This window comes from Streptomyces monashensis (genome assembly GCF_001866665.1).
Classification (GTDB): Bacteria; Actinomycetota; Actinomycetes; order Streptomycetales; family Streptomycetaceae; genus Streptomyces; species Streptomyces monashensis.
Window position 1 is genome coordinate 56,117 of the sequence record NZ_MLYO01000036.1, and the last position, 219,984, is coordinate 276,100.

The following is a 219,984-nucleotide window of genomic DNA, read 5'->3' on the forward strand; positions in this document are numbered from 1 at the left end:
GACCACGGCCGCGAGACCGGGGGTGCCCGGCGCCACGACCTCGCGTGCGATGCGGTCTGCGTCGATCAGCACGGCGCCGTGCTCCACGAGCAGCCGGGACACCTCGCTCTTGCCGGCGCCGATGCCACCGGTCAGGCCCACTTTCAGCATGTGCCGAAGCTTAGGCCCTGCCGCTCACAACGGAACCGGCAGAGGTCAGTTGTCGCCCTCCCGCTCGGCCAGGAAACGCTCGAACTCCCGGCCGATCTCGTCGGCGGACGGAATGTCCGCCGGTTCCGCGAGCATGTTGCCCCGGGTCTCGGCGCCGGCCGCGGCGTCGTACTGGTGCTCCAGGCCCTGGACGAGCGCGGTCAGTTCCTCGTCGCCCTCCCGGATCTGGCGGTCGATCTCGGTCTGCGTGCGGTGCGCCTCCGTGCGCAGCGCGTGCGCCACGCCGGGCAGGACCAGGCCGGTGGCGGCCGTGATGGCCTCCAGCACGGTGAGGGCGGCGTCCGGGTAGGGGGAGCGGGCGATGTAGTGCGGGACGTGCGCGGCGACGCCCAGGACGTCGTGCCCGGCCTCGCCGAGGCGGTACTCCACCAGCGACTCGGCGCTGCCGGGCACCTGGGCCTCCTCGAAGGGGCTGCGGTGGCCGGGGACGAGGTCGGTGCGGTTCCCGTGCGGGGTCAGGCCGACCGGACGGCTGTGCGGGACGCCCATGGGGATGCCGTGGAAGTTCACGGAAAGGCGCACGCCGAGCCGCTCCACGATCTGCCGTACGGCCGCGGCGAAGCGCTCCCACTCCACGTCCGGCTCGGGCCCGGACAGCAGCAGGAAGGGGGCGCCCGTGGCGTCCTGGACGAGGCGGACCTCCAGGGTCGGGTCCTCGTACTCGGTCCAGTGGTCCCGCTTGAAGGTCAGCAGGGGCCGGCGGGCCCGGTAGTCCACGAGCCGGTCGTGGTCGAAACGGGCCACGAGCTGGTGGGGCAGTGAGTCGAGCAGCCGGTCGACGATCTGGTCGCCGGTCTCACCCGCGTCGATGTATCCGTCGAAGTGGTAGAGCATGACAAGGCCGGCCGACTCCTGGGCGAGCGCCATGTCGACAACGGCGAGGCCCTTCGGCTCCCATGCGTACAAACCCTGCGGATCAAGCACTGTGACCGCTCCTCCTCGTGTTCCTCAGGATGAACGTCCGCTGGACCGGGGGCATTCCCGCCCGGCGCCTTCCCGATCAAGGAAGCGGCGATTCCCCAGCGGCGCGGGGGACTGCGCGATCAACCACGCCGGCACCGCGGCGAACGACGAGCGATCGGTCCCCGGACACACCTGAGGGGCCGCACCTCGGCAGGTACGGCCCCTCAGGACCAGCTATCGGCTAAGCCTCAGCGGTGAGCGATCAGCTCTGGCCGCCCGCCAGCTTCTCGCGCAGCGCGGCCAGCGCCTCGTCCGAGGCCAGCGCACCGGAGGTGTCGGCGCCCTCGGAGGAGTACGAGCCACCGGTCGCGGCCGGAGCCGCAGCCTCGCCGCCCTCGGCCGCGGCAGCGGCGTCGGCCTCGCGGGACTTGATGACCTGCTGCTGGTGCTGCTCGAAGCGGGCCTGCGCCTCGGCGTACTGGCGCTCCCACTCCTCGCGCTGCTTCTCGTAGCCCTCGAGCCAGTCGTTGGTCTCGGGGTCGAAGCCCTCGGGGTAGATGTAGTTGCCCTGGTCGTCGTAGGACGCGGCCATGCCGTACAGGGTCGGGTCGAACTCGACCGAGGCCGGGTCGGCACCGAAGGACTCGTTGGCCTGCTTCAGCGAGAGGCTGATGCGACGACGCTCGAGGTCGATGTCGATGACCTTGACGAAGATCTCGTCGTTGACCTGGACGACCTGCTCCGGGATCTCCACGTGGCGCTCGGCCAGCTCGGAGATGTGGACCAGACCCTCGATGCCCTCGTCCACGCGGACGAACGCACCGAACGGAACCAGCTTGGTGACCTTACCCGGGACGACCTGGCCGATCTGGTGGGTCCGGGCGAACTGCTGCCACGGGTCTTCCTGGGTCGCCTTCAGCGACAGGGAGACGCGCTCGCGGTCCATGTCGACGTCGAGGACCTCGACGGTGACTTCCTGGCCGACCTCGACAACCTCGGACGGGTGGTCGATGTGCTTCCAGGACAGCTCGGAGACGTGGACCAGACCGTCGACGCCACCCAGGTCCACGAAGGCACCGAAGTTGACGATCGAGGAGACCACGCCGGAGCGGACCTGACCCTTCTGGAGGGTCGTGAGGAACGTCTGGCGGACCTCGGACTGGGTCTGCTCCAGCCAGGCACGGCGGGACAGGACCACGTTGTTGCGGTTCTTGTCCAGCTCGATGATCTTCGCCTCGAGCTCCTTGCCCACGTAGGGCTGGAGGTCGCGGACACGGCGCATCTCGACCAGGGAGGCCGGGAGGAAGCCGCGGAGGCCGATGTCGAGGATGAGACCACCCTTGACGACCTCGATGACGGTACCGGTGACGATGCCGTCCTCTTCCTTGATCTTCTCGATGGTGCCCCAGGCACGCTCGTACTGGGCGCGCTTCTTCGAGAGGATCAGGCGGCCTTCCTTGTCCTCCTTCTGGAGGACGAGGGCCTCGATCTCGTCACCGACGGCGACGACCTCGTTGGGGTCGACGTCGTGCTTGATCGAGAGCTCGCGGCTCGGGATGACACCTTCGGTCTTGTAACCGATGTCGAGCAGGACCTCGTCCCGGTCGACCTTCACGATGACGCCGTCGACGATGTCGCCGTCGTTGAAGTACTTGATCGTCTCGTCGATCGCGGCGAGGAAGGCTTCCTCGTTACCGATGTCGTTGACCGCAACCTGCGGGGTGGTGGCGGTGGTCTCGGTGCTGCTCGTCATGTGGGAAAGGGCTCCGGTACGGACATTGAAGTCGTAGGTACTGCTACGCCGGGAGCCCGTATCGCTCTGATGAAGCCGGACAGCCAAGGAAGCGCCCCACAAAACCGCTGGTGGCGCCTCGAGAACCGAGAGGACATACAACAGATGCGAGCGCAGCCTGCTACGTCTGAGGTGCGCAGGCCCGCAGCGCAACTTGTAGCATACGGGGGCAGCCGGACAGGGTCAATGCGCGAAGGCGCACACGGGGGGCGGATCGCCGCATACCCGGCAGAAGATTCGTCCCGGGTGGCCACACGCAGGCCTCCGGGACCCTTCCGTGACAGACCCCGGCGGGTTGGACGGAAGAGTACGACGAGGGAGCCGATCATCCAAGAGCCGGAAAGCTATGACCCGGGCAACACCGTGGATTCCACCTCGGAGGCCACACGGCGTGACGCCGGTGTCACGGAGAGCGCGCGCGCCAATCGGGGCTGGTGGGACCGTAACGCGGACGAGTACCAGGTCGAACACGGCACGTTTCTCGGTGACGACCGCTTCGTGTGGGGTCCGGAGGGCCTGGACGAGGTGGAGGCCGAGCTGCTCGGTCCGCCGGAGGCGCTGAAGGACAAGGAGGTCCTGGAGATCGGTGCGGGCGCGGGCCAGTGCGCGCGCTGGCTGGCCGCCCAGGGGGCCCGGCCGGTGGCGCTGGACCTCTCGCACCGCCAGCTCCAGCACGCTTTGCGGATCGGCGGATCGTTTCCCCTCGTCTGCGCGGACGCCTCCGCGCTGCCGTTCGCGGACGGCTCCTTCGATCTGGCGTGCTCCGCGTACGGGGCGCTGCCGTTCGTCGCGGACCCGCGGCTGGTGCTGCGCGAGGTGCGCCGGGTGCTGCGGCCGGGCGGGCGGTTCGTCTTCTCGGTGACGCACCCGATCCGCTGGGCGTTCCCGGACGAGCCGGGCCCCGAGGGCCTGTCGGTGTCCTCCTCGTACTTCGACCGCACGCCGTACGTGGAGCAGGACGAGCAGGGCCGGGCGGTGTACGTCGAGCACCACCGGACGCTCGGCGACCGCGTCCGGGACGTCGTGGCCTCCGGTTTCCGGCTGGTGGACCTCGTGGAGCCGGAGTGGCCGGCCTGGAACACCTCGGAGTGGGGCGGCTGGTCCCCGTTGCGCGGGAGTCTGCTCCCCGGCACGGCCGTCTTCGTGTGCGAGCGCGACTGACCCCTCACCCGCGTTCCCCGTGCGCCCCCCTCGCCTGCGAGGGGAGGCGCACGCGCGCGTGGGGTGCGTTTCCCGTCGTACGACACTGGGGGGCGTGATCCGTTACGACGCCCTGGACGCGCTGCCCGTGCGCTCCGCCCTGCCCGATCTGACCGCCGCCCTGGAGGCGGGCGGCACCGCCGTCCTCGTGGCGCCGCCCGGCACCGGCAAGACGACGCTGGTGCCGCTGGTGCTGGCGGGGCTGGCCGGGGGCGGCCCGGCGCGGCGGGTCGTGGTGGCCGAGCCTCGGCGGATCGCGGCGCGGGCGGCGGCGCGGCGGATGGCGTGGCTGCTGGGCGAGAAGCCCGGCGAGAGCGTGGGCTTCACGGTGCGCGGCGAACGGGCCGTGGGCCGGCACACGCGCGTGGAGGTCGTGACGACGGGTGTGCTGCTCCAGCGGCTGCAACGGGACCCGGAGCTGCCGGGCGTCGACGTCGTCGTGCTCGACGAATGTCATGAACGCCATCTGGACGCCGACACGGCGGCCGCCTTCCTCTGGGACGTGCGGCAGACGCTGCGGCCGGAGCTGCGGCTCGTGGCCGCGTCGGCGACGACGGACGCGGCGGGCTGGGCCCGGCTGCTCGGCGGGGCGCCGGTGGTCGAGGCGGCGGGTGTCGCGCATCCGGTGGAGGTGGTGTGGGCGCCTCCGGCGCGGCCGGTACGGCCGCCGCACGGGATGCGGGTCGATCGGACGCTGCTGGCGCACGTGGCGTCGTTGGTGCGGCGGGCGCTGGCCGAGCGGGCCGGCGACGTGCTGTGTTTCCTGCCCGGTGTCGGCGAGATCGCGCGCGTGGCCGGGCAGCTCGGGGACCTGGGGGACGTCGAGGTGCTCCAGGTGCACGGGCGGGCTCCGGCCGCTGTGCAGGACACGGTGCTGGCGGGCGGGGAGCGGCGCCGGGTCGTGCTGGCCACGTCCGTCGCCGAGTCGTCGCTGACCGTGCCCGGGGTGCGGGTGGTGGTCGACGCGGGGCTGGCGCGGGAGCCGCGGGTGGACCACGCGCGCGGGCTGAGCGGACTGACGACCGTACGGGCGTCGCGGGCGGCCGGGCGGCAGCGGGCCGGGCGCGCGGGGCGTGAGGCGCCGGGGGCGGTGTACCGGTGCTGGACGGAGGCCGAGGACGGCCGTCTGCCGGCCTTTCCGGCGCCGGAGATCAAGCTGGCCGACCTGACCGCGTTCGCCCTTCAGGCGGCCTGCTGGGGCGATCCGGACGCCTCCGGGCTGGCACTGCTGGATCCGCCGCCGAGTGGGGCGATGGCGGCCGGGCGCTCCGCGTTGACGGCCGTGGGGGCGGTGGACTCCGCCGGGCGGGCCACGGAGCTCGGTGTGCGGTTGGCCCGGCTCGGGGTGCACCCCAGGCTGGGGCGGGCGTTGCTGGACACCTCGGGTGAGGGTGCGGAGGTGGTCGCACTGTTGTCCGAAGAGGTACCGCGGGACTACGGGGACGATCTCGCCGGTGCGCTGCGACGCGCGCGGCGTGGGGGTGACGCCTACGCGGTGCGGTGGGCCGCGGAGGTGCGGCGGCTGCGGGCCGTCTCCTCCGGTCCCGCCCGCCCGGCGGCCCATGACGCCCGGTCGGAACGTGCCGTTCCCGTGGGGCCGGGTCCCCAGGACGACGAGCTCGCCGGGCGCGTCGCCGCGCTCGCTTTTCCCGAGCGGGTGGCCAGGCTCGACGGCGGGTCGTACCTCATGGCGTCCGGGACCCGGGCCGAGACGGCCGACGGGTCGGCGTTGCGAGGGGCGCCGTGGATCGTCGTGGCCGTTGCCGACCGGCCCGGCGGCACGGGGCACGCGCGTGTGCGGCTCGCTGCTGCCGTGCGGGAGGACGTGGCGCGGGCCGCCGCCGGGTCCCTGCTGAGCGAGCGGGACGAGGTGCGCTGGGCCGCAGGGGACGTCGTGGCCCGGCGGGTCGAGCGGCTGGGGGCGATCGAGCTGGCCGTGCGACCGCTGCGGGACGCCGAACCGGCTCTCGTGCGCGCCGCCCTCCTCGACGGCCTCCGGCAGGACGGTCTCGGGCTGTTGCGCTGGTCGCCGGAGGCGCAGACGCTGCGCCGGCGGCTGGCCTTCCTGCGGAGGCACCTCGGGGAGCCGTGGCCGGACGTGTCCGACGACGCGCTCCACGCGCGCGTGGACGAGTGGCTGGAGCCGGAGCTGAGCCGGGCCCGTCGGCGGGCCGATCTCGCCCGGATCGACGCCGGACAGGCGCTCACGCGGCTGCTGCCGTGGGCGAGCGGGGAGGCGGGCCGGCTCGACGAGCTGGCGCCGGAGCGGATCGCCGTACCCAGCGGGTCCAGGATCCGGATCGACTACGACGACCCCGAACGGCCGGTGCTCGCCGTCAAGTTGCAGGAGATGTTCGGGCTGGACGAGACGCCGTCCGTGGCGGGGGTGCCGCTCCTGGTGCATCTGCTCTCCCCCGCCGGGCGGCCCGCCGCCGTCACGGCCGACCTGGCCTCCTTCTGGAAGGACGGCTACAACGGCGTCCGCGCGGAGCTGCGCGGGCGGTATCCGAAGCATCCGTGGCCCGAGGACCCGGCGGCCGCCGAGCCCACCCGGCACACCAACACGCGGCTCAGGCGCTGAGCGGCTCCGGCTCCGCCGACCGCGTCGGGGCGGGGTCCCGGGGGCGGCGGGAGCGGGCCTCGAGGAAGAGGGAGAGCGCCAGGAGCAGGATCCCCAGGAAGAGCGAGCCCCAGGGGACATAGGAGGTGAGCGCCAGGACGAGGGTGCGGTTGTGCTCGACCAGGGCGACCGTGTGCTCGATGTAGTCCTCGCGCATCTTCACGTCACCGGCGAACGCCGTGACGCTCGCCCGGCCGCCGAGCAGGGTGCCGCCGCGCAGCTCCTCCTTGTGGTCCTCCTCGCCGTAGACGGGCGCGCCGGTGACGGGCTCGACCCAGAACCTGCGGACGGTGCTGTACCAGCGGGTCGTGCCCGTCCTGGCCACCGTCTCCGGCGTGATGCCCTGCACGGGCATCGTCTTCGGCATGGGGACCTTGGTCCAGGGGATGGTCTGCTCGAAGTAGTAGACCTTCAGGCCGCGGAAGGTCCGGGTGCCCTTGTAGTGGATGGGGCTGGTGGTGCGGGTCTGGGCGTCGAAGTACTCGTAGTCGCGCTTCTGGGTCAGGAAGGGCCACTTGAACTCGATGCCCTGGCGGGTGACCGGGTCGCCGTCGACCATCTCTCCGGTGGCGTGCACGGGGTCCTGGGTGTGGGCGTCGAAAATGTAGCGCTCGGGGACCTTGGAGACCATCTTGCCGTCGGGGCCCTGGACGTAGGACAGGCTGTCCCAGACGACGACCGGCCGTCCCGCCGTCTTCTCGATCTTCTTCGCGGCCGCCACGTCGCCCTTGAGGGTCTGCACGATGGTGACCTCGGGGACCTTCTTGGCCTGCATGGTGCCGTAGTCGAGGAGGGTGGCGTCCTTGGCCTCCAGGACCATGTCCTGGTACTGGTTCGCGGGGATCCTGGCCAGGCGCGGGAAGGCGTACCAGCGCATCAGCGGGGACAGCGTCGCGCAGAAGACGGCGCAGGCGAGCAGGACCAGGCTTGCCTTGCGGCGCATGCGAGGCCTCCCTCCCGGACGGGGTGCGGCTACGGGTGCGGTGCGGCTACGGATGCGAAGGCACCGTTGTCAGCAGCGGTCGGGGGGATGTCCGGCCCGTCGGCGAACCCATCGCGCTGATCGTGAGGACCAGGGCGAACGCGAGGGCGAGACCGGTCGCGGCGGCGATCAGGGCGCGCATACGGGCCTCCCGGCGGACGGAACGGTTCCTGAGGGTCGTCACCCCGACTGCTTCTGACAGTGCGTCAGGTTCGGCACCGTAGCAACGGGACGGTGAGATGAGAACAGTGGTGCACGCACGAACGGGGGCGCCCTCCCCGTGGGAACGGAGAGGGCGCCCTGTGCGTTCTTCGGGTGGGATCAGGAGGAGGCGGACGGGCTCGGGGAGGTGCTGGGGGTCGGGCTCGCCGAGGTGCCTGCGGCGACCTTCAGCTCGACCGTGAGGACCGCGCCGCCGGTGGTGGTGATCCGGAGCAGGAAGGTGCCGGTGGCGTCGTCGGCGTACAGCTTCGGCAGGGTGAGCAGGCCCTTGGCGTCGGTCTGGAGACCGGTGAGGGTGCGGACCGTCTTGCCCTTCGCGTCCTTGAAGTAGGGGCCCTGGTCGTTCTCGCTCGGGTCGAGGGGCGACTTGATCAGGGTGGCGGTGGCCGCGACCTTGTCCGCGACGGCGCCCTTGTACGTCGCCTTCACCTGGACCTGGTCGGCGAACTCACCGCCCGGGGTGCAGGTCAGCGGGGTGTCGCTGGTGCGGGCCAGGGTGTCGGCGGCGCGCGGGGTGACGGTGGCCGTGTAGTCGACGCCCTGGGGCGAGCGGCCCACGACGGTCGCGGTGACCTTGAAGTCGCCGGTCTTCTCGCCCGCCTGGAGCGCGGGGGCGAGGGCGACGCCCTTGGCGTCCGTGACGACCGTGGCCACGCTCTCGCCGCCGGCGAACGTGGCATCGGTGCCGCCGCTGATCATGAACCGGATCCGCACCTTGGCGACGGCGTTGCCCAGCTTGGTCACGGCGCGGGCGGAGATCCGCTCGGTGAAGGTGTCGTCGGCCCTCGCGGTGAGCTGGGTGCTGCCCGCGTTCTCCAGGTGGTCCACCGTGTCGGTGGGAGTCGGCGTCGGCGTGGGCGGCTTGGACGGGGTCGGGGCGGGGCTGCCGCTTCCGCCGCGCGTGCCCGGTGTGCTGGGCTTCGGGTGCGGCTTCGAGCCGGGCTTGGCCTTCGGCGGGCCGGAGGGCGTCGGCGACGGCGACTGGGCGTGCGCGGTGCCGTCGTCGCTGCGGTGGCTGGGCAGGCCGCCGGTGCCGTCGGGCACGGAGTGGCTGCCGTGGCGGTAGTACTCCAGCCAGCTCAGGACCGTGTTCAGGTAGTCCTGCGAGTTGTTGTAGCTGAGGATCGCGCTGTTCAGGTCGGCCTCGCGCGAGAGGTCCCAGCCGTTGCGGCACAGGTAGTGACCGGCGGCGAGGGCGGCGTCGTAGACGTTGTTGGGGTCCTTCTTGCCGTCGTTGTTGCCGTCGCGGCCGGCCCAGGCCCAGGTCGACGGGATGAACTGCATCGGGCCGACCGCCCGGTCGTACGCGGCGCTGCCGTCGTACTCCCCGTGGTCGGTGTCCTTGATGAGCGCGAAGCCGTTGCCGTCGAGCACCGGGCCGAGGATCGGGGTCAGCGTGGTGCCGTCGGCGCTGACGCGGCCGCCGTCGGCCTGGCCCGACTCGACCTGGCCGATGGCGGCGAGCAGTTGCCAAGGCAGGTTGCACTCCGGCTTGGAGGAGCGCAGTTCGGCCTCGGCCTTCTTGTAGGCGTCGAGGACCGTCGCGGGTATGCCGGCCTCCCCGTCGCCCTGGGGGACCGGGGTGCCGGCGCTCGGCGTGGAGCTGGGGCTCGGGCTGGGGTTGGGGCTGTTCAGCGGCGGAAGGTCCGTGTAGTACGGCGAGTTGCCGGTGGCGCTGTTGCCCTCGGCGCCCGGTACGGGAGTGGAGGCGTCGGCCGCCGTCTGTCTGCCGTGGTCCCCGCCGGTCGCTCCCGGAGCCTGGGACGCGGACAGAGCCGCAACCGCTGCCGCGGCCACGGCGGTGGTCGCCGCCCCCTTGCGCAGCCGCCTGCCGAAATGCGCCGCCATAAAGTGACCCCTCCTGTGGACGCCCCTGCGTCCGTCTCCGTCCGTCTCGCTCTGGTCTGACGGTTGACCCGGCGTTCTGGTTGCGTCTGTTGCGCCGTGCCCGCTGTGCGGTGTGTGGGACCCGCGCTCCGGAGCGGCGCCGCTCGCGACCCTACGGCAACTTGTCTGCCGCGGGCACCTGTTCACGTCCGGTTCTCACCGGTTGGCCGACTCTCGTTCCCGCCCGTGGGCGCCCGGGGAGGTCCCGCATACCGGACAGGCCTGATCACCGCCTCCGGTGGCACGGCCAAGGACCGTTCGCGGGGGCCCTGTTGCCGTTCGCACTCGGCCACGCGGCGGCCGTCCTGCCCGCGGTCCGCCGTGACGGGACGGGGCGCGGCCCGCTGGTGCCGGCGGCACTCAGGGCAGGCTCCTTCGAGCCCGACATGACCTTCTACGCGGCGAATGTCCTGCCGGCGGCATGGAGTTCGGTGCGCTTACGCACGCGTTCGCCGGAGTCGTCACGGTCGATGTGCTCATCGCCTGGGCGCCGGTGAGGCTGTGGCTGCCGGTCCGCGAGCCGTTGCTCGCGCTGGTGCGCTGCGGGTGTGCCACGCGCGCGTGCGCGGGTCGCCGGGGTGGGGTGGCGGTACGTCTCCGCGGCGCTGGGCGCGCTGACCCATGGGGTGCGGGGCGCGTTCACCCATGACGGCCGCTGGGGGACCCGGTTGATTCCGGCCGTCGAACGGGACCGGCTGCTCGGCGTGCCGCTGTTCGCGTGGCTCCCGTACGGCTCGTCCGTGGCGGGTGCGTCCGCTCTCGCCGTGTTCGCCGTACGGGCGCTGCGGCGGCTGCGCAGCGGGAGCCGGGGGTGCCGACGCTGCCCGTGCGGGACGGCTGGTGGGCCGGGGTGGTCGTCGGCGGCTGCGCGGCGGCCGGGGCGGTGCAGCGGGTGGCGCAGGCGTGGTCGGGCGGGGCGCTCCGGCCCGGCCGGGGAACCTGGTGCCGGCCCTGTGCTTCGGGGTGGGCGCGGGGCTGGTGTTGTACGCCGCCGGGGTCAGGGTGCGGCGTCCGGTCCCGGCGCCGGACGGTCCCGGCGATCGCGGCGCGGCGGCCGTTGCGGGCCGGAGCCGGCCCGCCGGTCGGTGAGGGACGCGACGAAGACCGTGAGGGTGGGCCGGGGGCGCGCTCTCGGGACGAGGGTGAGGGCGAGGGCGAGGTAGCCGCGGGCCAGGTCGGCCCATTGGCGCCAGTCCGGAACGCGGGCCGCGCAGGCAGCCGGACCGGCACACCTGCGGCGCAGGTCGGCGGTGGCCGTACGGACGGTCCTCGCGAGGTCGACGGGGACACGGGCGGTGCTGGCGCCGGCCGCGAGAGCCGGGACCGGCGAGACAGGCAGCAGGGCCTGCGTCGAGGAGATGCCTTGCCAGGCGGCCCGGATGTGCGCCTCGGGCGTCCGGCGGTGCAGCATGCGTATACCCATGCCCGCAGTGTTGCGGCTGCGGAGGGTGGGGGGCGTTTTGGCGGGGGCCACGTGAGTGACGGGCCCCTGCGCGGGTTCGCCGGCGCTCCGGTACCGGACCCGGCCCCTGGTGCCGGTGAGACGGGTAGGCACGGGGATACCGGCGGATGCGCCACCACCCGGACGCACCGTCCCGTCCCGGCGGGGCGCCGCTGCCGCTGGAGGAATCCCCGGTGGAGAAGAAACCTCCGTCGGCGGGGTGAGAGGGCGCTGCCCGGAATTCACCGGCAACGCACCCCTCACCCGGGGCGCCGCGCGTCAGTGCGCCGCGGACTCCCAGTCCGGGCCCGCGCCCACCGAGACGTCCAGGGGGGCCTTGAGGTGGACGGCGTTCGCCATCTCGCGGCGGACGATCTCCTCTGCGGCCCGGTGCTCGCCGGGGGCGATCTCCAGGACGATTTCGTCGTGGACCTGGAGGAGCATCCGGGACTTCAGGTCCGCCGCCCGCAGCGCGCCGTCCACCTTGAGCATGGCGATCTTGACGATGTCCGCCGCCGTCCCCTGGATGGGTGCGTTGAGGGCCATGCGCTCGGCCGCCTCGCGGCGCTGGCGGTTGTCGCTGTTGAGGTCGGGGAGGTACCGGCGGCGGCCGAACAGGGTCGCCGTGTAACCGGTCGCGCGGGCCTCGTCGACCGCGCGGCGGAGGTAGTCCCGGACCCCGCCGAAGCGCTCGAAGTACGTGTCCATCAGGGCGCGTGCCTCGCCCGCGTCGATGTTCAGCTGCTGGGAGAGGCCGAACGCGGACAGGCCGTAGGCGAGGCCGTACGACATCGCCTTGATCTTGCGGCGCATCTCCGCGTCGACCGCGTCCCGCTCGACCGCGAACACCTGGGAGGCGACCGTGGTGTGCAGGTCCTCGCCGGAGGTGAACGCCTCGATCAGGCCCTCGTCCTCGGAGAGGTGGGCCATCACGCGCAGCTCGATCTGGCTGTAGTCGGCGGTCATCAGGGACTCGAAGCCGTCGCCGACCACGAAGCCGCGGCGGATCGCCCGGCCCTCGTCGGTGCGCACCGGGATGTTCTGGAGGTTCGGGTCCGTGGAGGACAGCCGGCCGGTCGCGGCCACCGTCTGGTTGAAGGTCGTGTGGATACGGCCGTCGGCCGCGATGGTCTTGATCAGACCCTCGACCGTGACACGCAGCTTGGCCTGCTCGCGGTGGCGGAGCATGATCACCGGTAGTTCGTTGTCGGTCTGGGTGGCGAGCCAGGCCAACGCGTCGGCGTCCGTGGTGTAGCCGGTCTTGGTCTTCTTGGTCTTCGGCAGGGCCAGCTCGCCGAAGAGGACCTCCTGGAGCTGCTTGGGCGAGCCCAGGTTGAACTCGTGGCCGGCGGCGGCGTGTGCCTCCTTCACGGCCTGCTGGACCGCGCCCGCGAAGGTCTGCTCCATCGTCTCCAGGTGCGCGCGGTCGGCGGCGATGCCGTGGCGCTCCATGCGGGCGAGCAGGGCGGAGGTGGGCAGCTCCATGTCGCGCAGCAGGTCCGCCGCGCCGACCTCCGCCAGGCGGGTCTCGAAGGCCTCGCCCAGGTCGAGGACCGCGCGGGCCTGGATCATCAGGGCCTCGGCCTCGGCGCCGTCGTCCGCGCCGAAGGCGAGCTGGCCGTCGGCCGCGGCGGCCGGGGCCAGCTCGCGGTGCAGGTACTCCAGGGACAGCGCGTCCAGGTCGAAGGAGCGGCGGCCCGGCTTGACCAGGTACGCGGCGAGCGCGGTGTCCATGGCGACGCCCTCGACGCTCCAGCCGTGCTCGGCGAAGACGCGCATGGCGCCCTTGGCGTTGTGGAACACCTTGGGGCGGGCGGCGTCGGCCAGCCAGGCCGCGAACGCGTTCTCGTCGGCCTCGTCCAGCTCGGCCGGGTCGAACCAGACGGCGGCTCCCCCGGCCGCGGCGAGGGCCACTTCGGCGACCGAGCCGGTGCCCAGCGCCCAGGTGTCGACCGTGGCGACGCCCAGGGTCCCGGCGCCGTGCTCGGTGAGCCAGGGGACCAGCTCGCCGGTGCCCAGGACCGCGCCGTCGATCTCCACGCCCTCGGCGGCGACGGGGGTGGTCTCGGCCTCCTCCGCGCCGGGGTCGACGGCGTAGAGCCGCTCGCGCAGCGACGGGTTGCGGATCTCCAGGGTGTCCAGGACCATCGCGACCGTCTTGCGGTCGTACGGCGCGCGCTCCAGGTCGGCGACCGTCCTCGGCAGCTCGACCGCGCGCTCCAGCTCGGTCAGGACGCGGTTGAGCTTGACCGACTCCAGGTGGTCGCGGAGGTTCTGCCCGGCCTTGCCCTTGACCTCCTCGACGCGCTCGACCAGCTCGGCGAAGGAGCCGAACTGGTTGATCCACTTCGCGGCGGTCTTCTCGCCCACGCCGGGGATGCCGGGGAGGTTGTCGGACGGGTCGCCGCGCAGGGCCGCGAAGTCGGGGTACTGGGCGGGCGTCAAGCCGTACTTCTCGAAAACCTTCTCCGGGGTGAACCGGGTCAGCTCCGAGACGCCCTTCGTCGGGTAGAGCACCGTGATGTTCTCGGTGACCAGCTGGAAGGAGTCGCGGTCGCCGGTGACGATGAGCACCTCGAAGCCGGCGGCCTCGGCCTGCGTGGCGAGGGTGGCGATGATGTCGTCCGCCTCGAAGCCCTCGACGGCGAAGCGGGGCGCGTGCATCGCGTCGAGCAGCTCGCCGATCAGCTCGACCTGGCCCTTGAACTCGTCCGGGGTCTTGGATCGGTTCGCCTTGTACTCGGTGAAGCGCTCGGAGCGCCACGTCTTGCGCGAGACGTCGAAGGCGACCGCGAAGTGCGTGGGCGCCTCGTCACGCAGGGTGTTGGCCAGCATCGACGCGAAGCCGTAGATCGCGTTCGTCGGCTGGCCGGTCGCGGTCGTGAAGTTCTCCGCGGGCAGCGCGAAGAACGCGCGATAGGCCAGCGAGTGCCCGTCCATGAGCATCAGCCGGGGACGCGTGCCGCCGGGGGTCTTGTCGGTCTTCTTCGATGCTGTCTCTGCCACGTCCCCGATCCTGCCACGCCGCACTGACACTCCATCGCGGGGCGGCCGAGGGTCACGCTCCGGTCACTCACTGTGCGGGCGGTGTCGCGGGAGCGGGGAGGAGCAGGGCCGGGAGCAGGCGGGCGCGGAGAGGGGGGAGACCGGGGCGGCACCGTTGTCGGTGGTCCGTGGGAGGATCGGCGACGCATACGCATACGCACACGCAGTCGGAGGGGAGCGGGCGATGGCGACGAAGCCGCCCAAGGGTGATCCGGTCCAGGACGCGCCGCAGGTAGAGGAGCCGAAGAGCGCGGCCGCGGGACTGCCGGCCATCGGTCACACCCTGCGGATCGCCCAGCGGCAGATGGGCGTGCGGCGCACGGCGCTGACGCTCCTGCGGGTGAACCAGAAGGACGGGTTCGACTGCCCGGGCTGCGCCTGGCCGGAGCCGGACCACCGGCACGCGGCGGAGTTCTGCGAGAACGGCGCGAAGGCGGTCGCCGAGGAGGCCACCCTGCGCCGGGTCACGCCGGAGTTCTTCGCCGCGCACCCGGTGTCGGACCTGGCCGGCCGCAGCGGCTACTGGCTGGGCCAGCAGGGGCGCCTCACGCACCCCATGTATCTCCCCGAGGGCGGCACCCACTACGAGCCGGTCACCTGGGAGCGCGCCTTCGACATCGTCGCCGAGGACATCGCGGCCCTCGCCTCCCCCGACGAGGCCGTCTTCTACACCTCGGGCCGCACCAGCAACGAGGCCGCGTTCCTGTACCAGCTCTTCGCGCGCGAGCTGGGCACCAACAACCTGCCCGACTGCTCCAACATGTGCCACGAGTCGTCGGGTTCGGCGCTCTCGGAGACCATCGGCATCGGCAAGGGCAGCGTCCTGCTGGAGGACCTCCACCAGGCCGACCTGATCATCGTCGCGGGCCAGAACCCGGGCACGAACCACCCCCGGATGCTCTCCGCGCTGGAGAAGGCCAAGGCGAACGGCGCGCGGATCATCAGCGTCAACCCGCTGCCCGAGGCCGGTCTGTCGCGGTTCAAGAACCCGCAGACCCCGCAGGGCCTGCTGAAGGGCGCCTCCCTCACCGACCTGTTCCTGCAGATCCGCATCGGCGGCGACCAGGCGCTCTTCCGGCTCCTGAACAAGCTGATCCTGGAGACGGAGGGCGCGGTCGACGAGGAGTTCGTCCGCGAACACACCCACGGCTTCGCGGAGTTCGCCGACGCCGCGCGGGCCGCCGACTGGGACGAGACACTGGCGGCGACGGGCCTCACGCGCGCGGAGATCGAGCGGGCCCTGTCCATGGCCCTCGCCTCGAAGCGCACCATCGTCTGCTGGGCCATGGGCCTCACCCAGCACAAGCACGCGGTGCCGACCATCCGCGAGGTGGTCAACTTCCTGCTGCTGCGCGGCAACATCGGCCGGCCGGGCGCGGGCGTGTGCCCGGTGCGCGGCCACTCCAACGTGCAGGGCGACCGCACGATGGGCATCTTCGAGCGGCCGGCCCCGGCGTTCCTGGACGCGCTGGAGAAGGAGTTCGGGTTCGCCCCGCCGCGCGCGCACGGCTTCGACGTCGTACGGGCCATCCGCGCGCTGCGCGACGGGGAGGCGAAGGTGTTCTTCGCCATGGGCGGCAACTTCGTCTCCGCCTCCCCGGACACCGAGGTGACCGAGGCCGCGATGCGGCGGGCACGGCTGACGGTGCACGTGTCGACCAAGCTCAACCGCTCGCACGTGGTCACCGGTGCGCGGGCGCTGATCCTGCCCACGCTGGGCCGTACCGAGCGGGATCTCCAGGCCGCCGGCGAGCAGTTCGTGACCGTCGAGGACTCGATGGGCATGGTGCACGCCTCGCGCGGGCGGCTCGCGCCCGCGAGCCCCCGGCTGCGCTCGGAGCCCGCGATCATCTGCGGCCTCGCCCGCCGGGTGCTCGGCGGGAGCAGCGTGGTGCCGTGGGAGGAGTTCGAGAAGGACTACGCGACGATCCGTGACCGCATCGCGCGCGTGGTCCCCGGTTTCCAGGACTTCAACACGCGCGTGGCCCGGCCCGGCGGTTTCACGCTGCCGCACGCCCCGCGTGACGAGCGCCGCTTCCCGACCGCCACGGGCAGGGCGAACTTCACGGCGGCGCCGGTGGAGTACCCCGAACTGCCCGAGGGCCGGCTGCTGTTGCAGACCCTGCGCTCGCACGACCAGTACAACACCACGATCTACGGCCTCGACGACCGCTACCGGGGCATCAGGGGCGGCCGCCGGGTGGTGCTGGTGCACCCCGAGGACGCCGGGGCGCTCGGCTTCGCCGAGGGAGCGTACGTCGACCTGGTCAGCGAGTGGAAGGACGGCGTGGAGCGGCGGGCGCCCGGCTTCCGCGTCGTGCACTACCCGACGACGCGGGGCTGTGCGGCGGCCTACTACCCGGAGACGAACGTCCTGGTCCCGCTCGACGCCACGGCCGACACCAGCAACACTCCGGCCAGCAAGTCCGTCGTCGTACGTCTCGAAGATCACACCGGTGGGACGGCGGGTCGTCTGGAACAATCGGCGACCGACTGAGCGTTTGCTCAGCGAGCAGACAGATGTGATCAGACAGCTGTGAGCGGACAGCTGGACGAGGAACGGAGCCGGGACCATGGGTGAGCAGCAGCGAGTGAAGTTCCCGCAGGAGGTCGTCGACGAGTACGCGGCACTCGGTGTCGACCTGCCCGCCCTGTTCTCGGCCGGACACCTGGGCACGCGGATGGGCGTGCAGATCCTGGAGGCCTCGGCGGACAAGGTCGTCGGGACCATGCCGGTGGAGGGCAACACCCAGCCGTACGGGCTGCTGCACGGCGGCGCCTCCGCCGTGCTGGCGGAGACCCTGGGCTCGGTCGGCTCCATGCTGCACGGCGGCAGCTCGAAGATCGCGGTCGGCGTGGACCTGAACTGCACGCATCACCGCGGGGTGCGCTCGGGCCTGGTGACCGGTGTGGCCACGCCGGTGCACCGGGGCCGGTCGACGGCGACGTACGAGATCGTGATCAGCGACGAGGAGGGCCGCCGGGTGTGCAGCGCCCGGCTGACCTGCCTGCTGCGGGACGCGCGGCCGGGCGACGCGGCGCAGGTGCCGCCCACCGCGGGCTGAGCGCCTCTCGCCGGGCCGTTGCCCCGCGCCGTCCCGCCCCGTAGCTTCAGGACATGGGACGGCGAGGGGACCCCCGGCCGGGGGTGAGGTGCCCGCTGCTCGGGCCGGCACTGCCCGCGCTGCTGCTGACGCTGCTCACCACGGCCTGCGACGGAACCGGCGGCACCAGCGGCCCCGGGCCCCACGGCACCCCCGCGCCGCACGCCTCCTCGCGACGCGCCTCCCCGCAGCCCACAGGCGCCACATCCGCCTCCCCCGGCCCCACTTCGCCCGCCGACCTGTGCACCCGTCTGGTCTCCCACTGGTCGCGCGCGGTGCTCGACGGCACCACCTACGGCGACTACCAGTCGATGGGGCTGTCCCATGGGCAGTACGCGATCCTGCGCGAAGTCGTGGTCGCCGCACGGGTGGTGAAACGGCGCCAAGGGGCCGCCGCAGCCGATACGTTGATCGACCGTCAGGCACGACGGGCCTGCGCCGACCGCTACCGGTACGGCATCCCGAGTGAAAGCCCCTGGCAGTGAACGCCATCGGCCCCCTGGAGCCCGGCGAGGGCACGCGCGCGTGGGACGCCGGAGATCCGGCCGGCCCGGCTCCCGGCCCCGCGAGCCGGATCCGCAGGGCCGCGGCGGCCCGGTACGGCCACCACCGGCGCGCCGTCCTCGCCCTCGCCGCGGCCGCCGTACTCCTCGGCGGTGGCGGCTACCTCTACGCCACCCGGCCCCGGCAGGAGGCCTCTCCCCCGCCGCCCCCTGCGCCGTTTCCCGCCCAGATGGTGGACGTGTTCTACGCGGGCGGCCGGCCCACCCCGGCCGGGGCGCCGTCCCGCAGTTTCAGCTTCGCAGTGCTACTGAGAGTGGAGTCCGGGCCACCGGTCACCGTGGCCCGGGTGACCCAGCCGTACGCGGGTCTGTCGCTGGTGACGACCCCGCGAACCCCCTTTGACACCAAGGAAGGCACCGACCGCGAGATCACCATAACGATGCACGTGACGGAATGCGGAAAAGTGCCCAAGGATGCCGGACTCCCTTTCCTGGACGTAACCCTGCGTAATGTGCGCGCAATGCAGATTCAGAGCTTCATCCTCGGTTCGCCGTATGCGCACCACCTCTCCCAGGCGGTGAAAGCCGCCTGCGACAACGAGATCACGTCATCACCAAAACCCTCGAGACGCCTGAATTGATCATGGCAATTCCTGCGGGTTCTCATCATCCGGACGGGGCGAACCGGACGGAATTCCGACCTTCCGCCCAGGGAGTACCGCTCTGCATTACGTCGTGTCATAACAAGAGCGTCACAGCCTCGGACAGAGTCTCCTCCACGTTCCCTGCACACGCCTAGAGTCACCGCCAGTCACCGCGCCCGTCGGATCACCGCTTCGACTCGCCTTCCGGGCCTGTCATGTCGTTCAGGCGCGCGGCTCGGCCGTCTCCATGGGGAGGCGGTCGTCCTGGGGAAAGGACTGATCGTGCGTCAACGTTCGCTCATCGCCATCACCGCCGCGCTGGCAGCGGGAACACTCACCCTCACCGCCTGCGGCTCGCGCGACAGCGGCGGCGACAAGGGTTCCAACTCCGGAAGCGGCGGCACCACCGTCACCATCGGCATCGACGCCCCGCTGACCGGCGACCTGTCCGCGCTCGGCCTGGGCATCAAGAACTCCGTGGACCTCGCGGTCAAGACGGCCAACAAGCAGAACATCGTCAAGGGCGTCACCTTCAAGATCTCCGCCAAGGACGACCAGGCACAGCCCTCCTCCGGCCAGCAGAACGCCACCGCGTTCGTCGGCGACACCTCCGTCCTCGGTGTCGTCGGCCCGCTCAACTCCTCGGTCGCGCAGTCGATGCAGAAGGTCTTCGACGACAACAAGCTGGTGGAGGTCTCGCCGGCCAACACCAGCCCGGACCTGACCCAGGGCACCGACTGGCAGAAGACCAAGGCGCGTCCGTACAAGTCGTACTTCCGCACGGCGACCACGGACGCCGTCCAGGGCCCGTTCGCCGCCCAGTACATCTTCAACAAGGCCAAGAAGACCAAGGTCTTCGTCATCGACGACAAGAAGACCTACGGCGCCGGTCTCGCCAAGACCTTCACCGAGGAGTTCACCAAGCTCGGCGGCAAGGTGGTCGGCACCGAGCACATCAACCCCGACACCAAGGACTTCTCCGCGGTCGCCACCAAGGTCAAGAGCTCCGGCGCCGAGGTGGTCTACTACGGCGGCGAGTACCCGCAGGCCGGTCCGCTCAGCAAGCAGATCAAGTCCGCGGGCGCCGACATCCCGCTGATCGGCGGCGACGGCATCTACGACCCGACCTTCATCAAGCTGGCCGGCTCCGCCGCCACCGGCGACTTCGCCACCTCGGTCGGCGCACCGGTCGAGACGCTGGCCTCCGCCAAGGAGTTCGTCGCCAACTACAAGGCGGCGGGCTACAAGGAGGACTACGCGGCCTACGGCGGCTACTCCTACGACTCGGCCTGGTCGATCATCGAGGCCGTGAAGAAGGTCGTCGACGACAACGGCGGCAAGCTGCCGTCCGACGCCCGCGCGAAAGTGACCGCCGCGGTGCAGAACGTGTCCTTCGACGGCGTGACCGGCAAGGTCTCCTTCGACCAGTACGGTGACGCGACCAACAAGCAGCTCACCGTCTACTCCGTGACGGGCGGCGCCTGGAAGGCCGTGGAGTCCGGCACCTACAACGGCGGCTGACCCCACCCACCCGCACCGACCGAGCCGCGCGGGGCGCTGTTCCACTGGCGCCCCGCGCGGTCTCGCATCCGGCCCCATCCGTCGAACGTCCGAACATCTCGGAGGACATGCGGTGAACGAACTGCCGCAGCAGCTGGTCAACGGCCTGCTACTTGGATCCATGTACGGGCTGGTCGCCATCGGCTACACCATGGTCTACGGCATCGTCCAGCTCATCAACTTCGCCCACGGCGAGATCTTCATGACCGGTGCGTTCGGCGCGCTCACGGTCTACGTCTACATCCTTCCCGACGGCACCTCGATGTGGGTGGCCCTGCCGCTGATGCTGATCGGCGCGGTCCTGGTCTCCGTCGCCGTCGCCGTCGGGGCGGAACGGTTCGCCTACCGCCCGCTGCGCACCGCGCCGCGCCTCGCGCCCCTCATCACCGCCATCGGTCTGTCCCTGGCGCTCCAGCAGGCGGTGTGGGCCTGGTACCCGCAGGCGAAGTCCGCCCGCACGTTCCCGACCATCCCGGGCGGCCCCTTCAACCTGGGCAACGTCACGATCCAGACCGGTGACATCTTCCTGGTGGTCGCGGCCCCGCTCAGCATGGCGTTCCTCGCCTACTTCGTGATGCGCACCCGTACCGGCCGCGGCATGCAGGCCACCGCCCAGGATCCGGACACCGCGCGGCTGATGGGCGTCAACACCGACCGCATCATCGTGATCGCGTTCGCCCTCGGCGCCGCCTTCGCGGCCGTCGGAGGCGTGGCCTACGGCCTCAAGTACGGCCAGATCGACTTCAAGATGGGCTTCCTCCTCGGTCTGAAGGCCTTCACCGCGGCCGTCCTCGGCGGCATCGGCAACATCTACGGCGCCATGCTCGGCGGCCTCGTCCTCGGTGTGGCCGAGGCCCTGTCCACCGCCTACATCGCGGACATCCCCGGTATGGACAAGTTCGGCAGCCAGTCCTGGGCAGACGTCTGGGCGTTCGTACTCCTCATCCTCGTGCTGCTGTTCAGGCCACAGGGCCTGCTCGGCGAGCGCGTCGCGGACAGGGCGTGACAGCGATGACCACACAGACCACACCGTCCGAGTCCCCCAAGTCCCCCGGGACCCCCGAGACTTCGGACACCCCCGCTGCCGCCCGCGCCGGCCTCGTCGGCCTTCCGGCGTCGCTCGGCCGGGCCCTCGCCACCGGCGGCGGCGTCCTCACGATCGTGTCCACCTTCCTGTCCTGGACCTGGACCACCGACTTCCCCGGCGACCTCACCGTCTACGGCTACCCGGGCGGCCTCCAGGTCCTCGTCCTGATCGGCGGCGTCCTCACCACCCTGTTCGGCCTCGCCTCCTACGGCGTACGGGGCGTTCGCGCGCTGGCGCCCGGCAGCGCCGACGCCGCGGTGAAGATGGCCGCGCTCGGCACCTTCGGCGCCGCCTGGTACACCGTCATCGCCATCAGCGTGGAACTCGGCGGCCTGGTCAACCTGGACCCGGGCGGCGTCGTCGTCGCGATCGCCACGCTCGTCGCCCTGATCGGCGCGCTGGCCCTGCCGTTCACGCGGCCGGAGCCGGACCCGGTCGACCCGGACGACACCGGCTGGGAGCTGCTTCGGCACAACACCCGCCAGCGCTGGAACACGTTCCGCGCGGCCTTCGCCGCCGACACCCCGGCCCCGGCCCGCCCCCTGCCCTCCTGGGCCGAGATCCTCGTCATCGTCGCCGTCATGGCCGTGGGGCTGACCGTCTTCAGCTACGGCGTCGGCACGGCGTACGACGAGCTGTTCATCGGCTTCCTGATCACCGCCGGCTTCGGTTTCGCCGCGGTCTCCAAGGCCGGGCTCGTGGCCCGTGTCTCGGCGATCACCGCGAAGCACCGGAACATCACCATGATCGGCGCCTTCGTCGCCGCCGCGGCCTTCCCGTTCACCCAGACCAGCGACCAGTACGCGACGATCGGCGTCTACATCCTGATCTTCGCGACCGTCGCGCTGGGCCTGAACATCGTCGTCGGCCTCGCCGGCCTCCTCGACCTCGGTTACGTCGCCTTCCTCGGTGTCGGTGCCTACACCGCGGCTTTGGTCTCCGGTTCGCCGTCCTCGCCGCTGCACGTGCACTGGCCGTTCTGGGCCTCCGCGTTGCTCGGCGCGGTCGTGGCCATGGTCTTCGGCGTCATCATCGGCGCCCCGACCCTGCGGCTGCGCGGCGACTACCTCGCCATCGTGACGCTCGGCTTCGGTGAGATCTTCCGGATCACCGTCCTCAACATGGACGGCACCTCGGGCCCGGACGTCACCAACGGCTCCAACGGCATCTCCTCGATCCCGAACCTGAACATCCTCGGCTTCGACTTCGGCGCGCAGCACCAGATCCTCGGCACCACCATCGGCCGGTTCGCCAACTACCTGCTGCTGATGCTGATCATCACGCTCGTGGTGGTCGTGGTGTTCCGGCGCAGCAGCGACTCGCGCATCGGCCGCGCCTGGGTCGCCATCCGCGAGGACGAGACCGCCGCGCTCGCCATGGGCATCAACGGCTTCCGGGTCAAGCTCATCGCCTTCGCGCTCGGCGCCTGCCTGGCCGGGCTCTCCGGCTCCGTCCAGGGCCACGTCACCTACACGGTGACCCCGGAGCAGTACCAGTTCGCCTACGCCGTGCCGCCCAACTCGGCCTTCCTGCTGGCCGCCGTGGTCCTCGGCGGCATGGGCACCATCTCCGGTCCGCTGGTCGGCGCGTCCCTGCTGTACCTGATCCCGGCCAAGCTCCAGTTCCTGGGCGACTACCAGCTCTTCGCGTTCGGTGTCACCCTCATCCTGCTGATGCGCTTCCGCCCGGAGGGGCTCATCCCGAACCGGCGCCGCCAGCTGGAGTTCCACGAAGAGTCCGAGACGCCCGCCGTCCTCAGCAAGGCAGGGGCCTGACCACGATGACCACCGACACCACCACGAAGGACACCGCCCCCGGCGCACCCGCCCCCGGCCAGGTCGTCCTCGACGCCCGCGGCGTGACCATGCGCTTCGGCGGTCTGACCGCCGTACGCAATGTGGACCTGACCGTCAACAGCGGCGAGATCGTCGGCCTGATCGGCCCCAACGGCGCCGGCAAGACGACCTTCTTCAACTGCCTGACCGGTCTGTACGTGCCCACCGAGGGCGAGGTCCGCTACCGGGACCAGGTGCTGCCGCCGAAGTCCTTCAAGGTCACCGCGGCCGGCATCGCCCGTACCTTCCAGAACATCCGGCTGTTCGCCAACATGACCGTGCTGGAGAACGTCCTCGTCGGCCGGCACACCCGCACCAAGGAGGGCCTGTGGTCCGCGCTGCTGCGCGGACCGGGCTTCCACCGCGCCGAGGCCGCCTCGCGCGAACGGGCCATGGAACTGCTCCGGTTCGTGGGCCTGGACCGCAAGGCCGAACACCTCGCCCGCAACCTCCCCTACGGCGAGCAGCGCAAGCTGGAGATCGCCCGCGCCCTGGCCAGCGAGCCCGGTCTGCTGCTGCTCGACGAGCCGACGGCCGGTATGAACCCGCAGGAGACCCGGGCCACCGAGGAACTCGTCTTCGCCATCCGGGACCAGGGCATCGCCGTCCTCGTCATCGAGCACGACATGCGCTTCATCTTCAACCTCTGCGACCGGGTGGCCGTCCTGGTGCAGGGCGAGAAGCTGGTCGAGGGCGACAGCGCGGCCGTCCAGGGCGACGAGCGCGTGATCGCGGCCTACCTCGGCGAACCCTTCGAGGACGCGCCCGGCGCCGCGGAGGTGGCCGAGGTCGAGGCCGCGGAGGCGGCGGCCGGGACCGAGTCGGCCGAGGCGACCGAGCCCGCCGAAGCGGCCGCGGCGGACGCCGAGAACCCGACCGACGCCGCGCCCGGCAAGGAGAACGACCGATGACCGCACTGCTCGAAGTCGAGGACCTGAGGGTCGCCTACGGCAAGATCGAGGCCGTCAAGGGCGTCTCGTTCACGGTCGAGGCCGGTCAGGTGGTCACCCTCATCGGCACCAACGGCGCCGGCAAGACCACCACGCTGCGCACGCTCTCCGGACTGCTGAGGCCGGTCGGCGGCCAGATCCGGTTCAACGGCAAGTCGTTGAAGAAGGTCCCGGCCCATCAGATCGTCGCGCTGGGCCTCGCCCACTCCCCCGAGGGACGGCACATCTTCCCGCGCATGACGATCGAGGACAATCTGCGCCTCGGCGCGTTCCTGCGCAGCGACAAGCCGGGCATCGAGAGGGACATCCAGCGCGCCTACGACCTCTTCCCCATCCTCGGGGAGCGCAGGAAGCAGGCCGCGGGCACCCTCTCCGGCGGCGAGCAGCAGATGCTGGCGATGGGCAGGGCGCTGATGTCCCAGCCGAAGCTGCTGATGCTGGACGAGCCGTCGATGGGGCTGTCGCCGATCATGATGCAGAAGATCATGGCGACGATCGCCGAGCTGAAGTCCCGGGGCACGACGATCCTGCTGGTCGAACAGAACGCGCAGGCCGCGCTCTCGCTGGCCGACCAGGGCCATGTGATGGAGGTCGGCACGATCGTGCTGTCCGGATCCGGGCAGGACCTGCTGCACGACGAGTCGGTGCGCAAGGCCTATCTGGGCGAGGACTGATTTCGCCGTTCGGATCTGCGGGGCCGTCGTGGCTGGTCGCGCGGTTCCCCGCGCCCCTTACGGGGTACGGGGCACCGCGCACCGAGAGCTCAGGCCTTCCGGCCCGCCTTCTTCTCCTCGCTGTCCGCGATCACCGCCTCCGCGACCTGCTGCATCGACATGCGGCGGTCCATGGAGGTCTTCTGGATCCAGCGGAAGGCGGCCGGCTCGGTCAGGCCGTACTCGGTCTGGAGGACGGACTTCGCGCGGTCGACGAGCTTGCGGGTCTCCAGGCGCTGGGTGAGGTCGGCGACCTCCTGCTCCAGTTGCTTCAGCTCGGTGAAGCGGGAGACGGCCATCTCGATCGCCGGCACGACGTCGCTCTTGCTGAACGGCTTGACCAGGTACGCCATGGCACCGGCGTCCCGGGCGCGCTCCACGAGGTCGCGCTGGGAGAAGGCGGTGAGCATGAGGACCGGCGCGATGGACTCCTCGGCGATCTTCTCGGCCGCGGAGATGCCGTCCAGCTTGGGCATCTTCACGTCCAGGATGACCAGGTCCGGCCTGTGCTCGCGGGCCAGCTCGACGGCCTGCTCGCCGTCTCCGGCCTCGCCGACGACCGTGTACCCCTCTTCTTCGAGCATCTCTTTCAGGTCGAGCCGGATCAGGGCCTCGTCCTCGGCGATGACGACTCGGGTCGTCAGCGGAGGCACGTGCGACTTGTCGTCGTCGGGCGCGTCTACGGGCTGGGGCGACTCGGCGGTCACGGGGGCTCCTCGTTCAGGGCACGGGTACTGCTGACAAGAGCCTACCTAGCTACGGTATGGTGGACGCGCGGAGGGTCGGGGGAAACCTTGGATTCTGCGAGCCCCGGTAGCCCAATTGGCAGCAGGCAACGGATTCAAAACCCGTACAGTGTCGGTTCGAGTCCGACCCGGGGCACTTTTCCTTGGATCCCAAGGTCAGTGCAGAAAGAGATGAAGGCCCCTCGACCGAGGGGCCCTTTTCGTGTCACCTGTTCCGTGTCACCCGTGACTGCTTCGGGCTGTCGTCCTCACCGATGTGGTGGACCCGGACCATGTTGGTCGAGCCGGAGACCCCTGGCGGGGAACCGGCCGTGATCACCACGACGTCGCCCGTGCGGCAGCGGCCGTACTTCAGGAGCAGCTCGTCCACCTGGTCGACCATGGCGTCGGTGGAGTCGACGTGCGGGCCGAGGAACGTCTCCGCGCCCCAGGTGAAGCTGAGCTGGGAGCGGGTGGCCGGCTCCGGCGTGAACGCGAGCAGCGGAATCGGCGAGCGGTAGCGGGACAGCCGACGGGCGGTGTCTCCCGACTGCGTGAACGCGACGAGGAACTTCGCGCCGAGGAAGTCGCCCATCTCGGCGGCGGCCCGGGCGACCGCGCCGCCCTGGGTACGCGGCTTGTTGCTCTCGGTCAGCGGAGGCAGGCCCGCCGCGAGCATGTCCTCCTCGGCCGCCTCCACGATCTTCGCCATGGTGCGCACGGTCTCGACCGGGTACCTGCCGACGCTGGTCTCGCCGGAGAGCATCACCGCGTCCGTGCCGTCGAGGACGGCGTTGGCCACGTCGGAGGCCTCGGCGCGGGTCGGGCGGGAGTTCTCGATCATCGAGTCGAGCATCTGGGTGGCGACGATGACCGGCTTGGCGTTGCGCCGGGCGAGCTTGACCGCGCGCTTCTGCACGATCGGGACCTGCTCCAGCGGCATCTCCACGCCCAGGTCGCCGCGCGCGACCATGATCCCGTCGAAGGCGGCGACGATCTCGTCGAGGTTCTCGACGGCCTGCGGCTTCTCGACCTTGGCGATCACCGGGAGGCGGCGGCCCTCCTCGGCCATGATGCGGTGCACGTCCTCGGCGTCCCCGCCGCTGCGCACGAAGGACAGGGCGATGACGTCGACGCCGGTGCGCAGCGCCCAGCGCAGGTCGTCCTCGTCCTTCGCGGAGAGGGCGGGGACGGAGACGGCGACACCGGGGAGGTTCAGCCCCTTGTGGTCGGAGACCATGCCGCCCTCGACGACCCGGGTGTGCACGCACGGGCCGTCGACGGCCGTGACCTCCAGGCAGACCTTGCCGTCGTCGACGAGGACGCGCTCACCGGGAGTGACGTCGGCGGCGAGGCCGGCGTAGGTGGTGCCGCACCGGTGGCGGTCGCCCGCGACGCCCTCCTCCACGGTGATGGTGAACTCGTCGCCGCGTTCAAGGAGTACGGGTCCTTCGCCGAAGTGACCGAGCCGGATCTTCGGACCTTGAAGGTCGGCGAGAATTCCGACGCTGCGGCCGGTCTCGTCGGCCGCCTTCCGTACGCGCTGATAGCGCTCCTCGTGATCGGCGTGCGTACCGTGGCTGAGGTTGAGGCGGGCGACGTCCATTCCGGCCTCGACCAGTGCCTTGATCTGGTCGTACGAGTCGGTGGCGGGCCCCAGAGTACAGACGATCTTTGCTCGGCGCATACGTCGAGCCTAGGCCTTACCCGTCGGTAGGGAATCGGCCCCGCATGACCACTCAACAACCTTTGAGTGAAGGGCCGTTGACAAGTGTTGAATTTTGCGGTCACTCGCTCCGATGAGCGAATTTCTCTACGGAAGGCCGATGAGGTTACCGGATTCGCTAGAGCCTCAGCAGGGACAGCTCGGCGGCCTCGGCGATCGCCTTCGCGCCGACGTCGTTGACGTGCAGACCGTCACCGCTGTCGAACTCCTCGCGGATCCGGTCGGGTTCGGCCGGGTCCGCGACGGCGGCGGCGACGTCCAGGATGCCGTCGAAGGGGTGCTCCTCCCCCAGCAGCCAGGCGTTGACCGCGCGGCGGACGGCCTGCCCGGCCTCGCTGTCGTAGCCGTCGTAGACCGTGCCGCGGTACGGGCCGATGGTGGAGCCGACGACGGTCAGCCCGGCGGCGTGCAGCCGGTCGGCGAGCGCGGTGAGACCGGCGATGAGTGCGTCGGCCGTGGGGAGCTCGCCGGGCTCGGGGAAGGCGATGTGGCCCGGCAGACCGAGGTCGTTGAGGCCGATGTGGATCAGGACGTGGCTCACGCCCGGCACCGCGAGGACGTCCCGGTCGACGCGGGCGAGGAGGTGCTCGCCGATCTCGTCGGTCAGCAGGCGGTTGCCGGAGACGCCCTGGTTGACGATCCAGCCGCGGGGCAGCCTGCGGCCCAGCTGGGAGGGGAAGCTGTTGTCGAGACCGGGTGTGGTGGCCGCGCCCTCGATCCAGGAGTCCCCGAAGGCGACCGCGATCCGGGTGCCCTCGGGCGCGCGGACGTCGGCGCCGATCCCGAAGTGCCCGGTGGGCACCTCCTCGGCGTCCCGCAGGGTCCGCGCGGTCAGCTGGTCGCCGGGGGCGGCCCAGCCGCTGTCGTACGGCACCGCGGAGAAGGTCGTCAGGCCGGTGTCACCGGGCAGATAGAGGCCGACCGTGAGCACCTGGCCCGCGGCGACGGGCTCCTCGACCGGGTCGGAGACGAGGTCCCCGCCCGCCGGGATCGTGACGGTCCCGGTCCCGTCGAAGGTGAGCGGGGCGTCGATCCCGTCGCCCCGGACGTGCGCGCCGCCGATCTCCAGTGGCTTCTTGCCGTAACGGTTGCTGAGCGTGATCCGTACCGCCTCACCTCCCCCGGCCAGCCGCAGGGTCTGTCGTACGGTCTGGTCGGTGAAACCCCGGCTCTGGAAGAGCGCGAAGTCCTCGTCGGGGTCGATGACGGCGGTGCGGTGGGCGGCGATCCATGTCGTGGTCATGGAAGCCGCCAACACCGCCGTCGCCGGAGTTCTTCCGGCCCTTGCGGGCTTCTTACCTTCCGTCGGCGAGGGGCGTCAGCTGCCGGCCGGCCTGCCGGGCGAGCGGCACCCGCGGCAGACCCTCCTGAAGTCCGAAGGTGGTGAAGGCGGTTCGCTCGGCCAGCGGGTAAGGGTTCTTGCCGGTGAGCGAGTTGAGGATGGTGGCGCTGCGCCAGGCGGCGAGGCCGAGGTCGGGCGCGCCGACGCCGTGGGTGTGCAGCTCGGCGTTCTGGACGTAGACCGAGCCGGTCACGGACGGGTCCAGGACGAGCCGGAACTCCTCGTCGATGCGCGGGCGTTCGCTGCTGTCGCGGCGGATGTAGGGGTCGAGGCCGGCGAGGATGCGGTCGAGCGGGCGCTCCCGGTAGCCGGTGGCGAGGACGACGGCGCCGGTGGTGAGCCGGGTGCGGGTGCCCTGCTGGAGGTGCTCCAGATGGAGTTCGACCTGGGTGGTCGCGATCCGGCCGGCCGTGCGCACCCGGACGCCGGGGGTGAGCACGGCATCCGGCCAGCCGCCGTGCAGGGTGCGCCGGTACAGCTCGTCGTGGATGGCGGCGAGGGTGCCCGCGTCGATGCCCTTGTGCAGCTGCCACTGGGCGGCGATCAGCCGGTCGCGGACGGGCTCGGCGAGGGCGTGGAAGTAGCGCGTGTAGTCGGGGGTGAAGTGCTCCAGGCCCAGCTTGGAGTACTCCATCGGCGCGAACGCCTCGCTGCGGCCGATCCAGTGCAGTTGCTCACGGCCCGCCGGGCGGTGCCGCAGCAGGTCGAGGAAGACCTCGGCGCCGGACTGTCCGGAGCCGACGACGGTGACGTGGTCGGCGGCCAGGACGGCGGCGCGGTGGTCCAGGTAGTCGGCGGCGTGGACGACCGGCACCCCCGGGGCGTCCACCAGCGGCTTGAGCGCGTCCGGCACATGGGGTGCGGTGCCGACGCCGAGGACGATGTTGCGCGTGTACGTACGGCCCAGGGCCTCGGCCTCGCCCTCGGCGTCGAGCTGGGCGAAGTCGACCTCGAACACGTCCCGTTCGGGGTTCCAGCGCACCGAGTCGACCTGGTGGCGAAAGCGCAGCCCCGGCAGGCTCTGCGCGACCCAGCGGCAGTAGGCGTCGTACTCGGCGCGCTGGATGTGGAAGCGCTCGGCGAAGTAGAAGGGGAAGAGCCGCTCGCGGGACCGCAGGAAGCTCAGAAAGCTCCAGGGGCTGGTGGGGTCGGCGAGGGTCACCAGGTCGGCGAGGAACGGAACCTGGATGGTGGCGCCCTCGATGAGCAGGCCGGGGTGCCAGTCGAAGCCCGGGCGCTGTTCGTAGAACACGGCGTCGAGTTCGGCGAGCGGGTCGGCGAGCGCGGCCAGGGAGAGGTTGCAGGGGCCGATGCCGATGCCGACGAGGTCGCGGGGGGAGTCGGGCTCGTGGCGTGGGGGGTTGCTCATGCGGGGGTGCCTTCTTCTGCGGGTTCCGTCCGACCGGCTTCTGCGGGGTTCGCCAGGCGGGCTTGTGTGAGTTCCAGCAGCCGGGTCAGGTCGTCCGGCCGGGTGCGGGGGTTGAGGAAGGTGGCCTTGAGCCAGAGCCGGCCGTCGAGCCGGGCCCGCCCGAGGACGGCCCGGCCCTCGTGCAGCAGCCGGCGGCGTACGGCGGCCACGGCGTCGTCGCCGGCTGCCGCCGGCCGGAACAGCACCGTGCTGATCACCGGCCGGTCGTACAGCTCGAAGCCGGGGTGTGCGTCGACCAGGGCGGCGAACGCGCGCGCGTGGGCGCAGACCTGGTCGACCAGGGCGCCGAGTCCGGCGCGGCCGACGGTCTTCAGGGTGACGGCGATCTTGAGGATGTCGGGGCGGCGGGTGGTGCGCAGGGAGCGGCCGAGCAGGTCGGGGAGGCCGGCCTCGATGTCGTCGTCGGCGTTCAGGTAGTCGGCGCGCTGGCGCAGTGCGGCGAGTTCGGCGGGGCGGGCGAGGGCGAGGAGGCCTGCGGCGACGGGCTGCCAGCCGAGCTTGTGCAGGTCGAGGGTTACGGTGTGGGCGGCTTCGAGTCCGGCGAGTCGGTCCCGGTGCCGGTCGCTGAACAGCAGGCCTCCGCCGTAGGCGGCGTCGATGTGCAGCCGGGTGCCGTGGGCGGCGCACAGGCCGGCGATCTCGGGGAGCGGGTCGATGAGACCGGCGTCGGTGGTGCCGGCGGTGGCGGCGACCAGCAGCGGACCGGGAAGCGTGGTGAGGGCCGCGTCCAGGGCGGCCGGGTCGAGGACGCCGCTCGGGGCGGGGACGACGACCGGATCGGGCAGGCCGAGGAGCCAGGCGGCACGAGCGAGCGAGTGGTGGGCGTTCGTCCCGCAGACCAGCCGGACGCCGGCGCCGTGCGCCTCGCGGGCGAGCAGCAGGGCGAGTTGGTTGGACTCGGTGCCGCCGGTGGTGACGAGGGCGTCGGCGAGCCCGGCCGCGTGGGCGAGCGCGCGGGTGACCGCGGCTTCCAGGACGGATGCGGCCGGGGCCTGGTCCCAGGAGTCCAGGGACGGGTTGAGCACGCTCGCCGCGAGGTCGGCGGCGGTGGCCACGGCGAGCGGCGGGCAGTGCAGGTGGGCCGCGCACAGTGGGTCGGCCGGGTCGGCGGCGCCCTCGGCGAGGACCTGCACGAGGGTGCGCAGGGCGTCGGGGTCACCGCGCTCCGGCAGCGCGTCCCCGAGCACGTCGGCGACGTGCGCCGCGACCGCCTCGGGTCCCCCGGCGGGCAACGGCCCGCCCCGCACCCGGGCACCGGCCTCGAGCGCGTCGAGGACGGTGCCGAGCAGGGGGCGCAGGGCTGCCGGGCCGTCGGGTCTCCGGGGGCCCGAGGCGAGCGCCGGGGCGGGCAGAGGGTGGTCACCGGGCATCGGCTGTCCTCCGCTTTCGGGCGCTCTCGGGCCGGCCTTCGGTTTCCAGCTTGTACGGGAAGTCGCCCGTGTGTCCCGAAATACCGACGATCAGAACCCGAAAGTGGGTACTGCCGTGCGGGGAAAATGCGTTGGGATTATGCCCGTGGGGTCATGCCCGCAGGGTCACACCCGTCCGCCGCAGTCCGCGGCGTGCTCGCGGGCCCAGCGGGTGAAAGGGGCTGGCCGTGGTGCCGGTGAGCTTCCCGACCGTGTCGGTGATCTCCGGCGTCGCGCCGACGGCATCCGCGATGGTCCGCAGCAGCCGTTCGAGCATCTGCGGCGGCACGTGCGGGAACAGCTCCCCGACCGCCTCGACCGGGCCCCTGCCCACCGGCGGCCGCGCCGATCGCCGCGCCCTGCGCGGCATCGGTGATCGGCTGCGGTCCGGTCGGCCGGTGCACGGCACCCCGTGCCCGCCGTCGAGCAGGGTCCGCTCGGCGGCGGCCGCGATGTCGTCCTCACGGACGGGCGCGGTCCGGACACCCGCGCAGACGGGGTGGGTCTCGTCGGCGCCCTCGGCGATGACGGCGCTGGAGAGCAGGACGCCGTGCCGTACGCCCTGTTCGCGGGCCGCCCGGAGCAGCTCGGGCGTGCCCGCCTGCGCGTGGGGGCAGAGGGCGCTCGCCCCGGCGAACCGGGCGGCCGCCCGGGGGGCCGCTCCTCGTCGGCCCCCCGCGGGCAGGGCGCCCTTGGACTTGCGTCCTACGCCCCCTGGGTCTCCCCCGTCCCGCGGGGCTCCTCCTGCGTCTCCTGCCCGCCGCGCACGCGCAGGGCGCGGGAGAGGTCGTCGAGGCGGTCGGCGAGGGTGCGGCGCAGGGCCGGGGTGGGATCGGCGTCGCGCAGACAGGCCTCGCCGAGGTCCACGTTCTCGGCGTCGACGGCGTGGGCCGGGAAGGCCCAGCGGGCGGCGGCCTGCGCGATGGCGGGGCCGCGGCGGGCGCTGACGGCGACCGCGTCCGGGTAGAAGCGCGGCACGTACTCCCGCACCAGATCGGCCTGTTCGGGCTGCCAGAAGCCCTGCGCGGTGGCCGTGAAGAGGTAGTTGGACAGGTCGTCGCCCGTGAACATGGCCTCCCAGGCCGCGCGCTTGGCCTCCGGGTCCGGCAGGGCCGCGCGGCAGCGGGCGGCGCCCTCCTGGCCGGTGGCGCTCGGGTCGCGCTCCAGCTCGGCGGCGATCGTGGCCTCGTCGGTGGCGCCGAGGACGGCGAGCCGGGCGAGTATCCGCCAGCGCAGCTCGGGGTCGGTCTCCGGCCCGCCGGGCACCGTGCCGTCGGCGAGCCAGGCGGCGATGGTGTCGGGGTGGGCGGCGACGCCGATCAGATGCCGTACGGCGATCAGGCGCAGGCCGGGGTGGTCGCCGTCCTCGGTGCGGCGCAGCAGGTCGCGGCAGAGGGAGGTGAGGGTGGACAGGGCCGCCGGGCGCTCCCGCGCGCTCAGGTACTGGTCCGCGATCTGCCCGGAGGCGAAGGCGAGGACGCCCTGGACGAGTGCCAGATCGGTCTCGCGCGGCAGGTGGGTGCGGGCCGTCTCCAGGTAGGCGGCGGGCGGCAGTTCACCGTCGCGCACGGCGTCCCGCAGGGCGTTCCAGACGACCGCGCGGGTGAGCGGGTCGGGCAGGCCGGACAGTCCGGCGCGCAGCGACTCGAAGGAGTCGGCGTCGAAGCGGACCTTGGCGTAGGTGAGGTCGCCGTCGTTGAGCAGGAGCAGCGCGGGGCGCTTGCCGAGGGGCTCCGGGTCGCTCTGCGGGACGTCGAGGTCGCGGCGCTCGCGCAGCACGAGGCGGCCCTCGTCGGCGACGTCGCGGTCGTACAGGCCGACGGTGAGGCGGTGCGGGCGGCTGCCCGCGCGGTCGACGGTCAGGGTGAAGGTGCTGTCGGCGGAGGTGATCCGGGGAGTGAGGGTGTCGACGCCCGTGGTGCGCAGCCAGCTGTCGGCCCAGGCGGGCACGTCGCGGTCGGTGGCGGAGGCGAGGGAGTCGATGAAGTCGGCGAGGGTGGCGTTGCCGAACTTGTGCCGCGCGAAGTGGGTGTTGATGCCGGCGAGGAAGTCCTTCTCGCCGAGCCAGGCGGCCAGTTGGCGCAGCGCGGAGGCGCCCTTGGCATAGGAGATGCCGTCGAAGTTGAGCAGCGCGGAGGCCGTGTCGTCGACGTTCTCGGGGGCGACCGGGTGGGTGGTGGGGCGCTGGTCGGCGTCGTAGCCCCAGGCCTTGCGGGTGACGCCGAACTCGGTCCACGGGTCGGTGAACCGGGTGGCCTCGGCGGTGGTCTGGTAGCCCATGTACTCGGCGAAGGACTCGTTCAGCCAGATGTCGTCCCACCACTTGAGGGTGACGAGGTCGCCGAACCACATGTGGGCCATCTCGTGCGCGATGACCATGGCGCGGGTCTGCCGCTCGGTGTCGGTGACGGCGGAGCGGTAGACGAACTCGTCGCGGAAGGTGACCAGGCCCGGGTTCTCCATCGCGCCCGCGTTGAACTCGGGGACGAACGCCTGGTCGTAGGAGTCGAAGGGGTACGGCTCCTCGAACTTCTCGTGGTACCGGTCGAAGCACGCACGCGTGACCTCGAAGATCTCGTCGGCGTCGGTGTCGAGGTGGGGCGCGAGGGAGCGGCGGCAGTGGATGCCGAAGGGCAGTCCGCGGTGCTCGGTGCGCACCGAGTGCCAGGGGCCGGCGGCGACGGCGACGAGGTAGGTCGAGATCAGCGGGGTGGGCGCGGCCTGCCAGACCCCGTCGGCGCGCTGGTCGACGATGCCGTTGGCGAGGACGGTCCACCCCTCGGGCGCCCTGACGGAGACCTCGAAGACGGCCTTCAGGTCGGGCTGGTCGAAGGCGGCGAAGACACGCTGGACGTCGTCCATGAACATCTGCGTGTAGACGTACGCCTCGCCGTCGCTGGGGTCGGTGAAGCGGTGCATGCCCTCGCCGGTGCGGGAGTAGCGCATGGCCGCGTCGACGCGCAGTTCGTGCTCGCCCGCGGCGAGGTTCTTCAGCGGCAGCCGGCCGTCGGCGAGCGACTCCGGGTCGAGGGGCTGTCCGTCGAGCGTGACCGTGCGCAGCTCCGCGGGCTTCAGCTCCACGAACGTGTCCCCGGCGGACCGCGCGGTGAAGCGGATCGCGGTGCGGGAGTCGAAGGTCTCGTCCCCGGTCGTCAGGTCCAGTTCGACCGTGTACCGGTGGACGTCGAGGAGCTGTGCTCGGAGCTGCGCTTCGTCGCGCGTGAGTACGGACATGCAGGCCATGCTGCCCGATAGCACTGACAGCGGACAGGGGGTGGACCGGTTCGCGATATATGTCCGGATCGCCGATCGGGTCGCCCCGACTTCGTCCTGCCGGACACCGGGGCCGGCGCTCCGGTGTCCGGCGGTCAGCCGTCCACGGACTGGGCGTTGGCGGTGTCCTCGGCGATCCGCTCGTGGTGGCGGATGACCTCGGCGATGATGAAGTTCAGGAACTTCTCGGCGAAGGCCGGGTCGAGCTTGGCGTTCTCGGCGAGGCGGCGCAGCCGCTCGATCTGGCGGGACTCGCGGCCCGGGTCGGCGGGCGGCAGCTGGTGCACGGCCTTGAGCCGGCCGACCTGCTGGGTGGCCTTGAACCGCTCGGCGAGCAGGTGGACGACGGCCGCGTCGATGTTGTCGATGCTGTCGCGCAGCCGCTCCAGTTCCTGGCGGACCTCGGGCTGCATGTCACCGGTGCCGGTGTTGCTGGTGGTCATGGCTGCCAACCCTATGCGGTCGCCGGCTTACGTCTACGGGGTGTCCGGAGAGTGGATCATCGCAGGATCGGCGGGGTCCGGCACCCGGTCGCTCCAGCCGCCGGGGACGACACGGCCCTGCTGGGCGCGGAAGCGGACGGGGGCGAGGCCCACACGGCGCGCGAAGAGCCGGGAGAAGTAGGCGGGGTCGTCGTAGCCCACGCGGCGTGCGACGGCCGCGACGGGCAGCTCGGTGGCGGCGAGGAGTTCCTTGGCGCGGGCGAGGCGGATGCCGAGCAGGTAGTCCTTGGGGCTGCACCCGGCGGCCCGGCGGACGGCGCCGCGCAGCTCGGCGGGGGTCATGCCGTGCACGCGCGCGTGGTCGGCGACGCTCATCGGGGTGCAGGCGTCCCGGGCGAGGGCCTCCAGCACCTGGTCGCCGTCCGGGGCGAGGTCGGCGCGGGCCCGGCGCAGGGCGACGAGGAGTTCGTGCACGGCGGCGCCGGTCTCCACCTCCAGCAGGGGGTTGCCCCGGCGGGCGGCGCGGACGATGCGGGCGACCACCGCGCGGGGCCCGGAGGCGTCGGAGAGCGGCACGACGGGCCGCTCCGGCTCGATGTAGCCGAGCTCGGTGTACGTCGCGGCGGCGGGCCCGGCGAAGTCGACGAAGCCCTCGTCCCAGCCGGTGCCCGGGTCGGGCGCGTAGTGGTGGGGCACGCCGGGCGTGAGCCAGAGCAGCGCGGGCGCGGTGACGGCCGTACGGCGGCCGTCCGCGGCCCGGTACCAGCCGCCGCCCGAACTGATCACGACGGCGACGTGGTGGTCGAGGGTGCGCGGGCCGACCACGGGCAGCGCGCCGTGCTGGAGGCCGACGCCGAGACAGACCAGGCCGAGGCGGTGGTGCGCGGGAGCGGGGCTGAAGAACCGCATCCAGGTCTGGTACATCGGCGCTCCTCCCGGCGTCGGCCACCACGGATTCCCGCCGCGCGGCGTTTTGTCCAAGCACCGCCGATCTTCGTCCATGGCATGGCGCTCCGCCAGGGGCGAGACTGGGCGGCATGAGCGAGTTCACGGTGGGGGAAAGCGATTTCCTGCTGGACGGGCGACCGGTGCGGCTGCTGTCCGGGGCCCTGCACTACTTCCGGGTGCACGAGGCGCAGTGGCGGCACCGGCTGGCGATGCTGCGGGCGATGGGCCTGAACTGCGTGGAGACGTACGTCCCGTGGAATCTGCACCAGCCGCGCCCCGGCACGTTCCGGGACGTGCAGGCGCTCGGCCGGTTCCTCGACGCGGTCCGGGAGGAGGGCCTGTGGGCGATCGTGCGGCCCGGCCCCTACATCTGCGCCGAGTGGGAGAACGGCGGCCTGCCGGCGTGGCTGACCCACGAGGTGGGCACACGCGCGCGTACCCGGGACGAACAGTACCTGTCGCATGTACGCGCGTGGTTCCGCCGTCTGCTGCCCGAGATCGTGCCCCGGCAGCTGGACCGCGGCGGTGCGGTGCTCATGGTGCAGGTCGAGAACGAGTACGGCAGCTACGGCAGCGACACCGGCCATCTGGGCGAGCTGGCCGGGCTGCTGCGCGCGGAAGGGGTCACGGTCCCGCTGTTCACCTCGGACGGCCCCGAGGACCACATGCTGACCGGGGGGTCGCTGCCCGGGGTGCTCGCCACGGTGAACTTCGGCTCGCACGCGCGCGTGGGCTTCGAGACACTGCGCCGTCACCGCCCCGAGGGCCCGCTGATGTGCATGGAGTTCTGGTGCGGCTGGTTCGACCACTGGTCCGGCGATCACGTCGTACGCGACCCCGACGAGGCCGCGGAGGCGCTGCGGGAGATCCTCGACGCGGGGGCCTCGGTGAACCTGTACATGGCGCACGGCGGCACGAGCTTCGGGGGCTGGGCCGGCGCCAACCGGGGCGGCGGCGAGCTGCACGAGGGCCCGCTGGAGCCGGACGTGACGTCGTACGACTACGACGCCCCGGTCGACGAACAGGGCCTGCCCACCGAGAAGTTCTGGCGCTTCCGCGAGATCCTCGCCGCGTACGGCTCGGGCCCGCTGCCGGAACTTCCGCCGCGGCCATCCGTGTTGGAGGCACCGGCCGAGGCGTCACTCACCGGCTGGGCAGGGCGGGACACCGTACTGGAGACGCTGGGCGGCGAGGAGCGCGCGACGCCCGTGCCGCCGTCCTTCGAGGAGCTGGGCATCACCCGGGGCCTGGTGCGGTACGCGGTGGAGGTGCCGGGGCCACGGCAGCCGTACCCGCTGAGCGTGCGCGGGCTGCGGGACCTGGCGGTGGTGTACGTCGACGGGGCGCGGGCCGGGGTGCTCACCGAGGAGGAGCCGGCTCTGAAGGAGCCCGTCGCGGGCCCCGCGCGCGTGGAGCTGTGGGTGGAGTCCCTGGGCCGGGTGAACTACGGTCCCCGGCTCGGCGAGGCGAAGGGCGTCACCGGCGGCATCCTGCACGAGCGGCAGTTCCTGCACGGGGTACGCGCGCGTGGGCTGGATCTGGACGCCTTCGACGCCGGCGTGGACGCGGTGCCGTTCGGCCCGCTGCCGCAGGAGGGCGCCCCGGGGCTGTACCGGGGCACGCTCGCCGTGCGCGGGGCCGGGGACGCCCGGCTGGAGCTGCCCGGCTGGACGCGCGGCTTCGTCTGGATCAACGGCTTCGGTCTCGGCCGCTACTGGTCGGCGGGCCCCCAGCGGTCCCTGTACGTCCCCGGCCCGGTGCTGCGGGAGGGCGACAACGAGCTGTGGGTGCTGGAGCTGGAGGAGAGCGCCCCGGACCGGCGGGCGCCCCGGCTGTTCCCCGTGTGACCGACGGCCCGCCGCGCCTAGAGTGGAGAGGAGTTCCGGCGTCATTGGGGGTGCGGACGTGGCGAACGGCGGACCCGTCGAGCACGGCTACCCGCACCTGGAGACGGTGCGGGCCGCGGTCAACGCGCTCTACAAGCGGCTGTCCTACGACACCGTCCAGACGTTCTCGACCAGTCTGGCCCCCGCCGACGTGGCCTTCTGCGACACCGACGACCTGCACCTGGGCGCGCAGCGCGTGGCCCGCGAGATCGTGCGGCACTTCCGGCTGCCGGACGCGCGGCTGATCGTCGGCTTCCGGGAGATGACCCACGCTGCGAACGTCGAACTGGCCGCGGGCCCCGAGTACTTCGTCGAACTGAACGACCGTTTCCGCACGCACCGCCGGGACATCGGCGCCGCCCTCGCGCACGAGGTGGCGCACGTCTATCTGCACCGCCTGGACCTCTCCTTCCCGACCACGGCGGAGAACGAGATCCTCACGGACACGGTGACGACCTACCTGGGCGCGGGCTGGCTGCTGCTGGACGCCTTCCGGGAGGACGCGGTCTCCTCGCAGAAGCTCGGCTATCTCACCCCCGAGGAGTTCGGCTACGTCCTGGCCAAACGGGCGCTGCTGTTCCGGGAGGACCCGTCGGTGTGGTTCACCAGCCCGCAGGCCTACACCGCCTACACCAAGGGCATGACCCAGGCCCGCCGGGACGAGCAGCAGCCACCGCTGACCGGCGCGGGCTGGGCGGGCCGGCGCCGCTACGCCCACGACCGCCGGCACGCGCCCTCCGCCGCGCCGGGCGCCTCCTACGCCTTCACCCCCGACCCCGCCGGCCACCTCCGCGTCAGCTTCCCCTGCCCCACCTGCCACCAGCGGATCCGGGTGCCGGTGAAAGGGCGCGTCCGCGCGCGGTGCGGGGTGTGCAGGACGGTGCTGGAGTGCGACACCTAGCCCGTTCACCGGCCTGCCCACCCGACCGCGCCCTGCACCCGCTCTCCCTCCGGCGGGCCGGAGGTCCGAGGGGTTCAGGCGCCGTACACCGGCCCCGGCTCCCGCGCCGCCGTCAGGAGTTCGCGCGCCGTCTCGCCCGCCTCGACCGGGGTCCGGCGTGCTCCCTTGTCGGCGCTGGGGCCCGGCCGCCAGCCCTCCATGACCGTGATCCGGCCGCCCTCCGCCTCGAACACCCGGCCCGTCACGCCCTCGCTCGCGGCCGAGCCCAGCCAGACCACGAGCGGGGAGACGTTCCCGGGCGCCATGACGTCGAAACCGGTCGCCGGAGCCGCCATCGTCTCCGCGAAGGTGCGCTCTGTCATGCGGGTGCGGGCGGCGGGCGCGACGGCGTTGACCTGGACGCCGTAGCGGGCCAGCTCGGCCGCCGCGACCAGGGTCAGGCCGACGATCCCGGCCTTGGCGGCGCTGTAGTTGCCCTGCCCGACCGAGCCCAGCAGCCCGGCGCCGCTGCTGGTGTGGACGACCCGGGCCACCGGCGTGCGCCCGGCCTTGGCCTCGGCCCGCCAGTGCGCGGCCGCGTGCTTCAGCGGCAGGAAGTGCCCCTTCAGGTGGACGCGGATCACGGCGTCCCAGTCGTCCTCGTCGAGATTGACCAGCATCCGGTCGCGCAGGAATCCGGCGTTGCTGACGAGCGTGTCGAGCCGGCCGTACGTCTGCAGGGCCGTCCGGACCAGGGACGCGGCGCCCTCGGCCGTGGCGACGTCGCCGCCGTGCGCCACCGCCTCGCCGCCGGCGGCCCGGATCTCCGCGACGACGGTCTCGGCCGGGCTCTTCGCGTCGCGGGCTCCGTCCAGCCCGACGCCCAGATCGTTGACGACCACCCGAGCCCCCTCGGCCGCGAAGGCGAGGGCGTGGGCGCGGCCAAGACCGCGGCCGGCGCCGGTGACGACGACGACCCGGCCGTCGCAGAGTGCGCTCATCTCACATCTCCCGGTTGACGGTTGGCTGTTGAGGCGTTCAGGAAGGCGGGCCGCTCCCCGCCGCCGTGCACGTGCAGGCACGCCCCGCTGATGTAGGCGGCCGCGTCGGAGGCGAGGAAGACCGCCGCGCCGCCGACGTCGGCGGGGGCGGCGAGCCGGCCGAGCGGGACGGTGCGGGAGACGGCGGCGACGCCGTCCGGGCCGCCGTAGTGCAGGTGTGCCAGTTCGGTGCGGACCATGCCGACCACGAGCGTGTTGACGCGGACCTCCGGCGCCCACTCCACGGCCATGGACGCGGCCAGGTTCGCCAGGCCCGCCTTGGCGGCGCCGTACGCGGCCGAGCCGGGCGAGGGCCGGGTGCCGCTGACGCTGCCGACCATGACGACCGAGCCCCGGCTGCGCCGCAGGTGCTCGTACGCGGCGAGGGACGCGGTCAGCGGGGCGATCAGATTCAGCTCGACGACCCTGGCGTGCCGATCGGCGTCGGCGTCGGCCAGCAGCCGGTACGGCGTGCCTCCGGCGTTGTTGACGAGCACGTCCAGCCGGGGCAGACCGGCGAAGAAGTCCCGTACGGCAGGCGGATCACGCAGGTCGAGCGGGGCGAACTCCACGCCGTCGACGGCGAGTTCGGGAGGACGGCGGGCGCAGGCCAGGACACGGGCTCCGGCCTCGGCAAAGGCCCGCGCTATCCCGGCACCGACGCCCCGGGTGCCGCCGGTGACCACCACGGTGGTGGCGCGCGACGCCTCGTCCACAGGGTGCGCCGTCGAGTTATCCACAGGGCCTCCCGCTTGTCCGCGCAGGCTGCTAGCTTCGGAGCCATCGCACCTAACAAATGTTTGGTGGAAAGGTAGCTGATGCGGCCATGGGTGTCTCCCGTTCGTCCCCGGAAAAAGGGATTTCCGTCGTCACGGTCGACTTCCCGCCGGTGAACGCGCTGCCGGTGCGCGGCTGGTCCGAGCTGGCCGCGGCCGTGCGCGCATCCGGCCGCGCCGCGGACGTCCGCTGTGTCGTGCTGGCCGCCGAGGGCCGCGGGTTCAACGCGGGCGTGGACATCAAGGAGATACAGGCGGCCGGTCAAGAGGCCCTGATCGGCGCCAACCACGGCTGCGCCGAGGCCTTCGCGGCGGTGTACGAGTGCGCGGTCCCGGTGGTCGCGGCGGTGCAGGGCTTCTGTCTGGGCGGCGGCATAGGCCTGGTGGGCAACGCGGACGCGATCGTGGCGAGCGAGGACGCCGTCTTCGGGCTGCCCGAGCTGGACCGGGGCGCGCTGGGCGCCGCGACCCATCTGGCCCGGCTGGTCCCGCAGCACCTGATGCGCGCCCTGTACTACACGGGGCGCACGGCGAGCGCCGACGAACTGCACCGGCACGGCTCGGTGTGGCGGGTGGTGCCACGGCCTGAACTGCGGGACGCGGCTCTGGGGCTGGCACGCGAGATCGCCGCGAAGGACGGCCAACTGCTGCGCATGGCGAAGACCGCGATCAACGGCATCGACCCGGTCGACGTCCGCCGCAGCTACCGCTTCGAGCAGGGCTTCACCTTCGAGGCCAACCTCAGCGGACTGGCCGACCGGGTCCGCGACACGTTCGGGACGGGCGAGAGGGGCGGCGGGGGCGGCAGGGGCAGGGCGGCCGGCAGGAGCGACACAGCCGGGATCGGTGACACGGCCGACGAGGGCGGCGCCGTCGGTGGGAGCGGCGGCGCGGCCGAAGACCGCGCCGCGGCCGGAAACGGTGCCACATCAGCGAAGAGCGACACATCGGGGAAGGAGGGCGCATAGGTGGGCGACAAGACGATGAGCGCCGACGAGGTGGTCTCCCGGCTGCAGAGCGGGATGACCCTCGGCATCGGCGGCTGGGGATCGAGGCGCAAGCCGATGACGCTGGTCAGAGCCCTGCTGCGGACGGACATCACGGACCTGACGGTCGTGTCGTACGGCGGCCCGGACGTCGGGATGCTGGCCGCGGCCGGCCGGATCCGCAAACTGGTCACGGCCTTCGTCACCCTCGACTCGATCCCGCTCGAGCCGCACTACCGGGCGGCGCGCGAGCGGGCGGGGTTCGAGCTGACGGAGGTCGACGAGGGCATGTTCCTGTCGGGCCTGCGCGCGGCGGCGCACCGGCTGCCCTTCCTGCCGGTGCGGGCGGGCCTCGGCTCGGACGTCATGCGGATCAACCCGCACCTGAAGACGATCACGTCGCCGTACGAGGACGGGGAGACGCTGGTGGCGATGCCCGCCCTGTGGATGGACGCGGCCCTCATCCACATGAGCCGCGCCGACCGGCTGGGCAACGGGCAGTACCTGGGCCCGGATCCCTACTTCGACGACCTGTTCTGCGCGGCGGCGGACGCGGCCTACGTCTCCTGCGAACGGATCGTGGACACAGCCGAGCTGACCAAGGCGGCGCCGCCACAGTCGCTGCTGCTCAAACGCCTCGCCGTGACCGGCGTGGTGGAGGCGCCGAACGGCGCGCACTTCACGTCCTGCTCGCCGGACTACGACAGGGACGAGGAGTTCCAGCGGCTCTACGCCACCACGCCCTGGCCGGAGTTCGCCGAGCGGTTCCTCGGCCCGGCCGAGGAGGCCTATCGGGCGGCGGTTCGGAAGTGGCGGAAGGAGCAGGCGGGATGAGCACACCGGAGACTGCGGACACGCGGGCACCCCTTTCCCCGCCCACCCGCGCCGAGTACTGCGTGATCGCCTGCGCCGAGGCCTGGCGCGGGGCCGGGGAGATCCTGGCGAGCCCGATGGGTCTGGTCCCCTCGCTGGGGGCGCGGCTGGCCCGGCTCACCTTCGCGCCGGACCTCCTGCTGACCGACGGCGAGGCTCTGCTGGTCGGCCCCGACGGCACGCCCGAGGGCTGGTTGCCGTACCGGCAGCATCTGGAGCTGGTGGCGGGCGGGCGCCGGCACGTGATGATGGGCGCGAGCCAGATCGACCGGTACGGCAACCAGAACATCTCCTGCATCGGCGACTGGTCGCACCCTCGCCGCCAGCTGCTCGGGATGCGCGGAGCGCCACTCAACACGCTGAACAATCCGACGAGTTACTGGATCCCGAGACACTCCCGACGGGTGTTCGTGGAGCGGGTGGACGTGGTGTGCGGGGTGGGGTACGACCGGGCGGCCGGGCTGGGCGACGCGGCCCGCTTCCACGGCCTCGGACGGGTGGTGTCCGACCTCGGCGCCTTCGACTTCGCCACCCCCGACCACTCCATGCGGCTGGCCTCGCTGCATCCCGGGGTGAGCGTGGAGCAGGTGCGGGAGGCGACGGGTTTCGCGCTCACCGTGCCGGACGAGGTGCCCCGCACCCGGGAGCCGGAGGAGGCGGAACTGCGGCTGATCCGCGAGGTGCTGGACCCCGCCGGCGCGCGGACGCGCGAGGTGCCCGAGGCGGCGAGGGGGTGAGGGGCGGATGGACACCCCGCTGACCCGCCTGGTCGGCATACGCCATCCGATCGTGCAGACCGGGATGGGCTGGGTGGCCGGCCCCCGGCTGGTCTCGGCGGCGGCGAACGCCGGCGCGCTCGGCATCCTGGCCTCGGCGACGATGACGCCCGGTCGACTACGGGACGCGATAAGGGAGGTGAGGTCGCGCACCGACGCGCCGTTCGGGGTGAACCTGCGGGCCGACACCGGCGACGCGGCCGACCGGGTGGAGATCATGCTGGCGGAGGGCGTCCGGGTGGCCTCCTTCGCCCTGGCACCCTCCGCCGGGCTCATCGCCCGGCTGAAGGACGCGGGTGTGGTCGTCATCCCGTCCGTCGGGGCGCGGCGGCATGCGGAGAAGGTCGCCGCATGGGGTGCGGACGCGGTGATCGTGCAGGGCGGCGAGGGCGGCGGGCACACCGGCGAGGTGGCGACGAGTGTGCTGCTGCCGCAGGTCGTGGACGCGGTGGACATACCGGTGGTGGCGGCGGGCGGCTTCTTCGACGGGCGGGGCCTGGTGGCGGCGCTGGCGTACGGGGCGGCCGGGGTGGCGATGGGCACGCGGTTCCTGCTCACCTCCGACTCGACGGTGCCGGACGCGGTGAAGGCCCGCTATCTCGCTGCGACGGTCCGGGACGTCACGGTCACCCGGGCAGTGGACGGCCTGCCGCACCGGATGCTGCGCACGGACCTGGTGACCGCGCTGGAGGAGTCGGGCCGGATCCGGGCCCTGGCCCACGCGCTGCGGAAGGCGGCCGGCTTCCGGCGGCTGTCGGGGCTCAGCTGGCGGGCGATGGTGCGGGACGGCCTGGCCATGAAGCACGGAAAGGAGCTGAGCTGGAGTCAGGTGCTGCTGGCGGCGAACACGCCGATGCTGCTGAGATCCGCGATGGTGGACGGCCGTACGGATCTCGGAGTGATGGCGTCCGGGCAGGTCGCCGGGGTGATCGACGACCTGCCGTCGTGCGCTGAGCTGGTGGAGAGGATCGCGAAGGAGGCGGAGGAGGTGCTGGCACAGCTGGCGGGGCTCAGAGGCGTTCGATGATCGTCACGTTGGCCTGGCCGCCGCCCTCGCACATGGTCTGGAGGCCGTAGCGGCCGCCGGTGCGTTCCAGTTCGTGGAGCAGGGTCGTCATCAGGCGGACGCCGGTCGCGCCGAGGGGGTGGCCGAGGGCGATCGCGCCGCCGTTGACGTTGACCTTGGCAGGGTCGGCGCCGGTCTCCTTCAGCCAGGCCAGGACAACCGGTGCGAAGGCCTCGTTGATCTCCACGAGGTCGATGGCGTCCAGCGTCAGGCCGGTCTTCTTCAGGGCGTGGGCGGTGGCCGGGATCGGCGCGGAGAGCATGCGGATCGGGTCCTCGCCGCGCACGGAGAGGTGGTGGACGCGGGCGCGGGGGCGCAGCCCGTGCTCGCGGACGGCGTGCTCCGAGGCGAGCAGCATGGCCGCGGCGCCGTCGGAGACCTGGGAGGAGCAGGCCGCGGTGATGGTGCCGCCGTCGAGGACGGGTTTCAGCGCGGCCATCTTCTCCAGGGAGGTGTCGCGGCGGGGGCCCTCGTCCCCGGTGACCTCGCCGTGGGGGACGGTCTCGCGCTCGAAGCGGCCGGTGTCGAGGGCGTGGAGGGCCCGCCGGTGCGAGCGCAGGGCGAACTCCTCCTGGTCCTCGCGGCTGATGCCCCACTTGGCGGCGATCATCTCGGCGCCGGCGAACTGGTTGACGGGCTGGTCGCCGTAGCGGGCGCGCCAGCCGGGGCTGCCGAGGAAGGGGCCGTCGGTGAGGCCGAGGGGGGCCGCGGCCTGCCGGGAGGCGAAGGCGATGGGGATCTGGGACATGTTCTGCACCCCGCCGGCGATCACCAGGTCCTGGGTGCCGGAGAGCACGGCCTGCGCGGCGAAGTGCACGGCCTGCTGGGAGGACCCGCACTGCCGGTCGACGGTCACGCCCGGCACCTCCTCCGGCAGGCCCGCGGCCAGCCAGCAGGTGCGGGCGATGTCCCCGGCCTGCGGCCCCACCGCGTCCAGACAGCCGAAGACCACGTCCTCCACGGCGGCCGGGTCGACCCCGGCCCGCTGTACCAGCGCGGTGAGCACGTGTGCGCCCAGGTCGGCCGGGTGGACCGCGCTGAGCCCTCCCCCGCGCCGCCCGACGGGCGTGCGGACCGCTTCGACGATGTAGGCCTCGGCCATGACAACTCCCTCACAGGAAAGGGGCGTGACGCAGACGGTGTCACTCGCGTACGGCGATCCCGTCCAGCACCATCGACAGGTACTGGCGGGCGATCTCCTCCGGGCTGTGCTGTCCGCCGGGCCGGTACCAGGAGGCGGCGACCCAGACGGTGTCGCGGACGAACCGGTAGGTGAGGCGGACGTCCAGGTCGGCGCGGAAGACGTGCTCGGCCACGCCGCGCTCCAGCGTGGACAGCCAGGCCTTCTCGAACCGGCGCTGGGACTCGGCGAGAAACGCGAACCGGTCCTGGGCGACGAGCTGCCGGCTCTCCTTCTGGTAGATGGCGACGGCCGCGCGGTGCCGGTCGATCTCCCGGAAGGACTCGGTGACCAGGGCCTCCAGTGTCTCGCGGGGCCCGAGCGCGGAGTCGAGGACGGTGTCGTAGCCGTCCCACAGCTCGTCGAGGAAGGTCCGCAGGATCTCCTCGAGCATCGACTCCTTGGAGTCGAAGTGGTAGTACAGGCTGCCCGCGAGCATCCCGGCGTGGTCGGCGATCTTGCGGACGGTGGTGGCGTTGTAGCCGTGCTCGGCGAAGACCTCGGCGGCGGTGGTGAGAAGTTCGCCGCGGCGGGCCGCTGCCGGGGTCACCTGGGGCTTCTTGTTGGTCGGCACGGACCCATTCTGGTACCGGGCCCCTTCCCGGTACCGGGCCCGGTGGGCCTAGGCATGCTGGCTGCTGACGGAGACGACCTCGCCGGTCAGGTACGAGGAGTAGCCGGACGCCAGGAACACGATCACGTTGGCCACCTCCCAGGGCTGCGCCCAGCGTCCGAAGGCCTCCCGCCCGGTGAGCTCTTCCAGCAGGTCGGCGGAGGTGACCTTCACCAGGTGCGGGTGCATGGCGAGGCTGGGGGCGACCGCGTTGACCCGGACGCCGTAGGCGGCGGCCTCGATCGCCGCGCAGCGGGTCAGCGCCATCACCCCGGCCTTGGCGGCGGCATAGTGCGCCTGTCCGGCCTGGGCGCGCCAGCCGACGACGGAGGCGTTGTTGACGATCACCCCGCCGCCGGTCTCGCGCATGGACCGCAGGGCGGCGCGCGTGCAGCGGAAGGTGCCGTTCAGGGTCACGTCCAGCACCCGGGACCACTGCTCGTCGGTCATGTCGACGAGGTCCGAAGTGCCGCCCAGGCCCGCGTTGTTGACGACGATGTCGAGGCCGCCGTGCGCCTGCGCGGCCGTCTCGAACAGGGTCCGCACCTGCGCCTCGTCGGTGACGTCGCACGGCACCGCCGCCACCCGGCCCGGGAACTTGCGGCTCAGCTCGCTCTCGTGCTCCTTCAGCCGGCGCGTGTGCGCGTCGCTGATCAGCACGCGTGCGCCCTCTTCCAGGAAGCGGTGCGCGGTCGCCCCGCCGATGCCGGCGCCGGCCGCCGCGGTGATGACGGCGGTGCGGCCCCGGAGCAGTCCGTGCCCGACGACGTAGGCCGGGCTCTCGACGCCTGTCATAGGGTCACGCTAACCTACCAAACACTTGTTAGGGAAGCCACTGGAGAAAGGGGCAGCCGCCGTGGACCTGACCCATTCCGAAGCCGACGAGGAGTTCCGCGCCGAGGCCCGCGCCTGGCTCCGGGCGCATGTGCCGCGCACGCCGCTGCCGTCCCTGGAGACGGCGGAGGGCTTCGCGGCACACCGCGCCTGGGAGGCCGAACTGGCCGCGGACCGCTGGTCGGTGGTGTCCTGGCCGCAGCGGTACGGCGGCCGGGACGCCGGTCTGCTGCGCTGGCTGGTCTTCGAGGAGGAGTACTGGGCGGCGGGCGCGCCGGGCCGGGTCGGGCAGAACGGCGTCAGCCTGCTCGCGCCCACGCTCTTCGACCACGGCACGCAGGAGCAACGCGCGCGCGTGCTGCCCCCGATGGCCACCGGCGAGGTCGTCTGGGCACAGGCCTGGTCCGAACCGGAGGCGGGGTCCGACCTGGCCTCGCTCACCTCCCGGGCGGTGCGGACGGACGGCGGCTGGCTGCTCAACGGGCAGAAGACCTGGTCCTCGCGGGCGGCCTTCGCGGACCGGGCCTTCGGGCTGTTCCGCAGTCACCCCGACGCCCCGAAACCCCACCAGGGGCTCACGTACCTGATGTTCGACCTGCGCGCGCCCGGTGTCACCGTCCGCCCCATCGGCCGCCTGGACGGCAGACCGGCCTTCGCGGAGCTGTTCCTGGACGACGTGTTCGTCCCGGACGAGGACGTGATCGGCGAGCCGGGCCGGGGCTGGCGGATCGCGATGTCCACGGCGGGCAACGAACGCGGACTCACCCTGCGCTCCCCCGGCCGCTTCCTCGCCGCGGCCGCCCGGCTGGCCGAGCTGTGGCGGGAGCGCGGCTGCCCCGAGCACGCACGCACGCGCGTGGCCGACGCCCTGATCGGCGCCCGCGCCTACCAGTTGTTCACCTACGCGGCCGCCTCCCGCTTCCTGGAGGGCGAGCGGCTCGGCCCCGAGTCCAGCATGAACAAGGTGTTCTGGTCCGAGCTGGACCTCGCGCTGCACGAGACGGCGCTCGATCTGCTGGACGGCGAGGGCGAGACGGCCGGCTCCGACTGGTCCGAGGGGTATGTGTTCGCGCTCGCCGGGCCCATCTACGCCGGCACCAACGAGATCCAGCGGGACATCGTCGCCGAGCGGCTGCTCGGCCTGCCGAAGGGACGCCGCTGATGCGCTTCCTGCCCGATGCCGAGCAGCGCGCCTTCACCGACTCGCTGCACGCGATGCTGACGGCCGCGGACACCCCGGCGGTGATCCGCGAGTGGAGCCGCGGCGACCATGCGAGCGGGCGCGCGCTGTGGCGCCGTGTCGCCCGGGCGGGGGTGTTCGGCCTGGCGGTGCCGGAGGAACACGGCGGGCTGGGTCGGCATCCGGTGGAACTGGCCCTCGCCTTCGTGGAGCTGGGGCGGCATGCGGTACCCGGCCCGCTGGTGGAGACGGTCGCGGCGGCCGTGCTCCTTGCCGACCCCCCGCTCGCGAAGCGGTTCCTGCCCGGCCTTCTGGCGGGTACGGACCTCGCGACGACGGCAGTGGTGCCGAACGGACATGCCCTCGACGGCGACGCGGCCGCGGTCCGCCTCGCCCGCATCCCCGGCGGGCTGCGCCTGGCCTCCGCCGGCCCGGTGCGCCGTTCCCTCGACCCGGCCCGCCGCCTGACCCCGCTCGCGCCGGACGGCGAACTCCTCGATCCCGGCCCGCCGTTCGGCCTCGCGCTCACCTGGGCCCGGCTGGCCGTCGCCGCCCAGGCCCTCGGGGTGGGGTTCGCGCTGCTCGACCGCACGGTCGCGTACGTGTGCCGGCGCAGCCAGTTCGGCGCCCCCGTCGGCTCGTTCCAGGCGGTCAAGCACCGCCTCGCCGACGCCGCGACGGCGCTGGAGTTCGCGCGCCCGCTGCTGTTCGGCGCGGCGGTGTCGCTGCGCCCGGCGGACGTGGCCGCCGCCAAGCTCACGGCCTGCGAGGCGGCGTACACGACGGCCCGTACGGCGCTGCAACTGCACGGCGCGATCGGCTACACCGCGGAGTACGACCTGTCCCTGTGGCTGACCAAGGCCCGCGCGCTGCGCACCGCGTGGGGCACGCCCGAGGAGTGCCGGGAGGTGTTTCTGGAGGACGCGCTCAGGACGTCGGCGCCCTCGGACTCGCCCTGATCGGCGGCCGGTTCAGGCGGCGGGCGGCCGGACGATCCCGGCGGCTCGGGCGGCGGCCAGCCACTGCGGGAACTCGCCGACGAGCCGGTCGTACAGCTCGGCGTCGGACAGCCGCCGCGGGTCCTCCCCGGCATGGAAGAAGCCGGCGTTGTCCACGATCCGCTTGCCGGGGACGGCCAGCTCGTCCAGTTTCCGCAGGAAGTCGAACTGCCGGCTGCCCGGATCGCCGAAGCCGACGAACTGCCAGAACAGCGGGAGCCTCGCCGCTTTGCACAGATACCGCTCGGCGGCGGGCCGGCTGGTCGGGCCGCCGTCGGTCTGGAAGACGACCAGGGCGGGGTCGGTGGCGCCACTGTCCAGGTAGTGGTCGATGACGGCGTCCATCGCCAGGTGGTAGCTGGTCTTCCCCATGTGCCCGAGCCCGGCCACGATCCGCTGGACGGCGCCCTCGTGGCGGTCGAGGACGATGTCGGTGACCGCGTCGGCGTCCGTGGAGAAGAACACCACCGGCACCCGCCCGTCGTCGTCCAGGTGCGCGGACAGCCCCAGCACCCGGTCGGCGAGCGCCTGCACGCTGCCGTCCCGGTAGTACGGCCGCATGGAGCCGGAGTGGTCCAGCACGAGGTAGACGGCGGCCCGCTGCCCGTCCAGGCCGTGCGCGCGCAGGGACACGCCGGCGGTCTTGTACAGGCTGACCAGCGCCGGAGCCGTCTCCTCCACCGTGCGCAGGCTGATCGCGGTCATGCTTTCCCCTCGGCCGTGCGGACATGCGACGACGCCTGCCCAGCGTCCGGTCGGGGACAGTCGGGCAGGCGTCGTCAGTGTTCCGTACGCCGTTGTACGGGACGTCTGCAGGGGACCCGTGGGGTCCGGGGTCAGACCGCCAGGGCGCGGTCCGTCGGGCGGATCGGGGCCGGCAGGTCGCTGGCACCGGTCAGGTGGCGGTCGACACCGCGGGCGGCCGAGCGGCCCTCCGCGATCGCCCACACGATGAGGGACTGCCCGCGGCCGGCGTCACCGGCGACGAACACACCCGGCACGTTGGTCTGGAAGTCGGCGTCGCGGGCGATGTTACCCCGCTCATCGAGGTCCAGACCAAACTGCTCGACCAGGCCGTTCTCCCGGTCGGTGCCGGTGAAGCCCATGGCGAGGGTGACCAGCTGGGCCGGGATCCTGCGCTCGGTGCCCGGCTTCTGGGTCAGCTTGCCGTCGACGAACTCGACCTCGGCGAGGTGCAGCCACTGCACGTTGCCGTCCTCGTCGCCCTCGAAGTGGGTGGTGGAGGCGGAGTAGATCCGCTCGCCGCCCTCCTCGTGGGCCGAGGTGACCTTGTAGAGGATCGGGAAGGTCGGCCAGGGCTGACCGGTCGGGTGCCGCTCGTCGTTCGGGCGGGGCATGATCTCCAGCTGGGTGACGGAGGCCGCGCCCTGGCGGTGGGCGGTGCCCACGCAGTCCGCGCCGGTGTCACCGCCGCCGATCACGACGACGTGCTTGCCCTCGGCCGAGATCGGGGGCGACACGTAGTCGCCCTCCTGGACCTTGTTGGCCAGCGGCAGGTACTCCATGGCCTGGTGGATGCCGTTGAGTTCGCGGCCGGGGACCGGGAGGTCGCGGGCCATGGTGGCACCGGCGGCGATCACGATCGCGTCGTACCGCTTCTTCAGGTCGCGCGCGTTGATGTCGCGGCCGATCTCGACGCCGGTACGGAAGCGGGTGCCCTCCGCGCGCATCTGCTCGATACGGCGGTTGATGTGCCGCTTCTCCATCTTGAACTCGGGGATGCCGTACCGCAGGAGGCCGCCGACGCGGTCCGCGCGCTCGTAGACGGCGACCGTGTGGCCGGCCCGGGTCAGCTGCTGGGCGGCGGCGAGACCCGAGGGGCCGGAGCCGATGACCGCGACGGTCTTGCCGGACAGGCGCTCGGGGATCTGCGGGGCGACGTCCCCGGTCTCCCACGCCTTGTCGATGATCGAGACCTCGACGTTCTTGATGGTGACCGGCTGCTGGTTGATGCCGAGCACACACGCCGACTCGCAGGGGGCCGGGCAGAGGCGACCGGTGAACTCCGGGAAGTTGTTCGTCGCGTGCAGGCGCTCGGAGGCGGCGCCCCAGTCCTCGCGGTAGGCGTAGTCGTTCCACTCGGGGATCAGGTTCCCCAGCGGACAGCCGTTGTGGCAGAACGGGATGCCGCAGTCCATGCAGCGGCTGGCCTGCTTGCTGATGATCGGCAGCAGGGAGCCGGGGACGTAGACCTCGTTCCAGTCCTTGACGCGCTCACCGACGGGACGGGTCCGGGCGACCTCGCGGCCGTGGTTCAGGAAGCCCTTCGGGTCAGCCATTGATCGCCGCCTCCATCATCTTCTCGGTGATCTCGGTCTCGGTGAGACCCGCTCGCTCGGCGGCGTCCTTGGCGGCGAGCACTGCCTTGTACGTGCTGGGGATGATCTTGCTGAACCGGGCCGCGGCCGCGTCCCAGTCGGCGAGCAGCTTGTCCGCGACCGTCGAGCCGGTCTCCTCGGCGTGGCGGCGCACGACGTCGTGCAGCCACCGCTTGTCGGTGTCGTCCAGCGCCTCGACGGCCTCGACGTTGCCGACGTTGACGTTGTCGCGGTCGAGGTCGATGACGTACGCGATGCCACCGGACATGCCCGCCGCGAAGTTGCGGCCGGTCGGGCCGAGGACGACCGCGTGGCCGCCGGTCATGTACTCGCAGCCGTGGTCGCCGACGCCCTCGGAGACGACCAGCGCGCCGGAGTTGCGGACGCAGAACCGCTCGCCGGTACGGCCGCGCAGGTACAGCTCGCCGGCGGTGGCGCCGTAGCCGATGGTGTTGCCCGCGATGGTCGAGTACTCCGCGAGGTGGTCGGCCGCGCGGTCCGGGCGGACGACGATCCGGCCGCCGGACAGGCCCTTGCCCACGTAGTCGTTGGCGTCGCCCTCCAGGCGCAGCGTGACACCGCGCGGCAGGAACGCGCCGAAGGACTGGCCGGCCGAGCCGGTGAAGGTGATGTCGATGGTGTCCTCGGGCAGGCCCGCACCGCCGAACTTCTTCGTCACCTCGTGGCCGAGCATGGTGCCGACCGTGCGGTTGATGTTGCGGATGGCGACCTGGGCGCGCACCGGCTGGGCGTCCTCGGCCGAGCCCGCGCTCAGCGCGTCGGCGGCGAGCTTGATCAGCTCGTTGTCGAGCGCCTTCTCCAGGCCGTGGTCCTGGGCGATCAGCTGGTGGCGGACGGCGCCCTCGGGCAGCGACGGCACGTGGAACAGCGGCTCCAGGTCCAGGCCCTGCGCCTTCCAGTGGTCGACGGCGCGCTGGACGTCGAGGACCTCGGCGTGGCCGACGGCCTCCTCGATGGAGCGGAAGCCCAGCTCGGCCAGCAGCTCGCGGACCTCCTCGGCGATGAACTGGAAGAAGTTCACCACGTACTCGGCCTTGCCGGCGAAGCGGTCGCGCAGCACCGGGTTCTGGGTGGCGATGCCGACCGGGCAGGTGTCCAGGTGGCAGACGCGCATCATGACGCAGCCGGAGACGACGAGCGGCGCGGTCGCGAAACCGAACTCCTCGGCGCCGAGCAGCGCGGCGATGACCACGTCGCGGCCGGTCTTCAGCTGGCCGTCCGTCTGGACCACGATCCGGTCGCGCAGGCCGTTGAGCAGCAGGGTCTGCTGGGTCTCGGCGAGGCCGAGCTCCCAGGGGCCGCCCGCGTGCTTCAGCGAGGTGAGCGGCGATGCGCCCGTGCCGCCGTCGTGGCCGGAGATGAGGACGACGTCCGCGTGCGCCTTGGAGACACCGGCCGCGACCGTGCCGACGCCGACCTCGGAGACCAGCTTCACGTGAATCCGCGCCTGCGGGTTCGCGTTCTTCAGGTCGTGGATCAGCTGGGCCAGGTCCTCGATGGAGTAGATGTCGTGGTGCGGCGGCGGGGAGATCAGGCCGACGCCCGGCGTCGAGTGCCGCGTCTTCGCGACCCACGGGTAGACCTTGTGGCCGGGCAGCTGGCCGCCCTCGCCGGGCTTGGCGCCCTGGGCCATCTTGATCTGGATGTCGTCCGCGTTGACCAGGTACTCGGAGGTGACGCCGAAGCGGCCGGAGGCGACCTGCTTGATCGCCGAGCGGCGCGCCGGGTCGTACAGGCGCTCCGGGTCCTCGCCGCCCTCACCGGTGTTGGACTTGCCGCCCAGCTGGTTCATGGCGATGGCGAGGGTCTCGTGCGCCTCCTTGGAGATGGAGCCGTACGACATGGCGCCCGTGGAGAACCGCTTGACGATCTCGCTGACCGGCTCGACCTCGTCGATGGAGATCGGGGCGCGGTCGGACGTGAAGCCGAACAGGCCGCGCAGCGTCATCAGGCGCTCGGACTGCTCGTTCACGCGGTCCGTGTACTTCTTGAAGATGTCGAAGCGGCCGGTGCGCGTGGCGTGCTGGAGGCGGAAGACCGTCTCCGGGTCGAACAGGTGCGGCTCGCCCTCGCGGCGCCACTGGTACTCGCCGCCGATCTCCAGCGCGCGGTGCGCGGGAGCGATGCCGGAGGCGGGGTAGGCCTTGGCGTGGCGGGAGGCGACCTCCTGGGCGATGACGTCGATGCCGACGCCGCCGATCTTGGTGGCGGTGCCGTTGAAGTACTTCTCGACGAAGGCGGCGTCCAGGCCGACGGCCTCGAAGACCTGGGCGCCGCGGTAGGAGGCGACGGTGGAGATGCCCATCTTCGACATGACCTTCAGGACGCCCTTGCCGAGGGCGTAGATCAGGTTCCTGATGGCCTTCTCCGGCTCGACGCCGTTGAGGAAGGTGCCGGCGCGCAGCAGGTCCTCGACCGACTCCATCGCCAGGTACGGGTTGACGGCGGCGGCGCCGAAGCCGATCAGCAGGGCGACGTGGTGGACCTCGCGGACGTCACCGGCCTCGACCAGCAGGCCCACGTGGGTGCGCTGCTTGGTGCGGATGAGGTGGTGGTGGACGGCCGCGGTGAGCAGCAGCGACGGGATCGGTGCGTGCTCGGCGTCGGAGTGCCGGTCGGACAGGACGATCAGGCGGGCGCCGTTGTCGATGGCGGCGTCGGCCTCGGCGCAGATCTCGGCGATGCGCGCGGCGAGGGAGTCACCGCCGCCGGAGACCCGGTACAGGCCGGAGAGGGTCGCGGCCTTGAAGCCGGGCATGTCGCCGTCGGCGTTGATGTGGATGAGCTTGGCCAGCTCGTCGTTGTCGATCACCGGGAAGGGCAGCGTGACGGACCGGCAGGAGGCGGCGGTCGGGTCGAGCAGGTTGCCCTGCGGGCCCAGCGAGGAGCGCAGCGAGGTGACCAGCTCCTCGCGGATGGCGTCCAGCGGCGGGTTGGTGACCTGCGCGAACAGCTGGGTGAAGTAGTCGAAGAGCAGCCGCGGGCGCTCGGAGAGAGCGGCGATCGGGCTGTCCGTGCCCATCGAGCCGATCGGCTCGGCGCCGGTGCGGGCCATCGGGGCGAGGATGACGCGCAGCTCCTCCTCGGTGTAACCGAAGGTCTGCTGGCGGCGGGTGACCGAGGCGTGGGTGTGGACGATGTGCTCGCGCTCGGGCAGGTCGCCCAGCTCGATCTCGCCGGCCTCGACCCACTCGGCGTACGGCTGCTCGGCGGCGAGGGTCGCCTTGATCTCGTCGTCCTCGATGATGCGGTGCTCGGCGGTGTCGACGAGGAACATGCGGCCCGGCTGGAGGCGGCCCTTGCGGACGACCTTGGCGGGGTCGATGTCGAGGACGCCGACCTCGGAGCCGAGGACGACGAGGCCGTCGTCGGTGACCCAGTAGCGGCCGGGGCGCAGACCGTTGCGGTCGAGCACGGCGCCGACCTGGGTGCCGTCCGTGAAGGTGACGCAGGCGGGGCCGTCCCAGGGCTCCATCATCGTGGCGTGGAAGCCGTAGAAGGCGCGCCGGGCCGGGTCCATGGAGACGTGGTTCTCCCACGCCTCCGGGATCATCATCAGCACGGAGTGCGGGAGGGAGCGGCCGCCGAGGTGCAGCAGCTCCAGGACCTCGTCGAAGGAGGCGGAGTCGGAGGCGTCGGGCGTACAGACCGGGAAGATGCGGTCCAGGTCGCCGCTGCCGAACAGGTCGGAGACCAGCTGGGACTCGCGGGCGCGCATCCAGTTGCGGTTGCCCTTGACGGTGTTGATCTCACCGTTGTGCGCGACGAAGCGGTACGGGTGCGCGAGCGGCCACGACGGGAAGGTGTTCGTGGAGAAGCGGGAGTGGACGAGCGCGACCGCGGAGCCGAAGCGGCGGTCGGACAGGTCCGGGAAGAAGGGCTCCAGCTGGCCGGTGGTCAGCATGCCCTTGTAGACGATCGTGCGCGCGGAGAGCGACGGGAAGTAGACACCGGCCTCGCGCTCGGCGCGCTTGCGCAGCACGAAGGCCTTGCGGTCCAGCGCGATGCCCTCGCTGGCGCCGTCGGTGACGAAGATCTGCCGGAAGACCGGCATGGTGGAGCGGGCGGTGGCGCCGAGCAGTTCGGGCGCGACCGGGACCGCGCGCCAGCCGAGGACGGTGAGGCCCTCCTCGTCGGCGATCGTCTCGATCTGTGAGACGGCGTCCTCGGTCCCCTCCTCGGGGAGGAAGGCGATGCCTACCGCGTACGAGCCGGCCGAGGGGAGGTCGAATCCGGCCACCTCACGAAAGAAGGCGTCGGGCACCTGGGAGAGGATGCCGGCGCCGTCCCCCGAGTCGGGCTCGGAGCCGGTGGCACCACGGTGCTCCAGGTTGCGCAGGACGGTGAGGGCCTGTTCGACCAGCGTGTGGGACGCCTCGCCGGTGAGGGTGGCGACGAAACCGACGCCGCACGCGTCGTGTTCGTTGCGGGGGTCGTACATACCCTGTGCAGCAGGGCGAGCATCCATGAACGACCAGTTCTGGCCATTCGCGGAGTGCTGGGACGGCTGGCGCGGCGTACGCATCGGCTCTCCCGTCGTCGTCATGTGGCATGTGGCAGGTGCCGAGGGACGACGTTGGCCCTCTGCGAAGGATCTCTATGCGAGATCAAAATTTCGTGCAGGTTACATGATGGAGCGATTCTCGGGAACCGGATACCGCGTTCCAACATGCGGACGCCACGGGGTACATGGCAGCGGTGCCGCACGAGACGGCGAGGGTGCCGCGGGGTGACGGCGGTACCGCGCAGGGCGGCGACATGGCGAGGGGACCGTCGCGGACAAAGATCGATCGGATCGGCGTCCGGCGGCCCACGGGGGGCGGGGAGAGCGTCTTCACTCGCCCCATGGGGGTGCGACAGGCGTCGTTGCCCGCGGCGCTTACGGCTCATGCCCGGTGGTTAAGCATTCGAAACCAGCGAGTAACGGCTACTTATGCGGCCCATCGCATAAGTACCGACGCCACTATCCTACGGCCGTTCCGAACAGGCTGCCCAGGGCGTATGTCACACCGGCCGCCGCACCGCCGAGCGCGAGCTGCCGAAGGCCGCTGTACCACCAGCTGCGCGCGGTCACCCTGGCTACGACGGCACCACAGCCGAACAGCCCGACGAGGGCCAGCAGCAGGGCGGGCCACAGCGCGGTCGCGCCGAGCAGGAACGGGAGCACGGGCAGCAGGGCGCCGAGCGCGAAGGACCCGAACGACGAGACGGCCGCGACCAGCGGCGACGGCAGGTCGCCGGGGTCGATCCCCAGCTCCTCGCGGGCGTGGATCTCCAGCGCCTGCTCGGGGTCCCTGGACAGCTGCCGGGCGACCTCACGGGCCAGCTGGGGCTCGACGCCCCGGGAGACGTAGAGTGCGGCGAGCTCGTCCTCCTCGTCCTGCGGGTGCTTGCGCAGCTCGCGGCGCTCGACATCGAGCTCGGCCTCGACCAGCTCACGCTGGGAGGCGACGGAGGTGTACTCGCCGGCGGCCATCGAGAAGGCGCCGGCGGCGAGCCCCGCCAGCCCGGTGATGACGATCGTCTGGTGGCCGACGGAGCCGCCGGCCACGCCCGTCAGCAGGGCGAGGTTGGAGACCAGGCCGTCCATGGCACCGAAGACGGCGGGGCGCAGCCAGCCGCCGTTGACGTCGCGGTGCGTGTGGTTGTCGCGGTGCGCCTCATGCAGCGCGGCCTCGGTTTCGATGATGGCCATGGGACCCCCGGGATAGCTTAGCCAAAGCTAACTTTGGACGAGTTCTATTCTTCGACAACACTGAAGGTACGCCGATCATTTCATCCTCGCCAGCAAGGGAAGGCTGGGCTAACCTGCAGCTTTACCCGACTTTGCTCATCGGTGCGAGATCTTGCTCAGATGCCGAGCGGGTGACGGGAGCCACGCGGAGGCTCATCCGACGGCGACCGGTGGGACACATCCGCAAAGCGTGTTCGTGCTCTCGCCGAAGGAGCCCGCTATGGCATCGATCGCCTGCACTCCCCCGGTCCCGGCTGCCGGGGACGGGGACACCGCCGGGCCGCGCGAACGGGCGCGGGGCGCGCTGCTCGGCCTCGCCGTGGGCGACGCGCTGGGCACGCCCGCGGAGAACCTCAGACCGTCCGAGATCCGCGCCCGCTGGGGCCGCATCACGGACTACGTCACCGAGCAGCCCTGTGGGACGGACGACACGGAGTACGCGATCTTCTCGGGACTGCTGCTCGCCCGGCACGGCTCGGCACTCACCCCGGCCCATGTGGAGGCGGCCTGGCACGAGTGGATCGCCGACCGGGCCGAGGGCCCCTTCCGCGGCGCCGGCTTCAGCGAGCGCGGCACGCTGGAGAACCTGCGCCGGGGCCTCGCGGCTCCCATCTCCGCCCAGCACCGCCACGCCTGGAGCGACGGCCTGGCGATGCGGGCTGCGCCGTTCGGCGTCTTCGCGGCGGGCCGCCCCGCCGGGGCCGCCCGTCTCGTGGCGATCGACGGTTCGGTGAGCCACGAGGGCGAGGGCATCTACGGCGGCCAGGCGGTGGCGGCGGGCGTGGCGGCGGCGATGACCGGCGCCCCGCTCCCGGTGGTGATCGCCGCGGCCCTGGCGGTGATCCCCGAGGACTCCTGGACGGCCCGCTCGCTGCGGCGTGTGGTGGCGGTGGCCCACCGCGGCGAACGGGCGGTCCGCCGCGCGGTGGTCATCGGCGGCCACCCCTGGACCGACCTGGCGCCCGAGGCGGTCGCCCTCGCCTTCGGCGCGTACGCGGCGGCCGACGGCGACTTCACCGGCTCGATCCGCCGTGCGGTGTCCGGGGGCTGGGACACCGACTCCAACGGCGCCACGGCCGGCAGCGTCGCCGGTCTCCTCGCCGGCGACCCGGCGGCGCTTCCCGAGCACTGGCGGACTCCGCTGAAGAACCGGCTCGCCAGCACCGTCGCCGACTTCGACGGCACCGGCTTCGACACCCTCGCCCACCTCACCCTTCTGGAGACGACCCGCTCATGACCCACATCGTCGTCCTCGGCAGTACGAACATGGACCTCGTCACCTACGTCGCGAAGGCCCCGCAGCGCGGCGAGACCGTGACCGGACGGGAGTTCCGCACGATCCCCGGCGGCAAGGGCGCCAACCAGGCGATCGCCGCGGCCCGCGCCGGCGCCACCGTCTCGATGGTCGGCGCGGTCGGCAACGACGCCTTCGGGCTGCGGATGCGCGACACCCTCGAACACTCCGGCGTGGACACCGACTTCCTGCGCACGGTGGAGGGCCCGTCCGGCACCGCGCACATCGTGGTGGACGACGAGGGCGGCAACTCGATCGTCGTCATCCCCGGCGCGAACGGCACCGTCGACCACCTCTCCCCCGGCGACGAGGGGCTGATCGCCTCCGCCGACGCGCTGCTGCTCCAGTTGGAGATCCCGCTGGCCGCGGTGGTCGCGGGCGTGCAGGCCGCCCACCGGCACGGGGTCCGTACGGTGCTCACCCCGTCCCCCGCCCAGCCGCTGCCGCCCGAACTCCTCGCCGCGACCGACCTGTTGGTGCCCAACGAGTACGAGGCGGTCACCCTCACCGGCCGCACCGACCCGCGCGAGGCCGCCGCCGCGCTGCTGGAGCTGGTGCCGGAGGTCGTCGTCACCCTGGGCGCGACCGGCTGTCTGTACCGGTCCCGGGGCACCGAACCGCTCGTCGTCGCCGCGCCGCAGGTGACCGCCGTCGACTCCACGGGCGCCGGGGACACCTTCGTCGGCGCGCTCGCGGTGGCCCTCGCCGAGGAGAAACCGGTGCGGGAGGCCCTGTCCTGGGCGGCCGCCGCGGCGGCGATCTCCGTCCAGCGGGCCGGTGCGTCCGCGTCGATGCCGTACCGTCCGGAGATCGAGGACCAGTACCACGCGTGAGGACGACGACGCCCCCGACGACGCCCCCGACGACATCCCCGACGGCACCGGCGTCGGCACCGCCCCTCGCCGGTCTGCGGGTGCTGGATCTCGCGCCCCTCTTCGCCGGTCCGCCCGCCGCCACCCTGCTCGGCGACGTCGGCGCCGAGGTGGTGGAAGGTGCTCGGCCGCAACAAGCGCGCCATCGCCCTCGGCCTGTCCACGCCCGGCGGCCGCGCCGCCCTGCTCCGGCTCGCCACCCGCGCCGACGTGGTGGTCGGGAACTTCCGCCCGGGGACCCTGGAGAAGTGGGGTCTGGGCTGGGCGGAGCTGATCGCCGCCAACCCCCGGCTGGTCCTCGCCCGAGTCACCGCCTCCGGCCGGTTCGGCCCCTGCGCGCACCGGCCCGGCTTCGGCACCCTCGCCGAGGCGCTGAGCGGCTTCGCCGCGCTCACCGGCGAGCCGGACGCGCCGCCGACCGTGCCGCCCTTCGGGCCTCGCGACCGCGGGCGCCGACGTGGTGGTGATCGGCCTGGAGGACGCGGTCGCCCCGGACCGCAGGGAGTACGCCCGCGCCGCCATCGCCGACCTGCTCACCGACCCCCGCCGGTCCCGGCGCACGTCCGCGTCAACGCCCTGGACAGCCCATGGGCGGACAAGGACCTGGCGGCCCTGGCAGTCCTGTCGGCCCCGGCGCCCGGCGCGGCCGCTCCCGGCGGCCGGTCGGACGCCGTGGGCCCGCTGCCCGGTCCGAGCGGGCTGCGGCTGCCGAAGGTGACCGGCCCGGACGGGATCCGGCGGGTCGTCGCGGTCGCCCCGGTGCCGCCGTACGCCCTCCCGGAGACGACCCTCGGCATCGCTCCCGGGTGATCGTCGCCGCCCGCGCGGCACGTCTCGCCCCGCCGCCCCGGTCGGCCCACCCCGACACCCGTGACCTGGCCGGCCTCGCCGCCTCCTGCGCCCACGGCCGCGCCCTCGGCTGGCTGGTCCGCGCCGCGATCCACCCCCGTCGGCTGCCGGTGACCGAACGGGCCTGGCTGCCCATACCGGAGGAGATCGAGGCGGCGGCGACGGAAGCGGGCGCCCAGGTCCTGCCGGACGGGCGCTTCGTCGGCACGGCGATGGTGGCCGTGGCCCGGCGCACGCCGGCGCCGGCCCGCCGGAACTGACCGCACACGCAAAGGGCGCCCCGGTCAGGGCGCCCTCGTGCGGTGCAGCCGGCCGTCAGGTCTTCGACGTCGGCGTCCCCGACTCGGCTCCGGACTCGTCCTTCGCCGCTACGGCAGTCTCCACGGGATCGGGCTCGGCCTTCTCGGTGTCCTCGGTCTCGGCACCGGTGGCAACAGCCTCTTGCGTACCGTCGGCCACGGCGTCCGAGGCGCCCGGTTCCACCACGGCCTCCCGGCCCGGCCGCAGCTTCGCGGACACCACCATGTACACCACCGCCAGCAGGAACACGATCATCGCGGTCCAGTCGTTGAGGCGGAGGCCCAGGATGTGGTGGGCGTCGTCCACACGCATGTACTCGATCCAGCCGCGGCCCACGCAGTACGCGGCGACGTACAGGGCGAAGGCCCGGCCGTGACCCAGCGTGAAGCGGCGGTCGGCCCAGATCACCAGGAAGCCCACGCCGATGCACCACAGGGACTCGTAGAGGAAGGTCGGGTGGTAGTAGCCCGGCACCCGGCCGCCCTCGGACGAGGTGATGTGCAGCGCCCAGGGAACATGCGTCTCACGGCCGTACAGTTCCTGGTTGAACCAGTTGCCCCAGCGGCCGATGGCCTGTGCGAAGGCGATGCCGGGCGCGACGGCGTCGGCGTACGCGGGCATCGGGATGCCCCGGCGCCGCGCACCGATCCACGCACCGAGCGCGCCGAGCGCGATCGCACCCCAGATGCCCAGACCGCCCTGCCACACCTTGAAGGCGTCCACCCAGTCACGGCCCGGGCTGAAGTACAGCTCGTAGTCCGTGATCACGTGGTACAGCCGTCCGCCGACCAGGCCGAACGGGACGGCCCAGACAGCGATGTCGGCGACCGTCCCGGTCCGTCCGCCGCGGGCGACCCAGCGTTTGTTGCCGAGCCAGACGGCGACGAAGACGCCGATGATGATGCAGAAGGCGTAGCCGCGCAGCGGGATGGGGCCGAGGTACAGCACCCCGCGCGACGGGCTGGGAATGTAGGCAAGTTCCATGGCAGGTCCGACGCTACCGTGCCGGGCCGTGGGGACGGCAAGCCGCCCGGCTACGGGTCCATAACGGGGGCGTACGGAAAACGCCTGTCAGTGGCCGGCCGCCTCGACCATCTGCTTCAGCTTGGCGGGGGTCATGCTCTGGTTCTCGTAGATGTTCTTCCCGCCGAGCAGGACCGTGGGCGTGCCGCTGAAGCCGCCGGACTGGAAGGCCTTCTGGGACTTGTCCACCCAGCTGTCATGGGTGCCGTCGTTCACGCACGTGCGGAAGGCCGGGGTGACGAGACCGTGGACCTTGCCGGCCAGCTCGATCAGCTTGTCGTTGCTGCTGAACGCGTCGTCGGTCTCCTTCGGCTGGTTCGTGTACAGCACGTCGTGGTAGTCGCGGAACTCTCCGGCGTCCTGGGCGCAGGCCACGGCGTTGGCGCCGCGCAGGGAGCCGGTGCCGCCGAGGTTGCCGTCGATCAGCCGGACCAGGTGGTACTCGATTCTGAGCTTGCCGGAGTCGACCAGTTCGTGGAGCGTCGGGCGGTACGCCGTCTCGAAGGCCTGGCAGGCCGGGCAGCGCATGTCCTCCCACACGGTGAGCGTCGACCTGGCGCCGTCCTTGCCGACCGGGATCGCGAGGCTGTCCTTGCCCTGCGCGCCCGAGGGCGCCACGACCGGGCCCGCCTTCGCACTGCTCTTGCTCTTGCCCGCGTTCGCGGCGATCACGCCGATCACCGCCGCGAGGCCGAGGACACAGACCACGCTCGCGCCCACGATCAGCGTGCGCCGCCGCCTGTCAGCGGACTTCTGCTTCTCGCGCTCGACCGCCAGCCGCTCCCGGGCGGTGCGCTTTCCGTCACGGTTCTTCTCGCTCACACCCCCAGAACGAACCGGGGAGGCGCAGCGCGCCTCCCCGGCCCCAGGTCCACCCGTTCGAGTGACCGAATGTTCCGTTGTAGGTGAGTAAGGATGATTACTTACGGTTACGCCTGTCCGCGCACGCCCTTCGCGAGCTCTCCGGCCAGCTCGCGGACCCCCTCGATGCCCGCCGCGTGGTCGGGGGCGTCGAGCATCCGCTTCACGAACGCCGAGCCGACGATGACACCGTCGGCGAAGCCGGCGACCTCGGCGGCCTGGCCCCGGTTGGAGACGCCGAGCCCGACGCAGACGGGCAGGCCGGTGCCGGTGGCCCGGGTGCGCTGGACCAGGTTCTGGGCCTGCGCGCCGACCGACTCACGGGTGCCGGTGACGCCCATGAGCGAGGCGGCGTAGACGAAGCCGCTGCCCGCGGCGGTGATCTGCGCGAGCCGCTCGTCCTTGCTGCTGGGGGCGACGACGAACACGGTGGCGAGGCCGTGCTTGTCGGCGTGCTCGCGCCACAGCGCCGACTCCTGGACGGGCAGGTCGGGCAGGATGCAGCCCGCGCCGCCCGCCTCGGCCAGCTCGGCGGTGAAGCGCTCGACGCCGTAGCGGTCGATGGGGTTCCAGTACGTCATGACGAGGACGGGCTTGCCGGTGGCCCCGTGTGCCTCCTTCACCGTCCGCATGACGTCCGCGATCTTGACGCCGCCGCGCAGGGCGATGTCGTCGGCGGTCTGGATGACGGGGCCGTCGAGGACGGGGTCGCTGTGCGGCAGGCCGACCTCCACGACGTCCGCTCCGCCGTCGAAGACGGCCTTGATCGCCTCGATGCCGCCGTCCACGGTCGGGAACCCGGCCGGGAGGTAGGCGATGAGCGCGGAGCGGCCCTCGGCCTTGGCGCCGGCGAGGGTGTCGGACAGCAGCTGGATGTTCCCGCTCACTTGGCGTCCCCCTCGATCTCGGCGGTGTCGGTCGCATTGGCGGCGACGGCGGCGTCGGTGTCGTACAGGCCGAAGTAGCGCGCGGCGGTGTCCATGTCCTTGTCGCCGCGGCCGGAGAGGTTGACGACGATCAGGCCGTCCTTGCCCAGCTCCCTGCCGACCTCCAGGGCGCCGGCGAGGGCGTGCGCGCTCTCGATGGCCGGGATGATGCCCTCGGTGCGCGACAGCAGGCGCAGGGCCTGCATGGCCGCGTCGTCGGTGACCGCGCGGTACTCGCCGCGGCCGGAGTCCTTCAGGTAGGAGTGCTCGGGGCCGATGCCCGGGTAGTCCAGACCGGCCGAGATCGAGTACGGCTCGGTGATCTGGCCCTCCTCGTCCTGGAGCACGTAGGACCGGGAGCCGTGCAGGATGCCGGGCTCGCCGGCGGTGAGGGTGGCCGCGTGCTCGCCGGTCTCGATGCCGTGCCCCGCCGGCTCGCAGCCGATGAGGCGGACGTCCGTGTCGGGGATGAAGGCGTGGAAGAGGCCGATGGCGTTGGAGCCGCCGCCGACGCAGGCGATCGCCGCGTCCGGCAGGCGACCGGCGCGCTCCAGGATCTGGCGGCGGGCCTCGACCCCGATGACCCGGTGGAAGTCGCGGACCATGGCCGGGAAGGGGTGCGGGCCGGCGACGGTGCCGAAGAGGTAGTGGGTGCGGTCGACGTTGGCGACCCAGTCGCGGAACGCCTCGTTGATGGCGTCCTTCAGGGTGCGGCTGCCGGACTTCACCGCGACGACCTCGGCGCCGAGCATGCGCATGCGGGCCACGTTCAGAGCCTGGCGCCTGGTGTCGATCTCGCCCATGTAGATGGTGCAGTCGAGGCCGAACAGGGCGCAGGCGGTGGCGGTCGCGACGCCGTGCTGGCCCGCGCCGGTCTCGGCGATGACCCGGGTCTTGCCCATGCGCTTGGTGAGCAGGGCCTGGCCGAGCACGTTGTTGATCTTGTGCGAGCCGGTGTGGTTGAGATCCTCGCGCTTGAGGAACACCCGGGCGCCGCCGGCGTGTCCGGCGAACCTCGGCACCTCGGTCAGGGAGCTGGGGCGGCCGGTGTAGTTGACCATCAGGTCGTCGAGCTCGCGGGCGAACTCGGGGTCGTGCTTGGCCTTGTCGTACTCGACGGCGACCTCGTCGACGGCGGCGACGAGGGCCTCCGGGATGAACTTGCCGCCGAACACGCCGAAGTAGCCTTCGGCGGTGGGGACTTGACCCTCCGGGTCAGGGAAGAAGAAGTTGCTGGGCATGCCGAACCTCACGGTGAGTGCGTGAAAAGACACTGTGCGCCGTGGGGGCGGAGCTGTCGTACGACCTCAGGCCGTGTGTGGCTGGTCGCGCCCACGCGACGGAGTCGCATAGTCGGGCACAGCCCCGCGCCCCTTTGGGGCGCGCTGCCATCGACGTCCGTTTACCTGCCCAGGCTCATCCCCGATGACATACCGCACGCGGCGGCCATGGACCCGCCTCGCCGGGGCTCGGCAGCCCCGGGGGCGGCAGCCGCGCGCGAGGCGGGCGTACCGGTCCACGGTCGTCATGGTGGGAGTCATCGGTGTCAGCCTAGCGGGTGATCAGCTCCGGCCGTGCCGCAGCGCGGGGTGCTCGCCCGCGGCGACCAGGTCGGCGACGGCGGTCTTCGGGTCGCGGCCGGTGACGAGGGACTCGCCGACCAGGACCGCGTCGGCGCCGGCGTTGGCGTAGGCGATCAGGTCGTGCGGACCGCGGACACCGGACTCGGCGACCTTGACGATGTGGTTCGGGATCTCCGGGGCGACCCGCTCGAACGTGCCGCGGTCGACCTCCAGCGTCTTCAGGTTGCGCGCGTTGACGCCGATCACCTTGGCGCCCGCGTCCACCGCGCGCTCGACCTCGTCCTCGTCGTGCACCTCGACGAGCGGGGTCAGGCCGATGGAGACCGCGCGCTCGATCAGGGACTCCAGGGCGGGCTGCTCCAGCGCGGCCACGATCAGCAGCGCGAGGTCGGCGCCGTAGGCACGGGCCTCCCACAGCTGGTACGAGGTGACGATGAAGTCCTTGCGCAGGACGGGGATGTCCACGCGCGCGCGGACGGCCTCCAGGTCGGCGAGCGAGCCGCCGAAGCGGCGCTGTTCGGTGAGGACGGAGATGACGGCGGCACCGCCCGCCTCGTAGTCCGCAGCCAGCCCGGCCGGGTCGGCGATCGCGGCCAGCGCGCCCTTGGAGGGGCTGGAGCGCTTGACCTCGCAGATCACCTTGACGCCGTCGCCCTTGAGCGCGGCCACCCCGTCCTTGGCGGCGGGTGCCTTGGCCGCGCGCTCCTTGAGCTCGTCGAGGCTGACGCGCGCCTGCCGCTCCGCGAGGTCGGCACGGACTCCGTCGATGATCTCGTCGAGCACACTCACGCGAGCGGCCCCCTTCCAGACGGTGGTTCCTTCAGGTTCTTCAGGTCCCCGGTTCTTCGCGTTCTTCAAGGCTCTGAAAAACCGTGGTCAATGCGATGGTATCCGCAGCGGGCCGGTGCCTTCGCATCCAGTGGACGCGGATCCCTCCGCCACCCTGGACCCTCCCCCGGTGATCAAGGATGCAACCAGTCGCCCGACGGCAGGTTCCGGACAGCCGTGAACACCAGCAGCAACGCGCCGACGCCCCACAGGTGGGCCCGGCCGAGGTCCGGCCGCAGCGGCCGGCCGAGGTCCGGCCGCAGCGGCCGGCCGCGCGCCGTACGGACCGTCCAGACGCTCCACAGCACCGCGAAGCCCAGGTAGCAGGCCACGCCCAGCGCGTTGTCCCGCAGTGCGGTGAGCAGGTCGCCGTGGACGAGGGCGTGCGCGCTGCGCAGTCCGCCGCAGCCTGGGCAGTACAGGCCGGTGAGCCGGTAGAGCGGGCAGACCGGGTAGTGGCCGGGCTCGTTCGGGTCGACGGCGCCGACGTACGCGAAGGCCGCGGCGACGACCGCGAACAGCGCGCCCGGAACGGCGAGCCGCCGTCCGAGCGGTGCGGTCGCGGCTGTCGCGGGCGGGGCCACGCAGCTGTCGGCGTTCACGTTCGCATTGTGCCGCGGGCCGGTGCCGCCCGCGCGCCGTGGCGGGCGTACGAGGGAAGACGCGAGGGGCGGTCCCGCACCTGTGCGGTGCCGGACCGCCCCTCGGAGTCTGGGAGCGGGAGGGCTCAGCCCTCCACAGCCACCGGCTCGGGGGTCGCGACGGGGGCACCGACCATCTTCAGGGGCTTCGGGTCGGAGCCGAGGCCCATGGCGCGCATGATGCCGCCGACCACCGCGCCGCCGAGGATAAGCACCATGCCGGCCCAGAAGCCGACGGTGTTGGCCATCACCATGAAGGCGCCCGCGACCAGGAAACCGATGAAGGAAATGATGACGCCGGTCCAGGCGGCCGGGGTGTGACCGTGGCCGTGGCTGCTGCCCGCCATGTCTGTGCTCCTCGTTGCTGTGTACGTGTCCGGGAGAGCGGCGTACGTGTCGTACGGCTCCGAGCCCGCCCGTCAGTGTCCGAGCCGGACGCTCGCCCCCCATTGTCCCGTACGGGTGCGCGTCGCGGACGCGGGGGTGGCGTCTGGTTCGCCACACCCTCGGGTGACCGGCGGCTCAGGCTCCGGTCGGGTCCTCGCCGCGGTCCAGGGCCTTCCACATCTCCTCGGGCCGCTCGGGGTCGACCGGGCGGGCCTTGCGGCGCGGGCGGTCGGTGCCGCGCTCGTAGCGGCCGGACATGGCGGGCCACAGGCTGCCGTAGCGCAGCGCGAGCAGGCCTGCCAGCAGGATCAGCGCCCCGCCGACGGCCGCGACGTAGGGCCAGCCCGTGTGGCTGAGCGCCGCGACCGTGGCGGAGGTGTCGCCGCTGGCCTGGGCGGCCTTGTCGTCCAGCGCGGAGTCGTCGGAGGCGGACACCAGGGCGGCGGCCGCGATACCGGCGCCGGAGAGCGCGAGCAGCCCGGCGACGACGAGGCGGCCGGCCCGGCGGACGGCGAAGACGGCGACGAGCGCGGCGAGGCCCACTATGGCGAGGGCCGCCGGGACGCCGGTGACGTCGCTGCCCTTCGCGGTGAGCGGGAACGCTCCGCCGGCCACCGTCGCGGTGCCCTCCGCCCAGCGCTGCCGGGTCGCGAGCAGCGCCACGGCCGCGCCGAGCGCACCGCACAGGAGGGCCAGGGCGAGGCTCCGGCGGCCGGACCGGACGGGCTCGGCGGCTTCGGAACGGGGGTGAGGAACGGCAGTCACGTACTCCACTATCGCCTGAACCCCGGGCGAACCGTCACCCGGGGGTTCGGATGAGACGTGCCTTACGGGCGAAAGGCGCCTACACGCCCAGCCGGTTGGCGGTGTGGACCGCGCGCAGCACCGCCGCCGCCTTGTTGCGGCACTCCTGGTCCTCCGCCACCGGGTCGGAGTCGGCGACGATGCCGGCGCCGGCCTGGACGTAGGCCGTGCCGTCGCGCAGCAGGGCCGTGCGGATGGCGATGGCGGTGTCGGAGTCGCCCGCGAAGTCGAGATAGCCGACGCAGCCGCCGTACAGACCGCGGCGGGACGGTTCCAGTTCGTCGATGATCTGCATCGCGCGGGGCTTGGGGGCGCCGGAGAGGGTGCCCGCGGGGAAGCAGGCGGTGAGCACGTCGAAGGCCGTGCGGCCCGCGGAGACCCGGCCGGTGACGGTCGAGACGATGTGCATCACGTGGGAGTACCGCTCGACGGACATGAAGTCGACCACCTCGACCGAGCCGGGCTCGCAGACCCGGCCGAGGTCGTTGCGCCCGAGGTCGACCAGCATCAGGTGCTCGGCGCGCTCCTTGGGGTCGGCCATCAGCTCGTCGGCGAGGGCCTGGTCCTCCTGCGGCGTGGCCCCGCGCGGGCGGGTGCCGGCGATGGGGTGGACCATGGCCCGCCCGTCCTCGACCTTCACCAGGGCCTCGGGGGACGAGCCGACGACGTCGAACCCGTCGAAGCGGAACAGGTACATGTACGGCGACGGGTTGGTGGTCCGCAGCACCCGGTAGACGTCCAGGGCGCTCGCCGTGCACGGGGTCTCGAAGCGCTGGGAGGGCACGACCTGGAAGGCCTCGCCCGCGCGGATGCGCTCCTTGACGTCCTCGACGGCGGCCTGGAAGTCGGGGCCGCCCCACAGCGCGGTGTACTCGGGCAGCTCCGAGGGCGGCAGGACGGCCGGGGGCTGGGCCACCGCGCGCGTGAGGTCGGCCTCCATCGCGTCGAGGCGGGCCACGGCGTCGGCGTAGGCCTCGTCCACGCCGGTGGCGAGGTCGTTGTGGTTGATCGCGTTGGCGATCAGCAGGACCGAGCCCTCCCAGTGGTCCATCACGGCGAGGTCGCTGGTCAGGAGCATGGTCAGCTCGGGCAGCCGGAGGTCGTCGCGCTCGCCGGGGCCGATCTTCTCCAGGCGGCGGACGATGTCGTAGCCCAGGTAGCCGACCATGCCGCCGGTGAAGGGCGGCAGACCCTCCTGGTTCGGGGTGTGCAGGGTCTGGAGCGTGGCGCGCAGCACCTGGAGGGGGTCGCCGTCGACGGGCACGCCGACGGGCGGGGTGCCCAGCCAGTGGGCCCGGCCGTCGCGCGTGGTGAGCGTGGCGTGGCTGCGGACGCCCACGAAGGAGTACCGGGACCAGGAGCGGCCGTTCTCCGCGGACTCCAGGAGGAAGGTGCCGGGGCGCTCGGCGGCGAGCTTGCGGTAGAGCGCGACCGGGGTGTCGCCGTCGGCGAGGAGCTTGCGCGTGACCGGGATGACGCGCCGGTCGGCGGCGAGCTTGCGGAAGGTCTCGAGGTCCATGGCCGCTGACCTTACTGATCGGAGCCGGTCGGGCCGGAATCGGTGCCGCCGTCCTTGAGCAGCACGTCCTCGTCGAAACAGGTCCGCGCGCCGGTGTGGCAGGCGGCACCGACCTGGTCGACCCTGACCAGCAGGGTGTCGGCGTCGCAGTCGAGCGCGACCGCCTTCACCCACTGGACGTGGCCCGAGGTGTCGCCCTTGACCCAGTACTCCCGGCGGCTGCGGGACCAGTAGGTGCAGCGGCCGGTGGTCAGCGTGCGATGCAGCGCCTCGTCGTCCATCCAGCCGAGCATGAGCACCTCACCGGTGTCGTACTGCTGGGCGATGGCGGGGACGAGTCCGTCGGGGCTGCGCTTGAGGCGCGCGGCGATCTCCGGGTCGAGGCTGCTGGGCCGGGGCGTTCCGGTCGTGCTGGTCATGGATGCCATTGTGCCGCGCGGCACCGACAACGCGGGGAGTACGTCCGCTGGGCGGACTTTCTGACCGGTCGTAGGCTGAGTCGCATGTCGACCTTCGCCAAGCGTGAACGGCTGCTGCTCGCGGACCTGCTGGAGACCGTCGGACCGGACGCCGAGACCCTCTGCGAGGGCTGGCGCACCCGGGACCTCGCCGCGCACGTGATCGTGCGCGAACGCCGCCCGGACGCGGCCGGGGGCACGCTGATCAAGCAGCTCCAGCCGCGTCTGGAGAAGGTGATGGCCGAGTACACCGCGAAGCCGTACGACGAGCTGATCCAGCTGATCCGCACGGGCCCGCCGCGCTTCTCGCCGTTCCAGCTGAAGCAGGTCGACGAGGCGGCCAACATCGTCGAGTTCTACGTCCACACCGAGGACGTGCGCCGGGCGCAGCCGGACTGGAGCGCGCGCGAGCTGGACCCGGTGTTCCAGGACACCCTGTGGTCCCGGCTGGAGCGCACCGCGCGGCTGCTGGGCCGGGGGGTGCCGACGGGTCTGGTGCTGCGCCGCCCGGACGGTCAGACGGCCGTGGCGCACCGGGGTGCGCCGGTGGTGACGGTGACCGGCGAGCCCTCGGAGCTGCTCCTGTTCGCCTTCGGCCGGCAGAGCGCGGCCCGGGTGGACCTGGAGGGCGACGCGGACGCCATCGAGAAGGTGCAGGGCACCAAGCAGCTCGGGTTCTGATCCCCGTGATCAAGGTCGCGATGACGGGTGTGTACGTGGACGACGTCGCGGCGGCCCACGCCTTCTACACGGACGTCCTGGGCTTCGAGACACGGCTCCACCGGGACCTGGGCGGCGGCGCCCTGTTCGTCGCGGTCGGCGCGCCCGCCGGGGCCCAGCCGGACCTCCAGCTCCTGCTGGAGCCCGGACAGGGCCCGATCGCGCAGGCGTACCGCGGCGCGCTGTACGACGCGGGCATCCCGTGCATCGTCTTCTCCGTGGACGACCTCCGGGCGGAGTACGCGCGGCTGCGCGCCCTGGGCGTCCGGTTCACCCACCCGCCGCAGCGGCAGGGGCCGGTCCTCGCGGCGGTGTTCGACGACACGTGCGGCAACCTGGTGCAGCTGATCCAGTCGCGGGAGTGACGTTCAGCGGGGCAGCTCGGCGGTGCGCAGGGCCGGTACGGCGAGGGCGACGACCCCGCCGAGTCCGCAGACGGCGGCGCTGACGACGTAGACCGGGCGCAGCCCCCAGGCGCCGATCGCGGCGGCCGCGAACGGCATGCTGAGCGGGGTGAGGCCGAGGCTGACCAGGCTGGAGACGGCGGTGACGCGGCCCAGGTAGTCGGGGTCGGACCGGGTCTGGAGCAGCGCGCCGCACATCACCCCGCTCAGCCCGGTGAGCAGGCCGACGAGCAGGGCCGTGCCGACGGCGGTCAGGAGGGTGGGGGCGTAGGCGAGGGCGCCGACGGCCACCGAGCCGGCGATGATCGTGCACCCGGCGACGAGTCCGGCCCGGGGGAGCCGCCCCCGGACGGCCAGCAGCAGCGAGGCGGCACCCGCGCCGGTGCCGAACCCGGCGAGTATCCAGCCCATGCCGGAGGCACCCCAGCCGCGACGGTCGGCGAGCAGGGTCAGTCCGACGTTCAGGGGGCCCACGAACCCCAGGTCGCCGAGGGCGATGGCGAGCATCAGCGGGGCGAGGACGCGGTGGCCGCGGATGTGGCGCAGTCCGTCCTTGAGGTCCGCCCAGGCCGTGCCCTTCGGTGCGGCGTCCCGCGTCGGCAGGTCCCGTACGCGCACGCGGACCAGCAACGGCACGGACACGGCGATGAGCAGCCCGGCGAGGGCGAACGCGGCCGGGGCGCCACCCGTGGCCACCCCGAGCCCGCCGAGCGGGGCGCCCACGACGGCGGCGAACCGGATGGCGAGGCTGCGCATGCCCTGGACCCGGCCGAGCTGGTCCTGCGCGGTGAGCCGGGCCGGCAGGGCGCCCACGGCGGGCACGAAGACGGCGTCGACGGCACCGAAGACCAGCGCCAGCAGGGCGAGCGGCCACAGGCCGGGGCGGGTGAGGAACAGCAGGGCGGCCACGGCGAGAACGGCCGCACAGCGCACGGCATCACTGCCGATGACCACCCGACGCGGCCCGAACCGGTCGGCGATCACTCCCCCGCCCAGCATCAGTACGGCCCGGGGCAGCGCGCCGACCGCCATCACGAGCCCGACCTGCGCCGGGGTCCCGATCCGGACGGCGGCCCAGGACAGGGCGATGTAGTAGATGGTGTCGCCCAGCATCGAGGAGGTGTAGGCGGCGAGCCAGCGCCGGACGTTGCCGTCGCGGTGGGCGGGCGTGGTGGTCGACGGGGCGGCGAGCGTGGCGGTCACGGGAGGGGCCCTCTCAGACGCGGAACGGGAAGCCGTACACGTGCAGCGCGACGTGCTCGCGCCCTTCGGTGTCGCCGGCGGCCTCGTGGGCTCGCCCCTGCTCGTCGTAGCGCTTGAGCAGGTCGTGCAGGTCCTTCTTCAGCTCCGCCAGTTCCGCGGCGGTCAGCCTGAGCAGCGACTCGGAGTCATGGGCGGCCTCGCTCCACTCCGGGCCCCAGTGGGCGCGCTCGTCCAGGTACCTCCGGTACATCTCGGCGCGCTGCTCCAGGAACATCCGGGAGGCCGCGAGGTGCGCCGCCACCTTCTCGGGGGCGTCCTGGAAGTCCTCGTCGCGGATGGAGACGCCGTCGGAGGACGGCTGCCACCAGCGCTCGCGGCCGTCCGCGCTGCGCGGCTCGGCCTCCTCGACCAGGCCGTGCTCGGCGAGCTTGCGCAGGTGGTAACTGACCAGCGAGACGGCCTCGTCGACCTGCTCGGCGAGATGGGAGGCGGTGGCCGCCTCGGCGACGAACAGCAGTCGGTAGAGCTTCAGGCGCAGCGGATGCGCGAGCGCCTTGAGCGTGCCGACGTCGGTGATCCGCCGGTTCTCCTTGCTTGCCATGGGCACGACCGTAGATACGAAAGAGAAGTTGCGCAACAGATTTTGCGCAACTTCTCTTTCGTATCTCGTATCGGCTGAACAGCCCAACCTCAGCGCACGGGGTGCCCCGCTTCCCGCAGGGTCTGCTTCACCTGGCCGATCCGCAGGTCGCCGAAGTGGAAGACGGAGGCCGCGAGCACCGCGTCGGCGCCCGCCGCGACCGCCGGCGGGAAGTCGGCCAGCTTGCCGGCGCCGCCCGAGGCGATGACCGGGACGGTGACGTGCTTGCGGACCGCCGCGATCATCTCCAGGTCGTAGCCGTCCTTGGTGCCGTCGGCGTCCATGGAGTTGAGCAGGATCTCGCCGGCGCCCAGCTCGGCGGCCCGGTGCGCCCACTCGACGGCGTCGATGCCGGTGCCCTTGCGGCCGCCGTGGGTGGTGACCTCGAAGGAACCCGACTCGGTGCGGCGGGCGTCCACCGACAGGACCAGGACCTGGCGGCCGAAACGTTCCGCGATCTCGCGGATCAGGTCGGGGCGCGCGATGGCCGCTGTGTTCACGCCCACCTTGTCGGCGCCCGCCCGCAGCAGCCTGTCCACGTCCTCGGCCGTACGGACGCCGCCGCCGACCGTCAGCGGGATGAAGACCTGCTCGGCGGTGCGGCGCACCACGTCGTACGTCGTCTCCCGGTTGCCCGAGGACGCGGTGATGTCCAGGAACGTCAGCTCGTCGGCGCCCTCGGCGTCGTACACCTTGGCCATCTCGACGGGGTCGCCCGCGTCGCGCAGGTTCTGGAAGTTGACGCCCTTGACGACCCGGCCGTTGTCCACGTCCAGGCAGGGGATGACTCGGACCGCCAGGGTCATGACTGCTCAGGCTCCTCTGAATGCTTCAAGCTCTACTTCGACCAGGATGCGCGGATCGACGAAGCCCTCGACCACGAGAAGGGTCGTCGCCGGGCGCACGGAGTCGAACAGCTCCTTGTGGGCCCGGCCCGCCTCGTCGACGTCGCGCACATGGCTCAGGTACATGCGGGTACGGATCACGGACTCGATGCCGAGCCCGAACTCCTTCAGCGCTTCGAGGGCGTTGCCGAAGGCGACCCTGGTCTGCTCGTACGGGTCGCCCTCGCCGTACAGCACCGTGCCCTTGAAGGACGTGGTGCCGCCCACCGACACCCGGTCCCCCGCCGCGACGGCGCGTGCGAAGCCGAAACTCTCTTCCCAGGGACTTCCGCTCTGCACCCGCCGCACGGCATCGGACGTCATGACGACACAGCCTCCAGGGCCTCTTCCAGGGTGAACGCCTTCGCGTACAGGGCCTTCCCGACGATGGAGCCCTCGACACCGAGGGGTACCAGCTCGGCGATGGCCCGGAGGTCGTCCAGCGACGACACGCCGCCGGAGGCCACGACCGGCCGGTCGGTGGCGGCACAGACATTGCGCAGCAGTTCCAGGTTCGGGCCCTGGAGCGTGCCGTCCTTGGCGATGTCGGTGACGACGTAGCGGGCGCAGCCCTCCTTGTTCAGTCGGTCCAGCGTCTCGTAGAGGTCGCCGCCGTCGCGGGTCCAGCCGCGGCCGCGCAGGGTCGTGCCGCGCACGTCCAGGCCGACCGCGATCTTGTCGCCGTGCTCGGCGATGACCTTGGCGACCCACTCGGGGGTCTCCAGGGCGGCCGTGCCGAGGTTCACCCGGGTGCAGCCGGTGGCCAGGGCGGCGGCCAGCGAGGCGTCGTCGCGGATGCCGCCGGACAGCTCCACCTTGATGTCCATCGCCCGCGCGACCTCGGCGATCAGCTCGCGGTTGTCACCCGTGCCGAACGCGGCGTCGAGGTCGACCAGGTGCAGCCACTCGGCGCCGGAGCGCTGCCAGGCGAGGGCGGCCTCCAGCGGGGAGCCGTACGAGGTCTCCGTGCCGGACTCGCCGTGCACGAGGCGGACGGCCTGGCCGTCACGGACGTCGACGGCGGGGAGGAGTTCGAGCTTGGCCATGTCTCTACAGGGTTCCGATCCAGTTGGTGAGGAGCTGGGCGCCGGCGTCGCCGGACTTCTCGGGGTGAAACTGGGTGGCCCACAGGGCGCCGTTCTCCACCGCGGCCACGAACGGCCTGCCGTGCGTCGACCAGGTGACCTTGGGGGCGGCGATCAGCGGGTTGTGCGACTCCAGCTGCCAATCGTGGACGGCGTAGGAGTGCACGAAGTAGTAGCGGGCGTCGGCGTCGAGGCCCGCGAACAGCTGGGAGCCGGCTGGGGCGTCGACGGTGTTCCAGCCCATGTGGGGCACGACCTCGGCCTCCAGCGGCGCGACCGTGCCGGGCCACTCGTCCAGGCCCTCGGCCTCCACACCGTGCTCGATGCCGCGCGCGAAGAGGATCTGCATGCCGACGCAGATGCCCATCACCGGGCGCCCGCCGGACAGCCGGCGGTCGACCACCCAGTCACCGCGCGCGGCGCGCAGACCCTGCATGCAGGCGGCGAACGCGCCCACGCCCGGCACCAGCAGGCCGTCGGCGTTCATCGCCTTGTCGAAGTCACGCGTGATCTCGACGTCGGCGCCCACGCGCGCGAGGGCACGCTCGGCGGAACGGACGTTGCCGAAGCCGTAGTCGAAGACGACAACCCTCTTCGGGGCGGTCAATTCCACACCCCCAGCCGCATGACGCCCGCGACGAGGCACATGCCCGCGCCGATGGAGAGCAGCACGATGAGGCTCGTGGGCATCTTCTGCTTGACGAAGGAGATGATGCCGCCGACCAGGAAGAGACCGACGACGATCAGGACGGTGGAGAGGCTGGTCATGGGGTTACAGCGCGCCCTTCGTGGAGGGGAGGATGCCGGCCGCGCGCGGGTCGCGTTCGCAGGCATAGCGCAGCGCCCGGGCGAGGGCCTTGAACTGGCACTCCACGATGTGGTGCGCGTTGCGCCCGTACGGCACGTGCACGTGCAGCGCGATCTGCGCCTGGGCGACGAAGGACTCCAGGATGTGCCGGGTCATCGTCGTGTCGTACTCGCCGATCATCGGCGCCATGTTCTCGGGCTCGGTGTGCACGAGGTACGGGCGGCCGGACAGGTCGACGGTCACCTGGGCGAGGGACTCGTCCAGCGGGACCGTGCAGTTGCCGAAGCGGTAGATCCCCACCTTGTCGCCGAGCGCCTGCTTGAAGGCGGCGCCCAGCGCGAGGGCGGTGTCCTCGATGGTGTGGTGGGAGTCGATGTGCAGGTCGCCGTCGGTCTTCACGGTCAGGTCGAACAGACCGTGCCGGCCGAGTTGGTCGAGCATGTGGTCGTAGAAGCCGACGCCGGTGGCGATGTCGGTCCTGCCGGTGCCGTCGAGGTCGATCTCGACCAGGACGGACGTCTCCTTCGTCGTACGCTCTGTTCTTCCTACGCGACCTTCGCGAGTCATCCCTCAAGCTCCTTCTTGACTTCACGGACCGCGTCGAGGAACGCGTCGTTCTCCTCCGGGGTGCCGGCGGAGACCCGCAGCCACCCCGGTACGCCGTTGTCCCGGACCAGGACGCCCCGGTCGAGGATCTTCTGCCAGGCCTCGTGGGAGTCCGTGAACCGGCCGAACTGCACGAAGTTGGCGTCGGACTCGATGACGTCGTAGCCGGTCGCGCGCAGCTCGGCGACCAGCCGGTCGCGCTCCGCCTTCAGCTGCTCGACGTACTTCAGCAGGGTGTCGGTGTGCTCCAGGGCGGCCAGGGCGGTCGCCTGGGTGACGGCCGACAGGTGGTACGGCAGCCGGACGAGCTGTACGGCGTCCACGACCGCCGGGTCGGCGGCCAGGTAGCCGAGGCGCAGGCCCGCGGCGCCGAACGCCTTCGACATCGTGCGGGAGACGACGAGGTGCGGGCGGCCTTCGAGGAGGGGCAGCAGCGAGTCGCCGTGGCTGAACTCGACGTACGCCTCGTCCACGACCACCATCGACGGCTTGGCCGCCTGGGCCGCCTCGTACAGCGCGAGGACGGTGTCGGGCGCGACCGCGTTGCCCGTGGGGTTGTTGGGGGTGGTGATGAAGACGACGTCGGGCTTGTGCTCGGCGATCGCCCGCTCGGCGGCGGCGAGGTCGATCGTGAAGTCCTCGTTACGGGGACCCGGGATCCAGCCGGTGCCGGTGCCGCGCGCGATGAGCGCGTGCATCGAGTACGACGGCTCGAAGCCGATCGCCGTACGGCCCGGTCCGCCGAAGGTCTGCAGCAGCTGCTGGATGACCTCGTTGGAGCCGTTGGCCGCCCAGACGTGCTCGACGCCGATCGGGTACTTGCCCGTGTTCGTCAGGTACTTGGCCAGCTCGGTGCGCAGCTGGACCGCGTCCCGGTCGGGGTAGCGGTTCAGGTCGCGGGCGGCCTCGCGCACCCGCTCCGCGATCCGCTCGACGAGCGGTTCGGGCAGCGGGTAGGGGTTCTCGTTGGTGTTCAGCCGTACGGGGACGTCCAACTGGGGCGCGCCGTAAGGGGACTTGCCGCGCAGCTCGTCCCGGACGGGGAGATCGTCGATCCTGGTCACTTGCTCGTCGGTACCTTCCAGCCGAACCTCGCCTTGACCGCCGCGCCGTGCGCCGGCAGGTCCTCCGCCTCCGCCAGCGTCACCACGTGATGGGCGACCTCGGCGAGCGCGTCCTTCGTGTAGTCCACGATGTGGATGCCGCGCAGGAAGGACTGGACGGACAGGCCCGAGGAGTGACAGGCGCAGCCGCCGGTGGGCAGGACGTGGTTGGACCCGGCCGCGTAGTCGCCGAGGGAGACGGGGGCCCAGGGGCCGATGAAGATCGCGCCCGCGTTCTTCACCCGGTCGGCCACCGCGGCGGCGTCGGCGGTCTGGATCTCCAGGTGCTCGGCGCCGTACGCGTCGACCACGCGCAGGCCCTCGTCCAGGCCGTCCACGAGGACGATCGCGGACTGCCGGCCCCTGAGGGCGGGCACGATCCGGTCCTCGATGTGCTTGGTGGCCTCGACCTGCGGCCCCAGCTCCTTCTCCACCGCGTCCGCCAGCTCGACGGAGTCGGTGACGAGCACCGCGGCGGCCAGCGGGTCGTGCTCGGCCTGGCTGATCAGGTCCGCGGCGACGTGCACCGGGTCGGCGCTGTCGTCGGCGAGGACCGCGATCTCGGTCGGGCCGGCCTCGGCGTCGATGCCGATCCTGCCGGTGAAGAAGCGCTTGGCGGCGGCGACCCAGATGTTGCCGGGGCCGGTGACCATGTTGGCGGCGGCGCAGGACTCGGTGCCGTACGCGAACATCGCGACGGCGGTGGCGCCGCCCGCGGCGTAGACCTCGTCCACGCCGAGCAGGGCGCAGGCCGCGAGGATCGTCGGGTGCGGCAGGCCCCCGAACTCGGCCTGCGGCGGAGAGGCGAGCGCGATGGACCCGACGCCGGCCTCCTGGGCCGGTACGGCGTTCATGATCACGGAGGAGGGGTAGACGGACCGGCCGCCCGGCGCGTACAGCCCCACGCGCTCGACCGGCACCCACTTCTCGGTCACCGAGCCGCCCGGCACCACCTGGGTGGTGTGCGTGCCGCGGCGCTGCGCGCGGTGGACCAGGCGGGCGCGGCGGATGGACTCCTCCAGCGCGGCGCGCACGGCCGGGTCGAGGGCCTCGAGGGCATCGGTGAGGGCCTCGGCCGGCACCCGGACGGATTCCAGCCGTACTCCGTCGAACTTCTCGGCGAAGTCGATCAGCGCCGCGTCGCCACGATGATGCACGGCCTCGCAGATCGGACGCACCTTCTCCAGGGCGGCCGAAACGTCGAAGTCGGCTCGGGGCAGCAGGTCGCGCAGGGCGGGGCCCTCGGGAAGGGCGTCGCCGCGCAGATCGATTCGGGAGATCACGGACTCAATTCTCTCAGACCGGGGTCGAGCACCGTGCGCGCGTATCAATGGCTGATACAGAACGTGGCCAGATTCGGAAGATCCCCTTCACCTCCAGTGTTCCAGCAGTCACTCAGCGGGCATGAACGGCTGTACGAAATGTCGTGCGCGAGGAAGAGAGAAGGAACGGCGGTGACCGAGGGGGCCGGCTTCGTCGCCGGGGACGTGCCGGACGAGCTGACGGCGGCCGAGGCGGGCATGTGGCAGGCCTTCCGCAACGGCAGCGTGTACGACCTGAACAGCGGCGACGCCGTCGTGGACGATCCGCACGGCGGGCATCCCTGGGGACCCGAGCGGACCGTGCGGGCCCGGATCGTGTGCTGGCTGCTGCTGGACGGACCGCCCGCGCTCGCGGGCCGGGTGTCCGCGCTGAAGCTGGCCGGCGTGCGGATCACCGGCACGATGGAGCTGGCGGGCGGCCAGGTCACCCCGTACGTCGAGCTGCGCGGCTGCCGCTTCGACGACGAGGTACGGCTGCCGGAGGCCCGGTTCACGACCCTGCGCCTGGTCGACTGCGCGGTGCCGCGCCTGGAGGCGGCCCGGGTGCACACCGAGGGCGATCTGCATCTGCCGCGCTGCCGCTTCCGGAACGGGATCCGGCTGACCGACGCGCACATCGGCACCGACCTGCTGCTCAACGAGGCGATCGTGTACCGCGACCGCAGCGGCCGGTCGATCGCGGCGGACGGCATGACCGTGGGCCAGGACCTCCAGGCGGAGCTGCTGGAGTCGCACGGCGAACTGAGCCTGCGCAGCGCCAAGGTCGGCGTGTCGCTCAGCCTGCGGGGCGCGAAACTCGCCAATCCCTACGCCCGGCTCGCCCTGAACGCACCGCAGCTGACCGTCGAGCGCACCCTGTACCTGACCCCGGCCGGCGTCGGCGGCGCGCAGCTGAGCGGTACGACTCCCGCGCGCGGGACGCGGATCCAGCGCTTCGAGTGCCGGGGCGGGCTGCGGCTGGACGACGGGCGGTTCGGGGACGCCGTCGACCTGGAGCGGGCCCGGTTCACCCTCACCGACGACCAGGAGCTGTCCCTGCGCCGGGTGCACACGCCCGAGCTGCGCTTCCTCGGCGACCGGCCGCAGCGCGGCAAGGTCCTGCTGTCCGGGGCGCGGATCGTCAACCTGGTGGACCGCGCGGGCGCCTGGCCGGAGGCCGGGAACCTGCACATGGGCGGCTTCACGTACGAGAACCTCGTGCCGCAGGGCCCCTTCCCGCTGACCCGGCGCCTGGACTGGATAGCGGCGGCCACGGCGGAGTACGCCCCGGAGCCGTACGAGCGGCTGGCGGCGGTGCTGCGCGCGGCCGGCGAGGACGAGGACGCGCGCGAGGTGCTGCTCGCCAAGCAGCGCCGGCGCCGCGAGACGCTGCCGCTGGCCGCGAAGTTCCTGGGGTACGTCCAGGACTGGACGGTCGCCTACGGCTACCGGCCGGGCCGGGCCGCGGTGTGGATGGCGGTGCTGTGGGCGGCGGGCACGCTGGCCTTCGCCCACGCGGACCATCCCCCGGCGAACCACGAGGAACACCCCTACTGGAGCCCGGCGCTGTTCACGCTGGACCTGCTGCTGCCGGTGATCGACCTGGGCCAGGTCGGCGAGTGGCAGCTGCACGGCGGCTGGGAGTGGCTGGAGTCCGCGATGATCCTGCTCGGCTGGATACTCGCGACGACGGTGGCGGCGGGGGCGACGCGGCTGCTGCGGCGGGGCTGAGGGGGCCCGGGAGGGCTCGGGCCACAGCAGATACCCAGACGAAGTCGCACCTTTACCGCTCTTTGACCTCGCGCCGTACAACTTTCCTGGACTTGCCGAACTCTCTGGCGCGCCCCCGACCTGCGGACTTTCAATGGTCGACACCATGGCTCCGCTGCCCTCGTTCATCCGCTGCGCCCTGATGAACAAACGCTCCGCGCGCCCGGCCCGCCGGCCCGAGACCGGGGACGAGGCCGTACTCGACGCGCCCGACGACCGGCTCTCCCCCGCGCTGGTCGCGGCCGGCCGGGGCGAGTACGCCGTGGCGGCCGCCCTGCTGACCGCCACCCGTTCCGCGGCCGCCTGGGAGAACCACGACCGGTACGTCCGGCACCTGGCCGCCTTCGCCCGCTCGCGCCCCGAGTGGTTCGACGCCTGGCACACGGCCGTCCCGCAGGACCCCGGCGTACTGCTGGTCGGGACGCAGCTCGCGGTGGACCGCGTCTGGTCCTCACCGGCCCGCGCCGAGCTGCTGCGCGAGGTGAGCCCGCTGATCACCGCCGCCGCCCGGGCCGACGACCGCGATCCGGTGCCCTGGCGGATCGCGCTGGACCACGCACGCGGCTCCGGGGCCGGGCACCGCTACGTCGAGGAGCTGTGGGAGGCGGCCGTGCGGCGGGCCCCGCACCACCACGGCTGCCATGTGGCCGCCCTGCGCTATCTGGGCACGTCCTGGCACGGCGCGCACCGCGAGTGCCTCGACTTCGCCGACCGGGCCGCGCAGGACGCGCCCGCCGACTCGCTGGTCCAGGCCCTGCCGGCCCGCGCGGCCCTCGGCTACCTGACCGACGGCTGCGGCCCCGAGGTGCCGCGCGCCCGGCTGGACGCGGCGGCCGACCGGGCCCTCGCCCTGTCGGAGCGCCTCCCCGCGGCCGACCCCTGGCCGGCCGGGATCCGCAACGAGCTCCTGTACGTCCTGCTGCGCCTGGAGCGCTGGGCGGACGCCCGCACCCAGCTGGCCCTCGTCGGCCCCTACGCCACGTCGTTCCCCTGGGACCGGTTCTCCGACGACCCGCTGGGCCACTTCCTGCGGCTGCGCGAGCACCTGCTGACACCCGGTCCGCGGCCCCTGCCCGCGGGGCCGGCGCCCTGGTCCCCGGTCCCGCTCGGCGGGCACGGCGGACACGTTCGCGCCGGTGACCACTAGGCTGGGGCGCCGTGACCACCGTCCGTCTCCCGCTCTTCCCGCTGAACACCGTGCTGTTCCCGGGACTCGTGCTGCCGCTCAACGTCTTCGAGGAGCGCTATCGCGCGATGATGCGCGAGTTGCTCAAGACGCCCGAGGACGAGCCGCGCCGGTTCGCCGTCGTGGCGATCCGCGACGGCTACGAGGTGGCGCCGAGCGCCCCCGGCATGCCGGACCCCACCGCACAGCCGGAGCGCGGGCCGTCCGCGGGCTTCGGCCCGGACCCGCTCAAGGCCCTCCACACGATGGCCTGTGTGGCGGACGCGGCGACGATCCGGGAGCGGGCCGACGGCACGTTCGAGGTCCTCGCGACGGGCACGACGCGCGTGCGTCTGCTCTCGATCGACGCGTCGGGCCCGTTCCTGACGGCGGAGTGCGAGGAACTGCCGGAGGAGCCGGGCGACGAGGCCGGCGCGCTGGCCGAGGGCGTCCTGCGCTCCTTCCGCCAGTACCAGAAGCGGCTGGCCGGCGCCCGTGAGCGCTCGCTGTCCTCGGGCACGGAGCTGCCGGACGACCCGGGCGTGGTGTCGTACCTGGTGGCGGCCGCGATGGTCCACGACACCCCGACGAAGCAACGGCTGCTGCAGGCCCCGGACACCGCCTCGCGCCTGCGCGACGAGCTGAAACTGCTGCGCGCCGAGACGGCGATCATCCGTAACCTGCCCTCGCTGCCCGCGTTCGAGCTGACCCGGGCGCCGACGAGCCTGAACTGAGGAAGCCGGATGGCGAAGAAGCAGAGGAAGCAGCAGTCCGCGGGAACGCCCGCGACGGTCGCGCTGACATCGGCCGGCGTGGACTTCACGGTCCACGCCTACGACCACGACCCGGCCCACCCCTCCTACGGCGAGGAGGCGGCCGAGGCTATGGGCGTCTCACCCGACCGCGTCTTCAAGACCCTGGTCGCGGACGTCGACGGCGCCCTGACGGTGGCCGTGGTCCCGGTCTCCGGCTCCCTGGACCTCAAGGCCCTGGCGGCGGCGGTCGGCGGCAAGCGTGCGGCCATGGCCGACCCGGCCCTGGCGGAACGCACGACGGGCTACGTCCGCGGCGGCATCTCCCCACTGGGCCAGCGCAAACGGCTCAGGACGGTCCTGGACGACTCGGCCGAGGCGCACACCACCATCTGCGTCTCGGCGGGCCGCAGGGGCCTGGAGGTGGAGCTGGCACCGGCGGATCTGGCGAAGCTGACGGACGCGGTCCTGGCACCGGTCGGACGGGGCTGACGAGCAGCGCTGCCGGCCGAGCGGGGAGGAAGGGGCCGACTACGCCGCCGGCGGCGCCCCGTACGCGTCCTCGGTCCTCGGTCCCGGCGGGTACGGGAGCTCCGGATCCCGGGGGCCGAAGGCCGCCGTCAGAGCGAGGTGTACGACCAGTGCGGCCAGCGGCCAGGCCAGCAGCGCGCCCTTCGCGCCCAGCTTCAGCGGCGCCGGGAAGGTGACTCCCTTCCCCACCTGCTGCGCGTGCGCGATCACGTCGGACGTGGGCCCGAGCCACACCCCGAGCCGCCACGCCAGCAGTGACGCGAGCAGCGCGCCGACGCCCAGTCCCACCACGGCCGGTACGCCCCCGCGCCGCCGCCACAGGAACGCGGCGAGCCCGCTGACCAGCCCGAAGCCCAGCGCCAGCAGGGTGAACGTGCCGTCCACCCCGATCGCCTGCTCGCCCTCGCTGTCCTTGAGGTAGACCACCCAGCTCTTGTCCACCTCGTCGCCGACCAGCGGCACGTGCGGCGCCAGCCACCACCACAGCAGCCCCAGCAGCACCCCGCCCAGCGCCACGGCCACCGTGACAACGGCGGCCTCCCGCAACTCGGTCTTCATTCCGGGCCCGTCCTCTTCGTACCTGCCCGCACCCGGCGCCCCGGCAGGCGGAACCTGCCAGGCATGGTGCGCGGAGTCGTCGTGCGGCGGCGGTGGCGGAGTCAGCGGTGCGGTCACCCTGACATCGTGCCAGGTCGCGCTGTGCGCCGCGTCACCGGACGGCGGCCCGGCGGTACGCCCAGGTCGCCACGGCCAGGGAGACCACCCCGACACCGGCGCACACCCCCAGGTCGGCGAGGACGACGGCCCAGTCCGGACGCCCGTCGAAGGTGCGGGCGTACGCCTCGACGCCGTACGTCGACGGCAGCAGATCGCGTGCCAGCCGGATGATCTCCGGCATCCGGTCGGCCGGCAGCACGCCGAGCAGCAGCGCCGCGGACATGCCCAGCTGACCGAGCAGTGTGGCCAGTTCGGGCCGCGGCGCGAGCAGCCCGCAGGCGGCGCCGAGCCCGGACAGCGCGGCCCCGGCGAGCGGGATCACGAGGAGCAGGATCCACAGGTTGGACAGCGGCAGCCCGAACAACGCGCACCCGAAGACGGCGGTCACCAGGGTCCCCGGCACCGTGAAGGAGGCGTAGGCGGCGGCCGCGCCGAGCACCACCGCGGCCGGCGGCACCGGCAGCGTGGCGTAGTGGTCGAGGCCGCCGCTGGCCCGCAGCTGCCCGAAGTACTGGGAGAGCAGGTTCAGCGCGACGTACGCGACGACCAGCACCGCCGACCCGGCCACCACGGACTGGGCCTCGGTCCCGCTGTCGACGACACCGCGCATCATCACCGCGATGCCGACGGACTGGAAGGTCGCCACGAACAGCAGCGGGATCCGCGCCACCCGGGCCCGGGACAGCTGCGCCCGGTAGACGGCCGCCAGCGACGGCCACAGCCGCGCGGGCGGGCCGAGTCCGTCCGTGTCCCGTGCCGTCTCGGGCACGGCCGGGACACCGCCCGGCAGAACCTGGGCGGGTACGACACTCACGTCGAGCTGCTCCTCTTCCCTGCGGCCGTCCCGTACACCCCGCACGACTCGTCCCCCGCGTACGACGCGTACGCCTCTACGACCGATACGCGATCCGCGGCCCGTGCGCTCATGCCTTCACCAGCCCCTGCCGGGCCGCACCGCCGAGCGCCAGGTAGACGTCCTCCAGGCTGGGCGTGGCGAGGGTGAAGTCGTCCAGCGCGGCGAAGGCGGCCCCGCCGGTCACGGTGGCGACGGCGGCCCGGGCCTCCTCGGGCGCGAGCCGCAGCGTCCAGCGCCGGCCGGACTCCGCCGCGCGCTCGTGCAGGGCGGCGACCTCGGGCACCTCCAGCGGCGCCCGTTCCCGCCACACCAGCTCGACCCGCACCTCGCCGGAGACCTGTTCCTTCAGCCCGGCCGGACTGTCGCAGGCGATGACCCGGCCCCGGTCGATGACGGCGACCCGGTCCAGGACGGTCTCGGCCTCGATGACGTTGTGGGTGACGAGCAGCACGGTCGTGCCGCGCTCGGCACGCCGCCGGTCCACGGCCGCCCACACCGCGCGCCGGGCCACCGGGTCCATGCCGGTGGTCGGCTCGTCCAGCACGAGCAGCGGGCGCTCGCCGACGAGGGCGGCGGCGAAGCAGGCGAGCCGGCGCTGCCCGCCGGACAGCTTCTTCAGCGCCCGCCCGGCGATCGGCGCGAGCCCCAGCTCCTCCAGCACGGCGTCCCGCTCGGCCCGCGCCCGCCGTACGTCGAGGCCGCGCAGGACTCCGGTGGTCTCGGCGGCGAGGGAGACGGTCAGCTCGTCCAGTGCGGAGGACTCCTGGCCGAGGTAGGCGAGCAGGCGCGCGGCGCGCTCGGGGTGTCGCACGATGTCGTGGCCGAGGATCTCGACGCTGCCGGCGTCCGGCCGCATGAGTCCGGTGAGCTGCCGTACGAGGGTGGACTTGCCGGCGCCGTTCGGCCCGAGCAGCCCGAAGACCTCACCGCGCCGGACGCCCAGCTCGACCCCGTCGGTGGCCCGCACCTCCGGGGTGCCGGGGGTGCCGCGCCGCCCCTTGACGGCCGGGTAGGTCTTGGTGAGCCCGCGCACGCGTACGACCTCGTCCTCCCGAGGGGCCTGTACGGCGCGCATGTTCACAAGGGACGAGGGTACGGGGTCCGGGGCCTTTACTCGCCTTTGGGGCCAGCCACGGGGGTTCCGCCCGGGTTCAGTCCCCCGGTGGGAGCCGGTTCCGTTCCCGCGGGCACGTCGATCTCCCGCCAGAAGCCCGCCCGAATGGCGTAACGGTCGTGCTCGTCGATCTGGTCGTCCTTGTGGGCGAGCAGCCCGAACCGGGCGGCGTAGCGCAGCAGCTCCCCGTCGATGCGGTGCGGGACGCGCGGGTACATCTGCGACAGCTTCTGCAGGTGGCCCTGGTCGCCGAGGCGGGAGATCCAGCGCCGGGCGAAGACCTGGCCCACCTCGTACGGGTCGCCGCCGACCGTCGTGATGTCCTCCTCGCGGTCGGCCCAGCGCTGCTCGGCGGTGGTGAGCTGGGCGAGCGTCGGCATGGCGGCGGCCTCGGGCGGCTCGGAGACCACGCCCGGGCGGTCCACCCAGCCCTTGTCGGAGGACCAGCGCAGGGTCGCGGTCGCCGGCTGCTGGGCGGGCTGGGTGCCGGGGGCGCGCAGGGCGGCGAGGTCCTTGGGGGTGGGCACGCCCTTGGGGGCGACGGCCCGCTCCTGGGGGCCGGCCCCCGTCACGGCGGCGGCCGGCGCAGCGCCCTGCTCGGCCGGGCGCTCGGCGGCGGCGGCGAGCGCGGACTCGGGCAGCGGCGCGGAGAGGATCGCGGCGATCTCGGGGCGGGGCACGGGCGGCGGGGCGCAGACGCCGGTCAGCTCCTTGGCGCGGACGGCCTGGGTGATCCAGGCCCGGTCCAGCACGCGCCGTTCGTCGGCCTCGGCGACCAGGTCCTCGGACTGGTTGTAGTCGCCGTCGGCGGCCTGGACGGCCCACAGGTGGACGGCGACGCCGTGCTCCTTGGCGGCCATCATGCCGGGCAGCAGATCGCCGTCGCCGGTGACGAGGACGACGTCGGAGCAGGCGCGGTTGCGGGCCAGCTCGGTCAGCTCGGCGTGCATGGCGGCGTCCACGCCCTTCTGCGCCCAGCGTCCGTCGCTGCGGGTGAGGGCGCCGAGCCGGACGGTGACCCGGGGCATGACGCGCAGCCGGCGGTGCTCGGGCTGGGGAACGCGGTCGGGGGCGCCGTCGAACCAGTAGATGCGCAGCAGCGGGCGTTCGGTCTCGGCCTCCGCGCGCTCGCGCAGCGCCTGGATCAGCGCGGGGTGGTCGACGGTGATCCTGGATCGCGAGGGCTCTCCGGCGAGGAGGCTGGCGGCAGCGCCCAGCAGATACCCGGCGTCCACCAGGACGATGCAGCGGTCCACGCGACTCACCCTCTTCCCGGAGGCTTTGGTTGTGGGACTTCCTTCGAGTCTGCCCGACCACGCGGAGGTTAACGGACGGAACTGGATCTTCGGCGTGGCGTTTCGGGTGCACGCACGCCCACCCGCCCTGTCACACACGGTAATTATCCGACATGCGCGCAATGTCGGCGTATGTGAATCTGAATCCGGCCCTGGCCCCTAGATCCCCCACAGGAGGCAGATCACCATGGCCAAGAACAAGAAGCAGGACCGAGGTCAGCAGCGCGCCTCGCAGGCCGAGCGCGGGCAGGAGCAGGCCCAGAAGTCCTCGATGGAGGCGCAGGCCGAGCAGCACCTCTCCCACATCACGCCCGGGGACCTGGCGCGCAAGGGCAAGCAGAAGCGGTTCGGCCACAACTGACATCTGCATAAAGGGCACTTGAGCCCAGGCACACGACGAGGGGCGCACCCGCCACGGGTGCGCCCCTCGTATGCCTCTGCGTATGCCTCTGCCGCTAGCCCGCCAGGCAGGACGGGCCGAGCAGCACCTTCAGGTCGCCGAAGAGCGCCGGATCGGGCTTGACCCGGTGCCGGTCCAGGCGCAGCACGGTGGTCTTGCGCGGGCCCTGGAGCTTGATCCGGACCTCGCTGTCGCCCTTGTGGTGGCTGAGGATCTCACCGAGGCGGCTGACCATGGGCGGAGTGACCCTGGTGGCCGGGATGGTGAGGATCACCGGCGCGTTGGCGCCCGCGTTGGACAGGTCGGGGACCATCAGCTCCATGGCGACGAGCCGGGGCACGTCCTCGCGCTTGTCGAGGCGGCCCTTGACGAACACCACGGCGTCCTCGACGAGTTGGGTCGACACCAGCTGGTACGTCGCCGGGAAGAACATGCACTCGATGGAGCCGGCGAGGTCCTCGACGGTGGCGATCGCCCAGGCGTTGCCCTGCTTGGTCATCTTGCGCTGGAGGCCCGAGATGATGCCGCCGATCGTCACCACCGCGCCGTCGGCGTGCTCGCCGCCGGTCAGTTGGGCGATGCCGGCGTCGGCCTTGTCGGAGAGCACGTGCTCCAGACCGAAGAGGGGGTGGTCGGAGACGTAGAGACCGAGCATCTCCCGCTCCTGGGCGAGCAGATAGGTCTTGTCCCACTCCTCGTCGGTGAACTGCACGTCGAGTCCGAAGCCGGGCTCGTCGCTCTCCTCCTCGCCCATTCCGCCGAAGAGGTCGAACTGGCCCTCGGCCTCCTTGCGTTTGACCGCGACCACGTTGTCGATCATCGAGTCGAAGTGCGCGGTCAGGCCCTTGCGGGTGTGCCCCAGGGAGTCGAACGCGCCCGCCTTGATCAGCGATTCCGTGGTGCGCTTGTTGCACGCGACCGCCTCGACCTTGTCGAGGTAGTCGGGGAAGGAGCCGTACTTGCCCTTGGCCTTGCGGCTCCTGATGATCGATTCCACCACGTTGGTGCCGACGTTGCGCACGGCTTCGAGGCCGAAGAGGATCACGTCGTCGCCCTGGGCGGCGAAGTTGTGCACCGACTCGTTGACGTTCGGCGGGAGCACCTTGATGCCCATGCGGCGGCACTCGTTGAGGTAGACGGCCGACTTGTCCTTGTCGTCCTTGACCGACGTGAGCAGCCCGGCCATGTACTCGGCGGGGTGGTTCGCCTTCAGGTAGGCGGTCCAGTACGAGACCAGGCCGTACGCAGCGGAGTGCGCCTTGTTGAACGCGTATCCGGCGAAGGGGACCAGCACGTCCCACAGGGCCTGGATGGCCTCGTCGCTGTAGCCGTTCTTGCGGGCGCCCGCCTGGAAGATGGTGAAGTTCTTCGCCAGCTCCTCGGGCTTCTTCTTGCCCATCACGCGGCGCAGGATGTCGGCCTCGCCGAGCGAGTACCCGGCGATGATCTGGGCGGCCTTCTGCACCTGCTCCTGGTAGACGATCAGGCCGTAGGTGACCGCGAGGACCTCTTCGAGGGGCTCCTCCAGCTCCTTGTGGATCGGGGTGATCTCCTGGAGCTTGTTCTTGCGGAGCGCGTAGTTCGTGTGCGAGTCCATGCCCATCGGGCCCGGACGGTAGAGCGCCGACACGGCGGAGATGTCTTCGAAGTTGTCGGGCTTCATCAGCCGCAGCAGCGAGCGCATGGGGCCGCCGTCGAACTGGAAGACGCCCAGGGTGTCGCCGCGCTGGAGGAGTTCGAAGGTCTTCGGGTCGTCGAGCGGCAGGGCCAGCAGGTCGAGGTCGATGCCCTTGTTGGACTTCACCATCTTGACGGCGTCGTCCATGATCGTCAGGTTGCGCAGGCCGAGGAAGTCCATCTTCAGCAGGCCGAGCGACTCGCACTGCGGGTAGTCCCACTGCGTGATGGTCACGCCGTCCGTGTGCCGCACCCAGATCGGGGCGTGGTCGACGATGGGCTCGCTGGACATGATCACGCCGGCCGCGTGCACACCCATCTGCCGCACCAGGCCCTCGACGCCCTTCGCGGTGTCGATGACCTTCTTGACGTCCGGCTCGTTCTCGTACATCCCCCGGATCTCGCCCGCCTCGTTGTAGCGCGGGTGCGAGGGGTTGGTGATGCCGTCGAGGTCGATGCCCTTGCCGAGGACGTCGGCGGGCATCGCCTTGGTGAGGCGGTCGCCCATCGCGTACGGGTAGCCCAGCACGCGCGCGGAGTCCTTGATGGCGTTCTTCGCCTTGATCTTGCCGTAGGTGCCGATCATGGCCACCTTGTCGGCGCCGTACTTCTCCGTCACGTACCGGATCACCTCGACGCGCCTGCGCTCGTCGAAGTCGATGTCGACGTCGGGCATGGAGACGCGCTCGGGGTTGAGGAACCGCTCGAAGATCAGGCCGTGCGGGATCGGGTCGAGGTCGGTGATGCCCATGGCGTACGCGACGATCGAGCCGGCCGCCGAGCCTCGGCCGGGGCCGACCGCGATGCCGTTCTTCTTGGCCCACATGATGAAGTCGGCGACGACGAGGAAGTAGCCCGGGAACCCCATCTGGATGATGACGTCCATCTCGTACTCGGCCTGCTTCTGCCGGTCCTCCGGGACGCCGCCGGGGAAGCGGCGCTCCATGCCCCGGCGGACCTCCTCCTGGAACCAGGTGACCTCGGTGTAGCCGTCGGGGATGTCGAACTTCGGCATGAGGTCGCGCTTCTCGAACATGCCGGTGGTGTCGACCATCTCGGCGACGAGGAGCGTGTTGGCGCATCCCTGCTGCCAGGCGTCCGAGGAGTCGATGGCGTACATCTCGTCCGTGGACTTCAGGTAGTAGCCGGTGCCGTCGAACTTGAAACGGTCCGGGTCGGAGAGGTTCTTGCCGGTCTGGATGCACAGCAGGGCGTCGTGGGCGGTCGCCTCGTGCGCGTACGTGTAGTGCGAGTCGTTGGTGACCAGCGGGGGGATGCCGAGCTTCTTGCCGATCTCCAGGAGGCCGTCGCGGACCCGGTGCTCGATCTCGATGCCGTGGTCCATCAGCTCCAGGAAGTAGCGGTCCTTGCCGAAGATGTCCTGGTAGTCGGCGGCGGCCTTCAGCGCCTCGTCGTACTGCCCGAGACGCAGCCGGGTCTGGAGCTCACCGGAGGGGCAGCCGGTGGAGGCGACGATGCCCTCGGACCACTGGGAGATCGTCTCCTTGTCCATCCGGGGCCACTTCTGGAGCCAGCCCTCGGCGTACGCGTCCGAGGAGAGCCGGAAGAGGTTGTGCAGGCCCGTGTTGTTCACGGCCCACATCGTCTTGTGGGTGTAACCGCCGGAACCCGAGACGTCGTCCCGCTTCTGGTGGGGCTGGCCCCACTGGATCTTGCGCTTGTTGCGCCGGGACTCGGGGGCGACATACGCCTCGATCCCGATGATCGGGGTGACTCCGGCCTTCTTCGCGGAGTGGAAGAAGTCGTACGCCCCGTGGAGGTTGCCGTGGTCGGACATGGCGATGTGCGTCATGCCCATCTCGTTGCAGGCGTTGAACATGTCCTTGAGCCGCGCGGCACCGTCCAGCAGCGAGTACTGGGTGTGGACGTGCAGGTGCGTGAAGGGCGGCTTTGACACGGTATGGCCTCCAACGGAAACGCTCGGCATGGGGCGGACGGAGAGTTCTGGGGTCAGCGGGAAGTCTATGCCTCGCCACTGACACCTGAAGTACTTCTGCGGCGCGCAGCGCCTCGATGAGGGGCGGTGGTCGCGAGACGGATGGGCCGTTCCGTGCGTACCTTCGGACGGAACCGGGCACTCCCCCGTGGCGTCGCCCGTTGGAGACGACAGAGACGCTGTCGTACAGGCACTTGCACCAGGAGGCACCCCGCGATGTCGGTCCACCGGCTCAACGACGAGCAGCGCGGCGAGGAGATCCTCGCCGTCTTCGACACCGCCTTCGGCCGGCTCCTGGCCGCCGACCCGGCCGCGTTCCGGGTGAAGTTCCGGAAGATGGCGGCCTCGGCGTTCGCGTTCTACCGGGGCACGGCGTGCCTCTTCTACCACGACCTGGACGCGGACAAGCGCGGTGGTCCGTTCCTGGACGACCGCACCTCGCGCGTGTGGATCCACGGCGACCTGCACGCGGAGAACTTCGGCACGTACATGGACGCGGGCGGCCGCCTGGTCTTCAACGTCAACGACTTCGACGAGGCCTACGTCGGCCCCTTCACCTGGGACCTGAAGCGCTTCTCGGCCTCGATCGCCCTGATCGGGTACGCGAAGGCACTCGGTGACGAGCAGATCACCGAGCTGGTGCGGATCTACGCGGGCGCGTACCGCGAGCGCATCCACGCCCTGGCCACAGGCGCCAAGAGCGACGAGGTGCCGCCGTTCACACTGGACACGGCGGAGGGGCCGCTCCTCGACGCGCTGCGTGAGGCCCGCTCGCTGACCCGCTTCGGGCTGCTGGAGTCGATGACCGAGATCCGCGACTTCGAGCGCCGCTTCGCGCCGGACGGCGGCTCGATCGAGCTGGACGCCGCGACCCGCTACAAGGTCCTGGCCGCCTTCGACGGCTATCTGGAGACCCTGCCGGACGCCTCGCTGGCCCGGCCCGACTCCTACCGGGTCAAGGACGTCGTGGGCCGCCGGGGCATCGGCATAGGGTCGGCCGGCCTGCCGTCGTACAACATCCTGCTGGAGGGCCACAGCGACGCCCTGGAGAACGACGTCGTGATCTACGTCAAGCAGGCCCAGACCCCGGCCGTCTCCCGGCACATCACGGATCCGGCCGTCGCGGGCTACTTCCAGCACGAGGGCCACCGCACGGTGATCTCCCAGCGCGCGCTCCAGGCGCACGCCGACCCGTGGCTGGGCTGGACCGAGCTGGACGGCGCGGGCCAGCTGGTCGCCGAGGTCTCGCCGTACGCCGTCGACCTGGACTGGAGCGACATCGACGACCCGGAGGAGATCGCCCAGGTGGTCGCCGACCTGGGCCGGGCCACGGCGGCGATGCACGCGGCGGCGGACGACCAGTCCGGCGAGTCCCTGGTGCCGTTCTCCACCGAGCGGGCCATCGACGCGGCGCTCGCGGCCGACGAGGAGGGCTTCGCGCCCCTGCTGGTGGACTTCGCGCACAGCTACGGCGCACGCGCGCGCGGCGACCACCAGATCTTCGTCGACCTGTTCCGCAACGGCCGCATTCCGGGGCTGTAACCTTCGCGCACTCACAGGCACTCTTTAGGGGTCCCTTACTCACGTACGTGACAGACTCTTCAATCGCTATGGACATATCCGGGACCCAGCTCAGAGCCGTGCGCGCGGCGCTGTTCACGGCCTTCGTCGTGACGCTCAGCACCGCGTCGCACGTGCTGCTGTCCCAGGCCCCGCTGCCGGCGGGGACGGTGCTGGCGGTCTGCGCCGGCGTCTTCGCCGCCGCGTACGCGCTCGCGGGCCGCGAGCGCGGCTTCGGCCGCATCGCGGTCCTGCTGATCCCGCTGGAGCTGACCGCCGACACGGTGTTCACCACGGGCCAGCACGCCTGCTACGGCCGGGCCGGCGGCCCGGTCGCGGGCCCGCTGCGCGCCTTCGGCTTCGACGTGCTGTGCCAGGGCGGTGCCGTCGGCACCCCGCTGGCCCGGATGACCGGCGCCCACGGCCGCCCCGACGCGCTGTTCGCGCACGCCAGCCCCGCGGCCGCGTGGCTGCTGCTCGCCGCGCACGTCGGCGTGGGGCTGCTCGCCGCCGCCTGGCTGCGCCGGGGCGAGCGGGCGCTGGTGCAGCTGCTGCGCGCGGTCACCGCCACCACCTTCCGGCCGCTGCTGCTGGCGGTGGCCTCCGCCACCGTACGGCCGGCCCCGGCCCGCCGGCTGCCACGGCCGGCTCCCCGTCCGGTCGCGGCCCGCGACCGGCTTCTCGTGCACTCCCTGGGACGGCGTGGACCGCCGTGCCCGCCCGCCTTCGCCATCGCCTGACCGGCCGGTGCGCGGCGGCGTCCGAGCACACCCAGTCCCCCACACGTATTCCGCGTACGGCATGTGCGCGTCCCACAGGGAGATCACCACTATGAGCAAGCGGAACAGCCAGGCGGCGAAGACGGCGGCACGCGAGCGGCTGCGCCAGGAGCGCGAGCGGCAGGCCAAGCGCGACAAGGCCAAGCGGCAGGTCATCGTGGCCGCCTCGGTCGTGGCCGTGCTGGCCGCGGCCGGCGGCATCGGCTACGCCGTCGTCCAGGCCAACAAGCCCACCGGGTGGGACGCGGCGAAGTCCCAGCCGCTCGTGAAGCCGGCCAACACCTCGGGCTCGGACGGCACGACCGTCGTCATCGGCAAGAGCACCGCGAAGAAGACCCTCACCGTCTACGAGGACCCGCGCTGCCCGATCTGCGCGCAGTTCGAGGAGACCGTCGGCTCGACGGTGAAGAAGGACATCGACGACGGCAAGATCAAGCTCCACTACGTCGGCGCCACCTTCCTCGACAAGAACCTGCCCGGCGTGGGCTCCAAGAACGCGCTCAGCGCCCTGGGTGCCGCGCTCAACGTCAGCCCCGAGGCGTTCCTCGAGTACAGGTCCGCGATGTACTCGACGAAGTGGCACCCCAACGAGGAGGACGACAAGTTCAAGGACGACTCCTACCTGATCCAGATCGCCGACACGGTCCCGGCCCTGAAGGGCAACGCGGCGTTCCAGAAGGCGGTGAAGGACGGCACCTACGACAGGTGGGCGCTGGAGGAGTCCAAGATCTTCGACCGGGACGGCATCTCGGGCACCCCGACCCTGAAGATGGACGGCAAGACGCTGACCGGCCCCGACGGCAAGAACCCGCCCATGAACGTGGCCGACTTCAACAAGGCGCTCGACGCGGCCATGAAGGGCTGACGTCCCGGCGGAATCCGGCTTCCACGTGAAGAGCGGGCGAACAGGGGGAGTTGGCCCGCTCCCACATGTGTACCAGCCAGTAACATGACCGCCCGTGACCAGTCGACAGAGATCATTTTCGGCCTCCGAGCGCCACACCTCCCTCTCGCCCCGCCGCCGTACGGTCGTCAAGGCCGCGGCGGCGACCGCTGTGCTGGCCGCGCCGCTCGCCGCCACGCTTCCGGCGCGCGCCGCCGGCCAGGCTCCCGCCTTCCTGCACGGTGTCGCCTCCGGCGACCCGCTGCCCGACGGTGTGCTGCTGTGGACCCGGGTGACCCCGACCCCGCAGGCGGTGCCCGGCTCCGGGATCGGCCCGGACACCGAGGTGAGCTGGGTCGTCGCCAAGGACAAGGCGTTCACCAGCGTCGTCGCCAAGGGCACCGTGAAGGCGACCGCCGCCTCCGACCACACCGTGAAGGCCGACGTCCGCGGTCTGCAGCCGGCGACCGACTACTGGTTCCGCTTCTCGGCCGGCGCCGTCGACTCCCCCGTGGCCCGCACCCGCACCGCCCCGGCGGCGGACGCGGCCGTGTCCGGGCTGCGCTTCGGCGTGGTCACCTGCGCCAACTGGGAGGGCGGCTACTTCGCCCCCTACCGCCACCTCGCCGCCCGGGGTGACCTCGACGCCTGGCTGCACCTCGGCGACTACATCTACGAGTACAAGTCCGGCGAGTACGCGGCCCGCGGCACGGTCGTCCGCCCGCACGCGCCGGCGGGCGAGATCATCACGCTCGCCGACTACCGCACCCGGCACGGCAGGTACAAGACCGACCCCGACCTGCAGGCCCTGCATCTGAAGGCGCCGGTCGTCGCGATCTGGGACGACCACGAGTTCGCCGACAACGCCTGGTCGGGCGGCGCGGTCAACCATACCGAGGGCGCCGAGGGCACCTGGACCGCGCGCAAGGCCGCCGCCAAGCAGGCCTACTTCGAGTGGATGCCGGTCCGCCCCGCGATCGAGGGCACCACCTACCGGCGGCTGCGCTTCGGCAAGCTCGCCGACCTGTCCCTGCTGGACCTGCGCTCCTTCCGCTCCCAGCAGGCGTCGGCGGGCAGCGGCTCGGTGGACGACCCGAACCGGACGATCACCGGGCGCGCCCAACTCGACTGGCTGAAGGCCAGCTTGAAGGCTTCCGACACCACGTGGCGGCTGGTCGGCAACTCGGTGATGATCGCGCCCTTCGTCATCGGTTCTCTCACCGCCGACCTGCTGAAGCCGCTCGCCAAGCTGCTCGACCTGCCGCAGGACGGCATCGGGATCAACACGGACCAGTGGGACGGCTACACCCACGACCGGCGTGAACTCCTCGACCACCTGCGCACGAACGCCATCGCCAACACCGTCTTCCTGACCGGTGACATCCACATGTCCTGGGCCAACGACGTGCCGGTGGACGCGGGCACCTACCCGCTGTCGCCGTCGGCGGCCACCGAGTTCGTGATCACCTCGGTGACCTCCGACAACCTCGACGACATCGTCAAGGTTCCCGAGGGCACGGTCTCCGCCGTCGCCGCGCCGCTCATCGAGGCCGCCAACCGGCACGTCCACTGGGTCGACACCGACCGGCACGGCTACGGCGTGCTGGACATCACCGCCGACCGGGCGCAGATGGACTACTACGTGGTGTCCGACCGCACCGACCTCAACGCGACCTCCAGGTGGGAGCGTTCGTACCGCACCCGCAGCGGCACGCAGAAGGTCGAGCGGGCCTACGACCCCGTGTAGGGCGTACCGCTCACGCGCCCTTGAGGCTGTCGAGGAAGCCGAGCGCCACCCGCCAGGTGGCCTCGGCGGCCTCGGCGTCGTAGTCCGGCAGCCCCGGGTCGGTGTACAGGTGCCCGGCGCCCGCGTACCGGTAGACCTCCACGTCCGCACCGGTCCGGCCCATCTGGAGATACCAGGCGCTCAGCCAGTCGTCCGTCTCGAACGGGTCCGGCTCGGCCACGTGCAGCTGCACCGGCAGATCCTCCGCCCGCGCGTTCGGCGCGATGTCCGACGTGCCGTGCAGGAGCAGCAGCCCGCGCGCCTTGTCGTCGCCGAGGGCGAGGGTCTGGGCCACGGAGGCGCCGAGCGAGAAGCCCGCGTACACGAGCCCGCGCTCGGAGTACGGCGCCGCCGCCAGTACGGCCCGCTTCAGCAGCTCGTCCTTGCCGATCTCCTCCTTGTGCGCCATGCCCTCCTCGACGGTGTCGAACGTGCGCCCCTCGAAGAGGTCCGGCGTCCACACCTCGTGGCCCGCCGCGCGCAACCGGTCCGCGGCCTCCCGCACCGCGGGCCTGAGGCCGTAGGTCGAATGAAAGAGCATGATGTTCATGAGGCCAATGGTGCCAGCAGGCGCGGCACCGCCGGCGCCTCCGTGGCCGCACAGGCGCCGCCTGCCGTCAGTGACCGCGCTCCGCGCCGCCGTTGACCTGCACGATCTGTGAGGTGACGTGTCCGGCGGCGGGCGAGGCCAGCCAGTGCAGGGTCGACGCCACGTCTCCCGGTGTCCCGGCGCGGCCGGTCACCGTGTCCCCGATGAGCCGCGCCCGCCGAGCCTCGTCCATCGTGTCCCCGAAGAACTCGGTGTCCTCGACGTACCCCGGCGCGACCACGTTCACGGTGATGCCGTGCGGGCCGAGCTGCCGGGCCAGGTCGTGCGCGTAGGGGTGCAGGCCGGCCTTGGCCGCCGCGTAGGCGCCGCTGCCCGAACCGCGGTAGGCGGCGATGGAGCTGACGAAGAGCACCCGTCCGCCGGGCTCGGCGAGGCGGTTCTTCAGCGCTTCGGTGAGCAGCGCGGCCGTCAGCACGTTCTGTCTGAAGTTGACGGTCCAGTCGTGGGCCACCCGGTCCAGGGGGTCGTCGCTGCCGGACGGCCGCTCCCGTTGCCCCGCGCCGCCCGCGCTGTGCACCAGGACGTCGACGGTGCCGAGCTCCTCGGCGACGAACCGGGCCACCCCTCGGACCTGATCGGGCTCGGCGAGGTCCGCGGCGTAGGTGAGCGCCCCGGGCACACCGGCCTTCTCCAGCACCTCGGCCCGCCGCCCGAGGAGCAGCACCTGGTCCCCGTCCGCCGCGAACGCCTGGGCGGTGGCCAGCCCGATGCCCGTACCCCCGCCACTGATCACAATGTTCCGCGTCATGATCAGAGCGTAGGCACGGACCGCCGGGCGGCGCGGAAGTTTTCCACAGGCACCACACATTCGTACGACTGTCAAGCCACCCCTGTGCGTCGGCGTGCGCAGGCGTTCAGCGCAGGCTCCGCACGTCGAGATGGCGCAGGACACGGTCCACGATCTCCGGGTCCGCCCCGGGCTCGCTCCGTGCCGCGAGGACCTCGTGCCGGGCCGCGCTCATCATCTCGTTCTGGATGCGCCTGATCCGCCGGAGCCGCTTGGCCCGCTGGAGCTGTGCCTCGCGCCGCTCCTCCTCGCCCATGTCGGGGCTGATCCGGATGCCGATGTCGAAGGCGCGGCGCAGCATCTGCTCCGCCAGGTCCTCGGGCAGGTCCTCGACCTGCTCGATCTCCCGCAGCCTGCCCTTCGCCGCCTTCGCCGCGCGCACCGCCAGCTCCTTCTCGAACTCCTTCTCCCGCTCGGAGTCGGCCCGCACCCCGAGCCGCTTCACCAGCCAGGGCAGGGTGAGTCCCTGAAGCACCAGGGTGACGACGATGACCCCGAAGGCGATGAAGACGATCTCGTCCCGGTCCGGGAAGGGGGCCCCGTCGTCGAGCGTCAGCGGGACGGCCAGCGCCAGCGCCACCGAGGCCACCCCGCGCATCCCGGACCACCACATGACGACGGTCTCCCGCCAGCTGACCGGGATCTCCTCGTCGTAGTCCCGCCGCGCGTGCAGCCGCTTGGTCAGCCAGGTCGCGGGCAGCAGCCACACCAGGCGTACGACGATCACCACGCCCGTGACGGCGGCGGCCCAGCCGATCAGCTCGCCCCAGCGGCCCTCGGCCGTACGGATGGCGTTGTGCAGCTCCAGGCCGATGAGCCCGAAGGCCACGCCCGTGACGAGGGTGTCGATGATGTCCCAGAAGGTGTACCCGGCCAGCCGCGTCATCACGTCGTCGGCGTCGGTGGCGTACTCGGCCAGGAAGAGCGCCGTGGTGAGCACGGCGAGCACCCCGGAGCCGTGCAGCTTCTCCGCGAGCACGTAGGAGGCGTAGGGCACCAGCAGGGTCATGCCGATCTGGAGGGTCGGATCGCCCAGCAGGTCCATCAGCTTGTTCGCGCCCCAGCCGAGCGCCACCCCGACGACCACGGCGACCACGGCGGACAGCACCAGGTCCAGGCCGGCCTGCCAGGCCGAGAAGGTGCCGCTCACGACGGCGGCGATCGCCACGTGGTAGAGCACGATGGCCGTGACGTCGTTGAAGAGTCCCTCGCCCTCCAGGATCGACACCAGCCGGCGCGGCAGCCCGAGCTGTCCGGCGACGCTGGTCGCGGCGACCGGGTCGGGCGGGGCGATCAGCGCGCCGAGGGCGACGGCGGCACCGATCGACAGCCCGGGCACGATCGCGTTGGCGACGTACGCCACGCACACCGTCGTCACGAACACCAGGGCGACGGCGAGCAGGAAGATCGGCCGGATGTTGGCCGTGAACTGCCGCCAGGAGGTGCGGCGCACGGCGGCGTAGAGCAGCGGCGGCAGCAGCCCGGGCAGGATCAGCTCCGGCGGGATGTTCACGTCGGGCACGAAGTCGGCCACCGCGAGGAGCCCGCCGAAGACCGTCATCAGCACCGGCGCCGGCAACCCGAACCGGTCCCCCACCGGCACGCTCACCAGGGCCCCGAGCAACAGGACGAACAACAGGGCCAACTGATCCACGGCCGGCGCTCCGGAGGGTCGACGGTCACACAGCTGGCCTCAAGCCTGCCATCCGGCCACCGGGAGCGCGCGTCGCTACAGGGCGCGGCGCATCGCCCGGTGCGGCATGCCGGCGTCCGGGAACTCCGGGCCGTACGCCGCGTAGCCGAGGCGCTCGTAGAAGCCCAGGGCGTGGGTCTGGGCGTGCAGGTCCACGGCGGTGAGGCCACGCGCGCGTGCCGCGTCCTCGACGGCCCGCACCAGAGCCGCGCCGACGCCGGCTCCGCGGGCGGCCCGGGAGACGGCGAGCCGTCCCAGGCAGCCCACCGAGGTGTCCGCGCCGGTCTTCGCGACGGCCGCCGCGCCGTGCAGCAGCCGTCCGGTGCCGAGCGGCACACCGTCCTCGCGGATCGCCAGCACGTGCACGGCGTCCGCGTCGTAGGCGTCGTACTCCAGGTCCTCGGGGACGCCCTGCTCGCCCACGAAGACGTCCTTGCGGACCGCGAAGCAGGCCTCGCGGTCAGCGAGGTCCGCGGCGATCCGGACGGTGTAGGCCACGCTCATGCGTACGTCTCTTCGCGGACCTGGTCGAGGGCCTGCTGGAGATCCTCGGGGTAGTCGCTCGCGAACTCCACCCACTGCCCGTCCGCGGGGTGCTCGAAGCCGAGCCGGACCGCGTGCAGCCACTGGCGGGTCAGGCGCAGCCGCTTGGCGAGGGTCGGATCGGCGCCATAGGTCAGGTCGCCGACGCAGGGGTGTCGGTGGGCGGCCATGTGGACGCGGATCTGGTGGGTGCGGCCGGTCTCCAGCTTCACGTCCAGCAGGGAGGCGGCGCGAAAGGCCTCGATGAGGTCGTAGTGCGTCACGGAGGGCTTGCCGTCGGCCGTGACCGCCCACTTGTAGTCGTGCTGGGGGTGCCGGCCGATGGGCGCGTCGATCGTGCCGCTCGTCGGGTCGGGGTGGCCCTGGACCAGCGTGTGGTAGCGCTTGTCGACCGTGCGCTCCTTGAACTGGCGCTTGAGCGAGGTGTACGCCCGCTCCGACTTGGCGACCACCATCAGGCCGGAGGTGCCGACGTCCAGGCGGTGCACGATGCCCTGGCGCTCGGCGGCGCCGGAGGTGGAGATCCGGTATCCCGCCGCGGCGAGGCCGCCGATGACGGTCGGGCCGCTCCAGCCCGGCGAGGGGTGCGCGGCCACGCCGACCGGCTTGACGATCACGACCACGTCATCGTCGTCGTACACGATCTCCATGCCCTCGACCGGCTCGGCCACCACCTGCACCGGCGCGGGCGCCTGCGGCATCTCGACCTCGAGCCAGGCGCCGCCGCGCACCCGCTCGGACTTGCCGACCACCGCGCCGTCGACCTGGACCTTGCCGGCCGCGGCCAGCTCGGCCGCCTTCGTGCGGGAGAAGCCGAACATGCGCGAGATGGCGGCGTCGACGCGCTCGCCCTCCAGGCCGTCGGGCACGGGCAGGGTACGGATCTCGGGAATCGTGCTCACCCGTCGAGTATGCCGGACGGCCCGGACACCCCCGAACGTGCCTGTGGACAACTCCGGGCGGCCCCGTCAGTCCTTGTGGATCGTGCCGTCCGGGTCCAGGCCGCGGAAGGACAGCAGCACGATCAGGATGCCGCCGCACACGATCGCCGAGTCGGCCAGGTTGAACACCGCGAAGCCCTTCGGCGCGATGAAGTCCACGACCTGGCCCTCGAAGATCCCGGGCGAGCGGAAGATCCGGTCGGTCAGGTTGCCGAGCGCGCCGCCGAGCAGCAGGCCGAGGGCGACCGCCCAGGGGAAGCTGTACAGCTTGCGGGCCAGCCTGATGATGACCGCGATCACCGCCGCGGCGATCACCGTGAAGATCACCGTGAACGCGCCGCCGAAGCCGAAGGCGGCGCCCGGGTTGCGGATGGCGTGCAGCTCCAGCAGGTCCCCGACCAGCTTGATCGGCTCGTGGCCCTCCAGCTTGGCGACCACGAGCGTCTTGCTGATCAGGTCGAGGGCGTACGCGAACGCGGCCACCGCGAACAGCACGGCGATCCGGCGCCCGCGACCACTGCGCGCGTGCGCCTCCTGCCCACCGGTGCCGGCCGCGGCGGACACGCCGGAGCCGGTCGGCGCGCCGGGCGTGCTGTGCTCGCCGCTGTCGTCCGGGGTGTCCGGCGTACCGATGATGCGCTCCGCCTCTGCCACGTGAGTCCCTCAACCTAGGTGCCTGACTGAGGACGAGACTACGGCACGCCCGCCCGGCCCCTCACGCTCAGGAGCGACGTTCCTGCTTCTGCTTGCACTCCACGCACAGGGTGGCCCTCGGGAAGGCCTGCATCCGGGCCTTGCCGATGGGATTGCCGCAGTTCTCGCACAGTCCGTAGGTGCCCGCGTCCAGCCGCTCCAGGGCGTGCTCGTTCTGGATCAGCATCTCGCGCGCGTTGGCGGCCAGCGCCATCTCGTGCTCGCGCGTGATGTTCTTGGTCCCGGTGTCGGCCTGGTCGTCGCCCGCGCCGTCCCCGGAGTCCCGCATCAGGCCCACGAGGGACGCCTCGGAGGAGCTGATCTCGGCGCGCAGCCGCTCCACCTCGGACAGCAGCTCGGCGCGGGCCTCCGCGACCTCTTCCGGGGTCCAGGGGTCCTCTCCGGGACGCACCGCCAGCTCGCCGGGCTCCGCCGCGGCGAGCCGTGCCTTGGGTACGGCGGTCTGTTCGGCCGTGGCCGTGCCAGGAGTCTTCTTCGCAACCACTGTCGTGGCTCCCGTCTGCTTCGCGGCCCGCGCCGCGCCCGCTTTCTTGGCCGTGCTCTTCCCGGCCGCCTCCGTGGAGGCGGCCGCCGCAACCGTCCTGCCGGCGCCGGTCTTCTTCGCCGCCGGCACCTCGACGGCCGCCTTGTCCACCGCCACCCCCTTCGCCGCCGCCTTCTTCCGGGCGTCCTTCCCGGCCGCCTTCTTGGCCGCCGTCTTCCCCGCCGCCGGCTTCTTCCCGGCCTTCGGCGCCACGTCGGCCTCCGCGGTCTTCCGGGCGGCCTTCTTCACGCCCGCCGTCTCGGCCGGCGCCTTCCCGACGGCCTTGACCGCTTTGACGGCCTTGGCGTCCTTCACATCTCTGGCATCCTTCGCGGCCGTCTTTTCCGCGGCCGCGTGCCTGGCCCGGCCGGTCGCCGGCTGCTCTACGGCGGTCTTCTTCGCCACCATGGCCGCGGCCCCTTCACATATTGTGATCTTGCTCGCGAATCGTGCTGGGACGATAAATCGACTTGAGTCCCGCGGCAACGGGGCACACCGCCCGATTCGCCCGCCCGGCACCCCCCGAGCAGCGGGCCTGCATCGGTTGTGCCCAGCTCCCCGCCGGGTAATCCGCTCCGGCGGCGACGGCTGGACACGCACGCGCGTGCCCTCGCCATTCGGGTCATGCCGGCCGGTCGCCGCGCGGACGGCCCCGACCCGCGGAACGCGGGCCCGGGGAAAACCGGTCAGCCGCTGTCCGTGCGGCGCCGTACACTGGGCGGAGCGAGAAGCGTGGATGGGGACGAGTAGCGGCGTACGCGGCCGAGAGCGACCCGGGGACGGTGTGAGCCCGGGGGCGAGCGCGACGTGAAGATCACCCCGGAGCCGCCGGAAGAAAGCCACAGCCGTGAGGCCGGGGCGAGTAGAGCCGGCTTCGCGACCCCAATGAGGGGGCTCACCGGAGCACAGGGCGCACCGGCGGGCCAAGGAGGGTGGTACCGCGGGAGCGCGCCGCACACGGCGTAGACAGGATCGAATGCTCTCGTCCCTCCGACGGAAGGCAGCAAGTCCGTTGGAGGATGCTCGCAGATGACAGCGCCGACGTACCGCCAGGTGCCCGCACAGGTCGACCTGCCCGCGCTTGAGCACGCCGTGCTCGACTTCTGGCGCGAGCAGAAGATCTTCGCCAAGAGCCTGGAGCAGTCCGAGGGCCGCCCGGAGTGGGTGTTCTACGAGGGCCCGCCCACCGCGAACGGCATGCCCGGCGCCCACCACATCGAGGCCCGCGTCTTCAAGGACGTCTTCCCCCGCTTCCGCACCATGCGGGGCTACCACGTGGCCCGCAAGGCCGGCTGGGACTGTCACGGCCTGCCCGTGGAGCTGGCGGTCGAGAAGGAGCTGGGCTTCTCCGGCAAGCAGGACATCGAGGCGTACGGCATCGCCGAGTTCAACGCCAAGTGCCGCGAGTCCGTGACCCGGCACACCGACGCCTTCGCCGAGCTGACAACCCGCATGGGCTACTGGGTCGACATGGACGACGCCTACCGGACCATGGACCCCGAGTACGTGGAGTCGGTCTGGTGGTCCCTGAAGGAGATCTTCGGCAAGGGCCTGCTGGTCCAGGACCACCGCGTCGCCCCCTGGTGCCCGCGCTGCGGCACCGGCCTGTCCGACCACGAGCTGGCGCAGGGCTACGAGACGGTCGTCGACCCGTCCGTGTACGTCCGTTTCCCGCTCACCTCCGGTCCGCTGGCCGGCGAGGCCGCGCTCCTGGTGTGGACGACGACCCCCTGGACCCTGGTGTCCAACACGGCGGTCGCCGCGCACCCGGAGGTCACCTACGTCGTCGCCACCAACGGCGAGGAGAAGCTCGTCGTCGCCGAGCCGCTGCTCGCCAAGGCGCTCGGCGAGGGCTGGGAGACCACGGGCCGGACCTTCACCGGTGCCGAGATGGAGCGCTGGACCTACCAACGTCCGTTCGAGCTCGTGGAGTTCCCGGCTCCGGCCCACTTCGTGGTCAACGCCGACTACGTCACCACCGAGGACGGCACGGGTCTGGTCCACCAGTCCCCCGCCTTCGGTGAGGACGACCTCAAGGTCTGCCGCGCCTACGGCCTGCCGGTCGTGAACCCGGTCCGCCCGGACGGCACCTTCGAGGAGGACGTCCCCCTGGTCGGCGGCGTCTTCTTCAAGAAGGCGGACGAACGGCTCACGGAGGACCTCCAGCAGCGCGGCCTCCTCTTCAAGCACGTCGCGTACGAGCACAGCTACCCGCACTGCTGGCGCTGCCACACCGCGCTGCTGTACTACGCGCAGCCGTCCTGGTACATCCGCACGACGGCGATCAAGGACCGCCTGATCCAGGAGAACGAGAAGACCAACTGGTTCCCGGACACGGTCAAGCACGGCCGGTACGGCGACTGGCTGAACAACAACATCGACTGGGCGCTGTCCCGCAACCGCTACTGGGGCACCCCGCTGCCGATCTGGCGCTGCGAGGACGACCACCTCACCTGCGTCGGCTCGCGCGCGGAGCTGACCGAGCTGTCCGGCACCGACCAGTCGGCCCTCGACCCGCACCGGCCGTACATCGACGAGGTCACCTTCGCCTGCACGCACGAGGGCTGCGGCAAGACGGCCACGCGCGTGCCGGAGGTCATCGACGCCTGGTACGACTCGGGCTCGATGCCGTTCGCGCAGTGGGGCTACCCGTACAAGAACAAGGAGCTGTTCGAGAGCCGCTACCCGGCGCAGTTCATCTCCGAGGCGATCGACCAGACTCGCGGCTGGTTCTACACGCTGATGGCCGTCGGCACGCTGGTCTTCGACAAGTCGTCGTACGAAAACGTCGTCTGCCTGGGTCACATCCTGGCCGAGGACGGCCGCAAGATGTCCAAGCACCTGGGCAACATCCTCCAGCCGATCCCGCTCATGGACGCCAACGGCGCGGACGCGGTGCGCTGGTTCATGGCGGCGGGCGGCTCCCCGTGGGCGGCGCGCCGCGTCGGCCACGCCACCATCCAGGAGGTCGTCCGCAAGACCCTGCTGACGTACTGGAACACGGTCGCCTTCCAGGCGCTGTACGCCCGTACGTCCCAGTGGGCGCCGAGCGCGGCGGACCCGGCCCCGGCCGAGCGCCCGCTGATCGACCGCTGGCTGCTGTCCGAGCTGCACGCCCTCACCGACCAGGTGACGCAGGCGATGGAGGCGTTCGACACCCAGCGCGCCGGCAAGCTGCTGTCCGCGTTCGTCGACGACCTGTCCAACTGGTACGTCCGCCGCTCGCGCCGCCGGTTCTGGCAGGGCGACAAGGCGGCGCTGCGCACACTGCACGAGGTGCTGGAGACGGTCACCAAGCTGATGGCGCCGATCACCCCGTTCATCACCGAGCGGGTGTGGCAGGACCTGGTCGTGCCGGTGACGCCGGGCGCCGTGGAGTCCGTGCACCTGGCCGCCTGGCCGGAGGCGGACCTGTCGGCGATCGACCCCGAGCTGTCGAAGCAGATGGTCCTGGTCCGCCGGCTGGTGGAGCTGGGCCGTGCCACGCGCGCGGAGTCGGGCGTCAAGACCCGCCAGCCGCTGTCCCGCGCGCTGATCGCGGCGACCGGCTTCGAGGCACTGGACCCGGAGCTGCACACGCAGATCACCGAGGAGCTGAACGTCTCCGCGCTGGCGTCGCTGTCCGATGCCTCCGCTGGTCCAGCGGGAGGCGGATCCCTGGTGGACACCACCGCCAAGGCCAACTTCCGTGCGCTGGGCAAGCGGTTCGGCAAGCGGGTGCAGGACGTGGCGAAGGCGATCGCGAACGCCGACGCGGCCGCGCTGTCCCTGGGCCTGCGTGAGGGCACGGCCTCGGTGGAGGTCGACGGCGAGACCGTCACCCTCGCCCCGGACGAGGTGATCATCACCGAGACCCCGCGCGAGGGCTGGTCGGTGGCGTCCGACTCCGGTGCCACGGTGGCGCTGGATCTGGAGATCACCGAGGAGCTGCGACAGGCGGGCCTGGCCCGTGACGCGATCCGGCTGATCCAGGAGGCCCGCAAGAACAGCGGCCTGGACGTGGCCGACCGGATCGCTCTGCGGTGGGTGTCGACCGATCCGGCGGTGGTCGCCGCGCTGAGCGAGCACGGTGAGCTGATCGCGGACGAGGTTCTGGCGACCGACTTCGCGCAGGGTGAGGCCGACGACAGCTACGGCGAGCCGTTCACCGACGAGGGCCTGTTGCTCACGTTCCGGCTGCGGAAGGCGTAGGCGCCGAGCCGTTCGAGAAGGGCCCGGTCTCCGGTTCGGAGGCCGGGCCCTCTTCATGCGCCCGCACGCGCAACGCGCGTAAAAGGGGCGGGGCCCCGGACCGAAGTCCGGGGCCCCGCCCTGTTGAACGCTGCCGACGCCTCAGGCGTACTACTCACCGTGCCCGGTGCTCAGTTGTCGTCCTCGTCGATCAGGAACCCGCGCATCGGCGAGGGAGCCTGGCCCATCGGGGACGGACCCTGCGGGCGGACCGGGGCCATCGGCTGGGTCATGGCCGGGGTCATCTGCTGCTGGCCGCCGTAGGACGGGCCGGACGGAGCGGGGTTGCCGCCCATCGTCTGGTTGCCGCCGTAGGACGGGGCGCTCGCGCCGGCCGGAGCCATGGAGGGCGCCGGGGACGGCGGCAGCGACGCGGTGGCCGGAGTGCGCGGCGGCGCCAGGGAGTCGTCGGCCTGGGTCTCCAGCTGACGCAGCTGGGACTCGAGGTACGACTTCAGGCGCGTGCGGTACTCGCGTTCGAAGCCGCGCAGGTCCTCGACCTTGCGCTCCAGCGTGGCGCGGGCGGACTCCAGCGAGCCCATCGCGACGCGGTGCTTCTCCTGCGCGTCCCGCTCCAGGGCGTCGGCCTTGGCACGGGCGTCACGCTCCAGACCCTCGGCGCGGCTGCGGGCCTCGCCGACGATCTTGTTGGCCTCGGAGCGGGCCTCGGCGATCGCCTGGTCGGCGGTCTGCTGGGCCAGCGAGAGGACACGGGCGGCGCTGTCGCCACCGGGGCCCTGACCGGGGCCGCCCATCGGACCGCCCATGGGGCCGCCCATCGGACCACCCATCTGCTGCTGCATGGGAGGCTGACCGCCCATCGGGCCCTGGCCCATGGGGCCCTGACCCATCGGACCCTGGCCCATCGGACCGGGACCCTGGGGACCACCCTGACCGCCGCCGGGACCGGCGGGCAGCTGCGGGGCACCGCTCGGCAGCTGGGGCGGGCCACCCATGGGGCCACCCATCTGCTGCTGCGGCGGGCCCGATATGCCGGCGGGCACCGGCGCGCCGGGACCTCGCATGCCCTGCTGCTGCGGATGCGGCTGCTGGTCCTGCTCCGGCGGGCCCTTGCGCATGTTCTGCTGGTTCTGCGCGGCCGCACGGGTCGCCGCGGCCAGCTTGGCGCGCAGGTCCTCGTTCTCGCGGAGCAGACGGGTCAGTTCGGCTTCGACCTCGTCGAGGAAGGCATCGACCTCGTCCTCGTCATAGCCTTCTCGGAGGCGGACGGTCGTGAACTGCTTGTTCCGCACGTCCTCGGGGGTCAACGGCATCTCTTCACCTCAACGTAGTCATCGGCAGTCGGCAAGACCGTATCGTCCATCCTCATCCCCCAAAGTTCCCCGTGATGGACAGGAGGATGTAGACGATGATCATCAGTACGAAGAAGGACAGGTCGAGCGCCACGCCCCCGAGACGCAGCGGCGGAATGAACCGCCGCAGAAGCTTCAGCGGTGGATCGGTGACAGTGTAGGTGGCCTCCAGAACGACCACCATGGCCTTGCCGGGTTGCCACGAGCGGGCGAACTGGAACACGTAGTCCATGACGAGCCGGAAAATGAGCACGGCGAGGAACACCAGTAGCGCGGTGTGGACCACCGTGACGAACACGCTCATGGCCTGCGCTTCCCTCTCCCCTGTTTCCCGTGCTCTTCCGAATGTCGATCGGTCGTGCGTCTCAGCTCTGGTTGAAGAACCCGCCCTCTGCGATGCGGGCCTTGTCCTCCGCCGTGACATCGACGTTAGCAGGAGACAACAGGAACACCTTCTGCGTCACCCGCTCGATGCTGCCGTGAAGACCAAACACCAATCCAGCCGCAAAGTCGACAAGTCGCTTCGCATCTGTGTCGTCCATCTCAGTCAGATTCATGATCACCGGGGTGCCTTCACGGAAGTGTTCCCCGATGGTACGGGCCTCGTTGTAGGTCCGCGGGTGAAGTGTGGTGATCCGGTACGGCTCTCGTTCCGACACGACCTTGGGCATGATCACCGGCGCGTTCTTCTCCAGGGACTGACGTTCTTGTGTGATGGATGCCACGGGCGCGATGCGCGCCGGACGTCCCGATTCCGCGGCGAGCGAAGTCGAACGGGCCACCGGCTCGCGGGGCGCGGGCGGTTGGACGATTCGCACCTCTTCGTCCCTTTGGGACTGATGTGCGCTGTGCGACTGGTGTGACGGTTCGTGCCGTCGGTGGTCCCGCTCCGGCTCCGGGTCCAACTCGGGCTCGAAGTCGTCGTCGGGGTCGAATCCGCGGCCGTCGTACCCATCGTCCTCCACGAGGCCGAGGTAGACCGCCATCTTGCGCATCGCGCCGGCCATGCTCTGAGTCCTCCGCTCTGTGGTGGATCGACCGACTACTGCCAAGTGCCCGCGATCCACGAGGTCGTTGTGCCCGTCTTCACAGGCATTGACCATATTTTCTGCTGTGGTCCGACTTCCTGGCGACGTTACCCGAGCCTGGGGCGGACTCCGAGTACCGCAGTGCCGACGCGCACATGTGTCGCCCCGGCCGCCACGGCCTGTTCGAGGTCCGCACTCATCCCTGCCGACACCATGGTTGCAGCCGGATGCGTCCGGCGCAGGTCGGTCGACAAATCCATGAGCCGCTCGAACGCCGCCTGTTCGCGTCCCGCGTACTCCCCGGCGAGCGGAGCGACGGTCATCAGACCGTCGAGCCGCAGTCCGGGCGCGTCCGCGACGAGGTCGGCCAACTCTTCGATTCCGTCCGGGCCGACACCACCCCGCTCGCCCCGTCCGCCGGCCCCCGCGTCGAGCGCCACCTGGATCAGGCACCCCACCTCGCGCCCCACCCGCACCGCCTCCTTCGACAGGGTCGTGACGAGCCGGGAACGATCCACGGACTGCACGACATCGGCGTAACCGACCACGGAACGCACCTTGTTGGTCTGTAGTTGACCGACAAAATGCCACTTAAGAGGCAGATCCGCACATGCGGCCGCCTTCGGTGCCGCGTCCTGGTCGCGGTTCTCGGCGACGTGACGCACACCGAGTTCCGACAGGATCCGCACATCGCTCGCCGGGTAGGTCTTGGTGACCACGATGAGGGTCACCTCCTCCCGCTCGCGCCCCGACGCCGCACACGCGGCGGTGATGCGCTCCTCCACCTTCGCCAGGTTTGCGGCGAGTTCGGTCTTACGGTCCGTCATGCCCCATCAGTCCAGCCAGACATAGCCAGCGAGCCGCCCGGTGGTGCGGTCACGGCGGTACGAGAAGTGGTCCTTCGACTCCAGCGTGCACGCCGGTGACTGCGCCCGGTCGCGCACCCCGAGCCGGTCGAGCTGCGCGTGCACCCCGGCGCTCACGTCGACCGCCGGCGTGCCCCAGCTCGTCTCGGCGTGCGCCGCCGGCTCGACGGCGGCCACCTCGGCGCGCATCGCCTCCGGCACCTCGTAGCACCGGCCGCACACGGCGGGTCCGGTGCGGGCGGCGATCCGGCCCGGCTCGGCGCCGAGTTCGACCATGGCCCGTACGACGGCGTGCACGACGCCCCCGACCATGCCCGGCCGGCCCGCGTGGGCCGCGGCGGCGATCCCGGCGACGGGGTCGGCCAGCAGCACCGGCACGCAGTCGGCGGTGAGCACGGCGAGGGCGAGCCCGCGGCGGGCGGTGACGACCGCGTCGGCCTCGGGCGCCGGGCGCTCGCCCCAGGGCTCGTCCACGACCGCCACGTCCGCGCCGTGCACCTGGTGCATCCACACGACCTGATCGGCGGCGAGGCCCAGCGACTTCGCGGCCAGTTCCCGGTTGGCCAGGACCGCCTCGGGCGTGTCGCCGACGGCGCCGCCCAGGTTCAGCTCCTCATACGGAGCGGCGCTCACCCCGCCCCACCGGTCGGTGAAGGCGAAGTGCGCGCCGCTCACGCTCTCGCGCTGTCCTATCACTTCAGGAAGTCCGGGACGTCCAGCTCCTCGGCGGCGCTGTCCGAGTAGGTCCGCGACGGCGGCACCGGCGGGGCGACCGGGATGTCGGGCACCGGCTCGGGGGCCGGCTCCGGCTCCTCCTTCGGCGTCACGCTGCCCAGCGAGCCGAAGGTCGGACGGCTGGGCTCGGACTGCCGTACCGGAGCGGGATCCTCGCGGCGGGCCGGCACCGTGGCCGAGGCCGAGCCGATGACGTTGTCCCGGCGGGCCGGCGGCTGGCCGCCGTCGAAGCCGGCCGCGATCACGGTGACCCGGACCTCGTCGCCGAGGGCGTCGTCGATGACCGCGCCGAAGATGATGTTGGCCTCGGGGTGGGCGGCCTCGCTGACCAGCTGGGCGGCCTCGTTGATCTCGAACAGGCCGAGGTCGGAGCCGCCGGAGATGGAGAGCAGGACGCCGCGGGCGCCGTCGATGGACGCCTCGAGCAGCGGCGAGGAGATCGCCATCTCGGCGGCGGCCACCGCGCGGTCGTCGCCGCGGGCCGAGCCGATGCCCATGAGGGCCGAACCGGCCTCGGACATGACCGACTTGACGTCGGCGAAGTCGAGGTTGATCAGACCGGGGGTGGTGATGAGGTCGGTGATGCCCTGGACGCCGGAGAGCAGGACCTGGTCGGCGGACTTGAACGCGTCCAGGACCGAGACCTGGCGGTCCGAGATGGACAGCAGCCGGTCGTTGGGGATCACGATGAGGGTGTCGACCTCTTCGCGCAGTTCGGCGATGCCGTCCTCGGCCTGGTTCGCGCGGCGCCGTCCCTCGAAGGTGAACGGGCGCGTGACCACGCCGATGGTGAGGGCGCCGAGCGAGCGCGCGATGTTGGCCACGACGGGCGCGCCGCCGGTGCCGGTGCCGCCGCCTTCACCGGCCGTCACGAAGACCATGTCGGCCCCCTTGAGGACCTCCTCGATCTCCTCGCGGTGGTCCTCGGCGGCCTTGCGGCCGACTGCCGGGTTGGCGCCGGCGCCGAGTCCGCGGGTGAGTTCGCGGCCGACGTCGAGCTTGACGTCGGCGTCGCTCATCAACAGCGCCTGTGCGTCGGTGTTGATGGCGATGAACTCGACGCCCTTGAGACCGACCTCGATCATCCGGTTGATGGCATTGACACCACCGCCGCCGACACCGATGACCTTGATGACTGCGAGGTAGTTCTGCGGTGCTGCCACGTCGAAGGCCTCTCGCCTCGAATTACGTCGCCGTCTCCGTGCGGTGCCCCGCGCCGGGACGGCAGATGCCGAATGGGACGGTCCGTAGCGCCGACCCGAACCCTAACCCTGAAGTTTAGGGTTACCAGTGTGTCTGTTCCTTGAAGTCTTCTGAACAGGACACTAAGTCGACAAGTGGCGCCCGTTCAACGAACACGCCGAACCTCCCGTTTTTCTTTTCACCCTATGTGATCAGCCATAGCAGTGCCCAACCAGGGTGCTGGCCTGCGCTGATGTGCGTCAACTCCCCGATGACGCAGGGGCGGTGGGAACGCTGACATCGAAGTGCCTGGCGCGGGGAGCTGCTTTCATGAGAGCCGTGAGGGTCCGCGCCTTGGCGCTGCCGTTCTCGCTGCTCCCCCATGCCACCGTGCGGCCGTCGCCGAGCGCCAGCGAGATGTCGTCATAGGAACGGACTTGGAGCGCCCGGGCACCCTTGGCCACGGAGGGCGGCAGGTCTCCGGCGACCCTGACCGCCTCGCGCACCAGCCGGTCGATGCCGAAGCGCCGCAGGCTCGCGGCGGCGGAACCCGTGCGGGAGACGTTGAGTTCCAGGGCCGGAACGTTCCTCGGGGCCTGGGAAACCGTGGCGAACCGGACACCTTTGCCGTCGACTTCGACGAAGTTCTTACCGTCGCGCAGGAGCAGGACGGGAGCGCGCTCGGTCACTTTCAGACCGATTCCGTGGGGCCAGGCACGGACCGCGTCGATGGTGTCAATTCGGGGCAATTTCCGGCGAAGTCGGGCTTCGATGCCGTTGGTGTCGATGGAAATCATCGGCGCCCCGACCGGCACGGCCGCCGCGTCGCGCACCTCGGCGGGGGTCAGCACCCGGGTGCCGGACACCGAGACGTGGGTGACGCGCAGCCACGCGGAGCCGTACAACACCCAGGTGCCACCACCGCCGAGAAGAAGGGCGGCCACCGCCAGGATGACGATCGTACGAAGTCGCCGTCGTCTGAGGCGCCGGGCGGACGGCGGGCCGGACGACTCCTGTTGGCGTTTTCCGCGCTCGGCGGTAGTCGGTCCGGCCACCCTCACTGCCCTTTCGTCATACGGTCCTAACGGCGCGAGGCGATCGCCTCGTACACCATGCCGACGAGCAGCTCGTCGGCGTCCCGGCGGCCGAACTCGCTCGCCGCGCGGGACATCTCGTACAGCCGGTGCGGATCGGCGAGTACGGGCAGGACGTTCTGCTGCACCCACTCGGGAGTGAGTTCCGCGTCGTCGACGAGGAGTCCGCCGCCGGCCTTCACCACCGGCTGGGCGTTGAGCCGCTGTTCGCCGTTGCCGATGGGCAGCGGGACGTAGGCGGCCGGGAGTCCGACGGCGGAGAGTTCGGCGACGGTCATCGCGCCCGCACGGCAGAGCATCATGTCGGCCGCGGCGTACGCGAGGTCCATCCGGTCCAGGTAACTTACCGGGATGTAGGGGGGCATCCCCGGCATCTGGTGCACCTGCGGCAGTTCGTTCTTCGGTCCGACCGCGTGCAGGATCTGGATTCCGGCCTGCTGGAGCCAGGGCGCGACCTGCTGGACGACCTCGTTGAGGCGGCGGGCGCCCTGCGAGCCGCCGGTGACGAGCAGCGTCGGCAGGTTCGGGTCCAGGCCGAACATGTGGCGGGCCTCGGGGCGGGCCGCGGCGCGGTCCAGGGTGGCGATGGAGCGGCGCAGCGGGATGCCGATGTACCGCGCGTCACGCAGCTTGCTGTCCGGGGTGGAGACGGCGACCCGGGCCGCGTACCGCGAGCCGATCTTGTTGGCCAGGCCCGGGCGGGCGTTGGCCTCGTGGATCACGATGGGCACACCGAGGCGCTTGGCCGCGAGGTAGCCGGGCAGCGCGACATAACCGCCGAAGCCGACCACGCAGTCGGCCTTGGTGCGCTCCAGGATCTGCTCGGCGGCCTTGATCGTGCCGCGCAGCCGGCCCGGGACGGTGATCAGCTCGGGCGTGGGCTTGCGGGGCAGCGGCACCGCCGGGATCAGCGCCAGCTCGTAGCCGCGCTCCGGGACCAGCCGGGTCTCCAGGCCGCGCTCCGTGCCCAGGGCCGTGATCCCCACGGTCGGGTCCTGCCTGCGCAGGGCGTCCGCGAGGGCGAGCGCGGGCTCGATGTGGCCGGCGGTCCCCCCACCGGCGAGTACGACATGCACCGAAATTCACCGCTCTCCGGACGGACGCGCCCGTGGGGCACGCCGTCGCATCGTGTTCCATCTCCGGGGACTCCGACCGGACCCGGAGCCCCCGGCTCCCCGCTTTCTACCAAAGCGAGGTTGCCGCATCGCAAGCGCCGCCCGCGCAGCGGGCTCGTCGCGCGCGAAGGCGATCAGCAGCCCGATGGCGAACATGGTCGGCAGCAGGGCGGACCCTCCGTAGGAGAACAGCGGGAGAGGCACGCCGGCGATCGGCAGCAGGCCGAGCACCGCACCCATGTTGATCACCGCCTGGGCGGTGATCCACGTGGTCACGCCTCCCGCGGCGTACCTCACGAAGGGGTCCTCCGTGCGTCCGGCCACGCGGATACCCGCATAGCCTAGAGCCGCGAACAGGGCGAGTACCGACAGTGTCCCCGCGAGGCCCAGTTCCTCACCGGTGACCGCGAAGATGAAGTCGGTGTGCGCTTCCGGCAGTTGGCCCCATTTTTCCACACTCGCGCCGAGGCCGGATCCGAAGAGTCCGCCGGAGGCGAGGGCGTAGATGCCGTGCGCGCCCTGCCAGCACATGTCGTTCGGACCGGGGTCGGTGGCGGCGATGCACTTGAGGCGGGCGAGGCGGTGCGGGCTGGTCTGGATGGCGATGATGGCGAGGACGGCGGCGACGCCGAGCACGCCGGAGAACAGCCGGGTCGGCGCCCCCGCGAGCCACAGCAGCCCGAACAGGATCGCCGTCAGGATGATCGTCGTCCCCATGTCGCCGCCGAGCATGATCAGCCCCAGCAGCAGGAACGTGACCGGCACCAGCGGTACCAGCATGTGTTTCCACTGGGTCAGCAGCTTCTTGTCCTGTTTGCGCGCGATCAGGTCCGCGCCCCACAGCACCAGGGCGAGCTTGCCGAACTCGCTGGGCTGGATCTGGAAGGAGCCGCCCAGGGAGATCCAGTTCTGGTTGCCGTTGACCGCCATCCCTATCCCCGGCACCTGCACCAGGACCATCAGGAAGACGGCACCGGCGAGGATCGGGTACGCCAGCGCCCGGTGCAGCTTCACCGGCATCCGGGAGGCCACGAACATCAGGACGCCGCCGATGATCGCGGCGAGGAACTGCTTGCGGAAGAAGTACGACCCCGGCAGCGACAGCTGGAGCGCGGTGATCTGGGAGGCCGAGTAGACCATGACCAGGCCGAGCACGATGATCAGCATACTGCCGCCGAAGATCAGGTAATAGGCGGTCAGCGGGCGGTCCCAGGCCTTGCGCGCGCGCGTGTAGAACCGTTGGAACGGGTTCTCGCGCGCCGGCCGGGAGACGGCGGGACGGCGGGGTGCCCGCTGTACGGGCGGCCGGCCGGTACTGCTACCGGGCATCGGCGCCTCCCCTGAACCGCGGCCGTCCCACAGGCCCCTGTAGCGTCAGCCGTCCCACGCGTCCCTCCCAAGTTCCGCCCGGCGGGCGGCGCCGGGGTCAGGCTCCGAGTTCGCGGACCGCTGCCGCGAACGCGTCACCGCGCTGGTTGTAGTTGGTGAACATGTCCATGGAGGCGCAGGCCGGGGCAAGGAGCACCGTGTCGCCGGGCCGGGCAAGCCGCTTCGCTTCCGTCACCGCCTGGAGCATCGCCCCAGTGTCGGTCCGGTCGAGGTCGACCACGGGTACTTCCGGGGCGTGTCGCGCGAGGGCGTCACGGATCAGCGCACGGTCGGCGCCGATGAGGACCGCTGCGCGAAGTCGCTTCGCCGACCTGGCGACCAGCTCGTCGAAGGTCGCGCCCTTCGCCAGACCGCCCGCAATCCATACGATCGGTTCATATGCCGCCAACGAGGCTTCGGCGGCATGCGTGTTGGTCGCCTTGGAGTCGTCCACGTACGCGACCCCGTCGAGGTCGGCGACGTGCTCGATGCGGTGGGCGTCGGGGCGGAAGGCGCGCAGACCGTCGCGGACGGCGGAGGCGGGCACCCCGAAGGCGCGCGCGAGGGCCGCCGCGGCAAGGGCGTTGGCGATGTTGTGCGGGGCCGGCGGGTTGACGTCGGCGACCTCGGCCAGCTCCTGCGCGTTCTTCTGCCGGTTCTCGACGAAGGCGCGGTCGACCAGGAGGCCCTCCACGACGCCGAGTTGGGAGGGGGCGGGGGCGCCGAGGGTGAACCCGACGGCCCGGCAGCCCTCCTCGACCTCGGCCTCGCGGACCAGGTCCTCGGTGGCCTTGTCCTCGACGTTGTAGACGCAGGCGACCCGATTGCCCTCGTAGATACGGCCCTTGTCGCGCGCGTACGCCTCCATGGAGCCGTGCCAGTCGAGGTGGTCGGGCGCGAGGTTCAGCACGGCGGCGGAGTCGGCGCGCAGGGAGGGCGACCAGTGGAGCTGGTAGCTGGAGAGTTCGACGGCGAGGACGTCGTACTTCTCTTCGCCGAGGACGACGTCCAGCAGCGAGACGCCGATGTTGCCGACGGCGGCCGTGCGCAGGCCCGCGGCGGTGAGGATGGAGGCGAGCATGCGGACGGTGGTGGTCTTGCCGTTGGTGCCCGTGACGGCCAGCCAGGGCGCGGCGTCGGGGCCGCGCAGGCGCCAGGCCAGTTCGACGTCGCCCCAGACCGGCACGCCCGCCTGCTCGGCGGCCAGGAACAGCGGCTTGTCGGGCTTCCAGCCGGGCGTGGTGACGATCAGCTCGGTGCCCTCCGGCAGGCTTGCACCGTCACCGAGGCGCACGGTGATGCCGAGGGCTTCCAGTTCGGCGGCCTGCTCACGCGCGCGTGCGTCGTCGCCGTCGTTGACGACCGTGACGATCGCCCCGCGCGCGTGCAGCACCTTGGCCGCCGGGACGCCGGAGACACCGAGTCCGGCGACGGTGACGCGCATGCCCTGGAAGTCGAAGGGCTCCGAGCTGGAGGTCACTTTTCCGCTGCCCATCCTGCGTAGAAGAGGCCCAGTCCGACGATCACACAGATGCCCTGGATGATCCAGAATCGGACCACCACCAGGACTTCGGACCAGCCCTTGAGTTCGAAGTGGTGCTGCAGTGGCGCCATCCGGAAGACGCGCTTGCCGGTGAGCCGGAAGGAGCCGACCTGGATGACGACCGACATGGTGATGAGGACGAACAGGCCGCCCATGATCGCCACCAGCAGCTCCGTGCGGGAGAGGATGGCCAGACCCGTGAGCACACCGCCGAGGGCGAGCGAGCCGGTGTCGCCCATGAAGATCTTCGCCGGCGAGGTGTTCCACCACAGGAAGCCCAGGCAGGCACCCATGAGCGCGGAGGCGATCACGGCGAGGTCGAGCGGGTCGCGCACCTCGTAGCAGGCGGCCGGGTTCGTCAGGGTCTGCGCGTTGGCGCAGGACTCCTGGAACTGCCAGACGCCGATGAACGTGTAGGCGCCGAAGACGAGCACGGAGGCGCCGGTGGCGAGGCCGTCCAGACCGTCGGTCAGGTTCACGCCGTTCGACATCGCGAGGATCATGAACAGCGCCCAGACGACGAACAGCACCGGGCCGATCGTCCAGCCGAAGTCCGTGATGAACGACAGCTTGGTGGAGGCCGGGGTGTTGCCGCGCGCGTCGGCGAACTGCAGCGAGAGCACCGCGAAGGAGATGCCGACGATCAGCTGGCCGGCCATCTTCGCCTTGGCCCGCAGGCCCAGCGAACGCCGCTTGACGATCTTGATGTAGTCGTCGAGGAAGCCGACCAGGCCCATGCCGGACATCAGACCGAGCACCAGCAGGCCGGAGTAGGTGGGCGGGTAACCGGTGATGAGCTTGCTCAGGAAGTACGCGGCGATCGTCGCCAGGATGAAGGCGATGCCGCCCATGGTCGGCGTACCGCGCTTGCTGGCGTGCTCGCGCGGGCCGTCGTCACGGATGTACTGGCCGTAGCCCTTGCGGGCGAGGAGCTTGATCAGCAGCGGGGTGCCGACCAGCGTCAGGAAGAGGCCAATGACTCCTGAGAACAGGATCTGCTTCATCATCGGGCGGCAACCTCACCCTCGGCACCGGCTTCGAGCAACGCCTGGGCAACGCTCTCCAGCCCCACCGAACGGGACGCCTTCACGAGCACGACGTCGCCCGGGCGCAACTCGCTGCGCAACAGGTCGATCGCCGCCTGTGCGTCGGACACGTGCACCGACTCCTCACCCCACGAACCCTCGTTATATGCGCCCAGTTGCAGCCAGGAGGCCTCAATCCCCCCGACGGCGACGAGCTTGCTGACGTTGAGCCGGACGGCGAGCCGCCCGACGGCGTCGTGCTCGGCGAGCGCCTCGTCCCCCAGCTCGGCCATCTTGCCGAGCACCGCCCACGTCCGCCGTCCCTTGCCCATGGCCACGAGCGCCCTCAGGGCGGCCCGCATGGACTCGGGGTTGGCGTTGTAGGCGTCGTTGACGATGGTCACGCCGTCCGGGCGCTCGGTGACCTCCATGCGCCAGCGGGAGAGGGTGCCCGCCTCGGAGAGCGCGATGGCGATCTCTTCCGCGGACATGCCCAGCTCATGGGCGACGGCGGCCGCGGCGAGCGCGTTCGACACGTGGTGCTCACCGTACAGGCGCATGGTCACATCGCTTGCACCGGAGGGTGTGTGAAGCCTGAACGAGGGCTGTCCGCTGTCCGTGAGTCGCACGTTCTCGGCGCGTACGTCCGCTTCGGCCGACTCTCCGAAAAGGACCACCTTCGCCTTGGTACGGGACGCCATGGCGCGGACCAGCGGGTCGTCGGCGTTGAGGATCGCCGCGCCGTCCTCCGGAAGTCCTTCGACGAGCTCGCCCTTGGCCTCGGCGATCTGCTCGCGGCCGCCGAACTCGCCGATGTGGGCGGTGCCGACGTTCAGGACCAGGCCGATCTTCGGCGGGGTGAGGCCGGTGAGGTAGCGGATGTGCCCGATACCGCGGGCACCCATCTCCAGCACGAGGAACTGCGTCTCCTCGGTGGCCGACAGGGCGGTCAGCGGCAGCCCGATCTCGTTGTTGAGCGAGCCGGGCGTGAACACGGTCGGCGCCTTGTGCCGGAGCACCTGCGCGATCAGGTCCTTGGTGCTGGTCTTGCCGGCCGAGCCGGTGAGGGCGACGAGGGTCGCGCCGAGCCGGCGTACGACGTGCCGGGCGAGGGCGCCGAGGGCGGCCTGCACGTCCTCGACCACGATCGCGGGCAGGCCGACGGGGCGCGACGCCAGTACGGCGACCGCGCCCGCCTCGATCACCTGTGGTGCGAAGTCGTGGCCGTCCACGCGCTCACCGACGAAGGCGGCGAACAGGCTGCCCGGCACCACCTCGCGGGAGTCCCGGACCACCGGGCCCGTGACCTGGACGGACGGATCCGGTATGTCGTGCGTCTGCCCGCCGACGACTGCTGCGATCTCGGCGAGGGAGAGGGCGATCACAAGTTCATCCCCTGGGTCTTCTGGATTTTCATCCCTGGGTCTTCTGGATGGCTTCGCGGAGCACCTGGCGGTCGTCGAAGGGACGGACCACGCCGGCGATGTCCTGGCCCTGCTCGTGGCCCTTGCCCGCGACCAGCACGGTGTCGCCGGGGGCGGCGCGGCCCACGGCGGCGGCGATCGCGGCGGCCCGGTCCTCGAAGAGGAGCACCTCGCCGCGCTCGTGCGCGGGCACGGCGGCGGCGCCCTCGAGCATGGCCGCGAGGATCGCGAGCGGGTCCTCGGAGCGGGGGTTGTCGGAGGTCAGTACGGCCGTGTCGGAGAGCCGGGCCACGGCGGCGCCCATCGGGCCGCGCTTGGTCCGGTCACGGTCGCCGCCGCAGCCGAGGACGACGTGCAGACGGCCCTTGGTGACCTTGCGCAGCGCCTTGAGCACGGACTCGACCGCGTCGGTCTTGTGGGCGTAGTCCACGACCGCGAGGTAGGGCTGCCCGGCGTCCACGCGCTCCAGGCGGCCGGGGACGCCCGGTACGGCGGCGATGCCGTCGGCGGCGGTCTGCGGGTCGAGACCGGCGGCGGCGAGGGAGACGACGGCGGCGAGGGTGTTCGCCACGTTGAAGGGGCCGGCGATGGGTGAGCGGGCGTGGACGCGCTCGCCGTTCGGGCCGACGACGGTGAACGTCGAGTCCATCGGGCCGACCTGGACGTCCTCGGCGCGCCAGTCGGCGTCGGGGTGGCCCTCGGCGGAGAAGGTCACGACCGGGACGGTGGCCTCCTTCGCGAGCCGGCGGCCGTACTCGTCGTCGGCGTTGATCACACCGAGTCTGCTGCGTTCCGGCGTGAACAGCTGCGCCTTGGCCCGGAAGTAGTCCTCCATGTCGGAGTGGAACTCCATGTGTTCCGGGCTGAGGTTGGTGAACACGGCGAGGTCGAAGACGCAGCCGTCGACCCGGCCGAGGACCAGGGCGTGGCTGGAGACCTCCATGGCGACCGCCTCGACCCCGCGTTCGCGCATGACGGCGAACAGGGCCTGGAGGTCGGTGGCCTCGGGGGTGGTGCGCTCGGACTTGATGCGCTCGTCGCCGATGCGCATCTCGACCGTGCCGACCAGGCCGGTGGCCTTCGCGGTGCGCAGGCCGCCCTCGACGAGGTAGGCCGTGGTGGTCTTGCCGGAGGTGCCGGTGATGCCGATCTGGAGCAGGTCGCGGCCCGGGTGGCCGTAGATCGTCGCCGCCAGTTCACCCATCCGCGCGCGCGGGTCGGCCACGACGAGGACCGGCAGCCCGGTCGCCGTGGCGCGCTCGGCGCCGGTCGGGTCGGTGAGCACGGCGGCCGCGCCGAGGCCGGCGGCCTGGGTGACGAAGTCGGCGCCGTGCAGGCGGGCCCCCGGGAGGGCGGCGTACAGGTCGCCGGGGCGGACGGCGCGCGAGTCGTGGGTGATCCCCGTGATCTCGGCGGAGCTGTCCGGAGCGGCGGCACCCAGCTGATCGGCCAGCTCCGCGAGGGGTGTGGCGGAGACCTGAACCGGTCGCGGCGGTCCCGGATATGTCACGGAAGCGCCCTTCTGGGTGGTTTGGGACTGATCAGCGTGTGGCACGGCGGTGAGCGTACCGGGCGCACCCGCTCCGGAGCGAAGCGAGGGGCGCGGGGCGCCGTGGTTCCCGGGGTCCGGGGTGATCGTTGTCACGGTTCGTTCCTGGTGTTCCGGTGTGCTGATCAGGGCTTGTAGTCGACGGGCAGGTTGGCGGCCGGCGCTCCGGTCGGCGGGACCTGGAGGGTCTTGAGGGCGAACTCCATCACCTGCTTGTAGATGGGCCCGCAGATCTGGCCGCCGTAGTAGCTCCCGGAGGTGGCGTTCTGGATGGCGCAGTAGACGGTGATGCGGGGGTTGTCCGCGGGCGCGAAGCCGGCGAACGACGAGGTGTAGCCGTGGTACTTGCCGGTGGCCGGATCCACACGGTTGGCCGTACCGGTCTTGCCCGCGACGTTGTAGCCCGGGATGCGGGCCTTGATGCCGGTGCCCTGCTCGTCGTCCACGACGGACTCCAGCATCTGGGCGACCGTCCTGGCCGTCTTCTCGCTGACGACCCGGGTCTCCTTGGGCTTGGCCGCGGGGGTGAAGCGCCCGTCGGCGCCCTTGGTGCCGCGCACAAGTGTCGGCTCGACGCGGACCCCGCCGTTGGCGATGGTCGAGTACACCGAGGCGGCCTGCACCGCGTTGATGGAGAAGCCCTGGCCGAAAGGGATCGTGTACTGCTGCGAAGTGGACCACTTCTGGTACGGCGCGAGGATGCCCGGGGTCTCGCCGGGGAAGCCCAGCCCGCTGTAGCTGCCGATGCCGAACTTGCGCAGGTACGAGTAGAGGACCTTGTCGGCCTGCGCCTGCGTCCTGCCGAGCTGGCCGGTGGCGAGGATGGTGCCGATGTTGCTGGACTTGGCGAGGACGCCGTTCAGCGTGAGGTACCAGGTGTCGTGGTCGACGTCGTCGGAGAAGAGCCGGTCGCCGCGGTGCAGCCGGTTGGGCACGACGACATGGGTGAGCGGGGTGGCCGCGTTCTCCTGCAGCACGGCCGCCATGGACATCACCTTGGCGGTGGAGCCCGGCTCGAAGGCGTCCTGGACGGCCGCGTTGCCCAGGTCCGCGGCGTCCGCCTTGGACAGGTCGTTGGGGTCGAAGCCGGGCGAGTTGGCCATCGCCAGGATCTGCCCGGTCCGGGTGTCCTGGACGACCACGTACCCGCGGTCCGCCCGGGACTTCCTCACCTGCTGGGTGATGGCGTTCTGCGCGGCCCACTGGATGTCGCGGTCGATGGTCAGCTCGACGTCGGCGCCGGACACGGCCGGGGTCTGCGTCGACCCCGCCGTGGGCACCTCGCGCCCGCCGGACTGGGCGTACCGGATCTCGCCGTCCTTGCCCGACAGCTCCGTGTTCAGCTCCTGCTCGATGCCGCCGGCGCCCCGGCCGTCGGCGTTGACCCAGCCCAGTATCCCGGCGGCGAGGTCGCCGTTGGGGTACACGCGCTGGCTGCTGGGGTCGGCGAAGACGCCGGCGAGCACGTTGACGGTGTGCTTGTCCGTCTGCGCCTTCGCGGTGAGCGCGCTGCGCAGGTCCTTGATCTGCTTCCAGACCTGCGGGGTCTGCCGGGTGGCGAGCCGCGTGTAGCGGGAGTTCCTGTTCGCGGGCCGCAGCTTCTGCACGAGCGTGGCCTGGTCCTGCCCGAGGATCGGCGCGAGCAGCGCGGCGGCCTGCTCCGGACCGTCGTCGATCTTCAGCTGCTTCTCGCCGAACATCGTCGGGTCGGCCGTGATGTCGTAGGCGTCCTCGCTGACGGCCAGGGCGACGCCGTTGCGGTCGGTGATCCCGCCGCGCTCGGCGGTCAGGGTGTGCACGACGTACCGGTTCTGGTCGGCGCGGGCGGCGTACTCGCTCGCGTCGACGGCCTGGACCTGGAACAGCCGTACGACGAAGGCGGTCAGCACCAGGGTCAGGGTGAGGCTGACCATGCGCAGCCGGGGTCGCGGACTGCCGAGCCGGAGCTTCTGCTGGACGAGCGGCCGCGCGCCGCTGGGGCGGCGGGCCGGCCGGGCACCGGACCCGCCCGGCCGCCGCGCGGCATTCCCGGGCCGCGCCGGCCTGGCCGGTCCGGGCACACGACGGCGGGGCGGTTGCCTGTCGGACACTTCCGTCACCTGCCGGGGGTCGGGGTGGAGGCGGGCTGGGGGGTGGGGGGCGGCGGTACGGCCGCCGGGTCCGCGGGCGCGGGGGCGCGCCGGGGGCCTGCCTGCGGGGTCGCGGCGGAGGGGGCCGGAACCGGGAGCGACGCGGAGGGGGAGAGCGAGCGGACGGCGGCCGGGGTCATGGCCTCGGGGGCCACCCGGTCGGTGAGGGCGGCGGACTCGGGGGCGGCGCCGGGGACGCCCCTGACCCTGCCGTCCGGGCCGAGGAAGGCCGGGTCACCGCCGGGGACCATGCCGAGTTCGTGGGCGCGGCGCTGGAGGGCGTCGGGCGAGGAGTAGTCGTCGATGTCCCGCTGGAGGGCCTGCTCCTCGTCGGTGAGGCTCTTGGTCCGCTTCTGGAGGTCGGCGAGTTTGAACGAGCCTTCGCTGAGAGCGGAGTTCAGCACCAGCAGCCCGATGAGGCCACCGCCGAGGATCACGACGACGAGCAGGACGAACGGGGTGCGGGCCGCGCGTGCGCGGCCGGCCGGGATGAGCCGGGCGAGCCGCGCGGCCCGCCCCCTCAGTTCGGGTTTCCTACTCACTGCTCCCCCGGTGGGTGCGGGAATCCGGCCGGCTTCCCTGGTGGGTACGGGAATCCAACCGACTCCCCTGGTGAGTCCGGAAGTCCGACCGACCTGTCTGGCTCACTCGGCGTCCTCCCTGATGCGCTCGGCGCCGCGCAGCCTGGCCGGGGCGGCCCGGCGGTTCTCGGCGACCTCTTCCTCGGTGGGAAGTTCGGCACCGCGGGTGAGCAGCTTGAGCCGCGGCTGGTACCGCTCGGGCACGACCGGCAGCCCGGGCGGCGCGGTGGACGCGGCGCCGGCCGCGAACACCTGCTTCACCAGCCGGTCCTCCAGCGACTGGTACGACAGCACGGCGACACGTCCGCCGACGTCGAGGGCCTTCACCGCGGCCGGGATCGCCCGTTCCAGGACGGACAGCTCGCCGTTGACCTCGATGCGCAGCGCCTGGAAGGTGCGCTTGGCGGGGTTGCCGCCGGTGCGCTTGGCCGCCTGCGGCAGGGCGTCCCGGATCAGCTCCACGAGCCGGGCGCTGTTGCTGAACGGCTCCTTCTCGCGCTCGCGCACGATCGCGGACACGATCCGCTTGGCCTGCTTCTCCTCGCCGTACGCGCGCAGGATGCGCACGAGTTCGCCCGCCGGGTAGGTGTTGAGGACCTCGGCGGCGCTGACGCCGGTCGTCTGGTCCATGCGCATGTCCAGGGGCGCGTCCTGGGCGTAGGCGAAGCCGCGGTCGGCCTCGTCCAGTTGCATCGAGGAGACCCCGAGGTCGAACAGGATGCCCTGCACGCGCGCGATGCCGAGCCGGCGCAGCACGTCGGGCAGTTCGTCGTAGACGGCGTGCACCAGGGTGGCGCGCTCGCCGAAGGGCGCGAGGCGCTCGCCGGACAGCCGCAGCGCCTCCTTGTCCCGGTCGAGGCCGATCAGCCGGGCCTCGGGGAAGCGGGCCAGCAGCGCCTCACTGTGCCCGCCGAGGCCGAGGGTGCAGTCGACGACCACCGCTCCCGGCCGCTCCAGGGCGGGGGCCAGCAGATCCAGGCACCGCTGGAGCATCACCGGGACGTGTCGACTCTGGCTCAAGGAGGCCTCTCAGATCCGTCGGCCGTGCCGCACCGCCGACCCCGCCTGCTCGTGAAGGGGGAGGCCCGCCGGCGCCGGAAGCGTCGGCCGGCCGGGAGCGGGAGGAGGCCGAGCCGTACGTACGCGCCGCGCACGTGAGGAGACGGCCCGGGTGTTCGCCGGGGTCTCCAGGGGTTTCACCAGCAGGGAGAGCCACGCCTCCCGCTTCGCGCCACTTTAGTCCACCCTGTCTCGCGGTCAATCAACCGGCCTGCGCGTCGCGTACCGCATCGCGCTGGAAGCCGCAATACGAAATGATTCACCCGTTCGGCGAGGTTTTGCCGTCCGTGTGGGTTAGCTCACAACAAGCCACCATGGCGCTCTTTGTCCGCTCTCACAGGAGGACGGGACCGAGTGTGACCAGTAGCGTCATCCGTATGACGACTTCCGCAGCAATTCCCAGTGGACCCGAAGGCGCCATAACCAGCGACGGCACCGTGACGGACCGACTGGTCGAGGCCAACCAGGGGTACGCCGCCGAGTTCACCGACCCGGGCATGGACGCGCGTCCCGTGCTCCAGGTCGCGGTCGTGGCCTGCATGGACGCCCGGCTCGACCTGCACGCCGCGCTCGGCCTGGAGCTCGGCGACTGCCATACGATCCGCAACGCCGGCGGCGTCGTCACCGACGACGTGATCCGCTCCCTGACCATCAGCCAGCGCGCGCTCGGCACCCGCAGCATCGTGCTGATCCACCACACGGGCTGCGGCATGGAGTCGCTCACCGAGGACTTCCGGCACGACCTGGAGATGGAGGTCGGCCAGCGCCCCGCCTGGGCGGTGGAGGCCTTCCGCGACGTCGACCAGGACGTACGCCAGTCCATGCAGCGCGTGCGTACCTCGCCGTTCCTGCTGCACACCGACGATGTGCGCGGCTTCGTGTTCGACGTGCGCACGGGCCTGCTGCGCGAGGTCGACCCGGCCTGACCGCACCGACCGGCCGGCCGCCCCGGAAACCCGGCGCTTTCCACGCCCCTCCCTGTAGCGAAAACGTCGAAAACAGGGTCGAAAAAGCCGTAAGACCGACATCGTGCGGGCAGTTGTCCACAGGCGAGTGACACGAATCGGTAACGGCAGCAAGAATGCGGGGGTGGCGTCACGCGGAACTGTTCCCGCGTGGTGTCCGTGTTTCGGGGTGGGCCGGTTACGCGTCACAGAGCGCCGGCCCGGATAGACGGGCCGAGGAGGGCCGGGTGACGACCTATGACGATCGAGCGAGCCTCACTGATCTGACCGCCACGGTGGAGCGGGTGCGGGATTCGGTGGAGGGCGTGATCGAGGGCAAGCCCGAGGTCGTACGGCTCGCGCTGACCGTGCTGCTCGCCGAGGGCCATCTGCTGATCGAGGACGTCCCCGGAGTGGGCAAGACGATGCTCGCCAAGGCGCTCGCGCGGTCCATCGACTGCTCGGTGCGGCGCATCCAGTTCACGCCCGACCTGCTGCCCTCGGACATCACGGGCGTCTCCATCTGGGACCAGCAGCGCCGGGACTTCGAGTTCAAGCCGGGCGCCGTCTTCGCCCAGATCGTGATCGGCGACGAGATCAACCGCGCCTCGCCCAAGACCCAGTCCGCGCTGCTGGAGTCCATGGAGGAGCGCCAGGTCACCATCGACGGGCAGACCCACGAACTGCCCAGCCCGTTCATGGTGGTGGCCACGCAGAACCCGGTCGAGATGGAGGGCACCTATCCGCTGCCCGAGGCCCAGCGCGACCGCTTCATGGCCCGCGTCTCCGTCGGCTACCCGAGTGTGGAGGCCGAGTTGCAGATGCTCGACATCCACGGCGGCGTGAGCCCCCTGGAGGACCTCCAGCCGGTGGCGCACGCGCACGAGATCGTGAAGCTGGTCGAGGCGGTGCGCGGGGTCCACGTCTCCGAGCCGGTCCGGCGCTACGCGGTGGAACTGGTCGCCGCCACACGCACGCACCCCGACCTCAGACTCGGTGCCTCCCCGCGCGCGACGCTGCACCTGCTGCGTGCGGCGAAGGCGGCCGCGGCCCTGGCCGGGCGGGAGTTCGCGCTGCCGGACGACGTCCAGGCGCTCGCCGTCGCCGTCCTCGCCCACCGCCTGCTGCCCACCGCCCAGGCCCAGCTCAACCGCCGTACGGCCGAGCAGGTCGTGCAGGAGATCCTCCAGCACACCCCGGTGCCCGCGGCGCAGGGCGGGCAGAACGGCTTCGGCGGCCTCGGCCGCGCCGTCCCGGCGTACCCCCAGCAGCCCCCGCGGAGCCTGTGATGAGCGCCGGGGGGACCGGACAGGCGGAGCCCGACCGGGGGGAGGCGGGCGGCGTCCGTACGGCCCTTTCCGGGCTGACGACCCGCGGCCGCTCCTTCCTGGCCGCCGGGATCGCCGCCGCGATCTGCGCGTACGTCCTCGGCCAGAGCGACCTGCTGCGGGTCGGCCTGCTGCTGGCCGTGCTGCCCCTGCTGTGCGCGACCGTGCTCTACCGCACGCGCTACCGGGTGGCCGCCACCCGCCGGCTCGCCCCCGCGCGCGTGCCGGCCGGCAGCGAGGCCCGGGTGCACCTGCGGATGGACAACGTCTCCCGGCTGCCCACCGGCCTGCTGATGCTCCAGGACCGGGTGCCCTACGTCCTCGGGCCGCGCCCCCGGTTCGTGCTGGACCGCGTGGAGCCGGGCGGCCGCCGCGAGGTCTCCTACCGGGTCCGCTCCGACCTGCGCGGCCGCTACCCGCTGGGCCCGCTCCAGCTGCGGCTCACCGACCCCTTCGGGATGTGCGAACTGACCCGCTCCTTCTCGGCGTTCGACACGCTCACGGTCATCCCGCACGTGGAGCCGCTCCCCCCGGTCCGCTTCAGCGGCGAGGCGAAGGGCTACGGCGACGGGCGGCAGCGCTCGCTGGCCCTCGCGGGCGAGGACGACGTGATCCCGCGCGGCTACCGCTACGGCGACGACCTGCGCCGGGTGCACTGGCGCTCCACCGCGCGCTACGGCGAGCTGATGGTCCGCCGCGAGGAACAGCCCCGGCGTTCCCGCTGCACCGTCCTGCTGGACACCCGGGGCGGTGCCTACGAGGGCGCGGGCCCCGACTCGGCCTTCGAGTGGGCCGTCTCCGGCGCCGCCTCGGTGCTGGTGCACATGCTCGAACGGGGCTTCTCGGTACGGCTGCTGACCGACACCGGCAGCGCGGTGCCCGGCGAGGGCGGCGACGGATTCTCGGGCAGCGGCCCGGAGACCGCGGACGCGGCCGGGCTGATGATGGACACCCTCGCGGTGATCGACCACTCCGACGGCACGGGCCTGTCCCGGTCGTACGACGTGCTGCGCGGCGGCAACGAGGGTCTGCTGGTGGCCTTCCTCGGCGACCTGGACGAGGAACAGGCCGCGACGGTCGCCAAGATGAGCCGGCGCACCGGCGGCGCCGTCGCCTTCGTGCTCGACCCGGACACCTGGGTGCGCGAGGCGACCGACGTGCCCCGGCCCGGGGACCGGCACGAGGAGCGGCTGCGCGTACTGCGCGAGGCGGGCTGGACGGCGCTGAGCGTGCCGCGCGGCGCCCCGCTGAACGCGCTGTGGCAGCAGGCGGACCGGGTGCGGTCCGGGCTGGCCGCCGTGAGCGGGGAGACGGGGGCATGAGCGGGCGGCGCGGTGCGGCCGCGGTGAGGCGGAGGCATGAGCGACCCTTCCGGTCGGGCGTCGGTGCGCGGGGAGGCAGAGGCGTGAAGGAGTGTTCCGGGCCGGCCCCGGTGCGCGGGGAGGCGTCGCGATGAGCGGGCGGGCACGACTGGCGCTGTGCGCCGCCGCGGCCACGCTGATGGCCTCGTGCGCGCTGCTGCCGCTGGTGGCCGCGCCGACCTGGCTGCTCCAGCTGATCCCGCTGGTGGCCGTGCAGACCGGAGTCGGCGTGGCGGCCCGCCGGGTGCCGCTCGGCCGGCCGCTGACCGTGGCCGCGCAGGTGCTGGTCACCCTGCTCATGCTGACCCTGGTCTTCGCGCGCCGGCACGCGTTCGTCGGGCTGATCCCTGGCCCGGGCACCTTCCGGTACCTGGCCGACCTGCTCCAGCAGGGCTCCACCGATGTCAGCGAGTACGCGATACCGGCGCCGCTCACCGACGGCATCAAGCTGATGCTGATCGGCGGCGTCCTGATCGTCGGCCTGCTGGTGGACACCCTCGCGGTGACCTTCCGCAGCGCGGCGCCGGCCGGACTGCCGCTGCTCGCGCTGTACTCGGTGGCCGCCGGGCTGTCCGGCGGCGGCGCCGACTGGCTGTGGTTCCTGGTGGCGGCGGCCGGCTATCTGATGCTGCTGCTCGCCGAGGGCCGCGACCGGCTGGCGCAGTGGGGCCGGGTCTTCGGCGGCGGGCCCCGCTCCCCCGGCGCCCCGGACGGCGGCGCGGTGGCCCCGGTGCGCAGCGGGCGCCGGATCGGCGCGGTCGCGCTCGGCGTGGCCCTGCTGGTGCCGCTCGCCCTGCCCGCGATGAGCGGCGGCCTGCTGGACGCCGCCGGCACGGGGATGGGCGCGGGCAACGGCGACGGGGGCACCATCTCGGCGGTCAACCCGCTGGTGTCGCTGCGCGACAGTCTGAACACGAACGACGACCGCCAGGTGCTGTCCGTGCGGACCAGCACGAACGACGTCTCGGACCTGTATCTGCGGATCGTCTCCCTGGACGACTTCGACGGCACCACCTGGAAACCGGCCCAGCGGCACATCGTCGGCGTGCCGGACGCCTTCCCCACGCCGGCCGGCCTGAGCCCGGACGTCAGGCGGGACACGGTGACGACGACGATCTCGGCGGCGGACTGGTACGCCCAGAACTGGCTGCCGATGCCGTACCCGCCGAGCGGGGTGAAGATCGCCGGCCGCTGGCGCTACGAGCCGGTCGGCATGACCCTCGTCGGTGACCACGGCCAGAACACCCGCGGCGAGACCTACGAGGTGACCAGCCTGGACGTGCAGCCGACGGCCGAGCAGCTGGCCGCCGCGCCGGAGCCGCCGCCGGCCCTGAAGCGCGCGTACACCCAGGTGCCGTCCGCGCTGCCGAAGGTGGTGGCGCAGACCGCGAAGCAGATCACCGCGGGCGCCCGCAACCACTACGAGGAAGCGGTCAAGCTCCAGGACTACTTCGCGCTCACGGGCGGCTTCCAGTACGACACCCAGGTGGAGGTCGGCCGCGGGCCGGACGCCATCGCGAACTTCCTGAAGAAGAAGCAGGGATTCTGCGTCCACTTCGCCTTCGCCATGGCGGCGATGGCCCGCACCCTCGGCATCCCGGCACGGGTCGCGGTGGGCTTCGCCCCGGGCACCGCGCAGACCGACGGCACGGTCACGGTGAGCCAGAAGGACGCGCACGCCTGGCCGGAGTTGTACTTCGAGGGCGTGGGCTGGACCCGCTTCGAGCCCACCCCGACCCGGGGCAGCACGCCGTCGTACACGGTGCCGGACTCGCCCGGCACCTCGCTCCCGGAACAGGACCTGCCCTCGGGGCGGTCGTCCGCGGCGCCGTCGGCGGCGGCTTCGCCGAGCGAGAGCTGCTCGGCGGCGCTGGTCAAGGTCCAGGGCTGTGACACCGCGTCGGCCGCGGCGGCGCCGGGGAGCGGTGGCGGCGGCGCGGGCCCGTGGTGGGCCGTGCTGATCGGGCTGGCCGCGCTGGTGGTGCTGGCCGTTCCGCTGTCGCCGCTGCTGTGGCGGGCGCGGGTGCGCTCGGTGCGGCTCGGGGCGCATGACCGGACCGAGGAGGGCGCGGCGCGGCACACCCTGGCGGCCTGGCAGGAGCTGACGGACAGCGCCTGGGACCACGGCATCACGCCGGACGAGTCGCTGACCGCGCGCAGGGCCGCCGACCGGATCGTCCGGCTCGGCGAACTGGACCCGGTGGCCGGTGCGGCGGTGCACCGGGTCGCGGACGCCGTGGAGCAGGTGCTGTACGCGCCGCGGCCGCGCCCGGCGGCGGGAGCCGCGGAGGACGTGCGCAGGGTGATCGGGGGGCTGCGCGGCGCGGTCGGTAGGGGCGCGCGACTGCGGGCGCTGTTCCTGCCCCGTTCGTCGGTGCGGGTGCTGTGGGCGCTCTCGGCCCGCTGGTCGGCGCTCCGGGCCCGGATGACGGCGGCCCGGCCGAGCCCGCGCCGGCCGTCGGAGCAGCGGAGCTGAGACGGCGCCGGCGTGGAAGGCGCAACGTGTGAGGGGCGACCACCTCGGGTGGTCGCCCCTCACACGTTGTCTGTCGGCGTCGGCGGAATCCGCCGCCCGGCGCTAGCGGCCCTGTTCGTCCCGGCGGCGCTGCCAGCGCTCTTCGATCCGGTCCATCATGGAGCGCTTGGGACGCGGCTGCCGGCGGGCGGCGGCCGCGGGCTGCTCACCCGGTTTCGGCGCCTTGCGCCAGCCGGTCACGGCGAGTACCGCGCAGCCCAGCATGACGAGGAAACCCACCACGCTGACCCAGATCAGCTGCGCGACCATTCCGGCCATGAGGAGCGCGATACCCACGAGAAAGCCTGCGACCGCCTGGTAGACCCGACGCCGGGTGTACGTACGCAGACCGCTTCCCTCAAGCGCCGACGCGAACTTGGGATCTTCGGCGTACAGCGCTCGCTCCATCTGCTCGAGCATGCGCTGCTCGTGCTCCGAGAGCGGCACGGAGTCCTCCTCATCGTGCAGTCGCCGGGGCGACCCGGGGGGTCCCTTCAGGATAGGCAGGGAATCGCCCCCGTGAAACCCGCCCCTCTACGCCAATTGGCCAACCGGATTCCGTCATGGCCGTCCCGGTTCGCTGAGGCTTCCATTCCCCTGCGACCGGCCCGTCATGCCGGGTGGTGCACCTCGATCATACGGCGCAAACCCCACGATCGGGGGTCTTGTGTCGTACTCCATCCGCCGTCGATGCCCTGATCAGCGGCGGGTCCCGGCCGTGTGCTCAGGCCCCGGCGGCACCCGGTGTCTCACCGAGCACATGCAGCTGGGTGGCCACGGAGTGGAACGCGGGCAACTCGGCCGCGGCGGCCTCCAGCGTGAGGAGGGCGTCGAGCGCGCCGGGTTCGGTGTCCACCAGGACACCGGGGACGAGGTCGGCGAAGACCCGCACGCCGTGCACCGCGCCGACGGTCAGGCCCGCGCCCTCGACGAGCGCGGTGAGCTGCTCGGCGGTGAACCGGCGCGGCATCGGATCGCCGGTGCCCCAGCGGCCGTCGGGGTCCTGCAGCGCCTGCCGGGCCTCCGTGAAGTGGCCGGCGAGAGCGCGGGCGAGCACGGCGCCGCCGAGGCCGGCGGCGAGCAGGCTGAGGACGCCCTCCGCGCGCAGGGCGGCGACGGCGTTGCGCACGCCCTCGGCCGGGTCGTCGACGTACTCCAGGACGCCGTGGCACAGCACGGCGTCGTAGCCGCCGCGCTCGACCACGTCGAACAGGCCGTGCGCGTCGCCCTGGACGCCGCGGACCCGCTCGGCGACGCCGGCCTCGGCGGCCCGGCGCTCCAGCGCGAACAGCGCGTTCGGGCTGGGGTCGACGACGGTCACGCGGTGGCCGAGCCGGGCGAGCGGCACGGCGAAGTTGCCGCTGCCGCCTCCGGTGTCGAGGACGTCGAGGCAGTCCCGTCCCGTGGCCTTGACCCGGCGGTCGAGGGCGTCCTGGAGGACATCCCAGACCACGGCGGTACGGAGGGAGGCGCGGGGGCGCGTCGGGTCCGACACGGCAGTTGACTCCTCGGCAGGGGGAACGCTTCAGGCGACCTCCACCCTATTGCCTCCGGCGCCGTACCCGGTCACCGACGCCGGGCGGCTCCCGGTGCGTCTCGCACCGCGGACTTCCGCGTGGTCAGCCCGCGTCCGGAAGGTCACCGCGTGCTCCCGGTACGGCCGGGTCCCCGGTGTCCCGCGTGTCCCCGCGTGGCTGCGGCAGGACCGGCTGGAGGACGAGCATCCGCTCCACGATGCGCAGGAACATCGCGACGTCGCGTATCAGGTCGTCGGCGTCGCGCTGTCCGGCCGCGCCCTGGATGCCGGCCTCGGCGCGGGCGCGGCGGGCGGCGCCGGAGGCGAACAGCGCGCTCCACTCGGTCAGTTCGGGGGCGATCTCGGGCAGCACCTCCCAGGCGCTGCGGATCCGCGCCCGGCGGCGCGGGTTGGTCTCGGGCCGACCCCGGGCGGCGAGCACGGCGGCGGCGGTGCGCAGCGCGGCGAGGTGGGCCGTCGCATAACGCTCGTTCGGAGTTTCCAGGACGGCGGTCTCCTCCAGTCCGGCGCGGGCCTGGGCGAGCAGGTCGAGTGCGGCGGGTGGGGCCGTGGTCCGGCGGAGCACGGGGTGCACGTCGCTCGCCGGGCCGGTCGGTGAGGGGGCAGGGCCGGTGGCGCGGCGCCGGCGGGCGGCGGCGGACGGGTTGGCCATGACGAACCTCCTGTCGTCTGGGTGACGGCACGCCCTCGCACGGGTGTGCCGTATGTGCCCATCGTGAGGTATGCCACTGACAATCCGTTCTGACCTGGGGTTTTGCCTCGATCGAAGGTTCGGGCGTATTTTTGCACTGACCAGTCAGTTCAAATTACGGCGATCAGGCAGGGGGGCTTGTGGACGGCATGGACGTCACGGCCGAGGGCCTCGGACTCAAGGGACCGCGGGGGTGGGCCTTCCGCGGCGTCACCCTCGACGCGGAACCCGGCGCTCTCATCGCGATCGAGGGACCGTCCGGCTCCGGCCGCACGAGCCTGCTGCTCGCGCTCACCGGGCGGATGAAGCCCACCGAGGGCACGGCCGCCGTCGGCGGACTCGCCCTCCCGCGGCGCATGGCCGCGCTGCGCAGGATCAGCGCGGTGGCCAACGTGGCCGGGGTGACCGACCTGGAGCCGGCCCTGACCGTCGGCGAGCACCTGCGCGAACGGGCGCTGCTGCAGAGCCGGTTCGGCGACTCCCTGCGCGAGTTGCTGCGCCCCCGCCCGCAGCGCACGCACGAGGCACGGCTGCGCGTCGACGCGGCACTGGCCGCCGCCGGACTCGACCTCGAGACGCTCCCCAAGGGCTCGCGGACGGCCGTCCGAGACCTGGAGCGGCTCCAGGAGCTGCGCCTGTCCATCGCCCTGGCCCTCCTCGGCCGGCCCGGACTGCTCGGCGTCGACGACGCCGACCTGAAGCTCTCCGACACCGAGCGCGCCGAGGCCTGGGACCTGCTGCGGTCGGTCACGCGCGCGGGGACGACGGTCGCGGCCGTCTGCCGCACCGCGCCCGCGGACTGCGTGGCCGTACGGACCGGGGCGAAGGACACCGGGGCCCCGGCCCGCGAGGAAGCCGCCGACGACAGGAGCGGCGGGAACAGCGAAACCGAGGAGGACGCCGATGCGCTCGCCTAGGCTGGCCGCGCTCGAACTCAGGCGCTTCGGGCGCGGGAAGCTGCCGCGCGCCGCCCTGGTCGCGCTGCTCGTGCTGCCCCTGCTCTACGGCGCCCTGTATCTGTGGTCCTTCTGGGACCCGTACGGCCGCCTGGACCGCATCCCGGTCGCCCTGGTGAACGACGACAAGGGCGCCACGGCGGGCGGGAAGAAGATCACCGCCGGGGACGACATCGTCGCCGGGCTGCGCGACAGCCGGACCTTCGACTGGCACGAGGTGAGCGACGACGAGGCCCGCGCGGGCGTCGAGAACGGCACGTACTACCTGTCGCTGACGATGCCCGCCGACTTCAGCCACCGGATCGCGTCCAGTTCGGGAGACACCCCCGAGACCGGCGCCCTTCGCGTGCGTACCAACGACGCGAACAACTACATCGTCGGCCAGATCTCCCGGACCGTCTTCAACGAGGTGCGCTCGGCCGCCTCCGCCAAGGCCTCCCGCACCTTCCTCGACAAGATCTTCGTCTCCTTCTCCGACATCCACGGCAAGACCGTCACGGCCGCCGAGGGCGCCGACGAACTGAACACGGGCATCGGCAAGGCGGAGAAGGGCTCCCAGGACCTCGCCGACGGACTGAAGGACGCCAAGACCGGCAGCGGCAGCCTGGCCAAGGGCCTGAAGAAGCTGAACACCGGCGCGGGGGACCTCCAGAGCGGCTCCCGGCAGGTCGCCGACGGCACCCAGGAACTCGCCGACAAGGTCAACGGGGTCTACGACAAGGCCGGACCGTTCCTGAAGGACAACGAGAAGGGCATCGGGGACACCGCCCGGCTGGTCTCCGACTCGGCGAAGACCGTCAAGGACAACCTCGACGTCCTGATGAAGCTCGCACCCGTCGCCGACAAGACCGCGCACGGCTCCTCCGCCCTCCTCGACGAGGTCTACAAGGCGCGCTGCGGGACCGGCGTCCTCCCGGACCCCGTCTGCCCCGACCTCAAGCGGGCCCGCACGGCCGCCGACGAGGTCGCCAAGGTCGCCGACGACCTCGACACGCTGGTCGCCGACCAGGACGGCGACCTGAAGACGATGCGGGCCAACCTCGGCACGCTCCAGAAGCAGGCCGACGCCCTCGCCGCGCGCGCACCGCATCTGTCCGAGGACGTCGACGACGCCGTCAAGAAGATCGACGAGCTGAACGACGGCGCCCAGAAGGTCGCCACCGGCGCCAAGAAGCTGCACGCCGGCCTCGGCACCGCTCAGACCGGCGCGGACACGCTCGACCAGGGCATCGGCACGGCGGCCACCGGCGCCCAGACCCTGAACGGCGGCATGTACAAGCTGTCCGACGGCTCCGACCGGCTCGCCGGCGGGCTGCACGACGGCGCGAAGAAGATCCCGGACTACGACAAGCGCCAACGCGACACGCGCACCGGCGTGATGGCCGACCCGGTCCAGCTGGCCTCCCAGGACCTGCACAAGGCGCCCAACTACGGCACCGGGTTCGCCCCGTACTTCATCCCGCTGTCCCTCTGGGTGGGCGCGATGGTGGCCTACATGCTGATCCAGCCGCTCAACCGGCGCGCCCTGTCGGCCGGTTCGCCGGCCTGGCGGATCGCGCTCGCCGGCTGGCTGCCGGTGGTCGCCGTGGGCGTGCTCCAGGTGGCGGCGCTGATGGCCGTGCTGCACTGGGCGATCGGTCTCCAGATGCTGCACGCGGCGGGCACGGTCGGCTTCCTGTTCCTGGTCACCGCGTGCTTCGGGGCGATCGTCCAGTGGCTGAACGCCCGCTTCGGCGCGGCGGGCCGGATCCTGGTGCTGGCCCTGCTGATGCTCCAGCTCACCTCGGCGGGCGGCACGTACCCCGTGCAGACCAGTCCGGGCTTCTTCAACGCGATCCACCCGTTCCTGCCGATGAGCTACATCGTGGAGGCGCTGCGCCGGCTGATCACGGGCGGCGGGCTCGGCCCGGTCTGGCAGGCGTGCGCCGTGCTGGCCGCGTTCACCGCGGGCGCGCTCGCGCTGACCGCCGTCGCGGCCCGGCGCCGCCAGGTGTGGACGCTCGACCGGCTGCACCCGGAGCTGAGCCTGTGATCCCCGAGGAGACTCGGCACGCGCGCGTACCTGTGAGAATCGGGGCCATGGAAAGCAGCAGCGCCAGGTCCGGCGGCAGCACGCGCCGCGAGGCCACCCGGCAGAAGCTCTACGAGGCGGCCGTCACGCTCATCGCCGAGCAGGGCTTCTCCGCCACCACCGTGGACGAGATCGCCGAGCGGGCCGGGGTCGCGAAAGGCACGGTCTACTACAACTTCGCGAGCAAGTCGGTCCTCTTCGAGGAGCTGCTGCGGCATGGTGTGGGTCTGCTCACCGCCTCCCTGAAGGAGGCCGCGGAGCACACCGCGCGCGCGGGCGGCAGCAAGGTCGACGCGCTGGACGCGATGATCCGCGCGGGCCTGGTCTTCATCGACCGCTACCCGGCCTTCACCCAGCTGTACGTGGCCGAGCTCTGGCGCACCAACCGGGCCTGGCAGTCCACGCTGATGGTGGTCCGCCAGCAGGCCGTCGCGGTGGTCGAGGAGGTGCTGCGCGAGGGCGTGGCGGGCGGGGAGTTCAGCGACGAGATCGACGTCCCGCTCACGGCGGCCGCGCTGGTCGGCATGGTCCTGGTGGCCGCGCTGGACTGGAAGTCCTTCCAGCCGGAGCGCTCCCTGGACGACGTCCACGCGGCTCTGTCCCGGCTGCTCCAGGGGCGCGTGAGCGGCAGGGGCTGAGCGCCGCCGCCGAGGACAAGGGGAAAGGCGCCGGTCCCTTGCCGGACCGACGCCTTCCCGTTCCCCTTGTTCCCCCGTTTCCCCTTGTCCCCCGTACTCCCCGTACTCCCCGTACTCCCCGTACGGTCCTCCCCCGTCGGTCCCCCGTGGGCGGTCGTTCCCCGGGTCCCCCGTCTCGCTTCCGCCGACGGATCGGCGGAAGGAGCGGCCAGGTGGCGGGCGCCGTTCCGCCGCCCCGTGTCGGCGGTGCCGGGCCGCGCCCCCTTGCCGTGCCTCCACTGTCCCGTCCGCGCGGGCCGCAGCCCATCCGCGCAGGTACTCATCTCGCCACCTGAGTACGGATACTCAGCCGTACGCGCGCGTGCCCACGCCCGCGGCCCGCGCCCGGCCACAGTCGCGTCCGTGTCCATGTCCGTACTGCCTCTGGTCTTCACCAGCGGCCGGGCCAGTGGTCCGGCCGCTCGCGGGCGCCTGGGCGGGCGCGCTGCTCGCCGGGCACAGCGGCTCGGTGCCGGACGTGGCGGCTGGTCCGATCGGCGGCTCGACGGCGCCGGGAGGAGCGCCGGCTCGTCTCACGGGCTCCCTGACCTGCACCGGGGCCGCCCGCGGGCGGGACTGTCAGTGGCGGTCGATAAAGTCGCAGGCATGGCACGGATTGTGGTGATCGGCGCCGGGATGGGCGCGATGGCGGCCGCCGCCCGGCTGGCCGTCGCGGGCCACCGGGTGACGGTGTACGAGCGGACGGACACGTACGGCGGTGCGGTGCGCCGTCTTGAGCGGGACGGGTTCGCCTTCGACACCGGCCCGGGCCTGCTGACGCTCCCCGCGGTCTATCGCGATCTGTTCGTCAAGACCGGCAAGGAGCCGCTGGAGGACCACGTCGAGCTGGTCCAGGTCGACCCCTCCGCGCGGCACGTCTTCGCGGACGGCACGGAGGTGTCGGTGCCGAACGCCTCGCGCGCGGGCGTGGTCTCGGCGCTGGACGAGGCGCTGGGCGCCGGCGCGGGCGAGCGCTGGGGCGACTTCCTGGTACGGGCCCGGGAGGCCTGGGACCGCACGCGCAGGCCGCTGCTGGAGGAGCCGCTGTGGCCCAACTGGCGGGTGCTGGCCGACAAGGAGCCCTATCCCGGCGTCCCGCACAAGCGGCTGCTGCGCACGCGGCGCGCGAGCACGCTGGCCGAGATCGGCGCCTGGGAGCTGCGCGACGAGCGGCTGGCGGCCCTGCTGGAGAGCAGTGCGCTCGCCTACGGCCTGGATCCGCGGACCGCCCCGGCGAGCGCCGCCGTGCTGCCCTACATGGAGCATGCCTTCGGCACCTGGTATGTGCGGGGCGGCATCCGGGAGTTGGCGCGGGCGGTGTACGAGCGGTGCCTGAAGCGGCGGGTCGAGTTCGTCTTCGACGCGGAGGTCATGCGCATCCTGGACCAGGACGGACGGGCCACGGGCGTGGAGCTGCGGGACGGCACGGTGGCCGAGGCCGACCATGTCGTGGCGGACGTGGACCCGGCGCGGCTGAAGGTGATGACGGACCGCCCGCTCGACCAGGACGGGGATGTCCGGGCCGACCCGTTCACGACCCGTCCGGGGCGGTTCGCCGTGCTGCTGGCCCTGCGCGGCGGGCGCGAGTCCGGTGCCGCGCACCGTACGGTCGTCCACGCGCCGGACCCCGTGTCCGAGCTGGACTTCCTGTCCTCGGCGGAGGGGGACCAGCCGCCCTGGCCCACGGTGACCGTGCTGCGCCCCGACGATCCCGCGCTCAGACCGGACGACGGGCACGAGTCCATGGTGCTGTCCGCGGTGGTGCCGAGCGCCGTCGACTGGGACGACAAGGGCATGGTCCGGCGGTACACGGAGTATCTCCTCGACGCCGCCGGGGCCGCGGTACCGGACCTGCGGGACCGTGTCCTGTGGCAGGAGGTGCGCACGCCGGACGACTCCGACGACGAGACGAGTGCCTTCCTCGGCGCGGTGCCGGCCCCCGCGCTGGCCGCCGGCCGGGGCCATTATCTGCACCCCGCGAACACCACGCGGCTGCCCGGTCTGTACCGGGTCGGCGGGTGGTCCCACCCGGGCGGCGGCCTGGCGCACGCGGGCATGTCGGGTGCGCTGGTGGCGGGGCTGATCGTGGAGGGCCCGGAGTTCCGCGGCTCCCAGTGAGGGGACCTCGTCAGAAGCGGTACTGCTCGTCGTACCCGGCGCCGGGCTGCGGCTGCTGCGCGTGGCCGTGCGCCTGGCCCTGGTACGGGTACGGCTGCTCCTGCGGGAGTTCACCGCCGTAGGCCTCGTCGGTGCGCTGCTGCGGGACCCACACCCCGCCGGGCGGGGTCTCGCCGTAGCCGCCGCCGGCGTACGGGTCCTGGGCGTAGCCCTGCTGGCCGTACTGCCCGGTGTAGCCGGCGTCGTACCCGCCGCCGTAGGGCTGGCTGCCGATGTACGGGTCGGAGTAGTTGGCGTAGGCCTGCTGGTCGCCGGCGTTGTAGCCGTAGCCCTGCTGGCCGTAGCCGGAGTAGTCGTAGGCGTAGGCCTGCTGGCCGGTGCCCTGGGGCTGGGCCGCGTGGGTGGCGGTCTCGCCGTAGACGCCGTAGGAGCCGGTGTCCTCGGGCATGGGCTGGGGCTCGTAGACGGCGGTGGTCTCGGCGGCGGTGGCGTCGACGGGCCGGGCCGGGGTGAAGACGTCGTCGCGGTCGTAGTCGTAGCCCTCGTGGCCCTGCGCGTAGTCGGGCTGCTCGGGCTCGTGCTCGTCCTCGGGGGCGGCGGGCTCCAGGTCGGAGACCTCCAGCGTCGGGTCCTGCCGGTCCGCCCTGCCGCGCCGGCGCTTGCTGCTACCGCTGCCGGCGCCGCTCTCGCCGTCGGGCCGCTTGACCGCCCAGCCGGCGGCGAAGCCGCGGCGGAACGACAGCGTGACGTAGGTCTGGCCGACGGCGAAGGCGATGGCGCCCACGCCGATCACGATCACGGACGGCAACAGCACACCGACCACGACACCGAGGAAGCCGGCGAAGGCCAGCAGCCGCCAGCGCAGCCGCGCCTTGTACTGAAGCAGCACTTCGCCCAGCAACCACAGCGCGACGACACCGAACGCGATATAGAGGACCGTCCAGCCCATGTACGCCCCTCTCCCAGTGACCGCTACGCAGCATGTCCTATCGCGGTGCGGCCGGTCTAGGCCTGCGGGGGGTGGTGCAGGCCCAGGTTCTCGTAGATTTCCAGGGTCGCCGTGGAGTTGTTGAGCGTGATGAAGTGCAGTCCGGGCACTCCCTCGGCCAGCAGCCGAGCGCAGAACTCCGTGGCGAACTCGATACCGATGGAGCGTACCGCCGCCGGATCGTCCTTCGCTGTGAGGATCCGCTCTTTCAGGGCGTCCGGGAAGACCGCATTGCTGAGTTTGGGCAACCGTTCCAGCATCTTCACGCTGGTGACAGGGAGGACCTCCGGGATCACCGGGGTGTCACAGCCCGCGGCCACCACGCGGTCGCGCAGCCGGAGATACGACTCCGGCTGGAAGAACATCTGTGTGATGGCGTAGTCGGCACCGGCCCGGCACTTGTCCACGAAGTGGGCGACGTCGGTGTCCCAGTCCGCGGAACGCGGATGCATCTCCGGGAACGCGGCGACACCGACGCAGAAGTCGCCCGACTCCTTGATGAGCCGGACGAGATCGGCCGCGTAGGTCAGCCCCTTGGGGTGCGGGACCCACTGGCCCATGGGGTCGCCGGGCGGGTCGCCGCGCACGGCGAGCATGTTGCGGATACCGGCGTCCGCGTACTGGCCGATGATGTTGCGCAGTTCGGCGACGGAGTGGTCGACCGCGGTGAGGTGGGCGACCGGGGTGAGCGTCGTGTCGGCGACGATCTGCTGGGTCTCCTTGACCGTGCCCGCGCGGGTGGAGCCGCCGGCTCCGTAGGTCACGGAGACGAAGTCGGGCGCGACCGCCTCGACCCGGCGGAGCGCGCTCCACAGGTTCCGCTCGCCCTTGGGGGTCTTCGGCGCGGAGAACTCGAACGAGTACGTCGCCTTGCCGGTGGCGAGCATGTCACGCACGGTGCGTGCGCGATCAGTCCTGGTGGATGCGGTTCCTAGGGCCATACGGGCAGGTTAGCCAGGGGGCGGCGGTCCCCCAACCGGGCGCCGGAAATTTGCCCGAATTGTCGCCCCCCTGTCCATCCCTTGGACAAATTCATGGACAGCTCGCGGATGACCCCTCGGACAGGGCCGGCCAGGCGCCCACCCGCGCGGGCCCTCAGACCTGCCGCAGCCGCTTGGCGAACTCCGCCGCCGCGGCACCCGGGTCGTCCGCCTCCGTGATCGCGCGGACGACGACCACCCGGCGGGCGCCGGCCTCCAGCACCTCGTCGAGATTGCCGAGGTCGATGCCGCCGATGGCGAACCAGGGGCGCTCGGTACCGAGGGCGGCCGTGTGGCGCACCAGGTCGAGGCCGGGGGCGTGGCGGCCGGGCTTGGTGGGGGTGGGCCAGCAGGGGCCCGTGCAGAAGTAGTCCACGCCGTCCTGCACGGCGGCCGCGGCGGCCTCGGACCCGGCGTGGGTGGAGCGGCCGATCAGCACCTCGTCACCGACGATGGCGCGGGCCGCGGGGACCGGCAGGTCGCCCTGGCCGAGGTGGAGCACGTCGGCGCGGGCGGCGTGGGCGACGTCCGCGCGGTCGTTGACCGCGAGGAGCTTGCCGTGGCGGGCGCAGGCGTCGGCGAAGACCTCCAGGTGTGCCAGCTCCTCGGCGGCCTCCATGCCCTTGTCGCGCAGCTGCACGATGTCGACACCGCCGGCCAGGACCGCGTCCAGGAACTCGGGCAGGTCACCCTGGCGCCTGCGCGCGTCCGTGCACAGGTACAGGCGGGCACCGGCGAGCGCGGTGCGTGCGGTGTCGGACATGCGTGGGTCCCCCCGGGGTCGGTGGTGCTGACGGGTGTCGGGGGGTGCGGGCCGCCGCTCACGGCTGCGGCCCGCACGCCCCCTCGTGGCAGGGCTCGGCTCAGACGGCGAGCGCCTGGGCGCGGCGCTTCACCTCCGTACCGCGATTCTCACTCAGGGCCTGCGCGGGGGTGCCGGGCAGGGTCGGGTCGGGGGTGAAGAGCCACTCGATCATCTCTTCGTCCGTGAAGCCGTCGTCCCGCAGGAGCGTCAAGGTCCCGGACAGGCCCTTGACGACCTTGTCCCCGTCGATGAAGGCGGCGGGGACGTGCAGCGCCCGGTTCTCCCCTCGGCGTACGGCGATGAGCTGGCCCTCCTTGACCAGCTGCCGCACGCGCGTCACCTCGACGCCGAGCATCTCGGCGATGTCGGGGAGGGTGAGCCAGGCGGGGACGAGAGCATCGATCTTTGCGTCAATCTCGGTCACGTGAACAAGCCTGCCATCCCCCACTGACAGTCGGAAGTCAGACGGGTCCGGGCGAGCGGGTGTGGGAGGGTGTGCTATTCGGCGACGGCGTCCTTGAGGGGCCTGCCCGGATCCGCCAGCGCCCGCGCGTCCATCCTGCGCCCGGCCTCGATCAGCCTGCGTCCCTGGGCCAGGTCGCGCGGGCGGCCCACGGCCAGCAGGGACACCAGGCGGTCCGCGCGCAGCCAGCACACCGTCCAGGCCGGGCCCGCCGGGTCGCCGCGCCACACCAGGCGGTCGGCCGCCGCGTGGTGCCCGGCGTACTGCACGAACCGGCCGAACTGCTCGGACCAGAAGTACGGCACCGGGTCGTACTCCGTCGGGGTCTCGCCCATGATGTTCGCGGCGACCGTGCGCGGCCCCTGGAGGGCGTTGTCCCAGTGGTGGACGAGCAGCCGCTCGCCGTAGCGGGCCGAGGGGAAGGAGGCGCAGTCCCCGACGGCGTACACGTCCTCGACGCTGGTCAGCAGGCGGGCGTCGGCGACGATCTCGCCGTGTGCGCCCAGCTCGATGCCGGAGCCGGCCAGCCAGCCGGTGGCCGGGCGGGCGCCGATGCCGACGACGACGGCGCCCGCGGGCAGCCGCGTGCCGTCGGCGAGCACGACGGCGCCCGGCTCGACGCGCTCCACGCGCGCGTGGGTGCGCAAGGTGGCCCCGCTCTCCGCGTACCAGGCGGTCATGGGGGCTGCGACCTCGGCGGGCAGGGCGCCCGCGAGCGGCCGGTCGGCGGCCTCGACGACGGTGACCGCGCAGCCCGCCGCGCGCGCGGCGGTGGCGAACTCGGCGCCGATCCAGCCGGCGCCGACGACCACGATCTCGTGCTGCTCGGCCAGGACCGGCCGCAGCCGCTCGGCGTCGTCCAGGGTGCGCAGCAGATGCACGCCCGGCACGCCCTCGGTGCCCGGCAGGGTGATCGGCTCGGCGCCGGTGGCGAGGACCAGCACGTCGTACGGGACCGGGCCCGCCTCGGTGTCCAGCTCGTGCGCGGCCGGGCGCACGCCCAGCGCCGCGCAGCCGAGCCGCAGTTCCACGCCGAGCGACTCGAAGTCCACCTCGAAGGCGGAGTCCTCGGCCTTGCCGAGGAGGACGGCCTTGGACAGCGGCGGCCGGTCGTAGGGCTGGTGCGGTTCGGCGCCGATCAGGGTGACGGTGCCCTTGAAGCCTTGCTCGCGCAGGGCGACCGCGGTCTGCACCCCGGCCATGCCCGCGCCGACGACGACCACGCGCCGCCCCGCTGACATGCGTTCTTCCGCTGTCTGCTCACTCACCCGATCACCATAGACACGTGACAATCCGTCAGTCATGGGGCGTGCTCGGTGACCTGTTCCACAACACTCGTCCCGCTCCCCGCCTGCGACTCCCACTCCCAGGTCTCCGCCAGCCGCACCCGGCCGTCCGGCAGTTCCGCGACCGTGGACACGCAGTGGCCGCAGGAGGTCGTGCCGTCGGTCTTCAGCTGGACGTAGCGGAAGTCGAGCCGGTCCCCGTCCCGGGTGCCGACCAGATGGCCGCGGACCACGTCGCCGCCCGCGTACTCGGCCCAGATCTCGCCGTCCTTCTCGTGGTACAGGAACCGGGTGCGCGTACCCACCTGACCTGGGGCCTGGTCCGCGACCGGGGCGAGGATCAGGCCGTCGAGCGAGCGTGCCATGAGCGGGGGCTCCCTTACGGGTGAGGCGGGCTGCGGGCTAGGGTGGCCACCGTACAAGCACTCGCGGGAGCCCGGACGCACCGGGCTGAGAGGGAGGCTGGCGGCCTCCGACCGTACGAACCTGATCCGGGTCATGCCGGCGAAGGGAGGGGCTGGACGCCCATGCCGTCACGTACGTCCGACACATCCGACACGTCCGACGTCCTCGTCATCGGGGGCGGAATCATCGGCCTGGTCACGGCCTGGCGCGCGGCGCAGCGCGGGCTCGCCACGGCCGTGGTGGACCCCGAGCCCGGCGGCGGGGCCGCGCGGGTCGCGGCCGGGATGCTGGCCGCGGTCACCGAACTGCACTACGGCGAGGAGACCCTGCTCGCCCTCAACCTCGAATCGGCGCGCCGCTACCCGGACTTCGCGGCCGAGCTGACCGAGCTGACCGGCCACGACCTCGGTTACCGCCGCTGCGGCACCCTCCAGGTCGCGCTCGACGCCGACGACCGTGCCCATCTGCGGGAACTGCATGTCCTGCAGGAGCGCTGCGGCCTGGAGTCGCAGTGGCTGTCCGGGCGGGAGTGCCGGCGCCTGGAGCCGATGCTGGCGCCCGGGGTACGCGGCGGGCTGCGGGTCGACGGCGACCACCAGATCGACCCGCGGCGGCTCGTGGCGGCCCTCGTCGTCGCGTGCGAGCGCTCCGGCGTGGTGTTCCACCGCGCGTGGGCCGAGCGGCTGGACGTCGCGCGCGGCCGCGCCGCCGGGGTCACCCTCGCCGACGGCACCGCGCCGCGCGCCGGGCAGGTGGTGCTCGCGGCCGGCAGCCTGAGCGGGCGGCTCGCGGGCGTGCCCGAGGCGCTGCTGCCGCCGGTGCGGCCGGTGAAGGGGCAGGTGCTGCGGCTGGCCGTACCGCGCGCGTACGCGCCCTTCCTGAGCCGTACCGTGCGGGCCGTCGTCCGCGGCGGCCACGTCTACCTGGTGCCCCGGGAGAACGGCGAGCTGGTCGTCGGCGCGACCAGCGAGGAGCTGGGCTGGGACACGACGGTCACCGCGGGCGGCGTGTACGAGCTGCTGCGCGACGCCCATGAGCTGGTGCCGGGCATCACCGAGCTGCCGCTCACCGAGACCCGCGCGGGGGTGCGCCCCGGCTCGCCGGACAACGCGCCGCTGCTCGGCCCGTCCGGGCTCGACGGGCTGGTGCTGGCCACCGGGCACTACCGCAACGGGGTGCTGCTCACGCCGGTCACCGGCGATGTCATGGCAGGGCTGCTGGCCGACGGCGAACTGCCGGAAGAGGCCCGCCCGTTCACACCGCGGCGCTTCGGCGTCGCCGACCCGTCCGCCGTCCTTCAGGAGCAGCCCGCATGAACATCTCGATCTCTGTCAACGGAGAGCGCCGGGAGATCGTCGCGGGCACCGCGCTCGACTCCGTCGTCCGCTCCCTGGCCGCCGCGCCCTCCGGGGTGGCCGCGGCCGTCAACGAAACCGTCGTCCCGCGCGCGCAGTGGGCGAACACACCGCTGGGCGAGGGCGATCGCGTGGAAGTCCTCACCGCCGTGCAGGGGGGCTGAAGCATGGCCGACGATTCCCTGGTCCTCGGGGGTACGGCGTTCTCGTCGCGGCTGATCATGGGTACGGGCGGGGCGCCCAGCCTGGAGGTGCTGGAGCGGGCGCTGATCGCCTCCGGCACGGAGCTGACGACGGTCGCGATGCGACGGGTGGCCCCCTCCGTGCACGGCTCGGTGCTGTCGGTGCTGGAGAAGCTGGGCATCCGGGTGCTGCCGAACACGGCGGGCTGCTACACCGCCGGGGAGGCGGTGCTGACCGCGCGGCTGGCCCGGGAGGCGCTGGGCACTGACCTGATCAAGGTGGAGGTCATCGCCGACGAGCGCACGCTGCTGCCGGATCCGGTGGAGACGCTGGAGGCGGCGGAGACGCTGGTGGACGAGGGGTTCACGGTGCTGCCGTACACCAACGACGATCCGGTGCTCGCGCGGAGGCTGGAGGACGTCGGGTGCGCGGCGGTGATGCCGCTGGGCTCGCCGATCGGTTCGGGGCTCGGTATCCGCAATCCCCACAACTTCCAGCTGATCGTGGAGCACGCGCGCGTACCGGTGATTCTGGACGCGGGGGCCGGTACGGCGTCCGACGTGGCGCTGGCCATGGAGCTGGGGTGTGCCGGGGTGATGCTCGCCTCGGCGGTGACCCGCGCGCAGGAGCCGGAGCTGATGGCCGCCGCGATGAGGCACGCGGTGGAGGGCGGCCGGCTGGCCCGGCTGGCCGGGCGGATCCCCCGCAGGCACTTCGCCGAGGCGTCGTCGCCCACGGAGGGGATGGCCCGGCTGGACCCCGAGCGTCCGGCGTTCTAGGGCTCTGCGCGTCTCTCCGTGCGCCCGCCCGGGCGGGCGGGCGTGCGGGAAGCGTCACAGGTCGGCTTCAGTAGCCGGCGGGAACCGGGCTCGGAGCGGGGTTTGTCGGTCGGTCCTCGTAGACTCCCCTTTCGTGGATACGACCCTTCAGGACCCCCTCGTCGGGCAGGTGCTCGACGGCCGCTATCGCGTCGACGCGCGGATCGCCGTCGGCGGGATGGCCACGGTCTACCGGGCCCTGGACACCCGGCTGGACCGCGTTCTCGCGCTGAAGGTGATGCACCCGACGCTCGCGGCCGACGGCACCTTCGTCGAGCGGTTCATCCGGGAGGCGAAGTCGGTCGCCCGGCTCGCCCACCCCAACGTCGTCCAGGTCTTCGACCAGGGCACCGACGGGTCGTACGTGTACCTGGCGATGGAGTACGTCGCCGGCTGCACCCTGCGCGACGTGCTGCGCGAGCGGGGGGCGCTGCAGCCCCGCGCGGCCCTCGACATCCTGGAGCCCGTCCTCGCCGCGCTCGGTGCCGCGCACCGGGCCGGGTTCGTGCACCGGGACATGAAGCCCGAGAACGTGCTGATAGGCGACGACGGGCGGGTCAAGGTCGCCGACTTCGGGCTCGTGCGGTCCGTGGACACCGTGACCAGCACCACGGGCGCCGTGCTCGGGACCGTGTCGTACCTCGCGCCCGAGCAGATCGAGCAGGGCACCGCGGACCCGCGCGTCGACGTGTACGCGTGCGGTGTCGTCTTCTACGAGATGCTGACGGGGGACAAGCCGCACTCCGGGGACTCCCCCGCGCTGGTGCTCTACAAGCACATACACGAGGACGTGCCGCCGCCCTCGGCACTGGTGCCGGGGCTCGCCCCGGAGCTGGACCGGCTGGTCGCGGCGGCCACCGCGCGCACCCCGGAGCTCCGCCCGCAGGACGCCGTGGCGCTGCTCGCCCGGGTGCGCGAGGCACGCGAGGGGCTGAGCGCCGAGCAGCTGGACGCGGTGCCGCCCCAGGCGCTGTCCGCGGAGCACGACAACGCCGGGGACCGGACGAGCGTGATCCCGCGCTCGCTGACTGTGCCCCGCCCGCTGCCCGTGGGCGAGCACGAGTCCCTCGACGGCGTCCGGCACACCAGCCGGCTCCAGGCCCCGCCCGTGCCGCGCCGCAGGCGCCCGAAGCACCTGCTGCTGACCGTCGTCGCCGCTGTCCTGGTGGTGTTCGGCGTGGGCACGGGCGTCTGGTACATCAACTCCGGCCAGTTCACGACCGTCCCGCCGCTGCTGTCCAAGACCGAGGCGCAGGCGCGCGAGCGGCTGCAGGCGGCCGGGCTCGACGTCGGGCCGATCAAGCGCCAGTACAACGACGCCGTCCAGCGCGGCACGGTCATCAGCACGGACCCGGCGCCCGGCGCCCGGATCCGCGGCCACGACGCGGTGGCCCTGACCGTCTCGCTGGGCCCGGAGACGGTGAACGTGCCGGACGTGACGGGCCGGCCACTGGCCGAGGCGCGCAGACTGCTGAAAGCGGACGGGCTGGAGCCGGGCATGGTCACCCGGGAGTTCAACGACGGCGTCACCGAGGGCTCCGTGATCGGTACGACCCCGCAGGCGGGCACCAAGCGGCACGCGGGTTCCGCGATCGCGCTGGTCGTCAGCAAGGGCAGCCCGGTCGACGTCCCGGACGTCACCGGCGACGACCCGGCCGACGCCCGGCAGACGCTGACCGGCGCCGGGCTGAAGGTCGTGATCGCGCCCGACCGGGTCAACTCCGAGTACGACAACGGCAAGGTGGCCCGGCAGAGCCCGGGCGACGGCAGCCAGGCCGCGGCGGGCGACACGGTGACGCTGACACTGTCCAAGGGCCCGCAGATGGTCCAGGTGCCGGACGTGACCGGGGACAGCGTGGCCGACGCGCACAAGGCGCTGGAGGGCGCGGGCTTCAAGGTCAGCGAGGACCGCGGGCTGCTCGGTCTCTTCGGGGACACCGTGCAGAAGCAGTCGGTGAAGGGCGGCGGCACGGCGCCCAAGGGCTCGACGATCACGATCACCATCCGGTGACCCGGGGCGCGGGTACGGGCTGACGGGGACCGTGGTCCGGCGGCCGGGGCGGGCATGACACCCTGAACGGGTGAGTCCCCAGCAGTCGTCGCTTCCCCGCGTCCCCCTGCCCCGCAACCCCGTCGGCGGGCACGTGCCCGTGGCCGGCGGCCTGCACACGGTCGGGCTGTCGTACGCCCGCACGCTGAAGGCGGAGACCGTGCAGGTCTTCGTGGCCAACCCGCGCGGCTGGGCCACGCCCACCGGCAACCCCCGGCAGGACGAGGCGTTCCGCGCCGCCTGTGCCGAGGAGTCGATCCCGGTGTACGTCCACGCCCCCTACCTGATCAACTTCGGCTCCCACACCGAGGCGACCGTGGAGCGGTCGGTGGAGTCGCTGCGGCACTCGCTGCGGCGCGGACGGGAGATCGGCGCGCTGGGCGTGGTCGTGCACACGGGGAGCGCGACCGGCGGGCGGGAGCGGTCGGTGGCGCTGCGGCAGGTGCGCGAGCGCATGCTGCCGCTGCTGGACGAGCTGACCCACGACGACGACCCGTTCCTGCTGCTGGAGTCCACGGCCGGGCAGGGCGCCTCGCTGTGCTCGCGGACCTGGGACTTCGGGCCGTACTTCGAGGCGCTGGACGCCCATCCGAAGCTGGGCGTGTGCCTGGACACCTGCCACGTCTTCGCCGCCGGCCACGACCTGACCGGCCCGAGCGGCATGCACCAGACCCTGGACCTGCTGGTGGACACGGTCGGCGAGGGGCGGCTGAAGCTGATCCACGCCAACGACTCCCAGGACGTGGTGGGCGCGCACAAGGACCGGCACGCGAACATCGGCGCCGGACACATCGGCGAGGATCCGTTCCGGGCGCTCATGACCCATCCGGCGACCGAGGGCGTGCCTTTGGTCATCGAGACGCCCGGCGGCCCGGAGGGGCACGCGGCGGACGTGGAGCGGCTGAAGAAGCTGCGGGACGCGTAGCGGCCGCACCGGCCGCCGAGGGCTACAGCTCCGGGCCCTCCCCGGGTTCCTCCTGGTAGGAGTAGCGCTGTTCCTTCCAGGGGTCGCCGATGTTGTGGTAGCCGCGTTCCTCCCAGAAGCCGCGGCGGTCGGCGGTCATGTACTCCACGCCCCGGACCCACTTCGGGCCCTTCCAGGCGTACAGGTGGGGGACGATCAGGCGGACCGGGAAGCCGTGCTCGGCCGTGAGCAGCTCGCCGTCCTTGTGGGTGGCGAAGATCGTGCGGTCGGAGGCGAAGTCCGACAGGCGCAGGTTGGAGCTGAAGCCGTACTCCGCCCAGACCATCACGTGGGTGACGTCCGGCGCCGGCGGGGCCAGGTCCAGGATCGCGGCAGCCGGGACGCCGCCCCACTCGGCGCCGGTCATGCTGAACTTCGTCACGCAGTGCAGATCGGCCACCACGGTGGTGTACTGCAGGGCCGTGAACTCCTCGTGGCCCCAGGTGTGCTTGTCGCCGTCGGCGGTGGCGCCGAAGACCCGGAACTCCCAGCGCTCGGGGCGGAACTTCGGGACGGGTCCGTAGTGGGTGACCGGCCAGCCACGCTGGAGCCGCTGACCCGGCGGGAGCTCGGACCCCGCCGCCGCTCCAGACTCTCGCTCCACCGGATGACCCATGTAACCATCCTGACAGACCTCGGGCAGTGCCCTTGACCATCCCTCCGGCGTCCCCCGCGAACCGGACATGAGATCCCAAGTCAGGGCGAACTCACTAAGTATCCACTTACTGGACGATCTTCGTTGCCGATGCAATCATGCGGCCGCACACCTCCCCCGTCCCCCGTGGAAGGAGCCGCTGCGATGCAGGGCGACCCCGAGGTCATCGAGTTCCTCAACGAGCAGCTCACCGGCGAGCTGACCGCGATCAACCAGTACTTCCTGCACGCGAAGATGCAGGAGAACTTCGGCTGGTACAAACTCGCCAAGTACACCCGGCACGAGTCGTTCGACGAGATGAAGCACGCGGAGGTGCTGACCGACCGGATCCTGTTCCTGGAAGGGCTGCCGAACTACCAGCGGCTGTTCCACGTCCGCGTCGGACAGAGCGTGAAGGAGATGTTCGAGGCGGACCGGCAGATCGAGGTGGAGGCGATCGACCGGCTCAAGCGCGGCATCAAGGTCATGCGCGAGAAGGGCGACATCACGTCCGCGAACATCTTCGAGGACATCCTCGCCGACGAGGAGAACCACATCGACTATCTCGACACCCAGCTGGAACTGGTGGAGAAGCTCGGCGAGGCGCTCTACATCGCGCAGATCATCGAGCAGCCGGAGAGCTAGGCCGCTTCCGCGATGCCGGGTGCCGTCGGCGGCTCCAGCTCCGCCAGGACCGGCCTGCCCTGGTCGGCCAGCTCGCGGCGGGGGCAGGCGCCGCGGCCGAGGAGGGCCTGGATGCGGCGGACGCAGGAGCCGCAGTCCGTGCCCGCCTTGCAGGCGGAGGCTATCTGGCGGGGGGTGCAGGCACCGCCCTGCGCGTGCTGCTTGACCTGGTCCTCGGTGATACCGAAGCAGCTGCACACGTACACGCGGATTCACCTCCCGACGGGATTTCCGTATGGCGCCATCCCCTTGATCGGTGAGGCAAACCTAACCTTACCCGCCGGGCAGGGCCCGCAAAAGTGGGGAGGGGCGCGGATCGCATGTGATCCGCGCCCCAGATCGTCCCGGGCCTGTCAGCAGGCCGGTCACTGGTCCCGGTACATCTCCGCGACCAGGAAGGCCAGGTCGAGCGACTGGCTGCGGTTCAGCCGCGGGTCGCAGGCCGTCTCGTAGCGCTGGTGCAGGTCGTCGACGAAGATCTCGTCGCCGCCGCCCACGCACTCGGTGACGTCGTCGCCGGTCAGCTCCACGTGGATGCCGCCCGGGTGGGTGCCGAGGCCCTTGTGGACCTCGAAGAAGCCCTTGACCTCGTCGAGCACGTCGTCGAAACGGCGGGTCTTGTGCCCGGAGGCCGCCTCGAAGGTGTTGCCGTGCATCGGGTCGGTCACCCAGGCCACCGTCGCGCCGGACGCCGTGACCTTCTCGACCAGCTCGGGGAGCTTGTCGCGGATCTTGTCGGCGCCCATGCGGACGATGAAGGTCAGCCGGCCCGGCTCCCGCTCGGGGTCGAGGCGGTCGATGTACTTCAGCGCGTCCTCGGCCGTCGTCGTCGGGCCGAGCTTGATGCCGATCGGGTTGCTGATCCGCGAGGCGAACTCGATGTGCGCCCCGTCCAGCTGGCGGGTGCGCTCGCCGATCCAGACCATGTGCCCCGAGACGTCGTACAGCTTGCCGGTGCGGGAGTCGACCCGGGTGAGGGCGGACTCGTAGTCCAGCAGCAGCGCCTCGTGCGAGGAGAACAGCTCGACGGTCTTGAACTCCTCCGGGTCCGTGCCGCAGGCCCGCATGAAGTTCAGCGCGTTGTCGATCTCCCGCGCGAGCTGCTCGTAGCGCTGGCCCGAGGGCGAGGTCCGCACGAAGTCCTGGTTCCAGGCGTGCACCTGGCGCAGGTCCGCGTAACCGCCGGTGGTGAAGGCACGCACCAGGTTCAGCGTGGACGCCGAGGCGTTGTACATGCGCTTAAGGCGCTCGGGGTCCGGGATCCGGGACTCCGGCGTGAAGTCGAAGCCGTTGACGGAGTCGCCCCGGTACACCGGGAGGGTCACGCCGTCGCGGGTCTCCGTCGGCTTGGAGCGCGGCTTGGAGTACTGCCCCGCGATCCGGCCGACCTTCACCACGGGCACGGCGGCCGCGTAGGTGAGGACGGCACCCATCTGGAGCAGCGTCTTCAGCTTGTTGCGGATGTGGTCCGCGGACACCGCGTCGAAGGCCTCGGCGCAGTCGCCGCCCTGGAGGAGGAACGCCTCTCCCTTGGCGACGGCCGCCATCCGGGCGCGCAGCTGGTCGCACTCGCCCGCGAAGACGAGCGGCGGATACGACTCGAGGTCCGCGATCACTGCGCGCAGAGCCTCAAGGTCGGGGTACTCGGGCTGCTGCGCCGCGGGCAGGTCTCGCCAGGTGTTGCCAGCGCTCGCGCTGGTCTTAGCGTTCACGGTCACCCTCTACACCTTACGGGGTGCGGTCACGGAGCCCCTCATTCGCTCATCACGTGAGACGCATCCCGCCCGGATGTGGGAAACGGGCCCCCGCGCACAGGGGCCCGTTCCCGGCGGCGGTCAGCCGCAGTTGTGCGCCGCCGAGGTGCTGGACGCGACGACCACGTCCACCCCGGGGGCGGTCAGGTGCACGGCGTTGACGGTGAGGCCGCCGTCCGCCGTCCTGACCTGCTCGTTCACCACGAGCTTGGCGCCCACGACCCCGAGGTCGACGGACTCGTTCGCGCTGCCGTCGATCTTGACCGGGACTCCGGCCACGGTGAGCGTGAGGTCCGTGGTGCCGGACACCGCGCCGCAGCTGCTGGTCGAGACCGCCTTGATCCCGGACACCTTGAGGACGGGCAGGCCCGGCAGGCCGACCGTGGCCTCCTCCAGGGACGCCGTGGAGGTGGCGCCGCCGGGTCCGGCCTTGGTGTCGACCCGGGCACACAGCGTCTTCGAGGTGAGCACGAGCGTGCTGATGCCGGCCGTGCAGGGCGGGGCCGTACTGCTCGCGCCCGCGGTGCGCACGGTGCCCGTGTCGGGCGTCGGCGGGACGGACACCACCGGCAGGCCGAGCAGCGAGACGTCGGCCGACAGGCCGTAGGCCCGCCCGGTGACGTACTGGAGCCGCACGGTGTCGGACGCCTCGGAGGGCAGGTAACCGTCGTCGCCGGCGAAGGACGCCTTGACCGGGACGGTCGCGTCGGCGTTCAGCGGGGCGTCGACCGAGGCGATGGTGCACGTCGCCGCGCCCTGGGCGTCCGTCGTGCCGTCGCAGGACTGGGTGCCGAGCGCGAAGCTCACCTTCTTGTCGGCGACGGGTGCGCCGGCGTCGGTGGTGAGGGTCGCGGACAGGGTGGCCGGGGATCCGTCGGAGACGGTCTTCGGGCCGGTGTAGGCGAGCTTGGTCGTCTTCTTCTGCGGGGGCGGCGGAGGCGTGCCGCCGGTTCCCACGTCGATGAAGTCCCGGTCGATGCCGATCGTGACACCGCCGTGGCTCTCGGACAGATCACCCGCGTACTGGTGGACGCGCTGGTGGTCGGCCCAGAGGCCCGCCGGGATCGCCGGGTCGTCGGTCGTCGCCCGGTCGTTCCAGCGGGCGGTGTCGATCACGTCGGGCAGGGTGATCTTCCCGGCCGCCGCGACGAGGTCGGGGGTCAGGGACGCCCCGCCGCCGTAGGCGCCGGAGCGGTAGCCCAGGTCGTGCAGCCGCTTGGTCCAGGCGTCGAGGTAGGCGAGCACCCGGGAGGTGTTGTCGCCGCCGGGCGGGTAGTTCTCCATGTTCTCGTAGATCACCGAGCCCGCGCCGAGCCCCAGCGCCTTCGCCTGCGCGACCGCGTCGTCGGCGGCCGCGCTGCCCTGCGGGACCGGGTCGGTGATGACCGTGCAGCGCCCGCCGCAGCTGCCCGAGTCGGCGGTGGCCTGCTTGCCGACGTAGATCGGGAGGAAGCGCCAGCCGTTCGTGTACTGGGTCTGCACCCACTGGGCGCTGAGGTTCGCCTGGGGGCAGCCGCGGTTCTCGCCGCCGATGTAGACGCCGACGGCGCCGTAGCCGGAGGAGCCCTTCCAGGCGTTCATCGCGGCCTGGCTCGGGGCGTCGCAGGCGTCGAAGCCGGTGCCCTGGTACGAGGTCGCGTCGGCCGGTACGGCGAGCGCGGCCGGCGCGGCGGGCGGCGCCGCGGTCCGCGCCGAGGCCACCGGCAGCCCGGCACCGGCGAGCACCCGCCGGATCCCGGCACGGTCGGCGCCGTAGCCGGCCGTGACGGTGATGCCTGCGGCGGTCGCGCTGTACGTCCGGGAGGTGGGGTTCTCGGTGACGGCGGCCCTGGTGGCGTTCGAGGGCCGGACGAGCAGCGCCTCGGTGCGGCCGGTCACGTCGGCGGGACAGTTCTGCCGGGCGCCCGGTGTGCCGAGGTACACGGCGTGCCGGTCGAAGCGGACGCAGGTGGCCGGATCCTTGTCGAGGTCGACGACCTTCCAGTCGGCGGGGACGGTGAACGTGTGCCCCCGGTAGTGGATCGCGGTGGTGCCGCCCTGCGTGGAGCCGGCGGGTGCGGTGGCGGCCTGTGCGGTCGCGAGCGGTGCGGCGCCGAGAGCCGCAGCGGCGACGAGGACGGTCAGCGCCCGGGCGGCGCGCCGTCTCGGCCGCGGACGCGGCCCTGAGGACAGTGATGTGGAAATGACTTTCTCCTCCCCCGTGGGACGAAAGCGGTCCGGGGGAAGACTGGGAGCCAGATCGTGTACGCGTCAATAAATGACGCTCAATTGCCGGTTTTTTCGGCCTACTTCCACTTGCGGAGCGTCGGCGCGCCAGGCGTGGGGGCGCTGTGGGGACGGCGTGAAGCAGCCGGTCGCCGGACGCGGGCAGGGCCGGACCCAGCCTCCGGGAAGCGGGTGTCGGACGGATGAACCCGCCAGGGCTTGGCCGGATCGGGTAGGGTGCCGGACATGTTCGCGCACTCGACCCTGAACCAGAACTGGTGGTGGACCGCTCGTCCGGCGGCCCACTGACTGCGCGTACCCAGACTTCGCGAAGGCCGCCCGAGGGGCGGCCTTCGGCGTTTCCGGGGCCGGGCCGTTCCTCCCACCGCACGAGGAACCGAGGAGCCATGGACCTGACCCGACTGCTGGACGACGACCGCCCGTTCGCCCTTCTGCGCCGCCGCGCACCGGGCCGCGACCACGACATGGTCGAGCTGCTGCGCGGCCCCGTCACGGCCCGCGACCGGCTGGCCGACCTCCCCGACGAGGGCCTGGCGCTGGTCCCGTTCCGGCAGATCCGCGAGCGCGGCTTCGACGTCCGCGACGACGCCACGCCGCTGCTGGTGCTGATCCCCGAGGAGTCGTACGAGATCCCGCTGGAGCGGGCCCTGGAGCAGCTCCCCGGGCACGAAGTCCGGGTCGAGGACGGCGGGTTCGACATCGAGGACGAGGAGTACGCCGGGATCGTCGGGCGGGTGCTGGCCGAGGAGATCGGCCGGGGCGAGGGCGCCAACTTCGTGATCCGGCGGACGTACGAGGGCGGGATCCCGGGCTTCGGGCGCGCGGACGCGCTGGCGCTGTTCCGCCGGCTGCTCGCGGGCGAGCGGGGCGCGTACTGGACGTTCGTGGTGCACACCGGGGACCGCACGCTGGTCGGGGCCAGCCCCGAGGTGCATGTGCGGATGTCCGGCGGCACGGTCGTGATGAACCCGATCAGCGGGACGTACCGCTATCCCGCCGAGGGCCCGACCCCGGAGCACCTCCTCTCCTTCCTCGCCGACGGCAAGGAGATCGAGGAGCTGTCGATGGTCGTCGACGAGGAGCTGAAGATGATGTGCACGGTCGGCGACATGGGCGGGGTCGTCGTCGGACCGCGGCTGAAGGAGATGGCCCATCTCGCGCACACCGAGTACGAGTTGCGCGGGAAGTCGTCGCTGGACGCGCGGGAGGTGCTGAAGGAGACGATGTTCGCGGCGACCGTGACCGGCTCGCCGGTGCAGAACGCCTGCCGGGTCATCGAGCGGTACGAGCCGGGCGGCCGGGGCTACTACGCCGGTGCGCTGGCGCTGCTCGGCCGGGACTCCGGGGGCGCGCAGACCCTGGACTCCCCCATCCTGATCCGCACGGCCGACATCGACGCGGCCGGCCGGCTGCGGGTCGGGGTCGGCGCGACGCTGGTGCGCGGGTCGGATCCGGCGAGCGAGGTCGCGGAGACCCACGCGAAGGCGGCGGGCGTGCTGGCGGCGCTCGGGGTGCGGCCGGCCCGGCCGCGCGCGCAGCGGGAGTCACCCCGGCTCGCCGACGATCCGCGGGTGCGGGCCGCGCTGGACGAACGGCGGTCCTCGCTGGCCCCGTTCTGGCTGCGGATGCAGGAGCGGCTGCCCTCGCTCGGCCGGCACGCCCTGGTCGTGGACGCCGAGGACACCTTCACGGCGATGCTGGCGCACGTGCTGCGCTCGGGCGGCCTCGAGGTGAGCGTCCGGCGCTACGACGAGCCCGGGCTGCGGGCGGCGGTGCTCGCGCACGAGGGTCCCGTCGTGCTGGGCCCCGGCCCCGGCGACCCGGCCGACCCGGCCGACCCGAAGATGCGGTTCCTGCGGGAGCTGACGGCGACCGTGCTGCGGGAGCACCGGCACGGGGTGCTCGGCGTGTGCCTCGGGCACGAGCTGATCTCGGCCGAGCTGGGCCTGGACATCGTACGGAAGGGGGTGCCGTACCAGGGGGCGCAGACGGCCGTGGACCTGTTCGGGCGCGAGGAGACGGTCGGCTTCTACAACAGCTTCGTCGCCCGCTGCGACGACGAGGCGGCCCGGGAGCTGGCCGCGCACGGCATCGAGGTGAGCCGGGCCGCGAACGGCGAGGTGCACGCCGTTCGGGGCCCGGGCTTCGCGGGCGTGCAGTTCCACCCGGAGTCGGTGCTCAGCCTGAACGGGGTGGCGATCGTGCGGGAGTTGGCCGGCGGGCCCCGTCCTCGAACGCCGGACGGGCCGCCCTGTGCCGACCGGCGCTGAGGACGAGCCTCGTTCAGCCGAAGAAGACGCCCACCTCCGTGTACAGCTCCGGGTCCACCGTCTTCAGCCTGGCGGTGGCCTCGGCCAGCGGGACGCGGACGATGTCGGTGCCGCGCAGGGCGACCATCGTGCCGTAGTCGCCGTCGTGGACGCAGTCGACGGCGTGCAGGCCGAAGCGGGTGGCGAGCCAGCGGTCGAAGGCGCTGGGGGTGCCGCCGCGCTGGACGTGGCCGAGGACGGTGGTGCGGGCCTCCTTTCCGGTGCGCCGCTCGATCTCCTTGGCCAGCCACTCGCCGACCCCGGAGAGCCGCACGTGCCCGAAGGAGTCGAGCGAGCCGTCCTTGAGCACCATGTCACCGTCCCTGGGCATGGCGCCCTCGGCGACGACCACGATCGGCGCGTACGACGCCCGGAAGCGGGAGGTCACCCAGGCGCAGACCTGCTCGACGTCGAAGCGCTGCTCGGGGATGAGGATGACGTTGGCACCGCCGGCCAGGCCCGAGTGCAGGGCGATCCAGCCGGCGTGCCGGCCCATCACCTCCACCACCAGCACCCGCATATGGGACTCGGCGGTGGTGTGCAGCCGGTCGATGGCCTCGGTGGCGATGTTGACGGCGGTGTCGAAGCCGAAGGTGTAGTCGGTGGCCGACAGGTCGTTGTCGATCGTCTTGGGCACCCCGACGCAGGGCACCCCGTACTCGCCGGACAGGCGGGCCGCGACGCCCAGGGTGTCCTCGCCACCGATCGCGATGAGGGCCTGCACGTCCAGTTTGGCCATGTTGTCCTTGATCCGGCGGATCCCGTTCTCCTCCTTCAGGGGATTGGTGCGCGAGGAGCCGAGGATGGTGCCGCCACGGGGCAGGATGCCACGCACCGTGGGGATGTCGAGGCGGACGGTGTGGCCTTCGAGGGGGCCCCGCCAGCCGTCCCGGAAGCCGGTGAAGTCATAGCCGTACTCCTGCACGCCCTTGCGGACGATGCCCCGGATGACCGCGTTGAGCCCGGGGCAGTCACCGCCTCCGGTCAGTACTCCGACCCGCATGGAAAAGTCCCTTCGCCACGGTTTCCTGACATTTGGTCACGCTAACGGTGACTCAGGTCACACCGGGAGGGGCGGGACGGGTGATTCCGGGGCGCGGCAGGGGGCTTACTCGTCGTCGAGGCCGCGCTCGATGGCGTAGCGCACCAACTCGACCCGGTTGTGCAGCTGAAGCTTGCCGAGGGTGTTCTGGACGTGGTTCTGCACCGTGCGGTGGGAGATGACGAGGCGTTCGGCGATCTGCTTGTAGCTCAGGCCCTTGGCGACGAGGCGCAGCACCTCGGTCTCCCGGTCCGTCAGCCGGGGCGCGCCGGGCTCGTCGGCGCCCTGGGCGGGGGCCGGTTCGGAGGCGAGGCGGCGGTACTCGCCGAGGACCAGTCCGGCGAGGCCCGGCGTGAACACCGGGTCGCCGACGGCGGTACGGCGCACGGCGTCCAGCAGTTCCTCGGTGGAGGCCGACTTCAGCAGATAGCCGGTGGCCCCGGACTTCACGGCCTCCAGGACGTCGGCGTGCTCACCGCTCGCGGACAGCACGAGGACGCGCAACGCCGGGTTGTGGCCGACCAGTTCCTTGCACACCTGGACGCCGGGCTTGGCCGGCAGGTTGAGGTCCAGGACGAGGACGTCGGGCGTGGCGGCCCTGGCGCGGCGGACCGCCTGCTCGCCGTCGCCGGCGGTGGCCACGACCTCGAAGCCGGACTCGGCCAGGTCACGGGCGACCGCGTCGCGCCACATGGGGTGGTCGTCCACCACCATGACCTTGATCGGGTCCTGCCGCTCGCTCATCGACGCCCTGCCTTCGCGTTCTTCGGTACTTTCAGTTCGACCTCCGTGCCCTGCCCGGGGACGGAGAGGAGTTCGGCGCTGCCTCCGAGGTCGCGCAGCCGGCCGCGGATCGACTGGGCGACCCCGAGCCGCCCCTCGCTCTCGGCCTGCGCGAGCCGGCCCTCGGGGATGCCGGGGCCGTCGTCCCGGACGGTCACGACGATCTCGTCGGGCTCGTCCTCGACCAGGATCCAGGCCCGGGCGTCCTCGCCCACGTGCCGGCGCACGTTGTCCAGGGCGGCGCCGACCGCCGCGGCCAGCTCCCGGGCCGCCGGGGGCGGCAGCGGCACCGGGGCGCCGGGCTCGGCGAGGCTGACCCGGCCGCACGCGTAGGGGGCGAGCAGGGCGCGCAGATCGACGTCACCGTCGGCTCCGCCGGCCCCCTCCTCGTCGGGTACCTCCACCACCCGTACGACGGCTCCGGCGGACGCGTCCTCGGACACCCGGGACACCGGTACCAGCCCGCCCGAGACCAGTGTGCGCAGCGCCACCTCCTGCTCCCCGGCCAGCCGGCCCAGCTCGGCCGCCTCGCCGCCGAGGGCCGTGCCCCGGCGCTTGACCATCGCCAGCACCTGGAGCACGCCGTCGTGGATGTCCCGGGCGAGCCGCTCCCGCTCGCGGGTCGCGGCCTCGATCTCCAGGGCCCGCGCGAGGGTGCGCTCGGAGGCGCGGGCGACCTCGACGACGTAGCCGATGCCGAGGGAGGCGACCCAGAGGAGGATCAGGCTGTGCACGGTGTCCCGGGCCGGATGCCCGCGTTCGACCAGGTTGGCCAGCGCGACCGGCGTGGCGGCGACCGCGGCCCAGCGCCAGCCGCCCCTGATCGCGAAGGCCAGCACCGCACCGCCGGTCCATATCGACGGCAGTGTGGGGCCGCCCGCGATCCGCTGGTGGCTGTCGGCGAGCGAGGTGAGCAGGACGCCGGTGAGGGCGATGACCAGGTCGGCGGCCAGGAAGGGCTTGGTGCAGCTCGCCGCGTTGCGCACGCTCGGCAAGGTGGCGAGGGTCCAGACGAACAGGACCGCGAGGTAGCCGACGGCGACCCAGGGGCGCACGTAGAGGTCGTACCTGGTGACGCACAGGCCGATGGCGTAGAGCATGGTCAGGACGCGGTAGCCGGCGAGCGCGCGCCACAGCGGCAGCTCGACCGACATGCGCAGGACGCGCTCGCGCTTCGGCATCTCCCCGGCTCCCCCCGGCCCCCCGGTCAGGCCTCCTGGGCCTCTTCCTTCTTCCCGGCCTCCATGGCCTTCTCCGCCTCCTTGGCCGACTTCGCCGCGTCCGCGATCTGCCGCTTGGCCGCGGTCGCGTACATGTCGACGTACTCCTGGCCGGAGAGCTTCATGATCTCGTACATGACCTCGTCGGTCAGGGCACGCAGGACGAAGCGGTCGTGCTCCATGCCGGCGTAGCGGCCGAAGTCCAGCGGCTTGCCGATCCGGATGCCGGGGCGCATGAGCTTCGGCATCACCTTGCCGGGCGGCTGGATCTTCTCCGTGTCGATCATCGCCACGGGGATCACCGGCGCGCCGGTGGCGAGCGCCACGCGCGCGAGGCCGCCGGGCTTGCCCCGGTAGAGCCGGCCGTCGGGCGAGCGGGTGCCCTCGGGGTAGATGCCGAACAGCTCGCCGCGCTCCAGCACCTCGATGCCGCTCTTGATCGCGGCCTCGCCGGCGCCGCGCGCCCCGGAGCGGTCCACCGGAAGCTGCCCGACGCCCTTGAAGAAGGCCGCGGTCAGCCGGCCCTTGACGCCCGGAGTGGTGAAGTACTCGGCCTTGGCGATGAAGGTGACCTTGCGGTCCAGCACCGCGGGCAGGAAGAACGAGTCCGAGAAGGACAGGTGATTGCTCGCCAGAATCGCCGGGCCCTCGGCCGGGATGTTCTCCAGTCCCTCCACCCAGGGCCTGAAGGCGACCTTCAGCGGCCCGCCGATGGCGACCTTCATCGTGCCGTACAACACCCGTGTGCCTCCCGTTTCCGTCGAACAGACCTTAACCCGGAGGACCGTCAATGGGCCCGACGACCCTGGTCGGTGTCAGTGCGGTCGCGTACGGTGAAGCACATCCACGTATTTCTTCCTTCTTGCCCCCGTCGGCCGTCGGGCCGCCGGAGCACCGTCCCAAGGACAGGAGAGTCGAAGGTGCCGGTTCTCCCCGGAGCTGAGCCGTACCGCCACGAGGGCGGGGAGGTGGGCGTCCTCCTCTGCCACGGCTTCACCGGCTCGCCCCAGTCGCTGCGCCCCTGGGCGGAGCACCACGCGGCCCACGGCCTGACCGTGTCCCTGCCGCTGCTGCCCGGCCACGGCACCCGCTGGGAGGACATGCAGCTCACGACCTGGCAGGACTGGTACGCGGAGGTGGACCGCGAGCTGCGCGTCCTCGCCGAGCGCTGCTCCCGGGTGTTCGTCCTCGGCCTGTCGATGGGCGGCGCGCTGGCCCTGCGGCTCGCCGCCCTGCACGGCGCGCGGGTCACGGGCGCGGTGGTCGTCAACCCGGCGAACAAGGTGCACGGCCTGTCGGCGTACGCCCTTCCGGTGGCCCGGCATCTCGTGCGCACGACGAAGGGCATCGCCAGCGACATCGCCCAGGAGGGCGCGGCCGAGGTGGGCTACGACCGGGTGCCGCTGCACTCCGCGCACTCGCTGCGGCGGTTCCTGCGCCGGCTGGACGGCGAGCTGCCCCAGGTCACCCAGCCGTTGCTGCTGCTGCACAGCGCGCAGGACCATGTCGTCCCGCCCGCCGACTCGGCCCGGGTGCTGAGCCGGGTGTCGTCCACGGACGTCACCGAGATCGTGCTGGAACAGAGCTACCACGTGGCGACGTTGGACAAGGACGCGGACCGGATCTTCGAGGAGAGCCTCGCGTTCATCGAACGGCTCGCGCCCGGGGCCGGCAGGGACGGTGTCGGCAAGGACGGCAAGGAAGGGACGGCCGCAGTTGGCTGAGCACGACTCGGACCGTGAGGGTCGCGAGCCGGACGAGCAGGGCGTGCCCTTCGACGAGGACGCCGCCTGGCAGGCCATCGTCGCCGGGTACGGCGAGGAGCCACCGGACCCGCCGGGCGCGAGGCCCTTCAGGTCGGTGGAGGACCTCGCGCTGCCGGAGCCGGCCGCCGAGGACCCCGACGACACGGCGCAGGGCCCGGCGAGGGACACGTCGGCGGACGGCGAGGGCGAGGAGGACGGCCCCGCCGGTACGCCGCCGGTACGGCCGCTGGGCAGCTCGATCACCTTCGCCCCCGGTGTCGGCGGCGGCCCGCGCGACTACACGACCGCGCGGCCCTCCGACGACGACTTCGACGAGGACGACGAGGGCCACTTCGTCCCGCCCGAACCGCCCCCGCTGCCGGCCGCCGACACCACCGCCAAGTTCGGCTGGCTCGGCGTCGTCGGCGGCCCGGTGCTGCTCCTGCTGGCGGTGCTGCTGGGCTGGGACATGACGTGGTGGCTGACCACGCTGGGCATCGGCGGCTTCCTCGGCGGCTTCGCCACGCTGGTGACGCGGATGCGCACGGACGACGACGAGGACGACGACCCGGGGCGGGGCGCGGTCGTCTGAGCCGTGCACAGGTGCCGGGCGGCTCAGCCGGCCGGGACCCTGAGGGCGGCCAGGACCGGGAGGTGGTCCGTGGCCGCGATCAGGTCGGAGCGGGTGACACCCGGCTGCTCCAGAGGCACTCCGCAGCCGAGCACGTCGATGCCCTTCGTGGCGAAGATCGCGTCGATACGGCGGTGCGGCTCGCTGTGCCGCCAGGTCTCCTCGCCGCCCCAGGGGGCGACGGCCCGGCAGTCCTGCAGGGTGCCGGAGAGCAGCCGGAAGGCGGGGCCGTCGGGGCCCTCGTTGAGGTCGCCGCCCGCGACGGCGTGCGCCACGCCGAGACCGGCGAGGCGGTCGAGGAGCAGACCGGCCTGCGCGTACCGCTCCTTCCTGTCCAGGCTCAGATGGCCGCTGATCACTCCCAGCCGGGCGCCGCCGAACCGGACCACCGCGGTGGCGAGGCCGCGCCGGTGGAGGCCCGGGGTGAGGGGCAGCAGGACGTCCTGCGTGCGCTCGACGGTGGCCCGCAGCGAGCAGAGGATCGCCGGGCCCGCCGCCGTGGCGCCGCCGGTGAGGATCACCTGGCCGCCGGCCGCCGCGAGCCGGGCGAGCTTCTTGCGCCAGCGGAAGAAGCGGGGGGCCTCCTGGACGAGGACCAGGTCGGGCGCGCAGGCGGAGATGACTGCGGCCAACGCGTCCGTGTCGTCCCGCATCGAGCGGATGTTGTAGCTCAGGACGCGGATGACCGCCGAACCATCGGGTTCCGTACGGGAGTTGGGAAGGAGCGTGCTGGTCGCCATGACGATCAACATACGACGATGCCCGCCGTCCCGGGAGCGGACGCGGCGGGCACTGTCACAGGACGGCCTCGCTACATGATCGGGTCCGGCTCCCGGGCCAGGTCGGCCGCGCCCACCAGGCCCGCCTTGTTGCCGAGCTGGGCCGCGATGACGTCGGCCACCGGGCGCCAGTTGCCGCCGACCAGCCAGCGCTTGTAGGACTTGCGGATCGGGTCGAGGACCAGTTCGCCCTCGTCGGAGAGGCCGCCGCCGACGATGAACGCCGAGGGGTCGAAGAGGGAGGCCAGGTCGGCGAGGCCCGCACCGGCCCAGCGGGCCAGCTCGCGGTAGGAGTCGACGGCCACCGGGTCGCCCTGGCGGGCGGCCATGGAGATGTGCTTGCCCTCGATGCCGTCGGGGGTGCCGTCGCCCAGCGACAGCAGCAGCTCGGCGTTCTCGGGGGTGGCGTTGGCACGCTGCTTGGCGTAGCGGACCAGGGCACGGCCGGAGGCGTACTGCTCCCAGCAGCCCTGCGAACCGCAGCCGCACAGCAGGCCGTCCGGGACCATCCGGATGTGGCCGAACTCGGCGGCCACGCCGAAGTGTCCGCGGCGCAGCTTGTTGCCGATGATGATGCCGCCGCCGAGGCCGGTGCCGAGCGTGATGCAGATGACGTTGCGGTGGCCCTTGCCCGCGCCGAACTTGTACTCGCCCCACGCCGCGGCGTTGGCGTCGTTCTCGACCACGACCGGGAGGCCCACGCGGGCCTCGACCTTCTCCTTGAGCGGCTCCTGGCGCCAGTCGATGTTCGGCGCGAAGTAGACCGTCGAACGCTGCCGGTTCACGTAACCGGCGGCGCCGATGCCCACGCCGACGATCTCGTGCCCGGCCCGTGCGCCCTCGACGGCAGCGGCGATGGCGTCCACGATGCCCTCGGGCGTGCCCGGGGTCGGCACCTGGTGGGTCGAGAGGATGTTGCCTTCCTCGTCGACCACACCGGCCGCGATCTTGGTACCGCCGATGTCGACGCCGATGGTGAGTCCCATGAATCCCTCAGTTCGGTCGAGCCCCGCTACGGCCAACCGTACCCGAGGCCCTGCCGGGAAAGCGCTTCAGTCCAGGTCGATCCGCTCCCCCGGACCGGTGCCCTCGCCCGGGTCCCGCCGCTCCCCCTTCTCGGCCCGTCCCTCACCGGTCAGGTCGTCGGCGGTGCGGGCGGTCCAGCGCTGCTCCTGGGCCTGGACGGCGGAGCGGTAGGCGGCCAGCAGTTCGCCGCCGGCCGCGGCCAGGTGGTCGAAGACATCCGGGTTGCGCTCTATGACGGGCTCGACGGCGGCCTTGGCCTGCTGGACGACCTGCCGTACCACCTGCTGGGCGGCGGGTCCGGCGAGGCCGCCGAGCAGGGGGGACTGCAGGCCGGACAGCTTGTCGGCCACCGTGTCCACGAACTTCTTCAGCTCCTCGGCGGCCGAGCCCGGCTGCGGGCCGTGCTCGGCGCGGCGGCGGGCCTTCTCGGCGGCGAGGTCCTCGGCGCAGGCCGTGGCCCAGGCGTCGGCGTCGGTCGCCCGCCCTTCCCTCCCGTGCTCCTCTTTCTCGTACGCGGCGTGCGCGTCATGCGCGTCGTACGAGTCGGCTGCGGGGCGCTCTTCGCTCATGGCGGACTCCTGACTACGGTTCGCCTCTACGACGTTACCCGAACGGGCGTACCCGGTTCATCGTCCCCGCTCAGCGGCGCGCGGTGGGCCACAGGTCGGGGTCCGGGGCGAAGCGGACGCGCAGCTCGCCCTCGCGCAGCGCGGCCCCGGCGACGGTGCAGCGGCGCAGGGCGGAGGGCAGCGGGACGATCCGGCGGAACGGGCCCGCGCTGATCACGAGTTCGTCGCCGCGCCGGATCAGGTCCAGCTCCTCCCGTATCGCGCCGGGCAGCGGGAGGTGCCAGACGAGCACGCCGTCCGCGGCGATCCGGTCGGTGACGGGCCACCCGACCGGGGCGGACGACGGGTTGACGGGCGGTACGGCGAGGGCGCCGAGGTCGTCGCCGCCGCGGGGGTCGCGGCCCAGGTGGGGGACGAGGTGGACGTCGTACGGCAGCTCCCGCCAGTCGTCGAGGGCCTTGCGCTGCTGGGCGAGGAGCCCGGCCGGCCAGCTCTCCGGCGCGGTCTCGGGCAGGGCGCGGTTGGCGAGCAGGGCCTCGACGGGCAGGCCGCGCAGGGCGAGGCCGAGGCCGGCGGTGCGCAGGGCGTCGGCACCGGCCGGACCGGGCTCGGCGACCAGGCGTACGGCGGTCGCGCGGTCGGTGAGGACGGCCTCGACGGCCGCCAGTTCGACGTCCCAGCGGGCCGCCGTCTCGTACAGCCAGTCGGCGGGCATGGGCACCCCGGCCAGCCGGCCGAGAACGGGGCGCAGGGCGCGGGCGGCCTGCCGCTCGGGCGGGAGCAGCCGGCGCAGATAGCGGCGCAGTTCCTCGGGCAGGCCGAGCAGGGCGAGGGCCTGCGGGAGGGGCGGGAGGTCGACGACGAGGAGGTCGTAGCGCTCGCTGAGGGCGGCGTCCCGCAGGGCGCGCAGGAAGGACAGCTCCTCGGCGCCGGGCAGCGGGGTGACCTCCTCGGCGTCCAGTCGCGAGGCGCCGAGCAGGTCGAGGACGTTCGCGGCGCGGGTCTGGAAGGCGGTGAGGTCCTCGCGGAAGCGGCCTGTGGCGTCGGGGCGCCAGGTGGTGAGGTTCGGCGCGGCCTGCCGCGGCGCCGGTCCCGTCTCGGAGCCCAGGGCCGCGCCGGGGGTGTCGGTGCGGTCGGCGCTCAGCAGGAGGGTCCGGGTGCCCGCGCGGGCGGCGGTGAGCGCGGTCGCGGCGGCGATCGTGGTACGACCGCTGCCGCCGGGGCCCGTGATCAGGATGGTGCGCATAGGGGTGAACGCTACCGGTGCCCGGCGGGCGGCTCGGCGTGTGTGACCGGGGGGTGACTACTTCTCCCCCGGCGCCTCCGCCGACGCCTCTCCCGACTCCACCCGCTTCTTCAGACCGGCCAGCGCCCGGTCGATGATGACCTTCTCGGCCTTGCGCTTGATCATCCCGAGCATGGGGATCTTGACGTCGACGGTGAGGCGGTAGGTGACCTCGGTGGCACCCTGCCCGGCCGGCTTCAGGAGGTACGAGCCGTCCAGGGAGCGGAGCATCTGGGACTTCACCAGGCTCCAGGAGACCTCGTTGTCGCCGGTCCAGGTGTAGCCGAGGACCTGGTCGTCCTTGATGGCGCCGGCGTCCATGACGAGGCGGACCTGCTCGGCGCGGCCCCGCGCGTCGGTCTCCAGGACCTCGGCCAGCTTCACCTCGCCGGTCCAGTCCGGGTAGCGCGCGAAGTCGGCGATCACCGCCATGACGTCGGCCGGTGCCGCCTCGATCGTGATGCTCGAGCTGGTGTGTTCCGCCATCGCCGTGGCTCCTCCAGATGCGGGCCGTACTGAGATCGTCGTGCGCACGTGTGTGCAGCGTGAAGGCTACCGCGCCACCGACCTGCCGCCTTCACCCCGTCTCCCGCACCCCCGGCCGACCGGCCACGGGCCGCTCACCATTCGAGCGCCCACGGCGTGCCCGACCCCGCGAAATGCCCCACGTTCACGCATTCCGTCGCGCCGATCCGCATCCGGCGCACGAGCGGCTGATGGACGTGCCCGAAGAGCGAATAGCGGGGCTTGGTGCGGTGGATGGCGGCCAGCAGGGCGCGGCTGCCGCGTTCGAAGCGGCGGGCGACGGTGTCGTAGACCAGCTCGGGGACCTCCGGCGGGATGTGCGTGCACAGCACGTCGACCTCGCCGACCGCCTCGATCTTCGCCGCGTACTCCTCGTCGTCGATCTCGTACGGCGTCCGCATGGGCGTCTTCAGGCCGCCGCCCACGAAGCCGAAGACGCGGCCGCCGATCTCCACCCGCTGGCCGTCGAGGACCGTGGTGCCCGGGCGGGCGTACTCGCTCCACAAAGGCGGCATGTCGACATTGCCGTACGTGGCGTACGTCGGGGTGGGGAACGCGGCGAACATCTCGGCGTACTGCTTGCGCACGGCCTTCTCGATGGCGCCGGCCCGGTCGGCGCCGATGCCGGCCCACAGCCGCGCGCCGAACTCCCGGGCCTCCTCGAAGCGGCGGGCGGTGCGCAGCTCGACGATGCGGTCCGCGTTCTCCTCGCCGAACAGGTCGGGGAAGATCCCGCGCGAGTGGTCGGCGTAGTCGAGGAAGAGGACGAGGTCGCCGAGGCAGATCAGGGCATCGGCACCCTCGCCGGCCCGCGCCAGGGCCTCGGCGTTGCCGTGCACGTCGCTGACCACGTGGACACGGGTGCTGCGCGTGCCGCGCGCCCCACGCGGGCCCGCGGGTCGGTTTCCGGACGGTGTGGATGCCATGGCGATCAAGCGTAGGCCTGTGCGATGTGCGTGAACAGTGGCGGTCGGGCCTGCGGTTACTGGCCGGTCGGTTCAGCCGTGGACTACTGTGCGCGAAGGAACGCCAGCCTGTGTGACGCAGCGAACATCTCGCCGGGACCCCCTGTCGGGAACGGCATACCGGCGGGTAACGTCCGGGCAGTCCAGTCGTGCTCTGGATTTCAACCACCGAAGACCCGAGCACCAGCCCGAGCCTTGGACCGCTCCGTCGCATCACACAGTGTCGTGGCGTCGGCGCCCTATGAGGAGCAGCAGTCTTGCGCGAGTTCAGCCTTCCGGCTTTGTACGAGGTCCCTGCCGACGGCAATCTGACCGACATCGTCCGCAGAAACGCCGCGCAGCATCCCGACGTCGCCGTCATCGCCCGCAAGGACGGAGGCACCTGGCAGGACGTGACGGCCCGGCAGTTCCTGGCCGAGGTGCTCACCGCCGCCAAGGGCCTCATCGCCGCCGGGGTGCAGCCGGGCGACCGGGTGGGCCTGATGTCCCGCACCCGGTACGAGTGGACACTGCTGGACTTCGCGATCTGGAGCGCGGGCGCGGTCACCGTGCCGGTGTACGAGACCAGCTCGCCGGAGCAGGTGCAGTGGATCCTGTCCGACTCGGGCGCGACCGCGTGCATCGTGGAGCAGGCGGGCCACGCCGCCGCGGTGGAGTCGGTGCGCGAGTCGCTGCCCGCCCTCAAGCACGTCTGGCAGATCGACGCCGGGGGCGTGGAGGAACTGGGCCGGCTCGGCCAGGACGTCTCGGACCAGACGGTCGAGGAGCGCAGCTCGCTCGCCTGCGCCGACGACCCGGCCACCATCGTCTACACCAGCGGTACGACCGGCCGCCCCAAGGGCTGTGTGCTCACCCACCGCAGCTTCTTCGCCGAGTGCGGCAACGTCGTCGAGCGGCTGCGGCCGCTGTTCCGCACCGGCGAGTGCTCGGTGCTGCTCTTCCTGCCCCTCGCGCACGTCTTCGGGCGGCTCGTGCAGATCGCCCCGATGATGGCGCCGATCAAGCTCGGCTGCGTCCCGGACATCAAGAACCTCACCGACGAACTGGCCGCGTTCCGGCCGACGTTGATCCTCGGTGTGCCGCGCGTCTTCGAGAAGGTCTACAACTCCGCGCGCGCCAAGGCGCAGGCGGACGGCAAGGGCAGGATCTTCGACAAGGCGGCCGACACGGCGATCGCCTACAGCAAGGCGCTGGACACCCCGTCGGGCCCGTCGCTCGGCCTGAAGATCAAGCACAAGACCTTCGACAAGCTGGTCTACAGCAAGCTGCGCGCGGTGCTCGGCGGCCGGGGCGAGTACGCCATCTCCGGCGGCGCCCCCCTCGGCGAGCGGCTCGGCCACTTCTTCCGCGGCATCGGCTTCACGGTGCTGGAGGGCTACGGCCTGACCGAGTCCTGCGCGGCGACCGCGTTCAACCCCTGGGACCGGCAGAAGATCGGCACGGTCGGCCAGCCGCTGCCCGGCTCGGTGGTGCGCATAGCGGACGACGGCGAGGTGCTGCTGCACGGCGAGCACCTGTTCAAGGAGTACTGGAACAACCCGGGCGCGACGGCCGAGGCGCTGGCCGACGGCTGGTTCCACACCGGTGACATCGGCACCCTGGACGAGGACGGCTACCTCAGGATCACGGGCCGCAAGAAGGAGATCATCGTCACCGCCGGCGGCAAGAACGTGGCCCCGGCCGTGATCGAGGACCGCATCCGGGCGCACGCGCTGGTCGCGGAGTGCATGGTGGTGGGCGACGGGCGGCCGTTCGTGGGCGCGCTGGTCACCGTCGACGAGGAGTTCCTGGGCCGTTGGGCCGAGGAGCACGGCAAGCCGGCGGGCTCCACCGCGGCGTCGCTGAAGGACGACCCGGATCTGAACGCGGCGATCCAGGCGGCCGTCGACGACGGCAACGCCGCGGTGTCGAAGGCGGAATCGGTGCGGAAGTTCCGCATTCTGTCCTCCCAGTTCACGGAGGAGTCGGGCCACCTCACCCCGTCGCTGAAGCTCAAGCGGAACGTGGTGGCGAAGGACTACGCGAGCGAGATCGAGGCGATCTACGCGAAGTAGCGGGAGCGGCACGCCTCCTGACGAGGCGTCATGGCGCGGTGCCCTCGGCGAGGACCCGCGCCATCGTGCGTTCGGCGAGCGCGGTGATGGTGACGAACGGGTTCACGCCGATGTTGCCGGGCACGAGCGAGCCGTCGGTGACGTAGAGGTGGTCGTACCCCTTCACCCGGCCGTAGTCGTCCGTCGCCTTCCCGAGGACGCAGCCGCCGAGCGGGTGGTAGCAGAAGTCGTCGGCGAAGACCTTGCTCGCGGAGCCGAACAGGTCGTAGCGGTAGATGGTGGCGTTGGCCAGGTTGATCCGGTCGAACAGGTTCTTGGCCATGCTCACCGAGACCGCGCTCTGGGCGGGGGTCCAGCCGAGTTTCACCGTGCCGGAGGCGGAGTCGTAGGTGAAGGACGCCCGTTCGGGGTTCTTGGTGATCGCCAGGTAGAGGCTCACCCAGTGCTCGAACCCCATGGGCAGCGGGGCGATCTCGGCGAAGACCGGGTTGGCGGTGTTGGCCCAGTCGTCGATGCCCAGCACCGGCATGGTGGCCTGGTTCGCGCCGACGGTGTCCCAGACGTGGTTGGCGCGGCCGAGCATGGTGTTGCCGTTGGTGCCCCAGCCGGCGCCGACGTCGGCGGTCAGGGCGGGCAGGGTGCCGGTGTCCCGGGCGCGGACGAGGAGTTCGGTGGTGCCGAGGCTGCCGCCGCCGAGGAAGAGGTACGTGCAGCTGTACTGCCTGGTCTCCACGACCGTGCCGGTGGCGTCGATCCGGTCGGCGGTCAGGACGTACGAGCCGTCGCCGGCCCGGCTGACGGACCGCACCCTCTCCAGGGTGTGGATCGTGACGTTCCCGGTGCCGAGGGCGGCGGCCAGGTAGGTCTTGTCGAGGCTGCGCTTGCCGTGGTTGTTGCCGTAGATGACCTCGCCGGCGAGCGCCGACCTCACGGCCGTGCCGGCGGCCTCCTGCTGCATGTAGCCGAAGTCGTAGACGTTCGGCACGAAGGCGGTCTTCAGCCCCGCGTTGGCGGCGGCCTTGCGGGAGGTGCGGGCGAACCGGTACCACTCGGTGGACTCGAACCAGGCCGGGTCGATGGTGTTGACACCGAGCATGGTGCGGGCGCGCGGGTAGTAGGTGCCGTACATCTCGTCGGCGTCGACGGTCGGGAACTGCTCGGCGAAGTAGGACTTCACGGGCGTGACCGCCATGCCGCCGTTGACGAGCGAGCCGCCGCCGACGCCCCGGCCGACGTAGACGGACATGTTGTCGTAGTGCACGCGGTCCAGGACGCCGGGGTACGGGCCGATGTCCTTGTTGACCACGTCCAGCCAGAGGAAGGTGGCGAGCGGGGCCTCGGTGCGGGTGCGGAACCACATGGAGCGCCGGTCGGGGGCGAGGGTGGAGCAGAAGACCTTGCCGTCGCCGCCGGCGGTGTTCCACAGCTGCCCCATCTCCAGGACGAGGGTCCTGATCCCGGCCTGGCCGAGCCGGAGCGCGGCGACGGCACCGCCGTAGCCCGAACCGACCACGACGGCGGGGGCGTTGTCGACGGCGGCCGGCTCTGCCGCGTGCGCGGACCGGAGACCGATGCGGGTGAGACCGGCCGTGGCGGCGGTCTGGAGGGCGATCATGCCCAGGATGTGACGTCTACTCAGCTGACGCTGCATCAGTTTTGCTGTCATGCGCGCAGCATGTGCGGATTTTCCGGTTCCGCCTAGAGTCTCCGGAACGTTTTAGAGAAGGGCTTTGAGGTTCTCCGCCAACAGGTCCCAGCGCCAGCGCTCCTCCACCCACTGCCGGCCCCGCTCCCCCATCCTGCGGCGCAGGCCGGGGTCCTGGAGCAGGGGGACGATGCGGTCGGCCGCCTCCTCGGGGGAGCCGCCCCGCACCACCCACCCCGTCTCGCCGTCCAGGACGGCGTCCGGTGCGCCGCCGGAGTCGCCCGCGACCACCGGCAGGCCCGTCGCGGAGGCCTCCAGGTAGACGATGCCGAGGCCCTCGACGTCCAGGCCGCCGCGGCGCGTCCGGCAGGGCATGGCGAAGACGTCGCCGGCGCCGTAGTGGGCGGGCAGCTCGGACCAGGGGACCGCGCCGGTGAAGCGGACCGAGGCCGCGACGCCGGTCTCGTCGGCGAGGCGGCGCAGGTCCCGCTCGTAGGGGCCGCCGCCGACGATCAGCAGCACGGTGTCGGGCTCGGCCGCGAGGATGCGGGGCAGGGCCCGGATGAGGGTGTCCTGGCCCTTGCGCGGGACCAGGCGCGAGACACAGACCACGACCGGGCGGTCGGCGAGCCCGAGGCGGGCGCGGACCTCGTCGCCGCCGGAGCCGGGGTGGAAGGTCTTCTCGTCGACCCCGGGCGGCAGTTGGACCATGCGCCGGGCCGCCGCCGGCGTGAGGGCCGTGGCGATGCGCGAGCGCGTGTACTCGCCGAGATAGGTGATCGTGTCCGTCGACTCGCCGATCCGGCGCAGCAGCTGCCGGGCGGCGGGCAGCTGGGCCCAGCCGGCCTCGTGCCCGTGCGTCGTGGCCACCAGCCGCTCGGCGCCGGCCGCGCGCAGCGCCGGAGCCATCAGACCGAGCGGGGCCGCCGCCCCGAACCACACCGAGGTGCAGCCGTGCTCGCGCAGCAGCCCGGTCGCGCGCCGGGTCGCCCGCGGGGTCGGCAGCAGCATGGTCGTACGGTCGCGTACGACGGTGAAGGGCTGATCGGCGTCGAAGGCGGCGGTGGCCTCGGCGCCCTCGCGGCCGCGCTTCCAGGTGGAGGCGTAGACGACCAGCCGGCCGGGGTCCAGGCGCAGGGCCATGTTGTGCAGGAAGGCCTGGATGCCGCCCGGGCGGGGCGGGAAGTCGTTGGTGACGATCAGGGTCTTGTGCATCGTGGCCGACCTTACCCAACGGGCCGCGGCCGGCCGGGCCCGATCGGGCTGTGTGCGGCCCGGTGCGGCGGGGTCTGTGGCAGGTACACAGCCGGGCACGACATCATGGGGCGGGCGAGGCCGACAGCGAACCGGGAATCGGACGGCAAGGGGAACACGTGGAGACCAAGGGCGCCGGGCGGTCCCTGGCATGGCTGCTCGCGACCTGGGGCGTCACCCGCCTGGTGCTGCTGCTGTTCGTCTTCAAGGTGTGGATCTTCCCGGGGGGCCTGGACGTCACCTCCGACGTGTCGGTGATCTACCGCGGCTGGTACGAGGTCCTGCGCCAGGGAACCTTTCCACTGGACGACGTGACCTGGCAGTACCCGCCTGCCGCCGCCCTCCCGGTGCTCGCCCCCGCCGCGCTGCCCTTCCTGTCGTACGAGCACGCCTTCTTCATCCTCGCGTTCCTCGCCGACGCCCTCGTGCTGTGGCTGCTGGTGCGTCCGGGCCTGCGCTCCGGGCGGTCGCTGCGCGGGGCCTGGGTGTGGCTGGCGGGCGTGCCGCTGCTCGGCCCGACGGTGTACGCCCGCTACGACGTGATGGTGACCGCGGTGGCCGTGGCGGCGCTGCTGGCGGGCGTCCGGCATCCGCGGGTGATGGGCGCGCTGACCGCGTTCGGGGCGCTGCTGAAGGTGTGGCCGGCGCTGCTGCTGGTGGGCTGCTTCCGGCGCCGGGCCTGGGCCTCGGCGGCGGTCACGGGGGCCGGGCTCGCCGCCGCGTTCGCGGTGTCCATGCCGGGCGCCTTCGCCTTCCTGACCTTCCAGCGGGACCGGGGCACCGAGGTGGAGTCGCTGGGCGCCCTGGTCTTCCACGTGGCCCGGCACTTCGGCTGGAGCGGCCAGGTGCTGCTGAACTACGGCTCGATCGAGTTCCTCGGCCCGCACGTGGACCAGGTCAGCACGGCGGCGCTGGCGCTGACCGGGGCCGCGTTCGGCTGGCTGCTGCTGTGGCGGCTGCGGGTGGCGCGCCGCACGCCGACCGTCCTCGCGGACGCGGCGTTCACGGCGGTGCTGCTCTTCACGGTCACGAGCCGCGTGATCAGCCCGCAGTACCTGGTGTGGCTGGTGGGCGTGGCGGCGGTCTGCCTCACGTACCGGGCGAGCCGGATGGGGGCGCCCGCGCTGATGGTGGTGGTCGCGTCCTTCGTGACGGTCCTGGAGTTCCCGCTCGGCTTCGGACACGTGGTGGCGAGCGACCGGTACGGGGTGCTGCTGATGGTGGTCCGCAACGGCCTGCTGGCCCTGGCCGCCCTCACGGCGGGCCGACGGCTGTGGCGGGCGACCGTCACCCCGGTCGCCGCCACCCCCCTCCCGGCCGAACCGGCCCACCCCCACCAGACCCCGGTCTCCCCCTGACCGGGCTCGCTCAGCCGAGCTGAGACCTCACGTAGTCCCGCCACTGGGCGGTGAACGCCTCCGGCGTCGTCCCGAGCACCTTCCGCAACGCGCCCTCGACCGCCCCCGCCCGCTGCGGATGGGCGCCGACGGCGCGGTAGAAGGCGTCGAGCCGGGCCGTGTCCCAGTGGGCGGCGATCATCCGGCAGGCCAGCCAGCCGCTCTCGTAGGCCTGGGCCAGCCTGGTCGGATCGCTGGTGAAGCCGAAGTCCCTGTCGGTGGGCAGGGCGGTGGGCGCCTCGCCGTTCTGCACGGCGCGGGTCAGTTCCGGCGCGACCTCGGTGGGGGTGCGGCCGGTGCCGAGGTAGCCGATCCAGTCCGCGTAGCCCTCGGAGAGCCACAGCGGGGTCGCGGCGGTGGTGTGGGCGCGGGTGGCCACATGGGTGGTCTCGTGGGTGAGCACGACCTGCTTGCCGAGGTCGCCGAGGACGGCGTACGCGTCCGGGTTGACCACCACCCGGTCCGCGGGCGCCCGCGCGGAGCCTCCCGCCTCGCCGGTGGTGACGGCGGCGATGCCCCGGTAGTCGGCGGCGGACGAGCCGAGCAGGCCGGCCATGCCGTCCAGGGAGTCCGGGACGAGGACGACGACCCGGCGACTCCACTCCGTGCCCCACGCCCGGGAGACGGCCGGAACGGCACGGTCGGCGAGCCCGGTGTAGGCGCGCAGCTCGGCGGCCGTCCGGCCGATGCCCAGCACCAGGCTGTGCGCGCCCCGGACGGCGGTCACCGTGCCCTGGTCCCACAGCTGCTGCCCGGCCCGCCGGGCGGGCTCGTCGGCGGTGACGTACCACCCGCCGTCGGCGGTGCGGCCGAGGCGCAGGGTGCGGTCGGCGTCGAGCGGGGCCGTGTCGTACCCGGCGACGCGGTAGCTCAGCTCGGCGTCGGCGGTGGCGCCGGAGCCGCTCTCGCGCACGTCGGTGACCCGGTAGGTCCAGGACGCCAGCGGGACGGCGCGCAGCCGGGCGTACTCGGCACGGGCGCCCGTGACCGCGTACGCCCCCTCGTCGTGCCCCAGCAGGGCCGCCGAGCGCCGGTCGAGCAGCTGCTGCACCTCGGCGCGGGCGGAGTCGGTCGTCGCGGCGCCGACGGTGCATCCGGTCAGGGGCAGCAGCAGAGCGAGGCCCACGGCCCCGCTCCACCACGCCCTTCTGCGGCCAGTCACTTCCCGATCGTAACGGCGCGCCACCCGCTCAGGGCCGGGTGACCGAGGAGATCGGCATCATGCCGACGGGGTCGTAGCGGACCGCGGCGCCCGGGTAGGGGGCGTGGATGACCTTGCCGTCGCCGACGTACATGCCCACGTGGCTGGCGTCGGAGCGGTAGACCACCAGGTCACCGGGGCGGGCCTGGGAGAGCGGGACTTGATGGCCGGCGAAGCGCTGCTCCTGCGAGGTGCGCGGCAGCTGGAGTCCGGCCTGTGCGTACGACCACTGCATCAAGCCCGAGCAGTCGAAGCCGGAGGGGCCGTTCGCGCCCCAGACGTAGGGGTGGCCGAGGGCGGCCTGGGCGGCGGCGACGGCGGCCGCGGCCCGGGCGTCGGGGGCGACGGCGCCGGTCAGGTCGGGCAGGCCGATGCCGCCGTCGCGGGAGGCGCGGTCGTAGGCGTCGCGGGCCTCGCTCGGCAGGGCGTCGAGCAGCTGCCGGGCCCTGGCGAGCTTCTTCTCCACGGTCCGCTTGTGCACGACGACGGCCCTGCGGCTCTTCTCCAGCTCGGCGAGCTTGCCGGCCGTCTCCGAGCGCTCCTGCGCGAGGTCCCGCAGCGCGGAGCTCAACTCCCGCAGCCGACCCGCCTGTTGGACGTCGATGCGGTCGAGGGTGGTGGCCTTGTCGAGGTAGTCCTCGGGGTTGTCGGAGAAGAGCAGCGCGACGGTCGGGTCGAGGCCGCCGGACCGGTACTGCGCCCCGGCCAGCGCACCGAGCTGCTCGCGCAGGGAGTTGATGCGCGCCTGCTGCCGGGCGATGTGGTCCTGGGCGTCGTGCACCTCGCGGCGCAGCGCGTCGGTCTGCTCCTGGGCCTTGTCGAAGGCCTGGGTCGCCTGCTCGGCCTCCTGGTAGAGGCGGTCCACCTCGGCGCGGGTGTCGGCGTGCGGTGCCGCGTGCGCGGGTACGGCGCCGAGCGCGGTGGCTGCGGCGGACAGGACACACAGGGCGGCGGCGCCCCGGCGGAATCCGGAGGAGGCAAGGCGGCGGTGAGACCCCACGGCGGTCCTTCTGCTGGCGGACAGATACCGCTCCCCCGGCGCCTGGGGACGGGGAGGCCCCGGCGCCGGGGGAGCGCGCCAGACAGTAGCCGTACGCGAGGGGCCGGACCAAAGACCCGGAGGGCAACACAGGCTGACGCCCCGCCGCTGACGCAGGTCATCGGCGGGGCGAGGAGTCAGTTCCGGTTCCGGGGATTCGCCCGTTCGGGCGCCCGGCGTCCGCGTTTCGCAGCGGGTCCGCGGGGGTGCGCCGGGTTCTCCGGCCCGGGCACCCGCAGGGATGATCAGACCCGCACGCCGAACTCGAACGGCATGTCGGCCATGGACTCGTAGCGGACCACGGCACCGGTGTGCGGGGCGTGCAGCACCTCGCCGTTGCCGGCGTACAGGCCGACGTGGTGGATGTCTCCGTAGAAGAAGACCAGGTCACCGACCTGCAGGTCGTTGACGGAGCTGATCCGGGTGCCTATGGTGGCCTGCTCCTGCGAGGTGCGCGGGATGGAGGCGCCGGCCTGGGCGTAGGCCCAGGAGGTCAGGCCCGAGCAGTCGTAGGAGGCGGTGCCGGTGGCGCCGTAGACGTACGGCTTGCCGATCTGGCTCTGGGCGGCGGCGAAGGCGGCGCCGGCCAGGCCGGAGGCGGGCGTGCTGTTGCCGAGGTCGACCCGCGAGCTGGCGGAGCGGTCGGCGCGCTGCTGCTGCTCGGCCAGCTGCTGCTTCTCCTTGGCCGTCAGGGTGTTGAGCAGCTTCTGCGCGTCGGCGAGCTTGGCCTGGACGTCGTTCTTGTTCTGCTCCAGCTGGGCGCGGGTGGCGGAGAGGTCCTTGAGCTTCTCGCTCGCCTCGGCCCGCTCCTGGGCCAGTTCGCGCTGTTTGTCCTGGATCTTCTTCAGCGCGTCGACCTGCTGGGCGCTCAACTGGTCGAGCGTGGAGGCCTTGTCGAGGAAGTTGTCCGGGTTGGAGGACAGGAAGAGCTGGACCGAGGGGTCGATGCCGCCGGAGCGGTACTGCGAGGTGGCCAGCGAACCCAGGCTGTCGCGCAGCTTGTTGAGGTCCTGCTGACCCCGCGCGACGTTGTCCTGGATGGTGGAGATCTCCTTTTGCAGCTTCTGCTGCTTCTCCTTCGCCCCGTCGTACTTCTCGGAGGCCTGCTCGGCCTTCGAGTAGAGGTCGTCGACCTTGGCCTTGACCTGGTCCTTGCTGAGCTTCTGGCTCGGCGCTGCGTTGGCGGCGTTCGCGCTCAGCACGACGGCCGCGGCGGCTGCGGTGGTCAGCACGGTCACGCGGGCGCGACTCTGCTGCTTGGGTCGACGGTGGGACGCCACGAGGGACGAACTCCTTCGTGTGAGTGAGTGAGTGATCACCCGTTCGGAGGTTCGAGCCCAGACCCTAGTGACCTTCTTGTGATCAGTTCAAATCCTCTCAGCAGAAAATCCCCTCACGCAATGCAATCTTTGCACTCGACTCACATGGAGTGATGCGCGATGGACACTACGTTGCGTGAAGATGCTGCCAATTCGGGCATTGCCTATGCCCGTTGGACCTTCAGGACAGCCGCTTGAGAAGCACCGCAGACGCGACCGGTCGGGCACCCGCCCTGGCGACGCCGTCGGCCACCTCGCGGTCGGTGGAGGCGACGATGACCGGACGGCCCGGCGGTTCCGCGCGCACGAGCTGCCGGATCAGCTCGTCGGCCGTCACACCCGGCTTCGAGAACAGCACCCGCACGCCGCGCGGCGGTGCGAGCAGCACGGGCGCGGCCAGTTCGGCGCCGTCGAAGACACACGTCACCTCGGCGCCGGTCTGCGCGGCGAGCGCCGAGAGCTGGCCGAGGAGCCGCAGCCGCTGCTTCTCCAGCGGCATCTGCGGATAGCCGGTCTTGGTGACGTTGTAGCCGTCGACCACCAGATGCGCCTGCGGCAGCGCGAGCAGCTGGTCGAGAATGGCCGGATCGTGCTCGGACAGGGCCCGTGCCGCGATGTCCTTCGGGGTCATCCGGCCCGGCTCGACGGCGTCCACGGTCTCGGCCGGCCGCACGGAGACCGGCGGCAGGGCGAGTTCGCGCCGCAGGCCCTGCGCGGCGTCCAGCAGGGTGTCCAGCAGCAGCCGTACCCGCATGTCCTCCACGCTGCGGCCCTCACGGGCGGCGCGCCGGGTGGCCTCCAGGGCCGCCTCCGCCTCGCCGAGCCGGGCCTTGAGCCGCCGCGACTCGCTCTCGGCGGCCGACACCTGCGTCTGCGCCTCGGCCCGTACGGCGTCCATCTCGGTCTGCGCCTTGCGCAGAGCGGCCTCGCCGCGCTTGACGTCGCTGTGGGCGGCCCGGAGCTTGCGGTGCAGGGACTCCGCTTCCTTCTTCGCCGACTCCAGCTCCGCGCGCAGCCGTTCGGCCTCGGCGCGGGTGTGCTCGCGGGCGTGCGCCAGCTCGGCCCGCAGCCGCTCCAGCTCGACCCGGCTCTCCTCGTCCGCCCGCTCGGCGTCCGCGCGCTGGGCCTCCTCGCCGGCCGCGGCGACCAGCTTCACCCAGCCCGCCGGGCGCAGTACGTAGGCCGCGGCCGCCACGTCGAGCGGGTCCGCGGCCGGGGGCGGGGAGCCGGAGTCGAGGGCGCCGGTGAGTTCCGGCTGCGCCTCTCTGAGCTTCTCCCCGATCCGCTGCCGGAACAGCGGATCGGTCTCCAGCGCCGCCGCCATCGCGTTTCCGGCGAACTTGGCCCGGCGATTGGGGGTGAACCGGGCGTACTGCCGCAATTGGGCGGGCAGTTCGGACAGGGTCAGACCGCCGAAGCCGTCCGAGACGATCTGCACGACCCGTCGGCGCACGCCGTCGGGCAGCGGACGGTCAAGCACCTCGGCGGTGCCGTCGCCCGGCCCCCCGCCCGCGGTCTCCACCATCCGTCACACCCCAATGCCTCTACGGGGCCGCCTCCCTCTCAGGAGTCGGCGCCCGGCCTGTCCACGAGCTCCACCTGGTCCACCGCGTTGCACCAGCGGCAGCGCACCGATTCGATGGTCTCACTGACCACCTCGCGCTCCTCCACCGTCGGGTCCCCGGCCAGATCGAGATGGACGTACTCGACGACCTTCGACGAACGGGTCACGTCGAACCGGGTCAGGTTGCCGCACAGGGTGCAGCGCCACCGGGTGGTCGCGGTCGGCAGGGGAACCGTCATCGTGGCAGTCCGCTTCCTTCTCGTGCTCTGTTCCGCGCCGTCGGCCGACGCGTGTGGCCGTAACCCTACGGCCTGGCAGGGACTCGCCGCCCGTCCGTCCGCGACGGCGAGGCGGTCTGTCGGCATGCATCCCGTTACGTCATGCTCTGTGTTCATGATCAGCGAGTGGAGCACGACAGCCGGCCGGACTCTCAGAGCGGTGCGGGGCACCTCGGCACCCATCACCTACGGGCTGATCGCACTGTGCAGCCTGATCTTCGTGCTGGGCCCGGCCTCGGGGCTCACCCCCGGCTACGGCTCCGGGGAGATCCTCGCGGCCGCCCAGCAGACCTACTTCCGGCACTGGGGCGTGGTGCCGGCCGAGTTGTTCGACGGGCCGGCCCGCGAGCTCCTCACGCCCGCCACGGCCCTGTTCGTGCACGGCAACTGGGTGCATCTGCTCGGCAACATGCTGTTCCTCCTCGTCTTCGGGGCGATGACGGAGGAGCGGATGGGCCGGATCGAGTTCACCCTGTTCTACGCCGGGTGCGGCTATCTGGCCCTGCTCGGGTACGCGCTCGCCAACACCGACTCCGCACAGTCGCTGGTGGGCGCCTCGGGCGCGATCTCGGCGGTCCTCGGCGCGTTCCTGTATCTCTTCCCCCGGGCCCGGGTGACCAGTCTGCTGCCGTTCCTCCTCTTCGTGCCGCTGCGGTTCCCCGCCTGGGTCGTGCTGCCGTTCTGGGTGGCGGTGCAGTGGGCGGCGGCGAGCCAGGCCTCCGAGGGGCCCGGGGTGGCGTATCTGGCGCACCTGGTGGGGTTCGGGCTGGGCTTCCTCTACGCGTGGGTGCGCTACGGGCGTGGGACTAGAGTGAAGTGCACCCCAGCTCCGGCCCCCGAGGGAGAGAACCAACCGTGATCACCGCGATCGTCCTCATCAAGACCAGCGTGGACCGGATCCCCGAGATCGCGGAGCAGATCGCCTCGCTGGACTCGGTGAGCGAGGTCTTCTCCGTCACGGGCACGTACGACCTGATCGCGATGGTCCGGGTGGGCAGGCACGAGGAACTGGCCGACGTCATCCCCGGCCGGATCAGCAAGATCCCCGGCGTGGAGGCCACCGACACCCACGTGGCGTTCCGCACCTACTCCCAGCACGACCTCGAGGCGGCCTTCGCGATCGGACTGGACTCCTGATCGGCTGAAGGCCGCCCCGGAACGGGCGTACGGACCCTCACACCGCTGGCACGCAGCGGCCGTCCTCCGTGCGGTACGTCCACCGGGCGCCCTCGGTCACCAGTTCCCGCACGGCGGTCACGAAGCGCTCGACGTGCTCGTCCGGGGTGCCCGCGCCGAAGCTCACGCGGATGGCGTTGAGGGACTTCTCGCCGGGGGCCGCCTCCGGGGCGCCGCACTCGCCCTGGGTCTGGGGGTCGCTGCCGAGCAGGGTGCGGACCAGGGGGTGGGCGCAGAAGAGGCCGTCACGGACGCCGATGCCGTACTCGGCGGAGAGCGCGGCGGCGAAGTGGGAGCTGTTCCAGCCCTCCACCACGAAGGAGATCACGCCGACCCGCGGGGCATCGTCGCCGAACAGGGACAGCACCTTCACCTGCGGCACCTCGGCCAGACCCGCGCGGACCTCGGCGATCAGGTGCTCCTCGCGGGCCACCAGGTTCTCCCAGCCGGCCTCGGTGAGCGCCTTGCAGGCCGACGCGATGGAGTAGGCACCGATGACGTTCGGGGAGCCCGCCTCGTGCCGGGCGGCGCTCTCGTGCCACTCCACGGCCACTCCCCCGTCCGGCCGCCGGGTGACCGTGCGGCTGGCGCCGCCGCCCGCGAGGTACGGCTCGGCCGCGCGCAGCCAGTCGGCGCGGCCCGCGAGGACGCCGGAGCCGAAGGGGGCGTACAGCTTGTGCCCGGAGAAGGCGACCCAGTCGACGTCCAGGTCGCGCACGTCCACCCGGTGGTGCGGGGCCAGCTGGGCGGCGTCCAGGACGATCCGGGCGCCGTGGGCGTGTGCGGCGGCGGCGAGCTCGCGCACCGGCCACAGCTCGCCGGTGACGTTGGAGGCGCCGGTGACGCAGACCAGGGCCGGGCCGTACCCCTCTTGAACAGATGCAGTGCGGCCGGCGAGGGCCCGCTCCAGGGTCTCGACGGCCTGGCGCGGGGTGCGCGGCGCGTTGAGGTACGTGACCCGCGCGTCCTGCCAGGGCAGCAGGGAGGCGTGGTGCTCGGTCTCGAAGACGAAGACCTGGCAGTCGGCGGGCAGGGCGCGGGCGAGCAGGTTGAGCGAGTCCGTGGTCGAGCGGGTGAAGACCACCTGGTCGTCGGCGCGGCAGCCGAGGAACTCGGCGACCGTCCTGCGGGCGTTCTCGAACAGGTCGGTCGAGAGCTGCGAGAGGTAGCCGGCGCCGCGGTGGACGCTGCCGTAGTACGGCGCGTAGGCGGCGACGTCGTCCCAGACGCGCTGGAGCGCGGGGGCGCTGGCCGCGTAGTCGAGCGCCGCGTAGGTGACTTCGCCACCGGTCACGAGCGGGACGGTGACATCCCGGCCCAGAACGGGCAGCGGGGCACGAACGGACTGGTCGGCGGCAACGGTGGAGACAGACATGGGTGGACTCCCGTGAGGACGTACGGCAGCAAGGCGTACGGAAAGAAGAGAAAGAGGGGGTGCGGAGGCGGGGCTCGGCGGCCCTATCGCATTCGCTTGCTCACGGAAGGCTCCTCGACGACCAGGACCCCTGGTTTCTCGAGGGGTCCGCGCTTGCCGTGGACCTCGCTGCCCACGACCTGGTCCTCACCCGGGGCACCCCGCCACGGACGGAGGGTTGCCGGACAGTCGGCCGGGGCCTCATGACTGTCACTCATGACCTGGTTCAGGAAACTACGTCAACTGATCGTCGTCCCGCAACCCTGTCCGGATCGCGGGACGCTCGTCCTGGCCGCTATGCGTTGGTCGCCGCCACCCAGCGCTCCAGCGCCCGCTTCGCCGCGCCCGAGTCGATGGACTCGACGGCCCGGGCCATGCCGGCGCCGAGCTGTTCGGCGAGCGGGGCGTCCGCCGGGTCCAGGGCGACGAGGGCCGCCGCCGAGTTCAGTACGACGGCGTCCCGGACCGGGCCCCGCTCGCCGTCCAGCAGCCGCCGGGCCACGTCCGCGTTGTGGGCCGGGTCGCCGCCGCGCAGGGCCTCCACGGGGACGAGGTCGATACCGACCTCGCGGGGGTCGAAGACCTCCTCGGTGACCTTGCCGTCCCGCACGACCCAGACATGGGACGTGGCCGTCGTCGTCAGCTCGTCCAGGCCGTCGTCGCCGCGGAAGACCAGCGCGGAGTTGCCGCGCTCCGCGAGCACGCCGGCGACGATCGGCGCCTCCCGCGCGACGGCCACGCCGACCGCCTGGGACCGCACCTTCGCCGGGTTGGTGAGCGGACCGAGCAGGTTGAAGACCGTCCGGATCCCCAACTGGCCGCGGGCGGCGCCGACATGACGCAGCGCTGGATGGAACTTGACCGCGAAGCAGAAGGTGATGCCGGCCTCCTCGGCGACCTCGGCCACCCGCCCGGGCGTGAGGTCGAGGTTGACGCCCAGCTTCTCCAGGACGTCGGAGGCCCCGGAGGCGGAGGAGGCGGCGCGGTTGCCGTGCTTCACGACCTTGGCGCCCGTACCGGCGACGACCAGCGAGGACATCGTGGAGATGTTCACCGTCCTCGCCCCGTCGCCGCCCGTGCCGACGATGTCGACGGTGCGGCCCGGCACCTCGATCACGTTCGCGTGCTCGTACATCGTGCGCACGAGGCCGGTGATCTCCTCGACCGTCTGTCCCTTGGCCCGCAGGGCCACCGCGAACCCGGCGATCTGGGCGTCGGTCGCCTCGCCGCGCATGATCCGGTCCATGGCCCAGGCGGTGTCGTCGGCGGACAGGTTCTCGCCGCTCAGCAGGCCGTTCAGCAGGGCGGGCCAGGAGCGGCCCGCCGTGGTGTCGCCTCCAGCGGGGGTCACAGCGCTCATGGTCGCTCCTGAGTGTCGTACCTGCGCATTCGTCGGTCGATCCCACCCTATCGGCCCCGGGACACGGCGAAGGGCCCCGTCCGCAAGCCGGACGGGGCCCCTCACCGTGGTGTGGCGACGCGGTGATCAGTGGTGGCCGTGGCCGCTCGTGATCTCCTTGTACTCGTCGACGGTCGGCTTCGGGATCTGGTTGTCCTCGCCGTAGTAGGCGCTGGACAGCTTGGCCCGCAGCTTCTCCGAGGTTCCGACCTTGCGCCGGACCCCGTTCTCGTCGACCACCGGACCGATCTCGGCCGGCTCGTACTGGTGGTGCGCGGTGAGCGTGTGCAGCTGCTCCTGGCTGAGCGGCTCGTGCACCTCGATGAACTCACCGTGCGGCAGCCGCTTGATGATGCCGGTCTCGCGACCGTGCAGCACCTTCTCGCGGTCGCGGCGCTGCAGACCCAGGCAGATCCGCTTGGTGACGAGGAACGCGATGACCGGTCCGACGAAGAAGAAGATCCGGACGAAGTAGGTGACGGCGTTGATCGACAGGTGGAAGTGCGTGGCCCACAGGTCGTTGCCGCCGCCGACCAGCAGCGTCAGGTACAGCGTCATCCAGGCGACACCGAGACCCGTACGGGTCGGGGCGTTGCGCGGGCGGTCCAGGATGTGGTGCTCGCTCTTGTCGCCGGTGACCCAGGACTCGATGAACGGGTAGACCGCGATGGCCACGAGGACCAGCGGGAAGATCACCAGCGGGATGAACACACCCAGGACGAGCGTGTGACCCCAGATGTTGATCTCCCAGCCCGGCATGAACCGGATCAGGCCCTCGGAGAAGCCCATGTACCAGTCGGGCTGGGCGCCGGTGGACACCTGGTCCGGACGGTAGGGGCCCATGGCCCAGATCGGGTTGATCTGCGCGACCGCCGCGATGAACGCGATGACACCGAAGACCAGGAAGAAGAAGCCTCCGGCCTTGGCCATGTAGACCGGCAGCAGCGGCATGCCGACGACGTTCTTCTCGGTCTTTCCGGGACCCGCGAACTGCGTGTGCTTGTGGTAGAAGACCAGGATCAGGTGGCCCACCATCAGGCCGAGCATGATGCCCGGCAGCAGCAGGATGTGGATCGAGTAGAACCGGGCGACGAAGTCGTGACCGGGGAACTCGCCGCCGAAGAGGAACATCGACAGGTACGTGCCGACGATCGGCACGGACAGGATCGCGCCCTCCATGAAGCGGACACCGGTGCCGGAGAGCAGGTCGTCCGGCAGCGAGTAACCGGTGAAGCCGGTGAACATGCCGAGGACGAACAGCAGGAAGCCGAACAGCCAGTTGATCTCACGCGGCTTGCGGAACGCACCGGTGAAGAACACGCGCATCATGTGCACGAACATGCCGGCGAGGAAGATCAGCGCGGCCCAGTGGTGGATCTGCCGCATGAGCAGACCACCGCGCACGTCGAAGGAGATGTGCAGGGTCGAGTTGAACGCCTCGGACATCAGCTGTCCCTGGAGCGGGACATACGAGCCGTGGTACACGACCTCGTTCATCGACGGGTGGAAGAACAGTGTCAGATAGACACCCGTCAGGATGATGATGATGAAGCTGTACATGCACACTTCGCCCAACATGAACGACCAGTGGTCGGGGAAGATCTTGCGCATGTTGCTCTTGGCCAGGGAGTAGATCCCGAGTCGGCCGTCGGCCCAGTCGGCGACGCGCTCGCCGGCCGGTGCCTTCCCGCGTGCGCGGGGGGATTCGTTCGCTGCAGTACTCATCCGCGCTCCCAGAATGCAGGACCGACGGGCTCCTCGAAGTCGCCGAGCGCCTCGAGGTAACCGTCACTGTCCACGCCGATGCGCAGCTGCGGCAGGGCGTGGCCGGCGGGGCCGAAGATCACTCGGGCACCGTCGGAGAGGTCGAAGGTGGACTGGTGGCACGGGCACAGCACGTGGTGCGTCTGCTGCTCGTACAGCGAGATCGGGCAGCCGACGTGGGTGCAGATCTTCGAGAAGGCGACGATGCCCTGGTGCGACCAGTCGAGCTCGCGCTTGTCCTTGATGTTGTCCGGCTGCAGCCGGACGATCATCAGGGCCGCCTTGGCGATCTCGTTCTGGAAGTCCTCGCTGGTCTCCTCCAGGCCGTCGGGCTTGGCGAAGGTGAGCGAGCCGACCGCGACGTCCTCGGGGCGCAGCGGCTGGTTCGTGTTCATGTTGACCAGGCGCTTGCCCTTGGCCCACATGGTGTGCCGCAGCTTGTCCTTCGGGGCCGGGCCGAGACCGCCGAGCAGGAAGACGCCGGAGAGCGGCACCATGGCCATCGCGCCGAACATCGTGTTGCGGATCAGCTTGCGGCGGCCGAGGCCGGACTCGGCGGCACCCTGGCGGAAGTCGGCCATGACCTTGGCGCGCACCTCGGGCGAGGCCTCGATCGCGTGCCGGTCGTCGGCGACCTCCACGTCGGACATCAGGGTGCGGGCCCAGTGGACCGCGCCCGCGCCGATGCAGAACAGCGCCACCGCGAGGGTCACACCCAGCGCGAAGTTCAGCGCGCTCAGGTGACCGATCGGGAAGACGAAGATCGACTTGTCGTGCGGGATCGCCAGGTACGAGGCGATGAAGGCGACGGTGGCCAGCATCGACACCGTGAACAGCAGGGCGACGACGCGCTCGGACCGCTTGGCGGCCCGCTCGTCGATGTCCTGGATCCGGTGCTCGTGCGGGGGCAGCCCCGGGTCGGCGAACGGGTTCTCCTCGTCCGCGACGCTTACGGCGCCGTGCGCGTGCTCCTGCTCAGCGGGCAGGTTCTCTTCTGGAATGTCTTGGCTACTCATGACTTCTTGGCCTTTGCGGTCCGAGCGGCGACCCAGACGGCGACCACGATCAGCGCGCCGAGGCCGAAGATCCAGGCGAACAGACCCTCACTGACCGGCCCGAGGCCGCCCAGCTCCAGACCGCCCGGGTTCTCCGTCTTGTCGCCGTTGACCGCGTTCAGGTACGCGATGATGTCCTTCTTGTTCTTCGACGACATCGTGGTGTCGGGGAAGGACGGCATGTTCTGCGGGCCCGTCTGCATGGCCTCGTAGATGTGCTTCGGAGCGACACCCTCCAGGCTCGGCGCGAACTTGCCCTGCGTCAGGGCACCGCCCTTGCCGGTGAAGTTGTGGCACTGCGCGCAGTTGGTACGGAACAGCTCGCCACCCTTGGCGATGTCCGCGCCGTCAGGACCGTACTGGTCCTTGGTGGGGACGCTCGGGCCGGCGCCCAGCGAGGCGATGTACGCGGCGAGCTGGTCGATCTGCGTCTGGTTGTAGACGACCTTCTTGCGCGGGACCTGAGCGCCCTGCATGGTGGCGGCCGGCATACGGCCGGTGCCGACCTGGAAGTCGACCGCCGCGGCGCCCACGCCGACCAGGCTCGGGCCGTCGGAGGAGCCCTGGCCACCGGTGCCGTGGCAGCTGGCGCAGCCGACCTCGTAGAGCTTCTTGCCCTCTGTGATGGTCAGGGACTGGGAGGTTTCATCGGCCTGCGCCTTGCCCGCGGGTGCGAACGCGGCGTACAGCCCCCCAGTGGCCGCCAGCGCGAGGAGTAGGACGACGACCGCCGCCAGCGGATGGCGTCGTCGTGCGGAGAGCTTTTTCACGGATTACCCCGGTGTCAGGATCTTCAGCGTCGATGCTTCTGGATGCGGGAGGTCCCGCTACTTGATCAAGTAGATCGTGGCGAAGAGGCCGATCCAGACCACATCGACGAAGTGCCAGTAGTAGGACACGACGATGGCGGCGGTCGCCTGCTCGTGAGTGAACCTCTTGGCCATGTAGGTGCGGCCGAGGACCAGCAGGAAGGCGATGAGACCGCCTGTCACGTGCAGGCCGTGGAAGCCGGTGGTCAGGTAGAACACCGAGCCGTACGGGTCGGAGGACAGCGAGATGCCGTCCTTCTTCACCAGCTCGGTGTACTCGTAGATCTGCCCGCCGATGAAGATCGCACCCATGATGAAGGTGACGATGAACCAGCCACGGAGCTTCTTCACGTCCCCGCGCTCGGCCGCGAACACGCCGAGCTGGCAGGTGAGTGAGGAGAGCACCAGGATCGTGGTGTTCGTCGCCGAGAAGGGCACATTGAGTGCTTCGGCCATGTGCTTCCAGTGCGCCGGACCCGTCACCGATCGCAGGGTGAAGTACATCGCGAAGAGGGCCGCGAAGAACATCAGCTCGGAACTCAGCCAGATGATGGTTCCGACGCTGGTGAGGTTCGGCCGGTTGACCGACGGGTGCGCGTGCCCGGTTTCTACTGTCGTTGCTGTCGCCACGACCGACATTATGTCGGTCGCTTATCCCGCCCTCACTCCGGGGGGTGCCGTTCGGAGTGTTGCTCCCCGCCGAACCGGTGTTGACGTGGTGTTCATGGGCGCTTTGACCGGAGTAGGCTCCGCCCGAACGGCACTGTCCGTCCCGTCCGTACGACGCTGACGTCCCGGAGGAACAATGCAGCCGACCGCCACCGTGCTGGTCTACAGCGACGACTCCAACACCCGCGAACAGGTACGGCTGGCAGCCGGGCGCAGGCCCGCTCCCGACGTCCCCTTGGTCGAGTTCGTGGAGTGCGCGACCCCGGACGCGGTGCTGCGCGAGCTGGACCGCGGAGGCATCGACGTGTGCGTGCTCGACGGCGAGGCCGTGCCGATGGGGGGCATGGGCGTGTGCCGGCAGATCAAGGACGAGGTGTTCAACTGCCCGCCGGTGCTGCTGCTGATGGGCCGGCCGCAGGACGCCTGGCTGGCCACGTGGAGCCGTGCGGACGCCGCGGTGACCCTTCCGGTGGATCCGGTGGAGTTCGCCTCCGCGCTCGCCTCCCTGCTGCGGCACAAGCGGCTGTTGAGCGCCTAGCGGCCCGGGGCGCGGTGGCCCCGCGCCCCTTCGGGGCACTCTCACTGTGCCGTCGGTGCGAGTCTCACCGTGTCCGCCGTCGACTGACCGGCGGTGGCTCTGCTTGTCAGGGCGGTGCCCTGGCTCCACTTCTTCCAGTCGACGTTCCAGTCGCCGAAGCCGTTGCCGAAGGGCTCCATCTGCTTGCCGTTGGAGTTGACGACCTGCACGATGTCGCCCTCGCGGATGTTGCCGAAGAACCACTCGGCGTTCGCCGTGCTCATGCCGGTGCAGCCGTGGCTGACGTTCGCGGAGCCCTGTGAGCCCACGGACCAGGGCGCGGCGTGCACGTATTCGCCGGACCAGGTCACCCGGGTCGCCCAGTAGACGTTCAGGTCGTAGGAGTCGGAGGTGCCCTCGGCGATGCCGATCGTGGTGCCGCGCATCCGTACGAGGTAGCTCTTGTTCAGGACGACCTTGACGCCGTTGCGGGTCTCGAAGCCGGGCCTGCCCGTGGTGACGGGGATCGATCTGATCGCCTGGCCGTTCTTGTAGACCGTCAGCCGGTGCGCGGCGGCGTCCGTGACGGCCACGACCCGGTCACCGGTGGTGATCTTCAGCGGCTTGGACGGACCGCCCCACAGCCGGTCGCTGATCTTGATGCCGTCCAGGTTGCTGTGCACCGTGACGGTGGTGTGGACGGGCCAGTACTCCTTGGGCCGGTAGTGGAGTTCCTTGCCGCTCACCCAGTACCAGGAGCCCTGCACGGACGGTGTGGACTCCACCCGCAGGGCGCGCTCGATGACGGCTCGTTGCGTCTTGTCCTTGATCTCCTGGTCGAGTTGGGCGGTGATGGGCTGTCCGACGCCGTACTCGCCCGAGTCCGGGCCGAGCGTGACCGTCAGCCGCTTCTTGGCCGTGGGCCTGCCGGTGTCGAACGCGAGGACCTTGCGGCCGGGCGCGCCGTCCTCGTCCTCCGTGCTCACCGTGACCGTGTAGTGGGCGTTGGCGGCCAGCGGGGAGGTGCTGTGCCATCGACTGCCGTCGGCGGTGAGTTCGCCCGCCACATAGCGTCCTGCGGCGTCCTGGGCGGTCACGTCGGTGATCCGGCCCTCGCCGTCGTTGGCGGTGATCTCCAGGGGCTTGTCCGGGTCGGCCCGCTTTCCCGCACCGGCGGGGCCGCTGACGGAGATCTGGTCCGCCGCGTCGTACGGCTTGGCCGACAGGGGGTTGCCGTCCGAACCGCAGGCGGTGACGCCCACGCCGAGGGCGGTCACCAGCAGCGTGCAGCTGACGACGGTGCGGGTCCGCGGAGTGTGGTTCATACGATCACGCTATGAGGTGTTGACCCCATTTACCCGGTACGTAACCCGTACGAGGGATCGACACTGCTCCATCTGAACGACGACAGCCGGAAGCCCGGACGCTCCCGATGGAGTGTCCGGGCTTCCGGCGCGCGTTCTCGTGTGCTACTGGGTGCGGTTCTCACCGTGGTAGTACTCGAAGACCCAGCCGAACAGGCCGAGGATGATGAACGGGGCGGCGAAGTAGATCAGCCACCAGCCGACCGCGATGCTGAGGAAGGCGATCGCACCGCCGAAGCCCAGCAGCAGCGGCTGCCAGCTGTGCGGGCTGAAGAAGCCCAACTCGCCCGCGTCGTCCGCGACATCGGCCTCCTTGTCGTCCTGGGCGCCCGCGTCGACCCGCCGGGCGGTGAAGCCCAGGTAGAAGCCGATCATGACGCTCAGGCCGAAGGCCAGGAACAGCGCGGTGGTACCGGCCGGCTCCTTCGACCACACGCCGTACACGATGGCCATGATCAGGATGAAGACGCTCAGCCAGATGAACAGCCGACCCTGGATCTTCACTTGCCGGCCTCCTTGCTGCCCGCGATGGCACCGACGCCGGAGTGCTCCAGCTGCTCCAGAGCGGCGATCTCAGGGTGGTGCAGGTCGAACGCCGGGGATTCGCTGCGGATCCGCGGCAGGGTGAGGAAGTTGTGCCGCGGCGGCGGGCAGGAGGTCGCCCACTCCAGCGAACGGCCGTAGCCCCACGGGTCGTCGACGTCGACCTTCTTGCCGTACTTGGCCGTCTTCCACACGTTGTAGAGGAACGGCAGGATCGACAGGCCGAGCAGGAAGGAGCTGATGGTCGAGACCGTGTTCAGCGCGGTGAAGCCGTCGGCCGCCAGGTAGTCGGCGTAACGACGCGGCATGCCCTCGGCGCCCAGCCAGTGCTGGACCAGGAAGGTGCCGTGGAAGCCGATGAACAGCGTCCAGAAGGTGAGCTTGCCGAGGCGCTCGTCCAGCATCTTGCCGGTCATCTTCGGCCACCAGAAGTGGAAGCCGGAGAACATGGCGAAGACGACCGTACCGAAGACCACGTAGTGGAAGTGGGCCACCACGAAGTACGAGTCGGAGACGTGGAAGTCCATCGGCGGCGAGGCCAGGATGACACCGGTCAGACCACCGAACGTGAAGGTGATCAGGAAGCCGGTCGCCCAGAGCATCGGCGTCTCGAAGGACAGCGAGCCCTTCCACATCGTGCCGATCCAGTTGAAGAACTTCACACCGGTCGGTACGGCGATCAGGAACGTCATGAAGGAGAAGAACGGCAGCAGCACACCACCGGTGACGTACATGTGGTGGGCCCACACCGTCACGGACAGACCGGCGATCGCGATGGTCGCGGCGATCAGACCCATGTAGCCGAACATCGGCTTACGCGAGAAGACCGGAATGACCTCGGAAATGATGCCGAAGAACGGTAGCGCGATGATGTACACCTCTGGATGTCCGAAGAACCAGAAGAGGTGTTGCCATAGCAATGCTCCGCCGTTTGCGGCGTCGAATACATGGGCGCCGAATTTACGGTCCGCCTCCAGGGCGAACAGCGCGGCCGCGAGGACCGGGAAGGCGAGCAGGACCAGCACGGCGGTCAGCAGCACGTTCCACACGAAGATCGGCATGCGGAACATGGTCATGCCCGGGGCGCGCATGCAGATGATGGTGGTGATGAAGTTGACCGAGCCGAGGATGGTGCCGAAGCCCGACATGGCCAGACCCATGATCCACATGTCGGAGCCGACGCCCGGCGAGCGGACCGCGTCCGACAGCGGCGAGTAGGCGAACCAACCGAAGTCGGCCGCGCCCTGCGGGGTGAGGAAGCCGCCCACCGCGATGAGCGAGCCGAACAGGTAGAGCCAGTAGGCGAACATGTTCAGTCGCGGGAACGCCACGTCGGGCGCGCCGATCTGCAGCGGCATGATCCAGTTGGCGAAACCGGCGAACAGCGGCGTCGCGAACATCAGCAGCATGATCGTGCCGTGCATCGTGAACGCCTGGTTGAACTGCTCGTTCGACATGATCTGCAGGCCCGGACGGGCCAGCTCGGCGCGCATGAGCAGCGCCATCACGCCGCCGATCAGGAAGAACGCGAACGACGTCACGAGGTACATCGTGCCGATCGTCTTGTGGTCGGTGGTCGTCATCCACTTGACCACGACATTACCGGGCTGCTTGCGCCTGACCGGCAGCTCGTCCGCGTACGAGCCTGCGGCTGCCGCGGCACCCTGGGGTTCGTTGAGGATGCTCACAGGTTGTTCGTCTCCCGGTTCTTCTCGTGGCTCGTCTGCGCGATGCCGGCGGGAATGTAACCGGTCTGCCCCTTCTTGGCGAGGTCCTTGAGGTGCGCCTCGTACGCTGCCGGGGAAACGACCTTCACGTTGAACAGCATCCGGGAGTGGTCGACACCGCAGAGCTCGGCGCACTTGCCGAGGAAGGTGCCCTCATGGTTGGGGGTCACCTGGAACGAGTTGGTGTGGCCCGGGATGACGTCCATCTTCATCAGGAACGGCACCACCCAGAAGGAGTGGATGACGTCACGGGACGTGAGGACGAAGCGGACCGTCTTGCCCTTGGGGAGCCAGAGGGTCGGACCGGGGTTGCCCGTCTGCGGGTTCTTCGTGGCGGGCGTGCCGACGTCGTAGACGCCGCCGGCGTTCGCCGGGAAGTCCTTCTTGAACCGGTCCGGAATGGCGTCCAGGTTCTTGTCGGTCTTCGCGTCGCCGGAGACACCGGGAACGTTCTCGACGTAGTTGAAGCCCCAGCTCCACTGGAAGCCCACCACGTTGACCGTGACGTCGGGCTTCTTGGAGAGGTCCAGGAGCTTCGACTCGTCCCGGGCCGTGAAGTAGAAGAGCACCGAGATGATGATGATCGGGACCACCGTGTACAGGGCCTCGATCGGCATGTTGTACCGAGTCTGCGGAGGTACCTCGACCTTGGTGCGGCTGCGCCGGTGGAAGAAAGCACTCCACAGGATCAGGCCCCACACCAGCACGCCGGTGGCCAGCGCGGCAGCCCAGGAGCCCTGCCACAGGGAGAGGATCCGCGGAGCCTCTTCCGTGGTCGGGGTGGGCATGCCAAGGCGGGGGAAGTCCTTGTATGTGCAACCGGTTGCGGTCGCCAGGACCAGGCCCGCGGTCAGTGCCTGCAGCAGCTTCCGCCGCATCGGGCGCCGCGGCGAGCGGTCGGAGCCGTTGGGACTCACGTAGCGCCTTCCCGAGAGTCTCGCCCGCGCGGTCGGCTGCGGCCTTCTCGCTGGTCGGTCGCCGCCCTGCGGCGGGCAGGGGTTTGGATGTTTATGCGGACCAAACCCTAGCCCACCCTCTCCGAGGGTTCGCGGGGAGGGGTGCCTACTGGAGCGGGTGGTTCGCTGAATTGGCGGGCGCGGGCTCATCGTGGCTGGTCGCGCCGTTCCCCGCGCCCCTTGCCCGGCCGCCGGTCCGGGGTCTTAACGTTGCCGTATGGCCTACTTTGACGCTGCCTCCAGCGCCCCTCTTCATCCGGTCGCCCGTCAGGCCCTGTTGGCCTCCCTGGACGACGGCTGGGCCGATCCCGCTCGGCTCTACCGGGAGGGGCGCAAGGCGCGGTTGTTGTTGGACGCCGCGCGGGAGGCGGCGGCCGAGGCGGTGGGGTGCCGAGCGGACGAGGTGGTGTTCACGGCGTCCGGGACGCAGGCCGTACACACCGGTGTCGCAGGCGCGTTGGCCGGGCGGCGGCGGGTCGGGAGCCACCTGATCGTGTCATCCGTCGAGCACTCTTCCGTGCTCCATTCGGCCGACCTGCACGCGTCGGGCGGCGGGACGGTCACGCAGGTGGCCGTCGACCGGGCCGGAGGCGTCGACCCCGCCGCCTACGCGGCCGCGCTGCGCAGGGACACCGCGCTCGCCGTGCTGCAGTCGGCCAACCACGAGGTCGGGACCGTGCAGCCGGTGGCCGAGGTGGCCGAGGTGTGCCGGGCGGCCGGGGTGCCGTTGCTGGTGGACGCGGCGCAGTCGCTGGGCTGGGGGCCGGTCGGGGGCGGCTGGTCGCTGCTCGCGGCCAGTGCGCACAAGTGGGGCGGGCCGCCCGGGGTCGGGCTGCTCGTCGTCCGCAAGGGCGTGCGGTTCGCCGCCCAAGGACCGGCCGGCGAACGGGAGTCGGGCCGGGCACCCGGGTTCGAGAACATCCCGGCGATCGTGGCGGCCGTGGCCTCGCTGCGCGCGGTGCGCGCCGAGGCGGCCCAGGAGGCGGTGCGGCTGCGGGAGCTGACGGCACGGATCCGGACGCGGGTGGCGGCGACGGTGCCCGACGCGGAGGTCGTCGGCGACCCCGAGCGGCGGCTGCCGGGGATCGTCACCTTCTCGTGTCTCTATGTCGACGGAGAGACTCTGCTGCACGCGCTGGACGAGGCGGGTTTCGCCGTCTCGTCCGGTTCGTCGTGCACGAGCAGCACGCTGACGCCCAGCCATGTGCTCAAGGCGATGGGGGTGCTGAGCGAGGGCAACGTCCGGGTGTCCCTGCCGCCGGGGGCGGCCGAGGCGGACGTGGAGCGGTTCCTGGAGGTGCTGCCGGGGGCCGTGGCGGGCGTCCGGGAGAAGCTGGGCGCCCCGGCCCCCGCGCCGGCCGCGGCGGCCGGGGGAGCCGGGGAACTCGTCGTCGACTCCCTCGGCAAGCGCTGCCCGATCCCGGTCATCGAACTGGCCAGGGTGTTCGGTGACGTACCGGTCGGCGGCACCGTACGCGTCCTCTCCGACGACGAGGCCGCCCGGCTGGACATCCCGGCGTGGTGCGAGATGCGCGGTCAGGAGTACGTCGGGGAGGAGCCGGCGGAGCGGGGGACGGCGTACGTGGTGCGCAGGGTGAGCTGAGCCGCGCGGGGCTCAGCCCAGGTGGGCCTGGACCTCCTGCGCGGCCTCGTCCCCGTACGCCTTGGTGAAGCGCTCCATGAAGTGGGCCCGGCGCAGCTGGTACTCCTGCGTGCCGACCGTCTCGATGACCAGCGTGGCGAGCATGCAGCCGACCTGCGCCGCCCGCTCCAGGGACACGCCCCAGGCCAGCCCGGACAGGAAGCCGGCGCGGAAGGCGTCGCCGACGCCCGTGGGGTCGGCCTTGCGCTCCTCCTCGGCGCAGCCGACCTCGATCGGGTCCTCGCCGGCCCGCTCGATGCGCACGCCCCGCGAGCCGAGCGTGGTGACGCGGTGGCCGACCTTCTCCAGGATCTCGGCGTCGCTCCAGCCGGTCTTGGTCTCGATGAGGCCCTTCTCGTACTCGTTGGAGAAGAGGTACGTCGCCCCCTCCATCAGCGTCCGGATCTCGTCGCCCTCCATGCGGGCGATCTGCTGGGAGAAGTCGGCGGCGAAGGGGATGGCGCGGGAGCGGCACTCCTCCGTGTGGCGGAGCATGCCCTCCGGGTCGTCGGCGCCGATGAGGACGAGGTCGAGGCCGCCCACGCGGTCCGCGACGGTCTTCAGCTCGATGAGGCGGGCCTCGCTCATCGCACCGGTGTAGAAGGAGCCGATCTGGTTGTGGTCGGCGTCGGTGGTGCACACGAAGCGGGCGGTGTGCAGGGTCTCGGAGATCCGGACCGACGCGGTGTCCACGCCGTGCCGGTCGAGCCAGGCCCGGTACTCGTCGAAGTCGAAGCCGGCGGCACCGACCAGGATCGGCCGCGTACCCAGCTGGCCCATGCCGAAGGCGATGTTGGCGGCGACGCCGCCGCGGCGCACGTCGAGGTTGTCGACCAGGAAGGAGAGCGACACCGTGTGCAGCTGGTCCGCGACGAGCTGGTCGGCGAAGCGGCCGGGGAAGGTCATGAGGTGGTCGGTGGCGATGGAGCCGGTGACTGCGATGCGCACGACGGGCATTCTCCTGCGGAATAAGACGGGTGCGCGCGAAGCGCTCGTGGGAAGGGCGGTGGGAAAGGCGGGAGGGCGGATTGACAGTTCACGCTATCCGGTCGGGCGACACCGTTGTAGTTGGCAAATCTACCCGATAGTAGGTCTTTCTTCGCACCGTCCACCGTGCCTACGGTGCCAGCATGACGAACCTCAAGGTCCACTCCCCCGCCCCGGCCGACCTGGAGGGCGACCTCGCCACGCTGCGCGGCGACTGCGCCCGGATGGCGGCGCGCTGGTCGGTGCCCGCGCATGCCGAGTCGCGGCCGGTGCCGCCGTCCCGTATCCATGGGGTGAGCGTGCCGACGCGCTCCGCGCGGCTGCTGGACGAGATGTCCGACTACGGCGACTGACCCGCCGGGCGCACTGTCCGGGAACCGCACGCTCCCCTCGTACGTCCCATCGCCGTCCCCCACCGGGGGGAGGCGGGATACGACCTCCCTCGACCGACGAGGAGCGATGCGGTGAACACCGAGCGACCCGAGGACCGCGAGCACCTTGAGGGCTCCGCACACACGAGCCGCGCCGAGCGCGCCGACGACGAGCGCGCCGACGACGAGCACGGCGGGCGGCGCCGGTCCCGGGTCGCCGTCCTCTCCGTGGCCGCCGCCGTGCTGCTGGTCGGCGGCGGTGGCTATCTCGCGGCGAGCGGCGCCACGGGCGGCCGTACGGACGGACCCGGCGCGGCCGGCTCGGGCGCCACTCCCCCGCCGCTCGCGCTCGACGGCCGCAGCGGCGGGAACGGCGTCGCCACCGGCGAGCCGGACCCGTACGGCGCGACGTACGCGGCCCGGGGCAGGCTGCCGGCCGGCCCCGGCTCCGCGCCGGTGTACACCCCGCGGGGCGAGGTCGGCGAGGACGCGGTGGCCAGGCTCGCCCGGGCGCTCGGGGTGGCCGGGACGCCGGTGGCCGAGGGCGGGATCTGGCGGGTCGGCGGCAAGGACGGCACGGGCCCGAGCCTGACGGTGAACCGGGACGCGCCGGGCAGCTGGACCTTCAGCCGCTACGCGCCGGGCAGCGACGACTGCGCGAAGGGCGCCCTGTGCACGCACGACCCGATGGGTCCGATGGGCGGCGCGGTGAGCGTGTCGAGGGCGACCGCGGCGGCGGCCCCCGTGTTGAAGGCGGCCGGGCTGGACGACGCGAAGGTCGACGCGAGCCAGCTGATGGGCGTCCAGCGGGTGGTGAACGCCGATCCGGTGGTCGGCGGGCTGCCGACGTACGGCTGGACGACGGGTCTGACGGTCGGCGGGCAGGGCGAGGTGGTCGGCGGGCACGGGCTGCTCGCGGCGCCGGTGAAGGGCGACACGTACCCGGTCCTGGGCGCGGCGAAGACGCTGAAGCTGATGAACGCGGCGCCGAAGGGCGACCACCGGATGGGGATCGGCGGCTGCACGCGCCCGGTGCCGGTCAAGGACCGGTTCGAGCGGCCCTGCGGGGCGGGCACCGGCACCTCCCCGGCGGACACGGCCACCGTCGACCAGGCGGTGTTCGGGCTCGCGGCGCACTCCGTCGCCGGGAAGCAGGCGCTGGTGCCGTCCTGGCTGTTCCGGGTGCGGCGCGACGCGGCGGGCGGCGTGTACACGGTGACGTATCCGGCGGTCGATCCCGCGTATCTGGCACCGGCTCCCTCGGTCGGGGCTCCCTCCGGCGGGGCTCCCTCCGGCGGGGCTCCCTCCGGCGAGCCGAGCACGGCGCCGAAGCCGCACACCGTGAAGGTCGAGGGGTACACGGCCGACGGCCGGGAGCTGACCGTGAGCTTCTACGGCGGGGTCTGCGCGGACTACGCGGCGGCGGCGAAGGAGAGCGGCGGCAAGGTGACCGTCACCGTCACCGAGCACCCCTGGCCGGACCGGGTGTGCGTGATGATCGCCAAGGAGTACGTGAAGACCGTACGGCTGGCCGCGCCGCTGGACGGGCGGACGGTGGTCGGCGCGGACGGCACGCCGGTCCCCCGGGCGGAGGCTACCGCGCCGCGGCCGGAGAGCGGGGCACCGGTGCGGTAGCCCCGGCGTACGACGAAGGCGGCGGCCCCTCGGAGGGGGCCGCCGCCTTTCTCATGCCGTGGCGGGCTCAGCTGAAGGAGTCGCCGCAGGCGCAGGAGCCGGTCGCGTTCGGGTTGTCGATCGTGAAGCCCTGCTTCTCGATGGTGTCCACGAAGTCGACGGTGGCGCCGCCCAGGTACGGGGCGCTCATGCGGTCGGTGACGACCTTGACGCCGCCGAAGTCCTTCACCACGTCGCCGTCGAGCGAGCGCTCGTCGAAGAAGAGCTGGTAGCGCAGGCCGGAGCAGCCGCCGGGCTGGACGGCGACGCGCAGCGCGAGGTCGTCACGGCCTTCCTGGTCGAGCAGGGCCTTGACCTTGGCCGCGGCGGCGTCGGTCAGGATGATGCCGTCGGTGACGGTGGTGGTCTCGTCCGATACGGACATCTACATCTCTCCCGGGTTGTACGGAGACTGCTTGCCGACGAGTGCAACCGGCAAGGCCGCGGATTCATTCCGGGCCGGGCGCCTGTCTTTCGGCTCCTTCTTCATGCTCGCACATGGCCTGCGGAGCGGAAAACGCCTCATGGGGATTCATGTCACATCGACGCTATGGCCGTCGTCAAAGTGACGTGAAGCGGATATGATAGATAGCGTCAGTTAGACGAAAAGTAGAAAGGGTGCGTGTCGTGACCACCGCCCAGACCCCGGAGCTCGACGTGCAGCCGACTCCGCTCGCCCTGCTGCTGCTCGGCCGTGAGGCCGACCCGAAGAGCGAGCGGGGCGTCGAGTGTCCCGGTGACCTGCCGTCGCCGTCCGACCCGGACCTGGTCGAGCGCGCCCGCGCGGCCAAGGAGAAGCTCGGCGACAAGGTCTTCGTGCTCGGCCACCACTACCAGCGCGACGAGGTCATCCAGTTCGCCGACGTCACGGGTGACTCCTTCAAGCTGGCCCGGGACGCCGCCGCGCGCCCGGAGGCCGAGTACATCGTCTTCTGCGGTGTGCACTTCATGGCCGAGTCGGCGGACATCCTCACCTCCGACGACCAGAAGGTGGTCCTGCCCGACCTCGCCGCCGGCTGCTCCATGGCCGACATGGCGACGGCCGAGCAGGTCGCCGAGTGCTGGGACGTGCTGACCGAGGCGGGCGTGGCCGAGCAGGTCGTGCCGGTCTCGTACATGAACTCCTCCGCCGACATCAAGGCGTTCACCGGCAGGCACGGCGGCACGATCTGCACCTCGTCGAACGCCGAGCGGGCGCTGGACTGGGCCTTCGGGCAGGGCGAGAAGGTGCTCTTCCTGCCGGACCAGCACCTCGGCCGCAACACCGCCGTCCGCGACATGGGGATGTCCCTGGACGACTGCGTGGTCTACAACCCGCACAAGCCGAACGGAGGGCTGACGGCGGAGCAGCTGCGGGCGGCCAGGATGATCCTCTGGCGCGGGCACTGCTCGGTGCACGGCCGCTTCAGCCTGGACTCGGTGAACGACGTCCGTGAGCGCATCCCCGGCGTGAACGTGCTGGTGCACCCGGAGTGCAGGCACGAGGTCGTGGCCGCGGCGGACTACGTCGGCTCGACCGAGTACATCATCAAGGCCCTGGAGGCCGCGCCGGCCGGGTCCAAGTGGGCCATCGGCACGGAGCTGAACCTGGTGCGCCGGCTGGCGAACCGTTTCGCTCCCGAGGGCAAGGAGGTCGTCTTCCTCGACAGGACGGTCTGCTTCTGCTCGACCATGAACCGCATCGACCTGCCCCACCTGGTCTGGACCCTGGAGTCCCTGGCCGAGGGCACCCTGGTCAACCGGATCGAGGTCGACAAGGAGACCGAGGCGTTCGCCAAGCTGGCGCTGGAGCGGATGCTGGCGCTGCCGTAGCCACCGGGCGTTGTCCCGGCAAGCGGGATGCCCCCACGGGCGTAACAGCGGCGCTTGGTCTCGCGGTCGGCCCTGGGCTTGGTGGACGTCACCTCCAGGGCCCAGTGAAGCGGCCGGGCTCGCGCCATCGCGCGAGCCCGGCCGTCCTGCCCACCGGTCTCCTACACCCCCACGGGTTCCGGAGCCGCGGCCTGCGTCGCCTCCCGCTTCGCCACCCGCTTCTTCGCCCGGCGCTCCTTGCGCAGTTCCAGCATGGCGTAGAGCGTCGGGACGAGGAGCAGGGTCAGCAGGGTGGACGTGATCAGGCCGCCGATGACGACCACCGCGAGGGGCTGGGCGATGAAGCCGCCCTCGCCCGTGACGCCCAGGGCCATCGGCAGCAGGGCGAAGATCGTCGCCAGGGCCGTCATCAGGATCGGGCGCAGCCGGTGGCGGCCGCCCTCGATCACGGCCTCGACCACGCCGTAGCCCTGTCCGCGGTACTGGTTGATCAGGTCGATCAGCACGATCGCGTTGGTGACCACGATGCCGATCAGCATCAGCATGCCGATCATCGCCGGGACGCCCATCGGGGTGCCGGTGGCGACCAGCAGGCCGATCGCGCCCGTCGCCGCGAACGGGATCGAGACCAGCAGGATCAGCGGCTGGGCCAGCGAACGGAACGTCGCGACCAGGAGCATGAAGACGATCGCGATCGCCGCCAGCATGGCCAGGCCCAGGTTCTTGAACGCGTCGTTCTGGTCGGAGGTGACACCGCCGATCTCGGCCGTGGCACCCGCCGGCAGCTTCAGCGCCTTGATCTTCGACTGGAGCTTGGTGCTGATCGCACCCGTGTTGTCACCGGTCGGCTTGGCCGTGACCGTCGCGGCGCGCTGCCCGTCGATCCGGGTCAGCGACACCGGGCCGTCCACCACCTGCACGGTGGCGAGGTCGCCCAGCCGGGCCGGGCCGACCCGCAGGTTCTTCAGCTGGGCCAGCGTGGTCGCGGGCTCGGCGGACCGCACCACGACGTCGCGCTCGGTGTCGTCGAGGGTCGCCTTCGCCGCCGTCGTGCCGCGCACCGCCTCCGCGACCACCGCGCCGAGCTTCTGGTCGTCCAGACCGGCGGCCGCCGCCTTGGCGTTCGCCCTGACCGAGATCCGCGGCACGCTGGTCGAGAGGTCGCTGGTGACGTCGGTGACGCCGCCGAGGCCCGCGACCGTGGCGCGGACCTGGTCCGCGGCCGTGCGCAGCGCCTGCGGGTCGGCGGCCTTGACCACCACGCTCAGGTCCTGGTTGCCGAAGCCGTCACCGGCGGACACCGTGGTCGTGCCGATGCCGGAGAGCTTCTTCAGGCCGTCCTCCAGGTGCTTCTGGACGTCGTCGTACGACTTCGAGTCCTTCAGCATGACCTGGTACGACGCCTGGTTGGTGCCGGTGCCGCCGCCGAAGGCCGCCATGAAGCCGGAGGAGCCGACGGTGACCTGGTAGTCCTTGACGCCCTTGGTCGAGGCGATGAGCCGCTCGACCTTCTTCGCCTGGACGTCGGTGGCCGCGAGGCTGGTGCCGGGCTTCAACTCCTGCTTGACCGTGAGGACTTCCTGCGCGCCCTGGTCGAAGAAGTTGGTCTTCAGCATGCCGCCCATGCCGAACGTGAGCACGAGGACCACGACCGCGATCAGCAGGCTGGTCAGGCGACGGCGCGTGGCGAAGCGCAGGACGGGGACGTAGAGGCGCTGCAGGCGGCTGTTCGCCTCCTTCTCCTCGGCCCGGCGCCGGGCCTCGGCCGCGTCGTCCGGGGTGCCCTTGGGGGCGCGCACGAACCAGTAGGACAGGACCGGGACGACCGTGAGCGACACGACCAGCGAGGCCAGCAGGGCCGCCGTCACCGTGATGCTGAACGAGCCGAACAGGGCGCCCACCATGCCGCCGACCAGCCCGATCGGCAGGAACACGGCGACCGTGGTGAGGGTCGAGGAGGTGACCGCGCCGGCCACCTCGCGCACCGCGGTGATGATCGCCTCCTGCCGCTCCTCGCCGTAGCCCAGGTGCCGCTTGATGTTCTCCAGGACCACGATCGAGTCGTCCACGACCCGGCCGATGGCGATGGTCAGCGCGCCCAGCGTGAGCATGTTCAGGGACAGGCCGCGCGTCCACAGCACGATCAGGGCGAGGACGACGGACAGCGGGATGGACACCGCCGTGACCAGCGTCGAGCGGATCGACGCGAGGAAGACCAGGATGACGAGGACCGCGAAGAGCAGGCCGAGCGCGCCCTCGGTGGTCAGGCCCTTGATGGACTTGGAGACGGCCGGGCCCTGGTCGCTGACGACCGTGAGCTCGGCACCCGAGCCGAGCTGCGTGCGCAGGTCGGACAGCTTGTCCTTGACGGCGTTCGAGATGGTGACCGCGCTGCCGTCGTGGTCCATGGTCACGTTGACGGCGAGGCTGGGCCTGCCGTCGGTGCGGGTGATGGAGTCGGCCGGGGCCGGCTGTTCCTTGACCGCGGCCACGTCACCGAGGCGCACCGGCTTGCCGCCGCCCTCGCCGGTGACCGTCAGGTCCTGGATCTGCGCCAGCGAGGTGAAGCCGCCGCCCACCTGGACGGTGCGGTTCGCGCCGCCCTCGTCGAAGGAGCCGGCCGGGACGGTCGCGCCGCCCGCCTGGAGGGCCTGGCCGAGCGCGGCGGGGGTGAGACCGGCCCGCGCCAGCTTCGCGTCGTCCGGGGTGACCGTGACCTGGAGGTCGCGCACACCGGTGACCTGGACGCGGCCGACGCCGGAGATGTTCTTCAGCGTCGGTACGACGGTCTTGTCCAGCTGGTCGGCGAGGGCCTGCTGGTCCTTGTCGGAGGTGACGGCGAGGACGACGGTCGGCATGTCGTCGGTCGAGCCGGAGACGACCTGCGGGTCGACACCGGACGGCAGCTGGTTGCGGGCCCGGTTGACGGCCTGCTGGACGTCGGAGACGAGCTGCTTGGTGTCGTTGCCGTAGTCGAAGGACGCCATGATCACGGCGTTGCCCTCGCCGGCGGTCGAGGTGACGCCCTTGACGCCGTCGACGCCCTGGAGGTTGTTCTCGATCGGCTCGATGACCTGCTTCTCGACCACATCGGGCGAGGCGCCCTGGTACGGCGCGATCACCGAGACCATGGGCAGGTTGATGGTGGGCAGCAGCTGCTGCTTGATCTGGGGTATCGCGATCAGCCCGAAGACGAGCGCGATGAGCGACATCAGGCCGATCAGGGCCCTCTGGCGCAGGCTGAACCTCGACAGCCAGGACATGGGTCAGGGTCTCTCATTCTGTGAGCGGCAGACCCTCTCACCCTCGCCCATCACGCAGGGCGAAACCGTAGCCCCAGGGTCCATTTCCTTATCCGCTCCCTACTCCGCCCGCAGTACGCCGGGTGGAGAGCGGAGTACACCGTGACTCGGCCCCGGGGTGGAGATCAGTCCGTGCGCGGCCTGACCAGCCCCGACTCGTACGCGATCACCACGAGCTGGGCCCGGTCGCGGGCGCCCAGCTTGGCCATGGCCCGGTTGACGTGCGTCTTGACCGTGAGCGGGCTGACCTCCAGGCGCTCGGCGATCTCGTCGTTGGAGTGGCCGCCGGCGACCTGGATCAGCACCTCCCGCTCCCGTCCGGTGAGCGCGCCGAGCCGCTCGGAGCGAGCGGGGTCGCGGCCGTCGTCGCCGTCGCCCTGGGCGAGGAAGCGGGCGATCAGCCCCTTGGTGGCCACCGGGGACAGCAGGGCCTCGCCGCCCGCCGCGACCCGGATGGCGTTCAGCAGTTCCTCCGGCTCACTGCCCTTGCCGAGGAAGCCGGAGGCGCCCGCGCGCAGCGCCTGGACGACGTAGTCGTCGACCTCGAAGGTCGTCAGGATGACCACGCGGACCTCGGAGAGGGACGGATCGGCGCTGATCATCCGAGTGGCGGCGAGCCCGTCCGTGCCCGGCATCCGGATGTCCATGAGGACGACGTCGGCGCCCTGCTCCTTGGCCAGCCGGACCGCCTCCGCGCCGTCGGAGGCCTCGCCGATCACCTCCATGTCGGGCTCGGAGTCGACGAGCACCCGGAACGCGCTGCGCAGCAGGGCCTGGTCGTCGGCGAGCAGGACACGGATCGTCATGCGGGCTCCCCCGGGGGCCGTCGTACGGCGCTCAGGCCGTAGGGGTCTCGGTGCGGGTCTTGACGGGCAGGATCGCATGGACGCGGAAGCCGCCGCCGTAGCGGGGTCCGGTGGTGAGGGTGCCGCCGAGGGCGGTGACCCGCTCGCGCATGCCGAGCAGCCCGTGCCCGCCGCCGGTGCCGGGCGCGCTCGGCCCGCCCGGGCCGTCGTCTACCACGGTCACCTCGATGTCCGGTCCCACGCGGACGACGCTGACCTCGGCCCTGGCGCCGGTCCCGGCGTGCTTCTGCACATTGGTCAGGGCCTCCTGGACGATGCGGTAGGCGGCCAGCTCGACGGCGGCCGGCAGATCGGCGTCCGGTCCGGCGCGGGCCACCTCCACCGGGAGCCCGGCGCTGCGGAAGGTGCCCGCGAGATCCTCCAGCCGGCTCAGCCCGGGCGCGGGCTCGGTGGGCGCCTCGGGGTCGCCGGACTGCCGGAGCAGGCCGACGGTCGCGCGCAGCTCGTCGAGGGCGCTGCGGCTGGCCTCGCGGACGTGGGCGAGGGCCTCCTTGGCCTGGTCCGGCCGCTTGTCCATGACATGCGCGGCGACCCCCGCCTGCACGTTCACCAGGGCGATGTGATGGGCGACGACGTCGTGCAGATCGCGGGCGATACGCAGCCGCTCCTCGGCGACCCGGCGCCGGGCCTCCTCCTCACGGGTCCGCTCGGCCCGCTCGGCGCGCTCGCGGATGGCCTGTACGACCGCGCGCCGGCTGCGCACGGCGTCCCCGGCGGTGGCGCCGATACCGGTCCAGGCGAGCACGCCCAGGTTCTCCTGCGCGTACCACGGCAGGGGGCCGCCGAGCATGGCGGCGGCCGTCAGCACGGTCATGGTGAGCAGACCGACGCGCAGGGTGGTGGTCCGGTCGGTGGTCGAGGCGACGGTGTAGAGGGCGACGACGGCGGCCATCGTGACCGGGGCACGCGGGTCGCCGGTGACGCACTCGACGACGGCGAGCGTGCCGGTGACGGCCAGCACCGGCATGGCAGCGCGGCGCCGGAAGACGAGCGCGCCCGCGGCGAGCAGCATGAGGAGGAGGCTCAGGGCGGCCGGGGTCCGGGCGCCCCAGCTGGCCCCGTCGGTGCCGCGCGGCGTCACGAACGATCCCGCGACCATGCATCCCAGCACGCCCGCGGCGACGCCCGCGTCCAGGGCCCACGGATGCGCCCTGACGCTGCAACGGGCGCGTTCGAGAGTGCTCACAGGAGGAACAGTACGGGGGCTTTGTAACGCCCGGTGCCGGTGACGGCCCGGGCGGCGCTACCCCGGGATCAGCCCCTCGTCGCCGAGCATCTCCCGGACCTCCTCCAGCGAGGCGTCCGGCGACGGAAGGATCAGTTCCGAGGGCTCCAGCGCATCGTCCGCAAGCGGAGCGCCGAGGCGGCGGACGGAGTCGAGGAGGGCGCCGAGGACGCGGCGGAAGCCTTCCTCGTCGCCGCTCTCCATCTCGTCCAGCAGCTCGTCGTCGAGCTTGTTCAGCTCAGGGAAGTGGGAGTCGGCCAGCTGCCACTGGCCCTCCCCCATGATCCGCACGATCACGTCGGCCTCCTCGGCCCGGGCCCCGGTGCCGGACTACTGCTTGTCGAAACGCGGGGTGTCCCGCGGCTGCTGCTGGGGCTGCCCCTGCGCGGTGCCGCCCTCGATGGCCTGCTGCGGAGAGCCTCCGGCCAGCTCGGCCTTCATCCGCTGGAGCTCCAGCTCCACATCCGTACCACCGGAGAGCCGGTCCAGCTCGGCGGCGATGTCGTCCTTGGCCGTGCCGGTCGGGTCGTCGAGGGCGCCGGAGGCGAGCAGTTCGTCGATGGCGCCGGCGCGGGCCTGGAGCTGCTGCGTCTTGTCCTCGGCGCGCTGGATGGCCAGGCCGACGTCGCCCATCTCCTCGGAGATGCCGGTGAAGGCCTCGCCGATGCGGGTCTGGGCCTGGGCGGCGGTGTAGGTGGCCTTGATGGTCTCCTTCTTCGTGCGGAAGGCGTCCACCTTGGCCTGGAGGCGCTGGGCCGCGAGGGTGAGCTTCTCCTCCTCGCCCTGGAGCGTCGCGTGCTGCGTCTCCAGGTCGGTGACCTGCTGCTGGAGCGCGGCGCGGCGGGACAGCGCCTCGCGGGCCAGGTCCTCGCGGCCGAGCGCGAGCGCCTTGCGGCCCTGGTCCTCCAGCTTGGAGGACTGCTGCTGCAGCTGGTTGAGCTGGAGTTCCAGACGCTTGCGGCTGGTCGCCACGTCGGCGACGCCCCGGCGCACCTTCTGGAGCAGCTCCAGCTGCTTCTGGTACGAGTAATCGAGGGTCTCGCGCGGGTCCTCGGCCCGGTCAAGGGCCTTGTTCGCCTTCGCGCGGAAGATCATCCCCATACGCTTCATGACACCGCTCATGGGCTTCGCGCGCCCCCTTCTGACGGACTCCAGCTCACAGATCCTGCGACAGGACCCACAGTACGGGCCCTGACTCCATTACCGCACCGTTCGGGGAGTGATGCGCTCATCCCCAAGGACGACTGCGGACCGTACCGCTCCGGCGTGAGGAGTAGGTGACCCCCTGTCGTGACGTCCCCTCTGTCCCCCTACGACGACTGGCGTTGCCGGATCGTTCCCCGCCGGGCCCGGGTCCATGCCCGCCCGTCGCCCACCACCGCCCTTGTTTTGAGGGGCCTGCGGCCCCACACCTTTTGATGAGCGCTTACCCTTGGTTCTTGTGTTCCGTAGCCGTGCCAAGGAAGAGAAGGCCCACGCCGACAAGGCGCAGGTGACCGACTCCAAGCAGCCCCGTGACCCGCAGGCCAAGAAGGGCAGGCCCACGCCCAAGCGCAGTGAGGCCCAGTCCCAGCGCCGCAGTGTCGCCAACACGCCGACGACCCGCAAGGACGCCGCCAAGCGCCAGCGCGAGGAGCGGCGCCAGGCGCTGGAGCGCCAGCGCCAGGCCCTGGCCACCGGCGACGAGCGGTATCTGCCGGCCCGGGACAAGGGCCCGGTGCGCCGCTTCGCCCGGGACTGGGTGGACTCGCGGTTCAACGTGGCGGAGTTCTTCCTGCCGCTGGCCGTGATCATCCTCGTGCTGAGCATCGTGCGGGTGGGCGCGATCCAGAGCATCGCGCTGCTGCTGTGGCTGGTCGTGATCGTGCTCATCGTGCTGGACGGGGCGATCAGCGGCTTCCGGCTGAAGAAGCGCCTCAAGGAGAGGTTCCCCGACCAGAACACCCGGGGCGCCGTCGCCTACGCCCTGATGCGCTCCCTCCAGATGCGTCGGCTCCGGCTGCCCAAGCCGCAGGTCAAGCGCGGAGAGCGGCCCTGAGCGCAGACGCCTTCACCGGGGATGCGGCGGGTGCCTGGCTGCGTAAGCTGGGCGGGCTGCGGGACGTCGTCCGCCAGGAGCTGGTGGCCCGGCAGCTCGACGAGCAGATAGCTGGGCGGTTCCCGGTCGGCCGGCGGCTGCGGGTGCTCGACGTGGGGATGGGCCAGGGCACGCAGGCGCTGCGGCTGGCCCGCCTCGGCCACCAGGTCACCGGCGTCGAGCAGGACGCGGCGATGATCGACGCCGCCCGCGAGGCGCTGGCCGCGCAGCCCGAGGGCATCCGCGAGCGGGTCCGGCTGGTGCAGGGAGACGGGCGCGACACGGGCGTGCACTTCCTGCCGGGCAGCTTCGACGTGGTGCTGTGCCACGGCGTGCTGATGTACGTCGAGGAGCCCGACCCGCTGGTGGCGGGCCTGGCCCGGATGCTGGCCCCCGGCGGCCTGCTCTCCCTGCTGGTGCGCAACGGCGACGCGCTCGCCATGCGCCCGGGCCTCTTCGGCGACTGGGCGGGCGCCCTGGCCGCGTATGACACGACGTCGTACCACAACCGCCTGGGCCTCGACGTCCGGGCCGACCGGCTGGCCACGCTGACCGCGACGCTCGCCGGTCTCGCGGCCCCGCTGCACGCCTGGTACGGGGTGCGGGTCTTCACGGACACGGCCGCGGACGACGCGCCCATCCCGGACGACCTGGACGCGCTCCTGGCGGCCGAGGAGCGGGCCGGCCGTACCGACCCCTACCGCGGTGTGGCGGCACTGCTGCACCTGTGCGGCGTACGGGGCTGAGCCGGACGCCCGCGCCCGTTCGGCGGAACAGCTCGGGCCGGGTGACCGGCGTCCGGTGAGACTCGGGGCATGGACGCTACCCGTACCCGTGCCCTCGGCCGGGCCGTGGCCGCCGCCGCGCTGGTGTGCTGCGCGGCCCTCGTCGCCGGCTGCTCCCCCGCCTCCACCCCGGCGGAGCGGGACTCCGCGAGGACCGCGCGGGCGGACGTACCGATGGCCGCGAGCGATCTCCAGAGCCAGTACCAGAAGGTGATCAAGGAGGTCCTGCCGTCGGTCGTGCAGATCCAGGCGCGCGACGAGCTGGGCTCCGGGGTGGTGTACGACGACCGGGGACACATCGTCACCAACGCGCACGTGGTCGGGCAGGACAAGACCTTCAGGGTGACCACGGCCAACAGCGAGGAGCCGCTCACCGCGAGCCTGGTGTACTCGTATCCCGTGCAGGACCTGGCGGTGATCAAGCTGGACAGGGTGCCGGACGGGCTGCGGGCGGCGACGTTCGGCGACTCCGAGAAGGTGGACGTCGGCCAGATCGTGCTGGCCATGGGCTCGCCGCTCGGGCTGTCGTCCAGCGTGACGCAGGGCATCGTCTCGGCGGTCGGACGGACCGTCAGCGAGAACCGCTCCCGCGGCGGTACGGGCGCGACGCTGGCCAATCTGGTGCAGACCTCGGCCCCCATCAACCCCGGCAACAGCGGCGGCGCCCTGGTCAATCTGAACGGGGAGGTCATCGGCATCCCGACGCTCGCCGCCGCCGATCCCTCCCTCGGGGGCAGCGCGGCGCCCGGCATCGGGTTCGCCATCCCGGCGTCGATGGTGCGGACGATCGCCGGCCAGATCGTGAAGGAGGGCAGGGTCGTCGATTCGGGGCGGGCCGCGCTCGGCGTCATCGGGCGGACGGTCGTGGACGCGAGCTACCGGCCGGCCGGCGTGGCGGTGGTCAGCGTCAGGCCCGGCAGCGCGGCGGCCACGGCGGGCCTGCGGCAGGGCGACGTCATCACCCGGCTGGGCAGCCGGCCCATCAGCACCATCACCTCCCTCTCGGAGGCGCTGGCGGCGGACCGGCCGGGCCAGAAGACGTCGGTGACGTACGAGCGGGGCGGCACCGAGAAGACGGTGCACGTGACGCTCGGCGAACAGTGAGGAACCGGCGCGCGGGAGGCCGGGGGCACGACCGTGCGGCCATGCCCCCGCCACGCTCAGCTCTCGGCGGCGGCGCGCAGGCTCATGGGAGCCGGGTAGATCTCGGTGTCGTCCTCGAACAGCCGGACCTGCTCGACGCCGCCGTCCAGCAGCGCCCGCCACTGCTCGCCGATCCAGGACTCGGCATCCCCCTGCGTGGTGAACTCCTCGGGCTCCACGGCGGGCTCGGTCTCCGTCCCGTCGGCCTTCTCGAACCGCCACGTCCATGCCGTCATGCAGGCCTCCTTCGATCCAACACGTGCTGGCAGACTAGCCGGAAGCGCGAGACCTGATCAGACGGGCGAAAATCGATTCCGTGGAAGTGACTCTGCTCGGTACCGGCGCCCCGGCCGGACTGCCCCGCCCCGCCTGCCCCTGTGCCGCCTGCGCGAGTGCGCTCGGACCGGACGCCCGGGCGGCGACCGCCGTGCTGGTGGACGGGGCGCTGCTGCTCGATCTGACGCCGGGCGTGGCGTTCGCGGCGGCGCGGGCCGGGCACTCGCTGGGCGGGGTGCGGCAGGTGCTGCTGTCGCATCCGCACGACGGCCCGGCGGTGGAGGTGCCGGCCGGGCTGCCGCAGCCCGGCCGGGTGCCGGACGGGCGGGAGTTGGCGCTGCTGACGGGGCATCGGGTGCGGGCGGTGGCGATGGACGCGGGCGGCACCGGGTACGCGGTGACGGGACCGGACGGGCAGCGGCTGCTGTACCTGCCGCCGGGCGGCGCCCCGGCCGGCCTGGAGGAGCCGCGGGCGGAGTCGTACCACCTGGTCCTCGCGGACGTGGTGGCCCGGCCCGACGCGCTGGCCCGGCTGCGGGCGGTGGGTTCGGCCGGCCCGACGACGGACGTGGTCGCCGTCCACCTGGACCACGACGTGCCGCCCGGCCCGGAGACGCGGCGGCGGCTGGCGGCGGCCGGGGCGCGGGCGGTGCCGGACGGTTCGACGCTGACGGTCGGGGTGTACGAGGACGTCCCGGACGTGCCGCGCCGCACCCTGGTCCTGGGCGGCGCGCGCTCGGGCAAGTCCGTGGAGGCCGAACGGCGCCTGGAGTCCTTCCCGGACGTGCTGTACGTGGCGACGGGCGGCACGCGCGGCGGGGACTTCGAGTGGGCGGCCCGGGTGGCCCTGCACCGGGACCGGCGGCCGGGCTCGTGGCGTACGACGGAGACGACCGACCTCGTGCCCCTGCTGGGCCGGGACGGCCCGCCGCTGCTGATCGACTGTCTGTCGCTGTGGCTGACGGACGCGATGGACGCCGTGGGGGCGTGGGACGACGCGGAGTGGGCGGGCGGCGGCGAGAAGCTGCTGCGGGAGCGGGTGCGAGAACTGACGGACGCCGTGCGCGCCACGCGCCGGACGGTGGTGGCGGTCTCGAACGAGGTGGGCTCGGGCATCGTCCCGGCCACCGCCTCCGGGCGGCGCTACCGGGACGAACTCGGGCGGCTGAACGCGGCGTTCGCGGCCGAGTGCGAACAGGTGCTGCTGGTGGTGGCGGGTCAGGCGCTGGTGCTGCGGGGCTGACCGCGCCGGGCGATGACGCGGTACGCGTTCGAGAAGCGGGTGCGGCGCAGCAGCGGCGCCAGCATGTGGTCCAGGGCCGAGGCCGTGGCGACGAGGGGGCCGAGGACCCGCCGGAGGAACGGGGGCGCCTGGGCCAGGGAGAGGGACAGCGCCGCCGACAGGTCGTAGGGGATGTGGGGTGTCCGGCGGTCCGTCGCGAGGACCGTGCAGCCCTGGGCCTCCAGCTCCGCGCACAGGTTGGCCAGGGGCAGCAGGTGGAGATGGCGGGGCTGGCCGTACGGGAGCCACCGGCGGCCCAGCAGCGTCCCGAACAGGCAGCGCGGGTCCGGGAGTTCGAGCAGCAGCAGGCCTCCGGGGCGCAGCGCCGCCAGGGCCGCGCGGAGTTCGGCGCGCGGGTCGGGGCTGTGCTCCAGGTGGTGGAAGACGCTGACCACGTCGTAGCGCGAGCGCAGGCGGGGCAGGACCCAGGCGTTCGTGAGATCGCCGATGTGCGCTTCCTCGACGCGGCCCGCCCGGCGGGCCTGTTCGACGCGCGGGGTCGGGTCCAGGCCGTCGAAGGACGTGTACGGGAGGACCTCCCTCGCCGTCTCCGGGAAGCGGGCGTGCCCCGTGCCCACGTCCAGCCAGCTCTCCGGCTCGGCCAGCGCCAGCACGGTGTGGGCCACGGCCAGGTGCCGGCGGCGGACGGCGCCCGGGGACAGCATCCGGTCGGCGAAGTCGCCCAGGTGGTTGGCGTAGAAGGCCAGGTGGCGCAGGGCGAGGCCCTCCGCCGTGAGCCGGGGGTTCTGGAAGGCGTGCCCGCAGTCGCGGCACTGCTCCACGCCGCAGCTGCCCGGGCCGCGGCGGCGCGGCGGCGTGGCCCGCGCGCGGGTGCGCAGCCGCCTGCCGCCGCACCAGGGGCAGTCCGCGCGGCGCGGCTCGTGGTGCGGGTCGGCGGGCGACCCGGTGTGCGGGGTGGGGGGCGAGGTCGGCATGGGCTGCTCCCTGTGCGACATTCCGCTGCAAAACGGAACGTATGGGATACCGATCTTGGGTGCAAAGACGTCATGCGAGTGTGGTGGCGATGTGGCGCGGAAGGAGCCGTCGGCGGGCGGTACTGTTCGGCGAATGAGCAGGCTTAATCTGGACGACTTCACCGATCTGATCGAGCGCCCGGACGGGGGCGTTCGCCGTGACGCCGAGGCCCGGCGGGAGCGCCAGATCGTGCCCCCCGGGGCACTGGGGCGCCTCGACGAGCTGGGCGAGTGGCTGGCCGCCGCACAGGGCACCACACCGGTACGGCCGCTCGAGCGGCCACGGGTGATCCTCTTCGCCGCCGACCACGGGGTCGCCGAGCTCGGCGTCTCGGCGCGGCCGGCGGGCGGCGCGGAGCAGCTGGTGCGGGCGGTGCTGGAGGGGGCGAGCCCGGTGTCCGTGCTCGCGCGGCGCCAGGAGGTCCCCGTGCGGGTCGTGGACATGGCCCTGGACTGCGACCCCGGCGCCTTCCCCGAGGACGTCGTACGGCACCGCGTGCGGCGCGGCAGCGGCCGTATCGACATCGAGGACGCGCTCACCGACGACGAGGCCGAGGCGGCCCTGCGGGCGGGCATGGCGATCGCCGACGAGGAGGCCGACTCGGGTACGGACCTGGTCGTGCTCGGCGACATCAGCGTGGGCGGCACCACGGCGGCGGCGGTCCTGATCGCGGCGCTGTGCGGGACCGACGCGTCGGTGGTGACCGGACGCGGCGGGCTCGCGATCGACGACCTGGCGTGGATGCGCAAGTGCGCGGCGATCCGGGACGCGCTGCGGCGGGCCCGGCCGGTGCTCGGGGACCAGTTGCAGCTGCTGGCGGCCGTGGGCGGGGCGGACCTGGCCGCGATGACCGGGTTCCTGCTCCAGTGCGCCGTACGGAAGCTGCCGGTGATCCTGGACGGCGTGGTGGCCGCGGCCTGTGCGCTGGTCGCTCAGCGGGTCGCCTTCCGGGCGCCGGACTGGTGGCTGGCCGGGCACGACAGCGGGGAGCCGGGGCAGGCGAAGGCGCTGGACCGGATGGCGCTGGAGCCGCTGCTGCAGCAGGGCGTCAAGGTCGGCGAGGGTACGGGCGCGCTGCTCGCGCTGCCCCTGGTCCGGTCCGCGGCGGCGCTGGCGGCGGAGCTGCCGGAGAAGCCCGAGGAGCCGGAGGAGCCGGAGGAGGTGTCCGGGAATTCCGAGGACTCCGAGAAGAAGCCCGGCGAGGTCGGGGAACTCGGGGAACTTGAGGAATCCGGGGAATCCGGGGCAGAGGAGTAGCACGGCACGGTCCCGGGACAGGAGGGGCACCCCGGCGGAAAAGTGTGGTTCGCCAGGGCGGCCCCCATATGATCCTGCCCCATGGGAGATGCCCGAATTGCCGTACCGCCGCAAGCCGAACCGGGGCGCCCGGGTGAGGAGGGGCGGCGGTCCACCGGGGCTTCCCGACGGGCCGCCGCCTTCGCCGTCTGGTACCTGCGGACCGTCGCCTTCGTCAACTTCCTCAGCGCGGTCTGGGTCTCGCTCGGGCAGGACGTGCGCCGGCACAACCAGGACGACTACTTCACGCCGTACCTGCTCACGGCCGGCTTCGCCTCGGGCGTCTTCACCGCGTTCCTCGCGATCACCATGCGCCGCCGCAAGCGGGCGGCGTGGATCCTCAACCTGGTGATGAGCGGGGCGTTCCTGGCGCTGTTCGCGTTCGCCATGGTGTTCCCGGAGATCCGGCGGTACGCGCAGAACTGGATCTCGCTCGGCCTCACGGCCGTCTTCGTCGGCGCGCTGCTGGCCGGCCGCCGGGAGTTCTACGCCAAGGGCGACCGCTCCAACCCCCGGCTCGCCGCGACGGTCGCCGTCGGCGGCGGGCTCGCCTCCTCGCTGCTCGCCGGGCTGCTGATCACGGTCACCAACGAGGCGCCGGACGCGGCCCGTTCGACCTTCCTGGAGCGCTGGCACTACGGCGCCCTGCGCCTGGTGTCGGTGGCCGCCGACGAGTCCCGCTTCCCCGGCATCGACCCGCCGAACTGGGCCAACGTCGCGATCAACGTGCTCAGCACGGCCCTCGTCCTCGCCGTCTTCTACGCCGCCTTCCGCTCCCGGCGCGCCGTCGACCCGCTGACCGAGGACGACGAGAAGCGGCTGCGGACCCTGCTGGACCGGCACGGCGAGCGGGACTCGCTGGGCTACTTCGCGCTGCGCCGGGAGAAGAGCGTGGTGTGGTCGCCGACCGGGAAGGCGGCCGTCGCCTACCGGGTCGTCGGCGGGGTCTCGCTCGCCTCCGGGGACCCGATCGGGGACCCCGAGGCCTGGCCGGGGGCGATCGATCCGTGGCTGGCCGAGGCGCGGGCGCACGGCTGGATCCCGGCGGTGATGGGCGCGAGCGAGGAGGCGGGCACGATCTACGCCCGGCACGGCCTGGACGCGCTCGAACTCGGCGACGAGGCGCTCGTGGAGGTGGCCGAGTTCACCCTGGAGGGACGGGCCATGCGCACGGTGCGCCAGGCGCACAACCGGGTGAAGCGGGCCGGGTACACGGTGCGCATCCGGCGCCACGCGGACATCCCGGCGGACGAGATGGCGCAGCTGCTGGAGCGGGCGGACGACTGGCGCGACGGGGCGACCGAGCGCGGGTTCAGCATGGCGCTCGGCCGGCTCGGGGACCTCGAGGACGGGCAGTGCGTGATGCTGGAGTGCGCCGACGCCGAGGGCAGGCTGCGCGCGCTGCTGTCCTTCGTGCCGTGGGGGCCGCACGGGCTGTCCCTGGACCTGATGCGCCGGGACCGTGACTCCGACAACGGGCTGATGGAGTTCATGGTCATCGAACTGCTGCGCCGGGCGGGCGAGATCAGGATCACGCAGGTCTCACTGAACTTCGCGATGTTCCGTTCGGTCTTCGAACGTGGCGCGCGCCTCGGTGCCGGTCCGGTGCTGCGGCTGTGGCGGTCGCTGCTGAGCTTCTTCTCCCGCTGGTGGCAGATCGAGTCGCTGTACCGCGCCAACGCCAAGTACCGGCCCATCTGGGAGCCGCGGTTCCTGCTCTTCGAGAAGAGCGCGGACCTGCTGCGCATCGGCCTCGCGTCCGCGCGCGCCGAGGGCTTCCTGGAGGCGCCGGGGCTGCCGAAGTGGCTGCACCGCAGGCACCTCGGCACGCACCGATGACCGCACGGGGACGCCGGGGACGCCGGGGATGAGGAACACCTGATGAGCACGCTCGCCCGCTGGGCCCGTGAGGAGTGGGGGCTGCTGTGCGTCACCCTGCGCGAAGCCGTGCTGAAGCGGCGCCTGCGGGCGATCCCGATGACGCTGATGGCGGTGGGCCTGACGGCCCTGCTCCAGTGGGTGCAGAACCAGCAGTGGGGCTTTCAGTTCGTGCAGAACATGGGCGCCGTACGGGCCGAGGACCCGCTGTGGCTGGCCCTGCTGCGCACCCCGCTCTCGCTCTTCGTGCCGGCGCTGGACCTGCCGGTCTGGGGCGCGCTCGCGCAGATCCTGCTGGTGTTCGGGATCGCCGAGGTCTGCATCGGCTGGTGGCGGACGCTGACCATCGCGTACGTCGCCACGCTCGCCGGGACCCTGTACGCGCGCGTGGGCATCTCCCTCGGCACGCACGCCCCGTTCGGGCTGCCCTGGACGGACGCGGAGGTGGTGGACACCGGCCCGTCGGCGGCCGTGGTGGGCCTCGCCGTGTACGTGGCCTGGCGGTACGGCGCGTACGCGACGGCGGGCGCGGTGACCGTCGCCATGGTGGCCGAGGTGCTCATCAAGGAGAACCTGGCGGGCAAGGAGCACCTGGCCGCGCTGATGGCCGTCGGGACCCTGTGCCTGGCGGTGGCGGTCCGCCACCGCTTCGGCCGCGAGCTGCGCCGGCGACTGCGCCACGCATACGCCCACCACATCCGGCGCGGCCAACGCCGCCCCGGATCCGGGTTGCCGCCGGTCAAGCCCTGAAAGGCACGCCGGGGCCCGGCCGGCCCCGGCACGGACACGGCGATCGCGTGCCCACCGCCCACGACACCGTCAACCACGACCGTCCGGCAGCCGCACCGGACGCGGATCCGGCTTGCCGCCGGTCAAGCCCTGAAAGGCACGCCGGGGCCCGGCCAGCCCCGGCACGGACACGGCGATCGCGTGCCCGCCGCCCACGACACTGTCAACCACGACCGTCCGGCAGCCGCACCGGACGCGGATCCGGCTTGCCGCCGATCAAGTCCTGAAGCGCGCGCCGGGGACCGGCCCAGCGGCGGTCGTGGTGGTAGGCGCGCAGGGTCGCCCGGGCGCGGGTGCGGGGGCGGTGGACGTAGAAGCGGCGGGCCCAGGGGGAGCCGGGGCGGGCCAGTCGGACGGCGCCCACGAGCGCGACCAATGGCACGATCACGCCGAAGACCGCGGTGCGGGCCTTGCCCTTGCTCAGCGCGATGAGCGAGAGGAGGAAGTTCCCGGCGATGCTGGCCGCGACCGTGCCCCGGCTCTGGAGTTCCTGCTGGGACAGGTCGTTGACGCCGAACGGGGCGAACCCGGCGAGCAGCAGCCCGACGAGCGCCGCGGTGAGGACGACGGCCTCGACGCTCTTGCGGCCCTCCTCGCTCCAGTAGACGTCGTCCAGGTGCAGGATCAGCGCGAACTCGTCCAGGACCAGCCCGGCACCCATGCCGAAGAGCACCGCGGAGCCCGCTCCCGCGACGCCGTGCCGGTCGCTGGCGACGGCGCCGAAGCCGCCGACGACGGTGAGGACGACCCCGGGCACGACATGGTGGATGTGCAGCCCGCCCGCCCTGACGTTGCCGAACGGCCCCTTGCCGGCCCGGATCAGGCGGGTGATCACCCGGGTGACCAGGAAGGTCAGCACGAAGGCCGTGAGGGCGAGCAGCAGCGGGAGTTTGCCCGGTTCGAGGATGTTCCGCTGCCACCAGTGCCCCATATGCGCACTTTATCTCCGACGCCCCCGGGGGAGCCCGACGACCGCCGGATACCCTGCGCCGATGCCCACGACCTCGTCGCCCTCGCCCCTCGACGGCCTCCGTTTCGCCTTCGGCACCCTCACCGCGCTGCCCGTCCGGGTGCACCGCTGGGACCGCGGGGCCGCGCGCGGCGGCATGCTGGCCGCGCCGGCGGCCGGGCTGGTCGTCGGCGCGGCGGCGGCCGGCCTCGGCCTGCTGCTGCTCGCCCTCGGCGCCGGCCCGCTGCTCGCCGCCGTCGGCTCCGTCGCCGTACCGGCGGCGCTCACCCGCGGCCTGCACCTCGACGGCCTCGCGGACACGGCGGACGGGCTGGGCAGCGGCAAGCCCGCGGGGGAGGCCCTGCGGATCATGAAGCAGTCGGACATCGGCCCCTTCGGCGTCATCGCCCTGGTCCTGGCCCTGCTGGCCCAGGTCGCCGTGCTGGCCCAGCTCTACGGCGACTCCTGGGGCCGGGGCGCGGCGGCGGCCCTGACCTGTGCGGTGGCCGCCCGCCTCGCCCTCACCCTGGCCGCCCGCACCGGCGTACCGGCGGCCCGCCCGGAGGGCCTCGGCGCGGCGGTCGCCGAAGTGGTGCCGGTGCGGGGCGCACTGGCGGCCTCGGCGCTGTGCACGCTCGCGGCGGCGGCCGGGGGCGTGCCGTTCGGGGCGTACGGCACCGTCCGCGCGGCGGCCGCCGTGCCGCTGTCCCTGGCCGCGGCCGAACTGCTGCTGCGGCGCTGCGTACGGCGGTTCGGCGGGGTGACGGGGGACGTCTTCGGGGCGCTGGAGGAGACGGCGGCCACGGCGGCGCTGGTGGTACTGGCCTTCGGTCACTGAGCGCTAAGCTCTCCGCCCGTACACGGACAAGTGAGCACGATCGGGGGATCTCCGTGCTGAAGCTGCGCCGCGGGACGGCCTGGTTCATAGATTTCGCACTCGTGACGGGCGCGGCCGTGCTGCTCGCCGGCCTCACCTTCCACCGCGTCACCCTCCTCGTCACCGACGTTCCGTCCCTGGCCACGAAGGGCGGCCTCGACCTCGTGACCTCGCGCGGTGACGTCGTCGGCGCCTCCGAACACCTCGGACTGTCCCTGTGGGACTCGGTGGTGCTGGACGTGGAGGAGGCCTTCGGGGCACTCGTACTCGTCACGTTCCTGTACCAGTGGGCCTGTCTGCGGCTGCTCGGCCGCACCCTCGGCAAGGGCCTGCTCGGCCTGCGGGTCACTCCGCGGCGGTCCCGGCACACCCTGCGCCGCGCGGCCGTCACCACCGCCGCCGACGTCGCGGTGTTCGCGCTGGCCTGCGTGCTGCTGGTCGAGGGCCACTTCCTGCTGTCGCTGCTGGTCTGGGCGGCCGCCGTGGTGTTGTTCCTGGTCAACGCGGTGTCGGTGGTCTTCCCCGGCCGCCGCTCGCTGGCCGACCGGCTGGCCGGCACCTCCGTCGAGGGGGCCCTCCGGCGGGCCGGTGACGATGCCCCGGGCGGCGTGCCCCGGGGTGGGACATGGCCGTGACATCACAGTCCGGTGAATACCCGGGGGAATGAGTGGACGCCCGCACGCGCGTAGTCTCGTTGCGGGTGTCCGCCGACACGGTGAAGGCCCCGGTCGCCACCTGTCCTCAGGCCTGGACCCAGGGTCGGCTCCCGGGCCCGGTCGACCCACCCCTCATCGGCCACAGCAACTTCACATCGGAAGCGAGATCTCACCACCGTGACTGCTCTGACTCTCAGCACCTCCGCGGCGCCCGGCCTCCGGGCCGACGCGATCGTGATCGGTGTCGCCAAGGGAACCAAGGGCCCCGTCGTGGCGCCGGGCGCCGAGGCCGTGGACAAGGCGTACGACGGCAAGCTGGCCGGCGTCCTGGAGACCCTCGGCGCCTCGGGTGCCGAGGGCGAGCTGACGAAGCTGCCCGCTCCGGCGGACTTCAAGGCCCCGCTCGTGGTGGCGGTGGGCCTGGGCGCCGAGTCCGACGCCAAGGACGAGACGGACGGCTTCGGCGCCGACGCGCTGCGCAAGGCGGCCGGCGTGGCCGCCCGGGCGCTCGCCGGCACCAAGAAGGCCGCGTTCGCGCTGCCCGTCGACGGCCCGGGCGCCGTCGGCGCGATCGCCGAGGGCGTGCTGCTCGGCGCGTACGCCTTCGACGCCTACAAGGAGGCGGCGAACGGCTCCGCCAAGGGCAAGAACGGCAAGGCGCCGCTCGCCGAGGCCGCACTGCTCGGCGGCAAGCCGCGCGACGCCGCCCACAAGAGCGCCGTCGCCCGCGCCGTCGCGGTCTGCGAGGAGCTGAACCGCGCCCGCGACCTGATCAACACCCCGCCGAACGACCTGACACCGGCCATCTTCGCGGGCATCGCGCAGACCGCGGCCAAGGAGCACGGCCTCAAGGTGCAGGTGCTCGACGACAAGGCCCTGGTCAAGGGCGGCTACGGCGGCATCCTCGGCGTCGGCGGCGGCTCGGCCGCGACCCCGCGCCTGGTGAAGCTGACGTACAAGCACCCGAAGGCGGACAAGCACCTGGCCTTCGTCGGCAAGGGCATCACCTACGACTCGGGCGGCATCTCGCTGAAGCCGGCCGGTCACAACGAGACCATGAAGTGCGACATGAGCGGTGCCGCCGCCGTGTTCGCCGCGGTCGTCGCCGCCGCGCGCCTCGGCCTGGAGGTCAACGTCACCGGCTGGCTCGCGCTGGCCGAGAACATGCCCTCCGGCTCCGCGGTGCGCCCGGGTGACGTGCTGCGCATGTACAGCGGCAAGACGGTGGAGGTGCTCAACACCGACGCCGAGGGCCGGCTGGTGCTCGCCGACGCGCTGTGGGCGGCCTCGCTGGAGAAGCCGGACGCGATCGTGGACGTCGCGACCCTCACCGGCGCGATGATGCTGGCGCTGGGCAGCCGCACCTTCGGTGTGATGGCCAACGACGACGCGTTCCGTTCCGCGCTGCACGAGGCGGCCGAGGAGGTCGGCGAGCCGGCCTGGCCGATGCCGCTGCCGGAGCACCTGCGCAAGGGCATGGAGTCCCAGGTCGCCGACATCGCGAACATGGGCGAGCGGATGGGCGGCGGCCTGGTCGCCGGTCTGTTCCTGCGCGAGTTCGTGGGCGAGGGCATCACCTGGGCGCACCTCGACATCGCCGGCCCGGCGTTCAACGAGGGCGGGGCGTTCGGGTACACGCCCAAGGGTGGTACGGGGTCGGCGGTGCGGACGCTGGTCCGGCTGGCCGAGCAGACCGCCTCCGGCGACCTGGGCTGACGATCGTCCGTGAGCCCGGGGCTCACTGTCGTATCGCCGTTTCGCCGCGTGGGGGCTGGTCGCGCCCACGCGGCGGAGCCGCATATCACATACGGCCCCGCGCCCCTTCGGGCGCTCTAGTGGGGCGTCTCACACCCCGGCCCGGCGTCTCGTACGCCTCGAACAAGTGCAAAGATGGAGCCCGGCAGGACAGGGCCCCACCGAAGGGCCGAAGCATCAAGCGGCCGGACACCAGCCGCCCGCCGGTCACTGGAGATCGGCGCAAGGCGCACATGCATGGAGGACGTGACGTGGCGAACGACGCCAGCACCGTTTTCGACCTAGTGATCCTCGGCGGTGGTAGCGGTGGTTACGCCGCGGCCCTGCGCGGGGCGCAGCTGGGCCTGGACGTCGCCCTGATCGAGAAGGACAAGGTCGGCGGCACCTGCCTGCACCGGGGTTGCATCCCCACCAAGGCCCTGCTCCACGCGGGCGAGATCGCCGACCAGGCCCGCGAGAGCGAGCAGTTCGGCGTCAAGGCCACCTTCGAGGGCATCGACGTCCCGGCCGTCCACAAGTACAAGGACGGTGTCATCGCCGGCCTGTACAAGGGCCTGCAGGGTCTGATCGCGTCCCGCAAGGTGACCTACATCGAGGGTGAGGGCCGGCTGTCCTCCCCCACCTCGGTCGATGTCAACGGCCAGCGCATCCAGGGCCGCCACGTCCTGCTGGCGACCGGCTCCGTGCCGAAGTCGCTGCCGGGCCTGGAGATCGACGGCAACCGGATCATCTCCTCCGACCACGCCCTCGTCCTGGACCGCGTGCCGAAGTCCGCGATCATCCTGGGCGGCGGTGTCATCGGCGTCGAGTTCGCCTCGGCGTGGAAGTCCTTCGGCTCGGACGTCACGGTCGTCGAGGGCCTCAAGCACCTCGTCCCGGTCGAGGACGAGAACTCTTCGAAGCTTCTCGAGCGCGCGTTCCGCAAGCGCGGCATCAAGTTCAGCCTCGGCACCTTCTTCCAGAAGGCCGAGTACACGCAGGACGGCGTGAAGGTCACCCTCGCCGACGGCAAGGAGTTCGAGGCCGAGGTCCTCCTCGTCGCCGTCGGCCGCGGCCCGGTCTCCCAGGGCCTGGGCTACGAGGAGCAGGGCGTCGCCATGGACCGCGGCTACGTCCTGGTCGACGAGTACATGCGGACGAACGTCCCGACCGTCTCCGCCGTCGGTGACCTGGTCCCGACGCTCCAGCTCGCGCACGTCGGCTTCGCCGAGGGCATCCTGGTGGCGGAGCGTCTGGCCGGTCTGAAGGTCGTTCCGATCGACTACGACGGTGTCCCGCGGGTGACGTACTGCCACCCGGAGGTCGCCTCCGTCGGTATCACCGAGGCCAAGGCCAAGGAGATCTACGGTGCGGACAAGGTCGTCGCTCTGAAGTACAACCTGGCGGGCAACGGCAAGAGCAAGATCCTCAACACCGCGGGCGAGATCAAGCTCGTCCAGGTGAAGGACGGTGCCGTGGTCGGCGTCCACATGGTCGGCGACCGCATGGGCGAGCAGGTCGGCGAGGCCCAGCTGATCTACAACTGGGAGGCGCTGCCGGCCGAGGTCGCCCAGCTCATCCACGCCCACCCGACGCAGAACGAGGCGATGGGCGAGGCGCACCTGGCGCTGGCCGGCAAGCCGCTGCACTCCCACGACTGAGCCTTCGGTCAACGGGCGCGACGACACAGACTTCCGCAATTTCGTAAGGAGCAACCGAAACCATGGCGGTTTCCGTAACCCTTCCGGCGCTCGGTGAGAGCGTCACCGAGGGCACTGTCACCCGCTGGCTGAAGGCCGAGGGCGAGCGCGTCGAGGCCGACGAGCCGCTGCTCGAGGTGTCGACCGACAAGGTCGACACCGAGATCCCCTCGCCCGTCGCCGGTGTGCTGTCCTCCATCAAGGTCGCCGAGGACGAGACGGTCGAGGTCGGCGCCGAGCTGGCCATCATCGACGACGGCACGGGCGCGCCCCCCGGTGCAAGCACCGGCTCCACTGGAGCGGC

197 protein-coding genes, 1 tRNA gene, 5 pseudogenes and 2 riboswitches (1 of these 205 running past the window's edge) are annotated in these 219,984 nt (G+C 72.0%); of the genes and pseudogenes, 77 read left to right on the top strand and 126 right to left on the bottom strand.

All coding sequences use genetic code 11. From position 1 onward, the window contains the following. The 3 genes from coaE to rpsA all read right to left on the bottom strand — a co-directional run. Nucleotides 1–150, bottom strand: partial view of a dephospho-CoA kinase gene (coaE, locus tag BIV23_RS22530; RefSeq protein ID WP_071382732.1) — the 5' end (the start) only. Its footprint begins 462 nt before the window's first position; only the first 150 of its 612 coding nucleotides appear in the window; the start codon lies at nucleotides 148–150; its stop codon lies off the left edge, out of view. Nucleotides 151–195: 45 nt separating this feature from the next. Continuing rightward, nucleotides 196–1,134: a PAC2 family protein gene (locus BIV23_RS22535; RefSeq protein ID WP_071382733.1), complete on the bottom strand. Its 939-nt coding sequence runs from the start codon at nucleotides 1,132–1,134 to the stop codon at nucleotides 196–198. A gap of 241 nt (nucleotides 1,135–1,375) precedes the next feature. Then, nucleotides 1,376–2,866: a 30S ribosomal protein S1 gene (gene rpsA / locus BIV23_RS22540; protein WP_071375501.1), complete on the bottom strand. Its 1,491-nt coding sequence runs from the start codon at nucleotides 2,864–2,866 to the stop codon at nucleotides 1,376–1,378. Nucleotides 2,867–3,091: 225 nt separating this feature from the next. Here rpsA and BIV23_RS22545 point away from each other — a divergent pair, with 225 nt between their 5' ends. Together BIV23_RS22545 and hrpB are read left to right on the top strand one after the other, a co-directional pair. Further along, nucleotides 3,092–4,066: a class I SAM-dependent methyltransferase gene (locus BIV23_RS22545; RefSeq protein WP_245790602.1), complete on the top strand. Its 975-nt coding sequence runs from the start codon at nucleotides 3,092–3,094 to the stop codon at nucleotides 4,064–4,066. A gap of 94 nt (nucleotides 4,067–4,160) precedes the next feature. Then, complete coding sequence (hrpB, locus tag BIV23_RS22550) at nucleotides 4,161–6,686, top strand: ATP-dependent helicase HrpB (protein WP_071382735.1); 2,526 nt, start codon at nucleotides 4,161–4,163, stop codon at nucleotides 6,684–6,686. Here the strand turns inward: hrpB and pgfA are convergent. The 3 genes from pgfA to BIV23_RS22560 all read right to left on the bottom strand — a co-directional run bounded on the left by pgfA (nucleotide 6,676) and on the right by BIV23_RS22560 (nucleotide 9,777). Continuing rightward, nucleotides 6,676–7,668, bottom strand: a complete 993-nt coding sequence (gene pgfA / locus BIV23_RS22555; protein ID WP_071382736.1) for a cell envelope lipid trafficking protein PgfA — start codon at nucleotides 7,666–7,668, stop codon at nucleotides 6,676–6,678. The genes hrpB and pgfA overlap by 11 nt on opposite strands. A 46-nt stretch (nucleotides 7,669–7,714) precedes the next feature. Beyond that, nucleotides 7,715–7,849, bottom strand: a complete 135-nt coding sequence (locus BIV23_RS48785; protein WP_107471226.1) for an SPW_0924 family protein — start codon at nucleotides 7,847–7,849, stop codon at nucleotides 7,715–7,717. Nucleotides 7,850–8,028: 179 nt separating this feature from the next. Then, on the bottom strand, nucleotides 8,029–9,777 hold the full coding sequence (locus BIV23_RS22560) for a lytic transglycosylase domain-containing protein (protein ID WP_071382737.1): 1,749 nt from the start codon (nucleotides 9,775–9,777) through the stop codon (nucleotides 8,029–8,031). A gap of 311 nt (nucleotides 9,778–10,088) precedes the next feature. Here BIV23_RS22560 and BIV23_RS46545 point away from each other — a divergent pair. Further along, nucleotides 10,089–10,905, top strand: a pseudogene (locus BIV23_RS46545) (DUF4184 family protein). Here BIV23_RS46545 and BIV23_RS22565 read toward each other — a convergent pair. Both BIV23_RS22565 and polA read right to left on the bottom strand, forming a co-directional pair. Further along, a complete protein-coding gene (locus tag BIV23_RS22565; protein WP_071382738.1) occupies nucleotides 10,814–11,239 on the bottom strand; it encodes a hypothetical protein in 426 nt (141 codons plus the stop codon). The pseudogene BIV23_RS46545 and the gene BIV23_RS22565 sit on opposite strands and share 92 nt — an antisense overlap. 297 nt (nucleotides 11,240–11,536) lie before the next feature. After that, nucleotides 11,537–14,263, bottom strand: coding sequence for a DNA polymerase I (polA, locus tag BIV23_RS22570; RefSeq protein ID WP_071382739.1), 2,727 nt, complete (start codon nucleotides 14,261–14,263; stop codon nucleotides 11,537–11,539). A gap of 223 nt (nucleotides 14,264–14,486) precedes the next feature. Here polA and BIV23_RS22575 point away from each other — a divergent pair, with 223 nt between their 5' ends. The 9 genes from BIV23_RS22575 to BIV23_RS22615 all read left to right on the top strand — a co-directional run bounded on the left by BIV23_RS22575 (nucleotide 14,487) and on the right by BIV23_RS22615 (nucleotide 24,659). Beyond that, nucleotides 14,487–16,799 carry an FdhF/YdeP family oxidoreductase gene (locus BIV23_RS22575; RefSeq protein ID WP_071382740.1) on the top strand — a complete coding sequence of 771 codons (2,313 nt, stop codon included), beginning with the start codon at nucleotides 14,487–14,489 and terminating at the stop codon, nucleotides 16,797–16,799. A 76-nt stretch (nucleotides 16,800–16,875) separates the two neighbouring features. Next, entirely contained in the window at nucleotides 16,876–17,367 is a 492-nt protein-coding gene (locus BIV23_RS22580) for a hotdog fold thioesterase (RefSeq protein WP_071382741.1), read from the top strand. Nucleotides 17,368–17,420: 53 nt separating this feature from the next. Next, the gene (locus BIV23_RS22585) at nucleotides 17,421–17,891 is read left to right on the top strand and encodes a hypothetical protein (protein WP_071382742.1); all 471 of its coding nucleotides are present in this window, start codon (nucleotides 17,421–17,423) and stop codon (nucleotides 17,889–17,891) included. Continuing rightward, the gene (locus BIV23_RS22590) at nucleotides 17,888–18,550 is read left to right on the top strand and encodes a Tat pathway signal sequence domain protein (protein WP_071382743.1); all 663 of its coding nucleotides are present in this window, start codon (nucleotides 17,888–17,890) and stop codon (nucleotides 18,548–18,550) included. The genes BIV23_RS22585 and BIV23_RS22590 overlap by 4 nt, the downstream gene beginning before the upstream one ends. Nucleotides 18,551–18,835: 285 nt before the next feature. Further along, nucleotides 18,836–20,074, top strand: coding sequence for a branched-chain amino acid ABC transporter substrate-binding protein (locus tag BIV23_RS22595; protein WP_071382744.1), 1,239 nt, complete (start codon nucleotides 18,836–18,838; stop codon nucleotides 20,072–20,074). Between the two features lie 112 nt (nucleotides 20,075–20,186). Beyond that, nucleotides 20,187–21,119, top strand: coding sequence for a branched-chain amino acid ABC transporter permease (locus BIV23_RS22600; protein ID WP_071382745.1), 933 nt, complete (start codon nucleotides 20,187–20,189; stop codon nucleotides 21,117–21,119). A gap of 5 nt (nucleotides 21,120–21,124) precedes the next feature. Further along, a complete protein-coding gene (locus BIV23_RS22605) occupies nucleotides 21,125–22,975 on the top strand; it encodes a branched-chain amino acid ABC transporter permease (protein ID WP_071382746.1) in 1,851 nt (616 codons plus the stop codon). Between the two features lie 5 nt (nucleotides 22,976–22,980). Then, on the top strand, nucleotides 22,981–23,946 hold the full coding sequence (locus BIV23_RS22610; RefSeq protein ID WP_071382747.1) for an ABC transporter ATP-binding protein: 966 nt from the start codon (nucleotides 22,981–22,983) through the stop codon (nucleotides 23,944–23,946). After that, on the top strand, nucleotides 23,943–24,659 hold the full coding sequence (locus BIV23_RS22615) for an ABC transporter ATP-binding protein (RefSeq protein WP_071382748.1): 717 nt from the start codon (nucleotides 23,943–23,945) through the stop codon (nucleotides 24,657–24,659). The genes BIV23_RS22610 and BIV23_RS22615 overlap by 4 nt, the downstream gene beginning before the upstream one ends. Before the next feature lie 89 nt (nucleotides 24,660–24,748). On the opposite strand, the gene BIV23_RS22620 is transcribed toward BIV23_RS22615, so the two are convergent. After that, the gene (locus BIV23_RS22620) at nucleotides 24,749–25,405 is read right to left on the bottom strand and encodes an ANTAR domain-containing response regulator (RefSeq protein WP_071382749.1); all 657 of its coding nucleotides are present in this window, start codon (nucleotides 25,403–25,405) and stop codon (nucleotides 24,749–24,751) included. Nucleotides 25,406–25,505: 100 nt separating this feature from the next. On the opposite strand from BIV23_RS22620, the gene BIV23_RS22625 reads away from it, so the two are divergent. Beyond that, nucleotides 25,506–25,580, top strand: a tRNA-Leu gene (locus BIV23_RS22625). Nucleotides 25,581–25,649: 69 nt separating this feature from the next. Here BIV23_RS22625 and pyk read toward each other — a convergent pair. The 8 genes from pyk to BIV23_RS22665 form a co-directional block, all read right to left on the bottom strand. Further along, nucleotides 25,650–27,110 carry a pyruvate kinase gene (gene pyk / locus BIV23_RS22630; RefSeq protein WP_071382750.1) on the bottom strand — a complete coding sequence of 487 codons (1,461 nt, stop codon included), beginning with the start codon at nucleotides 27,108–27,110 and terminating at the stop codon, nucleotides 25,650–25,652. 157 nt (nucleotides 27,111–27,267) lie between these two features. Next, nucleotides 27,268–28,392, bottom strand: coding sequence for a GDSL-type esterase/lipase family protein (locus BIV23_RS22635; protein ID WP_071382751.1), 1,125 nt, complete (start codon nucleotides 28,390–28,392; stop codon nucleotides 27,268–27,270). Between the two features lie 52 nt (nucleotides 28,393–28,444). Further along, nucleotides 28,445–29,860 (bottom strand): lysine N(6)-hydroxylase/L-ornithine N(5)-oxygenase family protein, encoded by a 1,416-nt coding sequence (locus BIV23_RS22640; protein ID WP_071382752.1) that lies wholly within the window; start codon nucleotides 29,858–29,860, stop codon nucleotides 28,445–28,447. Continuing rightward, on the bottom strand, nucleotides 29,857–31,290 hold the full coding sequence (locus tag BIV23_RS22645) for a pyridoxal phosphate-dependent decarboxylase family protein (protein ID WP_071382753.1): 1,434 nt from the start codon (nucleotides 31,288–31,290) through the stop codon (nucleotides 29,857–29,859). The genes BIV23_RS22640 and BIV23_RS22645 overlap by 4 nt, the downstream gene beginning before the upstream one ends. Nucleotides 31,291–31,441: 151 nt before the next feature. Then, complete coding sequence (locus tag BIV23_RS22650) at nucleotides 31,442–31,699, bottom strand: hypothetical protein (RefSeq protein ID WP_143079098.1); 258 nt, start codon at nucleotides 31,697–31,699, stop codon at nucleotides 31,442–31,444. 335 nt (nucleotides 31,700–32,034) lie between these two features. After that, nucleotides 32,035–34,563, bottom strand: coding sequence for an aminopeptidase N (gene pepN, locus BIV23_RS22655; protein ID WP_071382909.1), 2,529 nt, complete (start codon nucleotides 34,561–34,563; stop codon nucleotides 32,035–32,037). Nucleotides 34,564–34,697: 134 nt separating this feature from the next. Then, nucleotides 34,698–35,045 (bottom strand): chorismate mutase, encoded by a 348-nt coding sequence (locus BIV23_RS22660; RefSeq protein ID WP_071382755.1) that lies wholly within the window; start codon nucleotides 35,043–35,045, stop codon nucleotides 34,698–34,700. A 33-nt stretch (nucleotides 35,046–35,078) separates the two neighbouring features. Next, nucleotides 35,079–35,969 carry a helix-turn-helix domain-containing protein gene (locus tag BIV23_RS22665; protein WP_071382756.1) on the bottom strand — a complete coding sequence of 297 codons (891 nt, stop codon included), beginning with the start codon at nucleotides 35,967–35,969 and terminating at the stop codon, nucleotides 35,079–35,081. 113 nt (nucleotides 35,970–36,082) lie between these two features. Between BIV23_RS22665 and BIV23_RS22670 the strand changes: the two genes are divergently transcribed. Together BIV23_RS22670 and BIV23_RS22675 are read left to right on the top strand one after the other, a co-directional pair. Further along, nucleotides 36,083–37,840, top strand: a complete 1,758-nt coding sequence (locus BIV23_RS22670) for a glycoside hydrolase family 35 protein (protein WP_071382757.1) — start codon at nucleotides 36,083–36,085, stop codon at nucleotides 37,838–37,840. Nucleotides 37,841–37,898: 58 nt separating this feature from the next. Further along, complete coding sequence (locus tag BIV23_RS22675) at nucleotides 37,899–38,780, top strand: hypothetical protein (RefSeq protein ID WP_071382758.1); 882 nt, start codon at nucleotides 37,899–37,901, stop codon at nucleotides 38,778–38,780. A 74-nt stretch (nucleotides 38,781–38,854) separates the two neighbouring features. Here the strand turns inward: BIV23_RS22675 and BIV23_RS22680 are convergent, their stop codons facing one another. Further along, a complete protein-coding gene (locus BIV23_RS22680; protein WP_071382759.1) occupies nucleotides 38,855–39,760 on the bottom strand; it encodes an SDR family oxidoreductase in 906 nt (301 codons plus the stop codon). Next, a complete protein-coding gene (locus BIV23_RS22685; RefSeq protein WP_245790603.1) occupies nucleotides 39,757–40,539 on the bottom strand; it encodes an SDR family oxidoreductase in 783 nt (260 codons plus the stop codon). Before BIV23_RS22685 ends, BIV23_RS22680 begins: the two co-directional genes overlap by 4 nt. Before the next feature lie 86 nt (nucleotides 40,540–40,625). Here BIV23_RS22685 and BIV23_RS22690 point away from each other — a divergent pair, with 86 nt between their 5' ends. From BIV23_RS22690 to BIV23_RS22705, 4 genes are read left to right on the top strand one after another with little or no spacing between them, the layout of a single operon-like run. After that, a complete protein-coding gene (locus BIV23_RS22690; protein WP_079173300.1) occupies nucleotides 40,626–41,543 on the top strand; it encodes an enoyl-CoA hydratase family protein in 918 nt (305 codons plus the stop codon). Next, nucleotides 41,544–42,395 (top strand): CoA transferase subunit A, encoded by an 852-nt coding sequence (locus BIV23_RS22695; protein ID WP_071382760.1) that lies wholly within the window; start codon nucleotides 41,544–41,546, stop codon nucleotides 42,393–42,395. Then, entirely contained in the window at nucleotides 42,392–43,171 is a 780-nt protein-coding gene (locus BIV23_RS22700) for a CoA-transferase subunit beta (RefSeq protein WP_071382761.1), read from the top strand. The genes BIV23_RS22695 and BIV23_RS22700 overlap by 4 nt, the downstream gene beginning before the upstream one ends. Before the next feature lie 7 nt (nucleotides 43,172–43,178). Next, on the top strand, nucleotides 43,179–44,237 hold the full coding sequence (locus BIV23_RS22705) for an NAD(P)H-dependent flavin oxidoreductase (protein WP_071382762.1): 1,059 nt from the start codon (nucleotides 43,179–43,181) through the stop codon (nucleotides 44,235–44,237). Here the strand turns inward: BIV23_RS22705 and BIV23_RS22710 are convergent. From BIV23_RS22710 to BIV23_RS22720, 3 genes are read right to left on the bottom strand one after another with little or no spacing between them, the layout of a single operon-like run. Next, entirely contained in the window at nucleotides 44,221–45,378 is a 1,158-nt protein-coding gene (locus BIV23_RS22710; protein WP_071382763.1) for an acetyl-CoA C-acetyltransferase, read from the bottom strand. The genes BIV23_RS22705 and BIV23_RS22710 overlap by 17 nt on opposite strands. Before the next feature lie 40 nt (nucleotides 45,379–45,418). Beyond that, complete coding sequence (locus BIV23_RS22715) at nucleotides 45,419–46,030, bottom strand: TetR/AcrR family transcriptional regulator (RefSeq protein ID WP_071382764.1); 612 nt, start codon at nucleotides 46,028–46,030, stop codon at nucleotides 45,419–45,421. Nucleotides 46,031–46,078: 48 nt separating this feature from the next. Further along, on the bottom strand, nucleotides 46,079–46,864 hold the full coding sequence (locus BIV23_RS22720; protein ID WP_071382765.1) for an SDR family oxidoreductase: 786 nt from the start codon (nucleotides 46,862–46,864) through the stop codon (nucleotides 46,079–46,081). A gap of 61 nt (nucleotides 46,865–46,925) precedes the next feature. On the opposite strand from BIV23_RS22720, the gene BIV23_RS22725 reads away from it, so the two are divergent. Together BIV23_RS22725 and BIV23_RS22730 are read left to right on the top strand one after the other, a co-directional pair. Further along, nucleotides 46,926–48,065, top strand: coding sequence for an acyl-CoA dehydrogenase family protein (locus BIV23_RS22725; protein ID WP_071382766.1), 1,140 nt, complete (start codon nucleotides 46,926–46,928; stop codon nucleotides 48,063–48,065). Next, the gene (locus tag BIV23_RS22730; protein ID WP_071382767.1) at nucleotides 48,065–49,042 is read left to right on the top strand and encodes an acyl-CoA dehydrogenase family protein; all 978 of its coding nucleotides are present in this window, start codon (nucleotides 48,065–48,067) and stop codon (nucleotides 49,040–49,042) included. Before BIV23_RS22725 ends, BIV23_RS22730 begins: the two co-directional genes overlap by 1 nt. A 12-nt stretch (nucleotides 49,043–49,054) precedes the next feature. On the opposite strand, the gene BIV23_RS22735 is transcribed toward BIV23_RS22730, so the two are convergent. The 4 genes from BIV23_RS22735 to BIV23_RS22750 all read right to left on the bottom strand — a co-directional run bounded on the left by BIV23_RS22735 (nucleotide 49,055) and on the right by BIV23_RS22750 (nucleotide 57,136). Next, entirely contained in the window at nucleotides 49,055–49,786 is a 732-nt protein-coding gene (locus BIV23_RS22735; protein ID WP_071382768.1) for a vWA domain-containing protein, read from the bottom strand. A gap of 131 nt (nucleotides 49,787–49,917) precedes the next feature. Further along, a complete protein-coding gene (locus tag BIV23_RS22740; protein WP_071382769.1) occupies nucleotides 49,918–51,381 on the bottom strand; it encodes a glutamate synthase subunit beta in 1,464 nt (487 codons plus the stop codon). Beyond that, nucleotides 51,374–55,966 carry a glutamate synthase large subunit gene (gene gltB, locus BIV23_RS22745; protein ID WP_177240004.1) on the bottom strand — a complete coding sequence of 1,531 codons (4,593 nt, stop codon included), beginning with the start codon at nucleotides 55,964–55,966 and terminating at the stop codon, nucleotides 51,374–51,376. Before gltB ends, BIV23_RS22740 begins: the two co-directional genes overlap by 8 nt. Nucleotides 55,967–56,404: 438 nt before the next feature. Next, the gene (locus BIV23_RS22750; protein WP_071382771.1) at nucleotides 56,405–57,136 is read right to left on the bottom strand and encodes a VIT1/CCC1 transporter family protein; all 732 of its coding nucleotides are present in this window, start codon (nucleotides 57,134–57,136) and stop codon (nucleotides 56,405–56,407) included. Nucleotides 57,137–57,395: 259 nt separating this feature from the next. On the opposite strand from BIV23_RS22750, the gene BIV23_RS22755 reads away from it, so the two are divergent. The 4 genes and pseudogenes from BIV23_RS22755 to BIV23_RS22765 all read left to right on the top strand — a co-directional run bounded on the left by BIV23_RS22755 (nucleotide 57,396) and on the right by BIV23_RS22765 (nucleotide 60,450). Then, nucleotides 57,396–58,412: an ADP-ribosylglycohydrolase family protein gene (locus tag BIV23_RS22755; protein WP_079173301.1), complete on the top strand. Its 1,017-nt coding sequence runs from the start codon at nucleotides 57,396–57,398 to the stop codon at nucleotides 58,410–58,412. Beyond that, the gene (gene rbsK, locus BIV23_RS22760; RefSeq protein WP_071375461.1) at nucleotides 58,409–59,302 is read left to right on the top strand and encodes a ribokinase; all 894 of its coding nucleotides are present in this window, start codon (nucleotides 58,409–58,411) and stop codon (nucleotides 59,300–59,302) included. The genes BIV23_RS22755 and rbsK overlap by 4 nt, the downstream gene beginning before the upstream one ends. Before the next feature lie 87 nt (nucleotides 59,303–59,389). Beyond that, nucleotides 59,390–59,716: pseudogene (locus tag BIV23_RS52020) on the top strand (CoA transferase); the annotation flags it as partial. Nucleotides 59,717–59,798: 82 nt separating this feature from the next. Further along, a pseudogene (locus BIV23_RS22765) lies at nucleotides 59,799–60,450 on the top strand (aldolase/citrate lyase family protein). Nucleotides 60,451–60,505: 55 nt separating this feature from the next. Here BIV23_RS22765 and lgt read toward each other — a convergent pair. The 11 genes from lgt to hisI form a co-directional block, all read right to left on the bottom strand. After that, nucleotides 60,506–61,474: a prolipoprotein diacylglyceryl transferase gene (gene lgt, locus BIV23_RS22770; RefSeq protein ID WP_071382772.1), complete on the bottom strand. Its 969-nt coding sequence runs from the start codon at nucleotides 61,472–61,474 to the stop codon at nucleotides 60,506–60,508. A gap of 87 nt (nucleotides 61,475–61,561) precedes the next feature. Further along, nucleotides 61,562–62,335 carry a DsbA family protein gene (locus tag BIV23_RS22775; protein ID WP_071382773.1) on the bottom strand — a complete coding sequence of 258 codons (774 nt, stop codon included), beginning with the start codon at nucleotides 62,333–62,335 and terminating at the stop codon, nucleotides 61,562–61,564. A 107-nt stretch (nucleotides 62,336–62,442) separates the two neighbouring features. Further along, the gene (gene trpA / locus BIV23_RS22780; RefSeq protein WP_071382774.1) at nucleotides 62,443–63,261 is read right to left on the bottom strand and encodes a tryptophan synthase subunit alpha; all 819 of its coding nucleotides are present in this window, start codon (nucleotides 63,259–63,261) and stop codon (nucleotides 62,443–62,445) included. After that, nucleotides 63,258–64,541 carry a tryptophan synthase subunit beta gene (gene trpB / locus BIV23_RS22785; RefSeq protein WP_071382775.1) on the bottom strand — a complete coding sequence of 428 codons (1,284 nt, stop codon included), beginning with the start codon at nucleotides 64,539–64,541 and terminating at the stop codon, nucleotides 63,258–63,260. The genes trpA and trpB overlap by 4 nt, the downstream gene beginning before the upstream one ends. A gap of 66 nt (nucleotides 64,542–64,607) precedes the next feature. Further along, nucleotides 64,608–64,841 (bottom strand): tryptophan biosynthesis modulator TrpM, encoded by a 234-nt coding sequence (gene trpM, locus BIV23_RS53975; protein WP_079173302.1) that lies wholly within the window; start codon nucleotides 64,839–64,841, stop codon nucleotides 64,608–64,610. Nucleotides 64,842–64,862: 21 nt separating this feature from the next. Continuing rightward, the gene (gene trpC / locus BIV23_RS22790) at nucleotides 64,863–65,672 is read right to left on the bottom strand and encodes an indole-3-glycerol phosphate synthase TrpC (RefSeq protein WP_071382776.1); all 810 of its coding nucleotides are present in this window, start codon (nucleotides 65,670–65,672) and stop codon (nucleotides 64,863–64,865) included. A gap of 173 nt (nucleotides 65,673–65,845) precedes the next feature. Next, complete coding sequence (locus tag BIV23_RS22795; RefSeq protein WP_071382777.1) at nucleotides 65,846–66,313, bottom strand: DUF2752 domain-containing protein; 468 nt, start codon at nucleotides 66,311–66,313, stop codon at nucleotides 65,846–65,848. A gap of 125 nt (nucleotides 66,314–66,438) precedes the next feature. Further along, entirely contained in the window at nucleotides 66,439–66,699 is a 261-nt protein-coding gene (locus BIV23_RS22800; protein ID WP_071382778.1) for an HGxxPAAW family protein, read from the bottom strand. A gap of 175 nt (nucleotides 66,700–66,874) precedes the next feature. Continuing rightward, complete coding sequence (locus tag BIV23_RS22805; RefSeq protein ID WP_071382779.1) at nucleotides 66,875–67,513, bottom strand: TIGR02234 family membrane protein; 639 nt, start codon at nucleotides 67,511–67,513, stop codon at nucleotides 66,875–66,877. A 70-nt stretch (nucleotides 67,514–67,583) separates the two neighbouring features. After that, nucleotides 67,584–69,062: an anthranilate synthase component I gene (locus BIV23_RS22810; protein WP_071382780.1), complete on the bottom strand. Its 1,479-nt coding sequence runs from the start codon at nucleotides 69,060–69,062 to the stop codon at nucleotides 67,584–67,586. An 11-nt stretch (nucleotides 69,063–69,073) separates the two neighbouring features. Then, on the bottom strand, nucleotides 69,074–69,481 hold the full coding sequence (gene hisI, locus BIV23_RS22815) for a phosphoribosyl-AMP cyclohydrolase (RefSeq protein WP_071382911.1): 408 nt from the start codon (nucleotides 69,479–69,481) through the stop codon (nucleotides 69,074–69,076). Nucleotides 69,482–69,565: 84 nt separating this feature from the next. On the opposite strand from hisI, the gene BIV23_RS22820 reads away from it, so the two are divergent. Both BIV23_RS22820 and BIV23_RS22825 read left to right on the top strand, forming a co-directional pair. Further along, on the top strand, nucleotides 69,566–70,201 hold the full coding sequence (locus tag BIV23_RS22820; protein ID WP_071382781.1) for a TIGR03085 family metal-binding protein: 636 nt from the start codon (nucleotides 69,566–69,568) through the stop codon (nucleotides 70,199–70,201). A 5-nt stretch (nucleotides 70,202–70,206) separates the two neighbouring features. Further along, nucleotides 70,207–70,605, top strand: a complete 399-nt coding sequence (locus BIV23_RS22825; protein ID WP_071382782.1) for a VOC family protein — start codon at nucleotides 70,207–70,209, stop codon at nucleotides 70,603–70,605. A gap of 3 nt (nucleotides 70,606–70,608) precedes the next feature. Here the strand turns inward: BIV23_RS22825 and BIV23_RS22830 are convergent, their stop codons facing one another. The 10 genes from BIV23_RS22830 to hisD form a co-directional block, all read right to left on the bottom strand. Then, nucleotides 70,609–71,847 carry an MFS transporter gene (locus BIV23_RS22830; RefSeq protein ID WP_071382783.1) on the bottom strand — a complete coding sequence of 413 codons (1,239 nt, stop codon included), beginning with the start codon at nucleotides 71,845–71,847 and terminating at the stop codon, nucleotides 70,609–70,611. 13 nt (nucleotides 71,848–71,860) lie between these two features. Further along, complete coding sequence (locus BIV23_RS22835) at nucleotides 71,861–72,448, bottom strand: ArsR/SmtB family transcription factor (RefSeq protein ID WP_071382784.1); 588 nt, start codon at nucleotides 72,446–72,448, stop codon at nucleotides 71,861–71,863. A gap of 89 nt (nucleotides 72,449–72,537) precedes the next feature. After that, entirely contained in the window at nucleotides 72,538–73,293 is a 756-nt protein-coding gene (gene hisF, locus BIV23_RS22840) for an imidazole glycerol phosphate synthase subunit HisF (protein WP_071382785.1), read from the bottom strand. A gap of 6 nt (nucleotides 73,294–73,299) precedes the next feature. Further along, nucleotides 73,300–73,695, bottom strand: coding sequence for a RidA family protein (locus BIV23_RS22845; RefSeq protein WP_071382786.1), 396 nt, complete (start codon nucleotides 73,693–73,695; stop codon nucleotides 73,300–73,302). Next, nucleotides 73,692–74,417, bottom strand: a complete 726-nt coding sequence (gene priA, locus BIV23_RS22850; protein ID WP_071382787.1) for a bifunctional 1-(5-phosphoribosyl)-5-((5-phosphoribosylamino)methylideneamino)imidazole-4-carboxamide isomerase/phosphoribosylanthranilate isomerase PriA — start codon at nucleotides 74,415–74,417, stop codon at nucleotides 73,692–73,694. The genes BIV23_RS22845 and priA overlap by 4 nt, the downstream gene beginning before the upstream one ends. Nucleotides 74,418–74,421: 4 nt before the next feature. Then, nucleotides 74,422–75,063 carry an imidazole glycerol phosphate synthase subunit HisH gene (gene hisH / locus BIV23_RS22855; RefSeq protein WP_071382788.1) on the bottom strand — a complete coding sequence of 214 codons (642 nt, stop codon included), beginning with the start codon at nucleotides 75,061–75,063 and terminating at the stop codon, nucleotides 74,422–74,424. Further along, nucleotides 75,060–75,224 (bottom strand): hypothetical protein, encoded by a 165-nt coding sequence (locus BIV23_RS50450; protein ID WP_177239999.1) that lies wholly within the window; start codon nucleotides 75,222–75,224, stop codon nucleotides 75,060–75,062. The genes hisH and BIV23_RS50450 overlap by 4 nt, the downstream gene beginning before the upstream one ends. Nucleotides 75,225–75,228: 4 nt before the next feature. Then, the gene (gene hisB, locus BIV23_RS22860; RefSeq protein ID WP_071382789.1) at nucleotides 75,229–75,831 is read right to left on the bottom strand and encodes an imidazoleglycerol-phosphate dehydratase HisB; all 603 of its coding nucleotides are present in this window, start codon (nucleotides 75,829–75,831) and stop codon (nucleotides 75,229–75,231) included. Next, a complete protein-coding gene (locus BIV23_RS22865) occupies nucleotides 75,828–76,934 on the bottom strand; it encodes a histidinol-phosphate transaminase (protein WP_071382790.1) in 1,107 nt (368 codons plus the stop codon). The genes hisB and BIV23_RS22865 overlap by 4 nt, the downstream gene beginning before the upstream one ends. After that, nucleotides 76,931–78,256 carry a histidinol dehydrogenase gene (gene hisD, locus BIV23_RS22870; protein WP_071382791.1) on the bottom strand — a complete coding sequence of 442 codons (1,326 nt, stop codon included), beginning with the start codon at nucleotides 78,254–78,256 and terminating at the stop codon, nucleotides 76,931–76,933. The genes BIV23_RS22865 and hisD overlap by 4 nt, the downstream gene beginning before the upstream one ends. Nucleotides 78,257–78,427: 171 nt before the next feature. On the opposite strand from hisD, the gene BIV23_RS22875 reads away from it, so the two are divergent. The 4 genes from BIV23_RS22875 to ybaK all read left to right on the top strand — a co-directional run bounded on the left by BIV23_RS22875 (nucleotide 78,428) and on the right by ybaK (nucleotide 82,453). Then, a complete protein-coding gene (locus BIV23_RS22875; protein ID WP_071382792.1) occupies nucleotides 78,428–80,005 on the top strand; it encodes an oxidoreductase in 1,578 nt (525 codons plus the stop codon). Between the two features lie 133 nt (nucleotides 80,006–80,138). Further along, on the top strand, nucleotides 80,139–81,191 hold the full coding sequence (locus BIV23_RS22880) for a hypothetical protein (protein ID WP_177240000.1): 1,053 nt from the start codon (nucleotides 80,139–80,141) through the stop codon (nucleotides 81,189–81,191). Nucleotides 81,192–81,202: 11 nt separating this feature from the next. Continuing rightward, a complete protein-coding gene (locus BIV23_RS22885; protein ID WP_071382793.1) occupies nucleotides 81,203–81,943 on the top strand; it encodes an LON peptidase substrate-binding domain-containing protein in 741 nt (246 codons plus the stop codon). 9 nt (nucleotides 81,944–81,952) lie between these two features. Continuing rightward, nucleotides 81,953–82,453, top strand: a complete 501-nt coding sequence (ybaK, locus tag BIV23_RS22890; RefSeq protein WP_071382794.1) for a Cys-tRNA(Pro) deacylase — start codon at nucleotides 81,953–81,955, stop codon at nucleotides 82,451–82,453. Nucleotides 82,454–82,492: 39 nt separating this feature from the next. Here the strand turns inward: ybaK and BIV23_RS22895 are convergent, their stop codons facing one another. The 4 genes from BIV23_RS22895 to BIV23_RS22910 form a co-directional block, all read right to left on the bottom strand. Continuing rightward, nucleotides 82,493–83,167 (bottom strand): AAA family ATPase, encoded by a 675-nt coding sequence (locus BIV23_RS22895; RefSeq protein ID WP_071382795.1) that lies wholly within the window; start codon nucleotides 83,165–83,167, stop codon nucleotides 82,493–82,495. 34 nt (nucleotides 83,168–83,201) lie between these two features. Continuing rightward, nucleotides 83,202–84,023 (bottom strand): ABC transporter permease, encoded by an 822-nt coding sequence (locus BIV23_RS22900; protein ID WP_071382913.1) that lies wholly within the window; start codon nucleotides 84,021–84,023, stop codon nucleotides 83,202–83,204. Between the two features lie 109 nt (nucleotides 84,024–84,132). After that, nucleotides 84,133–85,140 carry an ABC transporter ATP-binding protein gene (locus tag BIV23_RS22905; RefSeq protein ID WP_071382796.1) on the bottom strand — a complete coding sequence of 336 codons (1,008 nt, stop codon included), beginning with the start codon at nucleotides 85,138–85,140 and terminating at the stop codon, nucleotides 84,133–84,135. A gap of 35 nt (nucleotides 85,141–85,175) precedes the next feature. Then, a complete protein-coding gene (locus BIV23_RS22910; RefSeq protein WP_071382797.1) occupies nucleotides 85,176–86,435 on the bottom strand; it encodes an NYN domain-containing protein in 1,260 nt (419 codons plus the stop codon). A 226-nt stretch (nucleotides 86,436–86,661) separates the two neighbouring features. Between BIV23_RS22910 and BIV23_RS50455 the strand changes: the two genes are divergently transcribed. After that, nucleotides 86,662–86,835 (top strand): hypothetical protein, encoded by a 174-nt coding sequence (locus BIV23_RS50455; RefSeq protein WP_177240001.1) that lies wholly within the window; start codon nucleotides 86,662–86,664, stop codon nucleotides 86,833–86,835. 94 nt (nucleotides 86,836–86,929) lie between these two features. Here the strand turns inward: BIV23_RS50455 and dnaE are convergent, their stop codons facing one another. Continuing rightward, nucleotides 86,930–90,469, bottom strand: coding sequence for a DNA polymerase III subunit alpha (dnaE, locus tag BIV23_RS22915; RefSeq protein ID WP_071382798.1), 3,540 nt, complete (start codon nucleotides 90,467–90,469; stop codon nucleotides 86,930–86,932). 255 nt (nucleotides 90,470–90,724) lie between these two features. On the opposite strand from dnaE, the gene BIV23_RS22920 reads away from it, so the two are divergent. From BIV23_RS22920 to BIV23_RS22935, 4 genes are all read left to right on the top strand, one after another. Next, nucleotides 90,725–92,050, top strand: a complete 1,326-nt coding sequence (locus tag BIV23_RS22920; RefSeq protein WP_071382799.1) for a DUF2252 domain-containing protein — start codon at nucleotides 90,725–90,727, stop codon at nucleotides 92,048–92,050. Between the two features lie 68 nt (nucleotides 92,051–92,118). After that, nucleotides 92,119–92,808: a hypothetical protein gene (locus BIV23_RS22925; protein ID WP_071382800.1), complete on the top strand. Its 690-nt coding sequence runs from the start codon at nucleotides 92,119–92,121 to the stop codon at nucleotides 92,806–92,808. Nucleotides 92,809–92,899: 91 nt separating this feature from the next. After that, complete coding sequence (locus BIV23_RS22930; protein ID WP_071382801.1) at nucleotides 92,900–93,712, top strand: DsbA family protein; 813 nt, start codon at nucleotides 92,900–92,902, stop codon at nucleotides 93,710–93,712. A 94-nt stretch (nucleotides 93,713–93,806) separates the two neighbouring features. Next, nucleotides 93,807–95,477 carry an alkaline phosphatase D family protein gene (locus BIV23_RS22935; RefSeq protein ID WP_071382802.1) on the top strand — a complete coding sequence of 557 codons (1,671 nt, stop codon included), beginning with the start codon at nucleotides 93,807–93,809 and terminating at the stop codon, nucleotides 95,475–95,477. A gap of 10 nt (nucleotides 95,478–95,487) precedes the next feature. Here BIV23_RS22935 and BIV23_RS22940 read toward each other — a convergent pair whose 3' ends face one another. The 7 genes from BIV23_RS22940 to BIV23_RS22970 all read right to left on the bottom strand — a co-directional run bounded on the left by BIV23_RS22940 (nucleotide 95,488) and on the right by BIV23_RS22970 (nucleotide 101,735). Beyond that, nucleotides 95,488–96,066 carry a dienelactone hydrolase family protein gene (locus tag BIV23_RS22940; protein WP_071382803.1) on the bottom strand — a complete coding sequence of 193 codons (579 nt, stop codon included), beginning with the start codon at nucleotides 96,064–96,066 and terminating at the stop codon, nucleotides 95,488–95,490. 67 nt (nucleotides 96,067–96,133) lie between these two features. Beyond that, nucleotides 96,134–96,874, bottom strand: a complete 741-nt coding sequence (locus BIV23_RS22945; RefSeq protein WP_071382804.1) for an SDR family NAD(P)-dependent oxidoreductase — start codon at nucleotides 96,872–96,874, stop codon at nucleotides 96,134–96,136. Between the two features lie 106 nt (nucleotides 96,875–96,980). After that, nucleotides 96,981–98,567: a Na+/H+ antiporter gene (locus tag BIV23_RS22950; protein ID WP_071382805.1), complete on the bottom strand. Its 1,587-nt coding sequence runs from the start codon at nucleotides 98,565–98,567 to the stop codon at nucleotides 96,981–96,983. Between the two features lie 75 nt (nucleotides 98,568–98,642). Then, the gene (locus BIV23_RS22955; protein WP_071382806.1) at nucleotides 98,643–99,110 is read right to left on the bottom strand and encodes a GNAT family N-acetyltransferase; all 468 of its coding nucleotides are present in this window, start codon (nucleotides 99,108–99,110) and stop codon (nucleotides 98,643–98,645) included. Beyond that, the gene (locus BIV23_RS22960) at nucleotides 99,107–100,051 is read right to left on the bottom strand and encodes an RluA family pseudouridine synthase (RefSeq protein WP_071382807.1); all 945 of its coding nucleotides are present in this window, start codon (nucleotides 100,049–100,051) and stop codon (nucleotides 99,107–99,109) included. The genes BIV23_RS22955 and BIV23_RS22960 overlap by 4 nt, the downstream gene beginning before the upstream one ends. A gap of 66 nt (nucleotides 100,052–100,117) precedes the next feature. Continuing rightward, complete coding sequence (gene lspA, locus BIV23_RS22965; RefSeq protein WP_071382808.1) at nucleotides 100,118–100,744, bottom strand: signal peptidase II; 627 nt, start codon at nucleotides 100,742–100,744, stop codon at nucleotides 100,118–100,120. A 67-nt stretch (nucleotides 100,745–100,811) separates the two neighbouring features. Continuing rightward, nucleotides 100,812–101,735: a TraR/DksA family transcriptional regulator gene (locus BIV23_RS22970; RefSeq protein WP_071382809.1), complete on the bottom strand. Its 924-nt coding sequence runs from the start codon at nucleotides 101,733–101,735 to the stop codon at nucleotides 100,812–100,814. Between the two features lie 621 nt (nucleotides 101,736–102,356). Here BIV23_RS22970 and ileS point away from each other — a divergent pair. Beyond that, complete coding sequence (gene ileS / locus BIV23_RS22975) at nucleotides 102,357–105,518, top strand: isoleucine--tRNA ligase (RefSeq protein WP_071382810.1); 3,162 nt, start codon at nucleotides 102,357–102,359, stop codon at nucleotides 105,516–105,518. 170 nt (nucleotides 105,519–105,688) lie between these two features. Here the strand turns inward: ileS and BIV23_RS22980 are convergent, their stop codons facing one another. The 16 genes from BIV23_RS22980 to rsmH all read right to left on the bottom strand — a co-directional run bounded on the left by BIV23_RS22980 (nucleotide 105,689) and on the right by rsmH (nucleotide 123,529). Next, on the bottom strand, nucleotides 105,689–106,831 hold the full coding sequence (locus BIV23_RS22980) for a DivIVA domain-containing protein (RefSeq protein WP_071382811.1): 1,143 nt from the start codon (nucleotides 106,829–106,831) through the stop codon (nucleotides 105,689–105,691). 52 nt (nucleotides 106,832–106,883) lie between these two features. Next, on the bottom strand, nucleotides 106,884–107,174 hold the full coding sequence (locus tag BIV23_RS22985; RefSeq protein WP_071382812.1) for a YggT family protein: 291 nt from the start codon (nucleotides 107,172–107,174) through the stop codon (nucleotides 106,884–106,886). 61 nt (nucleotides 107,175–107,235) lie between these two features. Then, on the bottom strand, nucleotides 107,236–107,877 hold the full coding sequence (locus BIV23_RS22990) for a cell division protein SepF (protein ID WP_071375419.1): 642 nt from the start codon (nucleotides 107,875–107,877) through the stop codon (nucleotides 107,236–107,238). Between the two features lie 128 nt (nucleotides 107,878–108,005). Continuing rightward, complete coding sequence (locus BIV23_RS22995) at nucleotides 108,006–108,725, bottom strand: YggS family pyridoxal phosphate-dependent enzyme (protein ID WP_071382813.1); 720 nt, start codon at nucleotides 108,723–108,725, stop codon at nucleotides 108,006–108,008. 6 nt (nucleotides 108,726–108,731) lie between these two features. Continuing rightward, a complete protein-coding gene (gene pgeF, locus BIV23_RS23000) occupies nucleotides 108,732–109,460 on the bottom strand; it encodes a peptidoglycan editing factor PgeF (protein WP_071382814.1) in 729 nt (242 codons plus the stop codon). Then, nucleotides 109,457–110,662 (bottom strand): cell division protein FtsZ, encoded by a 1,206-nt coding sequence (ftsZ, locus tag BIV23_RS23005; protein ID WP_071382815.1) that lies wholly within the window; start codon nucleotides 110,660–110,662, stop codon nucleotides 109,457–109,459. The genes pgeF and ftsZ overlap by 4 nt, the downstream gene beginning before the upstream one ends. 279 nt (nucleotides 110,663–110,941) lie before the next feature. Then, nucleotides 110,942–111,736 carry a cell division protein FtsQ/DivIB gene (locus BIV23_RS23010; RefSeq protein ID WP_071382816.1) on the bottom strand — a complete coding sequence of 265 codons (795 nt, stop codon included), beginning with the start codon at nucleotides 111,734–111,736 and terminating at the stop codon, nucleotides 110,942–110,944. Between the two features lie 26 nt (nucleotides 111,737–111,762). Then, complete coding sequence (gene murG, locus BIV23_RS23015) at nucleotides 111,763–112,851, bottom strand: undecaprenyldiphospho-muramoylpentapeptide beta-N-acetylglucosaminyltransferase (RefSeq protein WP_071382817.1); 1,089 nt, start codon at nucleotides 112,849–112,851, stop codon at nucleotides 111,763–111,765. A 6-nt stretch (nucleotides 112,852–112,857) separates the two neighbouring features. Then, the gene (gene ftsW, locus BIV23_RS23020) at nucleotides 112,858–114,219 is read right to left on the bottom strand and encodes a putative lipid II flippase FtsW (RefSeq protein WP_071382818.1); all 1,362 of its coding nucleotides are present in this window, start codon (nucleotides 114,217–114,219) and stop codon (nucleotides 112,858–112,860) included. A 97-nt stretch (nucleotides 114,220–114,316) separates the two neighbouring features. Continuing rightward, nucleotides 114,317–115,753, bottom strand: a complete 1,437-nt coding sequence (murD, locus tag BIV23_RS23025; protein ID WP_071382819.1) for a UDP-N-acetylmuramoyl-L-alanine--D-glutamate ligase — start codon at nucleotides 115,751–115,753, stop codon at nucleotides 114,317–114,319. Continuing rightward, nucleotides 115,735–116,808: a phospho-N-acetylmuramoyl-pentapeptide-transferase gene (mraY, locus tag BIV23_RS23030; RefSeq protein WP_071382820.1), complete on the bottom strand. Its 1,074-nt coding sequence runs from the start codon at nucleotides 116,806–116,808 to the stop codon at nucleotides 115,735–115,737. Before mraY ends, murD begins: the two co-directional genes overlap by 19 nt. Next, nucleotides 116,805–118,211 (bottom strand): UDP-N-acetylmuramoyl-tripeptide--D-alanyl-D-alanine ligase, encoded by a 1,407-nt coding sequence (locus BIV23_RS23035; protein ID WP_071382821.1) that lies wholly within the window; start codon nucleotides 118,209–118,211, stop codon nucleotides 116,805–116,807. Before BIV23_RS23035 ends, mraY begins: the two co-directional genes overlap by 4 nt. Nucleotides 118,212–118,239: 28 nt before the next feature. Next, a complete protein-coding gene (locus BIV23_RS23040; RefSeq protein ID WP_071382822.1) occupies nucleotides 118,240–119,760 on the bottom strand; it encodes a UDP-N-acetylmuramoyl-L-alanyl-D-glutamate--2,6-diaminopimelate ligase in 1,521 nt (506 codons plus the stop codon). A 164-nt stretch (nucleotides 119,761–119,924) separates the two neighbouring features. Then, nucleotides 119,925–121,889 carry a peptidoglycan D,D-transpeptidase FtsI family protein gene (locus BIV23_RS23045; protein ID WP_281250166.1) on the bottom strand — a complete coding sequence of 655 codons (1,965 nt, stop codon included), beginning with the start codon at nucleotides 121,887–121,889 and terminating at the stop codon, nucleotides 119,925–119,927. Between the two features lie 5 nt (nucleotides 121,890–121,894). Further along, nucleotides 121,895–122,470 carry a cell division protein FtsL gene (gene ftsL / locus BIV23_RS23050; RefSeq protein WP_071382824.1) on the bottom strand — a complete coding sequence of 192 codons (576 nt, stop codon included), beginning with the start codon at nucleotides 122,468–122,470 and terminating at the stop codon, nucleotides 121,895–121,897. Between the two features lie 102 nt (nucleotides 122,471–122,572). After that, nucleotides 122,573–123,529, bottom strand: a complete 957-nt coding sequence (gene rsmH, locus BIV23_RS23055; protein ID WP_079173304.1) for a 16S rRNA (cytosine(1402)-N(4))-methyltransferase RsmH — start codon at nucleotides 123,527–123,529, stop codon at nucleotides 122,573–122,575. A gap of 416 nt (nucleotides 123,530–123,945) precedes the next feature. Between rsmH and BIV23_RS23060 the strand changes: the two genes are divergently transcribed. From BIV23_RS23060 to BIV23_RS23075, 4 genes are all read left to right on the top strand, one after another. Next, nucleotides 123,946–124,494 (top strand): beta-class carbonic anhydrase, encoded by a 549-nt coding sequence (locus BIV23_RS23060; RefSeq protein WP_071382825.1) that lies wholly within the window; start codon nucleotides 123,946–123,948, stop codon nucleotides 124,492–124,494. Nucleotides 124,495–124,760: 266 nt separating this feature from the next. Then, entirely contained in the window at nucleotides 124,761–125,801 is a 1,041-nt protein-coding gene (locus tag BIV23_RS23065; protein ID WP_071382826.1) for an AAA family ATPase, read from the top strand. Beyond that, nucleotides 125,801–127,162, top strand: a complete 1,362-nt coding sequence (locus tag BIV23_RS23070) for a DUF58 domain-containing protein (protein ID WP_071382827.1) — start codon at nucleotides 125,801–125,803, stop codon at nucleotides 127,160–127,162. The genes BIV23_RS23065 and BIV23_RS23070 overlap by 1 nt, the downstream gene beginning before the upstream one ends. Before the next feature lie 130 nt (nucleotides 127,163–127,292). After that, a complete protein-coding gene (locus BIV23_RS23075; protein WP_071382828.1) occupies nucleotides 127,293–129,677 on the top strand; it encodes a transglutaminase TgpA family protein in 2,385 nt (794 codons plus the stop codon). A gap of 102 nt (nucleotides 129,678–129,779) precedes the next feature. On the opposite strand, the gene BIV23_RS23080 is transcribed toward BIV23_RS23075, so the two are convergent. From BIV23_RS23080 to BIV23_RS23090, 3 genes are all read right to left on the bottom strand, one after another. Further along, nucleotides 129,780–130,163: a DUF3040 domain-containing protein gene (locus BIV23_RS23080; RefSeq protein WP_071382829.1), complete on the bottom strand. Its 384-nt coding sequence runs from the start codon at nucleotides 130,161–130,163 to the stop codon at nucleotides 129,780–129,782. Between the two features lie 277 nt (nucleotides 130,164–130,440). Next, complete coding sequence (locus tag BIV23_RS23085) at nucleotides 130,441–131,211, bottom strand: class I SAM-dependent methyltransferase (RefSeq protein ID WP_071382830.1); 771 nt, start codon at nucleotides 131,209–131,211, stop codon at nucleotides 130,441–130,443. Nucleotides 131,212–131,335: 124 nt separating this feature from the next. Then, nucleotides 131,336–131,905 carry an SAV_6107 family HEPN domain-containing protein gene (locus BIV23_RS23090; RefSeq protein WP_071382831.1) on the bottom strand — a complete coding sequence of 190 codons (570 nt, stop codon included), beginning with the start codon at nucleotides 131,903–131,905 and terminating at the stop codon, nucleotides 131,336–131,338. A 188-nt stretch (nucleotides 131,906–132,093) separates the two neighbouring features. Between BIV23_RS23090 and BIV23_RS23095 the strand changes: the two genes are divergently transcribed. From BIV23_RS23095 to BIV23_RS23110, 5 genes and pseudogenes are all read left to right on the top strand, one after another. Next, entirely contained in the window at nucleotides 132,094–132,861 is a 768-nt protein-coding gene (locus tag BIV23_RS23095; RefSeq protein ID WP_071382832.1) for an ATP-binding cassette domain-containing protein, read from the top strand. Further along, nucleotides 132,848–134,932, top strand: a complete 2,085-nt coding sequence (locus tag BIV23_RS23100) for a YhgE/Pip domain-containing protein (RefSeq protein WP_071382833.1) — start codon at nucleotides 132,848–132,850, stop codon at nucleotides 134,930–134,932. The genes BIV23_RS23095 and BIV23_RS23100 overlap by 14 nt, the downstream gene beginning before the upstream one ends. 47 nt (nucleotides 134,933–134,979) lie before the next feature. Next, entirely contained in the window at nucleotides 134,980–135,609 is a 630-nt protein-coding gene (locus tag BIV23_RS23105) for a TetR/AcrR family transcriptional regulator (protein WP_071382834.1), read from the top strand. Nucleotides 135,610–136,054: 445 nt separating this feature from the next. Then, nucleotides 136,055–136,159 (top strand): annotated as a pseudogene (locus BIV23_RS52025) (DUF4126 domain-containing protein); the annotation flags it as partial. A gap of 95 nt (nucleotides 136,160–136,254) precedes the next feature. Next, nucleotides 136,255–137,766, top strand: a complete 1,512-nt coding sequence (locus tag BIV23_RS23110; RefSeq protein ID WP_177240002.1) for a phytoene desaturase family protein — start codon at nucleotides 136,255–136,257, stop codon at nucleotides 137,764–137,766. Nucleotides 137,767–137,776: 10 nt separating this feature from the next. On the opposite strand, the gene BIV23_RS23115 is transcribed toward BIV23_RS23110, so the two are convergent. The 6 genes from BIV23_RS23115 to BIV23_RS23140 all read right to left on the bottom strand — a co-directional run bounded on the left by BIV23_RS23115 (nucleotide 137,777) and on the right by BIV23_RS23140 (nucleotide 142,653). Beyond that, the gene (locus BIV23_RS23115) at nucleotides 137,777–138,715 is read right to left on the bottom strand and encodes an SCO2102 family sporulation regulator (RefSeq protein ID WP_071382836.1); all 939 of its coding nucleotides are present in this window, start codon (nucleotides 138,713–138,715) and stop codon (nucleotides 137,777–137,779) included. Nucleotides 138,716–138,771: 56 nt separating this feature from the next. Then, the gene (metF, locus tag BIV23_RS23120; RefSeq protein ID WP_071382837.1) at nucleotides 138,772–139,695 is read right to left on the bottom strand and encodes a methylenetetrahydrofolate reductase [NAD(P)H]; all 924 of its coding nucleotides are present in this window, start codon (nucleotides 139,693–139,695) and stop codon (nucleotides 138,772–138,774) included. A gap of 154 nt (nucleotides 139,696–139,849) precedes the next feature. Beyond that, on the bottom strand, nucleotides 139,850–140,497 hold the full coding sequence (gene thiE, locus BIV23_RS23125) for a thiamine phosphate synthase (RefSeq protein ID WP_071382838.1): 648 nt from the start codon (nucleotides 140,495–140,497) through the stop codon (nucleotides 139,850–139,852). A 100-nt stretch (nucleotides 140,498–140,597) separates the two neighbouring features. Next, nucleotides 140,598–140,963, bottom strand: coding sequence for an Rv2175c family DNA-binding protein (locus BIV23_RS23130; protein ID WP_071372419.1), 366 nt, complete (start codon nucleotides 140,961–140,963; stop codon nucleotides 140,598–140,600). A 74-nt stretch (nucleotides 140,964–141,037) separates the two neighbouring features. Then, nucleotides 141,038–142,270, bottom strand: coding sequence for an NAD(P)/FAD-dependent oxidoreductase (locus tag BIV23_RS23135; RefSeq protein WP_079173306.1), 1,233 nt, complete (start codon nucleotides 142,268–142,270; stop codon nucleotides 141,038–141,040). 32 nt (nucleotides 142,271–142,302) lie between these two features. Then, the gene (locus BIV23_RS23140; RefSeq protein ID WP_071382840.1) at nucleotides 142,303–142,653 is read right to left on the bottom strand and encodes an avidin-fold protein; all 351 of its coding nucleotides are present in this window, start codon (nucleotides 142,651–142,653) and stop codon (nucleotides 142,303–142,305) included. A 53-nt stretch (nucleotides 142,654–142,706) separates the two neighbouring features. Next, nucleotides 142,707–142,818, top strand: a riboswitch (TPP riboswitch). On the opposite strand from BIV23_RS23140, the gene thiO reads away from it, so the two are divergent. From thiO to BIV23_RS23165, 5 genes are all read left to right on the top strand, one after another. Continuing rightward, on the top strand, nucleotides 142,816–144,009 hold the full coding sequence (gene thiO / locus BIV23_RS23145) for a glycine oxidase ThiO (RefSeq protein WP_071382841.1): 1,194 nt from the start codon (nucleotides 142,816–142,818) through the stop codon (nucleotides 144,007–144,009). It overlaps the preceding riboswitch by 3 nt. Beyond that, nucleotides 144,006–144,212: a sulfur carrier protein ThiS gene (thiS, locus tag BIV23_RS23150; RefSeq protein ID WP_079173307.1), complete on the top strand. Its 207-nt coding sequence runs from the start codon at nucleotides 144,006–144,008 to the stop codon at nucleotides 144,210–144,212. The genes thiO and thiS overlap by 4 nt, the downstream gene beginning before the upstream one ends. Before the next feature lie 3 nt (nucleotides 144,213–144,215). Continuing rightward, nucleotides 144,216–145,010 (top strand): thiazole synthase, encoded by a 795-nt coding sequence (locus tag BIV23_RS23155; RefSeq protein ID WP_071382842.1) that lies wholly within the window; start codon nucleotides 144,216–144,218, stop codon nucleotides 145,008–145,010. Nucleotides 145,011–145,143: 133 nt separating this feature from the next. Then, entirely contained in the window at nucleotides 145,144–147,060 is a 1,917-nt protein-coding gene (gene pknB, locus BIV23_RS23160) for a Stk1 family PASTA domain-containing Ser/Thr kinase (protein ID WP_071382843.1), read from the top strand. A 70-nt stretch (nucleotides 147,061–147,130) separates the two neighbouring features. Continuing rightward, nucleotides 147,131–148,024, top strand: a complete 894-nt coding sequence (locus BIV23_RS23165; RefSeq protein WP_071382844.1) for a deoxyribonuclease IV — start codon at nucleotides 147,131–147,133, stop codon at nucleotides 148,022–148,024. Nucleotides 148,025–148,046: 22 nt separating this feature from the next. On the opposite strand, the gene BIV23_RS23170 is transcribed toward BIV23_RS23165, so the two are convergent. Beyond that, the gene (locus BIV23_RS23170; protein WP_071382845.1) at nucleotides 148,047–148,679 is read right to left on the bottom strand and encodes a sulfite oxidase-like oxidoreductase; all 633 of its coding nucleotides are present in this window, start codon (nucleotides 148,677–148,679) and stop codon (nucleotides 148,047–148,049) included. A gap of 183 nt (nucleotides 148,680–148,862) precedes the next feature. On the opposite strand from BIV23_RS23170, the gene bfr reads away from it, so the two are divergent. After that, the gene (bfr, locus tag BIV23_RS23175) at nucleotides 148,863–149,342 is read left to right on the top strand and encodes a bacterioferritin (RefSeq protein WP_071382846.1); all 480 of its coding nucleotides are present in this window, start codon (nucleotides 148,863–148,865) and stop codon (nucleotides 149,340–149,342) included. Here bfr and BIV23_RS23180 read toward each other — a convergent pair. The 3 genes from BIV23_RS23180 to BIV23_RS52030 form a co-directional block, all read right to left on the bottom strand. Beyond that, nucleotides 149,339–149,587 carry a (2Fe-2S)-binding protein gene (locus BIV23_RS23180; RefSeq protein ID WP_071382847.1) on the bottom strand — a complete coding sequence of 83 codons (249 nt, stop codon included), beginning with the start codon at nucleotides 149,585–149,587 and terminating at the stop codon, nucleotides 149,339–149,341. The genes bfr and BIV23_RS23180 overlap by 4 nt on opposite strands. Before the next feature lie 159 nt (nucleotides 149,588–149,746). Beyond that, entirely contained in the window at nucleotides 149,747–151,099 is a 1,353-nt protein-coding gene (locus tag BIV23_RS23185; protein WP_071382848.1) for a class II 3-deoxy-7-phosphoheptulonate synthase, read from the bottom strand. Between the two features lie 117 nt (nucleotides 151,100–151,216). Beyond that, entirely contained in the window at nucleotides 151,217–153,058 is a 1,842-nt protein-coding gene (locus tag BIV23_RS52030) for a choice-of-anchor P family protein (protein WP_071382849.1), read from the bottom strand. A 528-nt stretch (nucleotides 153,059–153,586) separates the two neighbouring features. Between BIV23_RS52030 and BIV23_RS53980 the strand changes: the two genes are divergently transcribed. Together BIV23_RS53980 and BIV23_RS23195 are read left to right on the top strand one after the other, a co-directional pair. Further along, nucleotides 153,587–153,649 (top strand): trp operon leader peptide, encoded by a 63-nt coding sequence (locus BIV23_RS53980; RefSeq protein WP_425442540.1) that lies wholly within the window; start codon nucleotides 153,587–153,589, stop codon nucleotides 153,647–153,649. Nucleotides 153,650–153,747: 98 nt separating this feature from the next. Continuing rightward, nucleotides 153,748–155,631, top strand: a complete 1,884-nt coding sequence (locus tag BIV23_RS23195; protein WP_071382850.1) for an anthranilate synthase family protein — start codon at nucleotides 153,748–153,750, stop codon at nucleotides 155,629–155,631. Nucleotides 155,632–155,644: 13 nt separating this feature from the next. Here the strand turns inward: BIV23_RS23195 and BIV23_RS23200 are convergent, their stop codons facing one another. From BIV23_RS23200 to BIV23_RS23215, 4 genes are all read right to left on the bottom strand, one after another. After that, nucleotides 155,645–156,673 carry a 6-phosphofructokinase gene (locus tag BIV23_RS23200; protein ID WP_071382851.1) on the bottom strand — a complete coding sequence of 343 codons (1,029 nt, stop codon included), beginning with the start codon at nucleotides 156,671–156,673 and terminating at the stop codon, nucleotides 155,645–155,647. A gap of 105 nt (nucleotides 156,674–156,778) precedes the next feature. Continuing rightward, nucleotides 156,779–157,456, bottom strand: a complete 678-nt coding sequence (locus tag BIV23_RS23205) for a response regulator (RefSeq protein WP_071382852.1) — start codon at nucleotides 157,454–157,456, stop codon at nucleotides 156,779–156,781. After that, on the bottom strand, nucleotides 157,453–158,676 hold the full coding sequence (gene macS, locus BIV23_RS23210) for a MacS family sensor histidine kinase (RefSeq protein WP_071382853.1): 1,224 nt from the start codon (nucleotides 158,674–158,676) through the stop codon (nucleotides 157,453–157,455). The genes BIV23_RS23205 and macS overlap by 4 nt, the downstream gene beginning before the upstream one ends. Before the next feature lie 26 nt (nucleotides 158,677–158,702). Then, the gene (locus tag BIV23_RS23215; RefSeq protein ID WP_079173315.1) at nucleotides 158,703–159,440 is read right to left on the bottom strand and encodes a lysophospholipid acyltransferase family protein; all 738 of its coding nucleotides are present in this window, start codon (nucleotides 159,438–159,440) and stop codon (nucleotides 158,703–158,705) included. A gap of 195 nt (nucleotides 159,441–159,635) precedes the next feature. Here BIV23_RS23215 and BIV23_RS23220 point away from each other — a divergent pair, with 195 nt between their 5' ends. Both BIV23_RS23220 and BIV23_RS23225 read left to right on the top strand, forming a co-directional pair. After that, nucleotides 159,636–160,439 carry an alpha/beta hydrolase gene (locus BIV23_RS23220; protein WP_071382854.1) on the top strand — a complete coding sequence of 268 codons (804 nt, stop codon included), beginning with the start codon at nucleotides 159,636–159,638 and terminating at the stop codon, nucleotides 160,437–160,439. Continuing rightward, complete coding sequence (locus BIV23_RS23225) at nucleotides 160,432–161,052, top strand: hypothetical protein (RefSeq protein WP_071382855.1); 621 nt, start codon at nucleotides 160,432–160,434, stop codon at nucleotides 161,050–161,052. Before BIV23_RS23220 ends, BIV23_RS23225 begins: the two co-directional genes overlap by 8 nt. A 23-nt stretch (nucleotides 161,053–161,075) precedes the next feature. Here BIV23_RS23225 and BIV23_RS23230 read toward each other — a convergent pair whose 3' ends face one another. From BIV23_RS23230 to BIV23_RS23255, 6 genes are all read right to left on the bottom strand, one after another. Next, nucleotides 161,076–161,831, bottom strand: coding sequence for an endonuclease/exonuclease/phosphatase family protein (locus tag BIV23_RS23230; RefSeq protein WP_071382915.1), 756 nt, complete (start codon nucleotides 161,829–161,831; stop codon nucleotides 161,076–161,078). A gap of 71 nt (nucleotides 161,832–161,902) precedes the next feature. Next, complete coding sequence (locus BIV23_RS23235; RefSeq protein ID WP_071382856.1) at nucleotides 161,903–162,856, bottom strand: ROK family glucokinase; 954 nt, start codon at nucleotides 162,854–162,856, stop codon at nucleotides 161,903–161,905. A 66-nt stretch (nucleotides 162,857–162,922) separates the two neighbouring features. Beyond that, nucleotides 162,923–163,465 (bottom strand): DUF5304 domain-containing protein, encoded by a 543-nt coding sequence (locus BIV23_RS23240; protein ID WP_071382857.1) that lies wholly within the window; start codon nucleotides 163,463–163,465, stop codon nucleotides 162,923–162,925. Between the two features lie 70 nt (nucleotides 163,466–163,535). Then, a complete protein-coding gene (locus BIV23_RS23245; protein WP_071382858.1) occupies nucleotides 163,536–164,711 on the bottom strand; it encodes an ArsA family ATPase in 1,176 nt (391 codons plus the stop codon). A gap of 57 nt (nucleotides 164,712–164,768) precedes the next feature. Beyond that, nucleotides 164,769–165,236 (bottom strand): SRPBCC family protein, encoded by a 468-nt coding sequence (locus BIV23_RS23250; RefSeq protein ID WP_071382859.1) that lies wholly within the window; start codon nucleotides 165,234–165,236, stop codon nucleotides 164,769–164,771. 134 nt (nucleotides 165,237–165,370) lie between these two features. Then, complete coding sequence (locus BIV23_RS23255) at nucleotides 165,371–166,201, bottom strand: metallophosphoesterase family protein (RefSeq protein ID WP_425443512.1); 831 nt, start codon at nucleotides 166,199–166,201, stop codon at nucleotides 165,371–165,373. Nucleotides 166,202–166,497: 296 nt separating this feature from the next. On the opposite strand from BIV23_RS23255, the gene BIV23_RS23260 reads away from it, so the two are divergent. Beyond that, complete coding sequence (locus BIV23_RS23260) at nucleotides 166,498–168,294, top strand: AMP-dependent synthetase/ligase (protein WP_071382861.1); 1,797 nt, start codon at nucleotides 166,498–166,500, stop codon at nucleotides 168,292–168,294. A gap of 28 nt (nucleotides 168,295–168,322) precedes the next feature. On the opposite strand, the gene BIV23_RS23265 is transcribed toward BIV23_RS23260, so the two are convergent. Both BIV23_RS23265 and BIV23_RS23270 read right to left on the bottom strand, forming a co-directional pair. Beyond that, the gene (locus BIV23_RS23265; protein ID WP_425443513.1) at nucleotides 168,323–169,960 is read right to left on the bottom strand and encodes a GMC oxidoreductase; all 1,638 of its coding nucleotides are present in this window, start codon (nucleotides 169,958–169,960) and stop codon (nucleotides 168,323–168,325) included. A gap of 51 nt (nucleotides 169,961–170,011) precedes the next feature. Beyond that, nucleotides 170,012–171,154, bottom strand: a complete 1,143-nt coding sequence (locus tag BIV23_RS23270; RefSeq protein WP_071382863.1) for a glycosyltransferase family 4 protein — start codon at nucleotides 171,152–171,154, stop codon at nucleotides 170,012–170,014. A 158-nt stretch (nucleotides 171,155–171,312) separates the two neighbouring features. Between BIV23_RS23270 and BIV23_RS23275 the strand changes: the two genes are divergently transcribed. Then, nucleotides 171,313–172,551 (top strand): glycosyltransferase 87 family protein, encoded by a 1,239-nt coding sequence (locus BIV23_RS23275; RefSeq protein ID WP_071382864.1) that lies wholly within the window; start codon nucleotides 171,313–171,315, stop codon nucleotides 172,549–172,551. A 10-nt stretch (nucleotides 172,552–172,561) separates the two neighbouring features. On the opposite strand, the gene BIV23_RS23280 is transcribed toward BIV23_RS23275, so the two are convergent. From BIV23_RS23280 to BIV23_RS23300, 5 genes are all read right to left on the bottom strand, one after another. Next, on the bottom strand, nucleotides 172,562–173,752 hold the full coding sequence (locus BIV23_RS23280; RefSeq protein WP_425443514.1) for a hypothetical protein: 1,191 nt from the start codon (nucleotides 173,750–173,752) through the stop codon (nucleotides 172,562–172,564). 28 nt (nucleotides 173,753–173,780) lie between these two features. Next, nucleotides 173,781–174,791, bottom strand: a complete 1,011-nt coding sequence (locus BIV23_RS23285; RefSeq protein ID WP_071382866.1) for a C40 family peptidase — start codon at nucleotides 174,789–174,791, stop codon at nucleotides 173,781–173,783. Nucleotides 174,792–175,075: 284 nt separating this feature from the next. Then, a complete protein-coding gene (locus tag BIV23_RS23290; protein WP_071382867.1) occupies nucleotides 175,076–176,110 on the bottom strand; it encodes a C40 family peptidase in 1,035 nt (344 codons plus the stop codon). A gap of 220 nt (nucleotides 176,111–176,330) precedes the next feature. Next, a complete protein-coding gene (locus BIV23_RS23295; protein WP_071382868.1) occupies nucleotides 176,331–177,674 on the bottom strand; it encodes an NYN domain-containing protein in 1,344 nt (447 codons plus the stop codon). A 38-nt stretch (nucleotides 177,675–177,712) separates the two neighbouring features. Next, on the bottom strand, nucleotides 177,713–177,952 hold the full coding sequence (locus tag BIV23_RS23300; RefSeq protein WP_071372391.1) for a hypothetical protein: 240 nt from the start codon (nucleotides 177,950–177,952) through the stop codon (nucleotides 177,713–177,715). A gap of 154 nt (nucleotides 177,953–178,106) precedes the next feature. Here BIV23_RS23300 and BIV23_RS23305 point away from each other — a divergent pair, with 154 nt between their 5' ends. Both BIV23_RS23305 and BIV23_RS23310 read left to right on the top strand, forming a co-directional pair. Beyond that, a complete protein-coding gene (locus tag BIV23_RS23305; RefSeq protein WP_071382916.1) occupies nucleotides 178,107–178,850 on the top strand; it encodes a rhomboid family intramembrane serine protease in 744 nt (247 codons plus the stop codon). Then, complete coding sequence (locus BIV23_RS23310; RefSeq protein ID WP_071382869.1) at nucleotides 178,847–179,128, top strand: Lrp/AsnC family transcriptional regulator; 282 nt, start codon at nucleotides 178,847–178,849, stop codon at nucleotides 179,126–179,128. The genes BIV23_RS23305 and BIV23_RS23310 overlap by 4 nt, the downstream gene beginning before the upstream one ends. Nucleotides 179,129–179,165: 37 nt before the next feature. Here BIV23_RS23310 and BIV23_RS23315 read toward each other — a convergent pair whose 3' ends face one another. The 6 genes from BIV23_RS23315 to ctaE all read right to left on the bottom strand — a co-directional run bounded on the left by BIV23_RS23315 (nucleotide 179,166) and on the right by ctaE (nucleotide 186,247). Then, nucleotides 179,166–180,542 carry an aminotransferase class V-fold PLP-dependent enzyme gene (locus tag BIV23_RS23315; protein WP_071382870.1) on the bottom strand — a complete coding sequence of 459 codons (1,377 nt, stop codon included), beginning with the start codon at nucleotides 180,540–180,542 and terminating at the stop codon, nucleotides 179,166–179,168. 144 nt (nucleotides 180,543–180,686) lie between these two features. Next, nucleotides 180,687–180,803, bottom strand: a riboswitch (SAM riboswitch). A gap of 73 nt (nucleotides 180,804–180,876) precedes the next feature. After that, nucleotides 180,877–181,941, bottom strand: coding sequence for an anthranilate phosphoribosyltransferase (gene trpD, locus BIV23_RS23320; protein ID WP_071382871.1), 1,065 nt, complete (start codon nucleotides 181,939–181,941; stop codon nucleotides 180,877–180,879). A gap of 126 nt (nucleotides 181,942–182,067) precedes the next feature. Beyond that, nucleotides 182,068–183,705: a cytochrome bc1 complex cytochrome b subunit gene (gene qcrB, locus BIV23_RS23325; protein ID WP_071382872.1), complete on the bottom strand. Its 1,638-nt coding sequence runs from the start codon at nucleotides 183,703–183,705 to the stop codon at nucleotides 182,068–182,070. Continuing rightward, entirely contained in the window at nucleotides 183,702–184,760 is a 1,059-nt protein-coding gene (gene qcrA / locus BIV23_RS23330) for a cytochrome bc1 complex Rieske iron-sulfur subunit (RefSeq protein ID WP_071382873.1), read from the bottom strand. Before qcrA ends, qcrB begins: the two co-directional genes overlap by 4 nt. Continuing rightward, nucleotides 184,757–185,569, bottom strand: coding sequence for a cytochrome bc1 complex diheme cytochrome c subunit (qcrC, locus tag BIV23_RS23335; protein ID WP_071382874.1), 813 nt, complete (start codon nucleotides 185,567–185,569; stop codon nucleotides 184,757–184,759). Before qcrC ends, qcrA begins: the two co-directional genes overlap by 4 nt. 57 nt (nucleotides 185,570–185,626) lie before the next feature. Continuing rightward, complete coding sequence (gene ctaE, locus BIV23_RS23340) at nucleotides 185,627–186,247, bottom strand: aa3-type cytochrome oxidase subunit III (protein ID WP_071372384.1); 621 nt, start codon at nucleotides 186,245–186,247, stop codon at nucleotides 185,627–185,629. A 166-nt stretch (nucleotides 186,248–186,413) separates the two neighbouring features. On the opposite strand from ctaE, the gene BIV23_RS23345 reads away from it, so the two are divergent. Beyond that, nucleotides 186,414–186,815 carry a response regulator gene (locus BIV23_RS23345; RefSeq protein WP_071382875.1) on the top strand — a complete coding sequence of 134 codons (402 nt, stop codon included), beginning with the start codon at nucleotides 186,414–186,416 and terminating at the stop codon, nucleotides 186,813–186,815. 41 nt (nucleotides 186,816–186,856) lie between these two features. Here the strand turns inward: BIV23_RS23345 and BIV23_RS23350 are convergent, their stop codons facing one another. The 4 genes from BIV23_RS23350 to ctaC all read right to left on the bottom strand — a co-directional run bounded on the left by BIV23_RS23350 (nucleotide 186,857) and on the right by ctaC (nucleotide 191,345). After that, nucleotides 186,857–188,119: a L,D-transpeptidase gene (locus tag BIV23_RS23350; protein WP_071382876.1), complete on the bottom strand. Its 1,263-nt coding sequence runs from the start codon at nucleotides 188,117–188,119 to the stop codon at nucleotides 186,857–186,859. Nucleotides 188,120–188,263: 144 nt separating this feature from the next. After that, nucleotides 188,264–188,662, bottom strand: coding sequence for a cytochrome c oxidase subunit 4 (locus tag BIV23_RS23355; RefSeq protein WP_071382877.1), 399 nt, complete (start codon nucleotides 188,660–188,662; stop codon nucleotides 188,264–188,266). Beyond that, nucleotides 188,659–190,389 carry an aa3-type cytochrome oxidase subunit I gene (gene ctaD / locus BIV23_RS23360; protein WP_071382878.1) on the bottom strand — a complete coding sequence of 577 codons (1,731 nt, stop codon included), beginning with the start codon at nucleotides 190,387–190,389 and terminating at the stop codon, nucleotides 188,659–188,661. The genes BIV23_RS23355 and ctaD overlap by 4 nt, the downstream gene beginning before the upstream one ends. Then, the gene (gene ctaC, locus BIV23_RS23365; RefSeq protein ID WP_071372379.1) at nucleotides 190,386–191,345 is read right to left on the bottom strand and encodes an aa3-type cytochrome oxidase subunit II; all 960 of its coding nucleotides are present in this window, start codon (nucleotides 191,343–191,345) and stop codon (nucleotides 190,386–190,388) included. The genes ctaD and ctaC overlap by 4 nt, the downstream gene beginning before the upstream one ends. Before the next feature lie 256 nt (nucleotides 191,346–191,601). Here ctaC and BIV23_RS23370 point away from each other — a divergent pair, with 256 nt between their 5' ends. Continuing rightward, nucleotides 191,602–192,987 (top strand): cysteine desulfurase/sulfurtransferase TusA family protein, encoded by a 1,386-nt coding sequence (locus BIV23_RS23370; protein ID WP_071382879.1) that lies wholly within the window; start codon nucleotides 191,602–191,604, stop codon nucleotides 192,985–192,987. A 12-nt stretch (nucleotides 192,988–192,999) separates the two neighbouring features. On the opposite strand, the gene BIV23_RS23375 is transcribed toward BIV23_RS23370, so the two are convergent. Beyond that, nucleotides 193,000–193,974 (bottom strand): carbohydrate kinase family protein, encoded by a 975-nt coding sequence (locus BIV23_RS23375; protein WP_071382917.1) that lies wholly within the window; start codon nucleotides 193,972–193,974, stop codon nucleotides 193,000–193,002. Between the two features lie 182 nt (nucleotides 193,975–194,156). On the opposite strand from BIV23_RS23375, the gene BIV23_RS23380 reads away from it, so the two are divergent. Further along, nucleotides 194,157–194,366: a hypothetical protein gene (locus BIV23_RS23380; protein ID WP_071382880.1), complete on the top strand. Its 210-nt coding sequence runs from the start codon at nucleotides 194,157–194,159 to the stop codon at nucleotides 194,364–194,366. 111 nt (nucleotides 194,367–194,477) lie between these two features. Next, nucleotides 194,478–196,019 (top strand): hypothetical protein, encoded by a 1,542-nt coding sequence (locus BIV23_RS23385; protein WP_245790604.1) that lies wholly within the window; start codon nucleotides 194,478–194,480, stop codon nucleotides 196,017–196,019. 67 nt (nucleotides 196,020–196,086) lie between these two features. Here BIV23_RS23385 and BIV23_RS23390 read toward each other — a convergent pair whose 3' ends face one another. Then, the gene (locus tag BIV23_RS23390) at nucleotides 196,087–196,443 is read right to left on the bottom strand and encodes an iron-sulfur cluster assembly accessory protein (protein ID WP_030340884.1); all 357 of its coding nucleotides are present in this window, start codon (nucleotides 196,441–196,443) and stop codon (nucleotides 196,087–196,089) included. A 242-nt stretch (nucleotides 196,444–196,685) separates the two neighbouring features. Here BIV23_RS23390 and nadA point away from each other — a divergent pair, with 242 nt between their 5' ends. Continuing rightward, a complete protein-coding gene (nadA, locus tag BIV23_RS23395; RefSeq protein WP_071382919.1) occupies nucleotides 196,686–197,870 on the top strand; it encodes a quinolinate synthase NadA in 1,185 nt (394 codons plus the stop codon). Nucleotides 197,871–197,890: 20 nt separating this feature from the next. Here nadA and BIV23_RS52035 read toward each other — a convergent pair. The 6 genes and pseudogenes from BIV23_RS52035 to BIV23_RS23420 form a co-directional block, all read right to left on the bottom strand. Further along, nucleotides 197,891–197,968: pseudogene (locus BIV23_RS52035) on the bottom strand (Uma2 family endonuclease); the annotation flags it as partial. A gap of 63 nt (nucleotides 197,969–198,031) precedes the next feature. Then, nucleotides 198,032–201,133, bottom strand: coding sequence for an efflux RND transporter permease subunit (locus BIV23_RS23400; protein WP_071382881.1), 3,102 nt, complete (start codon nucleotides 201,131–201,133; stop codon nucleotides 198,032–198,034). Between the two features lie 164 nt (nucleotides 201,134–201,297). After that, nucleotides 201,298–201,978, bottom strand: a complete 681-nt coding sequence (locus BIV23_RS23405) for a response regulator (RefSeq protein ID WP_071382882.1) — start codon at nucleotides 201,976–201,978, stop codon at nucleotides 201,298–201,300. Nucleotides 201,979–202,009: 31 nt separating this feature from the next. Beyond that, entirely contained in the window at nucleotides 202,010–203,224 is a 1,215-nt protein-coding gene (locus BIV23_RS23410; protein ID WP_071382883.1) for a sensor histidine kinase, read from the bottom strand. A 57-nt stretch (nucleotides 203,225–203,281) separates the two neighbouring features. Further along, a complete protein-coding gene (gene pspAA / locus BIV23_RS23415; protein WP_071372371.1) occupies nucleotides 203,282–203,560 on the bottom strand; it encodes a PspA-associated protein PspAA in 279 nt (92 codons plus the stop codon). Between the two features lie 33 nt (nucleotides 203,561–203,593). Further along, nucleotides 203,594–204,385 carry a PspA/IM30 family protein gene (locus tag BIV23_RS23420; RefSeq protein WP_079173311.1) on the bottom strand — a complete coding sequence of 264 codons (792 nt, stop codon included), beginning with the start codon at nucleotides 204,383–204,385 and terminating at the stop codon, nucleotides 203,594–203,596. A 319-nt stretch (nucleotides 204,386–204,704) separates the two neighbouring features. On the opposite strand from BIV23_RS23420, the gene BIV23_RS23425 reads away from it, so the two are divergent. The 3 genes from BIV23_RS23425 to BIV23_RS23435 all read left to right on the top strand — a co-directional run bounded on the left by BIV23_RS23425 (nucleotide 204,705) and on the right by BIV23_RS23435 (nucleotide 207,229). Next, nucleotides 204,705–205,301, top strand: coding sequence for a DUF3043 domain-containing protein (locus tag BIV23_RS23425; protein ID WP_071382885.1), 597 nt, complete (start codon nucleotides 204,705–204,707; stop codon nucleotides 205,299–205,301). An 83-nt stretch (nucleotides 205,302–205,384) separates the two neighbouring features. After that, nucleotides 205,385–206,086, top strand: coding sequence for a class I SAM-dependent methyltransferase (locus BIV23_RS23430; RefSeq protein WP_071382886.1), 702 nt, complete (start codon nucleotides 205,385–205,387; stop codon nucleotides 206,084–206,086). A 69-nt stretch (nucleotides 206,087–206,155) separates the two neighbouring features. Continuing rightward, complete coding sequence (locus tag BIV23_RS23435; RefSeq protein ID WP_071382887.1) at nucleotides 206,156–207,229, top strand: S1C family serine protease; 1,074 nt, start codon at nucleotides 206,156–206,158, stop codon at nucleotides 207,227–207,229. A 56-nt stretch (nucleotides 207,230–207,285) separates the two neighbouring features. Here the strand turns inward: BIV23_RS23435 and BIV23_RS23440 are convergent, their stop codons facing one another. Next, nucleotides 207,286–207,504 carry a hypothetical protein gene (locus BIV23_RS23440; RefSeq protein WP_071382888.1) on the bottom strand — a complete coding sequence of 73 codons (219 nt, stop codon included), beginning with the start codon at nucleotides 207,502–207,504 and terminating at the stop codon, nucleotides 207,286–207,288. Between the two features lie 80 nt (nucleotides 207,505–207,584). Here BIV23_RS23440 and BIV23_RS23445 point away from each other — a divergent pair, with 80 nt between their 5' ends. After that, complete coding sequence (locus BIV23_RS23445) at nucleotides 207,585–208,787, top strand: bifunctional adenosylcobinamide kinase/adenosylcobinamide-phosphate guanylyltransferase (protein ID WP_071382889.1); 1,203 nt, start codon at nucleotides 207,585–207,587, stop codon at nucleotides 208,785–208,787. On the opposite strand, the gene BIV23_RS23450 is transcribed toward BIV23_RS23445, so the two are convergent. Beyond that, nucleotides 208,763–209,761, bottom strand: coding sequence for a methyltransferase domain-containing protein (locus BIV23_RS23450; protein ID WP_071382890.1), 999 nt, complete (start codon nucleotides 209,759–209,761; stop codon nucleotides 208,763–208,765). The genes BIV23_RS23445 and BIV23_RS23450 overlap by 25 nt on opposite strands. 133 nt (nucleotides 209,762–209,894) lie before the next feature. Here BIV23_RS23450 and cobT point away from each other — a divergent pair, with 133 nt between their 5' ends. The 3 genes from cobT (at nucleotide 209,895) to BIV23_RS50460 (ending at nucleotide 213,725) form a co-directional block, all read left to right on the top strand. After that, a complete protein-coding gene (gene cobT / locus BIV23_RS23455) occupies nucleotides 209,895–211,058 on the top strand; it encodes a nicotinate-nucleotide--dimethylbenzimidazole phosphoribosyltransferase (RefSeq protein WP_071382891.1) in 1,164 nt (387 codons plus the stop codon). An 81-nt stretch (nucleotides 211,059–211,139) separates the two neighbouring features. Further along, a complete protein-coding gene (locus BIV23_RS23460) occupies nucleotides 211,140–212,936 on the top strand; it encodes a phosphatidylglycerol lysyltransferase domain-containing protein (protein ID WP_071382892.1) in 1,797 nt (598 codons plus the stop codon). Between the two features lie 42 nt (nucleotides 212,937–212,978). Continuing rightward, the gene (locus tag BIV23_RS50460) at nucleotides 212,979–213,725 is read left to right on the top strand and encodes a hypothetical protein (RefSeq protein WP_071382893.1); all 747 of its coding nucleotides are present in this window, start codon (nucleotides 212,979–212,981) and stop codon (nucleotides 213,723–213,725) included. Between the two features lie 202 nt (nucleotides 213,726–213,927). Here BIV23_RS50460 and BIV23_RS23470 read toward each other — a convergent pair whose 3' ends face one another. After that, the gene (locus BIV23_RS23470; protein ID WP_071382894.1) at nucleotides 213,928–214,695 is read right to left on the bottom strand and encodes a hypothetical protein; all 768 of its coding nucleotides are present in this window, start codon (nucleotides 214,693–214,695) and stop codon (nucleotides 213,928–213,930) included. Between the two features lie 61 nt (nucleotides 214,696–214,756). Here BIV23_RS23470 and BIV23_RS23475 point away from each other — a divergent pair, with 61 nt between their 5' ends. The 5 genes from BIV23_RS23475 to BIV23_RS23495 all read left to right on the top strand — a co-directional run. After that, nucleotides 214,757–215,551 carry an adenosylcobinamide-GDP ribazoletransferase gene (locus BIV23_RS23475; RefSeq protein ID WP_071382895.1) on the top strand — a complete coding sequence of 265 codons (795 nt, stop codon included), beginning with the start codon at nucleotides 214,757–214,759 and terminating at the stop codon, nucleotides 215,549–215,551. Between the two features lie 53 nt (nucleotides 215,552–215,604). Further along, nucleotides 215,605–216,225, top strand: coding sequence for an RDD family protein (locus BIV23_RS23480; protein WP_079173314.1), 621 nt, complete (start codon nucleotides 215,605–215,607; stop codon nucleotides 216,223–216,225). A gap of 198 nt (nucleotides 216,226–216,423) precedes the next feature. Next, on the top strand, nucleotides 216,424–217,962 hold the full coding sequence (locus BIV23_RS23485) for a leucyl aminopeptidase (RefSeq protein ID WP_071382896.1): 1,539 nt from the start codon (nucleotides 216,424–216,426) through the stop codon (nucleotides 217,960–217,962). Between the two features lie 290 nt (nucleotides 217,963–218,252). Next, entirely contained in the window at nucleotides 218,253–219,641 is a 1,389-nt protein-coding gene (gene lpdA, locus BIV23_RS23490) for a dihydrolipoyl dehydrogenase (protein ID WP_071382897.1), read from the top strand. A 62-nt stretch (nucleotides 219,642–219,703) separates the two neighbouring features. After that, nucleotides 219,704–219,984: biotin/lipoyl-containing protein (locus BIV23_RS23495; protein WP_342746374.1), on the top strand; the 281-nt coding region annotated here is incomplete at its 3' end.

What these genes read in the sequence shown, in the direction of transcription:
- rpsA (WP_071375501.1), bottom strand. Translation starts at nt 2,866, where the DNA reads ATGACGAGCAGCACCGAGACCACCGCCACCACCCCGCAGGTTGCGGTC.
- BIV23_RS22545 (WP_245790602.1), top strand. Translation starts at nt 3,092, where the DNA reads ATGCGCGAAGGCGCACACGGGGGGCGGATCGCCGCATACCCGGCAGAA.
- pgfA (WP_071382736.1), bottom strand. Translation starts at nt 7,668, where the DNA reads ATGCGCCGCAAGGCAAGCCTGGTCCTGCTCGCCTGCGCCGTCTTCTGC.
- BIV23_RS48785 (WP_107471226.1), bottom strand. Translation starts at nt 7,849, where the DNA reads ATGCGCGCCCTGATCGCCGCCGCGACCGGTCTCGCCCTCGCGTTCGCC.
- BIV23_RS22560 (WP_071382737.1), bottom strand. Translation starts at nt 9,777, where the DNA reads ATGGCGGCGCATTTCGGCAGGCGGCTGCGCAAGGGGGCGGCGACCACC.
- BIV23_RS22565 (WP_071382738.1), bottom strand. Translation starts at nt 11,239, where the DNA reads ATGGGTATACGCATGCTGCACCGCCGGACGCCCGAGGCGCACATCCGG.
- BIV23_RS22575 (WP_071382740.1), top strand. Translation starts at nt 14,487, where the DNA reads ATGGCGACGAAGCCGCCCAAGGGTGATCCGGTCCAGGACGCGCCGCAG.
- BIV23_RS22580 (WP_071382741.1), top strand. Translation starts at nt 16,876, where the DNA reads ATGGGTGAGCAGCAGCGAGTGAAGTTCCCGCAGGAGGTCGTCGACGAG.
- BIV23_RS22585 (WP_071382742.1), top strand. Translation starts at nt 17,421, where the DNA reads ATGGGACGGCGAGGGGACCCCCGGCCGGGGGTGAGGTGCCCGCTGCTC.
- BIV23_RS22605 (WP_071382746.1), top strand. Translation starts at nt 21,125, where the DNA reads ATGACCACACAGACCACACCGTCCGAGTCCCCCAAGTCCCCCGGGACC.
- BIV23_RS22610 (WP_071382747.1), top strand. Translation starts at nt 22,981, where the DNA reads ATGACCACCGACACCACCACGAAGGACACCGCCCCCGGCGCACCCGCC.
- BIV23_RS22615 (WP_071382748.1), top strand. Translation starts at nt 23,943, where the DNA reads ATGACCGCACTGCTCGAAGTCGAGGACCTGAGGGTCGCCTACGGCAAG.
- pyk (WP_071382750.1), bottom strand. Translation starts at nt 27,110, where the DNA reads ATGCGCCGAGCAAAGATCGTCTGTACTCTGGGGCCCGCCACCGACTCG.
- BIV23_RS22635 (WP_071382751.1), bottom strand. Translation starts at nt 28,392, where the DNA reads ATGACCACGACATGGATCGCCGCCCACCGCACCGCCGTCATCGACCCC.
- BIV23_RS22640 (WP_071382752.1), bottom strand. Translation starts at nt 29,860, where the DNA reads ATGAGCAACCCCCCACGCCACGAGCCCGACTCCCCCCGCGACCTCGTC.
- BIV23_RS22645 (WP_071382753.1), bottom strand. Translation starts at nt 31,290, where the DNA reads ATGCCCGGTGACCACCCTCTGCCCGCCCCGGCGCTCGCCTCGGGCCCC.
- BIV23_RS22650 (WP_143079098.1), bottom strand. Translation starts at nt 31,699, where the DNA reads ATGCCGCGCAGGGCGCGGCGATCGGCGCGGCCGCCGGTGGGCAGGGGC.
- pepN (WP_071382909.1), bottom strand. Translation starts at nt 34,563, where the DNA reads ATGTCCGTACTCACGCGCGACGAAGCGCAGCTCCGAGCACAGCTCCTC.
- BIV23_RS22660 (WP_071382755.1), bottom strand. Translation starts at nt 35,045, where the DNA reads ATGACCACCAGCAACACCGGCACCGGTGACATGCAGCCCGAGGTCCGC.
- BIV23_RS22665 (WP_071382756.1), bottom strand. Translation starts at nt 35,969, where the DNA reads ATGTACCAGACCTGGATGCGGTTCTTCAGCCCCGCTCCCGCGCACCAC.
- BIV23_RS22670 (WP_071382757.1), top strand. Translation starts at nt 36,083, where the DNA reads ATGAGCGAGTTCACGGTGGGGGAAAGCGATTTCCTGCTGGACGGGCGA.
- BIV23_RS22680 (WP_071382759.1), bottom strand. Translation starts at nt 39,760, where the DNA reads ATGAGCGCACTCTGCGACGGCCGGGTCGTCGTCGTCACCGGCGCCGGC.
- BIV23_RS22690 (WP_079173300.1), top strand. Translation starts at nt 40,626, where the DNA reads ATGGGTGTCTCCCGTTCGTCCCCGGAAAAAGGGATTTCCGTCGTCACG.
- BIV23_RS22700 (WP_071382761.1), top strand. Translation starts at nt 42,392, where the DNA reads ATGAGCACACCGGAGACTGCGGACACGCGGGCACCCCTTTCCCCGCCC.
- BIV23_RS22705 (WP_071382762.1), top strand. Translation starts at nt 43,179, where the DNA reads ATGGACACCCCGCTGACCCGCCTGGTCGGCATACGCCATCCGATCGTG.
- BIV23_RS22710 (WP_071382763.1), bottom strand. Translation starts at nt 45,378, where the DNA reads ATGGCCGAGGCCTACATCGTCGAAGCGGTCCGCACGCCCGTCGGGCGG.
- BIV23_RS22720 (WP_071382765.1), bottom strand. Translation starts at nt 46,864, where the DNA reads ATGACAGGCGTCGAGAGCCCGGCCTACGTCGTCGGGCACGGACTGCTC.
- BIV23_RS22730 (WP_071382767.1), top strand. Translation starts at nt 48,065, where the DNA reads ATGCGCTTCCTGCCCGATGCCGAGCAGCGCGCCTTCACCGACTCGCTG.
- BIV23_RS22735 (WP_071382768.1), bottom strand. Translation starts at nt 49,786, where the DNA reads ATGACCGCGATCAGCCTGCGCACGGTGGAGGAGACGGCTCCGGCGCTG.
- BIV23_RS22740 (WP_071382769.1), bottom strand. Translation starts at nt 51,381, where the DNA reads ATGGCTGACCCGAAGGGCTTCCTGAACCACGGCCGCGAGGTCGCCCGG.
- gltB (WP_177240004.1), bottom strand. Translation starts at nt 55,966, where the DNA reads ATGCGTACGCCGCGCCAGCCGTCCCAGCACTCCGCGAATGGCCAGAAC.
- BIV23_RS22750 (WP_071382771.1), bottom strand. Translation starts at nt 57,136, where the DNA reads ATGGCCATCATCGAAACCGAGGCCGCGCTGCATGAGGCGCACCGCGAC.
- BIV23_RS22755 (WP_079173301.1), top strand. Translation starts at nt 57,396, where the DNA reads ATGGCATCGATCGCCTGCACTCCCCCGGTCCCGGCTGCCGGGGACGGG.
- rbsK (WP_071375461.1), top strand. Translation starts at nt 58,409, where the DNA reads ATGACCCACATCGTCGTCCTCGGCAGTACGAACATGGACCTCGTCACC.
- lgt (WP_071382772.1), bottom strand. Translation starts at nt 61,474, where the DNA reads ATGGAACTTGCCTACATTCCCAGCCCGTCGCGCGGGGTGCTGTACCTC.
- trpB (WP_071382775.1), bottom strand. Translation starts at nt 64,541, where the DNA reads ATGCCCAGCAACTTCTTCTTCCCTGACCCGGAGGGTCAAGTCCCCACC.
- trpM (WP_079173302.1), bottom strand. Translation starts at nt 64,841, where the DNA reads ATGACTCCCACCATGACGACCGTGGACCGGTACGCCCGCCTCGCGCGC.
- BIV23_RS22800 (WP_071382778.1), bottom strand. Translation starts at nt 66,699, where the DNA reads ATGGCGGGCAGCAGCCACGGCCACGGTCACACCCCGGCCGCCTGGACC.
- BIV23_RS22810 (WP_071382780.1), bottom strand. Translation starts at nt 69,062, where the DNA reads ATGGACCTCGAGACCTTCCGCAAGCTCGCCGCCGACCGGCGCGTCATC.
- hisI (WP_071382911.1), bottom strand. Translation starts at nt 69,481, where the DNA reads ATGACCAGCACGACCGGAACGCCCCGGCCCAGCAGCCTCGACCCGGAG.
- BIV23_RS22820 (WP_071382781.1), top strand. Translation starts at nt 69,566, where the DNA reads ATGTCGACCTTCGCCAAGCGTGAACGGCTGCTGCTCGCGGACCTGCTG.
- BIV23_RS22835 (WP_071382784.1), bottom strand. Translation starts at nt 72,448, where the DNA reads ATGGCAAGCAAGGAGAACCGGCGGATCACCGACGTCGGCACGCTCAAG.
- hisF (WP_071382785.1), bottom strand. Translation starts at nt 73,293, where the DNA reads ATGACCCTGGCGGTCCGAGTCATCCCCTGCCTGGACGTGGACAACGGC.
- BIV23_RS22845 (WP_071382786.1), bottom strand. Translation starts at nt 73,695, where the DNA reads ATGACGTCCGATGCCGTGCGGCGGGTGCAGAGCGGAAGTCCCTGGGAA.
- priA (WP_071382787.1), bottom strand. Translation starts at nt 74,417, where the DNA reads ATGGCCAAGCTCGAACTCCTCCCCGCCGTCGACGTCCGTGACGGCCAG.
- BIV23_RS50450 (WP_177239999.1), bottom strand. Translation starts at nt 75,224, where the DNA reads ATGACCAGCCTCTCCACCGTCCTGATCGTCGTCGGTCTCTTCCTGGTC.
- hisB (WP_071382789.1), bottom strand. Translation starts at nt 75,831, where the DNA reads ATGACTCGCGAAGGTCGCGTAGGAAGAACAGAGCGTACGACGAAGGAG.
- BIV23_RS22880 (WP_177240000.1), top strand. Translation starts at nt 80,139, where the DNA reads ATGGTCGACACCATGGCTCCGCTGCCCTCGTTCATCCGCTGCGCCCTG.
- ybaK (WP_071382794.1), top strand. Translation starts at nt 81,953, where the DNA reads ATGGCGAAGAAGCAGAGGAAGCAGCAGTCCGCGGGAACGCCCGCGACG.
- BIV23_RS22905 (WP_071382796.1), bottom strand. Translation starts at nt 85,140, where the DNA reads ATGCGCGCCGTACAGGCCCCTCGGGAGGACGAGGTCGTACGCGTGCGC.
- BIV23_RS50455 (WP_177240001.1), top strand. Translation starts at nt 86,662, where the DNA reads ATGGCCAAGAACAAGAAGCAGGACCGAGGTCAGCAGCGCGCCTCGCAG.
- BIV23_RS22920 (WP_071382799.1), top strand. Translation starts at nt 90,725, where the DNA reads ATGTCGGTCCACCGGCTCAACGACGAGCAGCGCGGCGAGGAGATCCTC.
- BIV23_RS22925 (WP_071382800.1), top strand. Translation starts at nt 92,119, where the DNA reads ATGGACATATCCGGGACCCAGCTCAGAGCCGTGCGCGCGGCGCTGTTC.
- BIV23_RS22930 (WP_071382801.1), top strand. Translation starts at nt 92,900, where the DNA reads ATGAGCAAGCGGAACAGCCAGGCGGCGAAGACGGCGGCACGCGAGCGG.
- BIV23_RS22940 (WP_071382803.1), bottom strand. Translation starts at nt 96,066, where the DNA reads ATGAACATCATGCTCTTTCATTCGACCTACGGCCTCAGGCCCGCGGTG.
- BIV23_RS22945 (WP_071382804.1), bottom strand. Translation starts at nt 96,874, where the DNA reads ATGACGCGGAACATTGTGATCAGTGGCGGGGGTACGGGCATCGGGCTG.
- BIV23_RS22955 (WP_071382806.1), bottom strand. Translation starts at nt 99,110, where the DNA reads ATGAGCGTGGCCTACACCGTCCGGATCGCCGCGGACCTCGCTGACCGC.
- BIV23_RS22970 (WP_071382809.1), bottom strand. Translation starts at nt 101,735, where the DNA reads ATGGTGGCGAAGAAGACCGCCGTAGAGCAGCCGGCGACCGGCCGGGCC.
- ileS (WP_071382810.1), top strand. Translation starts at nt 102,357, where the DNA reads ATGACAGCGCCGACGTACCGCCAGGTGCCCGCACAGGTCGACCTGCCC.
- BIV23_RS22980 (WP_071382811.1), bottom strand. Translation starts at nt 106,831, where the DNA reads ATGCCGTTGACCCCCGAGGACGTGCGGAACAAGCAGTTCACGACCGTC.
- BIV23_RS22985 (WP_071382812.1), bottom strand. Translation starts at nt 107,174, where the DNA reads ATGAGCGTGTTCGTCACGGTGGTCCACACCGCGCTACTGGTGTTCCTC.
- BIV23_RS22990 (WP_071375419.1), bottom strand. Translation starts at nt 107,877, where the DNA reads ATGGCCGGCGCGATGCGCAAGATGGCGGTCTACCTCGGCCTCGTGGAG.
- BIV23_RS22995 (WP_071382813.1), bottom strand. Translation starts at nt 108,725, where the DNA reads ATGACGGACCGTAAGACCGAACTCGCCGCAAACCTGGCGAAGGTGGAG.
- ftsW (WP_071382818.1), bottom strand. Translation starts at nt 114,219, where the DNA reads ATGCCCGGTAGCAGTACCGGCCGGCCGCCCGTACAGCGGGCACCCCGC.
- murD (WP_071382819.1), bottom strand. Translation starts at nt 115,753, where the DNA reads ATGGGCAGCGGAAAAGTGACCTCCAGCTCGGAGCCCTTCGACTTCCAG.
- mraY (WP_071382820.1), bottom strand. Translation starts at nt 116,808, where the DNA reads ATGATGAAGCAGATCCTGTTCTCAGGAGTCATTGGCCTCTTCCTGACG.
- BIV23_RS23060 (WP_071382825.1), top strand. Translation starts at nt 123,946, where the DNA reads ATGACGACTTCCGCAGCAATTCCCAGTGGACCCGAAGGCGCCATAACC.
- BIV23_RS23070 (WP_071382827.1), top strand. Translation starts at nt 125,801, where the DNA reads ATGAGCGCCGGGGGGACCGGACAGGCGGAGCCCGACCGGGGGGAGGCG.
- BIV23_RS23075 (WP_071382828.1), top strand. Translation starts at nt 127,293, where the DNA reads ATGAGCGGGCGGGCACGACTGGCGCTGTGCGCCGCCGCGGCCACGCTG.
- BIV23_RS23090 (WP_071382831.1), bottom strand. Translation starts at nt 131,905, where the DNA reads ATGGCCAACCCGTCCGCCGCCGCCCGCCGGCGCCGCGCCACCGGCCCT.
- BIV23_RS23095 (WP_071382832.1), top strand. Translation starts at nt 132,094, where the DNA reads ATGGACGTCACGGCCGAGGGCCTCGGACTCAAGGGACCGCGGGGGTGG.
- BIV23_RS23100 (WP_071382833.1), top strand. Translation starts at nt 132,848, where the DNA reads ATGCGCTCGCCTAGGCTGGCCGCGCTCGAACTCAGGCGCTTCGGGCGC.
- BIV23_RS23105 (WP_071382834.1), top strand. Translation starts at nt 134,980, where the DNA reads ATGGAAAGCAGCAGCGCCAGGTCCGGCGGCAGCACGCGCCGCGAGGCC.
- BIV23_RS23110 (WP_177240002.1), top strand. Translation starts at nt 136,255, where the DNA reads ATGGCACGGATTGTGGTGATCGGCGCCGGGATGGGCGCGATGGCGGCC.
- BIV23_RS23115 (WP_071382836.1), bottom strand. Translation starts at nt 138,715, where the DNA reads ATGGGCTGGACGGTCCTCTATATCGCGTTCGGTGTCGTCGCGCTGTGG.
- metF (WP_071382837.1), bottom strand. Translation starts at nt 139,695, where the DNA reads ATGGCCCTAGGAACCGCATCCACCAGGACTGATCGCGCACGCACCGTG.
- thiE (WP_071382838.1), bottom strand. Translation starts at nt 140,497, where the DNA reads ATGTCCGACACCGCACGCACCGCGCTCGCCGGTGCCCGCCTGTACCTG.
- BIV23_RS23140 (WP_071382840.1), bottom strand. Translation starts at nt 142,653, where the DNA reads ATGGCACGCTCGCTCGACGGCCTGATCCTCGCCCCGGTCGCGGACCAG.
- thiO (WP_071382841.1), top strand. Translation starts at nt 142,816, where the DNA reads ATGCCGTCACGTACGTCCGACACATCCGACACGTCCGACGTCCTCGTC.
- thiS (WP_079173307.1), top strand. Translation starts at nt 144,006, where the DNA reads ATGAACATCTCGATCTCTGTCAACGGAGAGCGCCGGGAGATCGTCGCG.
- BIV23_RS23155 (WP_071382842.1), top strand. Translation starts at nt 144,216, where the DNA reads ATGGCCGACGATTCCCTGGTCCTCGGGGGTACGGCGTTCTCGTCGCGG.
- BIV23_RS23170 (WP_071382845.1), bottom strand. Translation starts at nt 148,679, where the DNA reads ATGGGTCATCCGGTGGAGCGAGAGTCTGGAGCGGCGGCGGGGTCCGAG.
- bfr (WP_071382846.1), top strand. Translation starts at nt 148,863, where the DNA reads ATGCAGGGCGACCCCGAGGTCATCGAGTTCCTCAACGAGCAGCTCACC.
- BIV23_RS23195 (WP_071382850.1), top strand. Translation starts at nt 153,748, where the DNA reads ATGGACCTGACCCGACTGCTGGACGACGACCGCCCGTTCGCCCTTCTG.
- BIV23_RS23200 (WP_071382851.1), bottom strand. Translation starts at nt 156,673, where the DNA reads ATGCGGGTCGGAGTACTGACCGGAGGCGGTGACTGCCCCGGGCTCAAC.
- BIV23_RS23205 (WP_071382852.1), bottom strand. Translation starts at nt 157,456, where the DNA reads ATGAGCGAGCGGCAGGACCCGATCAAGGTCATGGTGGTGGACGACCAC.
- macS (WP_071382853.1), bottom strand. Translation starts at nt 158,676, where the DNA reads ATGCCGAAGCGCGAGCGCGTCCTGCGCATGTCGGTCGAGCTGCCGCTG.
- BIV23_RS23215 (WP_079173315.1), bottom strand. Translation starts at nt 159,440, where the DNA reads ATGAAGGTCGCCATCGGCGGGCCGCTGAAGGTCGCCTTCAGGCCCTGG.
- BIV23_RS23230 (WP_071382915.1), bottom strand. Translation starts at nt 161,831, where the DNA reads ATGGCGACCAGCACGCTCCTTCCCAACTCCCGTACGGAACCCGATGGT.
- BIV23_RS23235 (WP_071382856.1), bottom strand. Translation starts at nt 162,856, where the DNA reads ATGGGACTCACCATCGGCGTCGACATCGGCGGTACCAAGATCGCGGCC.
- BIV23_RS23240 (WP_071382857.1), bottom strand. Translation starts at nt 163,465, where the DNA reads ATGAGCGAAGAGCGCCCCGCAGCCGACTCGTACGACGCGCATGACGCG.
- BIV23_RS23245 (WP_071382858.1), bottom strand. Translation starts at nt 164,711, where the DNA reads ATGCGCACCATCCTGATCACGGGCCCCGGCGGCAGCGGTCGTACCACG.
- BIV23_RS23250 (WP_071382859.1), bottom strand. Translation starts at nt 165,236, where the DNA reads ATGGCGGAACACACCAGCTCGAGCATCACGATCGAGGCGGCACCGGCC.
- BIV23_RS23255 (WP_425443512.1), bottom strand. Translation starts at nt 166,201, where the DNA reads ATGGCATCCACACCGTCCGGAAACCGACCCGCGGGCCCGCGTGGGGCG.
- BIV23_RS23265 (WP_425443513.1), bottom strand. Translation starts at nt 169,960, where the DNA reads ATGACAGCAAAACTGATGCAGCGTCAGCTGAGTAGACGTCACATCCTG.
- BIV23_RS23270 (WP_071382863.1), bottom strand. Translation starts at nt 171,154, where the DNA reads ATGCACAAGACCCTGATCGTCACCAACGACTTCCCGCCCCGCCCGGGC.
- BIV23_RS23295 (WP_071382868.1), bottom strand. Translation starts at nt 177,674, where the DNA reads ATGGTGGAGACCGCGGGCGGGGGGCCGGGCGACGGCACCGCCGAGGTG.
- BIV23_RS23300 (WP_071372391.1), bottom strand. Translation starts at nt 177,952, where the DNA reads ATGACGGTTCCCCTGCCGACCGCGACCACCCGGTGGCGCTGCACCCTG.
- BIV23_RS23305 (WP_071382916.1), top strand. Translation starts at nt 178,107, where the DNA reads ATGATCAGCGAGTGGAGCACGACAGCCGGCCGGACTCTCAGAGCGGTG.
- BIV23_RS23315 (WP_071382870.1), bottom strand. Translation starts at nt 180,542, where the DNA reads ATGTCTGTCTCCACCGTTGCCGCCGACCAGTCCGTTCGTGCCCCGCTG.
- trpD (WP_071382871.1), bottom strand. Translation starts at nt 181,941, where the DNA reads ATGAGCGCTGTGACCCCCGCTGGAGGCGACACCACGGCGGGCCGCTCC.
- qcrB (WP_071382872.1), bottom strand. Translation starts at nt 183,705, where the DNA reads ATGAGTACTGCAGCGAACGAATCCCCCCGCGCACGCGGGAAGGCACCG.
- qcrA (WP_071382873.1), bottom strand. Translation starts at nt 184,760, where the DNA reads ATGAGTAGCCAAGACATTCCAGAAGAGAACCTGCCCGCTGAGCAGGAG.
- ctaE (WP_071372384.1), bottom strand. Translation starts at nt 186,247, where the DNA reads ATGTCGGTCGTGGCGACAGCAACGACAGTAGAAACCGGGCACGCGCAC.
- BIV23_RS23345 (WP_071382875.1), top strand. Translation starts at nt 186,414, where the DNA reads ATGCAGCCGACCGCCACCGTGCTGGTCTACAGCGACGACTCCAACACC.
- BIV23_RS23350 (WP_071382876.1), bottom strand. Translation starts at nt 188,119, where the DNA reads ATGAACCACACTCCGCGGACCCGCACCGTCGTCAGCTGCACGCTGCTG.
- BIV23_RS23370 (WP_071382879.1), top strand. Translation starts at nt 191,602, where the DNA reads ATGGCCTACTTTGACGCTGCCTCCAGCGCCCCTCTTCATCCGGTCGCC.
- BIV23_RS23380 (WP_071382880.1), top strand. Translation starts at nt 194,157, where the DNA reads ATGACGAACCTCAAGGTCCACTCCCCCGCCCCGGCCGACCTGGAGGGC.
- BIV23_RS23390 (WP_030340884.1), bottom strand. Translation starts at nt 196,443, where the DNA reads ATGTCCGTATCGGACGAGACCACCACCGTCACCGACGGCATCATCCTG.
- BIV23_RS23400 (WP_071382881.1), bottom strand. Translation starts at nt 201,133, where the DNA reads ATGTCCTGGCTGTCGAGGTTCAGCCTGCGCCAGAGGGCCCTGATCGGC.
- BIV23_RS23405 (WP_071382882.1), bottom strand. Translation starts at nt 201,978, where the DNA reads ATGACGATCCGTGTCCTGCTCGCCGACGACCAGGCCCTGCTGCGCAGC.
- BIV23_RS23420 (WP_079173311.1), bottom strand. Translation starts at nt 204,385, where the DNA reads ATGAGCGGTGTCATGAAGCGTATGGGGATGATCTTCCGCGCGAAGGCG.
- BIV23_RS23435 (WP_071382887.1), top strand. Translation starts at nt 206,156, where the DNA reads ATGGACGCTACCCGTACCCGTGCCCTCGGCCGGGCCGTGGCCGCCGCC.
- BIV23_RS23440 (WP_071382888.1), bottom strand. Translation starts at nt 207,504, where the DNA reads ATGACGGCATGGACGTGGCGGTTCGAGAAGGCCGACGGGACGGAGACC.
- BIV23_RS23450 (WP_071382890.1), bottom strand. Translation starts at nt 209,761, where the DNA reads ATGCCGACCTCGCCCCCCACCCCGCACACCGGGTCGCCCGCCGACCCG.
- cobT (WP_071382891.1), top strand. Translation starts at nt 209,895, where the DNA reads ATGAGCAGGCTTAATCTGGACGACTTCACCGATCTGATCGAGCGCCCG.
- BIV23_RS23460 (WP_071382892.1), top strand. Translation starts at nt 211,140, where the DNA reads ATGGGAGATGCCCGAATTGCCGTACCGCCGCAAGCCGAACCGGGGCGC.
- BIV23_RS50460 (WP_071382893.1), top strand. Translation starts at nt 212,979, where the DNA reads ATGAGCACGCTCGCCCGCTGGGCCCGTGAGGAGTGGGGGCTGCTGTGC.
- BIV23_RS23470 (WP_071382894.1), bottom strand. Translation starts at nt 214,695, where the DNA reads ATGGGGCACTGGTGGCAGCGGAACATCCTCGAACCGGGCAAACTCCCG.
- BIV23_RS23475 (WP_071382895.1), top strand. Translation starts at nt 214,757, where the DNA reads ATGCCCACGACCTCGTCGCCCTCGCCCCTCGACGGCCTCCGTTTCGCC.